Origin of the sequence: Mesorhizobium sp. B264B1B, from assembly GCF_020165765.1 — a bacterium.
Classification (GTDB): Bacteria; Pseudomonadota; Alphaproteobacteria; order Rhizobiales; family Rhizobiaceae; genus Mesorhizobium.
The window spans coordinates 1-204,853 of record NZ_JAIUIS010000013.1; the positions used below are offsets into that span (position 1 = coordinate 1).

Below are 204,853 nucleotides of genomic sequence, written 5' to 3' on the forward strand. Positions count from 1 at the left end.
CGGCCCTATCGCAGACCTTCGCCGAGCTGCAGGCAAGGGGATCGACCCTATCGCCGACCATTGCCGAGCTTCAGGCATCGCCTGGCATGGCATTGATTGCGCGCGCCACCCAGTGGGCAAGCCAACTCGCTAGCACGGGTACGCTCGCGGTGCACATGCCGACTGGCACGCCAAACAAAGAAATCGAGCTAATCCAGCGGGCCGCTACTGGCGTCTTGAGCCTCTCGGCTGAGGTAGGCCGCTTGCGTCTGAGCGCTCTGGGAGCGGAAACTCTGTCCGCTGGGCTGCAGACAACCCGGTTGAAGCTCTCCGCACTGGCTGGTGCTGGAGACGTGCTTGGCTTCGCGGCGAGATCAAGCTTCACAGCCTATGAGGAGCTATTCGGCAACTGGCACACGCGGTCTGATCTGCCAAACCGCTTCTGGAGCGATCCAGAAATGCGCCAACGACACTACCGCGAAGCCAAGGTTGACCCGGGTCTGATCGAGACCACGTCAACTGGTGCGATCGAGGTTGTCATAGAGAGCGGTTTCGCGGCCGGCGCTTCGGAAGCTGGTAGGTCCGTCGCGCTGCTGGACGTTGCGGGGCTGTCCGTTCAGATACGGTCGGCCAATCCCAGAAATGATGCCTTCAGCGCGATAGGCTTCTTTGAGCGCGCGTTGCGGTCCTTCATCTCGAAGAAGATGGAAGCGGTGGGCGGACCGCAGTGGTTCAAGCAGAGGGTTGGGGGCGAAATCCGTAACAAGGCGCGTGATCTTCGCGCGGCGGCGATGGCGAATGGCGAGCGGGATGAAGCGTTGCTTTCTTATCTCGATCTTGGCGACCTGATGGCGATCGTGCTTCGCGCGGATAACTGGAATCAAGCGTTCGGGTACGTCTTTCCAAACGAACAAAGGCTGCGGCTTGACCTACAGGCGCTTATCGCCACTCGCCGTCCGACGATGCATACGCGCGATGTCGATGCGGTGCGTCTCGTCGAGCTGATTTGCATTATCAGCCGCCTTAGCCAATTTATGACCGGCGACGGCGAATGGAAGCGCATCGCCGACTCCGAGGATTGAGGGCTGCTGTTCATCGGTTGGGCGTCCGCACTGTCTAGAGCAAACGTAGTTGGTCACCGGGTGTCGAGCCCAGCGGAAACTTGATCTGCGTGGCGGGCTTCTCGACAATCACCAAAGCGTCGTCCGGTGCCGGATACGGCTGCCAATGAAAGTAGTTGGTCTTGCGAATGTTGGTGGTCCCGTAATCGGCTTTGCCTGTCACTCGCTCCGAAGGTGACGGCATTCCCCTCAGGAGATAGGCCAACTCTCGCCCCCTTCGAGAGCGTTTCGGACCACGGGGCCGGGCCAGTTGGGATAGATGTCAATGGACGGCTCAAGGTTGCCCAAGATGTTCCGCAAGGTACCGGTCCACTGGCGGATGGCCTCTTGCGAAGTGGTGAGGTTGTAGAGGTTACACATCGTTTTAATGTTCCCAACAGACATTGAATTTCAACCAGTTCTCTCATCGCCAGTTGCCCCGGTCCAGTTGCCCCTTGAAATAGATCTTTAAGTGGCTCTTAGTTGAGGTTGGTGGGTTTGGATGTTGGGTTATGCGTTCGGTTGTGAAGTTTCTCGCTGTCGCGTCAGTTATTGTCGCCACATCAAGTTCAGCTAAGGCTCTGGAATACAAGCCGGTATCGTCGCCGGGCGAGCTTCCGTTTCTCATCGTCTCTGGTGAATTTGGGGTCAACGAACCTCTGAATGAGTTTAGCCACGCTGTCACAAGCAGTGGGGCTAGGGTGGTCGTATTCGACTCGCCGGGCGGCAGTATCGGAAGTGCAATGCAGCTTGGACGTTTGATCCGGGCAGCCGGCCTTGATACGCTTCAAGTCCGACAGTTGCAGTGCGCGTCGGCTTGCTCGTTAGCTTACATGGGTGGCGTTCGCCGTGTTGCCGACCCGGGCTCTATTGGTGTTCATCGCTCATCCTTCGCCCCAGAGAACGGAATGTCTACCGACGAGGCTGTGGCCAACGTTCAAGCCGTAACTGCCGATATCATGTCCTACATGTCCGAGATGGGCGTTGACCCCAAGTTGATGGCCGTAGCATTGAGTTACGACAGGTTTGATATGCGATATCTCTCCGCCAGTGAGATGGCTGAACTGCGCGTAACCAACGTTTCTACCACGCCGCCGTCCGTTGACACGTCGCGTGTGTCGCCAACGCCCAGTCCGGCCCCCGCTGAAGCCAGCGCAGACGAGCGGCAGCTAGAGAGCGCGGCGGTAGCATTTATCAAGGGGCTCATCGAGCACCATGGCGACAACGCAGATTTGGCGATCGCTCAGGTTCAAAATTCGTATGCTGGCATCGTCGATTATTACGGAAAGCCAACGGACCTAAGCTCGATCATCGCCGACAAGAGAAGCTATTTCCAACGATGGCCGGAACGGGGATACAATCTCCACGACGAGAGCGTCATAGTCACCTGTGCCAATGAGCGATGCATGGTGTCGGGCACTTATGACTGGGTCGTCCGCAGCCTGCCAAGGCACAAGCAGGCAAAAGGTGTGGCGCGCTTCAGTTACACGATTGCGATTGGGCAGAACCCCAAAATCATCGCTGAGACCAGCAAAGTCATGCGCTGAAAGTTCCGTCAGATTAGTGCCTTCTCAAGCGCCCGTCTCGCAACCTCAAGCCGCGCCTCGTCGCCCCATAAGTCCTCACCAACGCTGCCCGATGAGTGACCCAGAACAATGTCTTGGTCCGACTTTGTGACGCCGGCCAAGCGTAGTCGGTCTTTCATGAGGTGGCGAAGCGAGTGGGTGGTAGCCTTTGGGTCCGTCACGCAGGCCCGAACGTGCTTGCCCAAGGCAGCAGATGCTGAGGAGGCGCCTTTGGGACGCCCGTAGGTCGGAAAGAGCATCGTTGCGCTGCCGGCAGCCTTGACGGCTTCCTTTGCGGCCTCCAGCGCGCGACCTCTCAACGGCACATTCCGCCGCGATACGGCATTCTTAATGCGGCGGTCATCGTGCCACTCAACCGTGATGTGCGGGACGACGTGGTCAACATGCACGTCCGCAACGCGAAGACCTGAGACCTCGGCGAGGCGGCATCCGGTACCAGCGAGGATTGCCCAGATGTGTTGAAGGTCTGCCTTCGCATGGTACGCAATGCGGGCGGTTACCCCGCAGTGTATCGCGCGGTGTATCTCTGGGGAAGCGGAAACCCGGGCAATCCTTGGGTTTCAAGACATTTCTGGATTAAGTGGCTCCCCGGGCCGGAGATGAACTAGCGCTTGCAAAGCGAGCCACAGTGGAGGACTCGGCTACAGTTCGAGTTTTGTGGCCGCGCTCTGTGAAATTTCACAGACCTATTTTCTGCAAAGTGCACAGGAAGCGCCGACAAATCCCCGCCAGTTGTTTGAACGGTTCCCGACCTTATGTCGCGAAACCGCCGCCGGTTGCGCCATCTTATGGTGCGCCCGTCGAGCGAGGCCACCCAGCCTACGAAGTCAGCTGTGAGCCACAGTGATCTTCAATGCACGATGGCCCACGCTTTCCGCGGCGCAGCGCTGCGTGAGCTCCTGCTGCGGGCGGCGATGGCACGGGAATTGCGGCACGGGGGGTGCGGCGCTTGACCGGAGAGCCGCGACGGGAGAAGCGCCGCAACGTGCCGGGGGTGCCGGCGCCGCGGGCGTCCTGCCGTTCATGTTTGATTGGAGCCCACCCATGTCCAGGCTGAATGCCGCCCTTGTCACAGTAATCGCTTTGTTGGCCCTAGCTTTGTTCGCGCTGGGAGCGCTGAAACAACATCTGGATACGGCCGAGGACCTGCAATGTGTGGAGGACCAACGCCTGATAGCGGCTGACTTGCGCATACGCATTCCACAGCGGCGCGACGCCCTCCTCAACGACCCAGCCTCGCCAATTGCGGGCAATCCGGATGGCGATATCGCTGTGGTCTCGTTCTTCGACTACAACTGCGGCGTTTGCCGGGCGGCAGCTCTCGATCTACAGGAGGCCCTCAGCAATGATCCCAATGTGAAGCTTGTGTTCAAGGAACTCCCAGTCCTGGGGCCAGCATCCAAATTTGCAGCGCGCGCAGCGCTCGCGTCGTACAAACAGGGGAAGTATCAGGCGTTCCATCTCGCCCTCATGGCTTTCCCCGGCTTCCTCAACCAGCGCACCACCTTAGCCGTTGCAGAGCGGGTGGGCCTCGATCTCGAGCAGCTGAAGCGGGACATGCAAGACCCAGCCATCGCAAATGCCATCACACGCAATTTCGCACTCGCCAAAGATCTGTATATCGAGGGCACACCGGCGTTGGTGGTCGGCGACGAAGTAATCCCAGGGGAAGTGGGGATGGCCCGACTGCAACGCTCCATTGCTGATGCCCGCGCCTAGGCAAATCTTCGACAGCTGCAAAAGTGCCGTTCTGACCGAGGGTCTCGGGATCGTCTTTGGGAGCTGGGGTTTTGATGTGCTCCTGAGCGCCTTCTTCGCGGTTGGCTTCTTGACCAGACCGGAACGCGGGGCGCGAGCGCGACGCCGGACATGGCGCCGTCTCCCGGCGTGCGGCTATCACCCAAGATTCCGGCGGCCGCGATCTCGCTCCTGGACGCTCTCCCCGTTACGCGGCAAGGGGCGCCGAGAGGTGGAAATTCACGGCTCTGCGGCGTCGACCATATCCACGCGTCCAGGCGCAAGGATCGATGGTATCACATCAGCTGCGGTGCCGACCACCAGTCCTGAATCCCGCGCGCCTGAAGGCGCGCGCCGGGTGCTCGTGCACCGAGCCCGCTTTTCTTCGCAAGGCTCAGGCGGTCTCGGCCATCCGGCTTCGCCCCCTGGCTTGGGCCGCCTTTCGGCTGCGCACGGCCGCCGGCCGATCGGCCGGCGTGGTCTGTCTTTTAGGCCGTCCCCGGGTGCGCGCGGTGGGCGGCTCTCCCTTCTAGGCCCGCCGCGGCATCCCGCAACCCTTCGCTGCGCTTCGGGTCCTCCTCTGCGTTCCGGTCCTTCGGATGCGGTCCGCCTTTCACGGCGGGCCTTTCCGGTCGTTTTCGCCGCCCACCCCGCTTCCGGGGGAGGGCGCGATTTGGCGAGCGGAGGACCAGGGCATGCGTTCAACCAACAAACGTTCCGGCAGCCGAAAGGCTGGCGCAAGCAGGGGCGGGCGCGCAGGCGCCAGCCTTTATCAAGAGATCACGGACCGCATCATTGCCGAGCTCGAGCGCGGCATCGTGCCATGGGTCAAGCCCTGGGGAAACGCAAAGGCAGGCCTCGGCCTGCCCAGGAATGCGGCCACCGAGCGCCGCTATTCCGGCATCAATATCCTGATCCTGTGGGGCGCGGTCATCGAGCGCAGCTATGCCTGCCAGAACTGGCTGACCTTCCGGCAGGCGCTTGCCCTTGGCGGCAATGTCAGGAAAGGCGAGCGCGGCACGACCATCGTTCACGCCGACCGCTTTGTTCCGCAAAACGAAAAGGAACGCGCCAAGGTCGATGGCGACGAACCACAGGCGGTGCCCTTCCTGAAGCGCTTCACCGTCTTCAACGTCGCGCAGTGCGAGAACCTGCCCGGACATCTCCATGCCGCCGCCGAACCGCTGCCGCAGCGCCAGATCATCCCGCAGGCCGAGGCGCTCATTCGTGCAACCGGCGCTGATGTCCGCATCGGCGGCGATCGCGCTTTCTACATGCCGGACTGCGACTTCATTCAGGTGCCGCCGCAACCGGCCTTCTTTCAGCAGATCAACTATTACCGGACCTGCTTTCACGAGCTTGGCCACTGGACCGGCCACCCGACGCGCCTTGCGCGCGACCTCTCCGGCTCGTTCGGCTCCAAGGCCTATGCGCGCGAGGAACTGGTCGCTGAAATCTGCGCAGCCTTCGTCTGCAGCACTATGGGCATCGAGCCGACCGTGCGCCATGCCGATTATATCGGCTCATGGCTGAGCGTGCTGCGCGAGGACAATCGCGCCATCTTCCGCGCCGCCAGCCATGCCTCGAAAGCCGCCGATCTCCTGCTCGGCTTCAATGCCGACGTGGAAGGCGAGGCGGATGCCGAGATCGCCGCATGAGCGCGCTTCGTCGCCCTACGCGAGAGCCTTGCGCTTCTGACGGCGCGCGATGCGGCCGCGCGGAAACCCCTTGAATACCGGCCTGTTGGTCAACCCGCCGTCAATCACGAACCGTTTTGAAGGAACGCCGCAATGATCCTCATCACTGACGAACTGCGCCTTCTTCTGCTCGCCAATGGCGCTGCCGAGACCGAAGCCGACCATGTTCCGGTCGTGAAACTGTTCAATCCGCTGGGCGCCGCCACCTGGCTCCTGAGCGAGCTCGATGCTGATGGCGATACACTCTTCGGCCTCTGTGATCTCGGATTGGGCTTCCCCGAACTCGGCAGCGTCAGCCTTGCCGAGCTCCAAACCGTGAAGGGACCGCTTGGCCTCGGCATCGAGCGCGACCTTTATTTCAAGGCGCGGTTTCCGCTCTCGGTCTATGCCGAAGCCGCTCGCCTATGCGGCCACATCACCGAGGCCGAAGGGCTCTTGCGGCAGGCCGCCGCCGCCCTCTCGCTTTCCCTTCCCGAGCTTCCGTCCGACCGGGCGGAACAATAGCGCCCTCCGGCGCAAAACCGTCGCGCCGCTCGGCCAGCGGCCTCGCGGTCAGGCAATTTCGGCCATAGCAAAGGAGAAAGACCATGCAGCTTGCCCACGTTTCCATCGACCAATTGAGCATCGCCGCCGCCAACATGCGGCATTCCAAACGCGCGCCCGACATCGCCGACATCCTGCCCTCGGTGCGGGCGCGCGGCGTCCTTGTTCCGCTTCTGGTGCGGCCCAACGGCTCGCCCGACACCTTCGAGATCGTCGCCGGGCGCCGACGCTATTTCGCGGCCAAGACCGTTGCCGACGAGCGCGGCAAGGCCGCGCCGCTGCCATGCGCCATCATGGAGGATGGCGACGACGCCGACGCGCTCGAAGCCTCCCTGATTGAAAATATCGCCCGCCTCGATCCCGACGAGGTCTCGCAATGGGAAACCTTTTCCCGCCTCATCAGGGAAGGTCGCACAATCGCCGATATCGCGGCCACGTTCGGCCTCACCGAGCATCAGGTGAAGCGGATTCTGGCGCTCGGCGAGCTTCTGCCCAGGATTCGCGAAGCCTATCGCCGCGAGGAAATCGACGCCGAGACGGTGCGCCATCTCACCATGGCCTCGAAGGCGCAGCAGAAGGACTGGCTGGCGCTCTTTGCCGATCCCGACAACCGCGCGCCGCGCGGCTGGCAATTGAAGCAATGGCTGTTCGGCGGCCAGTCGATCTCGACCAAGGTGGCGCTGTTCGCCATCGAGGACTATCCCGGCCTGATCGTCTCCGATCTGTTCGGCGAGGAAAGCTATTTTGCCGACGCCGACCTGTTCTGGCTCAAGCAGAATGAGGCGATAGCCGCCACGCGCAACGCCTTTCTTGAGGCCGGATGGAGCGAAGTGATCGTGCTCGAACCGAGTCAACATTTTCACGCATGGGACCACGAAAAGACGCCGAAGAAGAAGGGCGGCAAGGTCTTTATATCAGTCTCGCATCGCGGCGAGGTCGCGTGTCACGAGGGCTGGCTGTCGCACAAGCAAGCCCGCCGCGCCCGAGCCAATGGCGAGGCCGCAGAGGCCGAGACCCCGGACAAACCCTCGCGGCCCGAAGTCACTGGACCGATGCAGAATTATGTCGATCTGCACCGTCATGCCATCGTGCGCTTGGCGCTCCTTGACCGTCCGGCCGCAGCCCTTCGCCTGATGGTGGCACATGCGATTGCCGGCTCAAGCCTGTGGCAGGTGCGTACCGAGCCGCAGCGCGCCGCCAACGAAATCGTGGCGGCAAGCCTTTCAGCCTGCAAGGCCGAAACCGCCTTCACGGATAAGCGGCGCGAGGTCCTGGCGCTGCTTGGAGAACCGGACGAGGGTGGCGCGGTCGCTGGCCGCAATGGCGGCGACTTCGGCACGGCAAGCCTGTTTGCGCATTTGCTGACGCTGTCCGACGATGATGTGATGCGCGTTCTCGGCATCGTCATGGCCGAGACGCTTGAGGCCGGCAGTGCCGTCATCGAGGCGCTCGGCAATCATCTCAATGTCGACACCGCCGCTTGCTGGCAACCGGACGACGCCTTCTTCGACCTGTTGCGCGACAGGGAAATTGCCAATTCGATGCTTGCCGAAATCGGCGGCAAGCATGTCGCGGACGGCAATGTCGCTGAGAAGGTGAAGACGCAAAAGACAATCATCCGCGACTTTCTGTCCGGCGAAAACGGCAGGCAAAAGGTCGAGGCCTGGCTGCCGCGCTGGATGAAATTCCCGGTCGAAAGCTACACGGATCGAGGCGGCTTGCGCACCGCCGATCAATGGGCACGGGTCCGCTCCCTGTTCGACTGCCAATAGCCCGTCAAGCTGGGCGGCGGCTGCCAGGATGGCCGCCGCTCGGCATCGCACCCCGGTCGCAATGGCCGCATGTTCGTGACCTTTGCCCCCCGTTTCCAGCGGCACAATCCAGCCCGGCAAACCACCTTGGTCCCGCAGGTCGTTCAGCCCGTCGGATGCCTGCCCTGGCGCCCGACCCGTGGGGCACGATCTCGATCGGCATGGCGCGGCATCAGCCGCAGTCCCGCAATCCTCTCCTGCTTGGCTTGGCTGCAGCGACCGCGCTCGCCACGATCTCCATGCTCCCTGCCAGGACCATCCCCTGCGGCTGGCTTGTCGACCTATGGACGGGTCCGGCCGCCCGAAACCCTCGCCAGCAGCTTTTTTCCCCGCCGCCTGCGGCGGCTTCCTCGCGCCGCTCCGCTTCAAAAAAGCCGCCTGCTCGGGTCCTCCGCTGGCGCTGCGGCCCTGTCAGGTTCAGGCGCTCCGGACGCATCCATCACGGTCCGCCATCGCAGGGGATGGTCCCCGGCGACAGCAAAAGGAGACTTCGAAATGACCGCGATCGGTTACGTCAACAAGCAGGAAAACGGCGCCTACAAGGGCCAGCTCAAGACCCTCAGCGTCCGCGCCGACATCGACATCATCCCCAACCAGGCCAAGAGCGCCGACAACCATCCCGACTACAGGGTGCTGACGCAAGGGGTCGAAGTTGGCGCCGGCTGGATCCGCACCGGCGAGACCTCCGGCAAGGATTATGTGAGCCTGTCGATTGCCGCGCCGGAGTTCGGACCGCGCAAGCTCTACGCCAATCTGGGCCGCGCCGCCGGCCAGGACGATGACGACACCTACGCCATCATCTGGAACCCGGCCGACTGATCGGGCTCATCGGAGCCCCGCGCCGCAGCCGGCGCGGGGCTCTTGCCACAGAGCGGCGAAAACTCGCCCCCAACTCTTCGCCCGTCCCCAAGACGACCTCGCCCCCCCATCCTCGTCTCGCTCGCAAGCCAAACGAGGATCATCATGGACAACGAAAACGAACGCGCCGCCCGCGCCAAAAAGGGCAGTCCGTTTCTCAACACAGCCCAAGCCGCCTTCTACATAGGGCTCTCCCAGCGCACGCTGGAAAAGATGCGGCTCAAGGGCGGCGGCCCGAAATTCCGCAAGCATGGCCGCTACGTCCGCTACCACATCGACGAGCTCGACGACTGGTCGAAAGGCCGCCATAACCAGACCCATTCCAACGATGGAGGCCGTTCATGAGCCGGCCTCCTTCCATCGGTCTGACCGGCAGCCGCCTGCGCCGTGCTCGGGCGACAAAGGCGATCGCCGCGACCGCGATTGCCCTTGGCCTGGTTGCCTTCGGCCCCCTTGCAAACCCATCGCCCTTCTTGATCTGGAACGCCTCGGCGAGCGCGCCGGTTGGCCTCTATCGCGTCGTGGCGGGAGCGCCAGCACGCGGCGACCTGGTGCTCGCCGGCGCACCGGATGCCATTGCCGGCCTCGCTGCCGAACGCGGCTATCTCCCGAACGGCGTTCCCCTTGTAAAGCACATTGCCGCGCTGCCGCACGAACGTGTCTGCGCCTTCAACGAGGCGATCATCATCGGCGGCAAGATCGTCGCACGTCGGCTAGTTACCGACACCCAAGGCCGTCCGCTGCCCTGGTGGAGCGGCTGCCGCGCGCTCGCTGACGACGAATTCTTCGTGCTGAACGGCGAGGCACCGCGCTCTTTCGACAGCCGCTATTTCGGGCCGGTCCGAGCCACCAACATCATCGGGAGGCTCGCGCCGCTATGGACCGAGTAGCCCTCCTGATGCTTGGCATGATCGCTGTCGCGCCATGCGCCTGTTCCGCCTCGACCGGCGCTGAGCCGGTCGCCATCTCCCATAGTCCGCAGCTTGGAAAATGGCGGCACTTCGTTGCCGAAGCAAGCAAGCGTTTCCGTGTTCCCGAGGCCTGGATCTACGCGGTGATCGATGCCGAAAGCGGCGGCAAGACGATGCTCCACGGCCGGCCGATCACCTCGCGCGCCGGTGCCATGGGCCTCATGCAGGTGATGCCGGAAACCTATCAGGACATGCGCGCGCAATACGGACTGGGCGCCGATCCCCACGATCCGCACGACAACATTCTGGCCGGCACTGCCTATCTCCGCGCCATGTATGACCGCTTCGGGTTCCCCGGGCTGTTTGCCGCTTACAACGCCGGACCCGAGCGCTACCAGGCGCATCTGAAGCGCGGCACGCCGCTGCCGAAAGAGACCGTCGACTACCTCAAGCAGCTCCGGGCTGCCGGAGTTTCGCGAACCGACATCGAGCAGTTCAAGGGCAAATCTGTCGCTCCGGACAGGCAAGATGCACCCTCGGGGCGCTCGCTGTTTTTCCCGCAAAATGGTGGTCGCGCTTTTGCGCGAAACGGCGATCTCTTCGTGCCGCTGGGGAGGGATGTCGCACATGTCAAAGAGCCGGAACGCTAGCAATGGGGGGCCGGACGCGTCCAAAGGGGTGGGGCGCGGAAGGCAAGATAAAGGCACCGCCTCCCAGGGCCGGCGAAGTGTCTGTCTGCACATCATTTTTGCCGGAGGCACCCTCCAGCGTCAGGAGAACTTCGGAGCGCAAATGGCTGATTCGACTCTGTTCCAGGCGCAGGCCAAGCATGAGGGATGACGAGTTCAGACCGAAGCTCGGGAAGATTGGCTCCCGTGGTTCGAAGGCCGGCAAACGCTTTGCCGGCCAGGTGCGGGCGGCGATCAACCGAGCTGGTGGCCGGCCCCAGCGTGGTGGGCGCTTCGCGGGCAGCAGGATAGGCCGGGGTGGGGCGACGGCCGCGCTGCTGAAATCACGCGATCGCCATGCAGCCTTCCGCCAGCGCCGGGTCGTCGTCAAGGCGCGTGTCGTCAAGCTGGCCGGCAAGAGCGCGGACGGGGCGCGTGCGCATCTGCGCTACATCCAGCGCGACGGCGTCACCCGGGACGGCGCGCCTGGCCAGCTCTACGGCGCCGACAGCGATTGCGTCGCTGGCAAGGACTTCCTCGATCGTGCCGATGGCGATCGCCATCAATTCCGCTTCATCGTCGCACCCGAGGACGGCATCGAATTTGACGACCTCAAGCCACTGACGCGGCGGCTCATGGCACAGATGGAGGAGGATCTCGGCACGAAGCTCGACTGGGTTGCCGTGGACCATTTCAATACCGGCCATCCGCACACCCACATCATCGTGCGTGGCAAGGACGATCGCGGCGAGAATCTTGTTATAGCGCGAGAATACATCTCGAGCGGCATCCGCGAGCGCGCCGCCGAGCTGGTCAGCCTCGATCTCGGTCCGCGCACCGACCACGAGATCGAGCATCGCCTGCGCCAGGAAATGCAGCAGGAACGCTTCACCAGCATCGACCGCCGCCTGCTGCAGCTGCGTGACGACAGTGGGCTGGTTTCGCTGGATAGCCGCGACGCGTTTCGACAGACCTTGCACCAGGGGCGCCTGCGCAAGCTCGAGCGGATGCATCTGGCGGAAGAGATCGCCCCGCGCCGCTGGCGGCTCGACGACGGGCTTGAAGCGACGCTGCGCCGCATCGGCGAACGCGGCGACATCATCAAGACCTTGCATCGCGAACTGACGGGCAGGGGGATCGCCCGCAGTGCCGCCGACTGCGTGATCCACGATGGATCCGGCGAGCAGGCCGCCCCTGTCGTCGGCCGCGTTGTCGCGCGCGGGCTGGCCGACGAGCTCAGCGACCGGCATTACCTCATCGTCGACGGTGTGGATGGCAAAACCCGATACATCGACATCGGCAAGGGCGAGGCGACAGAGCCGACGCCCGACGGCTGCATCGTGCGTGTCACGCCGAGGAACACACAGCCCAGGCTGGTTGACCGCACAGTGGTCGAAATCGCGGCTGCCCATGACGGCCGCTACAACATCGACATTCATCTGAAGCACGATCCGGCCGCCACCGACCGCTTCGCCGATACGCATGTCCGCCGGCTGGAGGCAATCCGGCGCGCTATCGGGGGCGTGGAGCGCGAGCCCGACGGCACCTGGATCATCGCGCCGGATCATCTCGATCGTGTCGTCGCCTACGAGCGCCAGCAGGCCAGGACCCAGCCGGTCACGGTCGACAAGCTCTCATCGATGCCGCTGGAGCGGCAGGTTGGCTTTGACGGCGCGACCTGGATCGACAGCCAGCTTGTCTCCGAGGCATCAGAGAGGTTGCGCAATTCGGGCTTCGGCCGTGAAGTGCAGGAGGCGCGGAGCCGCCGGCAGCAGTGGCTGATCGCGCAGGGCCTTGCTCATGAGGAGCAGGATCGGATCATCTATCGCGCCAACATGGTTTCGATCCTCCGCCAGCGGGAGTTGAACCGTGTTGCCGGTCAACTGTCGGAAGAGCTTGGCCTGTCCTATGCCGAAACGCGGCCCGGTCATCGCGTAGAGGGCACGCTCCGCCGGTCAGTTGAACTCGCCAGCGGCAAATACGCCGTTATCGAGAAATCGCGAGAGTTCACGCTCGTACCATGGCGGCCGGTTCTCGAGCGGCATGTCGGCAAAGAGGTTTCCGGCCTGGTGCAGCGCGAGGGCATCTCTTGGAACATCGGTCGGCAAAGGAGTGGGCCCAACGTCTCGTGACCTGCGCAGCTATACGAACGCGGTCTGCCTTCGATCGGCCCGGGCAAGACTTCGACAAGGTGCTCCGAGCCTGCTTGCATCGGCAGCGAAAAATGGGGCTGATAGCCACCCGATTCGCATCGGCATCGATCTTTGATGCACGATCCCAAATCGACTGACGCAGACGACGGGAATGCGCTGGGCAGCAGAGGAAGGTAGCAATGCAAATGATCCTTAGGGCCATCGGCAGAGCCTGGCATTCGGCCTTGTCTAAGATCGACACAGCGCGGTTGCGGCGGCAGCGTCGGCGACTCGGCGACGTTGCCACGGCTGAATTTCAGCGGCCGAAACTCCGCACCGCCGAACACTCCGCGACTAAGTCGGCCACCGGGCCATCCTCTCCGCGACACGCGGCGGTCCCCATGATGGACAGCTTGCAGGGACAATCTGCGCGGCCGCGAAGGTCGAAAAAGCACTGAACATGGCCGCAAATTGCGCCAATCGCTGACGAATTTGACAGCTTACTAACTCTCCGAGACGGGTGAGTTGAGGTCAGGAGACCTGCAGAGCCGAGATCAACGATCCGTCTCGCCGGATGTCAAAAGACATGCTCGCCTATCCGCTGGCTGGATGGCAGCTATCCCAAAAATCGATTTTACCTGTTTTGCAGAATTCTACTACGGAGGCTGAGCGCTTGGCGCGTTCCCTTCGAGCCGACTGAGGCTACCGGGAAGAATTCGGAGACGAAGTCATGTGCGGGATTGTTGGCATTGTCGGGCATCAGCCGGTGTCGGAGCGGTTGGTCGACGCGTTGAAGCGGCTCGAATATCGCGGCTATGACTCAGCCGGCCTTGCCACCATTTGCGAGGGCTCGCTGCACTCCCGGCGCGCGAAGGGCAAGCTTGTCAACCTCGAGAGAAGGTTGAAGGAAGAGCCGCTGAGTGGGATCGTCGGCATCGCACACACGCGTTGGGCGACCCACGGCGCACCCACCGAGCGCAACGCGCACCCGCACATTGCGGAGGGTGTGGCCGTGGTTCACAACGGCATCATCGAGAATTTCGCCGAGTTGAAGGATGAACTCGCGGCGGCGGGCGCCGAGTTCCAGACCGATACCGACACCGAGGTTGTCGTACATCTCTTGGCACGATACCGCCGTGAGGGCATGGGGAGGGGTGAGGCAATGCATGCCATGCTGAAGCGCGTCAGGGGTGCCTATGCGCTTGCTGTTCTCTTTGAGGATGATCCGTCCACCATCATGGCGGCGCGCAATGGACCCCCATTGGCGATCGGTCATGGCGTCGGCGAGATGTTCCTGGGCTCCGACGCGATCGCGCTTGCTCCCTTCACAAATGCGGTCACGTATCTCGTCGACGGCGACTGGGCCGTTATCGGCAAGACAGGAGTCGACATCTTCAATTTCGATGGCCATCCCGTCGAGCGTCCGCGCCAGACTTCCCTTGCCGGGGCATATCTGGCTGATAAGGGCAAGTATCGCCATTTCATGGAGAAGGAAATTCATGAGCAGCCCGAGGTTGTCGCCCGTGCGCTCGGTTATCACACCAGCTTCGAAGGGAATCGCGCCGACACGACGTCTTGCATAGATTTCGCCGGCATCCCGAGCCTGGCGATCTCGGCTTGCGGCACCGCCTATCTGGCTGGACTTATCGCAAAATACTGGTTCGAGCGCTATGCGCGCCTGCCGGTCGAAATCGACGTCGCGTCCGAATTCCGCTACCGGGAGATCCCGTTGCCGCCGCAGTCGGCGGCTCTCTTCATTTCGCAGTCCGGTGAAACCGCCGACACGCTCGCATCCCTGAGATACTGCAAGGCGCGTGGGCTGAAGACCGGCGCTGTCGTCAACAGCCGGGAATCGAGCATCGCGCGGGAGGCCGACGCCGTCTTCCCGATCTTCGCCGGCCCGGAGATCGGCGTTGCCTCCACCAAGGCGTTCACCTGCCAGCTTGTGGCTCTAGCCACACTCGCCATTGGCGCTGCCAGGGCCCGTGGAACGGCAACGCAAGATGAGGCAAAGGCGCTCGTCACGAGTCTTGCCGAAATGCCGGGCGTCATGGGCCGGGTCCTGAACAGCATCAAGCCAGATGTCGAGCTCCTATCGCGCGAACTGTCAAAATTTCATGACGTCCTGTATATCGGCCGCGGCACCAGTTTCCCGCTGGCAATGGAAGGTGCGCTGAAGCTCAAGGAGATATCCTACATCCATGCCGAGGGATATGCGGCTGGTGAATTGAAGCATGGTCCGCTCGCACTGGTCGACGAAAACATGCCAGTGATCGTCATCGCGCCACATGATCGCTTTTTCGACAAGACCGTCTCGAACATGCAGGAAGCGGCCGCCAGAGGCGGTCGGATTATCCTCATCACGGATGAGAAAGGGGCCGCTGCTTCGAAACTCGACACGATGCACACGATCGTGCTGCCGGTAGTCGACGAGATTATCGCGCCAATGATCTTTGCGCTGCCGATACAGCTTCTTGCGTATCACACGGCGGTCTTGATGGGCAAAGATGTCGACCAGCCGCGCAATCTCGCAAAATCGGTTACCGTCGAATGATGGTCACGGCCCTTCGATAGAAATGCACTTCGGCTGAACGAGCAGTCGGACGTTATCGTCGAGGCCTTAATAGCTCCGGCTAATCCTTGTGACGAGCCCGGCGCTGCTCCTCATCGCACCTGGTCGTGCGTAGTGTGCATTTCAGTTCACATCGCGGCGCGCGATGCTTGCCCCGGTGTTCGAAACAGCGGAGCAAGCCAATGACGCCCACGAAGTTGCTGATTGGGCAGATCGTCGTCGTATTCGCAATCGTCATGCTCGGCGTGTGGACGGCCACGCAGTGGTGCGCGCACATGCTGGGCCATCAGCCGCCACTCGGCGCGCCGTGGTTTGTTGCGGCTGGCTGGCCGATCTACAAGCCGTGGAAACTGTTTGAATGGTGGTACCATTTTGACGCCTATGCGCCCGAGGTCTTCGATAAGGCCGGTGCGCTCGCCGGCGCGAGTGGGTTCGTGGGCTGTGCCGCCGCCATCGGCGGTTCGCTGTGGCGCGCGCGACAGCTCGGATCGGTGACGACCTATGGCTCGTCAAGGTGGGCAACGACTCAGGAGATCGTGACGGCAGGGCTGTTTCGGCCGGCCGGGGTTTTCCTAGGCAAGCTGAAGGATCGCTATCTGCGACATGACGGGCCCGAGCACGTCATGGCCTTTGCCCCAACACGTTCAGGCAAGGGCGTCGGACTGGTTGTTCCAACTCTTCTGTCCTGGACCGGTTCGGCGGTCATTCATGATATTAAGGGCGAGAATTGGCAGTTGACCTCCGGCTGGCGGTCGAAATTCTCCTATTGCCTTCTATTCAATCCAACTGATCCTAGGTCGGCGCGCTATAACCCGCTGCTTGAGGTACGAAAGGGTCCACAAGAGGTCCGCGATGTTCAGAACATCGCCGACATCCTGGTAGATCCGGAAGGCGCGCTGGACCGCCGGAATCACTGGGAAAAGACAAGTCATTCCCTCCTCGTCGGCGCCGTTTTGCACGTGCTCTATGCCGAAGAGGAGAAGACGCTTGCCCGCGTCGCCACTTTCCTGTCGGACCCGCAACGTTCCTTTTCCGCGACGCTGCAGCAGATGATGACCACCAACCACCTGGGCACGCCCGACAAGCCTGAGGTCCATCCGGTCGTGGCCTCGGCGGCACGTGAGCTGCTGAACAAATCGGAAAACGAGCGTTCTGGTGTTTTGTCGACCGCCATGTCATTTCTCGGGCTCTATCGCGACCCGACGGTCGCGGCGGCAACATCGACCTGCGACTGGCGCATTGTCGATCTCATGGATGCCGAGCGACCGATATCGCTCTACCTGGTCGTGCCGCCGTCGGACATCTCGCGCACCAAGCCCTTGGTGCGCCTGATCCTGAACCAGATCGGCAGACGCCTGACCGAGCGCCTTGAGGGCGATCCAAGCAGGAGTCGCAAACATCGACTCCTCATGATGCTCGACGAATTCCCGGCGCTCGGGCGGTTAGATTTCTTCGAGACCGCGCTCGCCTTCATGGCCGGCTATGGCATTCGCGCATACCTGATCGCGCAATCATTGAACCAGATATCCAAGGCCTATGGCGAGAACAGTGCCATTCTCGACAACTGCCACGTGCGTATTGCCTTTTCCTCCAATGACGAACGCACCGCCAAGCGCATTTCGGATGCGCTCGGCACCGCAACGGAGCTTAGATCGATGCGCAACTATGCCGGCCACCGGCTGGCGCCCTGGCTGTCGCACGTCATGGTCAGCCGGCAGGAAACGGCCCGACCGCTGCTCACTCCTGGCGAGGTGATGCAGCTGCCCCAAACCGACGAGCTGGTGCTGATTTCAGGGCTGCCGCCGTTGCGCGTCCAGAAGCTGCGCTATTATGAGGACCGGAATTTTACCGAACGCGTGCTACCTTCCCCGGTGCTGCGGGACAGCCCTTACGCAGACCGTCCGGCTTCCCGCACGGACGACTGGACTGGACGGGTGCGCAGCGTTGACGGTCGTCTGGCTGCAGGCGACGAAATTGCCGACGCGGCGATCGGGGACGAGGGCGGCGTCCAGCAGCAGCGCCATCCAGCTCTACCGGAACATCAAATCGTGCTTTCTCAAGAAGCTGAGCAGGACGATCTCTTCAAGTCTGTTGACGATGATAGCGAGCCGGTCGCCGACAAACGTGTCATGGATCGGACTTCGACGGCGGCCCGGGTCTACGGCCTCAATGAAGGAAGGGGCGACGACAAGGACATCGTGCCCGGCTTCTGAACGCTGCTTCCTGACGGCGTACCTCAGCGTAGGTAAGGGCGATAAGCGTTTTTGGGCATCTGGAGGATGCTTGTTCCCGTCGCCGGCGCGTAGCGCTGGCTGTTGGAACAAGCCACATGAAGCCCCGCCGCATTCGTCACCAGTTTCTGCTTGAGTTTGAGTTAAGCGAGAAGCTGGACAAACTCAGTCGTGATCCTTCGACCACCAAATCGGCGATCGTCGCCAAGGCAGTAGAAGCCTTCATCGAGCGGCGTGGCAAGAACGAGCTCGACCAACGCTACGGGGTAAGGCTCGACCGTCTTTCTCGCGACCTCGCTCATGTCAGGCGCGACGCCGAGATGACGATGGAGAGCCTGGCGCTCTTCATCCGCTTCTCGATCACGCTTCACGCCCACACGCCGGCCCCGGACAGGGTAACGCAGGCCATCGGCCAGGAGCGCTTCGACAAATTTGTCGAGCAGGTCGGCCGGCAGATCGCTTCCGGGAAGCGGTCGCTTGGCAAAGACAATGGCGGGGGAGAGGAAGGGTGAACTCTCATCCGGAAGCCGATCATCGCCGCCGCGCCATGCTGCGCACCGCCATGGGCCCGGCGATCACCAAAGCGCTTTCAGACCCATCGATCATCGAGGTGATGGTCAATCCCGACGGAGCACTGCGCATCGATCGGCTCGGGGAAGGCTTGGTCGACACAGGCGTGCACATCCATCCTACCGAGGCGGAGCGCATTGTCCGCCTCGTCGCTTCCCACGTGCGCGCCGAAGCGCATGCGGATAATCCGATCGTAAGCGCCGAACTGCCCTCGGGCGAGCGGTTCGAAGGCCTCCTGCCACCTGTGGTGTTGGCGCCATGCTTTGCCATTCGCAAGCCCGCCGCAAAGCTCTACAGCCTAGCCGATTATGTCGCCGACGGGGTCATGCTGCCGCTGCAGGCTGATGCGTTGAAGAAAGCCGTCCGCGAGCAGCGCAACATCCTGGTCGCGGGCGGCACTTCATCGGGCAAGACAACCCTTGCCAATGCGCTGCTGGCCGTGGTCGCCGACTGCCACGAGCGGGTGATCCTGATCGAGGATACGCGCGAACTTCAATGCGCAGCAAAAGACTGCGTTGCGCTGAGGACCAGGCGTGGTTCTGTCACGCTCGCCGATCTCGTGCGTTCGACACTGCGCCTCAGACCCGATCGCATCATCGTCGGCGAGATCAGAGGCGCGGAAGCGCTCGACATGCTGAAGGCATGGAACACTGGTCACCCAGGCGGCATCGCCACCGTTCACGCGAACTCGGCGCGGTCCGCCCTCTACCGCATCGAGCAGCTCGCACAGGAAGCCGTGGTCACCGTTCCCCGCCGGCTCATCGCCGAGGCGATAGACCTGATCGTCTTCATCGCCGGCCGCGGATCCTCGCGCCGCATCGAGACGATCGCCGAGGTCACTGGCCTCGACGGCAGTGGCGACTACGCCGTCACCCAGCTCACGCTTCCGCAACTCCAGCAACTCTGAAAGGTCACTTCATGCGCAAGAAGCTTCGCTTTCTCTGGGCCACCACGCTCGCGTTTCTTCTCACGTTTCCGGCATACGCCGCCGGCTCCGGAATGCCCTGGGAGCAGCCGCTGCAGCAGATCTTGGAATCTGTGCAGGGGCCGGTCGCCAAGATCATCGCGGTCATCATCATCATTACCACCGGCCTGACACTCGCCTTCGGCGACACGGCAGGTGGGTTCCGTCGGCTCATCCAGATTGTCTTCGGCCTGTCGATCGCCTTTGCCGCATCGAGCTTCTTCCTCTCCTTCTTCTCCTTTGGCGGCGGGGCACTCGTCTGATGTTGGCCGGAGAGCACCATATCGAGGGCTTTGAGGTTCCGGTTCACCGCGCACTGACCGAACCGATCCTGCTCGGCGGCGCGCCGCGAGCGGTGGCCATCTTCAGTGGCACCGTTGCCGCGGCCGTCGGGCTTGGCTTGCAGCAGTGGATTGCCGGATTGGTGCTGTGGATCTGCGCGCACACGGTGGCTGTCTTCGCGGCCCGCCGCGACCCGGATTTCGCCAGCGTGCTCGTCCGCCATCTTCGCCTGAAGGGGTGGCTCGCATGCTGAATCTTTCCGAATATCGGGGCAAGGCCGACCGACTTGCCGATCATCTGCCTTGGGCCGCACTGGTGGCACCGGGCATCGTGCTCAACAAGGACGGAAGTTTCCAGCGCTCATTTGGATTTCGCGGGCCTGATCTCGAGAGTGCAACAGAAGCCGAACTCATCGGCATCTGCGCGCGGGCCAACAATGCGCTCAGACGGCTCGGCTCCGGCTGGGCATTGTTCTTCGACGCCGAGCGCATCGAGGCGCTGGGCTACCCAAGCTCGCGTTTCCCCGACGCTGCGTCATGGCTGGTGGATGAAGAACGGCGCGCGGCCTTTCAAGGCAAGGTCGCGCACTACGAGAGCCGCTATCACCTAACGCTGACGTTCATCCCGCCGCCAGACAGCCAGGCGCGGGCGCAAAGCGCTCTGGTCGACTCGCATCATTCAGGAGGCGAGAGAGAGTGGCGCCAGGAACTGACGCGGTTCCGGGACGAGACCGGCCGCGTGCTGGATCTCCTGTCGGGCTTCATGCCCGAAATACGCGCACTCGATGATGCCGGGACGCTGACTTACCTCCACGGCACGATCTCCACCCGCCGCCATCCAGTCGCCGCGCCAAAAACACCCATGTATCTCGACGGCATCCTGGTCGATGCGCCGCTTACTGGCGGATTGGAGCCGATGCTTGGCAACCACCATCTGCGCACGCTCACCATCCTCGGTTTTCCGAATGTCACACGGCCCGGAATTCTCGATGCGCTCAACAATCAGGATTTCCCCTACCGCTGGATGACGCGCTTCATTCCGCTGGATAAGACCGAGGCCACCAGGACGCTCACGCGGTTGCGGCGGCAGTGGTTTGCCAAGCGCAAATCGATCGTGGCCATCCTGCGCGAGGTGGTGACCAGCGAACCCGTCCCGCTCGTTGACACCGACGCCGAAAACAAGGCGCTCGATGCCGACGCCGCAATCCAGGCGTTAGGCGGCGATCATGTCGGGTTCGGCTATCTGACGACGACGGTAACGGTTTGGGACGAGGACCATCAAGCCGCTGCGGAGAAACTCCGCGCGGTCGAGCGCGTCGTCAATGGCCTCGGCTTCGCCACGATCCGTGAAGGCGTGAATGCGGTCGAGGCCTGGCTCGGCTCGTTGCCCGGCCATGTCTATGCCAATGTCCGTCAGCCGCTCGTTCACACATTGAATCTCGCCCACTTGATGCCGCTTTCCTCGGTGTGGGCCGGCCCGGCGGCGAACGAGCATCTCGCCAAAGTTACACAGGCAGAGGCCCCGCCGCTTCTCTTCGCCTCAACCAGCGGGTCGACACCGTTCCGGCTTTCCACCCACGTCGACGATGTCGGCCACATGCTGATCGTCGGACCGACCGGCGCCGGCAAATCGGTTCTCGTTGCCCTCTTCGCTCTGCAGTTCCGACGCTATGCCGGCGCGCAGGTGTATGTCTTCGACAAAGGCAATTCAGCCCGGGCCGCAATTCTTGCCATGGGTGGCGAGCATCACGCGCTGCGCGCCCACGGTGCGCTTGCCTTCCAGCCGCTGCGCAAGATTGACGATCCGGCGATCCGCAGCTGGGCAGCCGAATGGATCGCCGGGCTGTTCGCCCATGAGAACGTCACCGTCACCCCGGAGGCGAAAGAGGCAATCTGGTCGGCACTCACCAGTCTTGCAACGGCGCCAGCGCAGGAACGCACACTCACCGGCCTGTCGGTCTTGCTTCAGTCCAACGCGCTGAAGTCCGCTTTGATGCCCTACACGCTCGACGGGCCCTTCGGCCGGTTGCTGGACGCGGACGACGATCGGCTGGCCTTGTCGGATGTGCAGTGCTTCGAGACCGAAGAGCTGATGCACAGCCAAGGCGCTGTGCTGCCGGTGCTCACCTATCTTTTCCATCGCCTCGAGGCGCGGTTCGATGGACGACCGACATTGCTCATGCTCGACGAGGCCTGGCTCTATCTCGACAATCCGCTCTTTGCGGGGCGTATACGCGAATGGCTGAAGGTGCTGCGCAAGAAGAACGTCTCTGTCATTTTCGCCACGCAGTCACTGGCCGACATCGCTGGCTCTGCAATCGCACCGGCCATCATCGAGAGCTGCCCACAGCGCATTTTTCTTCCAAATGACCGTGCCGTGGAACCACAGGCACGGGAAGCCTACGAGCGTTTCGGCCTGAACGAGCGGCAGATCGAACTGGTCGCGCGCGCCACGCCGAAGCGGCAATATTATCTGCAATCGCGCCGCGGCAACCGGCTGTTTCAGCTGGGCTTGGGTCCAATTGCGCTTGCGCTATGCGGCGCCTCCGATCCGGCCAGCCAGACCCTGATCGACAAGATCCTGTCGGAACGCGGACAGGACGGCTTTGCCTTTTATTTCCTGAATGCCCGCGGGCTCGATTGGGCCGCCGAGCTTCTCCGCCAATTCCCTCAACCAGACATGGAGTAATCGTCATGATGCGGCGCCGTTTCCTTTCCGGCCTGATCACCCTTTCCCTGATGGCCAAACCGATGGCCGACTATGTCCAGCCAGCCTACGCGCTCATTGTCTTCGATCCCTCGAACTACACCCAGAATGTGCTGACGGCGGCACGCTCACTGGAGCAGATCAACAACCAGATACAGTCGCTCCAGAACCAGGCGACCATGCTGCAGAACATGGCGCGCAACCTTCAGAGGCTGGATTTTTCTTCGGTAGGCCAGCTCACCGGTTCGCTGCAGCGGATCGACGGGCTCATGGACCAGGCGAGTGGCCTGAGTTTTGATCTGGACAAGCTGCAGGACCAGTGGCGCAATCAATATCCCGAAAGCTACGACGCCACGATCAAGGTCAGCGATGTGGCAAGCGCAGCGCGCGAGCGCTGGCAGAGCGCCATGCAGGCGTTCCGGCAGACGATGGGTGTCCAGTCGCAGATCCTCGAGAACGTCCGGGGCGATCGCGACCTGCTTGCTGATCTCGTCAACCGCAGCCAGGGTGCTGCCGGTGCGCTTGAGGCAAGCCAGGCCACCAACCAACTGATCGCGCTGTCAACCAAGCAGCAGATGCAGATCCAGACGCTGCTCGCGACGCAGTTTCGCGCGGAGGCGGAGGATGCGGCTCGCAAGGCGCAGTCCGAAGAAGCCGCACGCCAGACGACAAAGCGTTTCCTCGGCACCGGCACGGCCTATCCCGGCAACTGATCACCATATCTGTCACGAGGAAGGCGCAATGAACGACCTCGGGGTCATCGATCGCTTCATGGAGACTTTCATCCGCTATATTGACAGCGGGTTTGGTCTGCTGTCGGGCGATGTCGCCTTCCTCACCACGACCCTGATCGGCATCGACATCACGTTAGCCGGGCTCGCCTGGGCATTCGCCGGCGAGCCCAACATTCTCGGCCGCTTCATCCGCAAGGTGCTCTATGTCGGCGTCTTCGCTTTCATCCTGAACAATTTCAAGAATCTCGCCGACATTATATACCGCTCCTTCGCAGGGCTGGGCTTCAACGCTTCGGCCGCCAATCTGTCGCCCGACAGTCTCCTGCGGCCCGGACGTATTGCCGCCACAGGCTTCGAGGGCGCGTGGCCGCTGCTGGATCAGGCGAGCCAGCTTCTTGGCTTTCCCGAAATCTTCGGCAACGCGCTCACCATTTTCGTGCTGCTCGTGGCCTGGTTCCTGGTCATCATTGCCTTCTTCATTCTTTCCATCCAGCTCTTCATCACCATTCTGGAGTTCAAGCTCACCACTCTCGCCGGCTTCGTTCTGGTGCCCTTCGCAGTCTGGAACCGGTCGGCGTTCCTGGCCGAGCGCGTGCTCGGCAACGTGATCTCGTCGGGCATCAAGGTGATGGTGCTTGCGGTCATTGTCGGTGTCGGGTCCACGCTGTTCGGCGAGTTCGCTTCGGCGCTGCAAGGCAAGGAGCCGGATTTGGCCGCCGCCATGTCACAGGTGTTGGGGGCGCTGGCGCTGCTTGGGCTAGGTGTTTTCGGGCCTGGAATAGCGTCCGGTCTCGTCTCGGGTGCCCCGCAGCTTGGTGCGGGCGCTGCACTGGGTACGGCCGCGGCCGCCGCCGGTGCGTCACTCGTTGCCGGAGGCGCTGCGATCGCCGGGGTGCGCATGGCAGCTGATGGCGGGCTTGCCGCAATTCGCGCCGGCACCACGATCGGTTCGGCAGCTTCCTCTGCCTGGCAATTAGGGCGCGCAACCTCGCCTGACTCCGGCCTGTCCGGTGTGGCTGCCGGGATGCAGGGCGTGGCAGGTGCCGCCAGTGGCGCCGCTGTGCGAGCGGCACGATCTGCCGCGGAAACCTTCGGGCGCAGCGCTGATGCCGGGCGCCAGGCCGCATGGACCGCGACCGGCGGGTCTCCCATCGCCTCGATGACCGAAACTCCTGCGGGTCCGACCACCGATGCTGCCCCTAGCTGGGCCAGGCGCCTGCGTTCCCAGCAGTCTGCGCGAGCCCACCGCCACGCCACCATGCAGGCGGTGCGCGATGGTGACAGACCGGGCGGTAGCGCCAATCCCTCTCTCAACGACAAGGACGACTAGATGCTCTTCAAGCGATCCGTTCAACGCTACGGCAAGACACCCGAGCCCATCACACCGTACCAGAAGGCGGGCCAGCTGTGGGATGAGCGCATCGGCTCATCGCGGGTGCAGGCCCGCAACTGGCGGCTGATGGCTCTTGGCTGCCTGGCATTGGCAACCGGGCTCTCCGGCGGGCTCGTTTGGCAGTCAATGCAAAGCCGGGTTGTGCCCTACGTCGTCGAGGTCGACCGCTTCGGCGAGGCGCGCGCCGTAGCCTCGGCAATCCGGGACTACGAGCCGACGGACGCCCAGATCGCCTGGCATCTTGGCCGTTTCATTCAGAATATCCGTTCCGTTTCCACCGATCCGGTGTTGGTGCGGCAGAACTGGTTGGCCGCCTATGACTTTGCCAGCGACCGCGCCGCGCTCTTCCTCAACGAATATGCCAAGGCGAGCGATCCTTTCGGTCAGATCGGAACGCGAAGCGTGTCCGTCCAGGTGACCAGCGTGGTGCGGGCCTCCGGTAGCTCGTTCCAGGTCAAATGGACCGAGCAGGTCTTTGAGCGCGGCAGCCTTGCCAGCACGACCCGCTGGACGGCGATCCTCACCATTATGATCCGGCCGCCAAGCAATACAGACCAACTGCGCAAGAATCCGCTCGGCCTCTTCATCAACGCCATCGATTGGTCGCGCGAGCTCGACAGTGCCGCGCCGACCTCCGTTTCCCCCAAGGAGCCCGCCAATGACAAATAAAGCCCCATCGCTCCGTGCCGCGCTGATCCTGTCGGCCTCGGCAGCGGTGCTGTCCGCCTGCGCATCCAAGCCGGTGCCGCCGCCCGAGATTGCCTATGACGCTGCCGACTTCAAAGCAGCGTCGATCGAGAAGCCGCCAGAGAAACCGGTTAAAATCGTCGAGGTGCCAAAGCCGCTACCGCTTCCCGGCCAGTTGCAGCCTGACCCAGTCAAGTTCGCCGAGGACAAGCGCTCTCCTGAAGAACGCGTTGCCGATGCCAATAGGGCCGCAACTCGGCAGCCAACCAGGTATGGCTATGTCAACGCGGTCCAGGTCTATCCCTTCACCGATGGCGCGCTTTATCAGCTCTTTGCAGCGCCGGAGCGCGTCACCGACATCGCTCTGCAGCCGGGCGAGAAGCTGACGGCTGTGTCCGCCGGGGACACGATCCGCTGGGTCATCGGCGACACCGTCAGTGGCACCGGTGACGGTCAGCGCACCCATGTTTTGGTGAAGCCGTTCGCGCCCGAGCTTACCACAAATCTGGTGATCACCACGGATCGACGCACCTATCACTTGCAGCTCCAAAGCACGGAGAAGACCGCAATGGCGGCCATCTCTTGGACCTACAGCGAAGACCAGATCCTTGCGCTCTCCCGGCGAAACGTTCAGGCCGACGCTGCAACGCCGGTCGCATCGAATGTTGCGCTCGAAAATATCCGCTTCCGCTATTCGATCGCCGGCGACACACCGCCCTGGAGACCGACACGGGCCTTTGACGACGGCAGCAAAGTCTATATCGAATTCCCGCGCCGCATCGATCAGGGCGAGGCGCCGCCGCTCTTCATCGTCGGTGCTGACGGCGGCAATCAGTTGGTCAACTACCGCATGCGCGGCAACTACTACATCGTCGATCGCCTGTTCGCCGCGGCCGAACTGCGCCTCGGCGCCAAGCCGCAGCAGGTCGTGCGCATCTCAAGGATGGACGGCCGGCAATTGCCGCGTCGGATGCCACTCTTTGCCGGTTTCGGCAGGTGAGGGGAAAAGGCTCATGACCTATACGTCCCACTCCAATGCGCCGCCGAAACTCGATCCCGACCAGCTGCAGCTGCGCGCCTCACCCCGCGGTGCTGTGCGCTTCAGGCGGGGGGTGATTGTCGCGATCTCTGCCGCCGGATGTGGTGCCATTCTGGGCGTCATGATCATTGCGCTTCAGGGGCCGGCATTGCGATTCAAAGAGCAGGCGGAAGACCTCTACCATCCTGACCACAAGCCCACCGCCGAGGGGCTCGACAGCCTGCCCAGGGACTATTCCGGCGTCAAGCCGAAGGCCCCGGTGCTCGGACCGCCGCTACCCGGTGATCTCGGCCGCCCCATCCTCGAGCGGCAGCGCCAACTCGGAATTGCGCCGGGACAGGAGGTCTCCGCCGAGGATCAACGCCTTGCCCAGCAGGCGATCGAAGCGCGCGAGTCGCAAGTGTTGTTCCGGATCGACAATCGGCCCAAACCGACAGATCTCGCTGGCGGCGAGGAGAGTCTACAGCAGCGGCCTGAAGCGCCGCAATCCGGAGCGACAGCCGGGTCGGCTTCCGTTGCACCAGCCGAGGGCGATCAGAACAACCAACAGCGCAAACTGGATTTTGTCAGTCAGCGGAGCACAAGCGGAATCTACAATCCGCATGCGCTGCAGACGTCTGCCTCGCCCTACCAACTGATGGCTGGCAGCGTAATCGCGGCAAGCCTCATTACCGGGATCAATTCCGACCTACCCGGCCTCGTCGTCGCGCAGGTCACAGAGAATGTGCAAGACACAGTCACTGGCAGCATCTTGCTCATTCCACAAGGTTCCCGGCTGATCGGCACCTATGACAGCGTGGTGGCGTTTGGGCAAAAGCGCGCATTGCTGGTCTGGCAGCGAATAATCCTGCCGGACGGGTCCTCGATCGAGATCGATAATCTGCCGGCGACAGACACCGCCGGATATGCGGGGCTTGAGGACAAGGTGGATTTCCACACCTGGCAGCTGATCAAGGGGGTTGCGCTCGCGACCTTGCTTGGCGTGGGCACCGAATTGAGCCTCGGAGACAATGAAAGCGATCTGGTCAAGGCGATCCGCGAATCCGCCCAGCAGAACGTCAGTCGAGCCGGCCAGCGCATAACTGAGAAAAATCTCAACGTTCAGCCCACCATAACGATCCGACCAGGCTGGCCACTGCGCGTCATCGTGCACAAGGATCTCTTGCTGCGGCCATACAAGATTGAACGGGAGTGATTATGGCCAACTTGAAACTTGGCAAGCTTCCAGACCGAACGCCCTTGAAGATTACCATCACCGTCAGCGCGGACTTGAGCCAAGAACTCAACGCCTATGCTGCGCTCTATCGTCAGACTTACGGCGAGTCTGAAACAGTCGCGGAACTCATTCCTTTTATGCTGGCGGGATTTCTGGACGGCGACCGAGCGTTTGCCAAGGCCAGAAAAGAAGGTCTGGCGACGGCCAGCATCTCAGACGAATCGCGGTCTTTGAAAGCCTCAGATTCCGAATGACCGAAGCAGAGAGTCAGTCAAGTGCAATTGTGGCGCACCGTGCCTGTCAAACAAGGGTGTGCGCGGGCAACATCGTCTGGCAAATAGGTCACCGATGATGGGCCCTGCGCGGACCGCGACGCACTCGCTGGCTCAAACTGCCACGGAGTGCCTGGCCTTTCCCGTTTTGAGATATTTGTCGAACTTCGCAGCGACGCATCTGACAAAGGGACGACTTTCCAGCGGTACGACGAAACGATCGCCGTCGAGTTCAAGTCGGACCGACTTGTCGAGGGCCACGGTACTCGACCGAAGAAGGAGCTTCTGGCCGGCTTTGCCGAAGCGTTCCACCAAATCGACTGCCGAGAAGCCGAAATCGCACATCAGGCGCTCGATGATCCAACCGCGAGCGCGGTCGTCGTCGGAAAAAGCAATTCCGCGGACCGAAGCCAACCCACCGTCATCCACCATGCGGCCATACTCGGCGGTCGAAGGCATGTTCTGTACATAGCCTTGTCGGAATTGGCTGATGGATGACGGGCCGAGGCCGATCAAGGTTTCGCAGCGATCCTCGGTGTAGCCCTGAAAGTTGCGACGCAACATCCCCGCATGCGCGGCAAGCGCCAGCGCATCCCCCGGTTTGGCGAAATGGTCGAGCCCGATTGCTTCGTATCCTTGGTCGAGTATGGCGCGAGCTGCCAGTTGCGATTGGGCAAACCGCTCCTCCGGGCCTGGCAACCAGGCCTCGTCGATCATTGTCTGATGTTTCTTGAACCATGGCACATGCGCATAGCCAAAGAGGGCGATCCGGTCGGGCTCGAGCGTCAGCGCCTGCCTGACGGTGGACAAGACGCTCTCCCTGGTCTGGTGCGGCAAGCCGTAGAGCAGGTCCAGGTTAACCGACTCGACGCCGCGTGCCCGAACGCCGTCGACGACTGTCTTGGTCTGCAAGAAGATCTGTTCGCGATTGATGGCCTTCTGCACCTTCGGATCGAAATCCTGGACCCCGAGGCTGGCCCTCGTCATGCCGATTTCGGCAAGTGCGTCGAGGCGCGCTTCGTCCATATCGTTGGGTTCGATTTCGCCGCTGATCTTGGCGCCGGGAAGAAATGAGAAGCTGTTGCGCAGAACGGCTCCGAGCGCCACCATGTCCTGTGGTTTGAGCATCGTCGGTGAGCCGCCACCGAAATGGACGGCACGCACCCGGCCCTTGCCTCCGGCGAGACATGAGACGGTGGCGATCTCCGCATGCAGCGATCTCAGATATTTGGTGACCGGTTCATAGTGGCGTGTCTGCTTGGTGTGGCACGCGCAGAACCAGCAAAGCTTGGCGCAGAAAGGGATGTGCACGTAGAGCGATATCTCATCGTCCTCGCCGAGCGCCTCCAGCCAGCCACGATAAGCCGCAGCATCGACGCCCACGTGGAAATGCGGTGCGGTCGGATAGCTGGTATAGCGAGGGACGTTTTCGACAATCCGAGCAAGCTACTTTCGACTGCATGTCGTGGTCACCATGTGCACCGCTGGAACTCTTGACTGGTTGGCCGGCCAACGCCCTGATTTCGATCAAGTGCAGCTCGGACAAACTGCCGCAAGGATTTTTCTACCCTGGATTGCTACCCTGTCGGTGCTTGGAAGAGGATAGAGCGAGCGCATGACATTACGGCAGGGCATTCACAGTGCCGGCATTCCCGTTCTTTGCCGCTCTTGCGAGGGAAGGCGTCGCGGTATTTGCGGCGCGCTCGATCCAGACCGTTTGGCTGCGCTTGCCAGGAGTTCATCGCGGCACAAGATCGAGCCAGGAGTCGAACTGGTCGGCGACTGCGAGGCCGTCAACAGCTATTCGAATGTGCTTTCAGGCGTGGTCAAGCTGACGAAGAGCCTTTCGGATGGGCGCCAGCAGATCGTAGGGCTCCAGTTTGCACCGGATTTTCTGGGGCGACCCTTCAAGGTCGAAAGCGAGATCAGTGCGGAAGCGGCAACCGTTGTCACGCTGTGTTCGTTCCCCAAGGCAGCCCTCGAACGGATGGTGAAGGAATCACCGGAACTCGAGCATCGCCTGCTCAAGCAGGCGCTGGACGAACTTGACGCAGCACGCGAATGGATGGTGACGCTCGGGCGCAAGACGGCATCGGAAAAGGTGGCGAGTTTTCTTGTCATGCTCGCCCTGAACATGGATTCCAGTGTTGATCCGGCCGCTATCTCGGCGTCCTTCGATCTGCCACTGACTCGTGCCGACATCTCTGATTTCCTTGGCCTGACGAATGAGACCGTGAGCCGCCAGCTGACTCGATTGCGAGCTGAAGGCGTGATCCGGATCGACAACAAGCGCCATGTGAGGGTGGAGAGCGTCGGCCGGCTGGAGCAGCGTTGCGGCGGCCGAAGGCCGCGGCAGTTTGGATAAGCCCAAGCGGCGGGCTCTGCGCCGCCAACTCGAATCCGCGGCAGGACATGCTGCGTTCGAGCACAATGTATTGCTGTAGCCTCGAGAACCCCGGTAGCATAGACCCAAGAGCATCAGCGACCCTTGTCGGATAGCAAGGCAGCCGGCAAGAGTTCCGCAAAGCTCGCCGGCCGCGCTTCGACATACCCGCCCGCCCCAACGTCCGCTCTGATTTGCGCAAACTCGATTCTACCAAACAAACCTGGCACCTGACATGGATCAGGGCGGGCAGAGGGCAGCTGCGCAATTGATGCCGAGCGGATTTGGCGTGCGCCCGATTCGGGATCAGGATTTGCGATGAAATTCGGCACAGCGATCGTCGTGGTGGGCTTTTTTGCCTTTGCAGCCCTGGTGGCTGCTGGCTTCGGCATTGATGGACCTTTCCGCCAGCATATGGGGGTGCTGTCTTTTGCCCTTATTGCCTTTATCGGGATCTTGTTGCGCAACTCGGAGTTCAAGCCGGCCGCTCCGATCGACCCGTCCGCCTATATGGACGGTCCGATCCGCTACGGCGCCATCGCCACGATGTTCTGGGGCGTCGTCGGCATGCTGGTCGGCGTCGTTATCGCGCTGCAGCTGGCCTACCCCGATCTCAACGTTCAGCCTTGGTTCAATTTCGGCCGCTTGCGGCCGCTGCACACGTCCGGGGTCGTCTTCGCCTTCGGCGGCAACGCGCTGCTGTGCACGTCATTGTACGTCGTGCAACGCACTTGCCGCGCTCGCCTGTTCGGCGGCGATCTCGCCTGGTTCGTCTTTTGGGGCTACCAGCTTTTCATTGTCATGGCCGCGACAGGCTACCTGCTCGGCATCACCGAGAGCCGCGAATACGCCGAACCGGAATGGTATGTCGACGTCTGGCTGACCATCGTCTGGGTCGCCTACCTCATCCTGTTCCTCGGCACGATCCTGAAGCGCAAGGAACCGCACATCTACGTCGCCAACTGGTTCTACCTCTCCTTCATCGTGACCATCGCGATGCTGCATGTGGTCAACAACCTGTCGATGCCGGTCTCTTTCCTCGGTTCCAAGAGTTACTCCGCCTTTTCCGGCGTCCAGGACGCGCTGACGCAGTGGTGGTACGGCCACAACGCCGTCGGCTTCTTCCTCACCGCCGGCTTCCTCGGCATGATGTATTATTTCGTGCCCAAGCAGGCGAACCGGCCAGTCTATTCCTACCGGCTCTCGATCATCCATTTCTGGGCACTGATCTTCCTGTACATCTGGGCCGGGCCGCACCACCTGCATTTCACCGCTCTGCCCGACTGGGCACAGACGCTCGGCATGGTGTTCTCGATCATGCTGTGGATGCCGTCCTGGGGCGGCATGATCAACGGCTTGATGACGCTGTCCGGAGCCTGGGACAAGTTGCGCACCGACCCGATCATCCGCATGATGGTGATGGCCGTCGCCTTCTACGGCATGTCGACCTTCGAAGGCCCGGTGATGGCTATCAAGGCGGTCAACTCGCTGTCCCATTATACCGACTGGACAATTGGTCACGTGCACTCCGGTGCACTCGGCTGGGTCGGCATGATCTCGTTCGGCGCGATCTACTACATGGTACCGAAGCTCTGGAACCGTAACCGGCTCTATTCGCTGCGGCTGGTTACCTGGCACTTCTGGCTGGCGACGCTCGGCATCGTCGTCTACGCCGCCGCCATGTGGGTGTCCGGCATCACGCAGGGCCTGATGTGGCGCGAATACGACGGGCAGGGCTTCCTGGTCTACTCCTTCGCCGAGACCGTCGCTGCCATGCGCCCCTACTACGTCATGCGCGCCATAGGCGGCGCCATGTATCTCTCGGGCGCCCTGATCATGGCCTGGAACATCGCGATGACAATCCTCGGCCGTCAACGCGAGGAGAGGCCGATGTCGGGTGCCGCGCCTGTCATTCAGCCTGCCAGGGAGCCAAACCAATGGGCTTGATCGACAAACATGCCATTATCGAGAAGAACGCCACGCTTCTTCTCGTAGGCTCCCTTCTTGTCGTGACTGTCGGCGGTATCGTCGAAATCGCGCCGCTCTTCTATCTCGACAACACGATCGAGAAGGTGGAAGGCATGCGTCCGTACTCGCCGCTCGAGCTCGTCGGGCGCAACATCTATGTGCGCGAGGGCTGCTACCTCTGCCACAGCCAGATGATCAGGCCGTTCCGCGACGAGGTCGAGCGCTACGGCCACTACAGCCTGGCCGCCGAGTCAATGTACGATCACCCCTTCCAATGGGGATCGAAGCGGACGGGGCCGGATCTGGCCCGGGTCGGTGACCGCTACTCGAACGCCTGGCATGTCGCCCATCTTTCGGATCCGCGTTCCGTTGTGCCGGAATCCATCATGCCCAGCTACGCCTTCCTGAAGGACGCGCCGATCGAGGTGAAGGACTTCTCGACGCATCTGGTCGCCAACCGGCGGGTCGGCGTTCCCTACAACGATGACATGGTCGCCAACGCCAACGCCGATCTGATGGCGCAGGCTGATCCCAACGCCGACACATCAGGTCTTGAGGCCCGTTATCCCAAGGCCAAGATCGGCGACTTCGACGGCAACCCGCAACAGGTCACCGAAATGGATGCGCTCGTTGCGTATCTGCAGATGCTCGGCACGCTGGTCGATTTTAAGAACTACGACGAAGGCGCCGGTTACCGCTGAGGAGTTTTCCATGAATTACAATCTTATGCGGGAGTTTGCCGACAGCTGGGGTCTGGTTGCCATGGCGCTTTTCTTTGCGGGGGCAAGTGTCTTCGTCCTGCGTCCCGGCAGCCGTAAGTTGGCGGACGAAGCTGCCCGAATTCCGCTTCAGGACGAGTGATCATGAGCGAGGAGCACATCGATGAAGTCTCTGGGGTCTCGACCACCGGCCACGAATGGGATGGCATCCGCGAGCTGAACAACCCGCTTCCGCGTTGGTGGATCACCATCTTCTACGTCACCATCGTGTGGGCGATCGGCTACACAATCGCCTATCCCGCATGGCCACTGCTGCATTCGGCGACGACGGGTGTTCTCGGCTATTCGAGCCGCAATGACGTCAAGAACGAACTGGCGGATGCGGAAGCAGCGAAGAGCAAATACCTCGCGGCGGTGAAGTCGAAAAGTGTCTCGGAGATCGCTGCGGACGATGCCTTGCGCGAATTCGCCATCGCCGCCGGCGGCGCCGCATTCAAGGTCAACTGCACGCAGTGCCACGGCTCCGGCGCCCAAGGTTCCAAGGGCTTTCCCAACCTAAACGACGACGACTGGCTGTGGGGCGGCAAGGCCGAGCAGATCCAGCAGACGATCACCCATGGCATCCGCTTCGCTTCGGATCCGGACACGCGCCTGTCGGAAATGCCGGCGTTCGGGGACATCATCACCGCCGACGAGATCAAGCAGGTTAGCGCATATGTCGTCAGCCTCTCTGGCAAGGTCGCCGATGCAAGTCTGATCCAATCCGGTGCCAAAGTCTTTTCCGACAATTGCGTCGCCTGTCATGGTGAGAACGCGGAAGGGAACAGGGAATTTGGGGGCCCCAACCTCACCGACGCCATTTGGCTGCACGGGGCCGGCGAGGCAGCGGTCGCAGCCCAGGTCCGCGCGCCAAAGGAAGGTGTCATGCCGGCCTGGCTCGGCCGTCTCGGCGAGATCAAAGTCAAGGAGCTTGCGGTTTATGTCCATTCGCTTGGCGGCGGAGAATAGGAAGGCAAGGCCTATTCTCGGCCTCCCCCTGCCAAGCGACGGGGCCCGGCGCAAGCCGGGCCTCGACACCATTTCGGCTGCGCCGCTCGTCGATGCGGCACGAAATCCCCTTCTGACTTCGGATGGGAGTGGTACGCACGTGCGCAATGATACGCGAACTGAACGGCTCGAAGGCTCGGCCCCAAATTCCTCGAATACCCGCCAGCCGCATTATGCCAGACGCAAGAAAGTCTTCCCAAAGCGCGTCTCGGGCAACTTTCGCCGCTTCAAATGGCTGGTGATGGCGATCACGCTCGGCATCTACTACCTGACGCCTTGGCTGCGTTGGGATCGCGGTCCATTTGCTCCGGATCAGGCCGTGCTGCTCGACCTCGCCAACCGGCGCTTCTACTTCTTTTTCATCGAGATATGGCCCCAGGAATTCTTCTATGTGGCCGGCCTCCTGGTCATGGCCGGCGTTGGGCTTTTCCTGATTACCTCGACTGTCGGCCGTGCCTGGTGCGGCTATGCATGTCCGCAGACCGTATGGGTCGACCTGTTTCTTGTCGTCGAACGTGCGGTCGAGGGGGACCGTAACGCCCGCATGAAGCTTGACGCTGGTCCCTGGACCGCCCGCAAGCTGGTGCTGCGCCTATCGAAGCACACGATCTGGCTGGTCATCGGCGCGGCCACCGGCGGTGCTTGGATCTTCTATTTCGCCGATGCGCCTAGTTTGGCTCGCGAACTTTTCACCGGTACCGCCGCGCCTGTCGCCTACATCACCATCGCCGTGTTGACGGCGACCACCTACACGTTCGGTGGCCTGATGCGCGAACAGATCTGCACCTATATGTGCCCATGGCCGCGCATCCAGGCAGCCATGCTCGACGAGAATTCGCTTACCGTCACCTACAATGACTGGCGCGGCGAACCGCGCTCGCGTCACGCCAAGAAGGTGCAAGCGACAGGGCAGTCCGTCGGCGACTGCGTCGACTGCAATGCCTGTGTCGCGGTCTGCCCGATGGGGATCGACATTCGCGACGGCCAGCAGCTCGAATGCATCACCTGCGCGCTGTGTATCGACGCCTGCGACGGCGTCATGGACAAGCTCGGCAAAGAGCGCGGACTGATTTCCTACGCAACGCTCTCCGATTACAACGCCAACATGATGTTGGCGACCGCGGGCGGCTCCAGTTCAGTCAACCCGTCGCTGGTCAGGACCGCTGATGGCCTGTTCTCCGACAAGGTGGCGCATTTCCATGTCAGCAAGATCTTCCGGCCACGCACCTACGTCTACATGGGTCTGTGGTCGCTGATCGGCCTGGGTCTGCTCTATTCGCTGCTGACGCGCGACAGGCTCGAAGTCAATGTGCTGCACGATCGCAATCCGCAATTCGTAACGTTGTCCGACGGCTCGATCCGCAACGGCTACACCGTCAAACTGCTCAACATGATCCCCGAGCCGCGGATCATTGTTGTCACCATGCAGGGCTTGCAAGGAGGCGAAATGAGCGTGGTCGGGGACGACATCAAGGCGGGCCGCTCGTTTGCCATCCCGGTCGAGCCCGATCGCCTGAAAACGTTGAAGGTCTTCGTTCGCCAGCCGGCGGACCAGATCCACGCTCCGGCACAGACCTTCAAGTTCCGTGTCGAGGACAGAGCGAGCTCCGAGTCGAACGAGTACACCGCAACATTCAACGCGCCAGAGGCCGCCAAATGACCGCCAATGCCCAAAAGCCTCGCGAATTCACCGGCAGGCACATGCTGGCCATCATTCTCACCTTCTTCGGCGTGGTCATCGCGGTCAATCTGACGATGGCCACGCTCGCCAACACCAGTTGGACCGGCCTTGTCGTCGAGAACACATATGTGGCGAGCCAGCAATTCAACAAGGAGGCCGAGGCCGGCCGCGCCCAAGCCGCGCTCGGTTGGACCGGCAAGCTGACCATCGCATGGGGCGAAGTCCGCTACAGCCTCTCCGACGCGGCCGGCAAGCCGGTTCCTCTGCACGGCGTCAAGGTGCTGTTTCGTCATCCCGCCTACGAGAAAGACGACAAGTCCGTCACGCTCGCCCTCGCCTCAGGCAAGGAATTCGCAGCGCAGCAGATGCCGAAGGACGGCGTCTGGATCGTCGAAGTCGACGCCGATGCCGGCCTGGCACGACCCTATCGCGACGTCAGCAGGATCATGATCTCTCATGGGGCTCTGCAATGAGCTGTTGTGCACCGGGCGCTGAAACGGCGCTGGATCTGAACGGCGCCACATGGGTCCTGCCATCCAGCCAGGAAATCAGGTTGGCGAGCCGATCGCTTGGCGACGATCTTCGGCAGACCGACCTTTCAGTGCCGACGGTTCATTGCGCCGCCTGCATCCAGACGATCGAGGCGGCACTTGGAAAGCTCGATCACGTCGAAAGCGCGCGCGTCAACCTGTCGACGAAACGGGTCGCGGTCCGGTGGCGTGGAGACGAGGTGCCACCGTTCGTCGCCGCGCTTGGCAGGCTTGGCTACGAGGCGCATCTGTTCGCACCCGAGATCGACGACAAGGACAAGACGCTTGCCGAACTGATCCGCGCCGTCGCTGTTGCCGGTTTTGCGGCGGGCAACATCATGCTGCTTTCGGTCTCTGTCTGGTCCGGCGCCGAAGGTGCTACCCGCGACCTGTTTCACTGGGTCTCGGCGCTGATCGCCATTCCTGCCCTCGCCTTCGCCGGCGGCATCTTCTTCCGGTCGGCCTGGAACGCCTTGCGTCATGGCCGCATGAATATGGACGTGCCCATCGCGGTCGGTGTTTCGCTCGCCTACGCCATGAGCCTCTATGAGACGATCAATCATGGCGACCACGCCTATTTCGACGCGTCGGTATCGCTGCTGTTCTTCCTTTTGATCGGACGCACGCTGGATCATGTGATGCGGGAGCGTGCCCGAACTGCCGTGAAAGGCCTGTCTCAGCTGGCCGCGCGTGGCGCCATGGTGCTGCGCGGCGATGGCGCGCGCGACTATCTGCCGGTCGGCGAGATCGAACCAGGCATGCGGATGTTGATCGCGGCCGGTGAGAGGATCCCCGTCGACGGCAAGATCATCCAGGGAACGTCGGATCTCGACTGCTCGCTGGCCTCAGGCGAAAGCACGCCGAAAAACGTAGCGCCGGGCGAAGCGGTACAGGCCGGCGTGCTCAATCTTACCGGCCCGCTGACGATTGAGGCGACAGCCGCCGCAAAAGATTCATTCCTGGCGGAAATGGTCCGGTTGATGGAGGCCGCCGAGGGCGGCCGCGCGCAATATCGCCGTATCGCCGACCGCGTTTCGGCGCTCTACGCGCCCATGGTTCATCTCACCGCCTTCGTGACATTCCTGGGCTGGATAGTGGCGACCGGCGACTGGCACCGGGCGATGACGATCGCCATCGCCGTTCTCATCATCACGTGCCCCTGCGCGCTTGGCCTCGCCGTGCCGATCGTGCAGGTGGTCGCCGCGCGGCGCCTGTTTGAGAACGGCATTATGGTCAAGGACGGCTCCGCCATGGAACGCCTGGCAATTGTCGACATTGCCGTGTTCGACAAGACCGGAACGCTGACGCTTGGCCAGCCCCGGCTCGTTAACGCGCCGTCGATCGATCCGGCCATGCTGGCAGTCGCAGCCGACCTGGCGGCGCACTCGCGTCATCCGTTTTCAAAGGCCATAGCCGGCTTTGCCATTCCTGGCGGGCAGCTCAAATTCGATGCCGTCACCGAGCATCCGGGATTCGGAATCGAGGCCACTGATGCGGGAAGCACCTGGCGACTGGGCCGACGCGGATGGGCTGGATGGAAGGCTCGAACCGGCGGCGAAGCCAAACATGGCTACGGCGGAACCGTTCTCACGAAGAACGGGATGATTGTCGCTTCCTTCGCTTTCGAGGATGCGTTGCGGGTCGACGCCAGAGCGGCCATCGATCAATTGAGCGACGCCAGGGTTCCCGTGGAAATGCTGTCAGGCGATACCGCGGCGGCCTGTGCCGAGGTTGCGAAGTCACTCGGAATCGACAACTTCGTTCCCTGCCTGCTGCCATCCGGCAAGCTCGAACGCATCGAGACCCTCGCGAAAGTGGGGCACAGGGTTCTGATGGTTGGCGACGGCCTCAATGATACGCCGGCGCTGAGCGCAGCGCATGTCTCGATCGCACCGGCCACCGCCGCCGATGTTGGCCGCAACGCCGCGGATTTCGTCTTCCTGCGCGAAAGCCTCCTGGCGGTGCCGCTCGCGCTGGACGTCTCGCGCAAGGCAGGAAGCCTGATCCGCCAAAACATCGCCGTCGCGACTCTCTACAATACCATCGCTGTACCAATCGCTATTCTAGGGCACGCCACTCCGCTTATCGCGGCGATTGCTATGTCTGCGTCATCACTGCTGGTGATCGGGAATGCATTGCGCCTGGAAGGCTTTGTTCGGCACGCACCAGCGGAAACTGTTGCCAATGATAGACACTCCAACAATGGCGGACGGGTACAGTTGTAATGAGGACGCTTGCCTATTTGATACCTGGGACCCTGCTCCTCGGCGGGCTTGGGCTGTCTGGCTTCCTATGGGCATTGAAAAGCGGTCAGTACGAAGATCTCGACGGGGCAGCAGAGCGTATCCTTGTCGACCAGGAAGACAAGCCAGAACGCTGATTCAAGCCGCTCTGCAGACGACTGTTGGGATGCCGGTGATAAGCCGAGTGGAACTACTGCTGAGGTTGCATAGGCAGCTTCACCTGCCGCCGGTTGACGCTGATCTGTGAAAAGCCTGTGTCGCTCGAAAGATTACGTCGCCCATTCCGCCCAATATGCAGGCGGGTGATCGTCGAACCGCGGTCGCCGGATTACTCACACCGCTTGACCTAGATCAGGGTTATCTACTCATCGGCGTGGTTTCATCGGCCAGTCCTTCAGGGAGAGAATCCATGCCTACGTCGACGAATCGCGCCGCCGAACGCCTCGGCGATCGGTTTGAATCAAGACCCACACGAAGAACGGCCAAAGCCAAAAGTGGGCCGAAGCGTGGCTGCGCAAGGCGGCGGCCGGATTCTTGTGAGCAAAGGCTGAACGCGACCTCCGGCGGCAACGATCAGATCGCCCAGGGTGCGTGCGACCCGCTCTGCGAGATGGCTCGCTAATACATGCCGATGTAGCCCTCGCTAGTTTTGAGAACGTTGTGGAGCTTGCGGCGCGTCCGCAACTGACAACCGTCGATGTGAACCCAAGGCGCTCGGACGCGAGGCTGCTGACCGCGTGCTCAAGACATCGCGGGACGGCAGCAGAGCGGCGTCAGACGCTGGCCATGTTCGCTGGTCCTGCGGGCATGGTGGCATCACCGGGCAACTGCGTATGCCAAAGTTTTGTTTGCAGGAGTGTATAGATGTCGCGATTTCGCCTATTGACGATCTTCATGTCGGGAATGCTGGGAACGGCGACGTTGCCGGATCAAGTCGCCTCGGCACCAGTCCTCAACTCCGCCAATCGCAATGCGCTGGTCGAGCAGAACCAATTACTGATGCTGGAGAACAGGCTGCGGCGGCAGCAATATCAGCAGCAGCAGCAGCACTTCCGTGGCCAGGATCGCGAGATCGCGCCGCAGCAACGGCCCGATCGACCGCTTACTTGCCAGCATCAGCGGTCAAGCAACGGCTTTGTGAGCATCTGCCGCTGATAAGGCGGCTTGCCACTTATTTAGGCGGCCATAGCTTGCGCGCGTCGTGCTTAAACTAGCATCAAAGGCGTTTTTGATTTCGCAATTCGTGCCTGAACACTGGAGAGCCGACCCGATGGCGCCACGCTGATGGCCGTCTCCGATAACAGCTTCGACATCATTGTCGTTGGCGCGGGGCCGGTCGGACTTTCCTTCGCCGCCTCGCTTGCCCAGAGCAAACTCAAAGTGGCACTTGTTGAAGCGCAGGCCCGGGAAAGGCTCGCGAATCCGGCGTTCGACGGTCGCGAGATCGCGCTGACTCATGCCTCGATCAGAATCCTTCGGGAGCTCGGCGCCTGGGATATCATTCCCGCTTCGGACAAATCACCACTTCAAGGCGCACGCGTCCTCAACGGATCGAGCGCTTTCGCTCTGCGTTTTAATGCTCCAAGAGCGTGTGGAGAGCCCCTCGGAATTTTGGTCCCGAACTGCCGCATTCGCGATGCGCTGTTCAAAATCGTTCGGCTGCGTGATCAGCCAGAGCTGCGGTGCGGCCACTCGGTCGTCCATGCAAGGACCAGCCACAAAGGAGCAGTGGTTACGCTTTCTGACGGCATGCAGTTGAGCGCCAGGCTTGTTGTTGCCGCAGATTCGCGCCTGTCTCCCACGCGTGATCTGCTCGGCATCGGCGCCGACATCAATCGGCTTGGCCACTCGATGCTGATCTGTCGGGTGCGGCATGAACGCGCCCATCACCATGTGGCAACCGAATGGTTCGATCACCATCAAACGATAGCGATGTTGCCTCTGGGGGAGGGGGTCTCCTCGTTGCTGCTCACTCTGCCCTCAAGCGAGGTCGGCAGACTGCTTGCCTCCAACGACGATTTGTTCCTCAGGGAATTGACGAAGCGGTGTCAAGGCCGTCTCGGGGAAATGACATTGGCAAGCAGCCGCCACGCCTTTCCGCTGGTCACCACGTGGGCGCACGAACTCAGGGCTCCGAGTGCCGCACTCATCGGTGACGCTGCTATTGGAATGCACCCGGTGACAGCGCATGGCTTCAACATCGGTCTCAGCAGCCAAAAGCAACTCGCCGATGCAATCCTGACTGCAAGTCGCGACCGCCGTGACATTGCCGATCCCGACATGCTGCACAGATACGAAAGGCGGCTGCGCCTGTCGGCGGCGCCGCTCTACCATGCTACGAATATACTCGTCCGACTCTACTCAAGCGAGCGACCGGCGGCACGGCTTGCACGCCATGCGGGGCTTCGGTTCGCCCAACACGTTCCTCTTATCCGGCATGGCATCTCGGCCATGCTCAAACGGTGAAGCACCAGCAGCTCTGGAATTCGTGGACTTGTTGCGACGACCGCTCGGCAAGAGTGGCATCGCTCCAAATCATCACTGCCACCGCTTCGGCGAACGCCTGTTCGGTCGGTGACGGTGACATTTCGGCGCGGATCATCGGCCGTACTGCGAGCTGAATGACCTAACGGTGTGGGTTCGGATGGTATTCCGAAAGGCTGAGTTTACTGGAAAATTACTGCGCGTGATTCCAGGCCACTGCGACTGGAAAAGATCCGAAGCAGTACCCGAGCACTTGGAGGTGGGCGGCGCACATCTCCTTCGATGCCGTCCAGCAGAATGTTCTGGGCGGGGGAAGGCTGCTACCGATCTCCTTGAGTTCGAGCACGAAGCGCCGGCGAACTGGCATGGGTTGGAGGAGCAAACTTAACCTAGGCCGATACTCTCGCGCCGCATTTTGATCAGTGCGCTGGCGAACGGAACTTTTCTCACGAACCATGGTTCGCGCCGGCGAAAGCAGGTATCTGCTCCCCGCAGCGCCAAGGAGATTTGCCATGAACGTTCGCCAGTTGCTGAAACCAAATCAAGGACCTCCCGGAAGAAACATTGGTCTGTGTCGCCGAGGTCGATGAAGCATTGCGGCCGTTGCCGCCGGGGTTGAAGCCGTTGAGAGCGCGAAATCCAGAGCCGCAAGCAAGATGGCACCGAGGCTGTCGAACTCGCCAATGGAACTGAAAAAGTCGTCGTGATCCGCTGGTGACGCGCGCCTAGGTGCAGCAAGCTCTTTATGGTTTCCTCCACCGGTACGTGGTCATTTTCATGCATCAGCAAGAGGCAACGACACGATTGTCCCGACTGTGCGGACTGCGGAAGGGACTTCCGAAACCATGCAGACGCCCTCAATCCCTTCGGCCGGCTCGGGGAAAACGCGGAACTGAGGCCTCAATTACACAGCCTCATGCGAGCCATGCGTCGAGAATTCGCCTCCCCCAGCATCGAGGAGGCAGACCAACCTCATCAGGTCGACAAGGTTCAGTCGACCACCTGAGAGATCGCCTGCAATCGGCTTTCTGCTCAACGAGCAAGGTGCGGGCCGCATTCGTGCTGCCGCGATCAAAGCCTCGATGTTCTTCCGAGGTGAACTCCCACTGAAAGTCCAGCCTCTTAGACCGCACTCTTATCGAACCGATCATGCTCCTGTTCGACACGGACCAACATGCGTTTCGAATTGATGCCGCTGACCTATTCAGACGCGTGACCTCCGACCGTGTAGATCTGGGCCATACGCGACACCGAGCGCAGCCATGTACTTGATGCCTGGCGCCGGCTCGAGCACCCGCGCCGCTTCCTCCGCGCTCAGCACGTCGGGCAGCTCCGAGATTCCGGGTGACCACCAGCGCAAAACCAATCCTGCCGAACGGTGAACCGCAGCGCAGTGCTCAGGCCATTTCCTGCCTGCCGGCTTTTTTTCACGTGCCTGCAGCCGATCCCGCGGGCCCAGATAGCATTTGGACTTACCTTCCCGGCGCAGCCGCTCTTGTGCACTAAAAACAGCGCGTAAGTATCTCGTCCAGCACTGCTACAGGACATTGACCGGGAGGATGCATATCTCTGATTGCTAAACCAGGTATACTCGTGCAATTATACATGACGCGATCGGGGGGGTCGAGTTCATGCGCCTCTTGCTTTGCAGTCTGATTGCCTTTGCAGCGGCGGGTTCCTGTGCCCTGGCCCAAGACGCGAAACTGATGCGGCCGAAGTCGTTCGCCGATTTTGTCCGGCAAACCGCGCCCGATCTGATCCGACATCTCGACGCCGCCGCGCTCGAACGGACCAATAGCCAAGCTCTCATCAATGAGGGGGAACTTTTAAAGGCGCCCCGATATCCGTTTGCTAGACCGATGTCGCAGTTGCCAGAGGGAGATTCTCGCACCTTAGAGTACGTCAACCAGCTTTCAATTTTCCTGGAACAACATCAAAAACTTGGACAAATAACTGATCAATTTCGCTTAGCGGTAGGGTCGTCAAGTCGACCTCTCAACGCGGCGCCGGATTTTTTGGGCAGAGGAGACTACTTCTCATCCAAGGTTAATCGGTGGAACGGCAATATCTTTTGGGCACCTGCTTCGAAAGAAACAGACATTAACCTCCGCTACGCCGATGAAGTCAGAGCTGTCTTCGGACCGATCCCGCCGTTCGACGTTACCACGCTTGGCCGATTTGTCCGCTCTGACGGGTCAGTTATCGAAACGCGGGCCACGTATGTGGAGGTGGACGGCAATCGAGCGGAACTAAAGCCGAACAGTTCCAAATCTGGCTCTCCGCTCGAATACGAGCATCGCGACAAGAACGGTGTGTTTGTAAATTGGACGGCGACCATCGACAAATGCGACAAGCCGTCTCTGGCAGGCGGTGTAACACCATGCGGTACCGCTTCGAGACTCTCTAGGATCGAAAAAGGAAACGTCGAATGGATCGCACTTGCGAGGAAAACCCACGGCCCGGAGATTCTAAGACCAGAGAAATATTGGAGTGAGAACGACAACTCCTATGCGCTGCTTGGTTACATCGGCTTCAACCAGGTGAGCGGGGAATTGGCGTTCTTCGACGGAAGCTATGAAGGAATAAAGTTCGATTGGAGTACGCCTACTGTGGCACCAGGAGGAGGCGGATACAACGACACTGCTGGTCGGACTCTGGCATCCAAGACATACGACGCGACTTTCAGGGTCGACTGCGCCGCGTGCCACGATAACAAAGAACCCAGGATCATTACCCCCTATATCAAGCAAGCGCGCGTGGGTTATCGCGACAAAGATGAGGCCGCGGCGTTCAGCCTTGGCGATCTGCTCCCCGAGCGTACCCGGAACTCGAAGACCCCCTACCGAGTGGTTGGGACGGACTATACCGCAGCTCACAGGGGCACGCTCGATGGCGACCTCACGATTGTAGATCCAGCACGAAATTGTACCTCATGCCATGGACTCACCAACAACGGCACCGGACGCTTTGCATCGGATGCAGTAGGACGCCTCGGTTCTATTGCCGGAGACAGCGGGTTGGAAAACAGTTTCCGCACCGACTGGGCACTTCGGACCGGCGCAGGTAAAATTCATCCGTGGATGTACGCGGAACCGCAAGGCAATGACGTTTCCGACCCTCAACCTGCTCCCATCTCGGATGCTGATTGGGATAAGCTTCGCGCGGTTATCGAGAACGCTGATGGAGATTCGCGCTCCCTCAAAACCTACACCGATGCTCCAACTCCCGAGTCCACGATGGATGAGGCGACGAGGATCGGAGATCCATCAGGTCCTCAAAATTTCGCAGTGGGCATTGAAGACAATCCCGACGGTTCCTCGGAATTGTCGCCAAAGCGCATCCGGCTTGACTGGACGTATATCAATTCATTCGGCGGAGTCCCTGAGCGCGATGATGTACGCTTTAACGTAGCGATACACGAGGTCGGTATACCCTCTGATGGTGCGGAGCCGGCTAGTGGTGACTTTCCAAGCATCGAGCAGACCAAGGCGTTAGGGTTTAGCGACCTGGGAGGGGGTGTCTTCACGGATGGGACAATATTCGTACTCCGCGACATGTCTTTCCAGGGGCATATGCGCTGGATCAACCCCGCCCCTACGCTGACACCAAGGCAATACAGATTGTATTTTCCGGCATCGCTGAACAAGCGGTACCTCATTCGTGTCGCTGCCAAGCGATTTGGTTTCGATCAGGGCGGGGAGCGCGTCAGCGCCGCTGACCATCTGCTAAAAGTCGATATTAAATAGCCCACGGGAGTAAGTCATGCGTATAGCATATGGGATCGCGGTTGTCGTCGTTTCGCTGCTGTCGAGCAACCTCAAAGCGGCCGCGACAGGGCCGGATGTGATCGTGGGATTCATCGACGACGCTCGGGAAGACAGCCGGCTCGGATCGAAGATCGGTCTCACGGCTTCAACCAATTCCTGCAATATTGGGGATTCGCCACTCAATTGGCAGCGCCTTCCGGACACACATCATCCAGCCATCACCCTCAACTTTTATCGCTTGGCAGATGGAAGGATGGAGCAATTGGCGAAATCTTGGGTCAAGCACGGATTCTACGCGACGAATCAGAACGATTGCGGTGGCATACCGGAAATGCATCGCACCTGCCAGGCTGGGGCCGGGGGAAGCCAGTTGCGTCCCGGTTGCTCCGACCTGTATACTGAGGATCTCAATTCAGATCCCCGTAATCTTGGGCCTCGGAGCAGAATAACCAATTCTGCAAAAGTTGAATTTGACGGATCCAAAGCACAAGATCTGACCGGCTATCCCCCAAGCGATCCAGCGGAACGGATCTTGCTCGTCGACGAAGCTGACCTGCTCACGCCAGGCGCGCGGTATTTCGTGGAGGCCCAGTACATCACCGCCGACGATGCGACAGCCGGTAACGCACGTAACAATGTGACCTATAGGGAAGTCAAACCGATCTTAAGATCTGGAGCGTGGGTGTTGCGAAACGAAAGCCCGGAGGTGCGGATGCAGCCGGCTCTGTTCGCCTGGAAAGAGTACGGGGCGCAGCTCTCCGAGGTCGATCTTGATGAGAACGGGGTGAAGACGTATATCCTAGTAGGCTCCAAGGCCCAGCCCCTCGCCGGTGGGAAGTTCCGGTACGATTATTCCGTGTACAATATGAACAGCGATCTCGCTGTCCAGGCATTTGCAGTGCCTGAGCAGCAGATTGACCAGAGCAGCGCTTCATTCAAAGCTCCACATTCGAATGGGGAGATATGGTCGAACGACGCCTGGGACAGCCGCATTCAAGGCAACCAGATAATCTGGTCAACGCGCAAATCTTCCGAAGACACCAACGCAAACGCGGTTCGCTGGGGTTCGGCCTATAACTTTTCGTTCGTTTCCGATAAGCCTCCCACGACTGCGGACGCCACCCTTACATTTTTCAATGCGCCCGCCGACGGTGGGGCCGAGACTGTTGTGCGAGTGACGGCGCCAGGGCAATGATTTCGACGGTGGCAATCCAATCGCAAGGGTGCAATGCGAATTCTTCTCGGCCTAATATTCTGGTGCGTCCTCATCTCGATTGCCGCCGTCGGTCGATCAACGGCTCAGTCGGTCGAAATACAAATCGGCGACGGCGCCCACGATAGCAGTCCTTATATTTGCTGGACTCCTGTTCTCTCGCGAGCTCGACTCTTAAGCAAGTCGTCGACAGCGCAACAACATCTAACCCTCTCTGCTGTCTCTACCGACAGCAGCGGCAATGTGGCCTTCCAGCTAAACGGAGCCGAAGTCCTCGACAAGAAGTCTTACTCTCCTTCCTCCACTCTCAGTCTGCCCCTTCCCTCGAATGGGGCATGGGCGTCGTTCTGGATCATGGGGACGAAGGCCTCCACTGGCGCCAAAGACGTGCGCGTGATCGCGCTTGATGACCTAGGCCTGGAGCTTGGATCGGTGGACGTGATGGTGCGGGTGCGAAAAAACGCGGAGTCGTTGACGAGATTTGAAGTCCAAATTTTTCTGGACGCTTTGAAGAAGCTTCACGATATCCAAAACAGCGCCGCGTCGTCGGATTACGAACCGTTCGTTCGCATCCATGAAGCGGCCAATCAGCTTGAAATTCACAGGTCGCCACTTTTTTTGCCATGGCACCGAGCGCTACTCCTTGATCTTGAACGTCGCCTCCAGCAGGTCGACCCGCGTGTGACCATTCCATATTGGCGCTTCGATGAGCCTGCGGACCATGTTTTTTCCGATGATTTCATGGGAGCGACTGTGCCAGGTGTGCCGTTCGTCAGCGGGCCAGGTCTAGGCGACTGGATCGATCCACAAATGGGTCGGCTGATTCGAGACCCAGCTGTGGCGCCAAGCCAAGGCGTCCTTGATCCAGCCGTACCGGCGAACTTCCACCGCGCGTTCGTGATATTCCATAGCCAAATCGAGAGTAGTTTCCATAGCGGTGTGCATCGAAACCTGGGCGGCTGGCTTGCCACGGCCGACTCGCCCGCCGACCCACTCTTCTTCCTGCTGCATGCCAACGTGGATAGGGTTTGGGCACACTGGCAGGCCACCTATTCCCGGTTCAGCGGGAATGATGAGGACGCGTACTCAGCCCTGGGGAAATATCCAGGAACCGGGCCAGATGCGGGCATATACAGGAAGGGCACCTACGCCGACGATCCGATGTGGCCTTGGGGATACCCAGATCCCGCAGAAGCATCGGGATGGCCTTCCACGTCGCATCAGATGCCCGGAATAAGTTCAAAGTCCGAGGCCGCTTCGCTCACGCCAGCAAGAATGCTAGATTACCTAGGATCCGAACAGGCCTCCTCGGCGCTGGGATATTGCTACGACGACATCGACTATCTCGGACGGCCTCTCAAATGACCTACATGGGTGGCAACAATAACAGCCGCATCTTCGTTTCCGCCTTGGTTAGCGCTTGGCTTTTGGCTGCGCCGTGCCTGGCCCAGTTGGGCCAGCCCCCCAATCCCGATCCGCGTGTCAGGGCGTATCTCCTGGAGAACGCAGGCGAGATCGAAAGACTGCGCGTCACCGCCGCAAACACGAATTTTGATCCAGGAACACGCAGCAAGGCGCTCGAAGGTCTTGCGTTGATTTCCGAAGACGCGGCTCTGCCCGTCGCTGCGGAGTTGGTAACGGATCCCGTCGAAGACGTGCGAAAATCCGCAGTCGGAATCTTGGCTAACTCGGTCGTCATGGCCGGTCACGACGCCGGCAATCACGACCCCGCGATGCACCCGGGCACAATATGGGGAAGCTACGTTCAAAACCAGCACAAGGTGGCGCTCGACGCATTGAGGCTGGCAACTCGCCAAAGTCGATCCGAGGCAGGTATGCTCGCCTTAAAGACGCTGGTGAGGTCCTCCGCGGAGGAAGCCTCGCCCTTGCTGGCGGAGGCCCTAGCCAATGGAGCGGTCACACCAAAGCAAGCGGCCGAACTTTGCACGCAAGCACCTGAGGCGCGTTCGCGTGCCTGCCTTTTGGATTTTCTGGATAAGGGGCCCGCGGAAGCGCGACTGGCTGCCGTGGCGGTTCTTGGCTCAATTCCAGGAGACCGACCTTTGATTCGCAACAAGATTTTTCTCAACGACCAGGCGGAGCCCGCTCTTCGAGCCGCGGCGGCTCAAGTGCTTGGTCAATATGATCCGACATTCACGTCCTACGCACTCACCGTCGCCACCGATCCGAACACACCGTCGCTCGTCTATGCAGCGGCGGTGCGAAACTATGCCCAAAGCGCGGAATCGGCTGGGAAGCTCGATGCCGCGCAATGGGCGGCGCTCAAAAGAGCGCTACAAAACAAGTTGAAGGCAGCACAGGAAACCGACGCGCTAACCCGATCAAACCTCAATGCGCCTCCGCTTCAGGAGCTTAACCAAATGTTCAACAAAGGCCGTCCGCTCCAATAGCGGTCGGCTTGCATGATCCTCCTAACCGCGTTTGTTCTTGTTCTCGATCCAGCTGCAAAGCCGTAGACCGGACTCGGTCCTGCGCTAGGCGGACCAACGTTCGCAACACCTGACCTTGCCCCTAAAATCAACGGGCAAGGTGACAACCGAATAGTCCCGTCAACGGAGTCACTCGCTTCAAGCCCGGACTAATAGCTCAGCGCGCCAGCGTGTTGGCTATCCACACGGTTGCAACCGCGACGTTGGCGTAGACGCCATATTTCAGGCGTTTGGCGCAACCCTCGCCCCAGCTCACAACGCCGACGAGCTGGCGCTTCCCGTCTACAACGGCACTTAGTGGCCCTCCGCTATCGCCTTGACAAGAATCGACGCCGCCGTCCTCCTTGCCAGCGCATATCATCGCCGAGGTAATTCGTCCGTTGTAACTGTCCTTCGCATTGCACGCATCATTCGGCACTATGGGCACGGTTGCACCGAGCAGGTCGGTCGTCGTATTTCCGCCTTGGAAGATCGCTCCCCAACCCGTAACGTAGGCCGTCCCGTGGTAACTTGAACCCTCTGGGATCAGCGCAATCGGTCGGCCCATCCTCGCGTCCCGCGCCAACTGAAGTAGTGCGAAATCGTACTCGTTAAGCTGCGAGTCCCATTTCGGATGGATGATGATGTTGGTTACCTTGAGACGCTCGCCGCCAGCAGGCAGGAAACTCGTGCCATCGACGACGTCTAGCGCGGCTGGGTTCTTGTTCACGATGAAGTTGTCGACGCAGTGCGCCGCCGTTAGGACCCAGCCTGGCGCCACAAGCGACCCGCCGCAAAACAGGAACCGTTGTGGATCGGGGGCGACCGCCCTTACAAGCCCAACCTGCCACTCATTTTGCTTGAAATCCACCGCCTCGCCGCCAACGATGCGAGGGTCCACACGAATCGAATTGAGTATCAACTTCTGATCGGCGTCGGGCAGTTTCGCCCGCTTCACGATGTCTTGCACCTCGTTCTGGAGGCGCTCGATATTCCCCAGTCCTCCCGCCGCTGCAGGCGTGACTGACAGTACCTCTATCACAAAAAAGCCAATCGCAGCCAATCCAGCAAATACCTGCATTCCAATCCCTCCCAAGGTTATGTGCCTCTCTCGCAGGTGTGACGTGCTTGCCCTTCTCCTCAGTTAATAAGTGTACGTATGCCCGTCGCGAACGCACGTGCCTGTATTATAGTCTCTGCCCTGACAATTAATCTTTTTGTCGTCGCGTGCAAGCGGTATTGCGTCAATCGACTCTGAGGGATATGGTCATACCGCAGGGGGGGCGCTTTTGGCTTTGGCGTCTAGTCCGGCATTATATATTGTTGCCCATTTAATGTTCCAGGTCATGGAAGCTCTTGGCAGCGCGCTTTACTGACAAGACTTAATACTTCGGGAGAGTGCTATGGTCAGCGTCCTTGGACGTCGATTGATGCAGGCTGCGACTTGCTTGTCATTGTTTGTTGGTTGGGACTGCGCGCTTGCTCCCGCGGTGGCCGCAGGGCAGCCGCCTGCGACACCCGCCGATTTTTGTCCTCCGTCGCCCGTACGCACCGATGCGATGGATAATCCCAGCAAGCACGCTTGGGATTTGTTCGCTACGTTGGTCCAACCTGCGGTCGCGACAGACCCTAAATCTCGCGGAGTACCAGACTGTTCGCGCCGTCCTGGAGCGCCAGGTACCACTTCTGTTTGGGAGACGTGGAAGTTAGCAGATAGCGAGGTATTCAAGGACGACGGAAGTTACCCGGCCGATTGGACCGATGCGAACGACGAAAGACATCTTTTTGGTCAGGCGCCTGGGCAGCAGCCAGGTTTTCATGAACAAGCCGCATTAAGCGCAAGGTTCAATACATCAGGAGAGGGTGTCTATATCGGAAGCGTAGGCGGTCTCGGCGAGACATATATGAACAAAGCGACGTTCGACTTCATTCGTACGAATTGTCTGTATAGTCGAGATGGATTGGCGAGGTACGCTAAGGCGGTACTTGATAAGGCGGTCGGACCGATCACTTTCCCTCCAGAGAGCATTGAAGTCAAAGCTGCTTGGGTGCAATTCACCGATGCCGAGATTGGGTCGGGCGTTCCAAACAATTTCTATTCAATAGTACTCTATGTGAAGAATGGGCAGCTCAGCTCTGGACAATCAACAGGAGCAACGAAAGTCGTCTTTGGGCTACAGACGCTTCACATCCTCACGAAAGACGTTCCAAACTGGTTCTGGGCGACCTTTCATCACAAGATATTCGCTGGAAAGCCGCTCCCCAGCCAACCTGGAAGGGAGTATCCCGACACAGCGCAAATGCCAGCCAGTCTCGCGGGAACCGTTTGGGAGAACTATAAATTGGGAGGGACGCAGGTCAATTTCGTGGACACGACCGGCTCTCCAATTGTGCTTTCAGATGCCCATATCGAGAATGGCTTTGTAAACTCCTCGTGCATTAGCTGCCATTCATACGGTGGATGGGACAAGAAAGCCGCATCACCGCGATTTTTCAACCCTCTGAACACCGGATTGTTTCAGATCGGGTTGCCTAACCAAGAACCCGTGCCAGATGGTGCTGTACTTGCCAAATCTGTTGACGGTACGCTCGTTCCGTGGCCAGGCTTCCCATCGGCCAATCTGCAGGTTACGCGTAATAATGTATTTGACGACTTCGTCCAGACCGACTTCGTGATGTCAATACCGTTCCGTGCAAAGCCAGAAACTGCAGGTCCGCCGCCCGCCTCCTGTCCATTTCAAAAATGAAAGGGGGCTGACGAGATGAGTGTCAGGCGCTGTTTGGGCGCGATGCTCCTGGCAATCGCGGCTTTAGTGATTGCATTGCCAAGTAATGGAGCAACCGATCGCCCCGAGGGTGATGGCCACGCGGCGACATTAGGTCCACTTACCTTTTCTGCCGATCAGGCTGGGGCCGGTCGGACCAAATTCCTTTCGACCTGCGTGCTTTGTCATAAGGCCGACCTCTCGGGGGGATTCGGCCCCCCCCTTAGAGGCTCTGTCTTTACACAAAAGTGGTTCCCTGGCAGCGTCAGTGCCCTGTTCAGTTTCATCAAAACTAATATGCCAAGGAACGCGCCTGGAACTTTGAGCAACGCAGAAGTGAGCGCACTGATCGCATTCATCTCAAGCGAAAATGGGAAAACGGCGGGCGACGTCGCTCTGCCAAGCGACTTGATGGCTCTCGCCGGGATAGGTTTCGATCAGCTTACATCTTCGGCCTCGCCTTGAATAACAAGTGAACAGCCGTTGGGCGCCAGGCGGAGGCACAGCGGTGGCGCTCATGGATGTATCCGTTCGCTATCTCGCTTAGGCAATCTGATTAACAATCCGCTTTCGGCGCCCGACTGCGGCCATTCGCCAACTGGCTGCGAATAGTCCAAAGTCGTCTACAGTCGAATTGTGCAAATTCGCCGGTGCTCGGTGGGCCAAACGGATGCGAAACCAAGCAGCCGCTGTCCTGTGTCGGTTTGCTTACCGCATCCGCTGGCGGAAATGGCGCCCACGCGCCATTCTGTTTGGCGCTGCGAAATCGCTACGGAAATGATGCAGTCAAAAGGATGCATGCCGCGACAGCGACTACATTGTTGTAGCCTTTTCAACAGCGTAAGAATCCGACGGTATTTGGAACGGTATTAGGAAATTTATGGCAGCAATTGGACTGCAAAACCAGTGTGTTGAAGGTCCGGTTGATCATCGAGTGGGAGTGATTCAGGCCCACTCAAACGCCGCCGAAAACACGCCAATCCGCGACGTAACTGTCTGATAACAAATATAAATCCTATCTGGGACAATCAGCCACAATCGGTGCGCAGAGAAGATCGCCAACCCCGGCTGATGACGCGAACGACGTCTTTGCGCCGTATATCAGTCCAACAGACTTGCACTGCAAACTTCTGAAAGGGGACATTTGTCCCTGATCGCAGCATAGCAGCATATGACCCTGGCAGTTGCATTGGCCCCTCGAACGCAAGGTCGGCTTTCTAGCCTAGGTCATCCCGAACGCGGCAGATCCGCTATCGATCGGGTATTCTCGCGCCTCCTGTCTGGCGTGGATATCGGCTCCGCCGGGGCCGAAAGCGTGCCGCGCCAAGCACGCGCACTCAGGCCTCTAGTGGTCAAAACGCTTCATCCATCCGAACGAGTCGGTAGTGGGGCGATATTCGGCGCCGAATGCGCCATCATAGCCGGCGTCCGCGATTGCGCGCAGGAGCCAGCCATAGTCCACCTCGCCGTGATCGGGCTCGCTACGATCCGGTACGGCGGCGAATTGGATATGGCCGATCTTGTCGGAAAATTGCCTTACCGAGTTAAGCAAATCGCCTTGAATGATCTGCATGTGATAGCAGTCGAACATTACCTTTACCGCACCGTCTGTCGCATCGATCACACGCAATGCGGTGGAAAGGTCGGAGAGGAAATAGCCCGGCGCATCGCGCGGGTTCAGGGGCTCGATCAATATGCCGATGTTGTGCCGTGCCGCCGCCTTCGAAGCGTACCGCAAATTGCCGGTGAACGTCGCGAAGGCTTCGTCACCGATTGCCTTTCCTGCCATCACATGGATGTTGCGACAGCCTGTTACGGCTGCCCATTCAATCGCCTGGTCGATCGCCGCGCGCGCTTCCGTTTCACGGCCCGGCAGCGCGGAGAGGCCGAAATCGCCCGCCCCGACATCCCCCCGGGCCGTGTTGATGCCAAGCAGCGGAAGACCGGTTTCGGCGAGCAGCGCCGCGACCACCGATGCGTCGGTATCGTACGGCCAATGCATCTCGACCGCCGCGAAACCGCGCCGCTTGGCCGCGCGGATCGCATCCGGAAGCGCTAGGTTACGAAAGAGAAATCCCAGATTGGCCGAAAGTTGCATCAGTCGTCCCACTCCACGTCAAAGTGTTCCACCAACTCGCGAATTTGCGGAGCCGCGAGGATCCTGGGCCGCAAGCCCTGGGTGAGAAGCGTGAGCTTGGCCGTTTCCTCAAGTTCCTCCATCGCGTAGGCGGCGGCTTCGAGATCCTTGCCGGCGACGACGGGTCCGTGGTGGGCCAGCAATACGGCCGACCGTTTCCCGGCGAGTCCGCGCACGGCGTCTCCCATCGCCGGGTCGCCGGGCCGGATGTAGGGCAGCAGTTTCACCTTTCCCAGCCGCATGATCGAATAGGCCGTCAGCGGCTTGAAGACGCTGTCGGGATCGATGTCGGGCAGAAGCGAAACCGCGACGGAATGGGTCGAATGAAGATGGACGACCGCTCCGGTGCGCGCGCCGCGTGTCTCGTAGAACGCCTGATGCAGCGGCATCTCCTTCGTCGGCTTGTCGCCGTCCAGGAACCGTCCCTCGGCGTCGAAGAGCGACAGGCGGGCGGGGTCGAGCGCGCCAAAGGACGATCCTGTCGGCGTGACGAGCAGCCGACCGTCGCCGAGGCGGGCGGAGATGTTCCCCGAGCTTCCCGCAGTGAGGCCCCGCGCGAACATGGACGCAGCGATGCTGCACATCTGATCCCTGAGTCTTGTTTCATCGCTCATCGTAGAACGCCTCCCGTAAGGACGTCGGCTGCCTTTTCGAAGAACCCGGCCGAACCGAAATTGCCCGATTTAAGGGCGAGCACCATATCCGGGTCACGGGCCTTCAACGCCGGAACACCGGGGTCGATCTCGGGTCCGATCTCGAATGACGAAATGTTGAGCGCCGATACGACGGCCCCCGATGTCTCGCCGCCCGCCGTAACCAGCCGGCGTACGCCACGCGCCGAAAGCTGACGCGCCAGTTCGCCGAAAAAACCTTCAACCGCCGTCGCGACGCGCTCCTTCCCGTAGCGGTTCTGTGCGGCGGCGACGGCTTCGGGCTCGGCCGACGAGAACACCAGTGGCAAGCCGTGGTGCTGGCGGTCGATCGCCCACTCGGCATATTCAACAGGATTGGCCGTGCCGTCCACGACTGCATCCACCTCCACAACGCGCGTCGGATGGCTTTTCCGGTGCTCGGCAATCTGGCGCCGGCTCATGGTCGAGCACGAACCGCAAAGCGCGGCCGCCGGCCCCTGTATTCCCATCCAATGCGTGGCCGCCGTGCCGATCAACCCGGCCCGACGAAAGTTGGCCGGAAGTCCAAGGGCGATTCCCGAACCGCCGCTGAGCAGGATATCCGCTTCGGCAGCCTCGCCAATGGCGACAAGATCCTTGTCCAGAATGGCATCGACCACGACGTAGCGAGAGCCGCTGGCAGATGCCGCCTCCAGAGCATCCCTGATCGGGAGGGGGCCTCCCGCTACGACATCGTAGGGGACATGGCCGATCCCGCGCGCGGTCTGTCGCGCAAGCCAACGCCGCAGATCGGGATCCGTCATCGGCGTAAGCGGATGTTTCTCCATGCCGGATTCACTCAACAGCCGATCGTTGACGAAAAGATGCCCCTGGTAGATCGACCGGCCGGTTGCGGGAAACGCCGGACAGACGATCGCGCGTGCCGCTCCCAACGCGTCGCCAAGAGCGTCCAGCACGGGACCGATATTGCCTTCGGGCGTCGAGTCGAATGTCGAGCAGTACTTGAACAGATATTGGCGGCAGCCTTGGCGTCGAAGCCACTCCAACGCCGCGAGCGACTGCTTCACCGCCTCCGAGGCGGATATCGTTCTGGTCTTCAGGGCAACGACGCCCGCGTCGACCGAGCGGTCGGAGGCGGTGTTGGGAACGCCGTTGTACTGGACCGTGCGCATGCCCCCCTTGGCAAGCGTGTTGGCCAGGTCGGAAGACCCGGTGAAATCATCGCCTATGCAGCCCAGAAGCATCGGAATTTCCCAGTTTCAACTTTCACGGAACTTTGGCGACCATGCCCTAACGGTTAAGGGATGGTCTTCGGGGCGTCGTCCGCCAGGTAAACCGCGATCAGTTCGTCGACCGTGCTTTCGGCCACAAAGCCCAGACTGGTGGCCAGCCTGGGCGTGAAGGATTTCGGCCACCCGGCAATAATGGCCTCGATCGCCTCGTCCGGCGTGCGGTCTATCAACGCCTCGGCTTCGGCCCCTGCCACGCGGCGGAGCGCGGCAATCTGGTCGGAGACCGTGGCCGCGACACCCGGCATGTTCAGCGTGCGCCGGGCGCCCAGCGCGGATGTATCGAGCATCGCGGCATGGATGAGGAAGGCTACCGCCGAGCGCGGGCTCGCCAGCCAATGCTTGACGGTCTCCTTCACCGGCAGCACGGAGCGCTGCCCGGCGAGTGGCTCGCGCAGGATGCCGGAGAAGAAGCCCGAGGCTGCCGCGTTGGGAGTGCCGGGCCGAATGACGATCGTCGGCAGGCGTATCCCGACGCCGTCGAGGAAGCCGCGGCGCGAGTAGTCGGCCAGCAACAGCTCGGATATCGCCTTCTGGGTGCCGTAGCTGGTCAGCGGGGCAAGGATGTAGTCGTCGGGAATAGGGTCGGGCAGAGGCGCGCCATAGACAGCAACCGAGGAGGTGAACACCAGCCTGGGGATATATTTCCGCCGGGTTCCTTCCAGCCGGATCGCCTCGAAAAGAGCGCGCGTGCCGTCCATATTGATGCGATAGCCCTTCTCGAAATCGCGTTCCGCTTCGCCGGACACGATGGCCGCGAGATGGAAGATCACATCCGCGCGGCGCGCGGCCAGATCCTGCGCTGCGCCGGGAGCGGAAATATCGGCGGCAATGGCTTCGACAAAACCTATGTCACCGGTTGGCACCGGCGGCTTCGTCACGTCCGCCAGCGTCATCCGGTCGATCTTTCGATCTCCAAGCGATGCTGTCCGCGAAAGCTCGGCCGCGAGTTTGCGGCCGATCATTCCACCAGCGCCAATGATGAGTATATGCATGGATGCTCCGTTCTCTTCCGGGACTGGTTTGTGATGCCGCTTCAGACCTGCCTGAGCGCGCGCACGACTGCGTAGGCTTCGAGCGACAGGGTTTGCGTTCCGTCATGCGTCAGCCGATCGAGCAGATCCGGTTGGCGCGATGCCGCGACGAAAGATGAGGCGTCAAGAATTGCAGCGCGCGCGAAGCCTTCGGGGAGGCGCACCTCCAGCGCGTTGGGCGAGGGGTTGCATAACCACAGCTCGGTGCCTTTTTCGGTAACCGCCGCGATTCCTCGCACTGCGCCAGGGACCGACGATCGCAGCGGACGGAGCGGGCAGCCTTTGAGCTTCGCCAGGCCTCGCACGATGTGCCAGACAGGATAGAGCTCGCCCTTGCCTTCGAACCAGGGCTGCGGAAATGACGTCGGCACGGAGAGGACGCCGAACGGGCCGACCGCGGCGCCGAGCGCGATGGCCGCCGCGCCGCCTTCCGCGAAGGCGGCGAAGTAGCCGAGGTTCCAGGCCGCTCCCATGACGCCCCGCTGGCGCGGATCATTGAAATTGACCGCCTGCCGGATGTTGGCGGGATTGGCGACCGGCGCTTCACCATAGGGATTGTCGCGCAACCCGATTGCGGACGGCCCAACGGAATATGGGCGGCCCTTGGCGATCGCCGGCACGGTCCTGGCAATATGCGGCAGGCATTCGAGCGTCTCCATCAAGGAGCGGTCGTCACCAGCGTGGAAGATCGCCGCCGTCGTGAATGTCACGAGGTCTATCGCCTCGGCCGGGGGACGTTTGCGGTTGAGCTCGGTGAAGAAGCTGAACATGCCTCCGCCGATGCGAGATCCGGGGAAGGCCGCGCGCGCGGCCGTATAGAGCTTCGCCGCATCCGGCGCTGGCGGCCAGATGCTGCCGGGCAGCGTGCATTTAAGATCGGGTGCGGGCGACACCAGAACCGTCGTGAAGCGATGATCGAGCCTCGCGGCCACCTTGCCCAGGGAGTCGATTTCCGCCGCGGCGCCAGCATCGTCGGCATGCTCGACCACTGCTTCGAGCCAGGGTTGGGCGCCCATTGCGATGGCGATCTCGACCTGCCTCGCCAGCGTTTCGGCATCATGGCCGAGCCGCGGATCGTAATGGCAGATGACATGGGCGACGCCGAGCTGGGCAAGCGTCTCGACATGCCGCAATGCGGCCGAAGCGTCATCGGGATGCAATCCGACGCCGAGAGGTGGAATCGCGTCCGCCGCCTCGCCGAGCGTCAGGGCGGCGATGCCTCCCGCCTGACGCGACGGACCCTTGGGAGAGCCCTTGACGGTCAGGGTGATCTTCTGTTCGACGACCTCGCCGGGCTCGATCCTGTATGGCCAGGGCAGAGCGAGGGGACGAACATAGGTCTTGTAGGAGGCGTCGGTCCAGTTCCGCTGGTCCTCCATCTCGAACGCGTCGCCCTCCATAAGGCAGCTGACCTCCAGCCCGCCGGGAGTACGGTGCGAGATTTCACGCAGATCCATCATCGGCTGCACCGGATCGATCTCCACAGGAAACCGTGTCTCGACCCTCTCGCCGCTTGTGTGCGTGATCGTGGCGGCCGCGCCGCTTATGCCCTCTATGGGATGCAGGACGACAAAGCCGGTCCGGTTCGTGAGAAGCCCGGTCGGCGTGGTTCCGCGAGCCGAATAGGTCAGAACGCCTGCCGCGGTACCAGCGATGCCCACGTCATAGCCGAAGGTCTCGCCTTTGCTGGCAACGCTTGCGCGATAGGCCACACGAAAGCGATCGTCGTCCTTTTCGACGACCAGGTCGGTGATCTTCGGAATGAGCGTCGCCCAGTCCTTGTCGCGGACCACGAACGAGATTGCGCGGATCACCTCTTCGCCATGCATGCGGCAGTCGCGCAGGTTCGCGCCGTCGAAAAGCACGCTGAGGGGCCCGGCGCTCAGTAGCCGCTCCTCTGCCGGTAGTTCTTCGGTGCCGTAGAGGCGGACGGCGCGGGAAGGATCGGACTGTGTCATAGGATTCTCCCGGTCTCAAACGCGGCGCGATTTCCAGGTGATGAGGCGCTCGGCCAGCAAGGCGAGGATGATGATGGCGCCGATGGCGGTCCCCTGCCAGAACGGCGAGACGCCGAGCAGGTTGAGGCCATTGCGGATCATCACCATGATCAGAACCCCCATCAGCGTGCCGAATATCGTGCCTCGTCCGCCGTAGAGGCTCGCGCCACCGATGACCACGGCCGCGATGGCGTCGAGTTCAAGCTGGTTCCCCCCGATCGGGTCAGCCGACATGATCTGCGCCAGCGAAAAGGTCATCGCCGTCGCCGAAAGGGCACCGGACGCCACGTAGGGAAAGATCGAGTAGAAGAGGGTGTTGAGGCCGGCCGCCCGGGCGGCTTCGATGTTCGAGCCGACCGCGTAGATGGTTCGCCCGCCCTTGGAATATGTCAGCCACGCCCAGGTGGCGAGGTAGAGCGCGATGAGGAAGATGACGTTGGCGGGGATGCCCAGCAGGTTCGTGTAGACGATATTCTGCAGCCCCATGGGCAGTCCCGAAATCGAGCGCTGTCCCGACACGATGTAGGCGAGACTGCGCCCCATCGCCATGACCCCGAGCGTCACCACGAAGGGCGCCAGGCCGAACACTGCGATGAGAACGCCGGAGAAAAGCCCGATCAGGGCGCCGCAACCTATGGCGAGCGCGATCGCCACCGGAATGGGGAATTCCTTCAGGAGTAGGGCGAGGATGATGCCGGTCACGCCCGCGACCGACCCGACGGAAAGGTCGATGCCGCCAGTCAGGATCACCAGGGTCATGCCGACGGCAACTATGCCAAGCACCACCGATTGGTCGAGTATGTTGAACATGTTCCGCTCGGTGAAGAAGTGCGGCGAGATGAACGACAGGATCACCGCAAGCACCATGGCGAGGCAGAGCATCCGGAACTCAAGCGTGCTGGCGAATCTGGGCATCGCAAAGGATCGTGTGGGCGCGTTCATGCGTCGATCTTTTCGTCTTGAGGTGTATCGAACAGGCCGGCGATCCGGGCCGACAGGGCCCCGGCGTCCGGCAGCCTGGAGCCGGCCGGCAGGCTGAGCCCGATCCATCCCAGATCGTGCCCTCGGCGATTGGACAGTGGTGCAAGCAAGGTAGAGCGGCCGTCATTCTCGGTCACGATGCCGGGTTGACGCCTTCCAAGCGCGAGGGGGATTGCCGTCTCCTGCGCAAGATAGACATGCCCGGCCGCGAGTCCCATCGTTGCACCCGGCGTACCCTCGGCGAGGGCGAGGCAGACGAACCGGTCGTCGTCGATCAATCCCCAAAATGCCGTGCCGCCATGGCTGGCGACAAGATCGCGCAGGAATGCCGTGTTGCGCTCGGCTGAGCTTCGGGGCGCGGCGAGCAGCGTCAGGCTCTCTTCGCTCAGTCGCGAGGCGGGCAGGTCGGCGATGGTATAGCCGTCACTCACCACGACGACCCGCTCGCAGATCCCCAGTAATTCCTGGAAATCCGAGGAGATCACGACTACGGCTATCCCCCTTTCGGCCACCTCGCGCAGCAGCTCGTAGATTGCCTGGCGTGTCCCTATGTCGACGCCTTTCGTAGGCTCGTCGAGGATGAGCACTTCGGGCTCGATCAGCAGCCAGCGCGCGATAATGATCTTCTGCTGCATGCCGCCGGAGAAGTGCAGAAGGTTTGCATCCATGCGGTCGGTCGGAAGGTCGAGACGCGAAATCAGCTCGCTGGCCTGCTTGCGGCGCGCCGAATGGCCTCGCCCGAAACCCCTGTGCTTGCCCATCTGGGCGAGGAAGAGATTTTCGCCGACCGTCATGTCGGGCACGATGTTCTGGGCCCGCCGGTCCTCGGCGACCATTCCGAGACCGGCGCGGATTGCCGCGATAGGGCTGTTGGGGGCAATCTCCTTGCCGCCGACAAGGACGCGCCCGCGGCTGCGGTGGCGCAGTCCGAATATCGCTTCGGCGCTCTCCGAGCGTCCAGCTCCGACAAGCCCGCCGAGGCCGAGAATTTCACCCCTGCGCACCGTGAACGAGACGTCACGCACGAAAGGCGGGGCTTTGAGCCCAATTACCTCCAGAGCCACCGGCTGCTCGTTAGTGGTCACTCGCGAGACGGCCTTTCGATACACATTTCCGATGTCGCGTCCCACCATGTGGCGGATGACGTCGGCCTGCGTGAGCCCCGCCGTAGGCACGCTTTCGGCCACGGTCTTGCCCTCGCGCAGGATTGTGACGCGATCGGTGACTGCGAAGACCTCCTCGAGCCGATGCGACACGAAGGCGAGTGCCTTCCCGCTGTTTTTCAGCCGTCCCATGATCTCGAACAGCCGGTCAACCTCGATCGGCGAGAGGGAGGCCGTCGGCTCGTCGAAGATGACAAGATCGGCGTTGAGGGCCAACGCCTTGGCTATTTCGACGAGTTGGCGTTGCGCTGCCGAGAGCCGGCGCACCTCGATGTCGAGTGGCAGTACGTGGTCGTGGCCAAGTTCCGACAGGATGGTCTGCGCCCTGTGTCGCAACTGGCTGAAAGACAGACGGCCCGGCATCGCGTAGCTGGGTAGGAAGATATTCTCCAGCACGCTCATGTCGGGCGCCAGACTGGTTTCCTGTGCCACGAGGGCAATGCCGGAACGCAGCGCGTCGCGCGCGGATCCGACGGTCAAGGGAGCACCCTTGAAGAGTATCTCGCCCGATGAAGGCGGCAGGTGTCCGCAAACGATCCGTGACAGCGTCGATTTTCCCGCGCCGTTCGCGCCCAGCAATCCGCAGATCTCGTACCGGCAGAGCGCTATCGACGCGTTGCTGAGCGCGTAGGCGTTCCCAAACAGGCGGGTGACGCCACGAGCCACGAGAAGCGGCTCGGGAATCTTGCTGCTGTCTACCATCCGAGGACACACTCCAAGTGGTACGAATAAAGCGTCCGGGGGAGGGTGCCCCCGGACGGCCTATGTCGGCCAGGCCCCGATTACATCTCGTTGGCGAAGACCGTTTCCTTGATGGTTGGAAGCTCCTGCTCGATGTTCTTGCTGGTCACGATCTTGATCGGCACGAGGATTTTCTTTTCGGGAGTCTTGCCGCCGAGATGGTCGACCATCGCGCGTCCCGATTCCTGGCCCATCAGATACGGCTGCTGCATGCCCGAAACGACCAGTTCGCCCGACTGCAGCAACGGCACGAATTCCGGCACGCCGTCGAAACCGGCAACCAGCACGTCGCCGGTGAGGCGGGCCGCCTTGATTGCCTGCAAGGCGCCCAGCGTCGGGCCGTCGGTCTGGACGAAGAGGCCCTTCATGTCCGGATTCGCGGTCGTCATATCCTGCGTGAACTTGAAGGTTTCGTCCGCGGTGTAGGTCTGCATCTGCTGCAGCCCGGCTTCCTTGGTGATGCCAGCCTCTGTCATCGCGTCCTTGAAGCCCTTGGTGCGGGCCTGGCCGTTGAGGCGGGCCTGGCTGATGCCGACAATGCCCACGCTGCCGTCCTGCTTGCCGGCGGCCTTCATTGCCTCGGCCAGCGCTTTGCCGACGCCGTTCGCGCCCTGATAATTGTCAGAGATGATGAAGGACACATAGTCGCCGCTGTCCGTGCCGATGTCGGCGATGACCACGGGAATGTTCGCCTGCTTGGCGAGATCGAGCACGGCCGGCGCGGTTGAACTGTCTGTCGGAGAGATGATAATCCCGGCGACGCCGCGGGCGATCGCGTCCTTGGCATTTTTAAGCTGGGTCTGGGCATTGTTGCCCGAATCCAGCGCCTGATAGGTGTAGCCTCCCTTGGTTGCGACATTCTCGATGCCCTTGGAGAGGTATCGCCAGAAGGCAAGATCAAGGCCTGGAGTCAGATAGACCAACTCCTTGGATTCGGCGAGAGCGGCGGTCGCCGTCCCGGCAATGCCGGTCAGCGCGACAACGCCCGCGAGGGCTGCGGTGGCAAAAAGGCGTCTTGTCAGCATGGGAACTCCTCCTGTTGTGCTGCATGGTTGCCCGGCAATCCGCCCCTATTCTTATCCCTTTCGAGCGGATTGCGTTAAAAGCTGCTTGGTCGTGGTGTAGATGCGTGTTTCGTGGATCGCGAAGGCCCTTGCGGCCGCCTCGGAATCGCGCGCCTCAAGTCCCGCAAGAATGGCACGGTGATCGGCGATGCTCGTTGCGATGCTTGAAGGCTGGGCGACTGCTCGCCGCCGATGGTCGAGAAGGTAGGAATAGAGATCGGCGGCGATATCCGCCAGCGCGGCATTGCCGCCCGCCCGATAGATGGCCGTGTGAAATTCGCGATCGCAAATGAGGAAGCGAACGGGATCGTCGATCGCCGCTTCCTGCGCCTCGATCGACTTTTGCAGGGTCTCGAGCGTCGCGGCTTCAACCCGGACGGCCGCGGCCCGCGCCACCTGATCTTCGATCAGCAACCGCGCCTCATGCACGTCGTCAAGACTGTATCTGGAAATGTCGCGATAGCGGGCCGATTGAACCGCGAGTTCCCCGACTTCCGTCGAGGCCACCACTGTCCGCGTGCCCTGGGCGACGGAAAGGATGCCCTTTGTGGAAAGGATCAGGATCGCGCCGCGCACCGTCTCGCGGCTTACCGACAAAGCGCCCGCAAGTTCACGCTCGCTTGGCAACGGGTCCCCCACGTCAAGAATGCCGGTCGCAATGAATGTCGCGATCTTCTGGACGACGAAGTCCTTCATCGAATGCTTCGGCACGCCGCCAAGCGCACTCCCGTCGTCGGTCAGAATCGCTCGTAAGTCCATCCGTCCTTACATCCGAAGAGGTCTAGTGGTCCGGTATATGTACCAGTAGGCCTGCTTCAGCTGTGCGTCAATAGCGAGACGCGGCCGTCAAATCTCGGCTGACAAGAGATATTGCTTTGGGAGCGGTGAGAACGTTCTCAGCCCGCATACTCTCCGGCACAGCTTCGCCACTCACCTGCTTGAGCAGGATGTCGACATCAGCGTCATCCAGGTGCTGCTCGGGCACAGCAAGCTCGAACGACAGCGCTCACCGGCGGAGCGGGAGTCTTCCTTCCATCGATTTCGGGCTGCTCTTGTTCTAACCCTAATAGGGCCAATTTCCGGATAAATCGATATGAACGCCCGATACTCGTGATGGATAGGAGTGGCGGGACCATGCTAGCCACGAGGCAGACAGACCGCAGGCCTGTCGTGCTTCACTCCAGCTTAAGCGCTTCGGCTCATATCGAAGGTCGCTGCCGGATGGCGTGAGGGTTATCCGAAAGGGAGAGTTTCGATGTCTGGACACGGGTATGAGGGTGGGCGGCTCGATCTCCCCTTCGTTGGGCTTAGCACCTTCGGTAAACGGCCGATCTGCCTTGATTGGGACAAGATCGACGCGGATGTCGCCGTGCTGGGTGTGCCCTTCGACATGGGGACCCAGTACCGCTCCGGTGCACGTTTCGGCCCCCGCGCCATCCGCGAGGCCTCGACGCTGTTTTCCTTCGGTCATGCCGGCGCTTACGACCATGAGGACGACCAGATCTATCTGCCGCTCGACAAGGTGCGGATCGTCGATATAGGCGACGCGGATATCGTGCATACCGATACCGTGGCCAGCCACGCGAATACGGAAATGGCGGTCCGCAAGATTCTTGAACGCGGAGCGCTGCCCGTCGTTCTGGGCGGCGACCATGCCATCAACATTCCCTGCGTCAGGGCGTTCAGCGAACATGGCCCCATTCACATCGTGCAGATCGATGCGCATCTCGACTTTGTCGACGTGCGTCATGGCGTGCGCGAAGGACACGGCAATCCGATGCGCCGCGCGGCCGAACAGTCGCATGTCAGCGGTCTCAGCCAGATCGGCATCCGCAACGTCTCTTCGACCGCCCGCGACGGTTACGAGGATGCGCGCCAACGCGGCTCGACGATCCTTTCCGTCCGCCAGGCGCGCAAGCTCGGGGTCGAAGGTGTTCTGGCGACCATTCCGGAAGGCGTACGCTACTATGTGACGATCGACATCGACGGTTTCGATCCGTCGATTGCGCCGGGCACTGGCACGCCTAGCCATGGCGGCTTCCTGTATTATGAAGTAATGGAAATGCTCCGGGGCCTTGTGAAGCGCGGCGACGTCGTCGGCATCGACCTCGTCGAGGTGGCCCCGGCCTACGACCCTTCGGGCATCACCGGCTTTCTCGCAGCACAGGTACTCCTGAACTTTCTCGGCTATATCTTCGTCGAACACGAAGCGCGCGGACGCTGAACGAAAGGAATTCAACGATGCCAACAAACGCAAGTAACGGTCAGATTCACGTCATTCCTGCCCGCCAGGGCGTGGCGACGCGCGTTGCCCAAGGCCAGGTGATCACCGTCATCAACACCCACGGCACCCAGGTGGTGGACACCTGGGCCTTCTGCGCCGACGATATCGCGGAATTCATGTCGATGGAGCACAGTCGTGGAGCCATGCTCAAGGTGAACCCGCAGAACGGCGACACGCTGTGCAGCAACAGGCGGCGTCCGATGCTGACTCTGATACAGGACACGTCGGGTGGCGTGCACGATACGCTGATCGCCGCCTGCGACCGCTATCGCTACCAGCAGTTGGGCCATGTCGGGCACCATGACAACTGCACCGACAATCTGGCGACGGCCCTCGGCGCGGTCGGGCTGACGCCACCCGAAACCCCTTCGCCGCTCAACCTGTTCATGAACATTCCCGTCGGCGAAGACGGTTCGGTCACCTTCGAGGCACCGGTGGCGGGACCGGGCTCCTATGTGTCGATGTGCGCGGAAATGGATTTGATCGTCGCGTTCTCAGCCTGCCCGCAGGACCTCATTCCGGTAAACGGTCAAGGCTGCGTTCCAACCGAAGCGCATTATCGGATCGACGCCAAGGCGCCGCGCCTTTAAAGCGCAGCCCTGCATCCAGACCATTGATCCCGAAAGGCGGCTCTCGCTTTTCGGGATCAATGCATAACGGAATTTTTACATGCCGCGTACCTTGGGCATCTTGTTTTTTGCGTCGGCGGCTTGCCCTTTTCCGGTCGATTTTTCGGCGCTCCCCACCCTTTTGCGCAGTTCCTGAAAAAAAATCCTCTGCGACAGCGAGGCTTTCTTGTGCTTTGGCGCGATGATGACGAAGGGCGAGCGGATCTGCGCCTCGGGAATAAGCAGCGCCTTAAGCCGGTTGTTCTGTCTAAACGTGACGGTCATGTGATCCGGCAGATAGCCGACGAAGTGGCCGCTCAGGATATACATCGCCTGCGCCTCTATATTCGAAGCATAGGCGCCGACATGCGCGTTGGGGAAATGCTGCAATTCCGACTTGTTGGCATAAGGGCGCACCACCATCTGCGATGCTTCCACATCAGCCTTTGTCACCAGCTTGCGGGAAAACAGCGGGTGGCGCTCGCTGCAGTAGAGCGAGTTGATTTCATAATGGAACTCGGTCTGCGAATAGCCGGGCAGCAATTTGATGCGGGGGGAGATCGCGAAGTCGATTCCACCCTTGGCGGTTTCCGCGATAAGCTGTTCAGGCGAGCCGATGGTGATGCGCAGATCGACTTCGCTGGCTTTCTTGATGAACTGATGAATGACGTCATCGAGGCCCAGGGCTGAATCGGTAACGGTGGCATCGACGATTCCGACGCGTAGCACACCCGTCGCCTTGGAGCGCAGTTCGCCCAGCTGCATCTCGAACGCCGACAGCGCTGAAGTCAGCGAATGGGAATATTCATAGACCGCGGTGCCCCTATCGGTCAGTTCGAAGCCGCGCCTGCCGCGTTGGCATAGCGAAAACCCCAGCCGTTCCTCCAACGCGTTGATTTGGAAACTGATCGTCGATTGGCTCATCGCCAAAGCAAGCTGTGCTCCGGTAAATCCGCCATGCTCGACCACCGAGCGGAAAACCCTGAGCGCACGAATGTCGGCAACCGACAGACGCATTCTGACACTCCTCCTTGAGCCTCTCAGACGGTGTTGGGTATCAGCCTTACATCGTCAACTTCGATGTATAGTCTATTCCTTCCATGTTTATCAAAGATTCAATCCTGCCATGCTGCCCTACCAGATGGTGCCGTGCCGTCATGCCACTGGGGAAGCAAACAATCGGGCCGGCATTGCAGCCGGCTGACGACCTGGAGGTTTAAGGCTCGTCACGCATGCGAGATTCCTGAGCGCGTACAGAAGCCTCGGACTCCAAATAATCCATAATAAACGGGAACATACGAAACTGGAGGAAGTTATGCGATCCGCTTTGAAACTGTGCACTTCGACGCTGTTGGCCGCGTCGCTCTCGCTCGCCGTGGCGAGCATTGCCACCGCCTCCGATCTTCTGGATCGGATCAAGGCAAAGGGGGAAATCACCATCGCGTCCGAGGCCCGCTACCCGCCGTTCGAATATGTCGAAAACGGCAAGATCGTAGGCTACGGAGTTGACCTCTTCGAAGAAGTCATGAAGGCGCTGCCGGACGTGAAGGTGAACCGGCTCGACCTGCCGTTCCAGGGCTTGCTGCCCGGTTTGCAGACGGAGAAGTTCGATGCCATCATAACGTCCGTCACCGTTAACAAACAGCGCTATGATACCTACAGGCTGTCTCTGCCAATCGCCGACGCGTCGTTCTCCTACGTCAAGCGCAAAGGCGACACCGCCTTGAACACGCCCGAAGACCTGAGCGGCAAAAATGTCGGCACGCAGGCCGGCTCGGCACAGCTCAAGGGCACCGAGGCCTTTTCCGAGGATTTAAAGGCAAAAGGCCTAGCGCCGATCGCCAACATCCAGACCTATGTCGACTTCAATGAAGCCTATGCCGATCTCGCTGCCGGGCGCACGGATGCCGTCGTGAATTCCCTGCCCAATCTGCTCTACCTGCAGACGCAGCGCGGCGACGTCTTCGAAACCATCCGCACAACGTTCGGGGACCCGACCTATTTCAGCTGGGCCTTCCGCAAGGACGACGACAGCAAGGCGCTTGCCGACTTCATCGATGACCAGTTCCGCAAGCTCGCCGCCGATGGAACCATGGCCAAACTTCAGGAAAAGTGGTTCGGCTTCACCATGAAACTGCCGACGGACGCTCTGCCCGAACCCAAGAGCTGACGAGTCGGCATCCAACGCCCGGATAAAGGTGAGGCTTTCCAGCCTCGCCTGCCTAACAACGCACAGGCTGCAAGCCTGGCCTCAAGTCCATAAGGTCTGACGACTTGGCAATGTTCGCCCTCATCCAGAACAACCTGCCCATCATGCTCTGGGGCGCGGGCATGACCATCCTGGTGTCGGGCGTCGCCATCATCCTCGGCATGCCGCTCGGCCTCGTCCTGTGCTTCGGCGTCACCTCGAAGAAGACGTGGCTGCGCTACTTTTCGCGCATCTATCAAAGCGTGTGGCGCGGCACGCCCATCCTCGTGCAGTTGCTGATTATCTATTATCTGCTGCCGCTCATCGGCATCAATGTAGCGCCCATCCTCGCGGCCATCCTCGCGCTGACCCTGAACACGATCGCCTTCCAGGCCGAGATATTTCGCGGCGGACTTTTGGCCATTCCACCAGGGCAACTGGAGGCGGCGCGCATGGTAGGCATACGCAAATGGGCGGGGCGCCAGCATATACTCGTGCCCCAGATATTGCGCCTCGTCATCCCGTCGCTGGTCAATGAGACCATCAGCATCCTGAAAAACTCATCGCTGGTCTCCGTTATCGCGGTGACGGAACTGATGCGGGTAAGCCAGCAGATCGTCGCGACCACCTATCGCCCGTTCGAAATCTACATCACCGCCGCCGTCATCTATATCGTCATCAATTTCCTTCTGTCGCTAATCGGCCGCATGGCCGAGCAACGGCTGGCGCGGAGGGCCTGAGCCATGGCGCAATTCTTCGACCTATGGGTGCAATACGGACCGCTGATGCTGGCCGGCCTGGCGACGACGGCCTGGATCTGCGCACTTGCCACAGCCCTCGGACTGGCGATCGGCCTGTTGCTCGCCTGCCTCGAGAGCACGCCGTTCACGCCACTGCGCTGGGCCGTTCGTGCCTATATCGAGATCATGCGCGGCCTGCCGATCCTGATCCTGCTGTTCGTGCTCTATTATGGCGGCCCGAGCATAGGCCTCCGGCTGAGTGCCGAAGCGGTGGGTGTTTTCGGCCTCGGCTTCTATGGTGCCGCCTATTTCGCCGAAATCTTCCGCTCCGGTTTCCAGTCGATCTCCAAAGGCCAGATCGAGGCGGCGCGCATGGCCGGGCTCTCAGGCACGCAGATCATCCGCCATATCAAGCTGCCGCAGATGCTGGTCATGATCACGCCACCGATGGTCAACCAGATCATCATCCTCATCAAGGAATCCGCGGTGCTGTCCATCATCACCGTTGCCGAGCTGACCAAGAACACGACGCAATTCGTCAACGAGACCTACGCGGTCATCGAACCTTATCTCGCCGCCGCCCTACTGTACTGGCTGCTGGTCGAGGCAGTCGCGCAGCTCGGCAAATATGTTGAGCGCCGGGTGCGGTTCTAGGCCGCTCAACCACCAATTTGGGAATAAACGATGGCCACTGAAACCACCGAGCCCGTCATCAAGATCCGGAATCTGACCAAGGATTTCGGCACATTCGCGGCCCTGTCCGGGATCTCGCTCGACATCAACCTCTCCGAGGTCGTCTGCATCATCGGACCGTCGGGGTCGGGCAAGAGCACGTTGCTGCGTTGCGCGAGCTTCCTCGAGGAATATACGAGCGGCGAGATCGAGATCGAGGGCCGGTTGCTCGGCTACAAGCGCGGTGCCGAAGGACTGGTACGAGAAAGCGACCAGAACATCGATTCCGTGCGCCGCAACGTCGGCATGGTGTTCCAGCACTTCAACCTATGGCCGCATATGACAGTGCTGGATAACGTGACGCTGGGATTGCGTCTTTCCAAGCGCGCTCCCGCGGCCAAGGCGAAGGAAAGCGGGCGCCGTGCGCTGGCCAAGGTCGGCCTCGCGGATTTCGCCGAGCGCTACCCCTCGCAGCTTTCCGGCGGCCAGCAGCAGCGCGTCGGCATCGCCCGGGCGGTCGCGATGGAGCCGCATGTGATCCTGTTCGACGAACCGACCTCCGCACTCGATCCCCAGCTCGTCGGCGAGGTTCTCGACACGATGAAGCAACTGGCCGTCGAGGGCATCACCATGGTGGTGGTGACGCACGAGATGGGCTTTGCCGCCCAGGTCGCCGACCGTGTCGTCTTCATGGACCGCGGCAAGGTGATCGAGCAGGGCCCGCCCGCCAAACTCTTCAACGATCCGCAAAGCCCGCGCTTGCGTGAATTCCTCGACACTTGGAGACAGCGCAACATGCTGTTCCAGAGCGAGCCCACCGCCGGCCAGTAGGCAGCGGCACAATCGACACGACAAGACGGAGGACCGTACCATGAGCGAAGGTTTGAGCCCGGCAGGTGTTCCCCGCATGTATGGCGACGTGCCACCCTTCATGGCATTTCCCTATGTGCGCGATCTGGCAGGTCTTTCCGCCGACGCTGTGGTGGTGGGCATGCCCTATGACGGCATCGCCACCTTTCGCGGCGGCGCGACCCGCCGCGCCCCGCAGGAAATCCGCAAATACTCGCTTCTTTACGGCAGCTACAGCTTCGACTGGGACCTCGACATGCTGGCCCATATCACCGTCGCCGATGCCGGCGACATCGATGTAGTGCCGGGGGACAATGCCGCCAGCTACGCCCGCCTCGAAGCGCGGCTTGCCGCGGTGCTGGTCAACGGGGCGGTGCCGCTGACCATCGGCGGCGATCACGGCATCAGCTATCCGGCGGTACGCGCGGTCTCCGATGCCGGCGACACCCCGGTCGGGCTCATCGTCTTCGACACCCATCTCGATCTCAGCGAATCCTTCGGCGGCGACCGCCTCACCCGCGCCTCGCCCCTGCTGCGCATTGCCGAACTCGACAAGGTGGCCCCTCGCCGCATCGTTGTCATCGGCGCGCGCGGCCCCCGCAACCTGCTCGAATGGACCCCGCTTTACCGCAAGCTCGGCATCACTGTGTTTTCCATGGAGGAAGTCGAGCGCCTCGGCATCGAAACGGTTGCCGAACGCGCACGCGCCATCGCCAGTGCCGACGGCGCGCGCCTCTATATCAGCCTCGACATCGACGGCGTCGATCCAGCCTTTGCCCCGGCAACCAACAGCCCCGAACCAGGCGGCCTTACCTCGCGCGAGATCATTCGCGGCGTAAGGATAGTGGCCCGCGACGGCTTTGCTGGGTTCGACCTCGTGGAGGTATCGCCGGATTTCGATGCTTCCAGCGGCACCACCAGCATCCTGGCCGGCCGGCTGCTGGCCGAGGCCCTGTTCTGCCTCGCGGCCAAGCGCGCCGGCAAGCAGAACGCCTGGCGCGACGCCCACAGGTCCGACTTCCAACAGAAATAGCACCACCTTCGGAGTGCGCCTCGCGGTCAAGCGACCCGATGCGCCAACAGGACACAAGACCATGAGCATTACAAATTTCCAGCCACTCGATTCCGGCAGCGTTCCGCGTTTTGCCGGCCCTTCAACCTTCATGCGCCTGCCCATGGCTACCCCCGAGCAGGTCGACATCGCGCTGATCGGCGTCCCCTTCGACGGCGGCACCACCAACCGGCCGGGCGCGCGCCATGGACCGCGCGAAATCCGCAACCAATCCAGCCTGGTGCGGCGCGTCCACCATGTGACGGGCGTCTCGCCTTTCGAACAGGTGCGTGCCGGCGACTGCGGCGACGTGATTGTAAACCCGCTCGACCTGCCCGGCTCGCTGGACACGATCAGCGCCTTCTTCGAAAACGTCCACCACTCCGGCGCCCGGTCTCTAGTCGTCGGCGGCGATCATCTGATCACGCTGCCCATCCTGCGCGGCATCGCCAAGGAACCGGCCGGCCTCATTCACTTCGATGCCCATTCCGATACCTATGACGAGTTCTTCGGCAACCGCTATAATCACGGCACCCCGTTCCGCCGTGCCGTAGAGGAAGGCCTGCTCGATCCCAAGCGCATGGTCCAGATCGGCATCCGAGGAGCGATCTCCGATGTGGAAAACTACGATTTCGCCCGCGAGGCCGGCATCCGGATCATCTTCATCGAGGAATTCATGGAGCGCGGCGTGGGCACGGTGATGGCCGAGGCGCGCTCGATCGTCGGCGACGCGCCGACCTACGTCTCGTTCGACATCGACGCGCTCGATCCGTCTTTTGCCCCCGGCACCGGCACCCCGGAGATCGGCGGCATAACGACGCGCGAGGCCCAGAAGATGATCCGAGCGCTGGCCGGCGTCGACATCATCGGCGCCGATCTGGTCGAAGTCTCGCCGCCGCTCGATCCTTCGGGCGTCACCGCGCTAACCGGTGCCACCCTCCTGTTCGAGCTTCTCTGCGTCATGACGATGCAAATACCGGCTAAATGAGACCCATGTGTGGAGTGCGCCCCTCGGACCGGACAGGATGAACAAGCAGAATTGACTTGGAAGCCGGGCTTTCGAAGGATGGAAGCCCATGGTGGCTTATCGCACGCACAGCATCGAGTTCAAACGTCAGGTAGTGCAGGAGTTCCTGTCCGGCGAGACGCTGCATGGTCTCGCCAAGCGGCACGAACTGCCGCGTAACCTGATCCGCATCTGGGTTCAGAAATACGAGGCCGGCTCCTTCGACGAAGACGTGGCGGCGGCCGACACGATGCAGACCTATGAGGCGCGGATCGCAGCGCCGGAGCGGCTGGTAGGCCGGCAAGCCTTGGAAATTGAGTTTCTAAAGGGGGCTCTGAAAAGCGCACCACGTCCGAGAAGCGGGACTACATCCGGATCAAAATTTCTCCCGCCTCCAACGCCCCTGCTACCGATTGAGCCCCGGAGGCGGGGCAAGGAAGCCATAGTTGCGTCGGGAACAAGCGGCGAGACCGATCCGCCGATCTCGAATTCCCATCCGAAGAGTTCCGCGTAAAGCGGCGCAGGTTCGCAGGATCACGCCCTATTATTTCAAAGTGGATGATTGGCTTGGCCATGATGTCCAACCTTTTAGACGGTTCGCAAAACAGTCGCAGCCCGAGCGGCAGCGGCTGCTGGCTCGGCAGGTGAAACACCTCCCAGGTCGCCCGCATCTGGCCACAATCGTTCTGTGCGACAACACCGCGGGACCGTCAGATCGGGGCGACGATGCGGAGAAGGCAACGGTTCACCGACAAAAAAGGCACGAGAGAAAAGAGCGCACCTCGGATGTTGCGCGCGAGTCGATCGAGGTCGAGCGGGCGGCACGGGATGCGAAGACAGCTCGGCTCCGAGAGCAAGGGCTGATGACTGAGATTCGCAGCTCAGCACCTAAGAAGGTGCAGCCCCGATAACTGCTTAAGGGAGGCAGCGATGCTCGATACCCATACGGACATTGCGCGGGCGGCTATTGAAGCCACCTTCCTGCCACGTCGCGCCGCATTTCCGCGCGATATTGATCACTCCCGACGCGTGCTCGCGACATCACGCGAGCTTCTGAAACGCCTGCGCCAAAGCCATGGCGATGACACCTCCCGAGCTTGGGAGGATGCAGACCCGGTTCCCTTCGCTATCTCAGCGTTCGATGCCGATGTTCTCCGGGCAGTGTTCAAAGATTTGGTGTTGGGAACATACGCGCCCAAATGTCGATGGCGCGATCTGGCTAAGACCCTGGTACTCGAATACGCCGGGTGCGATCAGGTCGAAGTTGGCTTGCTGGATTGGATCACCAGGAAGTAAGTACCTTGTGCCAAGTCGAGTTGAGCGCGTGTTCTAGAGATCCACCAGGCGCGCCACGAGGGGGTTGCGACGTCTCGACTTCAGGAGTTTATCTCAACTGTCCGAATGGCGATTTGACATACCCAACCCGCCGCCAGCTATGGCGGAGGTCGGGTTCGTTCTAGGTCTCAGTCGTAGACTTTGACGATCTTGCGGGTGCCCGGGTCCACCAAAACCGTGCGGTTGTCGATCACCACATACCGGTATTTGACATTGGGGACCTCATGGAGCTCGACCGTGTCCGGCAGAGCCGTGCCGACATTCAGCTCAAGTCCGAGAAGGTTCACGGAAGCCAGCGGTTGCTTCTTCACGTATTTGCGCACGACGGTGTCCTGTTCCGGTGTGATGACAACATCCTGTGCCGCAACTGCGCCGACGCCGGCCAAAAGCAATAGCGCGGCAGCGGTGCTGGTAAGGGGGATCCTCATGGTTTTTCTCCTGTTGTTCCGGCGACAGCACAAGTCTTCTGTGCGCCAGGCAACTGAACACGTCGGCAGGCCGAACGTTCCTCGATCAGGCTTCAGTCGGAATCCTGACCAGACCAAAGGCCGATCACAAAACGCAATGGTCTTATCTCTTGAGACTAGGCGGAACGGCTTAGGGCTAGGCTAGTTGCTTCTCCAAATCAGGAGAAAGCAGATGGATAAAAGCATTGGCCAAGCGCGTTGGTTGCTCGCGCCAACTTTCGCCGCAGCCGTCACATTTTTGGTGATCGGCATATTCCTTGGCTGACATGTCGTGGATCGGCACAGCTACGTCCCTTCCTGTGCTGATAGGGCCCGCAAGCCGCTTCGGTGGCTGGCGGGCCCTCTATTTCCAGTATGTTTGGTGAGCAAAAGACAATGACATCGATCCAGAGAACCAATGAGAGTGGCAACGCAAACCAACCGGCAAATGACAACGATGATCATGCGCCTGCGCTACTGGACGCTGTTTCTTTGACGAACGAGGAAAACATTGCCGACCTTGTCAGGCGAACCGAGCGCGTGGCGATTTTGGTAGTGTTGGGAATGGGGGGCTGGTTGATGTTAGTCCCCGCTATCTACCTTGTACTGAGCCACCGAATATGAATGAATAATTACGCCAGCATATGATCGCCCGTCTCAGGGGCCGGGGTCGGACAGTTTCATCATCCGCGCAGCTTTTCGCCTCGAATTCCAGCGTGGCGCTCGTTACCGTGACGCTTGATCATCTTGTTGGGCTGCAGCACCTGATCTGGAACTCGAGCGCGGCCCATTGCTGACCGGCTCGCTAAAACACACCACCAATGCCTATGCCGCCACTGATGTCCGGTGGGGGAGGCGCGGGACGTCTCGGGGCGGCCTGCGAGCGTTTCGCAGTCGTCCGTACGGAGCCGTTTCGTGAAGGGGCGGCGTCCGACGCTATCTTAGCCGGCTTGGCCTTCACGATGACCGGCTGCTTGCAGATTCTGCCTGAGCGCAAAAAGAGATCGCCCAGCAGTCCGACGCTCGGCTCCGTCGTCGCCGCGACTTGCTTGGTATTCTTGTAGTAGTCGGTGAGAGCACGGATTGAACCCGTGCCCCAATCTCCATCAATCTGCATCCGGTAGCAACCCAAGCGACGAAGTTCGGTCTGAACGTTGCGCGCAAGATCGGCTGTCTTGTCTTTGTCCGCCTCGCCCATGGATGCGCCGACAATGAGCGTTTCGAGACCGGAGACGACGCTTTGGCGAGCGTCCTCAACCCTTTCGGTCGGAGACAGATTGGCGACCTGTGTGCCAACCGGCTCGGGTGAACTGGCGGACGGTGCCGGAATCTCGACCGACCGCAACGTCTGTCCGACGATTAGCACGGCGGTCTGCAGGTCATTGGAGGCAAGCTCGACTTGCAATCTCTTCTTTGCCGCGGGGTCCGCAAGGATGCGTGAAAGGCTTGCGCTCAACTGTCCCGGATCGAGTACCTGTTGCTCCGTGAAATAGAACTGCTCACGCAGGTTCGATTGATCCCACGGCACTTGACGGCCAACCGTCAACGCTTCGGTTTCGTTGCGGACGCGGATCATCATATCCGAAATGCTGAGCCCGGGGATCTCGAGATTCTTCAGCAGCGCAATGGTGAACGGGCTGTTTTCGCCGCCGCCATCGGCCGTGACATTGCCTGGCTGGGTGGCAAAGGCAACGAACGTGTTTTCACCGACTTCAACTTGCGCCAGACCATTGCCGGCACCGGCACCGAGCGGATTGTTGCGGCACGCGTCCAGGAATATGAACGTCTGGCGGTCGCGGCGCGCGAACCGCGCGATCACATCATTCAGCTTGATGGCCGTGGCGGTGAGTTTTTCCAGGCTTTCAGGATCGGGCGTATCGACCGGGAGCAGGTAGTTTTCGCCGTTCAACTGCACGCCATGACCGGCGTAGATAATCAAAACTGCGCTGACGGTAGGCAGCCTTGCATCAGCTTCTCGAAAGATTCTGGAAAAATCTTGGGTCGAAAGATCGGTGCCCGTCAGGACCTCAAAATTTAGCCGCTTCAAGCTCTCTGAGAGCTTTGCGGCATCATTTGCGGCATTGGGGAGATGCTCAAGTCGGCTGCTTTGATAGTTCGAATTCCCGATGACGATCGCTAGCCGGTTGCGTGGCTGCGGCGCCGCGGTCGGCTCGACCGCGGCGCGAGCACCAGCTGAGCCAAGAAGCAGGAAAATGAGAAACAGTGGGACACGAAACAGAAGTCCGTTGCAGTGGGTCATGTCAGCACGCTCGCTCCGGCCTGCCTCAATCTTGGTCCAGCAACTTCCCAACGCACCACGACGCAACCACAATCAGCCTGAGCGCCTGCCCTCATACCGGCGAAGGTCACCAAAATTTATACCAAGAATCCTGTCAAAGATAGGGAAAAGGGATTTGTATGCGATCAGTCATTGGACTGTGGAGGACAAGATGCCGACCAAGATCAATCTTGCGCTGCCGGTTTATGGAGCAGCCTACAAAAGCGTGTTCGTTCGCAGCCTGTTCGCGGCCTTAACTCATAAGAGCCTGTCCAACTACGCCTTCACGCTGTCGGAAATCGAGTACACGGATATTCCATTTTCGCGGAACTATCTGCTCACGAATTTCTACTACAATAAACCGGATTGCAGTCACATTCTGATGATCGACAGTGACATGGGCTTTTCACCTGATCTTATCGCGGCGATGCTGGCGCTGGATAAGCAAGTCGTCGGCACCCTTTATCCGCGGCGCCGGATCGATCTGCGCAAACTCCATTCCCTCTCGACACTGCCCTTCGACAAAGCCTTTGCGCAAAGCCTGGAGTTCATCGGAACCGTCGTCGAACCTCGGCAAGAGCAAGAAGGCTTTGTCCGGGTAACGTCATGCGGCACGGGCATCTTTCTGGTCTCCCGCGACTGCGTGACGGCCATAATCGAGAAGTTACCCGAGACGGTGGACCGGTCTCGTTACAGAAAGAGCAAGTACACCGCTCAGTTCGAGAATTTCCTGACGCCATTTGCGAAGATTGTGACGCCGGAACTGGACCTCCCTACCGATTTCTCGTTCTGTCACCGCTGGGTTGAGCAGTGTGGTGGCGAAATATGGGCAAGCTACCATCGCAAGATTGCACATGCGGGAGATCTGACTGTTTCGGCGGCCTATTCTGATCTTTAAAGATGCCTTTGAAGTTTGGCCACTGCTTTTGACAGGCTCATTTAAGTTTACGATAGTGTCCTTGTCGCCACAGATAGCCTTATAGTCTCCTGAGAACGAACGCCAAACCATTGCCGCCCAGCAACGCGACGCGTACAGTGCCGGTTAAGCAGTCAACGATCCCATGAGATGGATCGTTGATCTATTTAATTGCCTTGATTTGTGACGGTATCGATTTCTCGTAAGGTGGGGTCGAATGAGAGTGTCGCGCGAGGCCTATCAATGGACGGGAGTCTCGTTGCTCGCCTTAGCGGCGGCGTCCACGTTCCAAGTCTCTGGCGCGGCGGCCTGCTCCGCTACTGCAAACGGCGGCGGCACTCCCTTCCAGGCGACATCGGTTACCGTGAACTGCACGACGACCGGGGATTTTCAGGACGTCGATGGCGTATTCACCACCCGATTTAGCGGGTTCGAGAACTCGTCGGAAGTCATCGTCAACGACTACGACGGCAATGGCGACGACGTCGTGAGAATTTTTGGCGGCCTCCTGACCGATAAAGCGGCGACAACACCCGGTGTAGGCGGCCTGCCTGCGGGAGGGTCGACCTCCTTGCAGCCGGCGGACGGTACAATCGAACTCCTCGGCGGCAACGACCGGTTTGAGATGTTCTATGGGGATTTCTTGGGGGTTCCGTACGCCCCAACCGTCGCGGCCAATCTCAATACCGGGGCCGGGGATGACCTGGTCGTCATCCAGGCCGGCAGTATTCAGGACATTGACCTTGGAGATGGTGCCGACAGCGCCGTGATATTCGGCGACGGTACACAGGTTGGCAATGTGACCGGCGGCAGAGGTAACGACCTGTTATCGATCGGCATCCTCACTACCGAGGAGGGAATTTTTTTCAGCGCGCCGACCGTCGGCGTTCTCTCCGGGGGCGATGGCAATGACACCATCATCATTGCGGGGGGCACAGTTGATGCCCTGGATGCCGGGGCTGGCAATGACCGGGTCAGCGTCAGCGGCAGTGCCGCGGTCGACCTCGACCTCGACGGAGCTGCCGGAAACGACACGATAATGGTCGCTGGCAACGCCACCATTGGCGGCAGCATATTCGGCAATGACGGCGACGACACCGTCAACATCAACGGCGGAACCATAGGCGCCACGACAGGCGGCAACATCACCGGCGGCCTAGGCTTCGACAGCGTCTCGGTCGTCGGCGGCGACATAAAGGGCGGCATCGACGCCGAACATGTCCATTTGTCGGGTGGCACGATCGAGGGTGACATTACCGGCCTTGGACCCAACACGCTAACCATCGATCATATCGGCGCCGTCGAGCCGCTCATCCTTAGCGACGGGGTGCTATTCAGCGGTACAGGCGCCAACGGCACAGTCGTCGACACCGACCTTGCCGCCGGCGGCAAGAGCCAGAACTTTGCCGGCTTCGACAATTTTTCGGCCGACCATTCGACCCTTCGCTTCAGCGGTGGCACGCAGGGCATAAACCAACTCAACCTCGGTAACGGTTCAACGCTGTTCATCAACGGCAACGTCACTATGCCGGGTTCGATCATCGCGACAAATTCCCTGATCAACATGATGGACGGTGTCGCCGACGACGTGTTGATGCTCGGCGGCCTCGCCCTCAACAGCGCCACCATCGGCCTCGACATCAACCAACAGACGCTACGGTCGGATCAACTCGTTGCCAATGCGTTTTCGGCTGCCGGCACCAGCACCATTATTGTCAATCTGCTGGGCACCCCCCAATTCGCCCAAGTGACCAATATCCCGATCATCGTCTCGGCCAGCGGACCGGTTGCCGGCACCTTCCGTCTCGGAAGTATTTCCGGCACGCCGGGTTCGCTTTTCAGCTATGAGATCGTAAACGGCCCGAATGGCGGCTTGTTCCTGCGTGCCACGCCGGCCAGTTTCGGCATTGCGGCGGCGCCGACCAGCGCGACCAACGCGGGCGCGGTCGAGGTGGCACTCGACGCTCTCTACGGCATAAACCGCGACGCGATCGATGCTGACCTCCACCTTTCGCCTGCATCCGGATCTGGAATGGTACCGGTTTCTTCGAGCTTCGGGGTCTTTGCTTCCGGCCAGTTCGCTCATACCGAGCATGACGGCTATAACATCAGTGGCGGCGGCTTGAATGGCCCGGGCCCGAGCTTCGATGCCAATGATTTTTCGGCCGCCATCAGCCTGGACTTCAATGCCGCCAAGCATTTCCAGTTCGACAATGAGTATGGCCTGAACATCGGTGTATTCGCCGGCTACGCCTCGACTGACGTCAATCTCGGGGCCTTCCAGGGATTTGATGCCATAGGGGAAGGTAACAACAAGGCCGGACTGTTCGGCGGCTACGCACTGTTGCGCAAGGACTACAATTACGCGCTGGTCTCGGCCTCCGGTTTCTTCGGCCGAAGCGACGTGATGAACGGGGTGCTTGACACCACCGGCAGCTATGACACCGAGGGCTACGCGGTCACGGGATCTGTCGGCCACATCTTCGCGCTGGGCGAACGCACCCGTTTCGATCTGCGTGGCGGCCTGCTTGGTGTTTCATTCCGCGGCGATCCCTACACTGACAGCGGTGGCAATCAGTTCGGCAAGAGCCGGCTTTCATTTGGCGCCATCAAGTTCGAGCCTGGCATTTATGGCGATTACACGCTGAGCAACGGTATGGTGTTCAGCCCCTATGCGCGTGGCGAATTGCAGCAGCGTTTCGGTTACAAGAACACGACCGAGATCGGTACCAGGACGATCGCCTTCGACGATGCGGATTTTTCCGTGGCGCTATCGGCGGGGTTCAACCTGAAAGTCTCGGAGTTGACGACCGTCAACGGCGAAGTCCGTGGTAAGGCGTCGTCGGATAGCTCCACTATTGGCGCCAAGCTCGGACTTAAGATAGCTTTCTAGCGGTTCCTCGATCCGCGGATCATCCGCGCCCGCGCTGAGTTCCTGACGTGTCTGGGATGGGAATAGCAGGACCTTCAAATCCCCCCGCACTCAGGCAAGGTGCGGTATCGCGATGCCGGGATCGCGGGCTGGCCAAGCACACCAACCGGGATGCTCGCCAATTGGCAGCAAGTGCTCTATGCTCTGTGGAGACACCGCATGGTCGTGATGTCGATACGGGGTTCTGTTGTCGTAGGCAGGGGGAGCCATGTTCGAAGTTCTCGGAGTCTGGCGCAACGCACGGTCAAGAAGCAGAGTCGCCGCGAAGACGCTTGGCTTGATCGTTTCGTTGTTCGTGTTGTTTTTGCCCGGACTGGGAACGGCGAACGCGCAGACGAACTGGGCGCTCGATCCGACCGCTTCGGTCCTCACCTATCAGTCGGTCAAGAAGAACACGATCGTCGAAACCAACAAGATCAGGAATATTTCCGGCAGCCTCACTTCGACCGGCGACGCCAAGGTCTCCTTTGACCTCAACTCAGTCGATACCGGGGTCGACCTGCGCAATGTCCGGATGCGGTTCCTCTTCTTTGAGACCTACAAGTTTCCAACCGCCGAACTGACAGCGAAAGTGGATCCGGCGGCATTTGCCGACCTCGCCACCAAGCGACGTATGAAGGCGGTTCTTCCATTCCGTCTCAACCTGCATGGGGTCGACAAGGATCTTGAGGCCAATGTCGTGGTGACCATGGTCAGCGACACCATGGTGTCGGTCGCCTCGGAGGCCCCTGTCGCGGTGCATGTGGAAGACTTCGGTCTATTGCCCAACGTCGACAAACTCCAACAGGCGGCCAGTGTGACCAACATTGTTCCTACCGCATCGGTGTCGTTCGATTTCGTGTTCACGGCCGACGGAAGCAAGCCGCCCCCCGCCCAGACCGTTGCGGCAAGCACCGAGGTCGGGCCCGTCGCCACCGATGCGACGAAGACCAACTTCAACGATGAGGAATGCCTCAACAGGTTTGCGGTGCTGTCCCGTACCGGGGCGATCTATTTTCGCCCCGCGAGCGCGCGGCTCGATGCCCAAAGCCGCCCGCTCCTCGCTGAGGTCGTCGGTGTCGTCAGCAAATGCCCAGGCCTAAAGGTCGAAGTTTCCGGACACACCGATGCCGATGGACCGGTTGCAGAGAACAAGCGCTTATCGGAGCGCAGGGCCCAGGCAGTGGCCGACGCCATTGTTGGAGCGGGCATTCCGCGCACGCAGATCACGGCGACCGGCTACGGCGAGGAACGTCCAGTCGCCGGCAACGACACGCCGAAGAACAAGGCGCTCAATCGGCGGATCGAGTTTTCCGCCACCAAGCTCGTCAACTGAGGAAGGATCTGTTGTCCCGGTGGGTTTCGATCTGATCGCCCGTCGCAGTAGCCTTCTGCGCGCAATCGGGCTCGCGGCAGTTGCGCTGCTTTTCACTTTGACGGCAGCCGATGCCGAGCGCCGTACAGCGCTGGTGCTTGGCAACTCCCAATATCTGCACGCCCCGGCACTCGCCAATCCGGTGCGCGACGCCAAAGCCATCGCTGAAAGCCTGAAAGATCTTGGTTTTGAAGTCGTTTCCGGCTTCGACCTGACCAAGTTGCAGACCCAGACGACAATAGCGCAGTTCGCAAAGCAGGTGCGCGGGGCGGACATCGCGCTTTTCTTCTATGCGGGCCATGGCTTGCAGGTTTCAGGCAGCAACTATCTTCTTCCGATCGATGCCGCCCTGGAGGACGAGACTTCGCTCGACTTCGAGGCGGTGCCTGTCGATTTCGTTCTGCGACAGATGTCTCGCGAGACCAGCATAAGGCTTATTTTCCTCGACGCCTGTCGCGACAATCCTCTAGCCGAGGTGCTGGCAAAGACCGCCGGCGTCAGGGGAGCAAAAAGCGGCCTTGCGGAAATCTCGATCGAGAATGGCGGTGCCGGTACGCTTGTCGCGTTCGCCACCAGTCCAAATCAGGTCGCCTACGACGGATCCGGCAAACATTCGCCGTTCACCTCGGCGTTGCTTGCGCACATTGGCGAGACAAATGTGTCCATCACTGAGGCGATGAACCGTGTTACCGCCGATGTGTTCAAGGCAACCGCTAGCAAGCAGCGCCCCTGGAGCAACGTCTCGCTGACCACCGAGGTCGTCCTGCACAAGGTTGATCTCAACTCACCGCTGATCGTCGGTGAGGCGGGCGTTCCCGGACCGCAAGGCGACTCGGATACGCGCAATGCCACTGCTAATCCGTCGAGTTCCGCCAATGACGCCCAACTCGCACTCAATGTGCTCCGTCAGAAAATCCCAAAACTCGCCTCTGACGACCCGATCTTTTTCGACCTTCCGATCGATTTCGGCGACCCCGAAATCGATGGGAAGAGTATTGCGGAGCTCATAAAAGGCGAGCCACGCTTCAGTCCGGTGGAGGGCCTCGACAATTCGGTATGGCAGGGCAAGCACTGCGACGGCTGCCATGAGTGGAACGAGACCCGACTGTGTGATCAGGCGAAGAATTTCGCCGCCAACGATGTCTCCGTTCTGCGCTTGCAGCATCCGCTTGGGACACGCTTCAAGGTGGCGCTCGCCAAATGGGCTCAAGGGGGTTGCAAGTAGGCGGGACGGAGGGCGTCCTCCAGTTCTGTGGGTGCCGGTCGTGTGGGCGAGTGCCCCTAAGATGCATCCGTTGACTGGTGGAGGGCCTCGATCTCGGCCATCTGGATACCGATTTCGACGAACGCCGACAGCACCGAGAAACGGTCCACGAGCGCCACGCGTGCCAGACCGGCCAGAATTCCGGCATTGATTGCATAGGCAGCAGGAGAAGGCGGCAAATCCAGTGCCGGCATCGCGGCCACGGCTGACCGATCTTCACGCGATCCCGCAGCTAGGATAATCCAGCCGACCGGGGTTGTTGGCGATTTTGCCGCGGCGGCTCTGATCTCTGTTCGATGGCGGGGGCTGTCGGGCTCGCTCACCCAGTCGCGGACAAGACCGAGCAACCGGTGATCGGTCTCATCGAAGAGGTCGCTCAGATGGCTTAGGCATTCGTGGGCCCACCAGACCGCGGCCCGCTCGGGAAGCAGGTAGGCGCAAAATGTAATCGCTTCCTCAGGAATGCGCCCGGCGAGGAGGTCGCGGCAAAACGCGATCGAGTGCTGTTCGGTCGGAGGAGTGCGCATGTCCCTGGTGATAGCGGGACAAGCTGCGAAAAGATCCCGTGCCGTTTTGAATCGGAGCCCATGGGCCATGAACGCCGCGCTTTCATCGAGGAACTTTGGCCACTCAAGCCTCAGGCACGGCGCGGGTCAAGTCTCAAGCCGTGCCACGGCCAAAACAGTCGCGATGATCGCACCTCCAACGTTTGGCCACAGACAATTGCGCTGGAATTTGATATGTTCGCGATCGATCAAAATCGGATACTCAAACAGGAGGAGCGCTATGCAGTGGAGTCGTTCAGCCTTTGTGTTGGCGGTCGTGTTTTTCTCGAACCATGCTTCCGCCGATCCGGCTCGGAAATCAGAAGACATCGTGAAGTTTTTTGCCGGCGCAGCCGATCTTGGCAAATCTCGAGGAATTTGTGTCGGTTCCGAAGAGGAGTGCAACAAGAGCAACACCAATGGGCAGCAGGAAGGCAGATCCAACCTCGACATGCTGATCAATTTCGGGCTGGATTCGGCCCAACTCGACGCAACCGCGCGCGCTGAGCTCGAAGAGTTTGCCAAGGCTTTGAAAGACAACCGGCTGAGCACGTTCAACTTCGTCGTCGAAGGCTACACCGATGCGACGGGCACGCTGCGCTACAACGAAGGTCTGTCACAACGAAGAGCGAAATCGGTGGCAGCTTTCCTGACGGCCAGCGGTGTCGAGGCCGCGCGCATCAACGCCGTCGGCATGGGCGAGAAGAACCCTCGCAACGCCAACCCGTACGATCCTGCCAACCGCCGCGTGGAAATGCGGATAAAAACGCAATAACCGTCGAAACTGCGCGGCAAACCGAGGGGGAACCCTTCTGCGCAAGAAACTCATGCCAGACCTGACGCTCAGAGCGTATTTGGGATCGAGCCCATGAGAGCAGTGATGGCCTGTTTGTATTTTTCGAACTCCGGCGACGTCTGACGGATTTCGGTGGTCGTTGTCTGTGACCCGGCGTCGGTTGCCAGATGAGTCAGCTTCTGGCCCATTTTTCTTTCGGCCCAGTCCACCACGTAGCTGGCTGTCTTGCCGGTGAGGAACGGGTTGGCCTGGATGACGGCCGACCCCAGGACAGCGCTCAGCTGCGCCGAACCTGATGCCGACAGAACCTGATGCGCGCCTTCCATTCCAAGGAAGTGACAGAGATAGAGCCGGCCGGCCGTGATTTGGTGGCCGCGCTGGCGCAGGTAGGCCTCGCCTTCGCGCGCCAGGTTGCGCACCATCTCTCGCGAGATCGTGGCGTCGTAGCGCAGGGCGAGTAGGTCGTCGGTCGACAGCGTGCGTGCAAGCTCCGGGCGGTAGGTATTCATCATCCTGATCCAGGTCTTGGTTATGAACTGGCCGGCGCCCGTCGCGGAAGAATTAGGATTCTTGGCGCGAGCGCTACCGCCACTTTCGACGTGAACGATGCGCTCGGTGAGCGTTTCGACCGCGGAATCGTTCGATGCGACCGCGGTAACCGTGCCCAAGGGGTCGATCGCCTCGCCGTTTTGGTAAAGCTCGAAATGCAGGTGAGGGCCGGTCGATAATCCGGTGGTGCCGATATAGCCGATGACGTCGCCTGCCTTGACCTTGGTGCCGACGCCGGCTTCGATTGCAAATTTCTGCATGTGCGCATAACGCGTCTCGCGGCCGTTTTTGTGCAAGATCTTGACCAGATTGCCGTAGCTTCCCCCATCGCCCTGGAAGGTGATCTCGCCATCGAAGGCGGCTGCGATCGGCGTGCCGACGGGTGCCGCCCAATCGACGCCCTTATGGATGCGCACGGTCCCCAGAATGGGGTGCTTTCGTGGTCCGAAGGTGGAGGTCATGACGCCATTCACCGGCGTGACCATGCCGTTGGTGACTGTCAGCGAGCGTACCTGATCGTCACCTGTAACACACGCAAACTGGCCGTCGCTTTGCTGGAAGACAAAACAGTCGAGGCTTTTCTCGCTCCCCTGCACGCCCACATACAGAACCCGTCCCGCGCCCTCGTCCTTGCCCCTGGGCGTCTGTGAATAGATCATCACCAGACGCTGGTCCTCGCTTGCAAAGGCGTCCAGATCCTGTCCTCTCGAAAGATACATGATCGCCTCGCCGATCACGCCGGTTGGAACATTGTTGCGGGCTGCCGTCGAATAGATGGCGTCGAGCAGACGATACTGTCGTTTATGCGTACCTTCTTCCTGTGCGCCCGAATAGTTGAACAGATCTTCGCGAACCCAGGGATCAACACCCGACACGAAGGCGCCCGCGCCGTTGCGCGTCAGCGTGCCGACGAACAGGTTCTTGGCGTAGATCGAAACCTGCATCAGGGACATTGCGCTCGTGTCGCGCGTCGGCCTGAACCCTCGCATCGCAACGACGTAACCCGCTGCCAGGCCGTCCCGGTGGAAAAGCGCGCTCAGGGCCTCGCCTGCCAGCTTGGCATCCTGCGCGGAGAAGTGCGCATCCAACGCTACGCTGTCCAGACTGCGATCATTGAGAACCTTCACGAACGTGTCTTCGGTCGCCGCGAATCGCTGGTACTCATTGGTGACGGCTACGACGCTCGTGTTGTTCTCGATCTCGGTCTTCTGGAATGCCGGCAGGGCTGCATCGCCTGCATCGATCGTCTCACCCCATCCGGCTTCGGGATCGTCGCTGTCGGCTTTCTGACCGGAAGCCGCTTCAAGTTCCCTGGCGGGAGGCGAGGGTTGAAGATCGTTCTCCAGATCGCCCGATGGCGCGGCAGCGGTTTTTCGTTGTGCTTGGAAGAATGCGAAATCCTCCTGCGTCGATGGTATCGTCGTCATGAATTTTTCGCTGGCGCTCAGCATGACGTCTGACAGGACTTCGAGCTGGGGAGAAACGTCGGCCTGATCGAGTTCTGCCGGACGCGGGACCACTCGGCCTTTGGTTGCGGCGCCGGCATCTGGCGCAAGGGTGATCCACATCGGGTCCCCCGCCAGATCGATCAGCGCTGGCACGTAGACGGATGCGTCGGCCGGCACATCGTCCGCCCCCTCGACTGCATGCAACTCCTCGTCTTCGTCGCCGAATGCCCAATAGTCCGCGGTCAGGTAAAAACCGGCGGCCACGCAAAGCAGCACAGCCGAGGTCAAACCCACCATCAACCTACGCCATAGCGTGCGCCTGCGAAGGGCGGCGCGCGCCTGCTTCTTCTGTCTGAAGCTCGTGTCGATATGGTGTGTCACGGATTGCTTGCGGTCAGGAAGAAGGTCCACCGCACCTGTTCGAGGGTGTCGACTTCCAGAAACCGGGCGGTGATGTGGCCGCGCTGCCAGCATTCGTCACTGCCGCGGATCGAGAAACGTCGCCGTTCGATGCACATTTCGGTCAATCCGGCGAGGATGGCATGACCAAACACGTCAGTTGCATAGATGTAGACGTAGCGGTTGGTCAGTTCCTCCCGGATAACGTTCACGCATTGGTTTGCGCCGATGGTCCACCATCCATCGGTCTGGTCCGCATTGTCGACCTTCTGGCCGACGGCGAGATTGACGACATCGAGTGTCTGATTGCAGACCGTGAACTCGGCTCGCGCTTGGCTGGACAACAGCAGGGCGAGGGGAGCGCCCAAAATGATCGCGAGTTTCATGCGCGCCCTCGGGGCAGATAGGGCTGGAACCGGACCTGCTGCTTTTCGGGCAGGGCAGACCAAGCGGTCAAACACCAGCGGCGGCGTTCCATGCTAGGCCCACGCTATCCGCCGAGCCGGAAATACTTGGCAGTGGCTGAGAACCGAGATCCGTCGGTCTCGACTTCCTCGATGATTTTGGGCAACAGCGCCGAAGCTGGCGTGGGATCGGAGAAGGCAGCCGACTGAATGTCGCGAGGGCCCGTGATCACCAGTATTATCTGCGGCACGGACTTTCCAGCAGCCTTATCGGCCGTGCCGAGACCAATCGGGATCCTGAAGGTCGCCTTGTCCGACCCCGTGACGATGCGGTCGTCGAGATTGAACACCATGCCTTTGTGGTCGATCAGCAGAACGCTGGAGATGAGCCCTCTGCGCGTTACCAATGTACCGCTAATCGGCGTACCGTTCGGCACGGATGTTCGGTCGAGAACAAGCTGCGGCTGGTCGGCCGCGGTCTGTCCCAGAAAGCGCAGAAAATTGGTTACCTCGCATTGGCTTGGCTCAATGAGGCGGACGCTGATGTCTGGCTCGACATGGAATTTTGCCTGGAAATCGCCGAGCATGCGTTCGAATGGCTGGACGGCCGTGCCAAATCCTTCGATTGCGGCGGCCTTGTCGGTAGCAGATGTGACGGCGGCATAGAAACAGTCGCCGCCGCCGAAGGCGCGAACCCAGGCGACGCGTTGAGCGATATCGTCGACCGCCGGGGGGATCGCTGGTTTGGGCACGTTCAACGCTACAACGCGTTGGTTCGGCTGCTTGCCTGTCGGCAATGCAGAAATCTGGCTGTTGCCGTTGGCATCCACCGCTGGACCTGCATTCGATTTCAGTTCCGGGATTGGGGCGGCCGGCGGGCTGGCCCGTGGTTCGGGCTTTTTGATCTCGACAACCTCCGTCTCAGCCGGCAGCGGAGTTGGGATCGTTTCGGCTTCTGGCGGGGTTGGAGCGGTCGTATCGGGGGAAGTCGGCTTTTGCCTATCGCTGGCCGTCATGTCAGGCTGGATTGCCGGCGATGCTCTTCCTGGCGGCGGCGCGTTCGTCGGGATTGGCTTCGGCGGCGCCTCGGTTCGTAGAGGTATGTCGACGGGCTTGGCCGACGGCAGTCTTTGAGCTGCCACAGCATGTGGCTTATCCTCGGCGGGCGGTGTGCCGGCCTGCGTTTCCGGCTGCGCCGGCGGAACAACCTTTGGCGGCTCGGGCGCGTTCGCTACATCCTGCGTAGCGGCGGGCTGTGACGTTTGGGGCGCGGGCTTTGCTGGCTCTGCCGCGGAAAGCGACGTCTTGCCGACAGTCGGCGTCGCAGGCGTCATGACGCCGCCCAGATAAAGGCCGCCTCCAGAGGCCACGGCTAGCGCCGCCAAGGCACAGAGCGCGATCGTTCGGGTCGTTGTGGATTTGCCAGGCGCCTCGGCTGTGGCGGTACGTGCAGCGCCGACGGGGCCCGGACGCGGCGGTCCAGACAAATGCGCGGGCCGCACATGCTGGACGAAGCGCGGCCCACCTGAACCCGTCGCGGCTGCCTCGTCGTGCCGCTCGACCTCATTCTTGCTGGCTGGAGCCGCGGCTTGCCCTATCGGCGGCAAACCCGGCCTAACGCGGGGTGTGAGGGAAGTCGGCGGGATTGTCTCCTCGTTGTCGTCACGTGTCATCCTGGCGATTTCGGCCATGCTGACGGGCCGGTCTCGCGGATCCGGTTGAAGCATGGCTTCGACAATGCCGCGAAAATCGTCATCGATATCGGAGAGATTAGGCACGGTCCGGCGCTTTTCGATGACTTCGAACTGCGAGCCGCTCATATCGACCGGCTTGCCGCGCAAGGCGGCAACCAATACCAGCCCAAGGCTGTAGATGTCGGACTGCTCTCTGACGTCGCCGCTGTAGAGCCCGAGTTGTTCGGGCGAAACATAGTTGTACTTTCCCGCGAACCTTCCGCCTATCAGGGTCTCTCCGCCCACCGTCGCCGAGCGTGCGATGCCGAAATCGATGATCTTCGCACGGTCAACCCGGTCCCCCGGCAGAATAATGTTATCCGGCGAGAGGTCGCGGTGTATTGCTCCGGCCTGGTGCACGGCGCTTAGACCGGAAGCGAGGCGATGGCACAGCTTTCGTACCTCTCCCGTCGGCATCGCCCCACGTCGCATGATGTCGAACAACGACGCTCCGTCGACGAATTCCATGGCGAGGTAGGGACGACCGATCCCCGGATCGATCGTGAAGACGTGATAACGCACCACCGCGTCATGCGACAGGTGGTTCAGGATAGTTGCCTCTTTGCGAAACAGGGACAAGATCGTTTGGTCGCGCGCGAATTCCGGCAAAACGATCTTGATCGCGACATGGTCGCCGGTCTGGATGTTATGGCCCCGGTAGACTTCGCCCATGCCCCCGAATGCGATCCGCTCGTCAAGTTCGTAGATACCGCTCAGTTGCGTGCCCACGGCAGTGTTGGCCGCGCCTGGCGATATCCGCGTCTTGTCGTCGGCGCTCATCAGCCCCGCCCCCGCGCTTTGTACAGAGCTGGACGGGGCGACTGGCTATCGTATCCGCCCGCGACCCTGACAAGCACGATGGTCACATTGTCTGTTCCGCCACGCGCCAGAACCGTTTCCAGCAGGTTTTCACACGCCGACTGAGGTGTCGCGGACACTGTCGCAGCCTTGATCTCGGCATCGGTGACATGCGCCGTCAGGCCATCGGTGCTCAGCACAAAGATGTCCCCCGGCAGGATTTCACCTTGCTGGAAATCGATGACAATCTCGTCGCTGACGCCGACTGCCTGCGTAATGACATTGCGGCGCGGCCAGGTGAGCGCTTCGGCTTCGGTGAGCATGCCTTTATCGATGAGTTCCTGAACCTCAGTATGGTCCTTCGATATTTGCGAGATCGAGGCCTCGCGGATCAGATACACGCGGCTGTCACCAGCCCAGAGGCAGGCGAACCGCCCGTCTATGGCAAGCAGGGCGGCAAAAGTTGAGCCGATTGTTATCCCGCGAGACTGGGATATGCGGCGGATCTCGGCATTAGCCCTGCTCAGCCTGTCTTCGAAGCGCGCCCGAAGATCCGGTGCGGAGCTGGCAATCCCGATCGTTGCCAGATGATTGACGATACTGGCTGAAGCGACTTCTCCGGCGTCGTGACCACCCATCCCGTCGGCGACCAACCACAGGCCAGCCTGGGGCTCGACCAGGTAGTTGTCTTCATTGAGCTCCCGCACACAGCCTCTGTGGCTCACGCCGAAGCTTTCAATGGGAAGGGCGACATTGTTCAATTTGCCACCAAACGCTTCTCCCAGCGTCCTCCGCGGCGCACCTTCGGGCGCGTTCGTGCCACTTTGCCACAGGCTCAAACATTAGAGTATCGAAAACTAAAATATGTGTGTGCCTGGTTTTGCGCTTCTGCGGCTTACTGCCCAGGATCATCTCAATCTCAGAACGCCTTGGGACAGGTGAACCCGGAAAGGGCAGGGAGCAGGAAGGGGTTGGTGCCGGACCCTGTCTGGATCGTGTAGGTGACGTCGCGCCCGCCGATCACGAAGCGGGCCTGCATGCTGCCCTCGTTGCCCGTGATAGCCGCCTTGCTCAGAAGCCGCGTCAAGGCCCACGGCCCTTCGAACGTGATGGCGGACTGGCGCCCCGGCATTTCTGGCGTCAGGCTGAGGCTCGCGGATGGGGTAGCCGTACCGGTCGGCCAAGTCACCGTGCTCGGCCCATTTCCGGTCTGGTTGCTCTGAACGGTCTGGCCATCGACATCAAGTACGGCCATGTCGGCATCGCCATGCAGCGAGAAGGGTGTAAAGGTGACGCTGACGGAGGGTACTGAAGCGCCCGATGGAAAAAAGGCAATGCGGATTTCCGCAGCCAACTGGAAGTCCTTCAAGGTCGATTTCGACAAGTTGCGTCCAAAGCGCGTATCCTGTTTCCAACGCCAGTCCTGGCCGGTCATGTCGATCAGCGAGGCCAGATTTTGTGCAAAGAACCGGTCCATCAGTCCGCCTGGGGCGAACAGCTTCGCGAAATCGGCCATGGCGACGTCCTCGGTGCTGCTCCCGTCGAAGGGGTAACGGCCGTTGATCGCTGCCTCGCAGGGGGCTGTGACCGTCTGGTCGAGTATCTGGTTCAAGTTTGTCACCGAGGTTTCGGCGACGTTACCTTCGAACTCATCTGCCGTCGTGTTGACCATCCGGCCGAGTTGCTTGGGCAGACGCGAGACATTGGCGCGAAGGGTGGCAATCTGTAGCTGCAGATTACCGTTGAGCCGCTCCACCTGCGAAGGAACTTCGGTGGCCAGTCGCAGGCTTTGATAGATGTCGCTGAAGTTCTGGGTTAGTGCGTCGATCGGGCGATGTCCGGCGGGCCCGTTCACCAGGACCTGGAATGATTTGAATCGCGCTTCAATGTTCGCGCCCGGATTCAAGTTCTGTACGTCAGCGGGCTGTGCGCCGGCGCGGATTTGCGATTTGCCGTTGGCTATGTGTATGCCGATACGGGCTAAGCCCTTGGCTAATTCTGCGGCGCTGCGTTGCTGGTTTTGAGCCGCGGATTCTGTCTCGGCGCCAGGACCGTCACCTGGGTCCCGTGTCAGCGCCGTCTCGTTGGCGATCGCCGAAAACAGCCGCTTTATCGGCGAACTGGGGGAGGCAGCGGCTGAAAGCGCGGTATAGTGCGGCTTGTCTGTCAGCATCGCCTTGAATTTCAACTGGTCGAGAACGCTGTTCCACGCCGCGGCGAACGCCTTGCCGTAGCGATCGAGAAGTTCCGGGCCAAGCCTGAGCAATTGCTGATCGATGTCGCCTTGCTCTCCGCCACCACCGAGAACCCACTGCTCGTCGACGAGCATCTGCGCAATGCGCGAGAGTTGGGCAAGGTAGAACCTGTTGAAGCCGGAACTGGTGTAGAGACCGGGAACACGAAGGTCCGCCAGCTCGCTGCCATCGATACGTTCGAACAGCAGTTGGGCTTCGGGACCACCTTGCTGGGAAACGGAGAAGTCATCCAGCGCCGCCGCGTAGATCGCCGACTTGATCAAAGCGGTCGCTCGATCGGCAAGGCTCATGCGCTCGAGAGAGCGTTGTGCGGCTTCAACAAGGGGCTGGTTCAGTTCGAAAACGGGGTCATAGGCGTCGTCCAAGGCGAGCATGGCGCGCAGGTGCTTTTCGAGGTGCGCTCGTCCCTCGCGGTTGTTTTCGCCCGGGTATCGGTTCTGTTCCCAATCTTGCTTCATCCAGGAAACGATCAGCGCGTCATCGACCTTCGGCGCCTTGCCACCAAGCATGAGGTAGATTTTCAACGGCTCGTAGAGTGCGGCGGGATCGCCCATCTTGGCTTGGATCGTTCGCTCGGCCTGGATCAGCAGGCGCGAGCGCAACATGCGTTCCAGGCCTTTCCGATAAGCGGTCCGGGACGCGGAAAGAAGTCTTTCCCGCTGACTGAGGCCGAACGTCTCCCCGATCGGTGTCGCTAGCTCAGCGGCTTCGAACCCGGCCGGCAGGTCGCGCAACTGGTCGAGCGGGCCGATGACGTTTTCAAGGTCCACATCGGTAACCGTGGCCGCCTTGAGCAGCGTTTCCGCCGTCGCGCGATACTGGCCCATAGCAACCGTTGCGGACGCGATCAGCGAGCGGTTGGCCGCGAAGCTCAGAGCGAGCGTACCGAGTGCGGCAGCAGCGATCAGCGCTATCGTACCGAGGCCGCCAAATCTGGCCACCGCCGCCCGCCTCGCAGCTGATTTGTCATACGAAACCCATCCCGATTCGGCAAAAATGACGTCCGTCAGCAGATCATGCAAAAAGAAGCTTTTGCCGGTTCCGGAAAGGTGCGGGCGGGAATTGCCCCCGAAATTGCGGCCGATTGCGCCCAGCACTTGATCGATGGGCGTTCCCTCTTGCGTGCCTGACGAAAAATAGAGTCCACGCAGGCTGGCTTTCACCTGGCTGCGGGACGGGTCGAATAGACCGGCGACAAAACTGGTAATGCGAGCCCTCAGCGCGCCGAACTGAGCCGGAAAGCCGAAGATGGAGATGCGCGTGACCGGATCAGCCTCTTCCTGGAGGCGGTCGGCCATCTCGTCCGCCAGTCGTTCCGCCAGCCCATCGAGTTCGGCAGGAGCCGCGGCGGCCATGTTCCTATCGCGCTCCCCCGTCTGGAATGTCGTGCCCCATACCTTGCGTCTGCGCGCCTCGTCGAAACCGCCGAAATAATCCGTGAACCCTGAAACCAGATCGGCCTTGGTGAAAAGCAGATAGACGGGAAACTGGATCTTCAGCGTCTCGTGAATTTCTCTCAGGCGGCTGCGTATCTCGACGATGTGGGCATCAAGCTGCTGATCATCGAAGCTCATCACATCGGCAAGGCTGATGGCCAGGATGACGCCGTTTATCGGTTGTCTGGTGCGGTACCTCTTGAGCAGTGACAGGAATGCGAGCCAGCTCTTCTTGTCAATCTCGGGATTGGAGTCCTGCGTCGTATAACGACCTGCGGTGTCGATCAGCACGGCCTGATCGGTAAACCACCAGTCGCAGGCACGTGTTCCGCCAACACCGGCCACCGGTTGGGCGTCCCCCGAACCGGCAAGCGGAAAATTCAGGCCTGAATTGACCAGAGCCGTCGTCTTGCCGGCACCCGGCGGGCCGATGACAACGTACCAGGGGATCTCATAGAGAAAGTTGCGCTTGCCGCTCGACCGTTTGAGCGCCGCCACGGCCTCATTCATCCGCGCTTCGAGCACCCGAGAATCGTCATCGCGGTCGGCATTGTGCGCAACAACGGCTTCGAGCGCTTTTTGCGCCTTCCTCGCTTTCCAGAAACGCAGCGCGTAAAAAAGCGCCAGCAGCGCGAGGATCACACCAATGATCGTCGCGCGCAGCCACCCAGGTCCGAGCGGCCGGATGTCGGCGAAGCGGATCAATGGCCCGGCAAACCACACTGCCGCGACGAAGCCGACCAGCGCGATCACGCTGAATATCCGCAACAGCCAACGCGTCATGGGTGGTTCCAGCGGGCCGTGCTCACAGTGTTTCCTCCCTGGGGATCATCACATCGACACGGCGGTTCTTGGCGCGGCCATCCGGTGTCGCATTGTCGGCGATCGGCTCGTCCTCGCCCTTACCCTCGACCGTCAGTCGCGAGGGATCGGTGAATTTCACTGCCATCAACACTTCGACTGCCTTCGCCCGGGCGACGGAAAGGTCGAAGTTGGATTTGAACGCGCTCGACTTTCGTGGTTTCACATTGTCCGTGTGGCCGACGATCCGGATTGGTCCAGGCTCGTGTTCCAGAGCCGCGGCGATGTCGGTGGCAATGGGCTGGAATTCCGGCCTCGCCTCGGCCCTGCCGGACTGAAACAGCAGGAGATTGTTGATCTCCACGACGATGAAGTCGCCCTTGGTGCCGATGGTCAGCCCGCCGCCTTCGAGATCCTTGGCCAATGCCGCACGAATACGATCAATCTGCGCGGTGGCCGCTGGTGGGGTGACTTTCGCCGGCTCAGCCAACGGCGCCACGCTGGCGCGTTCTATGACGACTGGTGTTGATGGGTCGAGCGCCAGCAATTCACCCGCGACCGCCTCGCCTTCATTGGTGATGAAGACCCGCAATGCGAAGAACGCCGCTGTCAGCAACGCGGTCGCCGCTGCCGCGACGACCCAAAGCGGCAGGCGGGCGGAGGACTGCGCCATCGTCGCCGCTAGGCCCTGCCAATGCGGCGAGATGTCTCCACCGGAACGCGGCCTGAAATAGCGAAGCGTCTCGTAAACGTCGCGACGAACGCGTTCGAGATTGTTGTCTTGTCGCGTCACGCCTCGATACTGGCCTTCGAAACCCAGCGACAGGCAGGCATGCATCAGTTCGAGCAGATCGTAGTGTTTTTCGGGACTGGCCAGGATCTTGTTCAGCGCTTCGTAGAAGCCGGTGCCGGTGGGCTCGAGGTGAAAGAATTGCCGCAGCATCCCGTGTGGCGCCCAGGCGTCATTCCTGGGCCAGGGCAGGTTACCGATGAGATCGTCGGCGGTTTCGCAGAGGGCGAATTTCGCAATCCGGGCATCCTCTTCGGCAACGCCTGACTTCTCAACTATCCGGTCGAATTTCTCAATCGCCTCGGTGATATGTTGCGCCAATGGCGCCGCCTGTCTTTCAACGGGCAAGAGCCTGAGCTGTCCGAGCAGCATCAGCAAAGGTGCCGCCGCGGCGAGAATGGGGTTTGCCGCGGCGTATTTGATGCCGCTCCCGGCGTTGAATAGGCTTTCCTGCTCGATGCCTGTCCTCGGCGCAGTCCCAGCAGAGCCTGTCGGCGCACCAACATCGCCGGGGCCACCTTGATAAATCATGGTTCCGGATGCCCAGCCTGGCGACCGCCCGCCGCCTGGATCGAACACCGTCGAATCCTTGATTGGAGAGGACTGGCCTCTGTCCGCGACGGGCAGCTCGGGAATTAGCGTCGATTTTTGCTTGCTCCGCGGATTTGCGCGAATGACCGTCTTGCCCGCCGGGCCGAAGGGGTCGTCCTTCGAACTCATCGCAGATCGTCCGTGCAGGCGGGGCGCCGGCGATGGGGTGAGATGGGCGCAGAACGGTTTCCGGCCAGGTAAAGGAAAGGCAGCCGCTGCCGGCCGTGGCAATGGCTAGAAGATGCTATCACGCAGTGACATGACATTTGCCGCAGACCCTCAGCTCAATGAGTCTTACCCGCTTGGCGAACTGTCTTATGCGATCGTAATCTCAGAAATCGTCGATTGGAACCGGACGCCGGGCGTCAGCGAGACTTTTCTTCGCCGACTGCCGTGCCATGCATTTTTGGCCATATGCTTTTTGGCCATACGTTTCCCGGGGCCGTGCCTTCCTGGGACCTCCTATTTCTGCTTGCCGGCCTTGGCGTAGGCCTCGCTGAAATAGGCCAGGAATATATCAAGCATGCCGTTTTCATGTGCCTCCTCCATGGTCCGCCATGTCGCGACATAGACGTCCCAGGCTTGGCTCTTCTTCTTCGTAAACGAGGTAGGCGGGAGTTTCCTGCCGATCGCCTCGGGCGACAGGTCGTCAAGCAGCCGGGAGAGCGCGGTTTGCATCGCGGTATAAGTGGCAAACTCGTGAGTCTTGAGATCGCGGAATGCATCTTCGATGCTGCGCCTGGCATCAAGATAGCCGGTCCTGCGCCGGGCGAACATGATTTCCAGGATGTCGTCGGTTCCTGGAACGAACTTCATCGGATTGTTGTCGGCGGCGCTGATCATCGTTCGCTGTGTGCTTTTGGCCAACATTTTCGCGGCCGCGCGTGCTTTCAGCAGCAGGGTCAGCTCCTCGACCACGTCCCGCAAGACCGCGCCGATTTCGGCGGCAACTTCATGGGGGTCGCGCGATTGAAGCAATTCCGGCGAAATGCCGGCTGCGATCGCGATCTCCCGCAGCACCTCGTCCCTGGTTGAGGGAAGGGCAGGCGACGAGAATGTCGGCGCGGAACTGCGCTGTGCGGACCGTTGCTGCGCGGGCTCGAAGAAAGGCCCATCTCCGAATTCCAGCGGCCGGCCTGTCGCGACCGGCGTTTCCCGCTGTGTCGAATCGCGGCTGGGGTGGTCTGCCGTGGCGCGCTCTTCTTCGACCGATACCAAGACGACATAGCGGCCGATCAGCATCCGGTCGCCATCGACCAGCCGATGCGGGCCGCTCATGCGCTGGCTCGATCCATTGATGAAGGTCCCGTTGCGCGAGATGTCGTACAGCCAGAACGCGCCCGCCTCGTATCGAACCTCGCAGTGCCGACCCGAGATGAACTTGTCGGGGTCGGGCAAGGTCCAGTCACAAGCATCGCGCCCGATTTCGAAGCCGCTATCACGCGCCACGTAGCTGGTCGAGGTGCCAGCGAGCAGGGCGTCGACATTGTTGATCCGCAGACTGATGTACATCCAAGATCGCCGTCGATCGTTGATCGATACTCCAACATTCTAGCAGCTTGCAGGCAAAACAGGACAGCGGCGTTTCAAGCCGACGAGTCGACGGATAAGATTCTGTCGCCCGCCTGTCCTCTTTGGTCAGCGGGAAAACATGTGGTAGGCTAAACATGGCCTGGCGTGGCGGATTTGGAAAGTTCCTGAACGTAACACCGCTAATGACACCGTTGATATAGCGGGAACTTCAAATCCATCACATTGGCGGCCGCGTCCAGGAGGGGGCTCGACCCATGCCGAATGAACGTGCCACCGTTGTCCGCACACCGGTTGGCTCCGATTTGCTGACCTTCACGCATCTTGTCGGACGCGATGAGATCAGCCGTTGCTTTGCCTACACGGTCGGGTTCGTGAGCACAGACTCCGATATCGACCCGTTGAAGATGCTGGGCGGGCCTGTCTCGATCGAAGGTGAATCCGATCCAAAGCGCTGGCTCAGTGGAATCGTATCGGAGTTTCGGCTCACCCGCATGGAGGACCGGCTAGCCTACTACGAGGCCGTCATGAGGCCGTGGCTCTGGTTTCTCGGCAACACCACAGATTGCTATATTTTCCAGAACAAGAGCGTCGTCGACATCGTCAAGGATGTCTTCAAGAAATACGGTATTTCCGAATTCGATCTACGCCTGCAAGGGTCCTATCCGGCGCGTGAATACTGCGTGCAATACGACGAGACCGATCTGGACTTTGTGCAGCGGCTGCTGGAGCACGAAGGTATCTTCTATTTCTTCGAGCACGATGACGGCAAGCATACGCTTGTCCTGGCCGATGCGATGAGCAAGCTGAAGCCTGCGCCGGGCTACGAGAAAGTGCTCTATAACTTTGAAGGTCAGGGCTCCCGGCGCGACGTCGAATACATCACCGAATGGATACCGGGCAGCTCGGTGCGCCCAGGCGCCTATGCCCACACCGATTATGATTTCAAGAAGCCGGGCGCCGACCTCATGGCCAAGTCGGCCCAGCCGTTCAGTCACAAACTGTCCGCGGGTGAGAACTACCGCCAGCCGGGCGCGCATCTCGAAGTAAGCCGGGGCGACAGCCTGGCTTCGATCCGGCGCGAGGAGATCCAGGCCTTGCACCAGCGCATCGCCGCGGCCGGCACCGTGCGCGGCTTGTATTCCGGCTGCACGTTCAAGCTGGACGGTTTTCCGCGCGAAGACCAGAACCAGGAATATCTGGTGGTCAGCGCCGAATACAGGCTGTTTGATCCCGGCTATAGAGCCCAGGCCGACGTCGAAAGCGAGAGTTTCAAAGTGGTCCTCGGTGTGGCGCCGACAGCCTTGCCCTATCGCCCGCCGCGGACCACGCCACGACCGATCATGCGCGGCCCGCAGACGGCGACGGTGGTCGGTCCATCCGGCGAGGAGATATTCACCGACAAATATGCGCGGGTGAAGGTCCAGTTTCATTGGGACCGCGTCGGCAAGAAGGACCAGAACAGTTCCTGTTTCGTACGGGTGTCGCAGAGCTGGGCCGGCAGTGGCTGGGGGTTCATCCAGATACCGCGCATCGGCCAGGAGGTCATCGTCGACTTCATCGAAGGCGACCCGGACCTGCCGATCATCACCGGCCGGGTCTACAATGCCTCGCAGATGCCGCCCTACGGCCTGCCTGGCAACGCCACACAATCGGGCTGGAAGTCGGATTCTTCCAAAGGCGGTGGCGGCTACAACGAACTGATGTTCGAGGATAAGGCCGGCTCCGAACTGGTCAATTTCCAGGCGCAGAAGGATCACAACCTTCTGATCAAGCATGACCGCACAAAGCTGGTCCAGCACGATCAGTCCGACCGCATTGACCACGACGCCAAACACTCCGTCGGCCACAACCTCGACGAGGACGTCGGCAACAACAAGACGGTCAAGATCGGCGTCGACCAGACCACCAACATCGGCTCGAACGACACCGAGACAGTGGGCGCCAACCGCTCGCTGACAGTCATGGCCAACGAGACCATTCATGTCGTGTCGAACTCGACGGAAAACATCGACGCCAATCATTCTCAGACAGTGGGGATTGTACAGACGATTACGGTGAAGGCGGCGCGTTTCGACACCGTCGGCGCCGCGGAGACCCGTAGCGTCGGCGGTTTTCAGATCAACAGCATCGGCGCGACCCGTTCTGTCAGCGTGGTGCTGGGGCAGAGCCACGACATCGGGGCTTCCGACAGTTGGACCATCAAATCCGACCAGACGGTGAAAATTAATGGAAATCAGACATTCAATGTAGACGGCGATCATGCTTCGACGATCGGCAAGGGACGGACCGCCAAGATCACCGCGGACGATGGCACCCAAATCGATGGGGCTCACGCGCTCAAAGTCGGCAAGAGCAGCGGCATCGACATTACCGAAGACAGTTCGATCAAGGTCGGCAAAAAGCTTGTGATTGATGCCGGCGACGAGATCACGCTGAAATGCGGCGATGCGACGATCAACATGAAGAAGGATGGCTCGATTTCTATTAAGGGCAAGGAAATCCGCATCCAGGGCAGCGGCGATGTCCAGGTCAAAGCTGACGGCGACGTCAAGATCAAGGGTAGCAATGTCTTCAACAACTGAACTAACTGGATGCAACGAATCGGTTGAAGGTATCGACGGGGTTGTCATCGGGCTGTTGATCGGCTTTGAGGAGGGTGCACCGCTAGTGGTGTTCGTAGGCAATCCCGGCGAGACGGCACTCAAGGCGCGCAGCCTGGCGAGACTTGACTCCTCGGCTGTGGGCGCGGAGGTAGCGCTGCTTTTCGAAGGTGGCGATCCGGGCCGCCCGCTCGTTATCGGACGCATTGTGGACCCAGCTCACACGCGCGAACAAGTGCAGGTGATCCGCGACGGTGAAACCGTAACGCTGACCGCCAAGGAACGCATCGAGCTGCGCTGCGGCCTGGCTTCCATCATTCTGGAGAAGAACGGCCGCATTTCGATCCGCGGCAGCCAGTTGAGCAGCCAGGCAAGCGGCGTCAATCGCGTGCGGGGCGCGGCTGTTCACCTCAACTGAGAAGTCCATGCAGCGGATTGCGACAATCCCGGCGATTATCGAGCAGCATGTCGAGGACGCCGCGTTCCTGTGGCACCGTCGTTCGCGCGAGATCGACGGCCCTATCATGGGCGCCTTCGACATCGGCCGCATCGACCAGCGGCTCGACGCTAATCTCGATGGGCTCTTCGCGGCAGGCCAGACGGCTTGGGACCTGGCGTCGGCGCGCTTCGCCGACTACCAGGAGCCGCCCGAACTGTTTCTGCTTGGGGCCCTAGCGTTTGAATGGCAATCCGCGTCAGCGATCAAGTTCGCGTTGGAGAGCGCGGGCCGGCTCGGGAAGTCCGGACTCTCAGCGCTGTCTGGCTCTGTTGCCCGCAGTTCGCCGGGTAAGTTGAAGCCCTTCGTGGCGCGCTGGCTAGATTCGACGGTCGCAATGGAGCGTGCGTTGGGAGTCGGCGCGCTCCACCACCATGGGGGCAATCCAGGGCCCAGGCTGACGGGATTGCTCTCTGATGGCGACGCTGAGGTACGCCGCAGAGCGCTCAAGCTCGCAGGAGCGCTGCGGCGTAGAGATGTGATCGCCAAGGTTTGGGTATGCCTGGAGGCACCCAGCGCGGAGGAGCGGCTGGAGGCGGCAGTGGCGGCCTGTCTGCTGGGGGAGGCGCCGCGGGTCCATCCCATGCTCGACAAGATGGTGGCTCGTAACCCGGAGCTTGCGGGAGCCGTATTCGAAATTCGGTTGCTCACCACGCCGTCGACTGCGGCGCGGACGTGGTGGGAGCATTTCGTATCCACCGCCGCAACGCGCGAGGCGGCTGTCGCGGCGAGCGGACTGGCGGGTGACATGGCGATTATGCCTTGGTTGATCGAGAGGATGCGGTCGCCGGAACTCGCTTATGCGGCGGGGCTCGCGCTGCGCGACCTGATTGAGATTGACTTTAATGACACCGACGTGTTCGTCACGGACCCAGCCAAACTCGGGCCGAAGTTCGAGATTATAGAGGCGACGCCGCTACCTTGCGCTTCGCGGGTACAGACTTGGTGGGACAATGGGAGGGGGCCAGCGAAGTTCGGCAAATTCCAATCGATGCGACGGCTGAGACTGGACGCTATGAGGGGCGCGCTCGCCAACGCGGAGATCGCCCTGACCAACTGGAGGCGTTCACGCTCAATTCCGGCGTGGATGTGAAGACTCCGTCCACGACGCAAAGACACGCGGTTAAGCTCTGATGACCTCACTCACAAGCGCAGCGGCGCGCATCCCGGCTTCCGATCTGGCTTCGCACATAGCGACGCGGCCCGGCGCATAGCCTTTGGTGAAGCTGTCGGCGGCAATAAGCAGTGTGAGTGCGCCGGCACCGGCACCGATGTCGCCCACCGTCATCGCGGGAAGAGCCATTGGAAGGATCTCGCGGCGCGTCCGGTAAAAGCGGGAGCGGCCGATTAGTCCCTCCCAGGCACTATAACGCTCGCCGTTGTCGTTGCTAACAATGAACTTGATGCCAGACTCAGTGGCGCCTTCACCCTCAATCGCCGCACGGCAGGCAGCGACCAATGCTCTGCCCTGACTGTAGTTTTCCGCTAGCACGGAGTTTTCCTCCAATGCAACGCCGACGCCGTGAATGGTGCATTGCGTCTGCACGTCGGGGCTTGGCGCGCGGCGCAGGCAGACGACGACGGCGCCTTCGCCTGGCACAAGGCCTTGCGCGTTGTCCTCCGCTTTCAGGCGGTTGGCCGCCTTCAGGCGAGCGAGGTCCTTGTCGTTCACCAGGCTGTCGACGCCACCCAGCAGCACTTGTTCGACTCCTGGCGTGACGAGCAGGTTAGCCGCCCGATCCAGCAGCCCTATGCACGCTGCCGCGCCTCCGTCGACAATGCGCGAGGTGGCATGGAAGGTTTCGCCCAGCGCGTCCTGCAGGCCGGTCAGGAACTCCGTGGCCGGGGTCTCCGCGAAGGCGGGGTGCTCGCGAAAAGCCTCGGGCGCTACCAAGAGCAGCGCACTTGCGCTGGCGGCAAGGCCGCCTGTCTCCAGCGCCTCAGCGACCGCTCGTGTGGCCATGCTGGTGAGCCAGACTTTCTCCGTGTGGCGCAGCGAATAGTGCGATGGAATGCGGGAGACGGTCTGTTCCGCGCCGAAGGGATCCGTGAGGGTACGCTGCTCGAAGGCGGAGAGGCTGGCCCGGATTGCCGCCAGTGTCTGGCGTGCATTGAGGCCGGCTGGCGTCACGGCACCGCCACCCACGACGTAGATCGGCGCCCTTAGGCTAGCCATGTCGCCCTCTCTGCAATGACGCCGCTGCCGCCGCGCGGGTTCAGATAGACCTTGCGTTTGCGCCGCGCGAGGAGGAAGGCCGGCGTCACATGGCCGAAAACGATCTCCCTGAGCGCTGGCGTGTTGCGCCTGGTCACTAGGAACAAACGCGATTTCAGCGTGAGGCGGCGCAAATCCGGCTCAATGACGACGGTGTCAATGTGGAACGGATGATCCTCCGCGCGGTCATCGTAAAGAAGGCGGATCGGAGCCACGACACGCGGTATGCGAAAGTTCCAGCGGCCCTCCGGCGTCATGCCGATGACGCTGACTCCCTCGCCTTCGTTCAGCCGCTGCAACTGCTGGTCGGCGGGCGCACAGAGATTGTGACGCGGATCAAAATCCCTTGGCGGAAGAGGCCACTGATTGTCGATCCACGCCTGATCGTAAGTACCTGCAAACTGTAGCCTCGGATGCCAGCCACGGCCGACCACCCCAAACCCAGCCGGGCTTGGCCGATCGGATGGGCTAAGGAACCGCTCACTCGCATAGGTGACGTTGGGTGCATGCGTCTTCACGGCCTTGTCCGCGGAGCGGGCATGATGGTAGCCGACGCCAAGCGGGTTGCGGGTGTCGGTCTTGCCGTTGTCATCGGTCCCCCCATACGCGCGTTCGTAGATTATCGGCATCTTGGCGAAGGGATGTGGTTGACTATAGCCGCCCGCGTCATACAGGCGATCGCCAGTCACGTTGAGCACCTTGCGGATATTGGCGAACCTCAACCCGACCTGCATTTCATGGACGCGCCCATCGCGCGGCGCATGTGCCTGGCCATTCAAGATCACGTCGACCCCCGGCTTCGTCCACGCGATTTCCCCCTCATAGCGGGTTGACGAATAGGCAGGATCCCCGAACGGCACGTCGCCAAAGCTTACCGGCAATTGCTCCGATGCCGGCTGAAACTGCGTCGCGTTTTTTAGCATATCAAAGCTGGCCGAGAAAACGGCGAGGAACACCTCATTGCCATCGGCATTCGTTTGCACAAACGTACCGGCAACGAACGGCGTGCGATTCTCGATCCAGACAGCGAATGTCATGGATCAGCACCAGGCCCCGTTCTCGTCCAGGCCGATCGGCCAATAAGGCATGCAGGCGATCAGCTTTGCTGGATTCGTCTCGCCAGCATCGATCAACCATTGCAGCAAAAAGGTCTCTGCCGCGACCCCTTCGGCTTCTCCGGCCTTGACATTCACCGTCACGCATTTCAGCCAGTAGCGACGCACGACCCAGACGACGTGTGGGTTGGAGGCCGCTCCAGCGACGCGAGCGTTGAAAGCTTCTTCCAGTGCCTTTTCGCGGCTACCGTGACGCTCTTCCTCCGAGACGATGATGCCTGCCCACCATGACGTGGCGATGTCGTAGGCGTCCTTAAGATCCGACAAATACTCGCCGAACAAGGTCTGATGCATGGTGCTTGCTTCGTCCAGCCCGCGGGCCACACGAATATCCCCAACTGGCGCGACATAACGCGGTTGCGTCAGCAAACGGCGCGTGCCGAGATCGTTGTCGTAAAGCGTAATCAGCGGAGCCATCAGACCACCTCGTCTTTCTCGTTGAGCGCGATCGGCAGAAAGCAGATGCCTTCCGTGACGTCGGTGAGATCAGGCGCGAATGACGGGAGATCGAAAAGAAGGACATCGGCGGGACGCACGAACCCAATTTCCTCACCCATGCTATCGATGCCCCATTTCTCAGCCGGCTCCTCTTCCGGCATTGATTGTTCGCGATTCATGTCGTCAATCTGGAGATAATATTTGCGGAAGATCCCCAGCACCCGCGGGTGCCCGGCCAGGCCGGTTGGCCAACGCTTCCAGACCACTTCGCCTTCATCGGCTTCCATCTTGTCCCACCATGCCTGCAGCGCGGGCAGCACCCGGCGAAGTTCTTCGATGTAGCGGTTACGAATATCGACAATGTCGGTCATTGTGGCGTCCCTTACAGAGCTGCTGCACTGCCGTTGAAGTTCTTCGCGTATTTACGGGCTTTCGAGCCTTGGCTGTTCGAACACTTATTACAGTGAGGCATGACCGAATCAGCGGTGTCGAAGTGCTCCTGAAATTTTTCCAGTCCCATGTGACAACCACCCATGTGCCAAGCCAAGACCTGCGGCGGCTGATGGTCATGGGTCATGTACGGCTTGTCTTTCAACGGCTTGCCCGGCCCTGTCGGCTCTACCTTCCCGGGCTCTGAGGCTTTCCAAGTAGTGTTGCTCGTTCCACTGTCCTGCTTACACTGCCAACATTCCTGTCCGTTCACCTTGTCGCGCTGGGCAGCCGTTCGCTTTTCGGTCCGCTCAAACTTCGGATTTGGTGGGCATGGACCCAAAATGAAATTGTCCAATAGAAACGCGAGGAATTTGTTGAACGCAGCGACGTTGACGCAATTGGGCGGCGGGTCGCTCGCGGTGTTCTGGTCCATCATATCGCCATGACGGTCGACGCCCTTGCCTTCCGCCTTTACCGTGAAGGACCACAACTTGAAGACGCCCTTTCCCTTTATCTTGTGGGTCACGACCCCTGCGCCGAGGCCTTGCGTGGCGGGTTCGTCGCCGGTACTGGTCGAGATCTCCGATGCATTCTCGATAGCCGTCGGCTCGCCATCGATCTTGACACTCTTGGTGCCCTTAGTCAGATCCGACGACGACAGCATATTGACGTATGGTACCGGAACCGGGCCTGCGGGTGGGGATGGCGGCGAGAGACAGACATCGCCTGGTGCGATACCTTGGCCGTTGCTGCCCTTGTGAAAGAAGCCCATTTTCTCTGCGTAGACGCTGAGTGCCATGATCAGAATCCCCTCGGCATGGCACGCGCGGCGCGCATGGCCGGTAGGGCGTTGTTCGCGAGATCATGGATGTCGGCGAAGGCGAATTCTTGCACCTCCCAATCATCAGTCCAAAATGCAATGCGTTTGACCGTGGAGAACGAGGTGGGTGGATCGAGAGCCTGCAACGTTATGGCGACACGTTCCTGCTCCCAATAGTGCTCAACAGTCAACTTAGCGATCCGAGCCACACCCTCAAACCAAGGATCGGATGCATCGGGCGTCGCACCCAACCCCGTCACCACGAACGGATAGCGGCGGCCGATACGGTCCTGGCTCATGCGCCAGGCGCCAGCACAGGGTTGGTCGCCAAAGATCGCGTCCTGAACGACGAAGCGCCAGACTCGGTTGTCGAGGTCCTCACCTTCATCCGGCCGCGCGCGCAATTCCATCGACATCCAGCGGTCCCAGCGGTCGATAAAAGTCCGCGGCAGGTTCCAAGCGACGAAATCCCCCGTCGCCGGGATCTTGCCGTAGAAGCCGGGCGCGTTCATATCTGCGCGGGACATGTGAACTTCTTGAACATTTCGAGGTTGTAGGGGTTTTCGACGCTGGCGGCCTTGAGCTCGAAATCGGCGTACATGCCTTTCGTGCCCAGGCGCAGACTGTAGACATCCGAAAGCGAGGTTCCGGTGAATCGGCCGCTGCGCAACATCCTCAGCCATGCCCAGCTGCCGGTCTCGTTGAGCATGATTTCGGGCGATCCGTCGATCGGCTGGAAGGCGAGCGAAATGACCCCGGTGCCGTCCTTGCCGGGCCAGGTCATCGGTTGCGGCCGCGTTGCGTTGTTATAGTAGACGAGGCTCTGGCCATCGAGATTGAGCGTGACGCGCGTGAGGTTGGGAGACAGATCCTTCGGTTCGAGCGTGAAGCTCATCACCGGTCCGGCACCCCCGGGGAAAAGATCGTCGCGGATGTGCCTGGCCTGCTCGAACGCCGCCAGCGCCGAAGGGTCGAGGCCGAAATCGGCGCGCCACTTCCAAGGCTCGCCGGTCGTGTCGACATAATTGATCAGGTGGTCGTTGATGAAACCGTCGATCAGCCCGGCCGGCCCGAACAGGCGGGCGAAATCGTGCACGTTGACGTCGACCGCACTGGCTTCGCTGAAGGGATAGCGATTGTTCAGCGCCGCTTGGCAGAAAGGCAGTATGTCGGCCCGCCAGATGGCGTTGAGTTCCGAAGTGACCGCCTTTTGAGTCAAATTGCTGGTGTCGCCGGCTATCCCGCCCAACCAGCTGTTGATGGGATCGGGCAGGATCTGGGCCTGCCTTGCCACCGCGCCCGTCAGTTCGGCAAGGCCCCCCTGTTTCTTGATGGCGTCCTGTGGATTGGGGTTCGCGGTGACCGTTTGCAGGACGTTCGAAAGCGCGGTCAGTGCGACAACGGCAGCATCCAGCGCCGGTGGCTGGCCGTCGACCTCTGCGATGGTGCTCTTCAGCGGTTTGAAATGTTCGGCCACCAGATTGCCGGTCAGGTCCACCTCACTGGCGGATCCGGCGCGGGGAAGTAGTTTCGCACCCGATGTCGCCAGTTTGCCCAGCTTGCCCAGCTTGCCGAGCAGTTTCGAAGCGCCCTTGGCTGCCGCCTTGTCGTCGGCAGGCGCTTCGTCGGAACGGGTCAGTTCTGTCTCCTGAACGACCGCCGTAAGCAGCCGCTTCAGCGCTGAATCCGCACTTGAGAGGTCTTTCAGGTTTTCGCCGGCGACATTGAGATCGGTCAATGGTGCAAGCCTCATGTCGCGCAGGAAGCTATCCCATTGCGCGATGTAGTCGTCGTAGTAGAGCTTCAGAATATCCTCGGACAGCGCCGAGACGGATGTCTCGGCATTTTCCGAGCAACCGCCGGCGAAAACCGCACGATCGAGCGCCGCCTGGGCGGCGACATCGTCGATGCGGTCGAGAATGACGTCGTGAAAGCCGGAATAGGTGAAAGCGCCCGAAATGCCGACGCGTAATGTCTTGCCCGAACGCCGTGCAAACACCTTGCCGCCGTTTGGGCCGGCGAAATTGGCCGGTATCCACTCCTTCAGCCCGGCCACTGCCGGATCGGCCAACAACTGCTTGTAGCCACGCGCCGGCAACGAAATCGTGCAGACCGTTTTCAGAGCTTCGGCAACCAGGGCCTGGTCCGGCGCGACATAGCTTTCGTCGACCGTCATCCGGCGGATCGCGGCAAGCTGATGCTCTTCGGCGTCGGCTGTCGGAAATGGCGCCACGGCCGCGAATTCGGGCAGACTGTTCACCCACCAGTTCTGGGCGTAGTCTGGATCCATCTGCGACAGGCCCGTCATCATGCGATAGGTCTTGAGCGCACCGAGCATGAAGTCGGGATCGCGGATCTGGCGCCACATCGTCGCCTCGAGCAGGGCCACCATCCGGGGCTCGAGCACGTTGCGGAGGGCGTGGTCATAAGTGTCGGCCTGTGCCCTGACCAGTTCCGCCGAGGCCGATGGGCCAAGCAGATCGTGGGCAGCGCCCGGCGGTGCTGTCCGGGCATTTGCGACCGCGTCCATCGCCTCGAGCGCGCCGTCCATGGCAGGCCGCTCCACCGATGCCGGGGTTGCGGCAGCGGAGGTCAGCGGCGTTTGCAGCGCTTCGAACTGGCCTGCCTGCGCCGAGATCGCATGGCGGTTGTCAAAATAGGACCAGGTGAACAGGCCGCCTGCCAGCAACGCCGCCGCAGCGCATGCGGCAGCGGCGCCGCGCCAGATCCAGGCTCGGCGGCGTTGCGCCAGTGGGTCAAATGTACCGAGGCCTGCTTCCTTGAAGATGACTTCAGTGAGGAGGTTCTTCAGGAAGAAGCTGCGTTTCTCGACCCGAGATGCGGGCAGGGCGCGCCGCGGTGGAAGACCGAAGGAGGAAGACAGCGCGGCGGTCAGCCGGTCGATAGGCGCCCCTTCCTGCGTCGCCGATGTCAGGTAGAGGCCGCGCAGCCAGGCAGCCTCCTCATACCGGCTTTCGCCGAACATGGCTTCGACCAGCACCTGAATCGGTTCGGACAAGCTTGTCAGTTGGGCGGGAAACCTGAAGATTTCGGCACGGGCGGCGAGTTTGTCCTCGTCCTCCAGGCGCGTCACCAGGCGCCGCTCGAGTTCGGTCGCCAGCGTCGCGATTTCTCGTTCGATGGTCTTGCCATCCACGCGCGCATCCAGCGCGAACGTCGTCCCCCACACCTGTTCGCGCGAGGCGGTCGACAGGCCGCCGAAGAAGGGCTCGAAGCCCTTGATCAGGTCGGCCTTGGTCAGCATCAGATAGACCGGCAGGCGGATTTCAAGCCGGTCGTTGAGCTCGGCCAACCGGCGGCGGATCTTGCGCCCGTGCGCCTTGATGGCCTCGTCGCCCTCGGAAAGGACGTCGATCGAAAGCGCGACGATCACGCCGTTCAGCGCACGGCGGCCGCGATGTTTCTTCAAGAGGTCAAGGAAACCGAGCCATTCGACCGCGTCGACATCCGGCTGGCTCTCCTGCTGGACATAGCGGCCGGCGGTGTCGATCAGAACCGCGTTTTCGGAAAAGAACCAGTCGCAGTTGCGCGTGCCACCGACCCCCTGCAAGTCGTCTGTGAGGTCGATCGGAAAATTCAGTCCGGACTGCCGCAAGGCGGTGGTCTTGCCGGTGGCCGGCGGTCCGACGATCACATACCAAGGCATCTCGCGCAGGAACTTGCGCCCGCCCAGCTTGCGCCGCCTCAGTTCGGTCATCACCTCGGCGAACTTGGCGCCCACGGCGGCGACGTTCTCTTCGCCTGGGCTGAGCGGCTTTTCCACCGCTGGCGCGGCAATCTCGGCGACGAACATGCGGTTGGCGCGGATCGCCCGACGCTGGGCAACGATCAGCCAGACCAGCCAGAAGATGACCAGCAGCGCGATGATGACGATGCGCACATTTTCGGAGGCGAAGGGCTCGTAGGGACCGACCCTGACGATCGGACCGAAGATCCAGATAACCAGGGATAGCAGCGTCAGGCCGATCAGCGTCCACAGCCAGCGCGATGTCAGGACCGCCCAGAGGAAGCGCAGGATGAACATCTCACAGCCTCTTTTCGACGAGCACCTCGACGCGGCGATTCAAGGCTCGCCCCTCGCGCGTGCTGTCGCTGGCCACAGGATCGGTGGCAGCCCGGCCCTCCGAATGGACGCGATCCTGCGGCACTCCGTTTTGAACCAGCATGTCGGCAATCGTCCGGGCGCGAGCCTCGGATAGTCGCTGGTTGGTCGACAGCGGGTTGGTCTTTTGCAAAGGAACGCTGTCAGTATGGCCGACCACCGTGATGTTTCCGATCAGCTCCTGATTGGCGAGGATCACCTTGGCGATCGAACCGATCAAGGGTTCGAAACCATCGGTCAATTGTGGCCGCGATGACTGGAATAGTTCGGGGTTGGAGGCCTGGATGATCAGCTTGGCCAGTGAAACGCTCTCCGTGCCGCTGAGAGCAGATTTGAGCTCGGCCGGCGCCCCCGCCTGGAATTCCGGCAACAGCGCAAAATCCACTTTTTCCGGTGGCGGGGCGTCGACTTTGGGCGACGCACGGGTGATGTCGCCGCGGGCAGGCGGTGGCAGGGCACGAACAAGTGCGGAAAGCTCGACCGCCTGGCTGCTCAGTCCCATCGACAGCCCGATATGGATCGCCGCGGCTGCAACCGCAGCACCGAGCGCCATGACCCAGATCGGCACGATGAAGCGCTGCGGCTGGTCGGAGGCGATGACACCTTTCCAGTTTGGCGCTAAAGGCGCGCCTTCGGCGTCGGCATTGCGCAGGAAGCGGGCCGCCGCCACGCGAACCGCATTGAGCGAGCGGTCGCCTGAGCGGCCGGGCACGCGATATTTGCCACGGAAGCCGAGCGCCAGGCAATGGTACTGCAGTTCGAGCAATTCTCGGTCCCGGTTAGGATGTCGTTCCAGTTCGTCGAGTCGCGTGAAGAATTGCGTGCCGGCATCGACATCGCCGCGCAGCATGACGACGAGCGGCTGCCGCGGCCAGGCACTGGCCCCGCCCCAAGGCGTGTTCAGGGCCAGATCGTCGAGCAACGCAGCCACCACCCAAGCTGCCTGGTCGGCTCGCTCCATCGAGGACCCCGTCGACATAGCCGTGTCGCGTGCCCGAACCAGTTCTTCGAGCAAACGGGTGCGCAAGACTTCCGGATTGTCTGGCGGCATTGCGCTTTCGAGCTCGGGAGCGAACTCGAGCAAGGGCGCAAAGGCGTTGACAAGCGCGTTCGGGTGGGTGCGAGAGCGTTTTACCAGTGCGCCCGGCGAAAGTGGCGCCATGGGCCTTGGCATCGGCGCGCCGCTCAATCGTATGCGAGTGCGTTCGCGATCCTCCGACAGTCCGAAAGGATCATCGCGGCTCATGATCTCACCTGTTCACCGAATAGCAGTCCACCTGCGGCTCGCTTGGCAACACGCCCGAAACACCGATGACGAAGCCTGGTGCGTCGAGCAGCGAGGCCCAGTGTTCGCTTTTCTGATCCAATTCGAGGCACAGTCGATCGCCGTCGTAGGGGATTTCGCGTGGCTGGGAATGAAGCGGCTTTAGCGGAATGCCCGGCAAGCGCGATTTCCACAGGCCCTCGAACTCGTCGGCCGAGCCGACGGTCGCCTGATTGACGAAGATCTTGCGCAAGGCATCCTCCGACAGCTCCGAGCCGACCCGGATGACGATGCGGCTGGCCACCAACAGCTTTGGGTTGTCGATGCGAATTTTCCAGACATTGGTCGAGTGCCGCATGACGGGCAGCGCACGCGATTTCGGCTCGATGTAGCGAAGGCTGAGAATGAGCGAGCGCAGCGCATCCGCCAGCGCCGAATAGGCAGGGCCGGGCGCCATGTGATCGTAAGCGGGCAACTCGCCCAGCCGCCGCGCGCTCGATCCGTAAGTTGCCATCGAACCAGCGAGCCCGGCGAGTTCCAGGTAAAGCTCGGCCGGATGGAAGACATCCTGCGCCAGCATGTGAGCCAGTCGCGGACGCGCCGCATTGGCGAGGTTGAGCATCAACAGGTCTTCGACGCTGCGCCCAGGCCCGCCCATGACCATCTTGCCATGCGCCTCGGCGATCTGGTCGAGGCCGGTGACAACTTCCAGAAGCAATTGCCGATACCAGGCCACCGCGCCGGTAACCAGTGCCGGTGGCAGGAAGCTCTCGTCCAGAGAGACGCCGCCATCGGCTCGAACTCCGTTGAGGTCGGCTATCGGCAAGGCGGTGTAGCCACCAACCGACTTGCCAGGTGCAAGCAGCAGCGCCTGCGGACGGGCGATTTCTATTTCTTCAGGATCCGAACCGCCCTGGACAGCGTCGCGCACCGAAACGATCCGCCCGTGATATCGCGCTCCAGAGGCGGCGGCGTGTGCCGGATCGAAGCCGACACCACCGGGAGGCTCCAGCGGCAAGGCGACCAGCACCGGCCCTGCGCCCGTCTCGGGGGTGACCGGCAGCGGTCGCGGCGCGTCCATCCAATCCGGAATGGAAAAAGGTGTCCCATCCGGGAAGATGCCCCGGGCCGACAGGATCGCGACCTGGCCGGATTCCAGCAATGCCTGGTCCAGCGTCAGCTGTCGAAAGCCGAACGTATGCAGTTGTCCGGCCTGCAACGCGCCGCGCACCGTCGCCTCGAAGAAACGATCCTGCTGCTGGAAATGCTGGGTTCGCAGGAAAAGTCCTTCGGACCATAGCACCCTGTTTGCATCGCTCATGCCGCTACTCTCTGCATTGAGCTCCCTTACCTTGGCTGCTAGGCGGAGATGCCGCCGCTGCCCAACGTGACATTGATGGTGAACTTTGATCCCGGCGACACCGACTTGGTTGTCCGCCAGTTCCTGCCGCCAGGTTCGCGGATCAGTGCAACGAAGCCCAGAGCCGTCGCGTCCGGCTCGACAGTGATGGTCTTGGATGCGGATTTTCCGGGCCCGACGGCGATCTGGTCGGAACCGATAAGATCTCCTGCGAGTGCGCTGCCGGCATCCCCCTGCAGCGCAAAATAGTCGGCGGAATTGAATTTGCCGGTGCTTTTTAACCGCATCACGAGAACCGTCACCGGCCGGTCGCCGCCACCTGGCCCCGGATTCATGCCGGCCCCGCCGGTCACGTTGACGGTGATCACCGACGGCTTTGGCGGACCGCTCTGGCACGCTGCAACCAGCCCGGTCGCGCCCAGGGCAATCATCAATTCACGTCGGTCGATCATGGCTTACTCCTCCTCATATGCATCTCGAAAATCAGTGCCGATTTCGCCAAGGAAGCTTTTTTCCGCGCTTTCGGCGATTTCGCGATGGCGTTTTTGATAGAGCTCCCACAGCTTGGCGCCGCGCCCGCCCGAAAGCAGGGTGCCGATCGCCGAATTCGATTTCAGCTCGTCCTCGATCGCTGCGGGATCGAAACGATCGATCATCCGTCGCAAAGCGGCCTGTATGCCTCGCCAAGCGCGCACGTGATGTTGCGCGAGATCGCGAACTGCATCGGCGATGGCCGCCTCCCCGGCGAGAAATCCGGGGCTGCGCTCGGCGATCAGCGTCACGATGGCGTCGTCGACCGACGGCAGAAATTTGAGCGGATTGACTTCGGAGGCACCGACCATTGTCTGGGCGACGCGAGCATTTCCTTTCTCCTCGGCCCGCTTGCGCAGAAGCTGCATCAGCCCTTCCATCATCAGCCGGTATTCGCGGCCGAACTTCTCCATTTCCACGATGCTGTCGCGCCCGGGGAAATCGGCTTCCTCGACGCCCATGCCGCGCAAGAAGGCGGCGCGGAGCGCCATCTCGGCGGGCTGCGCGCTTGCCGGCGGGCGGGCAGGTTTGGAAGCAGCACCCATGCGCGCTGGAGGCAGGACATCGGCCGGTTGCGCGGGAATATCCCAGGGATTGGCGGATGGTGGCCGTTGGGCAATGCGCTCGCGCTGGCCGGTCGAGGCCGAGTTATTTGTCGAACTGGGCGAGGAGACCGGTCCGAAACCAAAATCATCGTTGAAGTCGGACAGCTTTCCCGCTGCGGATTCAGCTCCGTGGCTGGGAGGGGGGGGCCGGTCGAGGCTGAATGGATCCGCCCGGCTGCCCACCCCGCCCTGCTCGACATAAACGGCGGCGTTTTTCGACACCGGCGTTGAACCCGGATCGAGGCTGAACGGGTCGTCGAAAGCAGGCGAGTTGCGCTGGCCGGAGGACGCGCGCTCGAACGCCCCTGGGATCGGCTGCTCGAATGGGTTCGGCAGATCAGCAGGTCGAGGCCGTTGCGGCGCTTCTTCGACCTTGGCGGAAAAGAAGTCATCGCGGCCGATGCTTACCGGCGCCCGCGATGCCGCTGGCAGACGTTCTGGTACCGGCTGGATGACTGCGGGCGCTTGAGCGGCCGCGATCTGCAGGTCGACACAGACGACGTAATCGCCCAGCCTGAGCCGCATGCCGCTTTGAAGGCGTGCGGACTTGCCTGGACCAAGCGGGCTATCGGAATCGTTTATGAACAAACCGCTGCTCGATGTGTCGGTGACGAAATATCCATCTCGCCCGCCAGAGATTTTGCAGTGAGCGCGTGAAACGAACATGTCGGGATCATCGATCTGCCAGCCTGCATCGGCGCTGCGGCCGATCACCAGCTCACCTTCGTCCAGGCGAGTTTGCCGCACCGCCTGGGTGCGTGGCCCTTGCTCTAGCGTTAGCAGCAGACTCATGCCGCGCCCCCCGCCATTTCCGGCCGCCATCCGACGATAGTGCGCAGCCGCATATCATCAGCATCCCCCCTTTCAGCGGGTCGCGCAAGCCAGGCGGTTCGGCCGAGCTGCACCGCTCCAATACGGGGCGGCGGCACTGCTTCACGCGCAAGCACGATACGCAGATCGACATCGAGAGATTCTCCGACCATGTCGCGAACCGCGTGCTGGAACAGTTTGAGCCGTTGGCTGCCCGGCAGGAATGTCTTGAAATCATCATACTTTAAAGGGCCGACCCGCAGTTCGATCCTGCTTTGGCGGGTGAAAACGCGTGGGCCGATCGTCGCCCCCCGACCGAGCACAGCAAAGGATTTTGCGAGGCGGGTCTGGAGGCCTGCTGGTATCATTGTCCAGGCGGCGACGAATTCCTTGATCTTTATCGGCACCTTGAAGGCTTCCGCCAGGAACAGTGTCAGTCGTTCCGGGCCCTCGACCTGGCTGGCGAGCGAAGCCGCCTGGCGAAGCTTCACCATGTCGAGATCGATGTTTCGGGTGCCGGGAAGTCCGATACCGGCCACGGCCGCAAGCATGGCGCGAACCCGGCCACCGACCGCGCGTTCAACCTGAACGGCCGGATTCGCATCCGCCCACGCCCGATAGTAAAGGGCGATCATGCGGTGCTGCAGAATGTTGACGAAATCGACGAAAGTAGTGTCGCTGGTCAGCTGTGCGTTGGCCCCGGCGAACCACCGCTGCGACAGCCGGTCGAGCACCCAGCGCGTCAGATGCAGCGGCATTGGACCCTCGGGGCCCAAGAGACCCAGATTTGCAATCGTGACCCGGGCCGGCTTGCCGTTGTCGGCTTCGCGGAAATGGACCAGGTCCCTGGCCGAGAAGGCGAGGCGCACATGCTGGCCAAGCCTTGCCGGCTCACGGTCGGGACGGCCGGAATGGCCGAACACGGCATTTTGCTGTTCGAGACGGCGCAGCAATTCGAAAAAGTCGAACCCTTCGGACAGACCTTCAGTGGGGTTTGGGCTGGGCTTGTCTAGATCAGGGAGCGATTGCCGGGCGTCATCGGCCATGGCACATCCTCCTGCTTCTGCAGCAGCCGCGTGCGGGTCCGCACGAAACCGTTTATTCCGGCATATCGGGCGAACAGCCGCGCCAGCAAAGCCGAAAGCAGCAAAGTGCTTTGGCCAGCCAGGATGGATTCATCGACATGCAACGTCACCTCGGTGCCGCGTCCGAAGCACATCGGCCCCTCGATCTGAAGCCGCTCCACGACGGGCCGCGAGTCGATGCGGGCGATCGAATGTACATTGCGAGCCAGGCTGGGATCGCCTCGGTCGGCATAGATATCGAGAAGCGCATGCAACGGGTCGACGCCGCGGCCCTCCTTGGCAAGGCTGAGGAAGTTGAGCATGAGCTGTGCCACCAGCCGCCAGGCGAGATCGTCGGCGCGCGATTCACCCTCGGCCCCTGTAGGCAGTGCTGCGGGGATCGCCGGCTGCGGTGGACGCAGGGCTCCAAGGAGCCTGACGATTTCGACCGGGTCGCCGGCCTCAAGCGTCAATGTGGGATTGTCATCGAGGATCGGCAGGTCACGATTGGTGCACAGTGCTACGACGTCGAGACGCTTCAGAGGTCGGTACGCCGGGCTTGCGAGCGGTCGCGATACGGCCAGGAAAACGTCGTCGCCGGTGTATGACGTGCGCGTTAGACCGTCGCGCCGTTCGTCTTCGGTCGCGCGCCGAGGGCGCCGCTCGGTTGAGTAGACCCACCCACTGCCGCTGTTCTGCCCCAGGCTGAACAGTTCCGGAATTTCGGCGTCGTTGCCTTCGGTGTCGGCGTCCTCAACACGAATGATCCGATAGATTTCAAAGTCGCGCGCCCTCGTGCGGTCTGCATGCAAAACCTGGCGTGTCTTACGCGCATCGATCTCGACGACGTTGCACTCACGTTCGAAAAGATTGATGATCGGCGTTGCGAAAAGTTCGAAGTCGGCCGATGTCAGATCGGCCAACTCTGGCACCGGACGCCTGAATTGGAAGACGATCTCAAGCCCTCCGTCGCATCGACGCACGACAGGCTGTAGCCCCGAAACCCGCACATAGTGGAAGCGCTCGGGCATTATGAAGTATTCTCGCAGGAGGCGATATCCTTCGAATGTCGGGCGGGTACGCGGCATCAAGGCTTCGTCGTCGCTGATGCCAACCATTTCGGGCGCTGGCAAGGGCGACAACGGGTTGCTCTTGCCCTCAGCGCGTGCGCCAACGGTCGAGCAAGTGCCGAAGATCGCGTCGAATAGCAGCGGCGCCTTGGTTCGCCCGGCAAAATAAATATCGAGCCGGTCGAGCGTCAATTCGTGGAGCTTGCCTTTTCCGGTCGGGGCCAGCGTGATGCGGAGCGCCGCCTCGCCGCGCACACCGCCGACCGTGGCCATCCCGGCCGCCGCCAACGCGCTGCGGTCCTGAAAATAGCTGACCGAAGTGATTGCTATCGGCCACAGGGTCGTCTCTTGCGCGGTCGAGAAAGTGCAGCGCGTCGAAAGGCCGGGCCGCAGGCTGGAAACCAGCCGGGTGTTGCGCCTGACGACGTGGCCGTCGAGCATGGTCTGGACCTGCTGGCCTGGTTTGAGCACCACCATCGCCGTTGCCGGCGCCGGGGTGACCAGATCGGGATAAAGAACGTCGAGCACACTGCGCGAAAATCGCGAACGCTCGGCGTCGACCTTTAGCCGGGTGCGCGCCGCGAGGAAAGCCACGCCATCCAGCAGCCGCTCAACATAGGGGTCCGGACAGGGGACCGTGTCGAGGGAAAGGTTGCGCGCGACCGCTGGATGCATATCGGCAAATTCGGCCGCAAGGCCGCGGATGTGGGTCAACTCCTCCTCGTAATATTCGACGAAGACCCGATCCATCTCAGGCGTCCCTGATTTCGGTCCGCGCCGCGCCGTTATCGAGATTGATCGTAGTGCGCAGGCGCATGCGTTCCGGTGTCGGGGTTATGATCAGCACACCGTCAATCTCGATCTTGAGGCCGGCGGTCTTGTCGCCAAGCGTCACTGTGACCTTTGTTGCGCTTTCCTTGAGGCGGGGCTCGAAGGTGGCGAGCACCGCACGGATCTCACGCGCCAGCACATCGCGATCAAAGTCGCGCGAAGACCTGCCCGAGAAGGAGGGGACGCCGTAATTGACCACGCTCCGGCGCACCTCCGGGAAATCTGCGAGCGACGGTGGGTTGTCCGATACCTGTTCATTTTCCAGATCGGACAGGAGCGGCGTGGCCTCGAAGCGCTCGGTATTGAAGAGCGCCTCGACGTCACGCCGCACTGCTTCTCTGAGCACGCGGGCTGACACCACAACGCCGCGACTTTCGATCTCGACCCGATGCTGGGTCTGAAAGGCCAATCGATGCAGACGCCGTTTTTGCTCGGCTGTGAGTTCGGCATCAGCGTCGATGGCCCGCGCGCTGGCGCCAACGAGGGCGTCGACACGGTCGGCGCCAAGCTCGTCGAGCAAGACATGGCGCAGCCCGTCTATCTCCGAGGTCAGACCAGGCAGGTCATTGACGAGGCGATCCCAAAGCGACGGCTGGACGGCCTCGCTTTTTGCCCGCAAGCTGCCGGTACTGTGCTGCTTGCCAGCGTCGGGTCGCCGACCCTCACTTGCCGACATAGACATCCATTTCGGCTTCATCATTGCCGTCATAGACGAACTTGATCTTCTTGTAGGCGAAGCTGACCTCTTCCTGGATCAGGTCTTCCTCATCCTCGGCCTGCGACATGTCGTATTCCATGATCGAGGCGTCGGTGAGGGTGACGACCAGATAATCCTTAGTCTCGCCATCGATCGTCCGACGTGCCGAGAACACCACTTCATCGAGGGCCTTGTTCTCGAACAAGGCTTTCTTGAGATAAGGCGAAGATTTGTCGTAGTGTTTGATGAACTTGATCATGCCCATGGACACGCGCCCCCGACGTGAGAGCGAATTCGGGTCATAGGGTGCGACCATCTTGTAGTCGACGCCATGGATTTCGATCTCATCATCGTGGCCGTCGCGGGTGCTGGGGCCCTTGATATCGGGAACCTTCAGAAAACCATCAATCTTTACTGGCATTGTCTCTCTCCACCATTGTCAAAAAAAAGATTGTTGTTGCTGCAATCAAGTCTTAACGGACGGCAGTTCCGACACCAGTCGAAGCGAGGCATTGATGCCCTCCAGCTGGTAATGCGGGCGCAGATAGAAGCGGGCGTTGTAGTAGCCCGGCCGCCCCTCCACGCTGTCCACTTGGACCTCGGCGGCGGCGAGCGGGCGCTTGGCGCGCGCCTTGTCGTCGGCAAAGGCCGGGTTGGCCAGCACGTAGCGGTTGATCCACTCGGTCAACCAGATCTGCATGTCGGAGCGTTCCTTAAACGACCCGACCTTGTCTCGCGCTATGGCTTTGAGATAGTGCGCAAAGCGCGAAACCGGGAACAAGTAGGGCAAGTTGGCGCTCAGCCGCTCATTAGACTGCGCATCGGGGTCCACCAGTCGGCCGGCGCGCGTTTCGTCGTCCTGTAACGAATGGGCACCGATGAAAGCCGCAAGATCCGTGTTCTTCCGGTGCAGGATCGGCATCAGGCCAAGCTTGGCGAGTTCCGCCTCACGCCGGTCATCAATGGCGACTTCCGTGGGGCATTTCATCGCTATCGACCCATCATCGGTCGGGAAGCTGTGCACCGGCAAATTAAGCACCGTTCCGCCGTTCTCGACGCCGCGGATCTGGGTACCCCAGCCAAACAGCTTGTGGCTGCGGTTGATGTTGACGCCCATCGGGAAGGCGGCGTTCATCCAGACATACTTGTTGTGATCGCCCTGCACCTCTTCCTCGAAGGTGAAGCCCTTCACCGGAACGGTGTCCGTGCCATATGGCAGCCGGGCCAGGACGCGGGGCATGGTCAGCCCGATGTAGCGAGCATCCTCGCTTTCGCGCAGCGACTGCCAGGAGGCATAGGCCGGGTTGGAAACGATCTGCTGCAAATCCTGAGGGTTCGGCAATTCCTGCCAGCTATCCATACGAAACAGTCGAGGCGAGGCGGCCGCGATAAAAGGCGTGTGCGCAGAAGCGCAGATGCCGGAGATGTTGCGTAGCAGACCGACATCGCGCGGGTGGTTGGAAAATTCGTAGGCGCCGATCACGCAGCCGATCGGCTCACCGCCAAGCATCGAATATTCGTCTGTGTAGACTTTCTTGAAGATCGGACTCTGATCCCACATCTGGCCTTCGTAGTCTTCGAGCGTGTCGGCCAGCTGCTCCTTGGAGATATTCATCACCCGGATTTTAAGCTTCTGGTCGGTCTCGGTGTTGTTGACGAGGTACCACAGGCCGCGCCATGTGCCTTCCATTTCGCGCACTTCCGGCGCGTGCAGGATCTCGTTGACCTGAGCCGTCAGCATCTTGTCGATACCGGCGATCAGCGACTTGATCGACTTGATGGCATTGGACGAGATGGTTGTGGTGTCGGAACGGGACTGCGCTGCGAGCGCGAGATTGCGCACGAGTTGCTGCAGCTTCTCGCTGTCGTCTTTCTTGACCTTGAAATCCTTCTCGAGGAGTCCACTGAATTCTCCAAGGTCTATGGCTTCAGCCTCGGCGGCGAGGGTGGCGGTCTTTTGCTGTTCGGCCATGGTTTATTCTCCCGCCTTGTCGTCGTCAGTCAGCGCCTGGCTGGCGATCTTGCCAAGAAGTGGCTCGTTGTTCAGCAACTGCGCGATACGCTTTTCGGCGTCTACGCGGCCATCCATGAAGCCCAGCAATTCCTCGAGCTGACGACGCATCTTGAGGATCTCGGCCAGTTGCGGAACCTGCTCGGCGATCTTGTCGGGGGCGAAATCGCCCATTTTGGTGAAGGTGAGATCGAGCGCCAGTTCCTCGTCGCGCTCTTGGCCTTCGGCCTGCGGCAGCGTGTTCTTCACCCGCGCTTTGACGCGGGGTCCGAGCGCCTCCATGAACTTGGGGAAGCGGTTCGCGTCGGTCTCGACGAAGGAGCGGTCCAGAACCGACTTTGACGCTTCCTTGGTTTGCGAAGCACCGGAAAGGTCGGCCATCACGCCCATGACAAACGGCAGTTCGATCGTCGTCGGGCTGCCGTAGGTTTCCACGTCATAGGCGATCTGCACCCGTGGCGCGCGATTTCGTTCGATGACCTTGGCTTTGCTTTCGGCTGGCATGTGTCTTACCTTTCATCTTTCTGTGCCGTCTTCTTGACATCGGGAACGCCGGCAAGAAGCCGAAATTCCTTCAGTCCCGACGGGGCGAGATCTTCCATCAGTTCAACGAAATCCATATGCACCATTCGGCGCACGCGCCGCGCCAGGTGCGGGATCGGGCTGGACGGTTCGGTGCTGTCATAGAAGGCGACGACGAGATCGAGGCATTTGACGACATCGTCGCGCGAGGAGATCCGGTCGGGCAGGCCGCTGTCGCCGGATTCTGCGTAGCTTGCCACGCTTGCCATCGTATCGGCTCCATCGCCGTTGCGAACACGTGCTGCCGGTTCTGCTGGCGTCGCGACCGGCTTTGCGAGGCCGTTCGCGGCAGTGGCACCGGTCGCGTTTCGTTCGAGGGTCGTCAGCAGACGCTGCAGAAACCGCTTTAACTCGGGAAGCGTGGCGCCAGCGCCTTCGAGGCGGGAGTTAAAGGCGGCTTCGACGCTCTCGAGAGCGGCGATCGCGGCGCGGGCGTCGGCTATGAGCAACGTCATTTCTGGCCCGGCCTGATCAATCAGCGCCGCGCATGCGCTGCGCACCCGGTTCACCAGTTGGCTGTGCTCGCTTGCCAGCTTCGCCTTCTCGGCCGCATTCAGTCCCGAAGCAGCCTCCTGCAGCATGACCCGCTCGTCAAGCGAACCCTTCTCCAGATCCGCGCCCAGGATCGGCCCAATGGCGCGCGGCGCAAAGAATGTCATTTTCCGCAAATCTTTGAGTAGACCGTCCTGGCTGTTCTGAAGGTCGGTAAGCGCATTAATGCGGCGCAAGGCTGCTTCGCGCGGCGTGGCACCGGGCCGCAGGGCCGGATGCATGGTCGTCCAATGCTGATCGACGGTTTGCGCGATGAGGGTCAGGCCGGCAGCCAGGCCGGCCAACCGATGCTCGTTGGCCAGTCCACGCGTAACAATGACGAGAAGGCGCAGGTCCCGGCCGTGAGACCGCAGCTCTTCAGCCCTGGTAAGCACGGTAGGCCAGTCTATCGGAACGTCGACTTCAGTGTTTTTGCTGCCTTGGAACTCGACTTTCTTCTGCTGTTCCGTCAGTCGCTCCAGCTCATGGAAGGCCGGGTCGTTGCGCAAATCCTCCCCTGACGGATTTTCACCGTCGAGCGGAGTAAGCCAAAGTGCGACATCAATCACACAGACCCCCAGCAACCGGCCCTCACGGCACCTGACCCAAGGTTACCACACTGATGTGCCGTACGCCAATTAAAGCCGCTGCTTAAAAGCTAACGAAAGCTGACCACCGCGTGTTCGCTATGGGATGGCTTGGCGAGACTGCCGAACCCAGTCGGCAAAATACACCACACGGATGCGCGAATTCTTCTGCCGCCAGTGGTTCGGGCTTCCAAAGGCTGACGGCCCCGCGAACGGCCTTGGCGACGCCGTCCATCGGGCGCTTTGTCAAGCGACGGCTTATGTGGCAGGTTGTCGACTGGCAGATTGCAGGAGCAGGTTCGATGGAACAGCGCCGGTCGTCACAGAGCTTCAAGCGTAAGGAACTGGTCGGCAAGCTCAATCCTGTCGGCGTGCGCGCCTTCAAGGCAGCCGCGGACACCGCCAAGCTGCGCGGCAACCCTTACGTCGAACTCGTCCACTTCATCGAGCAACTGGTGCTTTCCGATCGCTCGGACGTGCAAATGATCATCGCCGATGCGGGAGTGGATGCCAGCCGGCTCACGGCCGATATGACCCGCGCCGTGGACAAGCTGCCATACGGCGCCACATCGATCGAGGAATTTTCCGACCACATCTTTCATGCCATCCAGGAGGCCTGGAACTTGGCGACGCTTGAGTTCAGCGTCGAGGAAGTCCGCAGCGCGCATATTCTGCTCGCTTGCCTGAAGACCCCGGTCCTAGAAGGCCTGCTGTCGAAGATCAGCGGCGCATTCGACGAGATCGACGCCGACGCGGTGATCGCGCGGTTCGCCGATGTCATGGAGGGCTCACTCGAAGCTGGCACCTCGACCACGGTCTCCGCAACGGAGATGCCACGGCGGGCTCCGGGTGGGGATTCGGCGCTGGCGAAATACGCCACCGACCTGACCCAGCGCGCCCGCGACGGCAAGATCGATCCCGTCGTCGGCCGCGACCCCGAGATCAGGCAGATCGTTGATGTGCTGATGCGGCGGCGGCAGAACAACCCGATCCTGACGGGCGAAGCCGGGGTAGGCAAGACCGCGGTCGTCGAGGGCTTCGCCTTGCGCATTGCCCAGGGCGATGTACCGCCGATGCTACAGGGCGTCAGCGTGCGCATGCTCGATGTCGGTTTGATGCAGGCCGGGGCAAGCGTTAAGGGCGAGTTCGAAAAACGGCTTAAGGCTGTAATCGACGAGGTGCAGTCGTCCGAAACACCGGTTATCCTTTTTATCGATGAAGCTCACACCTTGATCGGCGCAGGCGGCCCTGCTGGAACCGGCGACGCGGCCAATCTCCTGAAGCCGGCGCTGGCACGCGGTGAACTGCGTACCGTCGCGGCAACGACCTGGGCTGAATACAAGCAGCACATAGAAAAAGACCCGGCGCTGACCCGTCGGTTTCAGGTGGTAAAGATCGACGAGCCTTCCGAAGCTGTGGCCGTTCTCATGTTGCGCGGGGTGGCCGGAGTTCTCGAGCAGCACCACCAGGTGCAGATACTGGATGAGGCGATCGAGGCGGCAGTGGGCCTGTCACACCGCTATATCCCGGCGCGGCAACTACCCGACAAGGCGGTAAGCCTTCTCGACACCGCTTGCGCCCGGGTCGCAATCTCGCAGCATGCCACGCCGGCCGAGCTCGAGGATATCATACGGCGTCGCCAGGCGCTGGAGGTCGAGCGCGGCATCATCGATCGTGAGGCGGCGATCGGGATCGAGGTGACCGAACGGCAGGCACGGGTCGACACCGGACTTGCCGAAACAGGGGTCGCGCTGGCTGCCGCGCAACAACGTTGGGACCGCGAAAGAGTTTTAGTTGCCGAGATACTCGAATTGCGTGCCCGGCTGCGCGGCGACGGTATGCCGCTCGATGCGATGGAAACGCCAGCGGATGCCAACGCCTCTGAGTCTGAGTTGCCTGAGATCCAAACGCCCAAGGACAAGGCATCCGATCCCAAAGTGAAAACGGCTGTTGCCGATGGACTTCCACCTGATCCGGTCGCCGATCTTACCCGGTTGCGCGAACGCATGGCTGAACTGGCCGAGGCGCAAGGCGAGGCGCCGCTGATCCTGCCCTCGGTTGATCGAAATGCCGTGGCCGCGGTGGTCCAGGACTGGACCGGCATCCCCACGGGGCGCATGCTGTCGAGCCAGACCGAAAAAGCCCTCCGGCTCGCGGCCACTCTGTGCGAGCGCGTGGTTGGCCAAGAGCATGCCATGGAGATGATCGCCAAGCGTGTGCAGACCAGCCGCGCCGGGCTCGGCGCGCCGGAAAAGCCGGTGGGGGTGTTCCTGCTTTGTGGCCCCTCCGGCGTCGGCAAGACCGAAACCGCGCTGGCCTTGGCGGAGACGCTTTATGGTGGCGAACAGAACCTGATCTCGATCAACATGTCGGAGTTTCAGGAGGCGCATACTGTCTCGACTTTAAAGGGAGCGCCCCCCGGCTATGTCGGCTACGGCAAGGGTGGCATCCTGACAGAGGCGGTTCGGCGCAAACCCTATTCGGTGATCCTGCTCGACGAGGTCGAGAAGGCGCATCCGGACGTCCACGAAATCTTCTTCCAGGTTTTCGACAAGGGCATGATGGACGACAGCGAAGGGCGGCGCATCGATTTCAAGAACACATTGATCCTGCTCACCTCGAACGTCGGCTCCGAAGTCATCATGGACCGGACGAGGAACGGCACGGTTCGGACCGGCCTCGAAGATCTGGATACGGCCTTGCGCCGGCCGTTGCTGAAGGTTTTTCCGGCGGCGTTTCTTGGACGGGTGGTAACCATTCCTTACTACCCGCTGTCGGATTCGATGATCGAGGCGATCACCCGTCATCAGTTCGCCAGGATCGCTCGCCGGCTGCGTGCAACCAGTGGCGCGGAACTGGTGATCGGCGACGGCGTCATCGATCTGGTCAGGGCACGCTGCACGGAAATCGAATCCGGCGGGCGGATGATCGATGCCATCCTAACCAACACGCTTCTGCCGGAATTAAGCCGCGGCGTGCTCAACCGGTCGCTTGACGGTGAAAAGATGACGAAGGTGACCGTTGGAACCTCCGACGGGGGCTTTACTTATTTCTTCGAGTAATTTGGGCGGATGGTACCGGCGCATCAAACGGCTTTGCATCCGCGCGGTGGATTGAAGGATGTCTTCCACGGCATGGCGCAAAGAGCGCGGCGAGGCTTTTGTCCGCGCTTGCCTGCAAAAGGCAACCAAGCACGCAAAGGAGTTCCTTTGGGCTGCTAGACCGCTCGCCGTCGCTTGCCGTCATAGTCCCCGGGTGTGCTCATTCTGGCCCCTGGATTATACTGAACGTGAATATGCGGAAACATAGGCCCTTGATCGTTCACCAGGACTAAATACTTGGCCTTGCCAAGTTCAGAGTTAAGCTCCTGCTGCAAAAAGTATCCTAAAAGGATTGACAACATACCGGTCCCGCGATCCGCCAGCTTTTTCGTCCTAATATCAACCGCATTGCCGGAATGATGCAGGGACCAGCGGGAATGATTATACCACTCTTTTCCAGCAGTAAGCTCAAGCTCAAGCCGCCTCGGCGCATGTTGTCTGAAAACGCGTCGAATTATCGGAATGGCCTCCTGCATTTGCGGGCTGAGGCCGCTTTCAATCGTTCTCTCCCTCATCGCAATCTCCATGAAAAGAAAGCGTCATTCCCTTACCACAACCATCACACGTACGCCTCATCCATGAATATCGCAGGGCCGAGATGGAGCTTTTTGTGAGTGCAAACGTGACGCCTCAGATCGTATGCAGCCGGTGCACCATGCCATGTTGCCGTCGTCGCCCATTTTGGCGAGCGGTTCTCTGTCATGCATCGTGGCAGGATTGTCGAGTTCGGCCCACTACCCGATCATTACTGCCCCCCACTCAAACGCCGCCGAAAATACGTCAATCTGCGGCGCAACATACTGAAAACAAAAGTAAAAAAATTCCATAGATAATCAGCGACAATCGGCACGCAGATAGCTACTTCGTCGGCAGGTAGTCGTGCCGAAACCACGTCCCAATTCGCCAAGCGCCCGATAGGCTCACGGCAATTGGGGATTGCTGGTGGATTGCGGTAATTCGTTTGGTCGTGCTGGAATTTGATACGAGTGTCATTCCAAGTACCTGGCGACCATCGGCCACGCCGCAAGTTGGCGGCTATCTGCAGCCAGCTTTAAAAGCCAATGACCATCCACGGATCGGTGTCGTATCCGAGGCGCGGCTTTTCCGGGGTTGCTCCATCCGGCATTTTGGCCGTGCCAGTCAAGCCGCAGTCCAGATCTCTCACCTGCTTCTTGGTCGAATGCTTCGTAGAGCACAGGGCCGCAGCATCACCGACCACCACTTTCTTTTCCTTGGCAATGGTGCCACCAGTCGCAGCGATCATGATAGCCGCGCAAAATATAGCAACTCTCATCGTACTCCCCCACGGTTGCGCATCCTCAAGATGCCGGACATTACGTTACGTCATTTTTATATTAGCACAAGCGAATATTTAATCCTCACGCCCGCCTCCTGCCAATGGCCTCGAGGCGGGCTGCTCTTCCATTTCGCGATGGCCTTCACGCCAAGCTCGTCCGCTGGATCATCGCCACGAGCGATGCCGACAACGTGATGACCGTCGGCGGCGAGCCGCGCCGAGAGCGCGCGGCCGATGCCCTTGCTGGCGGCGGTGACGAGAAATGTTCGCTTTGTCATGATGTTTCTGCCTGTAGTGAAAGAAGGGCGGTCAGGCGCACCCAGATCCAGGATCTGCGCGGGCACAGGGCGACTCCGCCGGAACCTATGGAGGTCGTCTCGACCGGCAGGAGTGCGTGGCGCTGCGCCGGACTCCTGCTCGGCCTATCGTCGTGTCAGGCGGCCCTGCTTGCGGCGCCATTCTTCGAATAGGTGGGGAAGTCCGTGTACCCCACCTCGCCATTGCGGGTGTAATAGACGGACCGGTCCGCTACGGCCAATGGCCAGCCGCTCCGAAGACGCTCGACGAGATCCGGGTTCGCGATATACGGCCTGCCGAAGGCAATCAGGTCCACCAGCCCGGTATCGAGCGCTGCCTGGGCGCGCTCGACATCATTGAAGCCGCCGCACCAGATGAACGCGCCGGGGAACGACGCTCGCGCCTTGGCGAGCATGTCGTGGTCGAGATGGCGCGCCTCGAATGTGGCCGATTCCATGTTGCCGTCGGGCAGCAGTTCGTAGAGCAGATGGACATAGGCCACGCCACGGCGCCCGAGCTGCTCGACGATGTACAGGAACGTCTCCTCGACGAGCGGATCAGCGGGCATTGAACCATATTTGCCGAACGGTGAGAGGCGAACCCCCACGCGTCCCGCGCCGAATTCCGCCACGACCGCGTCGACGACTTCCATCAGGAAGCGCGCACGATCTTCCATGCTGCCGCCGCCGTAGCGGTCGGTACGGGTGTTGAGCACCGAGTTCATGAACTGCTCGATCAGATAGCCGTTGGCGGCATGGATCTCGATGCCGTCAAACCCGACCTCCCGCGCATTGGCGGCGGCTTTGGCGAAGGTTCCCACCATGGCCGTCACTTCCTCGGTGCTGAGCGGCCTCGGCGTCTCTGCCGCCATGAAGCGCAACCGGCCGTCCGGGCCATGGGCGAACACCTCTGAGCCGACGGCCTGTTCCGCGGTCACGCCCACTGGCGCCTGGCCGTTCGGCAGAAGCGAGGAATGCGCCAGTCGGCCGACATGCCACAGCTGCATGAAGATGGTGCCGCCCTGACGATGAACCTCTTCGGTCACCGGGCGCCAGGCCTGCTTCTGGGCTTCGGAGTGAATCCCGGGAATCCGCGCGTAGCCGTGGCTGGACTGATCCACGTCGTTGACTTCGGAGATGATCAGGCCGGCGCTAGCTCGCTGACCGTAATATTTGACGGTCAGTTCGTTCGGGAGGTCGCCATCTGTCGGAAGAGCACCCTCGGAGGTGCGGGTGCGCGTCATCGGCGGCATGACGATGCGGCCCGTGAGGTGGACGGGACCTAGATCGAAGGAATCGAATAGAGAGGGCATGGGGCGGCTCCTGTGGAGAATTAAAGCTCCAGAAGATATAAAGGGATACTCCTCAGCAGATTAGTGCCGGCCTGGTGGACTCACTATTGCGTCTGAAGCTACAATAGGCGGATGAACTCGCGTTTCGATGGCATCGCCGAATTCGTAGCCGTTATTCGGCTCGGTAGTTTCACCGCGGTTGCGGCGGAAATGGGCATGGCCAAGTCCGCGATCGGCCGGGCGGTGTCGCGTCTGGAGGCGCGCTTGGGCTCCAAGCTGCTCCACCGGACGACCCGCCGCCTGACCTTGACGCCTGCCGGAGAGGCCTGGCTGGAGCACTGCGTCGCGGCACTCGACGAACTTGAGCGTGGCGAGAGCGCCCTCGCGCTCGCGCGGGACACGCCTGGCGGCGAAGTCCGCATCGATCTCCCGACGGCGTTCGGTCGACTGCACGTCATGCCCGTACTGTTAGGGGTTGCGAAACGCTATCCAGCGCTGAACCTCAATGTCAGCTTCACCGACCGGCGGGTCGACCTGATCGGCGAAAACATCGACCTCGCCGTGCGTATCGGCAATCTTGAGGATTCGACCGACCTCGTCGCGCGACAGATTGGGGTCCAGCAGACGGTGATAGTCGGAGCACCTGGCTATCTCGCACGGCGGGGCGTTCCGCGATCCTGGAGCGATCTTGCCGGACACGATTGCATCGTCGGACGACGGCAAGGCAACCGCATCGCCTGGCTGATGAAGCAACCCGACGGCTCGACAGCGCGGCAGGCCGTCCCCGTCAAGCATGAACTGCAGGATTTCGAGACGGTGCTAATGGCCGCTAAGGCAGGACACGGTCTGACGCAACTTCCGTCATGGATGGTGGAAGGCGATCTTCAAGACGGGGCCCTTCAGATTGTCCTGGAGGGCCTGTCAGGCGGCGAACTGCCGATCAGCGTCCTGTGGCCGCAGACAAAGGCGCTGCCGGCGAAGATTCGCGTTACCATAGACGGCCTCGTTCAGTGGTCGCTTGTTTCAACGAGTGTCGCTGCCTAGCAACGTCTTACTTGGAGCAGTCTCAATCGGCTGTCCGCCGTCGATCCGCCTAATCGCCTCGAAGAGCCGATCACAGGATTTTGCCAGGTTCTTGCCCGGCGTGGTGGCGACCCCGAGCAAGAGGCCGGATTCGGCAGTGGCGGGCGACGCATACCACGCGGAGAGCGGTGCGGGCGACATCCCGAAGGCCGAAACCTCGCGCGCCACGGCAATGTCCGATATTTCCCTCGGCAGCTTCAGCAGCACGGCCAGGCCCGGCGTTGCAATCTGGTCGGCATTCACATTCGCCCAAAGCTGCTCGAGCAACGTCGCGCGCCTTGCGACATAGGCCCGCTTCGTGCGGCGGAGATGGCGAATATAGTGGCCCTCCCGCATGAATTCGGCGGTCGCGAGCTGCACTGCCGGTCCCGGGGCGGGCGCTAAGCACGCCGCGACTTCAGCGAAAGCGCATACGAGGCTGGCCGGCACGATCGCGAAACCCAGCCGAAGGGTCGGGCTGATTGTCTTGCTGAAGGACCCGATGTGAATGACGCGCCCGTCGCGGTCGAGCGACGCGAGCGCCGGCGCGGCCCTGCCGGTCAGCTGAAGCTCGCTCAGATAATCGTCTTCGATCACCCAGGCCTGGGTCGAAGCTGCCCATTCGAGCAGGCGCAGGCGCCGCTCGAGCGACAAGGTCGAGCCGAGCGGCGCATGTTGACCCGGTGTGACCAGGGCAAGCTTCGCGGTCGGATGCTGGCACAGTGCGTCATCGAGATCGATGCCGTTGCAATCGACCGGGACCGGAGCGAGAGACAAACCGGCGAGTTCGAGCCCCTTTCGGGTCCATGGGAAACTGGGCTCCTCGATCCAGGCGGTCTCCCCCGCCAGCTTCAGAACGGATAGCGCCAGGCCGAGCCCCGCACCGAAACCTCCAGTGATAATGACCTGCGACGGCAGACAGATGATGCCCCGTGCTACGGCGAGGTAGCCAGCGATTTCCCGCCTCAACTCGAGTTCGCCGCGAGGATCGGGGTAGAGGGCGGCGGCAGCGGCTTCGGCGCGGATGGCGTGCGCGCGTATCCGCGCGAACAAGGTGGCGGGGAAGATATCGCTTGCGGGGATGCCCATCTGGAAGATCCGGGGACCCTGCGTCATCTCCTGATAAATCCGCATGAAGGAGCCTTCATCCGGCACCGGCTCGGATTTCGCGACGGTGCGGGGGCGCTGTGCGACGCGCGTTCCCTCAGCTGGCGTTGCCTCGATCAACTGGGCGGCCGCGAGCTTCTCATAGGCGGTCCGGACGGTGCCGCGCGCGACGCCCAGCTGTGCTGCCAGGTCCTGCCATGAGGGCAACCGTGCGCCTGGTTCCAGCGCGCCTTCCTCGATTGCGACGGCCACGCCCTTGCGAATTTGCTCCGCAAGGGAAGTCTTGGCGGCGCGATCCAAATCCAGGTCCAGCGGCTTGCTCATGAAGCCTCAGTACACGATTTTTTTGCGTTCTTGGTGCTTTTTCCTGGCCCGATTCGTCGGCATCTAGACGGGCAAGGAGATGCCAATGCGAATTCGTGCCATTTTCACCGCCGCCTGCGCCGCGATTGCCATCGTCGGGCCGGCCTGGGCGCGCGACGACCAATCGGAGACGGTCACGCCGAAGTTCGAGCAGGTGATCCCCAACATCCCCGGCAAATCGATGGTCGTCGTCGAGGTCGATTATGCGCAGGGCGCCGCTTCGCAGCCGCACCGGCATGCCAGGTCCGCCTTTATCTTCGCCTATGTCGTCTCGGGCGAGATCGAGTCCAAGGTGAACGATGGCGAGACCCGCATCTACAAAGCGGGCGAGAGTTGGTCGGAGCTGCCCAACGCAACCATTCGGTCAGCCGCAACGCCAGCAAGACCAGGCCAGCGAAGCTGCTTGCGGTCTTCGTCGTCGATTCCGACGACAAGGCCCTCACTACTCCCCTCAATTGAACGGATCGGAACGATGGCCAAGAGGCTCGACTACAACCAGATCGCCCCGAGCGGCGCCAAGGCGCTCGGCACCGTCTACGGCTATGTTCTCCAGAGCGGCTTGCCTGCCGAACTGGTCGAGCTCGTCTATCTGCGGGTCTCCCAGATCAACAACTGCGCCTATTGCCTTGACATGCACACGCGTGACCTCGTCAAGAAGGGCGTGAAGATCGAGAAGATCGCGCTGGTGCAAGCCTGGCAGGAAGGCGGCAGCCTGTTCAGCGAGAGAGAGCGCGCCGCGCTTCGCTGGGCCGAGAGCGTGACCAATGTTGCACAGACCGGGGTTCCGGACGCCGCCTATGAAGCCGTGCGTGCCGTCTTCGATGAAAAGCAGCTCGTCGACCTGACGATCGCGATCAGCCTGATGAACAGCTACAACCGAATGGCCATCAGCTTTCGGAATACGCCCCAGGCCGTTCTCGAGAATTGATGGAGCAGAATAATGAATGGTAACGTGATTTCCAGGATCAAGATCCCGGACAGCAAATTGGCGCGCGAGGCGACCGAGTTCGTTCGCGACAGCAAATCGAGTTCCTTTTCAATCACTCTGTTCGCTTGCGCCTTCTGGTGATCGTAACCTGACAGATGGCGGCCCTAAGGAGAGGCGGCTCAACTCGCAAGCCGGCAGCCCCATTGTCGTCGGTCAGGAGTGTGCACGGCGATTCCGAAACCGGCCGTTCCGTATGCGGCCTGAGAAGCGGTACACTCACGTTTCAGCTTGGACTTTGCAGCTATTCCCGCTTGCATCGCGACCGAACTCGCGACCGAAGCGCTCGGAGAGGACGGCTTGAAGGCTTACGGCTCAATGACTGCGTTTCAGCGCATGGGCGATCCGGCAGAGCTCGGGGCGGCGGCACCCTTCCTCGCCTCATCGGACAGCAGCTTCATGACAGCGAGGTAGCGGTCGACGGCGGCCTAGCCCAACTCTGACAGCCGTCTTCCAAGTTCATTGAGCAGGCCTTCTCAGGTGCAAACTGGTCAAGGGTTTCAATCATTTGATCGCTGCCATCCTTGACCAGGATCCGGCCGTAAAGGGCGGCAGGAGAGTCATATTCCTGGCGAGCGATGATGAAGACGCCGCGGCGCAGATTGGTACGCTCGCGGAAAATCTCGGCTTTGCGCCGATAAAGCTAGGCGGGCTTTCCGAAGGCGACTGCTCGTGCAGGCGCGCAGGAACAACTGGGGCCGGCTGGTCTTCAAGGACCTGGTCAAATTTGACTGATGAACATGACGTCCCCACCGGCAGGGACACGATGCACGCATCGGATCGAGCACTATCCGATGCGTGCGGCCGAGGTGATGCTTGGAAGCAAACGATGAAGTGCTCCGCCTCTCGTCAGCAGTATGATGAATACTTAGTTTTGACGGTCGAGCGCAGCAGAAGCCGATCCGGTCGACGGGTTCGCCAGGATGGCGCCCGTAATGATGCGAAAGAGATGATCGGCCCGCGGCGCGAATGAGGGTTGGTCGACCGCCCAGCCGAGCGCCGTCATCAGGGCGAACAGGTCATCCCCATTCATGTCGAGCCGCGCCGCGCCTTCGGCCTGTGCGCGGAGCAGCAGTCGCGCGCTCGCCGAGTGCACCGCTGCGCATGAAGCGTAAAGAGCGGAGTTCGGATTCGTGTGGGCGGCGGCCATCATGGCGACGACGCCCCTATAGCTTTGGGCGAACGCCAACCACTCCTGGAACCAGGAGATGAGCGCTTCGTCAGGCGAATCCGAGGTTTCGAGTTCATCTGCCCTCTGAGTCAGTGCGTCCAGATTCGTACACAGCAGCGCCTCGAACAGGGCTTCTCGCGTCGGGAAATGACGAAGCAGCGTGGCTAACCCGACCTCGGCCCGACGGGCGATATCGCGCATGGACGCATTGATACCGTGCTCGGCGACGACGTCACGCGCGACCGCGAGGATATGGCTGTAATTTTTTTTTGCGTCGGCTCGCATGAGATGCCTTGATAAGCGGATCAGTGATCCGTATATGTGGATCGATGATCCGGTTACTAAGCGGATCGGTGAACCACTAAATAGGGTGCGTCTGCACAAATGGCAACAAAGGCGCTGCCGCCCCGCAAGGAAAATGAACATGAGCACTATCAGCATCATCGGGTCAGGCGGTATGACCGCAGCGATCGGCGACCTTGCCGCCAAGGCCGGACACACCGTCGAGGTGATGAGCCGCGACGGTGCCAAGTCGCGGGCGCTGGCCGAGCAGGTCGGAGCCGGCGCGACGACCGGAACGTTTGGCGCCGCTCCGGTCGGGGACATTGTCATCCTGGCGGTTCCCTATTCGGCCGTTCTCGACGTGGTGAAGCAGTACGGCGAAAAGCTGGCAGGCAAGCTCATTGTCGACATCACCAACCCCATCAAATCCGACTTCACGGGTTTCTTGACTCCTGAAGACAGTTTCGGCGCGCAGGAGATCGCCAAGGTTGCTCCTGCCAATGCCACTATCGTCAAGGCGTTCAACACCCAGAACGCCCGAGTCTTGGCTGCCGGTCCAATCGGGGGCCATCCTTTGGACGTGTTCATCGCCGGGGACGACTCTCAAGCGAAGGCGCGCGTCTCGGCGTTCATCGACAGCCTCGGACTACGTCCGATGGATACCGGGCGGCTGATTATGGCCCGAACGCTGGAGCACGCCTGCATGCTGTGGCTGGGCCTCATGACCCACTCCGTCAAACACACCAACTTCTCAATCCGCGTCAGCCTCCTCGGCTGAGCCCGCGGCACCACGTCTCGCATCACATTACCCAAGGAGCAGCAGCATGCGCGTTTTCGTTACTGGCGGGACCGGCCATATCGGTTCGTATGTCATCCCCGAGCTCATCGCGGCCGGACATGAGGTCATTGGCCTGGCCCGGTCGGACACGTCCGCGACTGCGGTATCGGCACTCGGCGCCAAGGTACGTCGCGGGGATATCACCGACCTCGATGGGCTCAAGGTCGCGGCGGCGGAGTCCGACGGCGTCATCCACGTCGCGCACCGGCAAGACCTGCTGCCCTCCGGCGGGATCGACGCCGTGGCAGCTGCGGAGCTCCAGATCATGCTCGCCTACGGCGAGGCGCTGGCGGGGACCGGAAAGCCGCTCGTCGTCTCAGGGAGCATCGGCTCGCCGGGGTGGGAAGGCCTGGGCCTGCCAGCCACCGAGGAAGATCCGGCTCTTCCCGGCGGCGAAGCATACAAGGGCACCCTGCGGGTTCGCAACGCCGTGGAACTCGCCGTGATCGGCTTAGCGGGACGGGGCGTGCGGTCTTCGGTCGTCCGAATTCCTCCCATCGCGCACAGCACGACCGATGCCGGCTTCCTCCAGCTGCTGATCGGTCTCGCGAAGGAGAAGGGCGTAATCGGTTACCCCGGAGACGGCGCGAACCTCTGGCCGGCTGTGCATGCCCGCGACCTGGCCTCCCTGTTCCGCCTGGCGCTGGAGAAGGGGCCGGCTGGCAAATATTGGCACGGGATTGAGGGCGAGGGCATCCGGTTCCGCGAGATCGCTGAGGCCATTGGCAGCCGTATGGGCATGCCTGTTGTGCCCATCCCTGCGGACGTACTGATGTTGCCGGGCTTCTTCGGCTTTCTCGCGAACTTGGTCACGCTGGACCTTCCGGCGTCCAACGCCATCACCCGCCAGACGCTCGGCTGGGAGCCAGCTCAGCCGGGCCTGCTCGAGGACCTCGACAACGGCCATTACTTCCCGGCGGATCGTATCGCGATCCCGTGATCCGTCCACCCAACTCACAAGGAGACAACACATGAGCACTATCAGCATCATCGGCTCAGGAGCCATGGCCGCCGCGATCGCGGGCCGTGCCGCCAAGGCCGGACATACCGTCGAGGTTGTCAGCCGCGACCCCGCCAAGGCGCGGGTGCTCGCCGACCAACTTGGAGTCGGAGCGACCACTGGAACATACGGCGCCGTCCCCGCGGGCGACATCGTCATCCTCGCCGTGCCGTACAGCGGTGCCGCGGCGGCGGTAGCCGACTTTGGGAAAGCGCTCGATGGCAAGGTGATCGTCGACATCGCCAACCCGGTTGCCCCCGACCTCTCGGGCCTCGTCACGCCCCACGGCAGTTCCGGCGCGCAGGAGACCGCAAAGGGCCTCCCCGCCGGCGCGCATGTTGTGAAGGCATTCAACACGATCTTTGGTCACGTGCTTGCGAAGGGTGGACGCCTCGACGCGTTCATCGCAGCCGACGATGCGGAGGCGAAAGCGCGCGTCTCGACGTTCCTCGAAAGTCTCGGGCTGCGTCCGCTCGACGTGGGCGGCTTGCACATGGCCCAGACGGTGGAGGCGCTCGGTTTGATGATGATTGGCCTCGCCAAAAACGGCGCCGGCACCTGGAACTTCGCTATGAACGTCGATATCGGCTGAACCACCGACATCAGCCCTCCGCTGCACTACAGCCAAGGAATCGATCATGATCACTCCCTTCCAGATTCCCTATGATGCGGACCAGGCCGCTGACCTTCGTAGCCGCCTCGCACGGACGCGTTGGGCCGACGCGGTAACTGACGACTGGACCATGGGAACCGAGCGCGGCGTCCTCAACCAGTTCATCGATTTCTGGCGTGACGGCTATGACTGGGCGCAGCGACGAGACCGGCTTAACCAGCTTCCCCATTTCCGGACGACGGTCGACGGCCATGGCATACACTTTCTGCATTTTCGCAGCGGCCAAAGGGGATCGATCCCGCTACTGCTGATGAACGGCTGGCCGTCTAGCTTCGTGGAGTTTCAGCGTATAGCACCGCTGCTTACCCAGGGAACGCCGGCATTCGATGTCGTGATCCCCACCATGCCCGGCTTCGGCTACTCGGACAGGCCAACCCGGCCCTACGAGGCGGAGCCCAGCGACCTCTATCCGAAGTTGATGACGATGCTGGGCTATGGGCGGTTCCTCGTGGCCGGGACTGACATCGGCTCCGGCCTTGCCACCCGGATAGCGCTTCGGTATCCGGCGCGTTTGCTGGCTCTCCATGTCTCGGCGGTCGCGCCGAAGCCGATTCCAGAAGATGCATCGCCCCTGTCGAAGGCCGAGATCGACTATGACGAGCGCCTCCAACTGTGGAGCCGGGAGGAAGGGGGCTATCAGGCGATCCAGAGCTCGAGGCCACAAACTCTCGCCTTTGGGCTTGCCGACAGTCCTGTTGGCCTAGCCTCGTGGATTGTCGAGAAATTCCGGGCCTGGACGGACTGCGATGGCGACGTCTTCTCTGTCTGGCCCCTCGAAGCCTTGATTGACACCGTGATGATCTACTGGATGACCAACACGATCGGGTCGTCTGTCCGCTACTATTACGATGCCGCCCGGCTGCGGCCGCCGTTGCGGGCAGATGACTTCGTGCATGTTCCCACCGCCGTCGCGATGTGGCCACATGATCTGGCGCTCGCGCCGCGCGAGCGGGCCGAGCGGCTCTACAATGTGCGGAGTTACACCGTCTTTCCGCGTGGCGGGCATTTTCCGGCCTGGGAAACGCCGGAACTCTACGCCGACGATTTGCGAAAGATCGCGCTCGCCGCGATCTGAACGAACAAGCGTGTTCCGCTTCACCCACGAGCGGGCACGGCTCGTGGAGATTGCCCGCCAGCGGCGTGCCGAGCAGGCGGCTGGCCAAGCTCGAAGAACAGCGGGTGGAATATCTCGATCGCAAGCTCGCGCAGCCAGAGCAGCGTGATCGACTACGGACGTTTCTGATGACGCTTCCCGCTGACTCCATTTCCGAGGAAGCGTTCGGGCGAAGAAGGTTACCGCTAGAGTATCCGTGTTGGTCAAGGAAGGGATGGGGTCCAGTTTCGACCATCCCTGAGCAGAGCGTTTGCGAGGAGGATGAGCCTTCTCATGATTGCGGTGATTGCGACCTTTGCGGCTTTGCCGGCTGCTCTGAGCTGATCGTACTTGGTCTTGAGATTGGGATTGAAGCGCATGGCGACGAGGGCGGGCATGTAGAGTGCCTGTCGGACATTGGCCCGCCCGCCGCGGATGAAGGCGCGGCCGGTCCACTGCCCGGACTGCCGGGTGAGCGGAGCGAGACCTGCGAGGGAAGCGGCCTGAGCCTGGCCGAGCGTACCGAGTTCGGGCATGTCGATGAGCAGTGCGAAGGCGGTGATTGCCGAGACGCCCGGGATCGAGACGAGGATGGCGAAGCGGCGGGAGAGATCGGAATCGGCCTGGATGAGCGCCATGATCGCCTTTTCGACAGCGGCCGTTTGACGTTCGATCTGCCTGAGCTGCTGGGCATTGTGGCGCTTGAGGATGGGAAGGGTCAGCGTCTTGGCCCTGTTCCTCGCCGCTATCCGGTTCTTCACCAGCGCCTCGCGCGCCATGTGCAGGTCCTTGAGATCGTTGAGGAGCGGACTGCGCGGCTGCCGCGCCTCCAGATCGAGCAGCGCACCCATGCGGGCGAGCATGGCGGCGTCGAGCCGGTCGGTCTTGGCGCGCCTGCCGGTGGCCTCGGCGAAGCGCCGGGCCTGGCGCGGGTTGACCTTGACGAGCGCGAAGCTTGCCGCAGCCAGCCTGCGTTCAAGGGCGCGGTGATACGGGCCGGTCGGCTCGTAGACAATGTGAGCGTCGGGTTCTCCCAGCCACGTCACGAAGGCCCTGTGGCCGGGATTGTCGTTGGCAAAGCGGCGGCTCGCACCGTCGCTCAGCCTGTGGGCGTCGAGATGGTCTTTCGATATGTCGACCCCGATGGTATCGTTGGTCATCTTTCGCTTGTCCTGTGCTTGTCATCCGGAGCCGATCTCCGGGTATCCGTTCAGGCCTCAAGGAAAGACGAGGGCGATCCGACTCTAGCTCGACCCGTCAGACGGTCCGCAATTCCACCGATCCGACCCTCGCCGCTGAGGGAGGGCGGCTACCCTCTCCCGGCGGTTCCTTTCTGACCCGTTCGGCAGCAAATGTCATAAGACAAGCCATTCACGGTCCACGATCTTCGGCATACGGGATCAGTGTTTTGGTACATCTGCACCAGACGATTTTTCCATCTCGAAGCGAGCTAGCAAGTCGCTGTCGTCGCCAATTGCCGGCTTGACGCTGCTTTGGGCAGCCCGCTTCCAAGTTCGCGTTTCCGGCTCCTTTGGAAGTGTTCCGTTCACGAATTGCAGGCCCTTCCGGCCGTTCGCATCGCAATGGATCGTGAGGGCCATTTCTGATCACCAGATTGGCGCTTGGCGCATCGTCTCGGGCACGACCGGTTCGAATTCTCCGATAGATCTCCGTGCCTACATACCGCCGCGTCCGGCTGCCATGCAGCTGTATTTTCGGCGATTGCTTGCCTGTGGTCGATCACTCGGCATGGGGTTTCATCGATATCTCTATTTCCACAATGAATTTGCGAGCGAAGGAAAGAGAACGAAAATAAACGAAACAAAACGGATATGGGGAGGCGCATGGACACGCAGACTAATCCAGAAAGCAGGCAGTGGATCCAGGCGATCCGTGCCGACAGTCTTCCTGTCGACGATGCGACGCGCATCGAGCACCAGGGGGTATGTATCGCCATCTTCAATTTTGCCGGCAAGTTCTACGCCACTTCAGGCATTTGTACGCACGCCCACGCCTTCCTTTCGGAAGGCTATATCGACGGCCAGACGGTGGAGTGTCCTTTGCATCAGGGACTGTTCCACGTTCCCACCGGCACACCGCTTTCACCGCCCGTCACCGAGCGGCTGAAGACCTACGAAACCAAGGTGTCGGACGACGGTTTCCGGGACTATCTCGACGTCTATCCGGTCGGCGACCTCGCCGGCGGATTCGTCTGGAAGCCGGGCATGGGCGCCAGCTTCGTCGGCCCTTACAGCAAGCTGCAGATCAAGGCGCCTTTCACGGATTATCTGCCGTTGTCTGAAGGTCCGGTGCTCGACGCCAGCAAGAAATGTCGCATCGGCCTGGTCTTCCATGGCTTCAACCATCCCTGGCTGATCAGCCTCGCCGACACCGCCGCCTGGGAAGCCAAGCGCCATCCGAATATCGAACTGGAGGTCATCGACGCCGAGTTCGACGACAACAAGATGGGCCAGGTGATCGATACGTGATCGCCAAGCAATATGATGGCATCGTGCTGTGGCCGAACCGTGAAGCGCCGATGGGCCCGCCCGTCGACCGTGCCATCGCCGGCCTTGGCGCCGGTATTGTTTCCAGGACCGAGTACCTTCCGGACGATCGTTTGACGGCGCTTTCGATCTCGGATCACAAGCCGTTCACGCAATCCTTCGCGGCGTGTCTGAAGGTTCGCCAAACGCTACGTCCGATAGAGGCTTTCATGCAGCTGGTCAGGGATCATTAGAGTGACCGCGGTACTTCCGCCCTTTTAGGGCGTTGCCCAGCAACCAAGTGCCTTTTTGCGCCGCCGCATGGCATTGCTGCCGGCGCAATCGGTTAGTCCGCAGCCCAAAGCTCTACGACCAATTGCGGCCGCCGCATGGCGCAGGCTTGACCGCTCCCCGCTCTTCGAACGGCGCCTATACGCCGTTAGGCCCACCCCAGCCTTCGCGACCTTGTGGTCTTCAAATATTCGGTCGCGCGCTGCTCGAAGAAGTTAGCGCGCGACCAGGTCTCGGCGTTGATCACGCGGTTGTAGATTGACTACTGCTCCTTCTTGAACAAATCCTGGAAGATGAGGTGGCCCCAGGTGCGGCCGCGTGCGTGCACAAGCGCGCCACCCTCGTCGAGCTTTCCCAGCTTGACGGGTGCGAACCCGAGTTGTTTGGCCAAGGCCGCCACGGCGGCGGTCGCGTCCTCGTCGTCACCAGACAGAAAGACGACCCGGTGGCCGCCCTCGACGATCGGATCGGCAGCCAGGGTGGCCGCAGCCAGGTGATTGAACCCTTTGACGAGCTTGGCGCCGGTGAACGCCTTCGCGACGAAGGCGGAGGACGGCAGACCGTCCAGCTCTTCGGGGAGAACTCCAAAAGTGTTCATCGCGTCGATGACCGTCTTGCCTTCCCAGTTCGGCAGGGCTTTCGCGACCTCGCGATGCTCCCAGAACGGGACCGCCAAGATGATTGTGTCGGCCTCGAGCGCATCCCGCAGCGACTTGGCAATGACCGTGGGTCCAATCGCCCGAGCCTGCGGCGCCAATGCCTCGGGCGGCCGGCGGCTCGCGACGGCCACCTTGATTTTCTTACGGGCGAAGGCCTGGGCGAGGGCCTGGCCTATCTTGCCGAATCCTACAATTGCATAGCTCATAATACTTCTCCGATCCGTGTTGATGTCGATTCCCGGCCCTCAACGGCGCTGGTTAATTGAATGGAGTGCCGGCCGGGCGTGGCGCCTCAGAGTTGCGCAAGGCCGCCGTCGACGGCGACCTCGCTGGCGGTCATGAAGCTGCTGTCCGACGACGCGAGAAAGGCGGCGACGGCCCCGATCTCCGCCGGATCAGCCATTCGCTGGAGCGGTGTCATCGCGGCGAAGATCTTCTGGCCCTCCTCGCCCAGCGCTTCTTTCGCGAGTTCGGTCGCGGTCGCCCCGGGCGACAGCACGTTGACCCGGATGCCGGTGCCCTTCAGGTCCTCCGCCCAGGTCCGCGCGAGGTTGCGCACTGCCGCCTTGCTCGCGCTGTAGGCGCTCATTGCCGGGGCGCCCGTGGTGCCGGCGCTCGATCCGGTCAGGATTATCGAACCGCCTTGGCCCATCAGCGGCAGCGCCTTCTGGACAGTGAAGATCGTACCCTTCACATTGGTGTCGAAGGTTTCGTCGATGTGCTCGGCGGTGATCTCGCCGAGCGCAAGCTGGCTTCCCGCCCCGGCATTGGCGAAGACAATGTCGAGGGTTCCGCGCTCGGCCTTCACCGTCGCGTAGAGTCGGTCGAGGTCGGCCTCATCCGAGACCGAGCCCGTCACCGCGCGGGCATTTGGCCCGAGCTCGGCCAGAGCCGCGTCGAGCGTTTCCTGCCGGCGGCCGAAGATGAAGACGAAGGCGCCCTCCTCGATGAAGCGCTTTGCCGCGGCGCGGCCGATGCCGGTAGCGCCGCCGGTGATGACTGCAACCTTCCCGTTTAGCTTTCCCATGACTTTTCCTTCCAGGCTCTGCCTTTGATCGTTCGGGAAGAACCCCGAGAGCCTGGAAATAAGTCTGCAGGGGTCAGGCTTTGAGTGCGGAAGTGCGCACATCGGTGGTGCAAAATCGATCCGGTCGGACGACTGCCGCCAGCCGCGACGAATTGGTATCCGTCGTTCGGAATTGGGCCGCGCTCGTCGACATAAGCTATGATAACTGCCCACACTGCTGTACGACTGCGTTGGATACGGGCTTTGGAAAGCGCACCGCGCGGTGCGGGATCGCGCCATGATCGACTGGGATGATGTTCGCTATTTTCTGGCCGTGGCGCGCGGAGGCTCGGTGCGGGCCGCCGGCGAGCGCCTCGGTGTGAACCACTCGACCGTGCTGCGACGCGTTGGACAGCTCGAGGAACGCCTTGGGGCGCAGATGTTCGAAAAGCTGCCTTCGGGCTACCGCCTGACGGCTGCGGGCGAGGAGGTGCTCGAGCTCGCGAACCAGATGGAAGCGTCGTCGCACCAGTTGGAGACACGCGTCTTCGGGCGCGACCAGAGCGTGCGCGGGCTTCTGCGGGTGACATTGGCTCCGACCCTTGCGACACACCTGCTCATGCCTGATTTCGCCGAGTTCGCGCGTCTGCATCCGGACATCGAGATGGACGTCTTGTCGTCCGGGGAGCTGGCAAATCTGACCAACCGAGAGGCCGACGTGGCGATCCGCGTCGTCTATGACCGCAAAACCCTGCCGCTCAATCTTCACGGCCTGAAGGGGCCAGAGTTGTTCGGCGGCGTCTATATGTCCCGCGATCGACTCGCCGCCTGGCATGCGGGCGCGCCCGATCCCGTCCGGTGGATCGTCATAAGCATTCATGGAATTCCGGACTGGGCTCGCGAGGGCGAGGTTCGCACCACGGAGGTTCCATTCAGGACCACGGACGCCGAGGCACAGATCGTTGCGGTACGGCAAGGGCTCGGGATCACGACACTGCCGTGCTTCGTCGGAGATGCCGACCCCCTGCTGGTGAGGGTGCCGGGTACCGACCTGCACATGTACGGAACGCTCTGGCTTCTCACGCAGGGGGAGACACGCAAGACGAAGCGCGTGCGGCTCTTCACCGAGTTCGTGTCCCGCAGGCTCGCGGCGTACGCTCCGCTTTTCGCGGGACTGTCCATATCGCGCGACTGACGCTTGGCGGGTTGACGGCCCGCCTTGCCGACGGCTTTCTGGTCGCCGCTTTCCGGCTATCATTGGCGCCGCCTCAGGTGGAAAATGCTTCGATGGAAACTGTCCGATTTCCCAAGCTCACGACACCAAGGCTCGTGCTTCGGGCGCCGAGAAAACGGGATATCCCGGCATGGTTTGCGCGCGCGACGGATGTCGAATCCGCCTCTCTTGCCGGCGATCCTGTTCCCGACGACATAAGCGCGGGCGAGCGATGGTTCGCCCGTTCGCGTCAGCGGTTCGCTGACGGTACGGCGATCCAGTGGTCCATAGATCAAGTAGGAGTTTCGGAAGCGATCGGGACAATAACCCTGTCCTTCGGCGCAACCGACGCCAAGGCAGCTGCATTGGGATTTGTGCTCGCGCGTGCGCATTGGGGGCACGGACTGGGCAGCGAGGCGGCGCGCGAAGTTCTCCGCTACGCTTTCGAAACTCTGGCGCTTGAACGGGTGACGGGCGAAGCGGCGGCGCGCAATTTTGCCTCGGTGCGGATATTTGCGAAGCTTGGATTCAAACATGTCGAAAGCTTCATCGATGAGTCCGACGGCGAGCGTTGCGAGCGCTTTTACGCTCGACCGAGACATCGGGCCGTCACTGTTGGCAAGCAACGCCATGCCGGACTGCTAGGGCTCTGAGCCATGGCAAATAGCGTTGCTCCGGCGAGTCGATACCGACCTGCGCTTGCGCGCCTCTCTCGACAAGACCAACGGCTGGACGCGATCGAGCGCAGCCAGGTTCAGTTGGTGCTGGTTGTGGCTGTGAACCCGCACTGCTTCTGTTCCATATCGATCTGCTTCGTGATGCGGACGGCGTTCTGTGCGTAGGCTTCCGTCACGGAGCCACTATTCACGGTCTTGTCCTTCAGCGGACTCACGCCTGCGCAGAGGTGGAAAACATGCGGCTCGGTGGACTTCGCGGCTCCGTTTTCGGGCGCGATCCAGTAGACGACGTCCTGACCTGCGGGGTGGCTCGCGTCTCGCGTCGCCGCCGCCACCGCGGCGGTGTCCGTCGCGATCGCCTGCGCCTGAGCGGCGACGTCGGGCGAACAGGCAGTGGTGGGCTGCCCCGACTTGATCTGGGCTGCGCATGCGTTCATATCCTGGGTGTATTGTTCGACCGACGGGGGTTTGAAGCTGATCCCCATGATCGTCGCGAGCACGGCCAGCGCAGCGCCGACGCCGCCGGCAACCTTCTTGGTCCGCGGGTCCATGTTTTTGTCGGTGAGGATGAGGAAAACCAGCGGGAGAAAGGCAATCAGCGTGATGATTGCGCCGAGCTGGTTTTGGAAGAAGAACCTGGCCGTGTCGGATGCACGGGCCGGATCATGCCTGTTCGCCGCCTTCCACAGCAAGTTGCCGGCGATTGCGAAAATCGCGATGCCGACCAGAAGGCCGATGATCAGCGGCAGGTGTGCCTGATCGAATTTGTTCTGGCGAAGCAGCATAATCCCGTAGATTTCGCCGCCAATGGCGACGATCCACGAGAGTGCGGCGAAAAGACGAAGACGCGTGGCGGAGGACTTCTGGCCCTGCGTCGCTTGCCAATCCTTGGTAACGTCTGACTTGTTGTCGGTCATTGACCAGATCCCCTGATATCGACACTTAGGCGGGCGGCGTTAGCAGCGTCATTGAACGAGCATTACTTGCCTTAGCGATGCGGGCAAAAATGTGAGCGCCACGGCAGGCTTAATCCTCATACATATTGCGCATGAGTGAAACCGTCCATACTCATTGAGGCAGACGCCTATGCAGCGATGGCTCCGTTAATCTCTGGCCCGAACTGACGACACCAGCCGAAAATCGAAATTGCCATTGCCATCTCCGTGGTTCCTTCCTCGGCGGCTCTCGCACACCCTGCGGCGCCCGAACATTCGCTTCTCGCACTGTGGGGTTATGATAGCCTGGGCGACCGAAAGATCGAATACGACGCGAATTCCACAATGACGATGACCACGACACCAACTGCGGTATTGCGTGGCATGGAGCTCAGCATCCCTCGCGAGAATGCACCCGGTAGACTATGTCCGAGCGATCACCAGGGAGGCGTGGCGTCGATGCTCGCCGCGCTCGCCCGATGAACCGTTGGCAACTTGCTCATGGACGGTATCTCGATCTTGGTGCGAGATCGTTACTGATGGGGATCTTGAACGTTACGCCGGACAGTTTTTCCGACGGTGGAGAATTCGATCGGCCGGAGCGGGCACTCGAACAGGCACGGCGTATGATCGGCGAGGGCGCGGCGATCATTGATGTCGGGGGCGAGTCCACCAGGCCCGGCGCCGGCAGCGTTTCGGCGCTTGAGGAACAATCGCGTATCCTCCCGATCATCGAGGCGCTGTCGTCGGACGGCGACTGCATCGTTTCGGTTGACACCTATCGGGCCGAGACGGCGCGTCTCGCGGTCGCGGCGGGTGCACATATCGTCAACGACGTACACGGCCTGCAGCGCGAACCCGACATTGCGCACGTCGCGGCGGAAGCTGGCGCTGGCCTGGTCATCATGCACACCGGGCGCGACCGGGAAAAATTGGCCGATGTAATCGCCGACCAGTTCCTGTTCCTGAACAGATCGCTGGAGATCGCGCGCAACGCCGGCATCCCGGACGACCGCATCGTGCTGGACCCAGGCTTCGCTTTCGCCAAGAGCGGAGAGGAGAACCTTGAACTCATGGCTCGCTTCGGCGAACTGCGCGCTCTTGGTTTTCCATGGCTCGTCGGCACCTCGCGCAAGAGGCTTGCCCATCACCTGGTCGGCGAAAGCGACGAAGGGCGGGACGTTGGCACAGTTGCAACCAGCGTCATCCTGCGGTTGAAGGGTGCTTCGATTTTTCGTGTGCACAATGTCGGGATCAATCGCGATGCCCTGGCTTTCGCCGACGCAGTGCGCGAGCGCGAGAATACGGCGGAATGAAAGAACCTGTCAGGCGGGCTCGGTCACGACGCCGATACGCCGGTAGGTGAATGGTTCGTCCTCCGAAGGAACTGTCGCGGTACGCTTGGCTTCGTCGATCAGCATCGCCATGCGCGCGTGGATCGGCGACTTCGCGCAAGCCGGATCCGTTGCGGCGGCATCGCCGGCGATCGCCATCGCCTGGCAGCGGCAACCGCCCCAGTCGATCTCGCGTCGTTCACAGCCGCGACAGGGTTCCTGCATCCAGTCCGTGCCGCGGAAGGCATTGAACGCCGGCGAATCGGCCCAGATCGAGGAGAGGGTGTGTGGTTTGAAACGCTCGAAGCTGAGCGACGGGATCGTCTGCGCGGCATGGCACGGCAGCACGGTGCCGTCAGGCGCCACCATGAACGCGTCACGCGCCCAGCCACCCATGCACGGTTTGGGGTAGATGGCGAAATAGTCTGGTGTCACGAAATCGATGTTGATAATGCCGGCCAGCCGCTCGCGTGCTTCCGCGACGATTTCCGCCTGCCGGTCGACTGCTGCACGCTCGGGCATCAGCTGATCGCGATTGATCAAAGCCCAGCCAGCGTACTGGACGTTGGCGATCTCGAGCCTCTCCGCGTCCAGCGAAAGGGCAAGATCGATGAACTCCGGTACCTCCTCGATGTTATGGCGATGGATCGGCGCGTTGATGGTGAGAGGCAAGCCGGCAGCTCGCGCGCGGCGTGCCGTCTCCAGCTTCTTGTCGTGGCTGCCTTTGTGGTTGCCGATGCGTTCGGTGGTCTCAGGCCGTGCGCCCTGAAAGCTCAATTGCAGATGGTCGAGCCCGGCTTCGGCAAATGCTTCGATGCGGCCTTCGGCGATGCCGACGCCCGCGGTAATCAGATTTGTATAGACGCCGCGCGCTGAAAGTCCGGCGATCAATTGCTCGAGGTCGCGGCGCAGCGTCGGCTCACCGCCTGACAGATGCACCTGCAGAACACCGAGATCGGCGGCCTCCGAGAACAGGCTGAGCCAGGTCTGTGTGTCGAGTTCGCGATTGGCCTTCTGCAATTCGAGCGGGTTGGAGCAATAAGGACATTGCAGCGGGCAGCGATGTGTCAGTTCCGCCAGCATGCCGATAGGAGGGAGGAGGGGCGTGTTCATAGCTTCACCAGCAGCTTGTCCGACCACTCTTGCAGGAAGGCGATGACGTCGGCCGCCACGGCCTCCTCCTCGGCCTCATAATCCGTGGCAAGGCCGGCGATGATTTCGCCGACCGTGGACCGTCCGTCGCAGCGCCGCAATATGTCGAGGCTGATATCGTTCGGCCAGAATATTCTCTCCGGTGACAGCACGGCGAATGCCTGCCGCACGGAATCGTACTGTATGCGCACGTGCTTCGGCAGGAAGGGTATCGATCCCAGCGACACCAAGGCTCTTTCGCGCAGCATCATCATGGGGCTGCCTCGGGGCGGAAGGCGCCGGGCGGTATGTTTCCCGGCTCGCCATAGGCGTGTTGAAGCGCATCAAGCATGGCCCAGAGTATATCGCATTTGAACACCAGCGCATCTATTGCCTGCTGCTGGCGTTCCGCCGTATCGGCATGGCTGAGCACGTAGGTGAGGGCGAAGTCGGCGTCGCGCGAGGCTTGTTCGGGCCGTTGCTTGAAATAGGCCAGCGTATCCTCGGTGATATAATCGTATTTGGCCAGCATCGCCGGTACGCGCTCGCCGATGATAAGCGGTGAGAACATCTCGGTCAGCGACGACGCGACCGCCTCGAACAGCGTTCGGTTGGTGCAAAAGGAGAGGTATGCCCCCACGGCGAACCGTGTCGCCGGCAGTGCCAGCCTTTCGCTCTTCACGGCCTCGGCATCCAGGCCGAGCGAGGTTGCCAGATGCAGCCAGCGCGCGATACCGCCGCTCCAGCCGTCCTCGCCATCATGGTCTTCGATACGTTTGCGCCAGGCGGCGCGAAACGCCGGATCCTCGGCATGTGCGAGGATCATGGCATCCTTGCGCGGGATGACAGCCTGGTAGCAATAACGGTTCAGCGCCCAGGCCTTCATCTCGGCCTTCGACAGCGCGCCGCTGGTCATCCTGTGATGGAAGGGATGATGATTGTGGTAGCGCTCGGCGCCGACCTGCCTCAGCACGGCTTCGAGATCGCTCGTGGACAGGCCGCCTTTGGCCGCATCGCGGAAATCGTTCAAAATTCCATCTCCATGCCGTCGCCTGCGACTTCCCAGCCTGCCGCCTTGACCGCCGCGTGTTCGGCCGAATTCTCGTCAAGGATCGGATTGGTGTTGTTGATATGGACGAAGACGCGGCGGCCCAGCCTCACATCGGCCAGGCTGGCGATCGAACCCGCGTCTCCCGAAATCGCCAGATGCCCCATGCGCGTGCCGGTTTTCTGACCGACGCCGGCGACGATCATCTCGTCGTCGGTGTAGACAGTGCCGTCGAACAGAAGACAGGCTGCATCGCAAAGACGCGCGCGCAGCGTCGCATCGATGCGCGCGCAGCCTGGGATGTAGAAGACAGAATCGCGGCTGCCAATACCCGCAATTCGGACTCCAATCGTGTCACCGGCGTCGGAGCTGAAATTGGCATCCGGATGGTCTTTGTCCTCCAGATAGAGTGCTATCTTTCCAGGCACCGGAAAGCTCTCGATCATCACGCCGGTCTCGCTGCCTTCGGCATCGCAGATGACCAATTCTTTCGCTGTCGGCAGGATGCGCCGCGGCACGACCGCCGGATCGAGAACGTTGAAAATCGAATTCGCCTCCAGCGTCGCCAGAACCTGCGCCGTTGCATAGATGGCGAAAGGCTGCCGCTCGCGCAGGCTGAGCAGTCCGGCGATATGATCGACATCGGCATTGGTCAGCACCACCGCGCGGATAGGGGTCGAGCGCAGCGGCGCGTCGCCCGCAGGTTGCAACTCTGGCGTTGCCGCGATCTGCTGGCGAATGTCGGGTGAGGCATTGAAAAGGACCCAGCCGACCCCATCCGCCGAGGCGATGACACTTGATTGGGTTCGTGAATGCACGCCAGCCATCCCGGAGCGGGCCGCACGACTGAGACGATAATTGCAATTCCATTGCGGAAAGCCGCCGCCTGCCGCCGATCCGATGATCCTCAAACGCATGAAAATGCCCGCCCCGCGGCTTCTCTGACCAGCAGGCAATTTGCAGCCCTGAAAAGTGCCGCGCGCGCCCTACACGCGTCAAAACCTTTCGCCAAAACCCTTGCGGGGATGCGTGCCCCTGTTGCCAGGGACACGCACCTCTGCGGCCTACCTCTTGGGAGTAATTTCGGCAGGCAGATACCGAGAAATTTCCATGCCCGCAGCAACCTGGCACATGGTCGGTTTTTTCCAGTTCTTCTTCATGACATTTCTCCTCTTATACCAGTCCGTAGGGACCGATCCCTGTTGTTAGCCAACCATTGCAGGGCACCAAAGCAATGGCTCGTCCATCACGTCTCAAAATGGACAAATGAAAAAGTAGGTTTTGAAAAATCGAAAAGCAAAACTACCTGGAATAATTGCATAGCCTTTCTTCAATTGTTCGTTTCATATGGTTTTTTCACCTCCAGCGGAAGATTTGCACCTTCCCACCCATCAGCGCCGAGTGGATACCAGATTACCGAACTGTAGCCCCACTCGATCGCCCGTTTAGCGGCATTCCAGGACATCCAGCAATTCGTCATGCAATAGAACAGAATCGCTCGCGATTTGTCCGTGCCGGCCTTGGCTTCGAGGCCTTGGCGAAAATAGCTGGTGGTCTCTTGCGAAATAGCGCCGTATCCCACGTTGGCCAGCCATGTACTGCCTGGAATGTCCTTTCTAACCTTGTCTCTCCATATCGTTCCTGCCGGCAAATTGGTCGGCTTGGGCGTGTTCGGCATCACGTCGAAGAAGACAGCTTTCTTCGCTCGCCACAGCGCTTCAGCTTCCGCCGTCGTCACCACCCTGGCGCCTTGCAGCGTCGGCGGCACCGGCGCCCGATAGTCGTCCATCCGGTACCCGTTGGGTTCGGCGATCTCGCCAGCCCGCGTCGGTTCGGCCAGACCCATAAGGCTCGCAGCGACCAGCAAAAAAACAGTCTCCCTTCCCTTCATTGGGTGATCGGTTTGTCGTGTTCGTCGATCAGCGGCACGTTGTAACTCAGCAGGAGCCTGTTGATCTCCGCCTGGTTTTCCCTGATCACCCGGTTGAGCGTCCGCTTCCATTCCTGGTCGGACGGACGTACGCCCATGGTGATGCGGTAGGACATGCGCGAGCCGGTTTTTTCCTTTACCAGCGGAACAATCGCCACATCGGCTCCAAGTTGCTTGGCATAGTAGCCTGCCATCGGTCCCCACAGGACCGCCGCGTCGATCTTGTGGGCCAGCATGTCCTTGATCATGACCTCCCCCATGGAGGGGGTGACACGCGTATCCACCGCAAGCGGATAGATCTTGGCGGTCCGCAGAAGCTTGTTGGCGGCCATGTTGGCGGTTGGCGGCGTGCGCTCGACAACCCCGATCGTCTTGCCCGTGAGTTTGGGATCCTCGATCGTTTCGACGCCCTCCATATCGTTGCCTTTCGGGTAGACCAGCACATAGGTGGAGCGATAATAGGCGTTGGTGTTCTGCACCAGTTCATCGCCTTGGGCATAGCCCATGATGATGTCGCATCGGTTGGCCCCCAGCGTGTTGCGAACGAAGCCGGTGACAAGTGGAAACCAGGTATAGGCGACGGACTTCCGTCCGGTTTTCGCGGCTACCAGTTCGGCAAGTTTGTTTTCGAAGCCTTCGCCGCTCTTGTCGGTGAAGGGCATATTCGAAGGATCGGCGCAGACGCGCAGAATGTCGGGATCGACCAGTTCTCCCGCCGCGCCGAGGCCGGCGCCTTGCGCCTGCGCGTTCGATGGCAACAAGGCCAGCGCGCCTAGAATCGGCAGAACGACGCGCAGCTTCAATGCACCGCAGCCGTTCATGTCATCCGCCCATGCAGGATGCTTCGGCATCCTTCGCCGCCTGCGGCTTGTCTTCGTGCTTGGGCGGCCTGCCGCGTGGCGCCGCACCATCGGCGCGCGCGCGCAGGTAGACATAGAGATCGTCCAGGTAGCAATAGACGTTCTTGTTGTCGCCAAAGGCAGGCATGACGTTTTCCTTGCCGCCGCCGACATTCTTGCGGCCCTCGGCGACGATCGAGAGGAACGTGGCGTAGTCCATGGTTTTCAAGCTGTTGACCAGGGCCGGCGCGTAGCTCGAACCTGTCGCATCCTGTCCGTGACAGACATGGCAATCGGAGTGATACCGGCGGTAGCCGCTGAACGTGTACCAGTCGACGGTTCCGTTCTCGATCTTGTAGGTCGGATTTCCATCCGCATCCAAATACTTGCCGCCTTCTTGCTTCACCGCCTTGGCTTTTTCCATGCTGTCCTCGGCCCACGCCACGCCTGAGCTTGCCAGAGGCAGCAGAGCCAGGACGAAAGCCGAAATTACAATGCGAACGGACATTCAAACGCTTCCTTCATTTGCCGTGGACACGGTTTTGCTGCCGTGGCCGGCATTGATCGGTGTGTCGGGGGTGCAACCGCATCGAGAGCCCGGCCATGGTTTCGGATGATCCGGGCTCTCGTTTTTCAAACCTCCGGTCCAACAAGACCTGAGGCGTGCTTAAGGTTCCCCGCCCGTCAGTCCGGGAGACCGAAGACGGTGAGCTGACCGCCCAGCGTCGTATAGTCGGCAAGTGCCGCGTAGCCGCCGACGGCACCCAGACCAGCGGTACCAACGACCGCGGACTGATCGCCTTGCGCACGGCCCTGATCGACGGCGCCATGCCAGGCAGCAGCGTTGTCAGGCGAAAGCAGACCGCCTGCCAGACCGATACCTGCCCACCCACCGACGCCGGACAGAACGGCGATGTACTGCTTGCCGTCATGCTCGTACGTGGTGATGTTGCCGATGATGCCGGACGGGGTCTTGAACTTGTAAAGTTCCTTGCCGTCCTTATCGACCGCCTTGATGTAGCCTTCGAGCGTGCCGTAGAAGACGACGTCGCCATCTGTCGCCAACGCGCCCGACCACACGGAGAACTTCTCAGGCTTCGACCAGACGATCTCGCCCTTGGCCGCATCCCAGGCAATGAAGTTGCCCATGCTGCCGTCGCCGCCAGGTGCCGGGTACATCGACACTGTGGCGCCAACATAAGGCTGACCGGCGGTGTAGCTTACCTTGTACGGCTCATAGTCCATGCAGACATGGTTGGTCGGAACATAGAACAGGCCGGTTTTCGGCGAATAGGCAGCTGGCTGTTGATCCTTCGTTCCAAGCGCCGCCGGGCAAATACCCGTCGAGTTGGTGTCTTCGCCGTTCTGCTGGGTCGAATATTTCGCCACGACCTGCGGGCGACCATACTGTTCGCTCTTTGGGTCCATGACGACTTCCGTCGCCCAGTTCACCGCTGGATCGTATTTCTTGGCGACGAGAAGCTCGCCGGTGGCGCGATCCATGGTGTAGGCGAAACCATTACGATCGAAATGCACCAGCACGTCGTGTTTGGCGCCATTGACCTCCATGCCGTCGACGAGGATCATCTCGTTGATGCCGTCATAGTCCCATTCGTCATGCGGGGTCATCTGGTAGAGCCATTTGGCAACACCGGTATCGGCATCGCGGGCCATGATCGTCATTGACCAGCGGTTGTCGCCAGGCCGTTGGACCGGGTTCCATGTCGAGGGATTGCCGGTGCCGTAGTAGACCAGGTTCAGCTTGGGATCATAGGAATACCATCCCCATGTCGTGCCGCCGCCTGTCTTCCATTGCTCGCCTTCCCAGGTGTTGGTGCCGGAATCCTTGCCTACCGGCTTGCCCAGCTGGGTGGTTTTCTCGGGATCGATCAGGGTGTCGGCGTCGGGACCTTCCGAATAGGCTTTCCAGGCAAGTTTGCCGTCTTTCAGATTGTAGGCGGCCAGCCAGCCGCGAACGCCGAATTCGGCGCCGGACACGCCGATGAGTACCTTATCCTTGACCACGACGGGGGCAGCCGTGCCGGATTCGCCTTTGCCGCCGTCGGTCATGTCGCCATTCTTGACCGACCAGACGACCTTGCCGGTCTTTGCATCGAGGGCGACGACCGTGGTGTCGGCCTGATTGAGAATGATCTTGCCGTCACCATAGGCAACACCGCGATTGACCGTATCGCAACACATGATCGGAATGACATTCGGATCCTGCTTGGGCTCGTATTTCCAGAGGATCTTCCCGTCATTCTTGAGGTCGAGCGCAAAGACATTGTTTGGGAAGGGCGTATGGACATACATCACATCGCCGATGATCAGCGGTCCACCCTCATGCCCGCGCAGCACGCCGGTGGAAAAGGTCCATTTGACCTGCAGGTTCTTCACATTATCCGCAGTAATCTGGTTGAGTTTGGAATAGCGGGTGTTGGCGTAGTCACCCGTCTGCATCGCCCAGTTCTTCGCATCCGAAGCGAGCTTTGCAAGATCCTCGTTGGCCGACGCCGTATAGGCCGCGCCGAGCGACAGAAACGCCGCAGTGGTTAGAATATACGTAGCTTTCGTAAGTACACGCATCCGAATTCCTCCCGGGGTTCACAGTGATGAATCGACTGTCAGGCCCACAAGGGCTCGCCCAAGCGATTCACGGGGGGGAAATATTTCCGGCAGCGTGTCACGACCTAAGCCAGATGTGCAGAGGGCACCGTTACTGCCCACCTCACTTTGGCCTACGAAAGACTGTCGCCGCTCCCTAATGACGGTGACGCCCTTGAAGCCGGAAACAGGGAAAGGCTATGTCATCCCAAAAGGCTAGGCAAGCAAAAAAGGCCTAGTGCATTGTTGCACCGCAATATTCTAAATGATGCACTGCAATATGTAGAAATGAACAGAACTACAAACTTAATATGAAGTGTTTTACGCCTCCGTGGAGGCCGAGAACGGTATTAAGATAGTCTTACGGGCGATCTTTTGATTTTAATATACACCAAGGTTATTTGCTAATGTTTATCACTGCCCATCTTGGATGGCATGTAAAAAGTCTCGCCGTTGCCCGGTATTGAGCGAGATGCGAAGCGGTCGTAGGAGCCTGGGCGCGGAGCCGGTGATCAAGTCGTCATCCATAGCTATCGCTCGTGGACAGCCCTTTCCTCCTTTGGTCGTATACGGAACCCATGGGTGCTTGACTGGCTTTACGGCGCGTTGCCAACTGGCACGCCGATCTCGTCCGGGCGCATCGAACCCGGACCAACCGGAGGTTTCTCATGATCAGATATGTTGGATTCTCGACCTTGCCGCTGCTCTTCACCGCGACACTGGCCATCGCAAACCCGGCAGGTGCTGCGGGAGACTATCCCACAGTAACGGTTGTCGACTACGTGCTCGGCTGCATGCGAACGAACGGCCAGACGCGTCAGGCGCTGGAAAGCTGTTCCTGCTCGATCGACGTCATCGCCTCGATCCTTCCCTACGACCACTATGAGACGGCCGAGACCTTCAAGAGCATGTCTTTGACGACGGGGGAAAACGCGGGGCTGTTTCGGGAAAGCGCACCGGCGAAGGCAGCCCGTACAGAGCTGAAGCGTGCGCAGTCGGAAGCCGACGTGCGTTGCTTCTAAAGATCAAGCGTGCCCATCGCGGTGGCAGCGCGGCATACCGTATTTCGAGACTTCAGAGCCCCGTTTTCTCCAGCGGCCATTGATTGCGGAATACCTTGCCATCCGTGTCGATCGCTTCGACCTGGATTTCACCATTGCCGTGCGCCGTGAAATCGAATCGGAAATTAGGGTCTTCTGAAATCGATATTCCACCTTCCATCGAGAGGATCGGCCGGCCGGCCTGCGAGATCGACAGCTTCTGAACAAAATGCGCGGGAATGAAATACTGGGTCAACGGATCCCGCTGCAGGCCCGAATTGTTCGGGTGGCGGATCATCAACTGCAACTCCTCTGCCTTGCTCATCGTCTCTTGGGGTGGGAACTGGCGCAACTTCATCTGCCCCATCGTCGCCATGGCCTCGTCCTGGTTCTTGACCGCAGGGGCGGAGCAGCCGCCTGACGCCTTGACGAAGGTCTGAGCCATGTGGAGTTGGCCGCCTTGAGTCTCCGCTATGGCACGCAAATAGGAATAATCGTTGACGCGCACGCGTGTCGACAGATGTGTCACCCCGGCGTCCTTGCCGATCTGGAACGTTGCCGCCACCGGCGCAGGATTGGCGTCGATGATCAAGGTCACGGATTTGATGCCGTCCGGCGCCTTGGCCGGGTCAACATAGATGTCGACAGGCACGATGGCGGCATCTTGCGCCCGCTTTGGCGCTTCGATCCTGACCACGCCGGTATCGACCAGAATAGCTCGGTCGCCGAACACGTCGCCTTTCAAGTCTTCCCAGATCTTCTCCGAAGAAGCCGTTGTTTGCTGTGCGTTGGCGGCTGAGGAGACGCCGAACAGCGTACCGATGGTCAAGATGATTGCGGCCAAGAATGGTGCAAGCGACAAGGCGAACTGCCTGCTCGCGTAAGCGTGATTTTGCATTTCGATGCCTCCACCAATGCAACAGAGGTGGTGCCCAGGCTGGCGTTTAGAATATGCCTTTGACGACGCGTTGGCAAATCGCCCCACTTCATGATCTCTGGCGCATGTCGGTGTGGTCTATTCCCATTCGAGTTCAGCAAAAGCAGCCGTTGCGTTGCGCTCATTGTAGTCGTCGAACAGGTGCCATTTGCCCCGTTCGCTTCCGGCGGCGGTTTTGACGGCCTCTCGGAGCGGCGTCCCGTCGGCGATCGCCTTGCGGATATCGCGCGCCAGAATCTCGAAATAGCGCCGTTCTCCTGCCAGCGCCTGCGGCCAGTCGGCCGGTACCGGACCATGACCCGGAACGACGCGCGCGGCGCTGATCGCGGCGAGCGCCTCCATCTGGCGGAGCCAGCCAAGCAGCGATCCGTCGAGCGTCGGCAAGGACCCCATGAACACGAGATCGCCGGCAAAGAGAGTGCGGGTCTCGGGGTCGAAGACGGTCAGGTCGTTGTCGGTGTGCGCAGCCTTCCATGCCCGCAGTTCGAGCATGCGCCCGCCGAGATCGAGTTCCAGGCGATCGTCGACCAGCATCGCCGGCGAAACGATCTCGACTCCATTCATAAGCGCTTCGCCGACCTGTTCGCGATAATTGTGCAGATAGAACGCGCCACGCGCCTCGAGGGCACGCGGCAGATTGCGATGGCCAACAATGGTCGCGCCGATCTCCCGGAATGCCGCATTGCCGAAAATGTGATCGGGATGCATGTGGGTGTTGATCAGGAAGCGAACCGGTTTTGCGGTTATCTTTCCGATCGCGGCGAGCAAGGCGTGCGCCTCGGTCAGGCTGCCGCCACTGTCGATGACGGCAACCGCGTCGGTGCCGACGACGACGCCCAGATTGCAGATGGCACCGTCGTTTGTTGCGGTCATCAATTCATCCACGCCCTGGAAGGCGAAGACGCCGTCGGCGATTTGGCCAACCGAGAACCGCAGGCTGCCAGCCGCGGCCAAGGCGGCTCGTCCGAGGCAGCATGGCAGCAAGGCAGCGCTGACGGCGGTGCAGGCAAAGCCACTCATAACCCTGCGTCGTAGCCGATCAATCGACATGGGGTCCTCCGATATGCATTTCACCATCAGGGCGTTCAGGTGACGCCCGGGAACCTTTGCCGGAACGACCGCAGAAGGTCACTCATCACCTGTGAATTGCGATGTTGCCGAGGCAACCGCACGTCGAACACGCCGAGCACATGTGCTGGTCGCGGCGCGAGCACGATGATGCGATCCGACAGCATCAGCGCCTCGCGTAGATCGTGCGTTATCATCAAGGCGGTCGTGGGTCGTGCCGACCATACCGACAGAAGCAGGTGACGAAGCCGCTCGGCGGTCTGGTGGTCGAGCGAGACAAAGGGTTCGTCCAGGACAAGCATCGCCGGCTCGGTAGCGAAGGCCCTGGCAAGTGCTGCCCTGCGCGCAAGGCCGAGCGACAGTTCCGCAGGATAGAGAGAACGCATGCCGGCGAGGCCGAGAGTTTCAAAGAGCCCGTCAAGATTCTTCGTTCTCAAGCTTTTCGGCAAGGCCAGCCTGACATTCTGCTCCACCGTTCGCCACGGCAGCAAGATCGGCTCCTGGAACACGGCCGCAATGCGGTTGGAGCCTCCTTGCGGCAACTGGAAGGATCCGGAAAAATCCTTGTCCAACCCAAGCAGGATACGCAGCGTCGTGGTTTTGCCGCAGCCCGACGGTCCCAGCAAGCAGGCGAATTCGCCTTGCCGGACCTCGAAGGAAAGGTCCTGAAGCGCCGTGATCGAGACGCCTTGCGCGGACCTGAAAGTCTTTTCAGCGATATCGACCCTAAGCGGGACGACGGCGCCAACGGGTTGCATGTCGTTCAACGGGTTGCACCAGAAGAAGTTCGATGACGAGCATCACCGCCACGAAAGCCAGTGTGTAGGCAAGAATGGCGGCGACGTCGAAGAGCTGGAAATAGAGATGGATCTGGAAGCCGACGCCGTTCGACCGGCCGAGCAGTTCGACGACCAGGACGATCTTCCAGATGAGGGCGATGCCGGATCGTGACGCGGCGGCAAGATAGGGTTGCAATTGCGGCAGCAGGATGTGGCGGATGCGATCGAGGGGACCGAAGCGATAGACAGTGGCCATTTCGGCGTAGCTCGGATCAAGCGCCCTGGCGCCCTCACGCATCGTCACCACGACATTCGGGATTTTGTTCACCGCCACCGCGCCGATCGCCGCCGCCTCGTTGAGGCCGAACCAGATGTAGCCGAGGACGATGACCACCAGCGCCGGGATGTTGAGGAACAGAATTACCCATGGGTTGAAAAAGCGGTCGGCGCGACGATAGCTGCCGAGCAAAACGCCGATGACCGATCCTATGATCATCGCGACGATATATGCCGCGGCGACCCGGCCGAGGGTCGCGCCGAGATGATAGAAGAGGTCGCCGCTCGCAGCCTCCCTGAGGAGCACCTGCCAGACCTGTCCCGGCCCCGGGAGGGCACGGCTCCGCCAGACACTCGCCGCAAGGCTCCACAGCAGGCAAAGCCCGAGCAAGGAAACCGCCACGGTCAGCGCGGGCATCAGCGTTGTCGCCAAGCTGGATCGCCCGGACATGCTCGTCGGGGCACCTCGCGTGCCGTTGCTGGTTTCCGGTGCGGTCATTCCGTGCGGTCCTGCCAGAATGTGCCGGGCGCCATCTCGGGCGCGCTGCCGACCAGCTTCGCGCCACCGATCGCCGCCAGCACGTGATAGAGCTTGCCGGCGTCGGCCGCTTCCTCGGCGACCGCCCGCCTGGGGATGCCTTGGCGGTAGCGGTCGCGCAGTTTTTCCAGTTCTTTGCCTTCCGCGCGAATGATCGGCGCCAGGCGCAGCCACTCCTCGTCGGATCTGGCCAGCAGGTCCTTGGCTTGCGCGGAGGCCCTGACGAAGCCCCTGGCGGCCTCCGGGTTCTCGTTCGCCCATTGGTCGTGGAAGACGTAACCGAGTGCCGACACAGGTCCCAAGGCGCCGAGCGCACGCGCCGCATCGTTCACGCCCATCAATCGACGAAAGCCGTTGGCCTCGAGACGGGCGCAAAAATGCCAGAAATTCAGCACCGCATCGAGTTCGCCCTGCATGGCCTTTTCCGAAATCAGCGGTGGCGCGCCAAAGATGATGTCGCTGGTTGCCAACAGGTCGACCCCGTAGTCGCGTCTGGTCAGAGCCTGTATCAGGAGCCAGCTCTTGTCGAGCGGGCCGCCGGCGACGGCGATCTTCCTGTGCTTGAGGTCGGCGACCGTCCGGATCGGCGACCCCTCCTTCACCATGATCGCCCCCACAGCGGTCGAATAGGGGGCTAATGTGAGGTCGCCGCCTTCCGACCGTTGGCGCGAGACCCACAACCAGTCGGAGACGATCATGTCGATCGCACCGGCCAGCAAGGCGACGTTGGTCGCGTCCTCCCCGGCGAAATCGATGATCTCCAGATCGATCCCGTTCGCCACATCGAATTTGTGTTGCCTCAACGTGTCGAGTTCCCAACTCACGGTTCCAAACTTCAGGACACCGACGCGAATCCTGGCTGCTGCAAAGACAGGCCTTGCGGCAAGAGCAGCGACTGTGCCGAGAACCGCCAGACGCAGCGTGTTGCGCCGTGAAATCATCATGACACCTCCTCCCTGGGCTCCAGGACGTCAATCAGATCGCTCGTTCCTTGCTCGGAAAGGCGCATTTCCAGCGCATGACCTTGAGGGCCGGGTGTTCCTGAGACCATTTCGCGATCTCGCTGGGTGCAAGGAACATGCATTGGAGCAGAGAGCCGCGGCTCTCGAAATAGAGGTGTTCGTCTCGGCAATTGCCCGGATTGGTGCTGAGGCACACCGTTAATATGAGATCGACCATATCCATTTAGCACCTCTTGCGCTCCGGGACGCCTGTCTCGACTGGTCCGGCCCAATGAGGAGCCTGGACAAAATCGCCAGTTGCCGGATTCCCGAGGTGCCAGTGGAGAAACCGGATGTCTTGAAGCTACGCATTCGCCCGATAGCCGTCAACAAAGACGAATACCGGTACCCTGGGTACCCAAGCCTCTATACCTTTATACGATTGACTTTCACCCCACGCCAACTAGCTTTTCGATTCGCGCGGCGCCGCTTCACAAAGGGAAAGCGGATACTCCACTCCACCGCGTAAGGTGCATGTCAATGGATGAAAGATCGGCATGCGCAAAATCGTCCAGGGCACCCAGACGATCCATGAGGAAATGCCATGCGCGCAATCGCATTTTTCGCAGTCGTGTTTGCTGTGTCCTTCATCACAAGCCAATCCCAAGCACAGGATGCCGCGGCGGGTGAGAAGGTCTTCGCCAAATGCAAGGTCTGCCATGTCGCCGACCAGGACAAGAACAAGGTCGGCCCGTCGTTGAACGGCGTCATCGGCCGGACGGCTGGCACACACCCGGGGTTCAGTTACTCCCAAGCGATGGTCGCGGCAGGCAAGTCCGGCGTCAAATGGGACGAACCCACGCTGACGACTTACCTTCGCGATCCCAAGGCCATGGTCAAAGGAACGAAGATGGCGTTCGTCGGCCTCAAGCAGGACCAAGACATCGCCAACGTCATCGCCTATTTGAAGCAATTCTCGAAATAGCGGCGCCGCCGGCCGTTCGAACTTGCGTCCGGCCGGCGTTCGCCCCGATCAAGCACCGGCTTGCAGCCCCTGCATCGCCGCAGGCAGGTCGAAAAGGCTGTCGCAAACCTGGTCGGCGCCAAGCTCTTCAACCGGAAAATGGGTGTATCCGCCGCGCAGCAGAATGACGGGCATGCCGGCGGCGCGCGCGGCGCCTGCATCGGCACCACTGTCTCCGACCAGCAGCGCGTCACAGGGGTCGACTCCAAGCTGGGCGAGCGCCAGCAGCAGAGCATCGGGCGCGGGTTTCAGGCATGTCACCGCGTCTCCGCCAATGATCGCACGGAAATATTCCGTCAGTCCGAAATGCAGCAGGATCTCGCGAGTCGCCAACTGCGGTTTGTTGGTCGCGACGCCCATGGCCATTCCCTTCGCGTAGAAGTGTGTGAGAACCTCCCTGACGCCAGGCATCAGTCTTGTCAGGCCGGTCAGATGTCGGCTGTAGATCGGCGCCATGACGCGGTTGGCCTCATCGAGCGCGTTGCCGACGAGCGGCGCTCCCGACGCCGCGAAGGCCCGCTCGATCAATTTCCTGACGCCGCCACCGATCATGGCCTTGACCTGGTCCAGGCGCAACGGCGGCAGATCGCGGCTGGCCAGCAACTCGTTGACGGCGGCCGCTATATCAGGCGCCGAATCGACCAGTGTGCCGTCGAGGTCGAACAGGATCGCCTTCGGCGGTCGAAGCGACCTACCTGCGCCGACATTCATGCAGCATCCTTCCACTTGATCGAGCAGCCGATCGAGGCGATCTGGTCGAACGGACCATCGCCGGTTCGAGCAACCTGCTTCATCGCCTCGAACAGATCGCGTCGCAGCCCGAGCGGTCCGGATTCGCGTCGCGACGCGTCCAGCCGGCCGCGATATTGCAGTCTCAGTTCGCTGTTGAACCCGAAGAAATCGGGAGTGCACACCGCTGAGTAGTCGCGCGCTACAGTCTGGGCCTCGTCGTGCAGGTAAGGGAAGCTGAAGCCGTTCGTCACGGCGAAGCGCTTCATGTGGTCGAAGGAATCGTCCGGGTAGGTGTCGGCATCGTTGGAGTTGATGGCGACGAAGCCGATACCTTCGGCCTTGAGGTCATTGGCGTCGCGCACGATGCGAGAGATCACGGCCTTCACATAAGGGCAGTGATTGCAGATGAAGGCCACGACCAGGCCATTCGGGCCGGCGTGACCGAAGATGGAATGCGACGTGCCGTCGACGCCGGGCAAAACGGCATCGATGGCGGGCCAGCCGAAATCGCATACAGGTGGGACCGCAGCCATGTTCGTCTCCCCGACAACGGTTTACGCGGCTTTCCGGATCGCGCCATCGGCCGCCTGTCTGATGGCGCCGATATTGGCACGATAGGCTGCCTCGGTGCCTCCCTTGAATACAGCCGAACCGGCGACCAGTACGTTGGCGCCAGCCGCGGTGACCAGCGGGGCGGTCTCGGCCGTGACTCCGCCGTCGATCTCGATGTCAATCGGGCGATGGCCAACCAAAGCCTTGATCCGTCTGACTTTCTCGACGACCGCTGAAATGAAAGCCTGGCCGCCGAAGCCTGGATTGACCGTCATCAGCAGCACCAGATCGAGCCGGTCGAGCACATACTCGATGACACTCTCCGGCGTCGACGGATTGAGCGACACCCCGGCCTTCTTGCCAAGATTCCTGATCGCCTGCAATGAGCGGTCGAGATGCGGTCCAGTCTCGGCATGCACCGTGATGATGTCGCAACCGGCATCGGCGAAGGCGGCCAGATAGGGGTCGGCCGGCGCGATCATCAGATGGCAGTCGAAGATCTTGTCCGTTCGACCACGGATCGCCTTGATGACCGGCGGACCGAAGGTGATGTTGGGCACGAAATGCCCGTCCATCACGTCGAGATGGATCCAGTCGGCGCCCGCCTGAACGACAGCTTCGACCTCGTCGCCGAGCCGCGAGAAATCCGCGGAAAGCACGGAGGGCGCGATGATTGTCCTGGTGACCATGGTCGTCGTCTCCAATTTCTGTCTTCCGTGTCGGGTCGCCGCCCGCCAGCCGGCTTCGCCCTCAGCGCGTCTTCGTCTCCGGTTCGCCTTCGAGCTTCCCTTCCGCGAATACGCGGCTGCCGCGGATATCGGATTCCTCGATGGTAATAAGGTCTGCCTTGGTCAGGGCACGGCTTCGCGATGCGAAAAGCCGATTGGCCTGGCGAAGCCGCGCCCGGTCCAGCCCATTGCGCACCGAGCGCGCGTTGGAGAAATGCGGCAGCCTCATTCGGATCGGAAGATACTCTTCGAGGGCCTGGGCGGCCGCCTCGCTGAGGCGATAATTCTGCTCCGCCAGCATGATCTCGGCGATCGATTTCAGCTCGCTGACGCCGTAGTCGGGAAAATCGAGGTGGTGGGCGATGCGCGAACGCATGCCGGGATTGCTGTCGAAGAAACGATCCATCTTGTTCTTGTAGCCGGCAAGGATCACGACCAGGTCGTCACGATTATTTTCCATGCATTGCAGCAGGATCTCGATCGATTCCTGGCCGTAGTCGCGTTCGTTCTCGGGCTTGTAGAGGTAATAGGCCTCGTCGATGAAAAGCACGCCGCCCATGGCACGCTTGATCACGTCGCGCGTCTTGGGTGCGGTGTGGCCCACATACTGGCCGACGAGATCGTCGCGCGTCACCGCGACCAGGTGGCCTTCGCGGACATAGCCGAGTCGATGCAGGATTTCGGCCATCCTCAGCGCCACGGTGGTCTTGCCCGTGCCCGGATTTCCCGTAAAGTTCATATGCAGCGTCGGTGCGCCCGAGGTCAGCCCGAACTTGCGGCGAAGCCGGTCGACCAGGAGAAGAGCCGCGATCTCGCGGATGCGGTTCTTGATTGGCTTCAGGCCAATGAGTTCGCGATCGAGCTTGTCCATCACCTCGTCGATGTTGGACGCTTCGAACTCGGCCTGCAGATCAACCGATTCGTCCTGAGCGCCAGCGCCCTTTGCTATCGTGTCCAGCATGGCTCAGCTAGCTCCGCTCGCCCTCGGGCCTGTCGGTCGCATAAGGCACGATCGAATAACCCTGGCTGCGGCCGTCACGCTCCTGGCGCAGCAGCCGGAACCCGGGTTCGCTGGGTGGCCGGTTGACGATGAACGACATGCGCGGCGCTTCCCATCCCTTGGTCGAATCGAAGGCGGTTACCCGGACATACATGTTCGGACAGGCTTTCCGGCAAGCGTTGACTTCGAGCAGGATGCCCGCCGGGTCTCTCAAATCGAACATCGGGTTGCCGTACATTTCCCAATAGGTGTTTCGCGGATGCGGATCGTCCGTGTACTCGACGCTGACGGCCCAGTGGTTCTTCAGCGCATATTTGATCTGCGCCGAAATCTGCTCATCGGTCAGGTCGGGCAGGAACGAGAACTGTCCCTGCGTGACCTTGTTTCCCGGATTGGTCATCATGGCGACGGTTCCTTTCTTCTAGAAGCTGGGCGTTGCGGTTGGCACGAAATCGGCCGTGTCGGTCGATTCATAGTTGAAGGTGACATCCTTCCAGGTCTCCAGGGCAGCCTTCAGCGGCGTGCACCATTTGGCCGCCTGTTCGAGGATTTTGGTCCCTTCGCGCAAATAATCGCGTCCCTCGTTGCGGGCCAGGATCATCGCTTCCAATGCAACGCGATTGGCCGTCGCGCCCGCCTGGATGCCGTCGGGATGGCCGATCGTGCCGCCACCGAACTGCAGGATGACGTCCTCGCCGAGATAATGGATCAACTGGTGCATCTGGCCGGCATGGATACCGCCCGAGGCGACGGGCATCACCTTGTTGAGCGAGGCCCAGTCCTGATCGAAGAACAGCCCGGTCTCGAGATTCTGCGGCGTGCGCTCCTCGCGCAGCGTGTCATAAAACCCCTTGATCATGAGCGGGTCGCCTTCCAGCTTGCCGACCACAGTGCCGGCGTGGATATGGTCGACGCCGGCCATGCGCATCCATTTGCAGATGACGCGAAAATTCATGCCGTGGTTCTTCTGGCGCGAATAGGTCGAATTGCCGGCGCGGTGCAGGTGCAGGATCATGTCGTTGCGGCGTGCCCACTTGGCCATCGACTGGATCGCCGTGTAGCCGATGACGAGATCGATCATGATGATGCAGGAGCCAAGCTGTTTGGCGAATTCGGCGCGCTCGTACATCTCCTCCATCGTGCCGGCGGTGACGTTGAGATAGTGGCCCTTGACCTCGCCAGTGGCAGCTGAAGCCTTGTTCACCGCCTCCATGCAGTAGAGGAAGCGGTCGCGCCAGTGCATGAAGGGCTGCGAGTTGATGTTTTCGTCGTCCTTGACGAAGTCGAGGCCGCCCTTCAGCGCCTCGTAAACGACGCGGCCATAGTTGCGGCCTGACAGGCCGAGCTTCGGCTTCGTCGTCGCGCCGAGCAGCGGACGGCCAAACTTGTCGAGCCGCTCACGCTCCACCACGATGCCGGTTGCGGGTCCCTGGAAGGTTTTGAGATACGCGACCGGGATACGCATGTCTTCCAGTCGCAGCGCCTTGACCGCCTTGAAGCCGAACACGTTGCCGATGATCGATGCGGTCAGGTTGGCGATCGAGCCCGGCTCGAACAGGTCGAGGTCGTAGGCGATGTAGGCGAAGTACTGTTGCTCGGTCTTGGTGCCGGGACCGGTGTTTGGAACCGGCTCGGATCTGAACGCCTTGGCGCGGTAGAGCTCGCAGGCTGTCAGCCTGTCGGTCCACACCACGGTCCAAGTCGCGGTTGAGGATTCACCGGCGATGGCGGCCGCTGCCTCCTCGTGGTCGACGCCGGGTTGCGGCGTGATCCGGAACATCGCGATCAGATCGGTCTCCTTGGGCCTGTAGTCCGGCTCCCAGTAGCCCATCTTCTTGTAAGGGATGACCCCTGACTTGTAGCGTTCCTTGCCTTCCTTGAGCGTACCCGCTGGCAGCATATCGATCTTGTTCATGACAGGTCTCCTGTTTGTTGCTCAGGCGGCTTTCGCGGTTGCGATATGGGGCGCGAGTTTTCCCGCGGCATAGCGTTTGGCCATCTCGTCCATGGCGATGACCTTGATCTTCGAGGCGTTGGACGCCGTGCCGAAACGCTCGAAGCGGTCTCGGCAAAGATCGTGCAAGGCGTCCATGGCGGGCTTCAGGAATTTTCGGGGATCGAACTCGCGCGGATTCTCCGTCGCGACGCGGCGGAACTGCCCGGCCATGGCCATGCGGCAATCGGTGTCGATGTTGACCTTGCGCACGCCGTAGCGGATGCCGCGCTCGATTTCCTCCACCGGGACGCCAAAGGTCTGGGGCATCTCGCCGCCATATTTGTTGATGATGTCCTGCAGTTCCTGTGGCACGGAGGAAGAGCCATGCATGACCAGATGCGTGTTGGGTAGCTTCTCGTGGATCGCCTCGATCACCTGCATGGCCAGTATGTCGCCGTCCGGCTTGCGGGTAAATTTGTAAGCGCCGTGCGAGGTGCCGCAGGCGATCGCCAGCGCGTCCACCTGGGTTGCGGCCACGAAGTCGACCGCCTGATCGGGATCGGTCAAGAGTTGGTCGTGGGAGAGCGCGCCCTCGGCGCCGTGGCCATCCTCGGCCTCGCCCTGGCCGGTTTCCAGCGATCCGAGCACGCCCAGTTCGCCTTCGACGGAAGCCCCGACCCAATGCGCCATGCGTGTGACTCGTTCGGTTACGGCGACGTTGTAGGCATAGCTTGCCGGCGTCTTGGCATCTGCCATCAGGGATCCGTCCATCATCACCGAGGTGAAGCCGTGGCGGATCGCGGAAAGGCAGGTGGCCTCGTCGTTGCCGTGGTCCTGATGGATGCACAGCGGAATGGTCGGATGCATTTCAGTCAATGCCTCCATCATTTTGGCCAGCATGACGTCGTTGGCGTAGGACCGGGCCCCACGTGAGGCCTGGATGATGACAGGCGCGCCGCAGGCTTTGGCCGCTTCCATGATTGCGAGGCCCTGTTCCATGTTGTTGATGTTGAATGCAGGGACGCCGTAGCCGTGCTCGGCGGCATGGTCGAGAAGCTGGCGAAGGGTGATGCGGGCCATTGTGGGTCCTCCTAGATGATGAGCTTCAGCGCCGCCGCAGCAACCGCTTCGGACGTTATGTTGAAATGCCGGTACAGATCGGGGGCAGGGGCGCTGGCGCCGAAACCGGCCATGCCGACGACAGCGCCCGTCTCGCCGACCCAGCGGTCCCAGCCCAGCCGGGCCGCCGCTTCGACCGCGACGCGCGGCGCGGAGCCGAGAACGGCCTTGCGGGTGGCGCTTTCCTGCTCCTCGAAAAGCTCCCAGCATGGCATCGAGACGACCGCGGCGGCGACGCCATGCTCGGTCTCCAGCCTTTCGGCGGCGGCAACCGCGATCTCGACCTCCGAGCCGGTTGCGATCAGGGTGACGGCACGGTGCCTGGCTGGCTCGCGCAGGATGTATGCGCCCTGGCTGGAGCGGTTCGCGTCGCTGTGCGCCTCACGCAGCATCGGCAGGTTCTGGCGCGACAGCACCAGCACGCTCGGCCGATCCCTGCTCTTCAGCGCAAGTTCCCAGCATTCCGCCGTTTCGATGATATCCGCTGGGCGAAAGACATTGAGGTTCGGCGTGGCACGCAGCATCGCCAGGTGCTCGACCGGCTGATGCGTCGGGCCATCCTCGCCGAGGCCGATGGAATCATGCGTCATCACGTAGATGACGCGCTGGCCCATGAGCGAGGAGAGCCGTATCGCACCACGCGCATAGTCCGCGAAGCAGAGGAACGTACCGCCATAGGGCACGAAGCCTCCATGCAATGCGATGCCGTTCATGGCGGCGGCCATGCCGTGTTCACGAATGCCGTAGTGAATGTAGCGGCCGGCATAGTCGCTCGGCGCAATGCGGTTCATGCCCTTGGTGATCGTCAGATTCGAGTGCGTCAGATCGGCCGAGCCGCCGACGGTCAATTCCGTGGCGCCGTTGATGACCTCCAGCGCCATTTCGGAAGCTTTTCGCGTTGCCACCTTGGTTGCCTTCTCGACATGCTCTCGGCGAAAGGCATCGAGCGCTTCGAAGACCGCGTCGGGCAGTCTGGCGGCGACCGCGTTCTCGAGGGCCTCTCGCTGCGGCGAGGCGGCAAGCCGCTGCTCCCACGCGCCCCGCATCGCTTCGCCGCGGCCGGCAATTTCGCGCCAGGCGAAAAGCACGTCGTCCGGCACCTCGAACGGCGCGAAGGTCCAGCCGATGTTCTCGCGGGTCGCGGCGATCTCTGCTTCGCCCAGCGGCGCGCCATGCGTCTTCTCCGAACCGCCGAGATTGGGGGCGCCCTTGCCGATTACAGTGCGGCAGGCAATCAGCGACGGTCGATCCGACTGCCGCGCCGCCTCGATAGCCGCGGCGACAGCTTCCATGTCGTGGCCGGAGACCGTTTGGACATCCCAGCCGGCGGCTTTGAAGCGCGCCGGCTGGTCCATCGACGTGGACAGGGAGGTTGGCCCGTCAATGGAGATCGCATTGTCGTCCCAGAACACGATCAGGCGGGAAAGCTTCAGGTGGCCGGCGAGGTCGATCGCCTCGTGGCTGATGCCTTCCTGCAGGCAGCCGTCGCCTGCAATCACATAGGTATGATGGTTGACCAGATCGGCACCGTAGCGGGCAGCAAGCATGCGCTCCGCCAGCGCCATTCCGACCGCCGTGGAAATGCCTTGTCCGAGCGGGCCGGTGGTGGTCTCGACACCAAGCGCGTGGCCATATTCGGGATGTCCGGCCGTGCGGCTGCCCAGTTGCCGAAACCGCTGCAACTCCTCGATCTGCATGTCTTCATAGCCGAGCAGATAGTGCAGCGCGTATTGCAGCATCGAGCCATGGCCGGCTGAAAGCACGAAACGGTCACGGTCGGGCCAGCCCGGCCTGGAAGGATCGATATTGATGAAGCGGTTGAACAGCACCGTTGCGACATCGGCCATGCCCATCGGCATGCCGGGGTGTCCCGAATTCGCTTTTTGGACGCTGTCCATCGCCAGCACGCGAATGGCGTTCGCCATGTCGAGCTCCGAGACGACGGCGGTGGCGGCAGGCTTTAGTGCTGTTTGGCTGGTCATGGCGTCCTCCTCACGACACACGGCTCTTGCGTTCGATCAATTGCAGGATGAGCGGCGTCAGGATCAGCTGCATGGCAAGGTCGAGCTTGTTGCCTGGCACCACGATGGAATTTGGCCGCGACATGAACGAGTCGTGGATCATCGACAGCAGATAGGGAAAATCGATGCCGCGTGGATTGGCGAAGCGGATAACCAGCATCGATTCGTCAGGCGTCGGAATCCAGCGCGCGATGAAGGGGTTGGACGTATCGACAATCGGCACGCGCTGGAAATTGATGGCGGTCTGCGAGAATTGCGGGACAATGTAGCGGACATAGTCGGGCATCCGGCGCAGGATCACGTCCATCACCGCCTCGGTGGAATAGCCGCGTGTCGAACGATCGCGATGGATCTTCTGGATCCATTCGAGATTGATGACCGGCACGACGCCGATCTTGAGATCCGCATGCTTCGCCAAATTGATCGTGTCGGTGACGACACAGCCGTGCAGCCCCTCGTAGAAGAGCAGGTCGCTGGGACCGAACTCTCGCCATTCGGTAAAGCTTCCCGGTGGCGTGCCGTACTGCTTTTCCTCTTCCTCGTCATGGATGTAGGTGCGGGTTCTTCCGGATCCCCGGCGGCCGTATTCCGCGAACACCTCTTCGAGAATCCCGAGTTCGTTGGCCGCGGCATGGAAGTGGGTGAAGTTCGGATTGCCGGCCTTCTCCTCTTCGGCCACCTTTGCCTTCATCGCGGCGCGGTCGTAGCGGTGGAATGCGTCGCCTTCGATGAACGCGGCCTCGATGTTCTCGCGCCGGAAGATCAGCTCGAAGATACGCTTGACCGAAGTGGTGCCGGCGCCCGACGAGCCGGTGATGGTGATGATGGGGTGCTTGGCTGACATGGTGCTGCTCAGGCTCTGAAGAGGCCACGGCGGCTGAACAGCGGCGCTCGTTCGCCGATGTTGCTCGGCTCGGTGTGGTAGCGGGTGACGCGCGCGACCTCCCGCGCCGACCCGAAGACCATCGGCACGCGCTGGTGCAGGCTGTCGGGTTCGATGTCCAGGATGCGGTTGATCGTATCGGTGGCCGCACCGGCAGCCTGTTCTATGAGATAGGCAATCGGGTTGGCCTCGTAGACCAGGCGCAGCCGTCCCTGACCGTAGCCCTTGCGCCGGTCGCCGGGGTAGAGAAACACGCCGCCGCGCATCAATATGCGGTAGCAGTCGGCGACCAGGGAGGCGATCCAGCGCATGTTGAAATCCTTCTCTCGCGGTCCTTCGGTGCCCTCCAGGCAGTCGTCGACATAGAGCCGCACGGCCTCGTCCCAGTGCCGGTAGTTGGCGGCGTTGATGGCGAACTCCTGGGTGCGTTGCGGAATGATCCGGCTCTCGTATGCCTGGACGAAGGTGCCGAGCCTGGCCGACAGGACGAAGATATGCGTACCGCTGCCGAGCGACAGGACGAGCGCCAACTGCGGCCCATAGATGAAGAAACCGGCGCCTAGCTGATTCACGCCCGCCTGCAAAAAAGAGGCGGCCGGATCGGCATCCGGCGCGCCAGTTGCGGGCAGGAGCGAGAAGATCGTTCCGATCGACACGTTGGTGTCGATGTTGGAAGAGCCGTCGAGCGGGTCGATGGCAATGGCGAGTGGTGCTTGCCTGTCGAGTAGGACCGGCTGCTCCAGCTCCTCGGAAGCGTAGAGCGCGACCGGAGCGTGGCGCATGGCGTCGAGGAAGATGTCGTCGGAGAAGACGTCGAGATCCTTCTGGACATCGCCGTCGGCGTTGGCGCCACGGGTCCCGGCAAAGGCGGCGCCGAGCACACCTTGATTGATGGTATTGCGGATCTTGCTGGCGGCCTGTGTCAGCTGACGGACAGTCGTTACGACCGCGGAGCGAAGTTCGTCCGGCTGGCCGAGATAGGAGTTCAGAAAAGCGTCGAGCGTTGCCGCTGGCATCGTAACCTCCCGATCCAGCCGCGTCTCCTCGGATCGGCTGGATCGGGGGAATGAAAACAAACGACACTTGATAAGTAAAATTCAATAACTTTACGTTGGTACTAAAAATAATTTAGCATGAGACATGAGAAACCTCACGCTCAAGCATTTCAAGACCATCCAGGCCATCATCAGGCACGGAAAAATTGTGAGTGCGGCCAAGGCGTTAGGTCTGTCTCCTTCAGCACTGACAATTCAGTTGCGGCAAATGGAGGAAGAATTCCAACTGGCTCTGTTCGACCGGACGTCGGACGGCATGCGTCCCACTGCCGCAGGTTTGGCCGTCGTTGAGGCAGCGCAAGCTATCGAGGAGCATCTCGGTCTGCTCGAAGACAAGATCGACGCCATCAAGGGCGTTCGTACGGGTAGCTTGAGGCTCGGCGTCGTTTCCACCGCCAAGTATTTCGCGCCGCGGTTGATGGCTGCGTTCATGAAGGAACATCCCGACATCGACATGCGGCTTGCCATCGGCAATCGTGCCCAGACAATCGACAACCTCAAGAATCACGACATCGACATCGCGCTGATGGGGCGCCCGGCGAAAGAGGTACCGGTGCGTGCTTCGGTCTTCGGCGACCACCCGCTGGTCATCATCGCGCCGCCCGAACACCCGCTGGCGGCGGCGCGCGATATCTCCAAAGAGCGCATTGCCGAGGAGCATTTCCTTATTCGCGAGCCCGGCTCCGGAACCCGCATCTCGCTGGAAATATTCCTGAGCGACGTGCCTGGCCGCATCGACGAACTCGGTGTCGAGATGGGCTCGAACGAAACGATCAAGCAGGCGGTGATGGCTGGTCTGGGCATCGCCTTCATTTCTGCCCACACCATCGCCGCGGAAACGGAAGCTGGCCGGCTCGTCATCCTCGACGTTGTCGGCATGCCGATCCGCCGACAATGGTTCTCGGTGATACGAACCGATCACGCAATCTCGCCGGCCATGGCTACGTTCAACGATTTCCTGATGCGCAAGGGCGCGATGTATCTGCCCCTGTTCGGTAAGCTTTATCCCGATTCCTGAGCGGGATGACCGACGGATGGCGTTCGGAATCGACCGGAGCGAGACGCCGGACGTGTCGCCTGCCAAGAGACGTGAAATCCGTCGCAAGGTCGACTGAAGGTCTATTTCTTCCGACCGAGCGTTTCCGAGACGGTCCTGGACAATTGATAGAGCCGCTGCTCGATTATCGTCGGCACGTCGCAGACATAGGTCAGCGACTGGACACGTTCGTTGAAAATGCGCGTCGCGAAATTCAACTGGTCGGTTCGCCGTTCGACTTCGTCCGGATCGGCGTCGGCTTTGGCACGTAGGGCGTCGACGTCGGATGCTTCCTTGCGCAATTCAGCCGCCATTTCGAGCTGTTTGTGGGCATAGCGGGAAATGCCGGAAATCACGTGCGAACGCTCGGCGTCCATGTGATCGAACATTCCCTGCACCAGCATCGCCATCTTTGGTGCGACCTGCTCCGCCGGCAGAGAAGCCACGAAGTCCTTGATCTCCTTCTGGGCTTCGGCAATCGGCGTCCGTCGGGCCGCCACCGCCTCGACCAGCGCGGAGACGCCCGAATCCTTCGACCAATCCTTCGCCGCCGGGGGAAGCTCCGGCCCATTCCAGATCTGGCCGAGCGAGAGCTGCGGCACCTTGCGCTGCATGCAAGGCCAGTCGGGATCGGTGTTTGCCGCCCTGGCGTCCATCGGGACAAGCATGGCGATCAGAACCAGGGTGTGGACAAGTCTCATTCGCGCCATCAGCCGTTTCCTCCCGTGTCCTGTTTGCGGGTCATCAGGCCGCGCGAAGGATCGTATGCAATGATGGCGCCGCCCAGAAACAACAGCGTGCAACCGGCGACGACGCCCAGCGACAGCCAGTCGATCTGCCCATAGAAGGCGAAGCGGATCAGTTCGACGGCATAGGTGAACGGATTGGCGAGGCAGATCTTGTAGAGCAGGGGGCTTGCCTCCTGGATACGCCACAAAGGATACAGCGCCGGCGACGCGAAATAGCCTGGAAAGATGACGAAGTTCATGATGCCGGCGAAGTTTTCGAGTTGCTTGATCACGGACGACAAAAGCATGCCGAGCGCGCAAAGCATCATGCCCGACAGAAACAGTGCCGGCAGCACGTAGAGATAGCCGAGCGGCGGCGCCCTGACGCCCCACAACCAGGCGACGATCAGAAATGCGTAGACTTGCACGATCGATACGGCCACGCCGGCCAACATCTTCGACACCAGCAGGAACCAGCGCGGAAATGGGCTGACCAGCAGGATGCGCATGTTGCCCATCTCGCGGTCGTAGACCATCGACAGTGAAGACTGCATGCCGGAAAACAGCAGGATCATGCCGCACAGACCCGGAGTGATGTAGACCTCGTAGAGCACATAGGTCTTGTAAGGAGGGATGATCGACACGCCGAGCACCTGGCGGAAGCCGGCGGCGAAGATGAACAGCCAGACGAGCGGCCGCACCAGTGAGGAAATGAACCGTTCGCGTTGGTGCAGGAAGCGCAGGCACTCGCGCAGGACGATGCCTTTCAGGCAAATGAGATGGTGGCGGAGGCCGAATGGTTCAGACCCTACCGGTTTGATGCCGACGACTTTTCCGGGCATCGCAGGAGCGCTCATGACGATGTCTCCGCCATGCCCGTCGCGTCGACGCGGCTGAGCTTCGAAAAGGCATCGCGAATGGAATTTCCTCCATTTGCCTGGACGACATCCGACACCTTGCCCCTGGCGACCAGGTCACCCCGCCGCAGCACGACGACATGATCGGTATCATCGACTTCATCGATCAGATGCGTGGCCCAGAGCACGCCGATACCATCGGTTTCGACGAGCTTGCGGATGGTGGCGAGGATGCCAGCACGCGACTCGATGTCAAGGCCGACGGTCGCTTCGTCAAGCAGGAGCAGGGAAGGTCGGTGAAGCAGCGCCCGGGCGATCTCGATGCGCCGCATCTGACCGCCGGAGAGGCTGCGTGCCTTGTCATGCTGGCGGCCCTGCATGTCGACTGTGTCAAGCAGCGCGGCGATGCGCTGCCGGGCTTCGCGTCCGCCAATGCCATGCAGCGAGGCATGGTAGGAAAGATTCTGATAGACGCTGAGATCGAGGTCGAGCGTGCGCGCCTGGAACACGATGCCGACCCGTCTGAGCGCTTCGCCCGAAGCGCTGCGGATGTCGTGGCCGAAGATGCGGATCGACCCGTGACGCGTGTCATAGAGGTGGCTGATCAGGGAGAACAGTGTTGTCTTGCCGGCCCCGTTGAGGCCGAGCAGGACGGTGAACGTCGCGGGCAAGATCGAGAACGAGACCTCTTTGAGTGCCCGCTTCGGTCCATAGGAGTGGCTGACGGCACTGACGTCGAGTGCCGCCGCCTCGTCTCCCGGTCCGCTTGTTCTCACATGCTGCATGCCCGGATCGCTCCTTCAGGACGCGTTGGCAGGACGCACTGCTATCTAGCGCGCCTGATTTCCTTTGGTCTCACTTGATCGTGATCTTGCCCTTCAGGCCCTTGTCGGCGAGGTCGGGAACCGACCAGGTATACTCGCCGGGGCGAACTGTGTGGAATTGCACCTGGATCGTTCCCGCGTCGTCGAATTCCAGCCAGGCCGGTCCGCCGTCCATATGCACCTCCAGATCGTCGATGACGATCTGGTCCATCCACACATTGCGGAACAGGTCGGTCACGAACTTGTATTCGAAACCGCCCTTGGAGGTGATCTTCCAGCGATAGCCTTGGCCGGCGATCAGCTCGAAATCCTTCTGATTGACGGCATAGGTGGAATCGGCCGAGCCGATAATCAATTCCGGCAGGTTCTTGCTGGCACGCGATGGTTTTGGCGTTGCGTCATCCGCGCTTGCGGCGATCGGAGCAAGCACAAATCCGGCGAGCGCGGCGAAGATAAACCTATGGCGAAATTTCATGTCGCGATCCTCCCCATGATCAATGTCTGCTATTTGGGCGAAATGGCCACACCCCAAGGCTGCTGGCCTACGGTGAGCGATTGGACCGGCTCGTCGGTCGCCGTATCGATGAACGTGATGTCGTTGGAGTTGCCATTCGTGGTGATCAGCGTTTTCTGGTCGGGTGTGAAGGCCAGGTGCCAGACGCGTTGGCCGACGAGGATGTATTTCTCGACCTCGTAGGTGTCGGTATTGACCACGGCGACATGGTTCGCCGGGCCGAGCGCGACATAGGCTTTCTTGCCGTCGGCGCTGATGGCGATGCCTACCGGCTGGATGGTCTCAGCCCGCAATCCCTGGATCGCGAACTGGATCTTCTTCACCACTTCGCGTTTGGCGTTATCGATGACGCTGACGGTGCCGCCGACCTCGGCGCTGACCCAGACCTGCGAGCCGTCCGGCTTGAATTCGGCAAAGCGCGGGCGCGTGTCGACCAGTACGTTATCGGTTACATCGTGGGTGCCAGTGTCGATGAAATGCGCCATGCTGGTGGTTTCCGAGGTGTTGACCATGATCTTGCCATTAGGGCTGATACCCATGCCTTCCGGTTCCACGCCGACTGGAATCTCGGCCATGACCTGCTTGCTCTCGACGTCGATGGCGGTGACGAGGTTGTCGTCCTCATTGGCGACATAGAGCGTCTTGCCGTCAGGCGAGAGCACGAACAATTCGGGATCGGGGCCAGATGGCAGCGTGCCGACGATTTGCAGCGTCGCGGTGTCGATGATTTCGACCGTGTCGTCGTCACTGGCGCAAAGATAAACGAATTTGCCGTCATGCGAGATGGTGATGCCGCGTGGCCTCTGGCCGACCTCGACGGTCTTCACCACTTGCATGGTGGCCGTGTCGACGACCGTCATCGTGTTGTCCTTCTCGTTGGAAACGTAGGCCGTATAGGCCGATGCCGGGCTGGCCGTGAGGCCGGCCGCGAGAATGGCCAATGCACAAGCTCGTGTCTGCACGCAAATTCCTCCCCTTTGGCCCTACTTGAGAACGCATTTCGTTTCCGGCTGATCGATACCAAGCGTATCGAGTTCGGAGAATTGGTGGAGATAGCCCTCCTGCGGCGATGTCGACACGACCGACTTGGTGTCGCCAAGCAGGATCGGCTGGCGAAGCTGGAGGTTCCATTTGCGGAAGGTGAGTTTCTGTCCCTTGAAGGCGGCAACCGAGAAATCGCCCGACCGGATGTAGTCACTGATCTTTTTGGCATCGTCGCCTTTGGTGCGCGTGGTGGCTTCGCCGACGGCACGCACTGCTGTCCACGCCGACATGTCCTTGGAAAGCATCCGCCGGGCCGTCGTCTTCAGGAAGCGGCTCTGCATCTGGATGCCGCCCCATTGCTCGCTGGCGGGATGCCACGACGATGCAACAAGCCCGGCCGTGCCGGCGACCAGCCGCGGCGTCCAGGTGCGGTAGGGCACGTAGGTGCCAAACACCTGGCTTTCGTCGGCGACAAGCACAATGTCGTGCTCCGGCAGATCCTGCGTGAATACGGAAATCTGCTGCTGTATCTGCGTGGCGCCGGTGTCGGTACGCCTGGCCGTGCCGGTGTCCTTGAATTCCTTCTCGGCGACGATCTGGCCGCCGAAACGGGTTGCCGCGCGGCGCAACGCGTCGGCGTAGAGATGGTCCTGCTCATGCGAGCCGTAGAGCAGCACCCAATTCGGCCACTTCTTCACCATGAGATACTGCGCCAGCGCATCGGCAAGCATGCTGCGCGTCGGCGCGATATGAAAAACATTGATGCGGCAGTCCTCCTCGCGCAGGCTATCGTCGGTGGCACCGATGTTGAAGATCAGCACGCCCTTGTCGCGGGCTATATCGGCGATCGACAGCAATTGTTTGGCCGAGAGGTCTGCGACGACATAGTGGTCACCTTTGGCGATCAGGTCCTCGAATGCCTGAACCGCGTCGGCTTCGGGTTTGATCTCGGTCACGTCGAGGCTGAATTTCTGGTCGGTGAATTTTCCGGTGGTGTTGTTATCGCCGATTGCCACAGTGGCGCCGGCGACACCTTCATCACGCGGCGGCAGGTCGAGCATGGAAAGCGTCAATTGCGGCGCGTAGGCCCGCAAATACCCTATCTTGATTTCAGTGACCTTTTTTTCCGGCTTCGCCGCCGCTTCCTGGGCTATCGCGCCCGGAGCGTTGACGGTCAGGGAAAAAAAGCACAAAAAGGCGGCGAGAGTGCCCGGCACCGCGCTCGTCATCGATAGTAATTACCCATTCTTGCGCTGAGGTCCGACGGGTGTCGGAGCAGCGCCAAGTCCAGGTGCCCATGGTCAACTTAGCCGACCCGCAAAATTTATCAAACCCTATCGGACGACTTTTCGCGTCTGCCCTGGCTCGGTGTCTTTTTGACAAACATGCCATGGCGGCTGAAAAGATTGCCATCTTCGATTTCGAGGTCGTTCGCAGCTATGTCATCCGCGACGTGCGCGAGAATCAAGCGGACGAAGGACAAAAGATCTTGTCCTCCAAACTGGAGAAACTGTTCAAATGACCAGAATGCTGGCCAGCGTCACCGGCATCGAAGAGGCGGAGATCGTTCTTTCGAGCGGCGCCGACATCGTCGATCTGAAGGATCCGAAGGCGGGAGCGTTGGGCGCGGTACCCACGGAAACCATCCGCCGAACGATTTCGTTCATCGCTGGTCGGGCTCCGGTCAGCGCGGTCTGCGGCGACCTGCCGATGGAACCCGAAACGATCCGCGCCAAGGCTGAAGAGATCGCGGCGACCGGCGTCGATTATGTCAAGATCGGGTTTTTCCCATCGGCTCACATCCCTGCCTGCGCGGAGGCGCTCGAACCGCTGGCCGCGCGAACGAAGTTGATCGCTGTGCTCTTTGCCGATCTGGCGCCGGACTTCGAGCTCCTGCCGGTATTCGGCAGGCACCGCTTCCACGGCGTGATGGTTGATACCGCGCAGAAGGGAAAGGGCCGGCTGCTCGACCATTTGCCACCGGAGCGGATTCCGGGATTCGTCGATCGAGCCAAGTCGCTCGGTCTGATGGTTGGCCTGAGCGGATCGCTCGAAGCCCCGGATATTCCACGTCTATTGCCTTTCGCTCCCGATTTCCTCGGCTTTCGCGGCGCGCTGTGTGGCCATGCCGACCGCGCGGGTTCAATCAGCGCCGAGGCGGTCTTGCAGATTCGCGAATTGGTCCCGGCAGAGCCTGGGACGGGCGGTAAATCGAGCATCGACTATCGCCTGTTGGCAGCGAGAGGCTATTCGCCGGGCACCGATCCGACACTGGGCACGGACAGGATTTTCGTGCGGGATTTTGTTCTGCCGGTCCAGATCGGTGCCTACAGCTTCGAGCATGGTCATACTCAAAAGGTGCGCTTTGATGTGATCGCCGACGTGCTGCAAGTCACCGACCATCCCGAGGACATGCGCCATGTGTTCTCCTATGACATCATCATGGATGGCATTCGCACCATCGTCGCGCGGGGGCACATTCAGCTCAGCGAGGCTTTGGCCGAGCAAGTGGCGGCGCACGTTCTGGAGAACGAGCGCGTCGTGCGCGTCACGGTAAGGGTGGAAAAACTCGAGCTCGGGCCTGGCGGTGTCGGCGTCGAGATCGAACGCAAGCGCCAATCGGCAGGACGCGGTGTCGCCTCCGGCTCTGCCGGCCGAAAAGACAGAGGCAGTGTTTCCCGGCCGCGCCAGCAAGGCTCCGACGTCCTCGGGCGGGCCGTCGTCAAGCTTGGCGGCAGCACTGCCCATGCGGCGGAAATGACGAGCTGGATCGCGGCGCTGGCGGGTTCCAGGTTACCGATCGTCATCGTGCCCGGCGGCGGCCTGTTTGCCGATCAGGTGCGCGAGACGCAGACCCGCATGGATTTTTCCGACACCGCCGCACATGCCATGGCGATCCTCGCCATGGAGCAGTTCGGCCAAATCATCCTCGATCGGGACGAAAGACTGACGCCGGCACGATCGCTGGAGGAGATTGTGCGAGCATTGGACGAAGGCAAGGTTCCGGTGTGGCTGCCGTCGTCACTTGCGTTGCCGGCACCGGACCTTCCGGCCTCTTGGGACATTACCTCCGATTCCCTGGCTGCCTGGCTTGGCGGGAAGCTTGGCGCGAACGCGCTGTTGCTTATCAAGCAGACCGATGCATTCTTCGACAACGATACCCCTGACAGCCTGAAGGCCAGGGGCATTGTCGACCCAGGCTTTGCCGCCATGCTGCCCGACGGCATCGATTTCCGTCTCGCCGGTCCGAAGGATGCCGCCGAGGCGGGCGCGCTACTCGCATCGGGCAAGCTGCCCGGCATCGGGATTGTGGCTTCGACCCGCTCGGCAAAGAAGGCAGGATAGCCGATGGTGAAGCTGCACGTGCCGCGCTGGGCGTGGGTTTTGACGGGGTCCGGGCATTTTTTCACGGAGAGCTTCGCACTTGTTCGCCAACTCGAACATTGCGATGTCTTCGTGTCGAAAGCCGCCAATGAAGTGCTGCGCATGTACAAGCTCAAACTCGATTTTCCGGAGACGACGCGCGTGCTGCACGACAAGACGGCGAGCGCCATTCCCGTCGGCGAATTTTACCACGGCGTCTACCACACGGTCGTGGTGGCGCCTGCCTCGTCCAACACGGTTGCCAAATGCGTCTGGGGTATATCCGATACGCTTGCCACCAACGTCTTTGCGCAAGCCGGAAAGTGCCGCGTGCCGATCATCGTCTTTGCCTGCGACACCGCACCCGAACTCGAAACCATGGCGCCGCATGGCCTGGTCAAAGTCTATCCGCGCAGGATTGACCTGGAAAACACCGAGCGGCTGAAGGGGTTCGAACGAACCCAGGTCGTCGAGTCGCTCGCGGACCTCAACGCGGCGGTTCAGCAACGCCGGGCCGAGCTGTCCGGCCATGGCTGAGCGGCTGGTCTTTCTCACGGGACATCTGGCCAGGGCACGGTTGGAAAAGCTGCTATCCGGTCTGGGCGAGACGGAGTTTTCGTGGGAGGTGGTCGACATAGGTGTCAAGGTCGCCGCACTGATGACCGAAGACATCATAAAGCGGCGTCTCATCGCGCCCAACGCCGTTGACCGCTTTATCCTGCCAGGGCGCTATCGCGGCGATATCGAGCAATTGTCGAACCATTTCGGCGTGCCCTTTGCGCGCGGTCCTGACGAGATCGCGGACCTGCCGGCCTTTCTCGGCCGTGTCGGCGAGCCGCCGGATCTTACGCGTCACGATATGCGCATCTTCGCCGAGATCGTCGATGCGCCAATGCTGTCGATCGAAGCGCTCACGCTGCGGGCGGGGACGCTAGCTGCGGCCGGCGCCGATGTCATCGATCTTGGCTGCCTGCCTGAAACGCCATTTCCGTTGCTGTCGGAGGCTGTGCGCGAGCTCAAGGCACAAGGATTTCAGGTCAGCGTCGATTCGGCCAGCGCGGACGAACTGTCGATCGGTGCACGCGCCGGTGCGGACTATCTTCTCAGCCTCGACGAGAACACGCTGCCGTTAGTGTTCGGCCATGGGGCTACGGCGGTGTTGATCCCGTCCGCCCCCGGCGATCTGGATTCGCTTGGCCGCGCTATCGATGCGGCGCAAAGGGCTGGCATTTCCTTTATCGCCGATCCCGTGTTGGATCCGATCCACTTCGGCTTCGCCCAATCGCTCGGCCGCTTCATCGAGGCGCGCCGCCGCTGGCCGAAGATCGAATTGCTGATGGGCACCGGCAATCTCACCGAACTTACCGACGCCGACAGTTCTGGCGTTACGGCCGTTCTAACGGGGCTCTGCTCGGAACTCGGGATTCGAAACGTGCTAGCCGTACATGTCAGCCCTCACACGGTGCGGACGATCGAGGAGCACGACATTGCCCGTCGCATCATGTTCGCCGCCCGCAATGACGGTGCACTGCCGCGTAGCTATCACCCAGGCTTGCTGCAGATCCACGATCGCAAGCCCTTCACGGCCTCGACCGATGATATCGCTGGATTGGCGGCCGAGGTGCGCGACGCCAACTACCGTATCGCGGCAGCGGAGGACGGCATTCATATTTTCAACGGCAAAGGGCACGCGGTTGCCACGGATGCGTTCGAATTCTTCGCCGGACTTGGCGTGGAGACCGATGGTGCGCATGCTTTCTATCTGGGCGCGGAACTGACGAAGGCCGAGATCGCGTGGCGCCTCGGCAAGCGCTATGTTCAGGACGAGCCGCTCGCATGGGGCGTTGCCGCACCGGCTCCCGAAACCGACCGTACCCGTCTTGCCAAACCGGGCGAAACGCTTCGCGCGAAGAAGGAGGGCTAGGTGCCTTACATTCGCGAGACAATCATCACCACTGTCGACAAGACAGGAAAGGTCCATATCGCGCCGATCGGCATAATCTCCGAAAAAGACGGCTGGGTCATCGCACCGTTTCGTCCCTCGGTTACGCTCGACAATCTGGCGGCGGTGCCGTTCGCCATCGCCAACTACACCGACGACGTGCGCGTCTTCGCTGGATGCCTGACCGGGCGCAAGGACTGGCCGACCGTTCCCCTTGAAGATTTTCTGGTTCCCCGGTTGGCGACTGCGCTGGCGCATTCGGTTCTCGAAGTCGAGAGCGTTGACGATGATGGCGTGCGCCCTCGCCATTTCTGCCGCGTGCTTCGAGAGGAAATGCATGCGCCCTTCACCGGCCTTAACCGTGCCAAGGCGGCTGTTCTGGAACTGGCCATCCTGGTCAGCCGGCTTGGCATGCTACCCCGCGACAAGATCGAGGCCGAGATCGCGTATCTTTCGATCTCTATCGAAAAGACAGCCGGCGCCGACGAACGGGAAGCCTGGGGTTGGCTGATGCAGCGTGTCAGCGATCACCTAGCCGCCAAAGGGTCCAGCAGCGGGGACGCGTGAGCGTGACGGCGCGAGCGCCGCTACGCTGCTTGTGATCGATATCCAGCCAGCAGCGCCACCGCCGATGCTGGTGCGGCGCGGCTGGCCTCGCCGCGAACAGCTTCATGAGCGGGGACGATGTCGGCGAAATCGACAAAGCGACGTTCCATGCGCTCGGCCAGCCGCCTGATCTGCCAGCGGCCCGTTCCGGCGCCGACGATCGGAACATCTTGAGCAAGACCCCAGGCAACCAGGGATGCTGCGTCGTGGATTTTCCGCAATTGCTGCTCGCTGAACCAGCGTGCGACTTCACCCCATTCCGGCGGCGAAAGTTCAGCGGCGTCGCGCCCGACCATGCGCGCCAGTCGCGCGATTGAGCCGTGGACCGTCTTTTCCTTGCCGTCGGCGGAAGGGTGCATGTCGTCCTCCTCATCGAGCACGCCCAGGATCCGGTGCGCGTCGGCGATCGAGGCGAAATACTCGTTCATCAATGGCGTCAGTCTTCGATGGACAGGAGCAGACGAGGCTACGCCGAACAGAAATGTCCTGGTAAATCCCGTATAGACCAGTTCGCCAGTCAGAAGCCGTCCTGCATCGGTGTACCCCTCATTGACGACGGCGCCATTCTTGATTGCGATAATGTCGGTGGTGGTGGAGCCCATGTCGACGAACAGGGCATCGCCGGCCAATTTTGCCACCAAAGAGGCTGTCGCGTGCCAGTTGGCGGAGGCGACATCGGTGCTCAGCCGCGCTGCCTGCTCGACCTCGACAAAGCCGGATGATCCGGCATAGATCAGCTTTTCGCCTGTGGGAAAACGGTTGGAAATCTGATCCAGCAGCGTCGTCACGCCGATATCGCGGGACGCAAAGATGTCCGACAGTTCGCCCGTCATGGTGAACGCGTTGAGATCGGCTTCCGCATAGATCGGAGCTGTTTCGTCGAGGGCCGAGGTCAGGCTGTGCAACCCTTGCCAGAGCGGCGTGGCGATCGTTACCGCGCCGACGATGCGGCCGCCTTGCGCGCGCGTCACCTTCAGATGCGCGCCGCCAATGTCGAAGCCCGCAATGATGCTCTTTCTTTTTTCCACACTTCAAGCTTTCATGACAGCAGTTGGTCGGCGAGAAAAACGTTGCGCATCATTCCGGTTCTCGACTTGAAAGGCGGCGAGGTCGTTCGCGCCCAGCAAGGAAAACGCGATCGCTACCGGCCGATCGTTACCCCGCTCAGCCGAAGTTCCGATGTCCTCGCCGTCGCCGAAGGGTTGCGCACGCTTTATCCCTTTTCGACCTTCTACATCGCCGATCTGGACGCCATCGGAGGCGGTACTCCAAACAGCGACGCACTTGCCCGGCTGAGGGCGATGACGCAGCCGCCTGAGCTCTGGGTCGATGCCGGCGTAGCAGACAGGAAAACACTTTCGGCGGCGCTTGCTGAACGTTCGGTGCACCCCGTGTTGGGCTCCGAATCGCAGCAGGACGATGTGCTGCTCCGGCATTTTCGCGATCATCCCGATCTCATCCTGTCCCTTGATTTCCTTGGCGATGATTTTTGCGGACCGCGTTCTCTTCTCGCTGAGCCCGAGCTTTGGCCGCAAAAGGTGATCGTCATGACGCTGGCCAAAGTCGGTGCGGCCGCCGGCCCGGACTTCAGGCGGCTGGAGGAGGTCAAGGCCAAGGCGGGAAGTCGCGCGGTCATCGCGGCCGGCGGCGTCCGCGATGACAACGATATCCACGCATTGTCAGCGATGGGCATCGCCGCAGCGCTGGTCGCAACCTCACTGCACAACGCCACGCTCACACCTAGTCACCTGGCGTCGTTCGGCGCCTGATCACAGTTGCTCCTCACCCCCGAAAGGCGGGCGCCCTTCGGGAGTGTCGCTTCAAAAGCCCAGAACCCTTTTCAGCCGGCGCAACAGACCATCCGTTTCGGAAGATGGCTTTTCCTGTGCGGGGCTGTCTCTTGTCTAGGCCGCGAACGGATGCTTGACGTTGTCGCGCTGAGCGGTGGCTTCGGCGGCGGTCGGGGTTCCTGTGATAGCGCGCTGGATGGCCTCCTTTGTCGCCTCGTAGTTGTATTTCTGGATCTTGGCGTCGTCGGCCGCGTCCCAATGGATGAATACGCCAACGCAAATGAACACGTCGTCCGCTTCGTTTGCCGGAATTGTCCCGTCCGCGACGCTGTCCTGCACTGCCTTTGCAACGGCGTGCTGCGCCGGGCCGAACATCTGTACAGCCTGCTTGGCGCCCTTGATCGTGACCTTGTTGAACATCACCGTATTGGGCTTGCATTGAAGATTGGGCGCGATCACCGCCAAAAGCGAGGTAAAACCGTCCTTGTTGTTGGTGAGCGCGTTGCAAAATGCCGTTTCGACTGCGCTCCCTCGCGGCCCGATGAGCAGGTCGACATGCGCGACTTCGTTGCCGTCCCCGACCAGCGATTCACCGACCATTACCTTCGAGATTTTTGCCATGCCAATTTCCTCCAAGACACAATTATGATGTCCACGGACGCTGCAACCGAGCAGGCGCTCGATGGACAGCTATCCTTGTTGGCAGCGCCCGGATTGCCCGGACCGGTTGGCTAGATAGCCGCGGAAGCACAGCTCCCGCTTTTGGAAGTCAAGCACCAACGCCGCGATTATGCAAGCGAGTGCCTAGAGTGTGGACTAAAAGAGTAGCCACGGTCAGATCGGCCGAGGTGCCGGGGTTTACTTTGTCCGCCTTCAGCCGGCGGTCGAACTCCATGAGCAGGCGAATGCGTGACGGCTCGTCGCCGTTGGCATGGAGCGTCGCCTGAACGGAAAGAGCGTCCTGTCGCACCTGATTTGCGACTTCAATTCCGTGATTGCGCACCACGTGACTGTCGGGGAAGCCTGCGAGAAACGCCATATAGGCGAACACGGTCGGCCACATGCCGCTTTCTCCGCGAGCTAGCGCCCCTACCAGCGCGGCCAGCCCTACCCCGAACACGTCGCCGAAACAGGTGTCATACTGGCGGGCGATCATATCGCGGTCGGCAGCCTCCCGCATTGCTTCCAAGAGATGAACCTTCGGCTCCTGCCGCACATCATTCGCGGCATCTCCCAGGCCGCCTGGCGCTGCCATGGCGATCGCCTCGAACACTGCCCTGGTATCGTCCATGCTCAACGCGCGCAGCAGCGAGTCGAGATTGTCCTGCAAGCTGCCACTCCTCATTTCGGCGGCGCCTATCAGAGGCCCCGCCAGGAGGACGATGCCGAGATTGGTGTTGGTTGCTACCGCCAGGCGTGTCGCACGCACCGCCTCCAGCATGCGCTGCCCGACCGAGAGGCGAGGATCGGTCAGCGGCTCGGACGAAACCTCGGCACTCATCATGAACTGGGCGGCGGACATGCCGTGTCCGTCGGCGAACAGGTGGACATTGCCCGGCTTCAGAGCTTCGATCTCCATCCGGCAGGCATCCTTGTAGCTAGCCCGGAGGCGTTCACGCGATAACGCCATCCTGCCGCTCCGTTACGAATTCGCCGGCGCGGTGAAACGGAAGGGCCGCGGCGCGGCGGTCGCTTCGGTGCGGTCGGCCAGGAATTTCAGCAGGGCATCGGCGATCGCCTCGGCGATGTTCACAGCGACCACCGATTGCAGTCCTGACCAAGCGGGCATGCTGTTCACCTCGAGTACGAACAAGCTGCCATCGTCGGCTCGCACGATGTCCACGCCGGCGAAATCCGCGCCGACGGCGGCTGACGCGGCGACAGCCAGCGATGCCAGCTCAGCCTTGCCAGGTCCCGAAACCGGCTCCGGCACGCCACCCCGGTTGACGTTCGTGATCCAGTCGTCGCTGCTGCGGCTCATCATCGCGACTGTTTCGCCGGCGCAGACAAAAACGCGGAAATCCCGGAAGGGCGGGCCGGCGCGCGACACATAGTGCTGGAGATAGTAGACGCTGTTCACCTCGTCTGCGGCGGGAAGGTCGGAGAGCGTACGGATCAGCCTTATCCCGCGGCCTTGCGCCCCGAACAATGGTTTCAGCACCAGCGGTCCCTCCCGAAGCTCCTGCGCCGCGATCTCCTTGGCGGCGGCAAGTCCTTCGACGGCGAATGTCGGTGGCGTTGGCAGGCCAGCATTTTTCAAGAGGAAAGTCGTCATCGACTTGTCGACGCAGCGTTCGACCGCCTGCGCCGAATTCCACACGGGAACCGACAGCCGGCTCAGCGCGTGCAGTACCCCGAGGCGCCGGGTGATCGCTTCGAACGATCCTGCGGCGATCGAACGGACGAGCACGGCATCGGGCAGCGCACCGCCGAAACCGGGGATCGAAAGTCCGCCCGGGCTGCCGGTGTCGAACGCGATCGCCGCCAGCGGCACGGTTGCAACAATAGCGCCCCGTCGACCAAGCCTTGCCGCGAGGCCACTTGAGCCGGTGTCCGAATTGTCGCTGACGATCAGGATGCGAGGGATCATGTGGTGCCTCGGATGTGGCGGATGACGGACGGGTCTCTTTGTGCCGCCATGCTAACCGAGGCTCCGTTCGAGCATCTTTGGATCACGCCGGCCAGCGCGAAACGTGTCGCCGGTTTCGATCGCCGTCACGATCACTTCGGCCGGGCTGAACAACAGTGGATCGATGGCATAGAAATCCCCCTTGAACCGCTTGAAGATCTCGGCAAAGGGTTGACCGTAGTCCCGTGAGGCGCGGCTCGGAAGTTTCTCCGCGAGGTTGCTGGCCTCTTTTGCCGACCCTTTTACGAAGAGCTGGACGCTGCCGCCATAGATGATGGCATCGTTCGTTCTGCCCATGGCGGTCAGGAAATCCGGGTGGGGGGCGGGGATTGGCGCCGCTCCGATGCCGTCGACAACGTTCTCCAGCGGAAATTTGAGATCGTTGGCCTTGTGCAGGGCAACCTCGAGCGCGCGCGCAACGATCTGCAGGCTGCCGGCAAGGCTTTGCGTCGGCGCGTAGAGGAAGGTGAGCTTGTCGGTTGCCAATCCGGTTGCCTTGCTCACTTTCTCGACGATTGCTGGGGGAGGCGGTTTGGCAGTCTCCAGGATAAGCACGGCGGACGATGCGGTGTCTCGATAGGAAAGCGCGTCGAACAGGGGTTCGACGCGGGCGAGTGCCCGCGCCGGTCCCGATCCCATGGCGAAATAGTCCTGGGCAGACAGGTTCCAGCCCGCATATTGACTGCCTAGGCAGGCTAGTACCGGCTGCGACGAGCGCACCTCGACGGTGAACGGCCATTTCCGCTCCGTGCGGTCCATAAACACCGACACGCTGCCGAGACCGCCCATCGCCGCCTCCGCCATGCGCAGCCCGGCCTCGACGCTGCCGGGCGCCTTGGCGCCGACATCGATAAGGAGCTCGCCCAAGGTTCCCTTGGAAGCGGCGATCCGCAGCCGTTCGGCGTCGCTGATCATGCCGTCAGCGATGCGCTGTGCATTGTCGTTCAGGAATGCCGAACCGTCTTTCATGTCCGGTCTCCTTCCCATTGGAGTTGCAACCGGCGGGCTTGCCCCTTGATGAGCCGCCTGGTCAAATCGGCGTTCGGACCGCGCGCGAAGACGGTGCAGACGGGGTCGCCGGCAATCAGAGGGGTGCCGGGCGACTGATGGTCAGCGGTCCATTCGGGCCACGCAATCGACGGAAACCGCGCGATTGGCGTCGCGGCGTAGGTCACCATTGAAGCCATCGAATCGACGAAGCGTGGCAAACGGTAAGTTCCGCCGGTTGCAGCTCGCAGATGTGCTTCGATCAGCGGCGCGTCGGCCTCGTCAAAAATGTCCAGCGTGGCGCCTGGCCGCGGATTGATCTCGATGAGCTTGTAGCCATCCGATCCGCGAATGAGATCGGCGCTGCACAATCCAACCAGGCCGGCACGGCGCGTCAGGGCTGAAAGCCAGCCGCCGATGACCGCCGCCTGCCTGCGGTCGAAGCGTCTCAGCCGCACGGCCCCGCCATAGCGGTAGGGCGCCGTGGAGACGGGGGAAGTCCATTGTTGGCTGAAGCCGACGATGCGCGCGGCCTGGCCGTCGCCGACGAACAGGGCCGAGATGCTGCGTCCGGCGACGAAACGCTGGAAATAGCGGCCGGTGGTCTGGCTTTCTCCGGCCGCCTGTCTGATATGTCCACCCCCGGCGCCGCCCACGGTCTTGGCCACCCAGCTGTCTGGCTCAGGCGGTCGATCCCACCGGAATTCCGGATGTGGGATGCCGAGTTCGGCACAATCCGCGGCCAGCAATTGCGGGTCCTTGATCCTGCTGATCGCCGCGCCGCGATTGCCGGCAAGCGGAAAATGGCGAGCGACGGCGTCGACAGTCTCCGTCATCCGCTCAAAACCCGAGCCCAGGACGACGGCGACCGGCTGGTCTTCGCCGACCAGGTCCCGAAGCGTCTCGATGATGCGCTCGCCGTCGATGCCGTCCTGTAGGTTGCCCGGCAGCTTGGTCGTTCGTTCTGCCAGCGCAACCGTATCGGTATCGCAGAAGAAATCAGCGACCAACGGACGATAGCCCGCACGCCGCGCAGCCATGGCCAATGCCCGGCCTGAAATCGCCGCGATCAGCAGAGATCTGGCGCTATTTGGCAATCTCGCGTGCAAGGGAAAACGCTTCCTGGAAATCGAGCGCGATCGTTTTTTCGGATTCGATCATTCTTTTGAAAAGGCCAGACTCGACCTTATATTTGACGTTGCCGATGGCAAGCGGGCCAATCCCGACGACCTTTGCCGCTTCTAGCGGGTCGCCATTGGCATTGACGGCCAATCCTTCGATGCCTGCGGGCGGGACCGCGTTGACGTCGGCGGCGATAAGCAAGCCGCTTCCTCTCAACTGGGCCTTTGAAACCACCTGGACGCCGGCTTTCGCACAAGCCAATATGACCTCACTTGCTTCGACCAGATCGGCTTTCCGGGCATCGCTCGATCCGTCAGCCGCATCGACACCGATCTTGAATCGGCTTTTGATCTCGGCAGCGATCTGCTTCACCCTTTCGATGCCGTCATGGCCGACAAGCGTGACGCGGGCGCCCTCCCTTGCCGCGATGACGGCGGTGCAGAAGCCAACCACGCCGGTGGCGCCGAAAACAGCCACCCTCGTGTCCTTCAGCCCGCGCTCGAATTTCTTCTCCAACGCCTTTTCGACCTTGGCCACCATCGCCGCGGCCGTGGTGAACGAGCCGGCGGGGTCGGCAAATACCGAAACCTGGAAAGGCGGCACCATCGCCTTCTTCGCGGCATCGAACATGTCGAGCGCCAACGAAGCATCCTTCCCGGCGATAAAGATGCCGGTATCGACCCCCGCATCCGGCGGGCGCGAAAAGATCGCGTCCTGAACCAGGCCTGTCACCTCACCAAGGTCGACATCGACATAGGGGACCACGCTATCGAAGCCAGCGTCGAGCGCCATGTTCACGTCGAACGGGCTCATGTGCTTCAACGGCGTCAGCATATGCAGGATATGTTTGCGGGCCATTTCTCGCCTTTCTGCTTGGAATCTGAAGCGTCAGCTGCCGACGAGACCGAGTCCGGTCGAACTGATCTTCGCGCCGGAGTTCCTGCCTTTGACGATCTTGATCTGAAGGCCGTCTTCAACGGCTGTCTTCTGAACCGCGCCGACGAATTTGAGCGCGGCGTCATGCGACGGCGCGAAGGCAAACCCTGCGGGTCCCCAGGAACTCTGGCCGATCCCGACGGCGCCCGCTTTATTGAGACGGTGAGCGACCATCTCGACCCGCTTTGAGGTGAACACACCGCCCTGCGCCGGAGCGAAATGGCTGCCGATCAGCATCTGTATCGCGGTGACGGCAGCGCCGAATGCCGCAAGATCGCGCTCGACCAAGGCCGGCATGATACCCATCAGTACCCTCCGGCAGATCTCGCCGCTGCCCGCCGTCGGGAAGGGTGGCAGTGAACGGAACGCCGCGACCTCTGCCTCGCCATGCAGTCCATGCCCGGCATGGTCGAGGATGAGGATGACGCGCCATTCTTCGGGAAACGGCAGCCGCGCCACGACCGGAGGCGGTCCGCCACGCTCGTCCTTGCCCGCGTCGACAATCACGCCGCCGTCTTCGAAACTTGCGATGCCGATTCCAGATCGGCCGCCTCGTTCGAGCAGGGTCGCGTCGCCGGCGACATCGAGAGGCAGGTTGTGGAGCGTTCGCAGTGCCGAGGCGACGGCAAGGGCGATCTGCGTGCCGGACCCAAGGCCGGCGTGACTCGGGATCGACTGTTCGATCACCAAATGGTGCTGGCCGCGAATGCCGAGATGCCTGCAGAGCGTCGACAAGTGCTCACCGGCGCGAACGCTCTCGGAACCTTCGACTATGGTCTCGCCGGACCGCGACAGGGTGACAACGGTTTCGGGTTCACTCAACGGAAGCCCAACGCTGCCAAAGCGACGTCCGGCATCGCCATTGAGATCGAGGAAGCCAAGGTGAAGGCGAGCGGGCACTCGTACGGTAACAAAATTCGACATCTGCCCCCCGATGGGTGCATCATGGATGCATCATGGAAGTTTAGGTGCCCGCCACGATGATAACTGTTTTCGTCGAGGGAGCAAGCCAAAGAGAGTGCATTCATGTTTCTGCTTTGGCCTGTCGTGTTGACGGACCGAGCAATTCGGGGAGGTCGAGATGAGCGAAACGGTCAAGGAGAAGGTCTATTCGGACGCCGAGATTGCCGACCGGCTTGAGAAGGAGTTGCCGAAATGGCGCTACGAAAACGGCTGGATACGGCGCAAATACAAGACCCACAGCTGGAAGTCGACGCTGATGGTCATCAACACGGTTGGCCATCTCGCCGAGGCGGCGTGGCACCATCCCGATATCACCGCTTCCTATGCCTGGGTCGAGGTACGCCTGATGAACCACGCGGCGAAGGGTATCACCGACAAGGACTTCGAGTTGGCGAGAAAGATCGAGGACGTTGTCCAGTGGCAGCCGGCCAAGGAAGGCGGAGCGCTGGAGGGAACTCCGGCGACCGATCAACGCTTCGCTTACATCAAATATGATTAAGCGCGGTCGGAGTTTGTTGATAGCGTATGAAAACATTCGTTAATCTGCTGGCAAGCGGGGTTCACGGCCAATCCAGTTTCGTCTAGGATCGGGCCGGCACCAGAAAGTAGTGTAGCGAATGGCGGTTGCTTGGATAGGCAACCGGGAAGCGCTGGTCGAGCGCGCGGCTGCGCATGCCGCGTCGCTGTTATCGTCAAGCCGGTGCCCGGTTTTCAGCTTTGATACGGACATACACGGCACGAGGGCGGCGATCGCGCTGGCCGAGCGGCTTGGCGCGGCATACGATCACACCGACGGCGCGGCACTTGCCCGAGAGACCCTGCTTTTTACCGACAGGGGCGCGATGACCGTCGCCCCTGGGGAGACGCGCCGGCGTGCCGATATCGTGGTGATCGTGGGCGAACTCGCACAAATCCATCATGATCTTGTTGCCGAACTCGCTGGCACGGTTCCCGATCTCTCGACCAGGCCCGATCTCTCGACCGGGATTGAGCGCGAGTTCTTCCTGGTGGGATCGAACGGGGTGTCCGCGCCGCCGTTGAAAAACGGGCGCAAGGCAACGCTCCTTTCCTGTGGCCAGGCTAGCCTCGGCGCCACGCTGGCGGCGCTGAGGGCGCAGTACAAGGGGCGGCAAACATCGCGACCGGTGTCGAACTTCAACGATTTCGCCAAGGCTCTGGCGGCTGCGCACTTTCCCGTGTTCCTGTTTTCAGGCCACGCCACCGATGGGTTGGCGTTGGAGATGCTGCAGGGGCTGATCGCCGATCTCAATCGCAAATCACGTGCATCTGGTCTTCATCTGCCCGCGAGCGAAAACGGGTGGGGAAGCGTGCTCGCCTCGACCTGGATGACAGGTTTTCCATTGCGCACGGGCTTTGCGCGGGGCTTCCCGGAATTCGATCCCTGGCGTTACGATGTGGCGCGCATGATCGCCGCCGGCGAAGCCGACCTGCACCTGCGGATCTCCGCCACGGTTGCCCAACTCCCGAGAAAAAGAGGACGCATGGCACTGATTGCGCTGGCTAAAACGGAAGAGCCGGTCACAGGCGCCGCGGTCACCATCGCCATTGGCGAAGCTGGGGTCGATCACGATGCGGTTGTCTATTCCAGCCGTACCGGCTCGCTGAAGTCGACTGATACCCGCGCTGCTTCGAAATTGCCCTCCGCCGCGACGATCATTCGCCTAGTCGCCAGTCGGGTTTTCGCCGAGGCATTGCCATGCTGACGAAAATCGCCAACGGCGACATCGTCGACCCCGTCAACAGCCGCCTCGGCAAGGGCGACCTGTGGATCAAGGACGGCAAGATCGTCGCGGCGCCGGCTGACGGGGTGGCCGACCGGACCATCGAAGCTGCCGGCTGCATCGTGATGGCGGGCGCCATCGACATCCACTCCCACATTGGCGGCGGTAACGTGAATACCGCGCGGCTTCTCTTGCCCGAACAGCATGCCGCCCATCAGGCCCGACCGGCGACCACGCCGCTCTCCAATGCCGGCTGGTCGACCTTCCAGACCGGCTGTCTCTACGCCAAGATGGGCTTCACGACGGTCGTCGAACCGGCGATGTCGCCGGGATCTGCACTCCACACCCATCTCGAGCTGGCCGACATCCCGATCATCGACAAGGCGACGCTCGCCATTCTCGGCAACGACGACTTCCTGCTGTCAATGATCCGTGACGCCGCCACACCTCAAATGATCGAGGACTATGTCGCCTGGACGGTCGCCTCGACGCGAGCGCTCGGGGTCAAGGTGATCAACGCCGGTGCAGCGGCCGCCTTCAAGGAAAACGCACGCACGTTCGCGCTGGACGATGTGGTGCCTTCCTACGGCGTCAGCTCGCGCAACATCGTCAAGACGCTGCAGGCCGCCGTCGACAATCTTGGCCTGCCGCATCCTTTGCATGTCCATTGCAACAATCTGGGCATTCCCGGATCTGCGGACACGGCGGCCGCGACGATTGCGGCGGCGGATGGGCAGCCGCTGCACCTTGCCCACCTCCAGTTCTATGGCTATGGCACGGAAGGAAAGCGAAGATTTTCCTCCGCTGCCGCGCGGCTTGCCGAACTGGTCAACACGACGCCGGAAGTCACCATCGATATCGGTCAGGTGATGTTCGGTCAGACGGTCACGGTCTCCTCCGACGTCATGCGGCAGTTCTCGGCGCGGGGCAACGCGCATCCGAAAAAGACCGTCATTCATGACGGGGATGGCAATGGCGGCGGCATCGTGCCCTACAGCTATGGCAAGGACTTTTATGGCACGATGCAGTGGGCGATCGGGCTCGAGCTTTTTCTCCTGATCGACGATCCCTGGCGTGTGTTCTTCACCACCGATCACCCCAACGGTGCACCCTTTACCGCTTATCCGGCTCTGTTCGAGCTGCTGATGAGGCGGGAAGCACGCACCGAAATGGCCGCTGGACTTTCACGATCCGCCTTAGCGCACTCTACCTTGTCCGCAATCGATCGCGAATACACGTTCGAGGAAATAGCCATCATGACGCGCGCAGCGCCGGCCAGGCTGCTTGGGTTGACGGATCGAGGCCATCTCGGCGCCGGCGCGATAGCCGATATTGCTGTCTATCGCAGGAACGAAAGTATCGCGAAAATGCTCGGACAGGCGGCATATGTTTTCAAGGATGGCGATCTCGTCGTGCAGGACGGGGAGATCATCCATTACCGCTGGGGCAAGGCCCTCAGGCTTAATCCACCTGTGGACAAGGCGATGGTGCGGCGTCTGGAGGACTATCACCAGCAGCGCTACGGCCTGTCCTTAGATTGGTTCAATTTCCCGGATTCCGCGATTGCGCGTGAACAGCCATTCGGCGAGGTGCCATGCCGAACGTGAGCGTAAATGGCGTAACGATCGACGATACTTTTGCCGAAGCCTTTGGGATGCGGGCAACCGCCATCATCATCACCGCGCCGAACCGGAAATGGGCACGGCAGGCGGCGATCACGATGACCGGCTTCGCCACCTCGGTAATCGGTTGCGGCTGCGAAGCGGCAATCGATGCCGACCTGCCGCCGTCAGCCACCCCGGATGGCCGGCCCGGCTGCCGCGTGATGATCTTCGCGATGGGAACCGATGAATTGCAGAAGCAACTGCTCAATCGCGTCGGGCAGTGTGTTTTGACTTCGCCGGGCTCCGCTTGCTTTGCCGGGCTGGAGGGCAGCGCCAAGCTCAAGCTCGGTTCGGCACTGCGTTATTTCGGCGATGGCTGGCAAATCTCCAAGAAGATCGGCGACAGGCATTTCTGGCGCATTCCCGTCATGGATGGTGAATTCCTCTGCGAGGCGACAACCGGACTGACGAAGGAAGCCGTCGGCGGCGGCAATTTCTTTGTCATGGCCGAAAGCAGCGCCAACGCATTGGTCGCGGCCGAGGCCGCGGTCGCCGCGATCGGAATGGTGCCCGGTGCCATCGTGCCGTTCCCGGGCGGCATCGCCCGTTCGGGTTCCAAGATAGGTGGCAAATACAAGGGCATGATCGCCTCGGCCAACGAAGGCTACGCGCCGACACTGCGCGGTGTGGTTGCGAGTGAGCTCGGCCCCGACATCAACGCCGTCCTGGAAATCGTCATTGATGGTGAGACCAATGATGCCGTTGCCGCGGCGATGAAGGCCGGCATCAAGGCCGTCCTCCAGCTCGGACCGAAGAAAGGCGCGGTTCGCATCGGCGCCGGCAATTACGGCGGCAAGCTCGGTAAGTTCATCTATTCGCTGAAGGATATGTTGCCATGAAGGCGCTGACCTTCACTCTTGTTGCCGAACCGCCTGAGCGCCTCGACCTGTCGCCGCTGACGCCGGAGCGGCTTGCTGGGAGCGAAAGACGGGATATCGAAAAAATCCGAATCGGCATGTCGAAGCACGGATCGAAGGTGGGCGACATTTTTCGCCTCGCCGGCAGCGATCCGCTAAGCATCGTGTTCGAAGGAGGAAGCGCGCGCCTCGACCGGGTGGCGCAAGGCATGGGAGGTGGATCGGTTCGCGTGATCGGCAATACTGGCGCGCAGGCCGGGCGCGCCATGCGCGGCGGCAAGCTGACGATCGAAGGCAATGCGGGGCCGCACGCCGGCTCTGGCATGCGCGGCGGCAGGCTGGAGATAACAGGCAATGTCGGCGATCACCTTGGTGCGCCGCTCGTCGGCGAACTGGCCGGCATGAATGGCGGCGTGCTGATCGTCAGGGGCAGGGCGGGCGCCTTCGCCGCGGACCGCATGCGGCGCGGTCTGATCTCTGTGCTGAAAGGCTCGGGCGACTATGCCGGCAGCCGCATGATCGCAGGCACGCTGGTGGTAGCCGGGGGCATCGGTGAAATGCCCGGCTACCTGATGCGCCGCGGTTCGATCCTTCTCGATCGCGCGCCAGGACATCTGTCACCGAGCTTCGTCGAGTGTGGCGCGCCGGAGAGCGTTTTCGCCACCGTCATCGATCGTCATCTGATCGCCGAAGGCATTTTGAAACGGCCGCTGCTGGGGAGCGCACCACATAAATATGGCGGCGACAACGCGGTGCTTGGAATGGGCGAGGTTCTCTTTCCGCGCCGATGAGGTTTCCGGCAACGAGATCGATCAAGTGCTTGTGCCTGTCGAGCGGCCCTGCTCGCTGAGCTTTAGGAATGTGTCCAAACGTCGATTTGCCGCCAGTTATTGGCTTCGCCAAGGTTAAAGCGGCCTACTGGAGACCTGTAGGGCGCGTTTCGGCGGATGCGCGGGCGGATAATTGCGCTTCCGCTGAGCGAAACATGTCCTCGAATCCAAGCTCGGTTTCAAACACGGTGCTTCCCAGGCTGATCGCCAGAACGTCCTCGGTCCCCTTGGGCGCGAAATAGACCCGCGCGACGCTTGCCCGAATGCGCTCGCCAATTTCCGCGGCCTCCGCTTCGGTCGTACCTGGAAGAAAGACTCCGAACATCGATGTTCCTATGCGACCTACCATATCCTCCTTGCGGACCGAAGACTGAATGGCCGATGCGACGAGCCGCAAGGCCTCATCGCCCCAATCTGGGCCGAAGCGAAGATTTATGGAGCGAAGGTGTTCGGCATGAATCACCAGGAAGGCGCCCGAGCGCGGCCCTGGCGCTGACGGCCTGGCCGCGCGCCGCTCGACCATCGAGGTGAAAACCGGGCCGTTCAGGCAGCCTGTCACCCTGTCATAGGTCTCGGCCCTGTTGAGCTCCCGCCGGTAGCCGCGGATCTGGGCCTGCTTCAAGCCGATCAATACGAAAAGCGGCAGACCGATGATCAGAGGCAGCAGCACCGCAGTGACCATGCTGCGCCCGAACGGCGTCAAGACATCGCTGAACAACAGCAGATAATTGAAGCCCACGGAGAGGGCAAGGCTGCCAACGGTCCCCAGGAAGGCGAGCCACGCGACACCCTTCCATACCGGCTCGGTGGCGGTCGTTTCGGCTTGTGCCATTACCAATCTCCTGTCAGATCGGCGAGCATAGCGCCGGCATGCGCAATTTCAGTTGCGGCAAACCATACAATTTGATCGATGTGCGAATCGTGAATCGATTTCGCCTATCGCGGCGGGCCGAAAACTCCCACCTCCGCGTCCTCGGCGACTGCTTGCGCCTTGCCATAGATGCCGGTGGGCAGCGCGATCGCCCAGCCGTTGGACACAAGCCAGGCGCCGACATCCTGCTTGCCAAGACTACACGGCGCGGCAATGGCAAAACGTTCGATCTCCGGCGGCATGAAGCACTTCAGCGCGCGCCCACGCAGCCAGGAGTTGAAGGCGGCGCGTGCGCGCTGGCCGCAGGACCAAGCGACATCGTGAAACGAGCAGGTGGCTTCCGGTTCTATGCTGGCCACACCACTGACGGCCACTTTGCGTCCCATGGATTCGAAAGTCGCCGATGACGTTGCCATTGGCCGGAAGAGCAGGGTTTCGCGCCAGTCATCTGGCATGGGCGTTTTAGGGGGCACGGCGAGGCCGAGGTCGCCGAGCGGCGGCCGGGCTTCGATCCGCTCGATCTCGGGCAGGTCAATCGACGGCAGCGCGACAATGCCCTCGGCAACCCTGCGCGCTTCTCGCCATTCTCCGTCGAGAACAGTCGTCTGCGACCGGGCTGGTTGCCCGGCATTCTCGACACGAGTCCCAAGGGCAGGCCTGTCGGTCGCAAGCAAGGCTCCGGCATGCATGATCAGGGCAATCCCGAACAGCAGCTCGAGGCCTCCGACCGTAATGACCAGCCGGGCCAGCACAGCGTTCGTTACCGGACGGTCAGAACCCCGAGGTCGATTTGGCAACCAGTTTGAGCGCACCCTTTTCTATCCGATAGAATGGCATCGATCTTTGGCTGGATCCATCGGCGCGAAAGCGGAACAGGCCGGTCGATCCGCGAAATCCACTCGGATTTTCGAGCACCTGTTTGCTGAAACCGTCAGGTCCGACCGCGCTGGCAATTCCTGCAGTCAGCGCAACCATATCATAAGCGTAGGCTACGTTGACGTCGGCGGGATAATTGTATGTCGTCCTGAAGCGATCGGCGATCGGCCCGGTTTCGCCCGGATCGAGCGTTGCGATATAGGCTCCCTCGAACGATGGTTCCATGGGATGCTCCAGCCAACGGCTGGTTCCAACGACGGAGGTCGCCTTGCCCGCAATGCCCTTTGATTTGAGGGCGGCAAGGATAGGCGAGGGGCTGGCATCGCCGCTGGCAATGATGACAGCGTCGGGAGTGTCCACGAGCGAGGCCATTTCGTCGACCGCCTTGGCGGCGCCGTCGCCGGCCGAATATGGAACGGTGACGGCGAGCGTCGCGCCATAGATGCTGAGACTGTTGGCGACCCGCTTCTCGACCGTGCTGGCGTTCGAGCCACCCGCGACAAACAGTACGAATTTTTTTCCGCCTTTCGCGGCGATGCCCGCGGCGCCCGCCGCCGCACTGTCCGCTTCGCTGAGGCGCACGGCATAAACACCGGCGCCGCCCGCGAAATTGTCGGCAAGCGCCAGCACGGGCGGCCGCTTCGATCCCGACAATGTGGCGATATGCTGGGCTGCCGGCAGTTCGGTCGGCCCGATGACGACTTTCGTGCCGGTCGTCAGGGCTTGCAGCGCCAATTTGCCGGCCTGTGCGTTGTCGCCCTTGGTGTCCTCCACGGTCAGCGTAAGCAATCCATTGCCGATATCGGTCATCGCGAGCTTGGCGCCATCCAGCATCTTGCGGCCATTTTGCCCCGCCGATCCCGGGGCGGATAATGGCAGCAGCATGGTAATTTTCGTCGAACCGGTACCCAGCGACTGGGTTGCCTCGACCGGGCCGGCGGCCGCGGCGCCGTCCTGCCCGGCAGGCGCGGCAATCGCCGCCGGATCGAGCGCTTCGGTAACGCCCCCCTTCGACTGGCAGCCCGACAATACCGCGTCGAGCGCGAAGGCGGTTGCCCAAATCTTCAGCCCACGGACCCGTCGGCCAGCTTCCATGATTGTCCCACCCTGTTCACCGCCGGTTTATTATCCCGGTCTGGTCTCCGACGCATGTTACGGCGAACTGGTCGTGCCGTCCTGTTTTTCTTCAGCCGCCGAAGAGCCGAGCCCTCAGCGCCCCGATCCGTCGCGCTTGCCCTGAGAAGGTATCGCGGTCCGACGAAACGCGGAAACGCCGAACGTCGCCAACGGCACGGTCGGCTGATAGCTCACGAACGCCTTGAATGTCTGTCGCATACCACACTGCGGTTGCGTCACAATGGATCGGCTGCGCCGAGCCGGACGACGGAGGTTGTGCCATGGGAGGCTGCTCCAGCCGGTCGGCGCAAGCCAGCGTGACGACTTGGCCAATGCCGGCCAGGGCGATCGTTGCGGCGATCGCCTTCAGGAGTTGATCCGTCCGCTGCCATGGTGGCCAACAGGCGCAGGTTACCTATCCGGTCAGTGCATGTACTCGACCATGCGATCGTGGAAACACTCGCATTTGTTGAGCGTGTCTTCGTCCTTGTAGTTCGTCTTCAGATAGCCGTAAGCCATGCCGCAGGCGACCTTGGCTTCCGAGGCCCAGACGAAAACCGGCCGGGACGAATTGATCCATTCCGAGCTGTTTGCGACGGCGACCGACTCGTCCATCAGCTTCACCACCTGATCCCTGAGATCGACGATGTTGTCGTTCAGCACCAGGTCGGAGGTGCCGACGACACCGCAATAATCGCCCATGGTTCCTTCGATGATGTCGGCGGCATTGAGGCCCGTCGACAAGATCGACAGCAGACCGGCCCCGAAAGCCACCCGCAAGATTCTGTTCATGTTGCTCACCCCGTTCCTTTCGCCCCTTAGGCCACGTCCTGCTTGGTACCATGGCTGTCGTCATAGAGTATTTTGACTGCTTCGGCCGCACTGTGGAACGTATAGTTCTCCAGCACCGCCACCGTGTGATAATTGTCGCCGCCGCCATTGGTGTCGACCTTGACCTCGGCGTTCGCCGCATTGGCGGAGGACTGCGCGATCTCCACGAAGCCGCCGGCTTCGAGATCGGTGACGCCGGCCAGGCCCTTCAGCAATGCCGTAAGATCGATCTGGTCGCCCTTGGCCCCGTCATGGAAGTCGGCGATCAGGTCGGTCACCTCGAGAGAGCCGATGGCGAAGGTCTTCGTGCCGTCGGAGGCGACGGTCGGCTGTGCGGGGGCACCGAGCGAGGTGTCGAGTTCGACCTCGACATAGTTGCCGGTGGTGCCGTCGGCCATCTGGAACGTGCCGTTGCCTGTCACGGTCTGCCCGTCGATTTCCCCCACGGCGGGGCTGGCCGCCGTGCTGATCGAGACGATACCGTTATCCGCGAGGTGCGACAATTCCCCGGCATCGCTGGCGCCGTTGGTATTGGCGTCCTTCCAGATCAGCAGGCTGTCGAAGGCGGCGTCATTGTGATCGATGACGCCGTCATGATTGCCATCGAGCGAGGCGAGTGCCGCCGCCCCGCTGGCGAACTTGCCGCCGCCGAAGCTCGGCGTGAACAGCTCGGTGCCGTCGTCAATCTTGCCGTCATGGTTGAGATCCACCGCCAGCATGCCGTCATTCGAGGTGTTCCAGGCGATTTGGTCCTTGGCGCCGTCGCCATTGATGTCGAACTGGACACCGTGGCTGAGGTCGGAGAAGGCGAAGCCGTCGTGGTTGAGGTCGAGGATGATCGGGTCGGTGGCGCTGTTGTAGGCGACGAAGTCGGAAACGGTGAGAGCGGCTACCTGGGCTTGAGTGAGTCCATTGATGGTCGCTACTTGGGTGCGGCTACTCGCTGTGCTCCAGTCGGTGTCGAACCAGATCTCCGCGCGATTGTCATTGGAGTCGTACACAACCACGTATGAGTTCGTCGCGTTGCCCGTGGCATTGTCTATGACATTCGAAGCTTGCGCAGTGGTGATCAGGATGACCTTGTTGTCGTCGCTATTGGCAATCCCCGCGATGGTCGTATGGGAGACGAGATCTCCAGCCGCAAATGTCGCGCCGGCCGCCGTTCCGGCTGTGCCAAAATTGACGGCGCCCGTACCTGTACCTTCGAGGAAGCCAATTTTATCAGCACCGGCCACGAAACTATTGATGGTGTCGGTTCCTGCATTCGTAGCAAACCTGAATTGGTCGTTTCCTGCCCCGCCACTCAGTGTATCGTTGCCACCTCCGCCATTGATGATGTCATTGGCCGAACCGCCGGTAATAGTGTCCGCGCTCGATGAGCCGATGATTTTGAAGGCCTCTGTCTGGCTGGACAAGTCGAGTGTGCTTGCCGCCGTCAGCGTAATGTTCTCGATACCCGTGATCTGACCGTCGTTGTTGTCGTTGAAACTGGCGCCGAGTTGCAGTGTGTCGGTTCCACCACCGCCCGCAAGGAGCGTGTCGGTCTGGGTGCCAACAATGATGTCGTTGCCCGATCCGCCAGTAATCGAATCTATGCCAGCCGAACCGGTGATCGTGAACCCCTCAGTCTGGTTGGACAGATCAAGGGTCGCCGCTGCCGTCAGCGTCACGTTCTCGATGTTTACGATCTGCGCGTCAGACGCACTGGTGAAGTTTGCACTGACCCGCAGGGTGTCTGTTCCGCCTTCGCCGTCGATCACATAGTCGCTCTGATCGGCCACGATCATGTCGTTGCCGCCACCAGCCAATATTATGTCGACACCGCCAGCTCCGTCGAAAATATCGCCATTGCCGTCGCCCACAAGGATTTCGTTCGCAGCTGTCCCCGCTATGTCGCCGCCGCCGTTGCGGTTAAAGACTTGCACGCTTGCGGTGTCTGTTCCAGCGCCGTTCGTCGCCGTGTAATCAAAAGTTCCACCATCGGCATTGTTTCCGTCATCGATGTTTATCGCGTTCGACGAATTGTTCACCGTAAGGCCGATGGCGTTTGAGACTGCCGAGATGTCGGTTGCCCCTGTATCATTGTGCAGGAAAGCCCATTCAGGCACAGTGAACTGAACGCCATCGAAATTGGTTCGGACGAAATCGTTGCCAGTTGTAATCTCCATAACGTCAGTGACGTTCACCGTGATCTGCTGCGTGTCCGTGCCGCCGTGGCCGTCCGAAACCTGAACGTTGACGACATAGGAATTGTTGCTGCCATTGTCTGTTGGCGCCTCGAAATTCGGTGCCGAGATGAAGGTGAGCACGCCAGTCGATGCATTGATCGAAAACTTGGCAAAATCCGTGCCTGCGGTGCCGAGGAGCGAATAGGTCAGCGCGTCGCCATTGGCGTCGGTCGCGTTGATGTCAGTCACCGCAGTCGTGTTTTCCGGCACGCTGATGGTGAAATCACTGCCGCCATTGGGTGCGGTGATGACGGGTGCGGCGTTCGGGATATCCAGAACCGTTACCTGCAGATCCGCTCCGGCCGTGTCGCCGTCGCCATCCACCAGGACATAGTGGAATGTCTCGATCTTGTCCGCATTGACGTTCACCGGTGCGGTGTAGTCGTAGTCGCCCGCATGATGGATACCCTCGTCGGCGAAATAGAATGTCAGCTTGCCGCCGGCGCTCGTGCTCACCTCGATCGACTTGCCGTCGTTCGCAAGCAGATGCGCGCCGGGTAATGCGCCGGAAAGGCTGATGGCGTTCGTTCCATTGAACGTATAGGTCGTACCGTCGATCGCAATCGACTGGATGTGGCCGCCGTCAGCGCCAAACGCATCGACGCCAAGGCCATGATCGGCAAGAATGCTGCCCGAGGCGGACGATGGCAGCGCACCCGCCAGCGTCGATGAGAGCTCGGTCGGATCCGTCACCGCTTCGGCAATATCGCCTGGGCGCGAGGCGATCTGCGCCAGGAAATTTGTATTGGCGATATCGCTGAAGCCAAGCGCGAAGACCTGGTTCACTTGGCTGCTGGCGAGGAAATTACTCCAGCTGCTCTGCTCGATCGCATCCAGGCTCGCTCCCGATTGCGGGTCGCCGTCGCTCAGGAAGTAGATGTTGGTGGCGTCGGCCGTGGGATGCGGCAAATTCGCGTAGCGATCGGCACTACTGCTTCTGCCGTCGATCAGGTTGGCGGCGGAGTCATATTGCGTGCCAGCCGAGAGACTATTCGAATTGAACCCGTTTACAGTGTTGATGGCACTCTGGATGTAGTTGCTTTCACCGATCGTGTACTGGCCGACGAGCTCGGCTCCTACTCCGAAAGAATAGATTGTGATCTGGTTGAAGATCACTGTCGAACTGCTCAGGAAATTCTGGACCGCTGCCTGCATGAGTGCAAGCCGGGTAGTGAAACCGCCCGCGCCATCCGGATCGCTGTTCATGCTGAGCGAAAGATCGAGCACGAGGATCGCATTGAGCGTCGGCTTGCTGCCTTCGTCTACTTGCACGGTGTCCGGCCTCGCCACCGGCATATCGTCGTCGATCTTGATGCCGACCGTGCCGTTGGCGTGGTCGCCATTGGAGTCGGTGATGGTGTACCCAAGCGAAAGATTGATGTCGTTCTCGCCGCCGCCTTGCGGGTGATCGACCTCCTGCAGCAGCGTGAAGTTATAGGTCGCCGCTGTCTGGTTGACCTCGATCTTGAAGGCGGCGTGGTTGGCTGCGGCCGTCGCGCCGGACGTGTCGGTCGTGCCGTACAAGGTGTGTGAGGCCGTGTCGTAGTAATAGTGGAGCGCGACACCGTCATGCTTCACTGTGAAACCGCCGTCCATGACGGTGTCGCCATTGGCAACGTCGAAGCTGAGCGAGCCATGCCCGTCCGGCCCATAGCTGCCGAGCGATATGTCCGCGGGGTTCGAAGTCGTATCGTCGCCCGTGCTATTGGTGTTGTGGACGCCCGCGGCAAGATCGTCTTCGTCGACCACGATGCTCGACGAGGTGGCGGTCGGCTGACCGGTGCTGTCGAGCCCGACGGTCAGCGTCGCGGTCGAGGTGTCGCCGTCGCCGTCCTTCAGCGTGTAGGTGAACACGTCGCTGCCGGCCAGGCCGGAGACACGGGTATAGACGTAGCTGCCGTCCTCCTGCAGAGCCAGCGTGCCGAATTGGCCGCTGACGACGAAGCCGCCGCCAGCCACATCGGTGTCCGATCCACCAGAGCCAGTGACGCCGCTGATCTTGGCGCCGTCGGCACCCAGGGTGTCGATACCGGTGCCGGGCAGACCTTCGTTGGTGCCGGCGCCGTCTATCACATTGCCGAGGATCGAGCTGCCTATGATGCCAGTGCCGAAGGAATCGGTGTCATTGTGGGCCGTTGGGCCATCATCGCGTATCGCGATGTCGAGCGAAGAGGTGGTGCTGCTGCCGTCGGTGTCTGTAACGACAACACCGTAGTTCGCAAACACCTGATCCTGGAGGCCACGGTCACCGGGCGTCGCATCCGCCGTTGTATTCGGATGGGTGACATTGTCGAGCAAGGTGAACTTGTAGGTCACCGTGCCGCCGGTCGCGTCTCCGACAAAGCTTGTCACCTGGAGCAATCCGTAGGCCGGGCCGCCCAAGATGGTCACCGGCGCTCCGGGCGAGGCGGCCTGTAACTCCGCCAAGGTCAGCGCTGTGGTCCCGATCGTCAGCGTGACCAGGCCGTCGGGCGATGTGAAACCGAAGGCGCCGGTGTTGCTTTCCGACGGATCGACATTGGTAGCCGGATTGTTGTCGTTTTCGCTAGATCCCGCAGGTTCGCCGCTACGGATATCCAGGCCCTTTTCATCGACGAACGTATCCCCGCCCGAAGCTTGCAGCGTCAGACCGGTAAGCGTCGTCAAGTAGTTGACGTCGACGGTGGTCGAGCCCGCCGTGACCAGATGCTCGTATTCGCTGCCCCCCGACTGCACCGACGCGATCGAATTGGAAATATTCGCCTGGTCGGTGATCTGGGCGTCCGTGTAGGTGTGGGTCACGGATCCTGTTGTAGCGCCGGTGGCGACTGTCACTGTCTCGCCATTGGCCAGCGTGAAGGTCAGTGGTGCGGTCGGTGCGACCGAACCAGGAGTGCCGGTCAGCGTCACCGTATAAAGGATCGAGCCGCCATTTTCCGAGACCGGGATTGTTGAGGACGTGAGCGTCGCCGTCACCGTGTTTGTAGTGTCGGTCACCTGCGCCGTCGCCGTTGCGGCGCCGACCACGAGATGCTCGAAATTGCCACCGCTGGTGTTGATGATGGTCGCGGTCCGGCTCGACGCGTCGAGATAGACGTCCTCGTCATTGCCCGAGGCAATCGTCAGCGTACCGGTGGTCTGGCCGTTCGCGATCGTGATGTCGCCCTGGTCGGTTGTGATCAAGGTCACGCCCTGGGAGGCGTTCGACAGTGTTGCCGTGAAGACGTAGTTGGCCACCGCTCCTTCCGACACCGTCGAGGCGCTAAGGTTGACCGTCGTGTCGTTGGTGGTGTCGTTGATCGCAAAGCCGAAGTTGGCGGTCGACGTATCGCCGTCGCCATCCTTTACGGTGAAGGTGCCGGTTGCGGTGCCTCCAGTAAGATAGACGTCGTCGCCTTGCGCCGTGAATGTGTAGCTGCCATTCGCCATGACCGCCATCGTGCCGTGCTCGAAGGCGATTGGCTGTGAGTAGCCATCGGCGCCGAACACCAGGGTCTTGCCGTTGATCTGCGTCACCGTCGCACCATCGGCGCCGGCGACGAAGTCCAGCACGCCGGTGACCGTTGTGCCCTCGGCGACGTTTTGCGAGGCACTCACACTTGCCGTCGGCGTGTCGTCATCGACATCGATCGACAGCGTGCCGGTGGCCGTGTCGTGGTCGCCGTCGGTGACGGTGTAGTTGACGCCGAACTGCAGATTGTTCTCGTCGTCGCCGGCAGGGTGCTCGATCGCATGAAGCTGCGTGACCGTGTAGGCGCCGGATGTGGTGTCGGCCAGATGCACCTTCAGCACGTCGACGACGACGCTGTTCTGCACCTGGCTGATGATCAGGTCGGTTCCTGAGTTCGAGGTCACCGAGAACCCGCCCGCAACCGGCAGCGTCGCGCCGGTGAGCAGCGTCGTACCGGCGCCGTCGGCGCCATAGCTGTGACCGAGCGTACCGGATGTGTGGGCTGTGTCGGGAGTGACATCGCCGGTGCCATCGGGATTGCCGCCCAGCCCGTCGTCATCGAGCTGGACCTGTGCATTCATCGCTGCGGCCGGCACGTCGTCCGCGACATTGACCGTAAAGCTCTGGGTGACGGAGTCGCCGTCGCCGTCGACGGCCTTGATGGTGAAGCCGAGCGGCAGCGAGGCGTCGCTGCCGCCGGTGTGGTCGTGGTCAAGCGGCTGCCAGAGGGTGAAGACAAAGGTCGGGGTGCCCACGCCGTTCAGGGTCACCATGAAGACGGGATTGGATACGGTGTCGCCTTGCTTGAAGGCGACGAGTTCCTCATCGACGCCATTGGCGGCAAGACGGACTGTGTACTCCAGCGAAACGCCGCCCGAGGTCAGCTCTTCGGGCGCCATGAGAGTGTTGCCGGGACCGCGCGCGAATTCGAGGTGGCTCGATCCCTTGTCGTCCGCATTCCAGTCGATGTTGAGATCGCCGGATGTCGGCTGTACCAGGGGCAGCAGGCTCTCCGACACATTGCCCGTACCCGCGGGGCTGGTGACGACCGGAATGTCGTCGGTGACATGCACGGTGAAGGTGGACGACGTGCTGTCGCCATCCGAATCCGTCGCGGTGAAGTCGAAGGACAGGGCCTTGTCGTTGTGGTCGGCTCCAGCCGGATGGTCGATATTGTCTTGCAGGTTGAACGAATAGTTGCCGTTAGTCTGATCGTTGATCGACACGGTGAAGATGGTGCGGATGACCGAGTTGTGCGTGGCGGTCGCCGTCAGCACGGTGTCGTTGCTGGACAGAGTGTAGGTGATGGCATCGCCATTGGACGTCAGGCCAGCCTGGACGCCGGCCAACGCCGGATTGAAGGTAACCGAGCGGTCGTGAATGCCGCTGTTGGGATTGGCGTCGTCGGCTCCCCACGAGATTCCCAGCGAGCCGGTCGCGGAGGCCGCGTTGAATGCGTTTGTGGAACCCGCTGCGGTGCTTTCCGCCACGGTGGCCTCCGCCGCAGCGATCACTGGCCTGTCATTTTCGACCACAATGTTCAACGTGCCGGCCAGGTTGACGCTGTCGCCGTCGAAGTCGGTCGCCTTGAAGAGCGAGCCGATGTCGATCGCCATCGTCCCGCTGTCGCCGGAATTGAGGCTATGGTCGAGGTGATCGAGCAGCGTCAGCGTAAAGGTGCCGTTGTTGTTGTCCGCAATCGTGAATACGGTGCGACCGTCCGCCGCGACACCATCGACGGCATCGACACCCACAACGAAATGAACCGCCGATCCCCCCGACGACACGCCCGCCTGAGTTCCATTCTTTTCGACGTTGAAGGAGAAAGTCGCGTCGTCATCAGCGCCGATCGAAAGCAGTGGGACGAAGGCCGATGCCCCAAACGTAACCGAGGTTGGCTGGCTGCCGCCTTCCGAATTTCCGCTCGACAGGCCGGTCAGCGTGTCTTCGTAGACGGTCGGAAGATTGGCGCTGCCGTTCAGCGCTACCGGAATGTCGTCCTCGATGCCAATGGTGAAGACGCCGCCGCTGGTGGTGGTGGTCGACGTATAGAGGAAATTTTCGGCGCGGATCTTGTCGCCGCTGTCGAGATCGAAGCGGATCACCAGATGGTCGAACGTGCCCGCCGGGTCGATCGTGACGACTGAGCCGTTGGCCGGCACAGTCATCGTTCCTATCTGGAAACCGGAGCTCCCGGAAACCGGCACGCCGGCGCCATTGTAGGCTTCCCAGGAAATTGTGCCCGAACCGTTGCCGTTGATGGTGAAGCTCACCGCGTCGGTGCCGGGCCGCGAGAAGATGAAGCCCTCATTGTCATGGATATGATTGTCGCCGATGCCGACGCCCTGACCCGAAACGTTGAAGGAATCGCTCCCGGCGCCATTGTTGAAATCGTGAGCCAAGGCTCCATTGAACGTTAGTCCGTCGAACGTAACGCCGCCCACGGTATAGGTGCCGTAATGGCCGGAATGCAGGCTCATGCCTGTTGTGGCTGTCGTGGTCGTCGTCTCGCCGGTGATCGCGATCGTGTCGCCGTCGGCGTCGGTGAACTGGAGCGCATGTGTGAAGTCGAGCACCAGCTTCTGGTTGTCATCGTTGGCGGGGGAGTTCGGCAGGTGGTCGATCTGGTCCAGCAAGGTGAAGGTGTAGGTGCCGTTCGGCTGGACATCGAGGGTGAAGACTTTGCGGTCGCCCGCATCGAGGCCGGGTGTTCCGCTCTCGACATAGCCGGTCAGCACCGTGCCGTCGACGTGGTAGACGATCGCCTCGCCCTTCGATGTCGCCGCCGGCAAGCCAGCGGGGTTCTGGATCAGCGAGAAGGAACCGGGTTCGTCCGCCCCGGCGGAGACCAGCGAGCTCAGCGAACCGGTCGCGACCGTGCCGAGGCCATCTCCGTCGGGATTGCCGACGGAATGACCATTCGAGTTCGCCAGCAAAAGCGCGTCCTCGCCGACATTGCCGGAGACGGTGGCGCTGGTCTGCACCGGAATGTCGTCGAGGACCTGGATCAGGAAGGTCCCGGCGCCAAGGGAGATGGAGTCGCCGTCACCGTCGGTCGCGACGATATACGAGGAAAGATCGATCGGGCTCGTCAGCTGGTTTTCGCCATTGTCTCCGGCCTGGCCGTCCAGCGTGGGATGATCGATCTGATCCTTGAGCGTGAAGACGTAGGAGCCGTCGGCACTCACGGTCAGCCGGAAGACCTCGCGGTCGCCGTCCGAGAATCCGGCGCCGTTTCCTGCCTCGGCATAACCATGCAAGGTGCTCCCATCGGATACGATGAGCACATGCGCGCCCTGCGACGTAAGGCCGGAATCCGCCGGCACGGCCGTCGAGGCAAGATGAAACGCCTGGGCGCCCGGGCCGTCGGCGCCGAAGTCGACGAGCGCGGTCAGCGCGCCGGCAGCGCCCGTGACGGTCGCGGAAAGGCCGATCGCTCCCGTCTCACCCGGCCTGCCGGCATCTGGGTTGTGTCCGGCAAGCCCGTCTTCGTCGACATTCGCCGTGATCGAGGCGGTTCCGACGGCCTTCGGCCCGTCATCCTCGAAGACGATGGTCTGGGAGATGTCGGCGCTTTGTGTGACGTGGTCGCCGTCGCCATCGGTCGCCGTGACGGTGACCGAGACCGAGCCGGCGCCGAGCGCGAT

General features: G+C 61.3%; 181 protein-coding genes and 6 pseudogenes. 89 read left to right on the forward strand and 98 right to left on the reverse strand.

The window, feature by feature from the left end:
• Positions 1-1,061: pseudogene (locus LB547_RS23820) on the forward strand (Swt1 family HEPN domain-containing protein); the annotation flags it as partial.
• 34 nt (positions 1,062-1,095) lie between these two features.
• Here LB547_RS23820 and LB547_RS23825 read toward each other — a convergent pair.
• A complete protein-coding gene (locus LB547_RS23825; protein ID WP_224655926.1) occupies positions 1,096-1,305 on the reverse strand; it encodes a hypothetical protein in 210 nt (69 codons plus the stop codon).
• A 286-nt stretch (positions 1,306-1,591) separates the two neighbouring features.
• On the opposite strand from LB547_RS23825, the gene LB547_RS23830 reads away from it, so the two are divergent.
• The gene (locus tag LB547_RS23830) at positions 1,592-2,626 is read left to right on the forward strand and encodes a hypothetical protein (RefSeq protein ID WP_064993418.1); all 1,035 of its coding nucleotides are present in this window, start codon (positions 1,592-1,594) and stop codon (positions 2,624-2,626) included.
• 8 nt (positions 2,627-2,634) lie between these two features.
• Here LB547_RS23830 and LB547_RS32705 read toward each other — a convergent pair whose 3' ends face one another.
• Positions 2,635-3,216, reverse strand: coding sequence for a tyrosine-type recombinase/integrase (locus LB547_RS32705; RefSeq protein WP_084015709.1), 582 nt, complete (start codon positions 3,214-3,216; stop codon positions 2,635-2,637).
• A gap of 493 nt (positions 3,217-3,709) precedes the next feature.
• Between LB547_RS32705 and LB547_RS23840 the strand changes: the two genes are divergently transcribed.
• From LB547_RS23840 to LB547_RS23945, 22 genes are all read left to right on the forward strand, one after another.
• Entirely contained in the window at positions 3,710-4,384 is a 675-nt protein-coding gene (locus tag LB547_RS23840; protein WP_064993420.1) for a DsbA family protein, read from the forward strand.
• 713 nt (positions 4,385-5,097) lie between these two features.
• Positions 5,098-6,060, forward strand: a complete 963-nt coding sequence (locus LB547_RS23845; protein WP_064993421.1) for an ArdC family protein — start codon at positions 5,098-5,100, stop codon at positions 6,058-6,060.
• A gap of 132 nt (positions 6,061-6,192) precedes the next feature.
• On the forward strand, positions 6,193-6,603 hold the full coding sequence (locus tag LB547_RS23850; protein WP_064993422.1) for a DUF2958 domain-containing protein: 411 nt from the start codon (positions 6,193-6,195) through the stop codon (positions 6,601-6,603).
• Between the two features lie 83 nt (positions 6,604-6,686).
• Positions 6,687-8,414, forward strand: coding sequence for a ParB/RepB/Spo0J family partition protein (locus tag LB547_RS23855; protein ID WP_064993423.1), 1,728 nt, complete (start codon positions 6,687-6,689; stop codon positions 8,412-8,414).
• Positions 8,415-8,948: 534 nt separating this feature from the next.
• Complete coding sequence (locus tag LB547_RS23860; protein WP_013533279.1) at positions 8,949-9,272, forward strand: DUF736 domain-containing protein; 324 nt, start codon at positions 8,949-8,951, stop codon at positions 9,270-9,272.
• 144 nt (positions 9,273-9,416) lie between these two features.
• Positions 9,417-9,656: a helix-turn-helix transcriptional regulator gene (locus LB547_RS23865; protein WP_064993425.1), complete on the forward strand. Its 240-nt coding sequence runs from the start codon at positions 9,417-9,419 to the stop codon at positions 9,654-9,656.
• Complete coding sequence (locus LB547_RS23870; RefSeq protein WP_064993426.1) at positions 9,653-10,201, forward strand: S26 family signal peptidase; 549 nt, start codon at positions 9,653-9,655, stop codon at positions 10,199-10,201. The genes LB547_RS23865 and LB547_RS23870 overlap by 4 nt, the downstream gene beginning before the upstream one ends.
• Entirely contained in the window at positions 10,189-10,872 is a 684-nt protein-coding gene (locus tag LB547_RS23875; protein WP_064993427.1) for a lytic transglycosylase domain-containing protein, read from the forward strand. Before LB547_RS23870 ends, LB547_RS23875 begins: the two co-directional genes overlap by 13 nt.
• Positions 10,873-11,051: 179 nt before the next feature.
• The gene (gene rlxS / locus LB547_RS23880; RefSeq protein ID WP_064993429.1) at positions 11,052-13,022 is read left to right on the forward strand and encodes a relaxase/mobilization nuclease RlxS; all 1,971 of its coding nucleotides are present in this window, start codon (positions 11,052-11,054) and stop codon (positions 13,020-13,022) included.
• A 730-nt stretch (positions 13,023-13,752) separates the two neighbouring features.
• Positions 13,753-15,576: a glutamine--fructose-6-phosphate transaminase (isomerizing) gene (gene glmS, locus LB547_RS23885; protein ID WP_064993430.1), complete on the forward strand. Its 1,824-nt coding sequence runs from the start codon at positions 13,753-13,755 to the stop codon at positions 15,574-15,576.
• Between the two features lie 200 nt (positions 15,577-15,776).
• Entirely contained in the window at positions 15,777-17,807 is a 2,031-nt protein-coding gene (locus LB547_RS23890; protein ID WP_064993431.1) for a conjugal transfer protein TraG, read from the forward strand.
• Between the two features lie 116 nt (positions 17,808-17,923).
• Positions 17,924-18,337 carry a CopG family transcriptional regulator gene (locus LB547_RS23895; RefSeq protein WP_064993432.1) on the forward strand — a complete coding sequence of 138 codons (414 nt, stop codon included), beginning with the start codon at positions 17,924-17,926 and terminating at the stop codon, positions 18,335-18,337.
• Entirely contained in the window at positions 18,334-19,302 is a 969-nt protein-coding gene (gene trbB, locus LB547_RS23900; protein ID WP_013533270.1) for a P-type conjugative transfer ATPase TrbB, read from the forward strand. Before LB547_RS23895 ends, trbB begins: the two co-directional genes overlap by 4 nt.
• Positions 19,303-19,313: 11 nt before the next feature.
• Positions 19,314-19,622 carry a TrbC/VirB2 family protein gene (locus LB547_RS23905; RefSeq protein WP_064993433.1) on the forward strand — a complete coding sequence of 103 codons (309 nt, stop codon included), beginning with the start codon at positions 19,314-19,316 and terminating at the stop codon, positions 19,620-19,622.
• Entirely contained in the window at positions 19,622-19,894 is a 273-nt protein-coding gene (locus LB547_RS23910; RefSeq protein WP_064993434.1) for a VirB3 family type IV secretion system protein, read from the forward strand. The genes LB547_RS23905 and LB547_RS23910 overlap by 1 nt, the downstream gene beginning before the upstream one ends.
• On the forward strand, positions 19,888-22,329 hold the full coding sequence (trbE, locus tag LB547_RS23915; RefSeq protein ID WP_064993435.1) for a conjugal transfer protein TrbE: 2,442 nt from the start codon (positions 19,888-19,890) through the stop codon (positions 22,327-22,329). Before LB547_RS23910 ends, trbE begins: the two co-directional genes overlap by 7 nt.
• 5 nt (positions 22,330-22,334) lie before the next feature.
• Positions 22,335-23,060, forward strand: a complete 726-nt coding sequence (gene trbJ / locus LB547_RS23920) for a P-type conjugative transfer protein TrbJ (protein WP_064993436.1) — start codon at positions 22,335-22,337, stop codon at positions 23,058-23,060.
• A gap of 28 nt (positions 23,061-23,088) precedes the next feature.
• Positions 23,089-24,411, forward strand: coding sequence for a P-type conjugative transfer protein TrbL (gene trbL, locus LB547_RS23925; protein ID WP_064993437.1), 1,323 nt, complete (start codon positions 23,089-23,091; stop codon positions 24,409-24,411).
• A complete protein-coding gene (trbF, locus tag LB547_RS23930) occupies positions 24,412-25,143 on the forward strand; it encodes a conjugal transfer protein TrbF (RefSeq protein WP_064993438.1) in 732 nt (243 codons plus the stop codon).
• Positions 25,133-26,161, forward strand: coding sequence for a P-type conjugative transfer protein TrbG (gene trbG / locus LB547_RS23935; RefSeq protein WP_064993439.1), 1,029 nt, complete (start codon positions 25,133-25,135; stop codon positions 26,159-26,161). The genes trbF and trbG overlap by 11 nt, the downstream gene beginning before the upstream one ends.
• Positions 26,162-26,174: 13 nt before the next feature.
• Positions 26,175-27,395, forward strand: coding sequence for a TrbI/VirB10 family protein (locus LB547_RS23940; protein WP_064993440.1), 1,221 nt, complete (start codon positions 26,175-26,177; stop codon positions 27,393-27,395).
• A 2-nt stretch (positions 27,396-27,397) separates the two neighbouring features.
• Complete coding sequence (locus LB547_RS23945) at positions 27,398-27,670, forward strand: DUF2274 domain-containing protein (RefSeq protein WP_064993441.1); 273 nt, start codon at positions 27,398-27,400, stop codon at positions 27,668-27,670.
• Between the two features lie 132 nt (positions 27,671-27,802).
• Here the strand turns inward: LB547_RS23945 and hemN are convergent, their stop codons facing one another.
• Positions 27,803-29,071: an oxygen-independent coproporphyrinogen III oxidase gene (hemN, locus tag LB547_RS23950; RefSeq protein WP_245429714.1), complete on the reverse strand. Its 1,269-nt coding sequence runs from the start codon at positions 29,069-29,071 to the stop codon at positions 27,803-27,805.
• A 232-nt stretch (positions 29,072-29,303) separates the two neighbouring features.
• Between hemN and LB547_RS23955 the strand changes: the two genes are divergently transcribed.
• The 11 genes from LB547_RS23955 to ubiM all read left to right on the forward strand — a co-directional run bounded on the left by LB547_RS23955 (position 29,304) and on the right by ubiM (position 40,725).
• On the forward strand, positions 29,304-30,053 hold the full coding sequence (locus LB547_RS23955) for a Crp/Fnr family transcriptional regulator (RefSeq protein ID WP_064993443.1): 750 nt from the start codon (positions 29,304-29,306) through the stop codon (positions 30,051-30,053).
• Positions 30,054-30,389: 336 nt separating this feature from the next.
• Positions 30,390-32,018, forward strand: coding sequence for a cytochrome-c oxidase, cbb3-type subunit I (gene ccoN / locus LB547_RS23960; RefSeq protein WP_064993444.1), 1,629 nt, complete (start codon positions 30,390-30,392; stop codon positions 32,016-32,018).
• Complete coding sequence (ccoO, locus tag LB547_RS23965) at positions 32,009-32,740, forward strand: cytochrome-c oxidase, cbb3-type subunit II (protein ID WP_064993445.1); 732 nt, start codon at positions 32,009-32,011, stop codon at positions 32,738-32,740. The genes ccoN and ccoO overlap by 10 nt, the downstream gene beginning before the upstream one ends.
• Before the next feature lie 10 nt (positions 32,741-32,750).
• Positions 32,751-32,900 carry a CcoQ/FixQ family Cbb3-type cytochrome c oxidase assembly chaperone gene (locus tag LB547_RS23970; RefSeq protein WP_013533256.1) on the forward strand — a complete coding sequence of 50 codons (150 nt, stop codon included), beginning with the start codon at positions 32,751-32,753 and terminating at the stop codon, positions 32,898-32,900.
• A gap of 2 nt (positions 32,901-32,902) precedes the next feature.
• Entirely contained in the window at positions 32,903-33,766 is an 864-nt protein-coding gene (ccoP, locus tag LB547_RS23975) for a cytochrome-c oxidase, cbb3-type subunit III (RefSeq protein WP_064993446.1), read from the forward strand.
• Positions 33,767-33,905: 139 nt separating this feature from the next.
• Positions 33,906-35,465 (forward strand): cytochrome c oxidase accessory protein CcoG, encoded by a 1,560-nt coding sequence (ccoG, locus tag LB547_RS23980; RefSeq protein ID WP_064993447.1) that lies wholly within the window; start codon positions 33,906-33,908, stop codon positions 35,463-35,465.
• Positions 35,462-35,959, forward strand: a complete 498-nt coding sequence (locus LB547_RS23985) for a FixH family protein (RefSeq protein WP_064993448.1) — start codon at positions 35,462-35,464, stop codon at positions 35,957-35,959. Before ccoG ends, LB547_RS23985 begins: the two co-directional genes overlap by 4 nt.
• Complete coding sequence (locus LB547_RS23990) at positions 35,956-38,241, forward strand: cation-translocating P-type ATPase (RefSeq protein ID WP_064993449.1); 2,286 nt, start codon at positions 35,956-35,958, stop codon at positions 38,239-38,241. The genes LB547_RS23985 and LB547_RS23990 overlap by 4 nt, the downstream gene beginning before the upstream one ends.
• On the forward strand, positions 38,241-38,396 hold the full coding sequence (gene ccoS / locus LB547_RS23995) for a cbb3-type cytochrome oxidase assembly protein CcoS (RefSeq protein ID WP_064993450.1): 156 nt from the start codon (positions 38,241-38,243) through the stop codon (positions 38,394-38,396). The genes LB547_RS23990 and ccoS overlap by 1 nt, the downstream gene beginning before the upstream one ends.
• Positions 38,397-39,123: 727 nt before the next feature.
• Complete coding sequence (locus tag LB547_RS24000) at positions 39,124-39,414, forward strand: hypothetical protein (protein WP_084015713.1); 291 nt, start codon at positions 39,124-39,126, stop codon at positions 39,412-39,414.
• 129 nt (positions 39,415-39,543) lie between these two features.
• Positions 39,544-40,725: a 5-demethoxyubiquinol-8 5-hydroxylase UbiM gene (gene ubiM / locus LB547_RS24005; protein ID WP_064993451.1), complete on the forward strand. Its 1,182-nt coding sequence runs from the start codon at positions 39,544-39,546 to the stop codon at positions 40,723-40,725.
• Here the strand turns inward: ubiM and LB547_RS24010 are convergent.
• The gene (locus tag LB547_RS24010; protein WP_224655927.1) at positions 40,715-40,861 is read right to left on the reverse strand and encodes a hypothetical protein; all 147 of its coding nucleotides are present in this window, start codon (positions 40,859-40,861) and stop codon (positions 40,715-40,717) included. The two genes, ubiM and LB547_RS24010, sit on opposite strands and share 11 nt — an antisense overlap.
• 1,513 nt (positions 40,862-42,374) lie before the next feature.
• On the opposite strand from LB547_RS24010, the gene LB547_RS24015 reads away from it, so the two are divergent.
• From LB547_RS24015 to LB547_RS24030, 4 genes are read left to right on the forward strand one after another with little or no spacing between them, the layout of a single operon-like run.
• On the forward strand, positions 42,375-44,489 hold the full coding sequence (locus LB547_RS24015; RefSeq protein WP_064993452.1) for a hypothetical protein: 2,115 nt from the start codon (positions 42,375-42,377) through the stop codon (positions 44,487-44,489).
• 16 nt (positions 44,490-44,505) lie between these two features.
• Positions 44,506-45,705 carry a hypothetical protein gene (locus tag LB547_RS24020; RefSeq protein ID WP_064993453.1) on the forward strand — a complete coding sequence of 400 codons (1,200 nt, stop codon included), beginning with the start codon at positions 44,506-44,508 and terminating at the stop codon, positions 45,703-45,705.
• 33 nt (positions 45,706-45,738) lie between these two features.
• Entirely contained in the window at positions 45,739-47,088 is a 1,350-nt protein-coding gene (locus LB547_RS24025) for a tyrosinase family protein (protein WP_064993454.1), read from the forward strand.
• Positions 47,085-48,134 (forward strand): HEAT repeat domain-containing protein, encoded by a 1,050-nt coding sequence (locus LB547_RS24030; RefSeq protein WP_064993455.1) that lies wholly within the window; start codon positions 47,085-47,087, stop codon positions 48,132-48,134. Before LB547_RS24025 ends, LB547_RS24030 begins: the two co-directional genes overlap by 4 nt.
• Before the next feature lie 196 nt (positions 48,135-48,330).
• Here LB547_RS24030 and LB547_RS24035 read toward each other — a convergent pair whose 3' ends face one another.
• Positions 48,331-49,233, reverse strand: coding sequence for a serine protease (locus tag LB547_RS24035; protein WP_084015715.1), 903 nt, complete (start codon positions 49,231-49,233; stop codon positions 48,331-48,333).
• A gap of 322 nt (positions 49,234-49,555) precedes the next feature.
• On the opposite strand from LB547_RS24035, the gene LB547_RS24040 reads away from it, so the two are divergent.
• Positions 49,556-50,899, forward strand: coding sequence for a hypothetical protein (locus LB547_RS24040; RefSeq protein WP_140696752.1), 1,344 nt, complete (start codon positions 49,556-49,558; stop codon positions 50,897-50,899).
• 42 nt (positions 50,900-50,941) lie between these two features.
• Positions 50,942-51,382 (forward strand): c-type cytochrome, encoded by a 441-nt coding sequence (locus LB547_RS32710; RefSeq protein ID WP_224655936.1) that lies wholly within the window; start codon positions 50,942-50,944, stop codon positions 51,380-51,382.
• Between the two features lie 880 nt (positions 51,383-52,262).
• On the opposite strand, the gene LB547_RS24050 is transcribed toward LB547_RS32710, so the two are convergent.
• The 9 genes from LB547_RS24050 to LB547_RS24090 all read right to left on the reverse strand — a co-directional run bounded on the left by LB547_RS24050 (position 52,263) and on the right by LB547_RS24090 (position 62,714).
• Positions 52,263-53,015: a hydroxypyruvate isomerase family protein gene (locus LB547_RS24050; protein ID WP_140762868.1), complete on the reverse strand. Its 753-nt coding sequence runs from the start codon at positions 53,013-53,015 to the stop codon at positions 52,263-52,265.
• Positions 53,015-53,668 (reverse strand): 3-oxo-tetronate 4-phosphate decarboxylase, encoded by a 654-nt coding sequence (gene otnC, locus LB547_RS24055; RefSeq protein ID WP_140762871.1) that lies wholly within the window; start codon positions 53,666-53,668, stop codon positions 53,015-53,017. Before otnC ends, LB547_RS24050 begins: the two co-directional genes overlap by 1 nt.
• Positions 53,665-54,930, reverse strand: coding sequence for a 3-oxo-tetronate kinase (gene otnK / locus LB547_RS24060; protein ID WP_140560425.1), 1,266 nt, complete (start codon positions 54,928-54,930; stop codon positions 53,665-53,667). Before otnK ends, otnC begins: the two co-directional genes overlap by 4 nt.
• A gap of 53 nt (positions 54,931-54,983) precedes the next feature.
• On the reverse strand, positions 54,984-55,970 hold the full coding sequence (gene denD, locus LB547_RS24065) for a D-erythronate dehydrogenase (RefSeq protein WP_140560426.1): 987 nt from the start codon (positions 55,968-55,970) through the stop codon (positions 54,984-54,986).
• 41 nt (positions 55,971-56,011) lie between these two features.
• On the reverse strand, positions 56,012-57,967 hold the full coding sequence (locus tag LB547_RS24070; RefSeq protein ID WP_140524769.1) for a hypothetical protein: 1,956 nt from the start codon (positions 57,965-57,967) through the stop codon (positions 56,012-56,014).
• A 15-nt stretch (positions 57,968-57,982) separates the two neighbouring features.
• A complete protein-coding gene (locus LB547_RS24075; RefSeq protein WP_224619126.1) occupies positions 57,983-58,921 on the reverse strand; it encodes an ABC transporter permease in 939 nt (312 codons plus the stop codon).
• Between the two features lie 23 nt (positions 58,922-58,944).
• Positions 58,945-60,852, reverse strand: coding sequence for a sugar ABC transporter ATP-binding protein (locus LB547_RS24080; RefSeq protein WP_140685136.1), 1,908 nt, complete (start codon positions 60,850-60,852; stop codon positions 58,945-58,947).
• An 80-nt stretch (positions 60,853-60,932) separates the two neighbouring features.
• Positions 60,933-61,916, reverse strand: coding sequence for a substrate-binding domain-containing protein (locus LB547_RS24085; RefSeq protein WP_140498327.1), 984 nt, complete (start codon positions 61,914-61,916; stop codon positions 60,933-60,935).
• A 51-nt stretch (positions 61,917-61,967) separates the two neighbouring features.
• Positions 61,968-62,714, reverse strand: a complete 747-nt coding sequence (locus LB547_RS24090; RefSeq protein ID WP_140649849.1) for a FadR/GntR family transcriptional regulator — start codon at positions 62,712-62,714, stop codon at positions 61,968-61,970.
• 106 nt (positions 62,715-62,820) lie between these two features.
• On the opposite strand from LB547_RS24090, the pseudogene LB547_RS24095 reads away from it, so the two are divergent.
• From LB547_RS24095 to LB547_RS24105, 3 genes and pseudogenes are all read left to right on the forward strand, one after another.
• Positions 62,821-62,952: pseudogene (locus LB547_RS24095) on the forward strand (tyrosine-type recombinase/integrase); the annotation flags it as partial.
• Between the two features lie 258 nt (positions 62,953-63,210).
• Positions 63,211-64,179, forward strand: a complete 969-nt coding sequence (gene speB / locus LB547_RS24100; RefSeq protein WP_140515080.1) for an agmatinase — start codon at positions 63,211-63,213, stop codon at positions 64,177-64,179.
• Between the two features lie 17 nt (positions 64,180-64,196).
• Positions 64,197-64,829: a DUF1989 domain-containing protein gene (locus LB547_RS24105; RefSeq protein ID WP_140762874.1), complete on the forward strand. Its 633-nt coding sequence runs from the start codon at positions 64,197-64,199 to the stop codon at positions 64,827-64,829.
• Between the two features lie 75 nt (positions 64,830-64,904).
• Here LB547_RS24105 and LB547_RS24110 read toward each other — a convergent pair whose 3' ends face one another.
• Positions 64,905-65,864 carry a LysR family transcriptional regulator gene (locus LB547_RS24110; RefSeq protein WP_140649846.1) on the reverse strand — a complete coding sequence of 320 codons (960 nt, stop codon included), beginning with the start codon at positions 65,862-65,864 and terminating at the stop codon, positions 64,905-64,907.
• A 298-nt stretch (positions 65,865-66,162) separates the two neighbouring features.
• Here LB547_RS24110 and LB547_RS24115 point away from each other — a divergent pair, with 298 nt between their 5' ends.
• The 8 genes from LB547_RS24115 (at position 66,163) to LB547_RS24150 (ending at position 72,649) form a co-directional block, all read left to right on the forward strand.
• Complete coding sequence (locus LB547_RS24115; RefSeq protein ID WP_140656710.1) at positions 66,163-67,017, forward strand: transporter substrate-binding domain-containing protein; 855 nt, start codon at positions 66,163-66,165, stop codon at positions 67,015-67,017.
• A 110-nt stretch (positions 67,018-67,127) separates the two neighbouring features.
• On the forward strand, positions 67,128-67,775 hold the full coding sequence (locus tag LB547_RS24120; RefSeq protein WP_140557324.1) for an amino acid ABC transporter permease: 648 nt from the start codon (positions 67,128-67,130) through the stop codon (positions 67,773-67,775).
• Positions 67,776-67,778: 3 nt separating this feature from the next.
• On the forward strand, positions 67,779-68,429 hold the full coding sequence (locus LB547_RS24125) for an amino acid ABC transporter permease (protein ID WP_140498320.1): 651 nt from the start codon (positions 67,779-67,781) through the stop codon (positions 68,427-68,429).
• Between the two features lie 30 nt (positions 68,430-68,459).
• The gene (locus LB547_RS24130) at positions 68,460-69,278 is read left to right on the forward strand and encodes an amino acid ABC transporter ATP-binding protein (protein WP_140498319.1); all 819 of its coding nucleotides are present in this window, start codon (positions 68,460-68,462) and stop codon (positions 69,276-69,278) included.
• 40 nt (positions 69,279-69,318) lie between these two features.
• Positions 69,319-70,329, forward strand: coding sequence for an agmatinase family protein (locus LB547_RS24135; protein WP_140498318.1), 1,011 nt, complete (start codon positions 69,319-69,321; stop codon positions 70,327-70,329).
• Between the two features lie 61 nt (positions 70,330-70,390).
• Positions 70,391-71,335 (forward strand): agmatinase, encoded by a 945-nt coding sequence (speB, locus tag LB547_RS24140; RefSeq protein ID WP_140524765.1) that lies wholly within the window; start codon positions 70,391-70,393, stop codon positions 71,333-71,335.
• 88 nt (positions 71,336-71,423) lie between these two features.
• Positions 71,424-71,867, forward strand: coding sequence for a transposase (locus tag LB547_RS24145; RefSeq protein WP_224655928.1), 444 nt, complete (start codon positions 71,424-71,426; stop codon positions 71,865-71,867).
• A 416-nt stretch (positions 71,868-72,283) separates the two neighbouring features.
• Entirely contained in the window at positions 72,284-72,649 is a 366-nt protein-coding gene (locus LB547_RS24150) for a hypothetical protein (protein WP_140524764.1), read from the forward strand.
• A gap of 167 nt (positions 72,650-72,816) precedes the next feature.
• Here the strand turns inward: LB547_RS24150 and LB547_RS24155 are convergent, their stop codons facing one another.
• A complete protein-coding gene (locus LB547_RS24155) occupies positions 72,817-73,116 on the reverse strand; it encodes a DUF1236 domain-containing protein (protein ID WP_140515085.1) in 300 nt (99 codons plus the stop codon).
• A gap of 823 nt (positions 73,117-73,939) precedes the next feature.
• Entirely contained in the window at positions 73,940-75,394 is a 1,455-nt protein-coding gene (locus LB547_RS24160; RefSeq protein ID WP_140498313.1) for a caspase family protein, read from the reverse strand.
• 190 nt (positions 75,395-75,584) lie between these two features.
• On the opposite strand from LB547_RS24160, the gene LB547_RS24165 reads away from it, so the two are divergent.
• The 4 genes from LB547_RS24165 (at position 75,585) to LB547_RS24180 (ending at position 81,839) form a co-directional block, all read left to right on the forward strand.
• Positions 75,585-76,310 (forward strand): hypothetical protein, encoded by a 726-nt coding sequence (locus LB547_RS24165; protein ID WP_140498312.1) that lies wholly within the window; start codon positions 75,585-75,587, stop codon positions 76,308-76,310.
• Between the two features lie 235 nt (positions 76,311-76,545).
• Positions 76,546-79,221, forward strand: a complete 2,676-nt coding sequence (locus LB547_RS24170) for an autotransporter outer membrane beta-barrel domain-containing protein (RefSeq protein WP_140762877.1) — start codon at positions 76,546-76,548, stop codon at positions 79,219-79,221.
• Between the two features lie 247 nt (positions 79,222-79,468).
• On the forward strand, positions 79,469-80,575 hold the full coding sequence (locus tag LB547_RS24175) for an OmpA family protein (RefSeq protein ID WP_140762880.1): 1,107 nt from the start codon (positions 79,469-79,471) through the stop codon (positions 80,573-80,575).
• Positions 80,576-80,594: 19 nt separating this feature from the next.
• On the forward strand, positions 80,595-81,839 hold the full coding sequence (locus LB547_RS24180) for a caspase family protein (RefSeq protein WP_140762883.1): 1,245 nt from the start codon (positions 80,595-80,597) through the stop codon (positions 81,837-81,839).
• 56 nt (positions 81,840-81,895) lie between these two features.
• Here the strand turns inward: LB547_RS24180 and LB547_RS24185 are convergent, their stop codons facing one another.
• Positions 81,896-82,474 carry a DUF6931 family protein gene (locus tag LB547_RS24185; RefSeq protein WP_140762885.1) on the reverse strand — a complete coding sequence of 193 codons (579 nt, stop codon included), beginning with the start codon at positions 82,472-82,474 and terminating at the stop codon, positions 81,896-81,898.
• Positions 82,475-82,664: 190 nt separating this feature from the next.
• Here LB547_RS24185 and LB547_RS24190 point away from each other — a divergent pair, with 190 nt between their 5' ends.
• Positions 82,665-83,198 carry an OmpA family protein gene (locus LB547_RS24190; protein WP_140498307.1) on the forward strand — a complete coding sequence of 178 codons (534 nt, stop codon included), beginning with the start codon at positions 82,665-82,667 and terminating at the stop codon, positions 83,196-83,198.
• A 68-nt stretch (positions 83,199-83,266) separates the two neighbouring features.
• On the opposite strand, the gene LB547_RS24195 is transcribed toward LB547_RS24190, so the two are convergent.
• The 8 genes and pseudogenes from LB547_RS24195 to LB547_RS32540 all read right to left on the reverse strand — a co-directional run.
• A complete protein-coding gene (locus tag LB547_RS24195; protein ID WP_140632398.1) occupies positions 83,267-85,597 on the reverse strand; it encodes a M23 family metallopeptidase in 2,331 nt (776 codons plus the stop codon).
• On the reverse strand, positions 85,594-86,001 hold the full coding sequence (locus tag LB547_RS24200) for a DUF1036 domain-containing protein (RefSeq protein ID WP_181165311.1): 408 nt from the start codon (positions 85,999-86,001) through the stop codon (positions 85,594-85,596). The genes LB547_RS24195 and LB547_RS24200 overlap by 4 nt, the downstream gene beginning before the upstream one ends.
• 104 nt (positions 86,002-86,105) lie before the next feature.
• The gene (locus tag LB547_RS24205) at positions 86,106-88,532 is read right to left on the reverse strand and encodes a serine/threonine-protein kinase (RefSeq protein WP_140762888.1); all 2,427 of its coding nucleotides are present in this window, start codon (positions 88,530-88,532) and stop codon (positions 86,106-86,108) included.
• On the reverse strand, positions 88,532-89,311 hold the full coding sequence (locus tag LB547_RS24210; protein WP_140581123.1) for a PP2C family protein-serine/threonine phosphatase: 780 nt from the start codon (positions 89,309-89,311) through the stop codon (positions 88,532-88,534). Before LB547_RS24210 ends, LB547_RS24205 begins: the two co-directional genes overlap by 1 nt.
• 158 nt (positions 89,312-89,469) lie before the next feature.
• Complete coding sequence (gene tssM, locus LB547_RS24215; RefSeq protein WP_140656718.1) at positions 89,470-93,024, reverse strand: type VI secretion system membrane subunit TssM; 3,555 nt, start codon at positions 93,022-93,024, stop codon at positions 89,470-89,472.
• Between the two features lie 22 nt (positions 93,025-93,046).
• Positions 93,047-94,552 (reverse strand): type VI secretion system protein TssL, long form, encoded by a 1,506-nt coding sequence (gene tssL / locus LB547_RS24220; RefSeq protein WP_140498303.1) that lies wholly within the window; start codon positions 94,550-94,552, stop codon positions 93,047-93,049.
• Positions 94,553-94,885: 333 nt separating this feature from the next.
• On the reverse strand, positions 94,886-95,665 hold the full coding sequence (gene tagH / locus LB547_RS24225; protein WP_318013584.1) for a type VI secretion system-associated FHA domain protein TagH: 780 nt from the start codon (positions 95,663-95,665) through the stop codon (positions 94,886-94,888).
• Between the two features lie 48 nt (positions 95,666-95,713).
• Positions 95,714-95,935, reverse strand: a pseudogene (locus tag LB547_RS32540) (FHA domain-containing protein); the annotation flags it as partial.
• Between the two features lie 275 nt (positions 95,936-96,210).
• On the opposite strand from LB547_RS32540, the gene tssI reads away from it, so the two are divergent.
• From tssI to LB547_RS24240, 3 genes are read left to right on the forward strand one after another with little or no spacing between them, the layout of a single operon-like run.
• Positions 96,211-98,538 carry a type VI secretion system tip protein TssI/VgrG gene (gene tssI, locus LB547_RS24230; protein ID WP_140656719.1) on the forward strand — a complete coding sequence of 776 codons (2,328 nt, stop codon included), beginning with the start codon at positions 96,211-96,213 and terminating at the stop codon, positions 98,536-98,538.
• Positions 98,522-98,974 carry a DUF6484 domain-containing protein gene (locus tag LB547_RS24235; protein ID WP_140524755.1) on the forward strand — a complete coding sequence of 151 codons (453 nt, stop codon included), beginning with the start codon at positions 98,522-98,524 and terminating at the stop codon, positions 98,972-98,974. The genes tssI and LB547_RS24235 overlap by 17 nt, the downstream gene beginning before the upstream one ends.
• Positions 98,975-98,981: 7 nt before the next feature.
• The gene (locus tag LB547_RS24240; RefSeq protein ID WP_140524754.1) at positions 98,982-100,145 is read left to right on the forward strand and encodes a hypothetical protein; all 1,164 of its coding nucleotides are present in this window, start codon (positions 98,982-98,984) and stop codon (positions 100,143-100,145) included.
• 30 nt (positions 100,146-100,175) lie between these two features.
• Here LB547_RS24240 and LB547_RS24245 read toward each other — a convergent pair whose 3' ends face one another.
• From LB547_RS24245 to tssA, 18 genes are read right to left on the reverse strand one after another with little or no spacing between them, the layout of a single operon-like run.
• A complete protein-coding gene (locus tag LB547_RS24245) occupies positions 100,176-101,183 on the reverse strand; it encodes a hypothetical protein (RefSeq protein ID WP_140524753.1) in 1,008 nt (335 codons plus the stop codon).
• Positions 101,184-101,215: 32 nt separating this feature from the next.
• On the reverse strand, positions 101,216-102,304 hold the full coding sequence (locus LB547_RS24250; protein ID WP_140524752.1) for a DUF2169 domain-containing protein: 1,089 nt from the start codon (positions 102,302-102,304) through the stop codon (positions 101,216-101,218).
• Positions 102,305-102,307: 3 nt separating this feature from the next.
• Positions 102,308-102,799, reverse strand: a complete 492-nt coding sequence (locus LB547_RS24255; protein WP_140524751.1) for a hypothetical protein — start codon at positions 102,797-102,799, stop codon at positions 102,308-102,310.
• Positions 102,799-103,191, reverse strand: coding sequence for a hypothetical protein (locus LB547_RS24260; RefSeq protein ID WP_140524750.1), 393 nt, complete (start codon positions 103,189-103,191; stop codon positions 102,799-102,801). The genes LB547_RS24255 and LB547_RS24260 overlap by 1 nt, the downstream gene beginning before the upstream one ends.
• Positions 103,192-103,202: 11 nt before the next feature.
• A complete protein-coding gene (locus tag LB547_RS24265; protein WP_140524749.1) occupies positions 103,203-104,051 on the reverse strand; it encodes a DUF4150 domain-containing protein in 849 nt (282 codons plus the stop codon).
• 2 nt (positions 104,052-104,053) lie between these two features.
• Complete coding sequence (gene tagF, locus LB547_RS24270; protein WP_140524748.1) at positions 104,054-104,599, reverse strand: type VI secretion system-associated protein TagF; 546 nt, start codon at positions 104,597-104,599, stop codon at positions 104,054-104,056.
• Positions 104,581-108,117, reverse strand: a complete 3,537-nt coding sequence (tssM, locus tag LB547_RS24275) for a type VI secretion system membrane subunit TssM (RefSeq protein ID WP_140623894.1) — start codon at positions 108,115-108,117, stop codon at positions 104,581-104,583. Before tssM (LB547_RS24275) ends, tagF begins: the two co-directional genes overlap by 19 nt.
• Before the next feature lies 1 nt (position 108,118).
• The gene (icmH, locus tag LB547_RS24280) at positions 108,119-109,441 is read right to left on the reverse strand and encodes a type IVB secretion system protein IcmH/DotU (RefSeq protein WP_140623892.1); all 1,323 of its coding nucleotides are present in this window, start codon (positions 109,439-109,441) and stop codon (positions 108,119-108,121) included.
• A gap of 4 nt (positions 109,442-109,445) precedes the next feature.
• On the reverse strand, positions 109,446-110,780 hold the full coding sequence (tssK, locus tag LB547_RS24285; protein ID WP_140515105.1) for a type VI secretion system baseplate subunit TssK: 1,335 nt from the start codon (positions 110,778-110,780) through the stop codon (positions 109,446-109,448).
• 38 nt (positions 110,781-110,818) lie between these two features.
• Positions 110,819-111,271 (reverse strand): type VI secretion system lipoprotein TssJ, encoded by a 453-nt coding sequence (tssJ, locus tag LB547_RS24290; protein WP_140498291.1) that lies wholly within the window; start codon positions 111,269-111,271, stop codon positions 110,819-110,821.
• Positions 111,272-111,274: 3 nt separating this feature from the next.
• Entirely contained in the window at positions 111,275-112,747 is a 1,473-nt protein-coding gene (gene tagH, locus LB547_RS24295) for a type VI secretion system-associated FHA domain protein TagH (protein WP_140762936.1), read from the reverse strand.
• The gene (tssG, locus tag LB547_RS24300; RefSeq protein ID WP_140762891.1) at positions 112,744-113,811 is read right to left on the reverse strand and encodes a type VI secretion system baseplate subunit TssG; all 1,068 of its coding nucleotides are present in this window, start codon (positions 113,809-113,811) and stop codon (positions 112,744-112,746) included. Before tssG ends, tagH (LB547_RS24295) begins: the two co-directional genes overlap by 4 nt.
• Positions 113,775-115,649, reverse strand: a complete 1,875-nt coding sequence (gene tssF, locus LB547_RS24305; RefSeq protein ID WP_140560454.1) for a type VI secretion system baseplate subunit TssF — start codon at positions 115,647-115,649, stop codon at positions 113,775-113,777. The genes tssG and tssF overlap by 37 nt, the downstream gene beginning before the upstream one ends.
• A 1-nt stretch (position 115,650) precedes the next feature.
• On the reverse strand, positions 115,651-116,406 hold the full coding sequence (tssE, locus tag LB547_RS24310; RefSeq protein ID WP_140498535.1) for a type VI secretion system baseplate subunit TssE: 756 nt from the start codon (positions 116,404-116,406) through the stop codon (positions 115,651-115,653).
• Entirely contained in the window at positions 116,393-116,848 is a 456-nt protein-coding gene (locus LB547_RS24315; protein WP_115143971.1) for an Hcp family type VI secretion system effector, read from the reverse strand. The genes tssE and LB547_RS24315 overlap by 14 nt, the downstream gene beginning before the upstream one ends.
• A gap of 45 nt (positions 116,849-116,893) precedes the next feature.
• On the reverse strand, positions 116,894-118,399 hold the full coding sequence (tssC, locus tag LB547_RS24320) for a type VI secretion system contractile sheath large subunit (RefSeq protein ID WP_140498288.1): 1,506 nt from the start codon (positions 118,397-118,399) through the stop codon (positions 116,894-116,896).
• A 3-nt stretch (positions 118,400-118,402) separates the two neighbouring features.
• Positions 118,403-118,942: a type VI secretion system contractile sheath small subunit gene (gene tssB, locus LB547_RS24325; protein ID WP_140498287.1), complete on the reverse strand. Its 540-nt coding sequence runs from the start codon at positions 118,940-118,942 to the stop codon at positions 118,403-118,405.
• Positions 118,943-118,947: 5 nt separating this feature from the next.
• The gene (gene tssA, locus LB547_RS24330; protein WP_140685155.1) at positions 118,948-120,120 is read right to left on the reverse strand and encodes a type VI secretion system protein TssA; all 1,173 of its coding nucleotides are present in this window, start codon (positions 120,118-120,120) and stop codon (positions 118,948-118,950) included.
• Positions 120,121-120,440: 320 nt separating this feature from the next.
• Here tssA and tssH point away from each other — a divergent pair, with 320 nt between their 5' ends.
• Entirely contained in the window at positions 120,441-123,200 is a 2,760-nt protein-coding gene (gene tssH / locus LB547_RS24335; protein ID WP_140581094.1) for a type VI secretion system ATPase TssH, read from the forward strand.
• Positions 123,201-123,355: 155 nt separating this feature from the next.
• Here tssH and LB547_RS24340 read toward each other — a convergent pair whose 3' ends face one another.
• From LB547_RS24340 to LB547_RS24355, 4 genes are all read right to left on the reverse strand, one after another.
• Positions 123,356-123,754, reverse strand: a complete 399-nt coding sequence (locus tag LB547_RS24340; RefSeq protein WP_140498284.1) for a hypothetical protein — start codon at positions 123,752-123,754, stop codon at positions 123,356-123,358.
• A gap of 536 nt (positions 123,755-124,290) precedes the next feature.
• Positions 124,291-124,503 (reverse strand): hypothetical protein, encoded by a 213-nt coding sequence (locus LB547_RS24345; protein WP_181168590.1) that lies wholly within the window; start codon positions 124,501-124,503, stop codon positions 124,291-124,293.
• An 86-nt stretch (positions 124,504-124,589) separates the two neighbouring features.
• Complete coding sequence (locus tag LB547_RS32715; protein ID WP_411970479.1) at positions 124,590-124,880, reverse strand: SDR family NAD(P)-dependent oxidoreductase; 291 nt, start codon at positions 124,878-124,880, stop codon at positions 124,590-124,592.
• An 89-nt stretch (positions 124,881-124,969) separates the two neighbouring features.
• Positions 124,970-126,145, reverse strand: coding sequence for an alkene reductase (locus LB547_RS24355; RefSeq protein WP_140656726.1), 1,176 nt, complete (start codon positions 126,143-126,145; stop codon positions 124,970-124,972).
• Positions 126,146-126,256: 111 nt separating this feature from the next.
• On the opposite strand from LB547_RS24355, the gene LB547_RS24360 reads away from it, so the two are divergent.
• The gene (locus tag LB547_RS24360; RefSeq protein WP_140498281.1) at positions 126,257-127,168 is read left to right on the forward strand and encodes a LysR family transcriptional regulator; all 912 of its coding nucleotides are present in this window, start codon (positions 126,257-126,259) and stop codon (positions 127,166-127,168) included.
• Here the strand turns inward: LB547_RS24360 and LB547_RS24365 are convergent.
• The gene (locus LB547_RS24365) at positions 127,148-128,617 is read right to left on the reverse strand and encodes a PLP-dependent aminotransferase family protein (protein WP_140762895.1); all 1,470 of its coding nucleotides are present in this window, start codon (positions 128,615-128,617) and stop codon (positions 127,148-127,150) included. The genes LB547_RS24360 and LB547_RS24365 overlap by 21 nt on opposite strands.
• 85 nt (positions 128,618-128,702) lie before the next feature.
• Here LB547_RS24365 and LB547_RS24370 point away from each other — a divergent pair.
• The 4 genes and pseudogenes from LB547_RS24370 to LB547_RS24385 form a co-directional block, all read left to right on the forward strand.
• A pseudogene (locus tag LB547_RS24370) lies at positions 128,703-129,115 on the forward strand (cupin domain-containing protein).
• Between the two features lie 13 nt (positions 129,116-129,128).
• A complete protein-coding gene (locus LB547_RS24375) occupies positions 129,129-129,584 on the forward strand; it encodes a carboxymuconolactone decarboxylase family protein (protein WP_140498278.1) in 456 nt (151 codons plus the stop codon).
• Positions 129,585-129,890: 306 nt separating this feature from the next.
• A pseudogene (locus tag LB547_RS24380) lies at positions 129,891-130,084 on the forward strand (SDR family oxidoreductase); the annotation flags it as partial.
• Positions 130,085-130,376, forward strand: a pseudogene (locus LB547_RS24385) (NADP oxidoreductase coenzyme); the annotation flags it as partial.
• 133 nt (positions 130,377-130,509) lie between these two features.
• On the opposite strand, the gene LB547_RS24390 reads toward LB547_RS24385, so the two are convergent.
• On the reverse strand, positions 130,510-131,097 hold the full coding sequence (locus LB547_RS24390; protein ID WP_140524731.1) for a TetR/AcrR family transcriptional regulator: 588 nt from the start codon (positions 131,095-131,097) through the stop codon (positions 130,510-130,512).
• A gap of 139 nt (positions 131,098-131,236) precedes the next feature.
• Here LB547_RS24390 and LB547_RS24395 point away from each other — a divergent pair, with 139 nt between their 5' ends.
• The 4 genes from LB547_RS24395 to LB547_RS24410 are packed head-to-tail and all read left to right on the forward strand — an operon-like array spanning position 131,237 to position 134,680.
• On the forward strand, positions 131,237-131,872 hold the full coding sequence (locus LB547_RS24395) for an NADPH-dependent F420 reductase (protein ID WP_140560459.1): 636 nt from the start codon (positions 131,237-131,239) through the stop codon (positions 131,870-131,872).
• A gap of 46 nt (positions 131,873-131,918) precedes the next feature.
• Positions 131,919-132,872, forward strand: a complete 954-nt coding sequence (locus LB547_RS24400) for an SDR family oxidoreductase (RefSeq protein WP_140762898.1) — start codon at positions 131,919-131,921, stop codon at positions 132,870-132,872.
• 31 nt (positions 132,873-132,903) lie between these two features.
• Positions 132,904-133,524 carry an NADPH-dependent F420 reductase gene (locus LB547_RS24405; RefSeq protein WP_140762901.1) on the forward strand — a complete coding sequence of 207 codons (621 nt, stop codon included), beginning with the start codon at positions 132,904-132,906 and terminating at the stop codon, positions 133,522-133,524.
• A 46-nt stretch (positions 133,525-133,570) separates the two neighbouring features.
• Positions 133,571-134,680, forward strand: coding sequence for an epoxide hydrolase family protein (locus LB547_RS24410; RefSeq protein ID WP_140762904.1), 1,110 nt, complete (start codon positions 133,571-133,573; stop codon positions 134,678-134,680).
• Between the two features lie 242 nt (positions 134,681-134,922).
• Here LB547_RS24410 and LB547_RS24415 read toward each other — a convergent pair whose 3' ends face one another.
• Together LB547_RS24415 and LB547_RS24420 are read right to left on the reverse strand one after the other, a co-directional pair.
• Positions 134,923-135,858 carry an IS110 family transposase gene (locus LB547_RS24415; protein WP_181171713.1) on the reverse strand — a complete coding sequence of 312 codons (936 nt, stop codon included), beginning with the start codon at positions 135,856-135,858 and terminating at the stop codon, positions 134,923-134,925.
• 240 nt (positions 135,859-136,098) lie between these two features.
• The gene (locus LB547_RS24420; RefSeq protein WP_140762907.1) at positions 136,099-136,299 is read right to left on the reverse strand and encodes a hypothetical protein; all 201 of its coding nucleotides are present in this window, start codon (positions 136,297-136,299) and stop codon (positions 136,099-136,101) included.
• Positions 136,300-136,542: 243 nt separating this feature from the next.
• Between LB547_RS24420 and LB547_RS24425 the strand changes: the two genes are divergently transcribed.
• Together LB547_RS24425 and LB547_RS24430 are read left to right on the forward strand one after the other, a co-directional pair.
• A complete protein-coding gene (locus LB547_RS24425) occupies positions 136,543-137,187 on the forward strand; it encodes a non-heme iron oxygenase ferredoxin subunit (RefSeq protein WP_181173460.1) in 645 nt (214 codons plus the stop codon).
• Complete coding sequence (locus LB547_RS24430) at positions 137,184-137,438, forward strand: hypothetical protein (RefSeq protein WP_140524723.1); 255 nt, start codon at positions 137,184-137,186, stop codon at positions 137,436-137,438. Before LB547_RS24425 ends, LB547_RS24430 begins: the two co-directional genes overlap by 4 nt.
• Before the next feature lie 299 nt (positions 137,439-137,737).
• Here LB547_RS24430 and LB547_RS24435 read toward each other — a convergent pair whose 3' ends face one another.
• Complete coding sequence (locus tag LB547_RS24435; protein ID WP_140557393.1) at positions 137,738-138,340, reverse strand: NADPH-dependent F420 reductase; 603 nt, start codon at positions 138,338-138,340, stop codon at positions 137,738-137,740.
• 86 nt (positions 138,341-138,426) lie between these two features.
• Positions 138,427-139,161 carry an SDR family NAD(P)-dependent oxidoreductase gene (locus tag LB547_RS24440; RefSeq protein ID WP_140762909.1) on the reverse strand — a complete coding sequence of 245 codons (735 nt, stop codon included), beginning with the start codon at positions 139,159-139,161 and terminating at the stop codon, positions 138,427-138,429.
• A 277-nt stretch (positions 139,162-139,438) separates the two neighbouring features.
• On the opposite strand from LB547_RS24440, the gene LB547_RS24445 reads away from it, so the two are divergent.
• Positions 139,439-140,335 carry a LysR family transcriptional regulator gene (locus LB547_RS24445; RefSeq protein ID WP_140762912.1) on the forward strand — a complete coding sequence of 299 codons (897 nt, stop codon included), beginning with the start codon at positions 139,439-139,441 and terminating at the stop codon, positions 140,333-140,335.
• 11 nt (positions 140,336-140,346) lie between these two features.
• Positions 140,347-141,006 carry a GNAT family N-acetyltransferase gene (locus tag LB547_RS24450; protein WP_224655930.1) on the forward strand — a complete coding sequence of 220 codons (660 nt, stop codon included), beginning with the start codon at positions 140,347-140,349 and terminating at the stop codon, positions 141,004-141,006.
• 101 nt (positions 141,007-141,107) lie between these two features.
• Here LB547_RS24450 and LB547_RS24455 read toward each other — a convergent pair whose 3' ends face one another.
• A complete protein-coding gene (locus tag LB547_RS24455) occupies positions 141,108-141,947 on the reverse strand; it encodes a hypothetical protein (protein ID WP_140557399.1) in 840 nt (279 codons plus the stop codon).
• Positions 141,948-142,504: 557 nt separating this feature from the next.
• Between LB547_RS24455 and folP the strand changes: the two genes are divergently transcribed.
• A complete protein-coding gene (gene folP, locus LB547_RS24460) occupies positions 142,505-143,281 on the forward strand; it encodes a dihydropteroate synthase (protein WP_246678596.1) in 777 nt (258 codons plus the stop codon).
• 9 nt (positions 143,282-143,290) lie between these two features.
• Here folP and pqqE read toward each other — a convergent pair whose 3' ends face one another.
• From pqqE to LB547_RS24500, 8 genes are all read right to left on the reverse strand, one after another.
• Positions 143,291-144,412, reverse strand: a complete 1,122-nt coding sequence (gene pqqE, locus LB547_RS24465; protein WP_140557402.1) for a pyrroloquinoline quinone biosynthesis protein PqqE — start codon at positions 144,410-144,412, stop codon at positions 143,291-143,293.
• Positions 144,409-144,705, reverse strand: coding sequence for a pyrroloquinoline quinone biosynthesis peptide chaperone PqqD (gene pqqD / locus LB547_RS24470; RefSeq protein WP_140665675.1), 297 nt, complete (start codon positions 144,703-144,705; stop codon positions 144,409-144,411). The genes pqqE and pqqD overlap by 4 nt, the downstream gene beginning before the upstream one ends.
• Positions 144,702-145,460, reverse strand: a complete 759-nt coding sequence (gene pqqC / locus LB547_RS24475) for a pyrroloquinoline-quinone synthase PqqC (RefSeq protein ID WP_140498254.1) — start codon at positions 145,458-145,460, stop codon at positions 144,702-144,704. The genes pqqD and pqqC overlap by 4 nt, the downstream gene beginning before the upstream one ends.
• Complete coding sequence (gene pqqB / locus LB547_RS24480; protein WP_140665679.1) at positions 145,457-146,395, reverse strand: pyrroloquinoline quinone biosynthesis protein PqqB; 939 nt, start codon at positions 146,393-146,395, stop codon at positions 145,457-145,459. The genes pqqC and pqqB overlap by 4 nt, the downstream gene beginning before the upstream one ends.
• Positions 146,396-146,808: 413 nt before the next feature.
• Positions 146,809-147,369: a PQQ-dependent catabolism-associated CXXCW motif protein gene (locus tag LB547_RS24485; RefSeq protein ID WP_140515131.1), complete on the reverse strand. Its 561-nt coding sequence runs from the start codon at positions 147,367-147,369 to the stop codon at positions 146,809-146,811.
• On the reverse strand, positions 147,366-148,259 hold the full coding sequence (locus LB547_RS24490) for a substrate-binding domain-containing protein (RefSeq protein ID WP_140515132.1): 894 nt from the start codon (positions 148,257-148,259) through the stop codon (positions 147,366-147,368). Before LB547_RS24490 ends, LB547_RS24485 begins: the two co-directional genes overlap by 4 nt.
• Positions 148,231-148,755 carry a c-type cytochrome, methanol metabolism-related gene (locus LB547_RS24495; protein ID WP_140515133.1) on the reverse strand — a complete coding sequence of 175 codons (525 nt, stop codon included), beginning with the start codon at positions 148,753-148,755 and terminating at the stop codon, positions 148,231-148,233. Before LB547_RS24495 ends, LB547_RS24490 begins: the two co-directional genes overlap by 29 nt.
• 176 nt (positions 148,756-148,931) lie before the next feature.
• Positions 148,932-150,707, reverse strand: coding sequence for a methanol/ethanol family PQQ-dependent dehydrogenase (locus LB547_RS24500; RefSeq protein ID WP_319023031.1), 1,776 nt, complete (start codon positions 150,705-150,707; stop codon positions 148,932-148,934).
• Positions 150,708-151,519: 812 nt separating this feature from the next.
• Here LB547_RS24500 and LB547_RS24505 point away from each other — a divergent pair.
• A complete protein-coding gene (locus tag LB547_RS24505) occupies positions 151,520-151,873 on the forward strand; it encodes a hypothetical protein (RefSeq protein WP_140498241.1) in 354 nt (117 codons plus the stop codon).
• Between the two features lie 52 nt (positions 151,874-151,925).
• Here the strand turns inward: LB547_RS24505 and LB547_RS24510 are convergent, their stop codons facing one another.
• From LB547_RS24510 to LB547_RS24535, 6 genes are all read right to left on the reverse strand, one after another.
• Positions 151,926-152,789, reverse strand: a complete 864-nt coding sequence (locus LB547_RS24510; RefSeq protein WP_140515257.1) for a quinoprotein dehydrogenase-associated SoxYZ-like carrier — start codon at positions 152,787-152,789, stop codon at positions 151,926-151,928.
• Positions 152,790-152,906: 117 nt separating this feature from the next.
• A complete protein-coding gene (locus LB547_RS24515; protein ID WP_140557412.1) occupies positions 152,907-153,878 on the reverse strand; it encodes a quinoprotein relay system zinc metallohydrolase 2 in 972 nt (323 codons plus the stop codon).
• Between the two features lie 35 nt (positions 153,879-153,913).
• Positions 153,914-154,654 (reverse strand): ABC transporter ATP-binding protein, encoded by a 741-nt coding sequence (locus tag LB547_RS24520; RefSeq protein WP_140498534.1) that lies wholly within the window; start codon positions 154,652-154,654, stop codon positions 153,914-153,916.
• The gene (locus tag LB547_RS24525) at positions 154,623-155,369 is read right to left on the reverse strand and encodes an ABC transporter permease (protein WP_224519073.1); all 747 of its coding nucleotides are present in this window, start codon (positions 155,367-155,369) and stop codon (positions 154,623-154,625) included. Before LB547_RS24525 ends, LB547_RS24520 begins: the two co-directional genes overlap by 32 nt.
• A 77-nt stretch (positions 155,370-155,446) precedes the next feature.
• Positions 155,447-156,433, reverse strand: coding sequence for an ABC transporter substrate-binding protein (locus LB547_RS24530; protein WP_140557413.1), 987 nt, complete (start codon positions 156,431-156,433; stop codon positions 155,447-155,449).
• Between the two features lie 31 nt (positions 156,434-156,464).
• Entirely contained in the window at positions 156,465-156,674 is a 210-nt protein-coding gene (locus tag LB547_RS24535; RefSeq protein ID WP_140498232.1) for a hypothetical protein, read from the reverse strand.
• A 360-nt stretch (positions 156,675-157,034) separates the two neighbouring features.
• Here LB547_RS24535 and LB547_RS24540 point away from each other — a divergent pair, with 360 nt between their 5' ends.
• On the forward strand, positions 157,035-157,415 hold the full coding sequence (locus LB547_RS24540) for a c-type cytochrome (RefSeq protein ID WP_140498230.1): 381 nt from the start codon (positions 157,035-157,037) through the stop codon (positions 157,413-157,415).
• A 48-nt stretch (positions 157,416-157,463) separates the two neighbouring features.
• Here LB547_RS24540 and gph read toward each other — a convergent pair whose 3' ends face one another.
• The 10 genes from gph to LB547_RS24590 form a co-directional block, all read right to left on the reverse strand.
• Positions 157,464-158,165 (reverse strand): phosphoglycolate phosphatase, encoded by a 702-nt coding sequence (gene gph / locus LB547_RS24545; RefSeq protein WP_140515137.1) that lies wholly within the window; start codon positions 158,163-158,165, stop codon positions 157,464-157,466.
• On the reverse strand, positions 158,162-158,719 hold the full coding sequence (locus LB547_RS24550; RefSeq protein ID WP_140515138.1) for a thioredoxin family protein: 558 nt from the start codon (positions 158,717-158,719) through the stop codon (positions 158,162-158,164). Before LB547_RS24550 ends, gph begins: the two co-directional genes overlap by 4 nt.
• A 21-nt stretch (positions 158,720-158,740) precedes the next feature.
• Positions 158,741-159,427: a ribulose-phosphate 3-epimerase gene (gene rpe / locus LB547_RS24555; RefSeq protein WP_140515139.1), complete on the reverse strand. Its 687-nt coding sequence runs from the start codon at positions 159,425-159,427 to the stop codon at positions 158,741-158,743.
• Positions 159,428-159,488: 61 nt separating this feature from the next.
• The gene (gene cbbX, locus LB547_RS24560; RefSeq protein WP_140557415.1) at positions 159,489-160,427 is read right to left on the reverse strand and encodes a CbbX protein; all 939 of its coding nucleotides are present in this window, start codon (positions 160,425-160,427) and stop codon (positions 159,489-159,491) included.
• A 7-nt stretch (positions 160,428-160,434) separates the two neighbouring features.
• The gene (locus LB547_RS24565; RefSeq protein WP_140498220.1) at positions 160,435-160,869 is read right to left on the reverse strand and encodes a ribulose bisphosphate carboxylase small subunit; all 435 of its coding nucleotides are present in this window, start codon (positions 160,867-160,869) and stop codon (positions 160,435-160,437) included.
• An 18-nt stretch (positions 160,870-160,887) separates the two neighbouring features.
• On the reverse strand, positions 160,888-162,381 hold the full coding sequence (locus tag LB547_RS24570) for a ribulose-bisphosphate carboxylase large subunit (RefSeq protein WP_140498217.1): 1,494 nt from the start codon (positions 162,379-162,381) through the stop codon (positions 160,888-160,890).
• Positions 162,382-162,402: 21 nt separating this feature from the next.
• Positions 162,403-163,482, reverse strand: a complete 1,080-nt coding sequence (gene fba / locus LB547_RS24575; protein WP_140762918.1) for a class II fructose-bisphosphate aldolase — start codon at positions 163,480-163,482, stop codon at positions 162,403-162,405.
• 11 nt (positions 163,483-163,493) lie between these two features.
• Positions 163,494-165,503, reverse strand: coding sequence for a transketolase (gene tkt, locus LB547_RS24580; protein WP_140557417.1), 2,010 nt, complete (start codon positions 165,501-165,503; stop codon positions 163,494-163,496).
• Positions 165,504-165,513: 10 nt separating this feature from the next.
• Positions 165,514-166,386 (reverse strand): phosphoribulokinase, encoded by an 873-nt coding sequence (locus LB547_RS24585; protein ID WP_140498210.1) that lies wholly within the window; start codon positions 166,384-166,386, stop codon positions 165,514-165,516.
• Positions 166,387-166,394: 8 nt separating this feature from the next.
• On the reverse strand, positions 166,395-167,441 hold the full coding sequence (locus LB547_RS24590; RefSeq protein WP_140515144.1) for a class 1 fructose-bisphosphatase: 1,047 nt from the start codon (positions 167,439-167,441) through the stop codon (positions 166,395-166,397).
• Positions 167,442-167,565: 124 nt separating this feature from the next.
• Between LB547_RS24590 and LB547_RS24595 the strand changes: the two genes are divergently transcribed.
• A complete protein-coding gene (locus LB547_RS24595) occupies positions 167,566-168,498 on the forward strand; it encodes a LysR family transcriptional regulator (RefSeq protein ID WP_140498205.1) in 933 nt (310 codons plus the stop codon).
• Positions 168,499-168,599: 101 nt separating this feature from the next.
• Here the strand turns inward: LB547_RS24595 and LB547_RS24600 are convergent, their stop codons facing one another.
• The 6 genes from LB547_RS24600 to LB547_RS24625 form a co-directional block, all read right to left on the reverse strand.
• Complete coding sequence (locus tag LB547_RS24600) at positions 168,600-169,226, reverse strand: hypothetical protein (protein WP_140498203.1); 627 nt, start codon at positions 169,224-169,226, stop codon at positions 168,600-168,602.
• Positions 169,226-170,101, reverse strand: a complete 876-nt coding sequence (locus tag LB547_RS24605) for an ABC transporter permease (RefSeq protein ID WP_140665696.1) — start codon at positions 170,099-170,101, stop codon at positions 169,226-169,228. Before LB547_RS24605 ends, LB547_RS24600 begins: the two co-directional genes overlap by 1 nt.
• Complete coding sequence (locus LB547_RS24610) at positions 170,098-170,886, reverse strand: ATP-binding cassette domain-containing protein (protein ID WP_140632171.1); 789 nt, start codon at positions 170,884-170,886, stop codon at positions 170,098-170,100. The genes LB547_RS24605 and LB547_RS24610 overlap by 4 nt, the downstream gene beginning before the upstream one ends.
• Positions 170,887-170,956: 70 nt before the next feature.
• Positions 170,957-171,400: a hypothetical protein gene (locus tag LB547_RS24615; protein ID WP_140557423.1), complete on the reverse strand. Its 444-nt coding sequence runs from the start codon at positions 171,398-171,400 to the stop codon at positions 170,957-170,959.
• A gap of 29 nt (positions 171,401-171,429) precedes the next feature.
• Positions 171,430-172,380, reverse strand: coding sequence for a YVTN family beta-propeller repeat protein (locus LB547_RS24620; protein WP_224655933.1), 951 nt, complete (start codon positions 172,378-172,380; stop codon positions 171,430-171,432).
• A gap of 42 nt (positions 172,381-172,422) precedes the next feature.
• A complete protein-coding gene (locus LB547_RS24625) occupies positions 172,423-173,652 on the reverse strand; it encodes an ABC transporter substrate-binding protein (RefSeq protein WP_140632166.1) in 1,230 nt (409 codons plus the stop codon).
• 38 nt (positions 173,653-173,690) lie between these two features.
• On the opposite strand from LB547_RS24625, the gene LB547_RS24630 reads away from it, so the two are divergent.
• From LB547_RS24630 to LB547_RS24650, 5 genes are read left to right on the forward strand one after another with little or no spacing between them, the layout of a single operon-like run.
• A complete protein-coding gene (locus LB547_RS24630; protein ID WP_140560484.1) occupies positions 173,691-173,945 on the forward strand; it encodes a hypothetical protein in 255 nt (84 codons plus the stop codon).
• The gene (locus LB547_RS24635) at positions 173,942-175,768 is read left to right on the forward strand and encodes a (5-formylfuran-3-yl)methyl phosphate synthase (RefSeq protein ID WP_140762924.1); all 1,827 of its coding nucleotides are present in this window, start codon (positions 173,942-173,944) and stop codon (positions 175,766-175,768) included. Before LB547_RS24630 ends, LB547_RS24635 begins: the two co-directional genes overlap by 4 nt.
• A gap of 3 nt (positions 175,769-175,771) precedes the next feature.
• Complete coding sequence (locus LB547_RS24640) at positions 175,772-176,323, forward strand: flavoprotein (RefSeq protein ID WP_140515154.1); 552 nt, start codon at positions 175,772-175,774, stop codon at positions 176,321-176,323.
• Positions 176,316-177,710 (forward strand): DUF6513 domain-containing protein, encoded by a 1,395-nt coding sequence (locus tag LB547_RS24645; RefSeq protein ID WP_140560486.1) that lies wholly within the window; start codon positions 176,316-176,318, stop codon positions 177,708-177,710. Before LB547_RS24640 ends, LB547_RS24645 begins: the two co-directional genes overlap by 8 nt.
• The gene (locus LB547_RS24650; protein WP_140524700.1) at positions 177,711-178,295 is read left to right on the forward strand and encodes a DUF447 domain-containing protein; all 585 of its coding nucleotides are present in this window, start codon (positions 177,711-177,713) and stop codon (positions 178,293-178,295) included.
• Between the two features lie 20 nt (positions 178,296-178,315).
• Here the strand turns inward: LB547_RS24650 and LB547_RS24655 are convergent, their stop codons facing one another.
• On the reverse strand, positions 178,316-179,362 hold the full coding sequence (locus LB547_RS24655) for a hydantoinase/oxoprolinase family protein (protein WP_140524699.1): 1,047 nt from the start codon (positions 179,360-179,362) through the stop codon (positions 178,316-178,318).
• Between LB547_RS24655 and LB547_RS24660 the strand changes: the two genes are divergently transcribed.
• Complete coding sequence (locus LB547_RS24660; protein ID WP_140515158.1) at positions 179,312-180,103, forward strand: HisA/HisF-related TIM barrel protein; 792 nt, start codon at positions 179,312-179,314, stop codon at positions 180,101-180,103. The genes LB547_RS24655 and LB547_RS24660 overlap by 51 nt on opposite strands.
• Before the next feature lie 135 nt (positions 180,104-180,238).
• Here the strand turns inward: LB547_RS24660 and fae are convergent, their stop codons facing one another.
• The 7 genes from fae to LB547_RS24695 all read right to left on the reverse strand — a co-directional run bounded on the left by fae (position 180,239) and on the right by LB547_RS24695 (position 186,722).
• Positions 180,239-180,745, reverse strand: a complete 507-nt coding sequence (gene fae / locus LB547_RS24665) for a formaldehyde-activating enzyme (protein ID WP_140762927.1) — start codon at positions 180,743-180,745, stop codon at positions 180,239-180,241.
• Between the two features lie 148 nt (positions 180,746-180,893).
• The gene (locus LB547_RS24670) at positions 180,894-181,754 is read right to left on the reverse strand and encodes a triphosphoribosyl-dephospho-CoA synthase (protein WP_140515159.1); all 861 of its coding nucleotides are present in this window, start codon (positions 181,752-181,754) and stop codon (positions 180,894-180,896) included.
• A gap of 12 nt (positions 181,755-181,766) precedes the next feature.
• Positions 181,767-182,714: an ATP-grasp domain-containing protein gene (locus LB547_RS24675; RefSeq protein ID WP_140515160.1), complete on the reverse strand. Its 948-nt coding sequence runs from the start codon at positions 182,712-182,714 to the stop codon at positions 181,767-181,769.
• A 51-nt stretch (positions 182,715-182,765) separates the two neighbouring features.
• Positions 182,766-183,722 (reverse strand): methenyltetrahydromethanopterin cyclohydrolase, encoded by a 957-nt coding sequence (gene mch / locus LB547_RS24680; RefSeq protein ID WP_140515161.1) that lies wholly within the window; start codon positions 183,720-183,722, stop codon positions 182,766-182,768.
• Positions 183,719-184,780: an ATP-grasp domain-containing protein gene (locus tag LB547_RS24685; RefSeq protein ID WP_224655934.1), complete on the reverse strand. Its 1,062-nt coding sequence runs from the start codon at positions 184,778-184,780 to the stop codon at positions 183,719-183,721. The genes mch and LB547_RS24685 overlap by 4 nt, the downstream gene beginning before the upstream one ends.
• Before the next feature lie 46 nt (positions 184,781-184,826).
• On the reverse strand, positions 184,827-185,720 hold the full coding sequence (locus LB547_RS24690) for an NAD(P)-dependent methylenetetrahydromethanopterin dehydrogenase (protein ID WP_140566625.1): 894 nt from the start codon (positions 185,718-185,720) through the stop codon (positions 184,827-184,829).
• A gap of 30 nt (positions 185,721-185,750) precedes the next feature.
• Complete coding sequence (locus LB547_RS24695; RefSeq protein ID WP_140623844.1) at positions 185,751-186,722, reverse strand: beta-ribofuranosylaminobenzene 5'-phosphate synthase family protein; 972 nt, start codon at positions 186,720-186,722, stop codon at positions 185,751-185,753.
• Between the two features lie 157 nt (positions 186,723-186,879).
• Here LB547_RS24695 and LB547_RS24700 point away from each other — a divergent pair, with 157 nt between their 5' ends.
• The 5 genes from LB547_RS24700 (at position 186,880) to LB547_RS24720 (ending at position 191,815) form a co-directional block, all read left to right on the forward strand.
• On the forward strand, positions 186,880-187,260 hold the full coding sequence (locus LB547_RS24700) for a 4a-hydroxytetrahydrobiopterin dehydratase (RefSeq protein ID WP_140498164.1): 381 nt from the start codon (positions 186,880-186,882) through the stop codon (positions 187,258-187,260).
• Positions 187,261-187,378: 118 nt separating this feature from the next.
• A complete protein-coding gene (locus LB547_RS24705; RefSeq protein ID WP_140566631.1) occupies positions 187,379-188,485 on the forward strand; it encodes a tungsten formylmethanofuran dehydrogenase in 1,107 nt (368 codons plus the stop codon).
• A complete protein-coding gene (locus LB547_RS24710; RefSeq protein WP_140672296.1) occupies positions 188,479-190,110 on the forward strand; it encodes a formylmethanofuran dehydrogenase subunit A in 1,632 nt (543 codons plus the stop codon). The genes LB547_RS24705 and LB547_RS24710 overlap by 7 nt, the downstream gene beginning before the upstream one ends.
• A complete protein-coding gene (gene fhcD, locus LB547_RS24715; protein ID WP_140560495.1) occupies positions 190,098-191,006 on the forward strand; it encodes a formylmethanofuran--tetrahydromethanopterin N-formyltransferase in 909 nt (302 codons plus the stop codon). The genes LB547_RS24710 and fhcD overlap by 13 nt, the downstream gene beginning before the upstream one ends.
• Positions 191,003-191,815, forward strand: a complete 813-nt coding sequence (locus LB547_RS24720; RefSeq protein ID WP_140672298.1) for a formylmethanofuran dehydrogenase subunit C — start codon at positions 191,003-191,005, stop codon at positions 191,813-191,815. Before fhcD ends, LB547_RS24720 begins: the two co-directional genes overlap by 4 nt.
• A gap of 124 nt (positions 191,816-191,939) precedes the next feature.
• On the opposite strand, the gene LB547_RS24725 is transcribed toward LB547_RS24720, so the two are convergent.
• The 5 genes from LB547_RS24725 to LB547_RS24745 all read right to left on the reverse strand — a co-directional run.
• Positions 191,940-192,686 (reverse strand): GGDEF domain-containing protein, encoded by a 747-nt coding sequence (locus LB547_RS24725; RefSeq protein ID WP_140672300.1) that lies wholly within the window; start codon positions 192,684-192,686, stop codon positions 191,940-191,942.
• 104 nt (positions 192,687-192,790) lie between these two features.
• Entirely contained in the window at positions 192,791-193,477 is a 687-nt protein-coding gene (locus LB547_RS24730) for a thermonuclease family protein (protein WP_140762930.1), read from the reverse strand.
• 19 nt (positions 193,478-193,496) lie between these two features.
• Complete coding sequence (locus tag LB547_RS24735) at positions 193,497-194,696, reverse strand: ABC transporter substrate-binding protein (protein WP_140762933.1); 1,200 nt, start codon at positions 194,694-194,696, stop codon at positions 193,497-193,499.
• A 444-nt stretch (positions 194,697-195,140) separates the two neighbouring features.
• A complete protein-coding gene (locus tag LB547_RS24740; protein WP_140672305.1) occupies positions 195,141-195,509 on the reverse strand; it encodes a hypothetical protein in 369 nt (122 codons plus the stop codon).
• Positions 195,510-195,535: 26 nt separating this feature from the next.
• Positions 195,536-204,853, reverse strand: a 9,318-nt coding sequence (locus tag LB547_RS24745; RefSeq protein ID WP_181178019.1) for a DUF5801 repeats-in-toxin domain-containing protein, incomplete at its 5' end; no start/stop codon positions are given.

Excerpts from the sequence above, each read along its gene's own strand:
- fba (WP_140762918.1), bottom strand. The coding sequence starts at position 163,482 with ATGGCCCGCATCACCCTTCGCCAGCTTCTCGACCATGCCGCCGAGCAC.
- LB547_RS24510 (WP_140515257.1), bottom strand. The coding sequence starts at position 152,789 with ATGCAAAATCACGCTTACGCGAGCAGGCAGTTCGCCTTGTCGCTTGCA.
- LB547_RS24695 (WP_140623844.1), bottom strand. The coding sequence starts at position 186,722 with ATGTCGAATTTTGTTACCGTACGAGTGCCCGCTCGCCTTCACCTTGGC.
- LB547_RS24455 (WP_140557399.1), bottom strand. The coding sequence starts at position 141,947 with ATGACCGACAACAAGTCAGACGTTACCAAGGATTGGCAAGCGACGCAG.
- LB547_RS24570 (WP_140498217.1), bottom strand. The coding sequence starts at position 162,381 with ATGAACAAGATCGATATGCTGCCAGCGGGTACGCTCAAGGAAGGCAAG.
- LB547_RS24485 (WP_140515131.1), bottom strand. The coding sequence starts at position 147,369 with ATGAAGGGAAGGGAGACTGTTTTTTTGCTGGTCGCTGCGAGCCTTATG.
- LB547_RS23855 (WP_064993423.1), top strand. The coding sequence starts at position 6,687 with ATGCAGCTTGCCCACGTTTCCATCGACCAATTGAGCATCGCCGCCGCC.
- LB547_RS24390 (WP_140524731.1), bottom strand. The coding sequence starts at position 131,097 with ATGCGAGCCGACGCAAAAAAAAATTACAGCCATATCCTCGCGGTCGCG.
- LB547_RS24110 (WP_140649846.1), bottom strand. The coding sequence starts at position 65,864 with ATGCGTCTGTCGGTTGCCGACATTCGTGCGCTCAGGGTTTTCCGCTCG.
- trbE (WP_064993435.1), top strand. The coding sequence starts at position 19,888 with ATGCTGAATCTTTCCGAATATCGGGGCAAGGCCGACCGACTTGCCGAT.
- tssC (WP_140498288.1), bottom strand. The coding sequence starts at position 118,399 with ATGGCCGAACAGCAAAAGACCGCCACCCTCGCCGCCGAGGCTGAAGCC.
- LB547_RS24735 (WP_140762933.1), bottom strand. The coding sequence starts at position 194,696 with ATGGAAGCTGGCCGACGGGTCCGTGGGCTGAAGATTTGGGCAACCGCC.
- LB547_RS24070 (WP_140524769.1), bottom strand. The coding sequence starts at position 57,967 with ATGACACAGTCCGATCCTTCCCGCGCCGTCCGCCTCTACGGCACCGAA.
- pqqE (WP_140557402.1), bottom strand. The coding sequence starts at position 144,412 with ATGAACACGCCCCTCCTCCCTCCTATCGGCATGCTGGCGGAACTGACA.
- LB547_RS23840 (WP_064993420.1), top strand. The coding sequence starts at position 3,710 with ATGTCCAGGCTGAATGCCGCCCTTGTCACAGTAATCGCTTTGTTGGCC.
- LB547_RS24145 (WP_224655928.1), top strand. The coding sequence starts at position 71,424 with ATGGTGGCTTATCGCACGCACAGCATCGAGTTCAAACGTCAGGTAGTG.
- gph (WP_140515137.1), bottom strand. The coding sequence starts at position 158,165 with ATGAATGTCGGCGCAGGTAGGTCGCTTCGACCGCCGAAGGCGATCCTG.
- cbbX (WP_140557415.1), bottom strand. The coding sequence starts at position 160,427 with ATGCTGGACACGATAGCAAAGGGCGCTGGCGCTCAGGACGAATCGGTT.
- trbF (WP_064993438.1), top strand. The coding sequence starts at position 24,412 with ATGCTCTTCAAGCGATCCGTTCAACGCTACGGCAAGACACCCGAGCCC.
- glmS (WP_064993430.1), top strand. The coding sequence starts at position 13,753 with ATGTGCGGGATTGTTGGCATTGTCGGGCATCAGCCGGTGTCGGAGCGG.
- LB547_RS24155 (WP_140515085.1), bottom strand. The coding sequence starts at position 73,116 with ATGAGGATCCCCCTTACCAGCACCGCTGCCGCGCTATTGCTTTTGGCC.
- mch (WP_140515161.1), bottom strand. The coding sequence starts at position 183,722 with ATGAAAGACGGTTCGGCATTCCTGAACGACAATGCACAGCGCATCGCT.
- tagH (WP_140762936.1), bottom strand. The coding sequence starts at position 112,747 with ATGAGTCTGCTGCTAACGCTAGAGCAAGGGCCACGCACCCAGGCGGTG.
- LB547_RS24375 (WP_140498278.1), top strand. The coding sequence starts at position 129,129 with ATGGCCAAGAGGCTCGACTACAACCAGATCGCCCCGAGCGGCGCCAAG.
- icmH (WP_140623892.1), bottom strand. The coding sequence starts at position 109,441 with ATGAGCCGCGATGATCCTTTCGGACTGTCGGAGGATCGCGAACGCACT.
- LB547_RS23870 (WP_064993426.1), top strand. The coding sequence starts at position 9,653 with ATGAGCCGGCCTCCTTCCATCGGTCTGACCGGCAGCCGCCTGCGCCGT.
- LB547_RS24445 (WP_140762912.1), top strand. The coding sequence starts at position 139,439 with ATGATCGACTGGGATGATGTTCGCTATTTTCTGGCCGTGGCGCGCGGA.
- LB547_RS24595 (WP_140498205.1), top strand. The coding sequence starts at position 167,566 with ATGAGAAACCTCACGCTCAAGCATTTCAAGACCATCCAGGCCATCATC.
- LB547_RS23910 (WP_064993434.1), top strand. The coding sequence starts at position 19,622 with ATGTTGGCCGGAGAGCACCATATCGAGGGCTTTGAGGTTCCGGTTCAC.
- speB (WP_140524765.1), top strand. The coding sequence starts at position 70,391 with ATGAGCATTACAAATTTCCAGCCACTCGATTCCGGCAGCGTTCCGCGT.
- tssM (WP_140656718.1), bottom strand. The coding sequence starts at position 93,024 with ATGACGCGTTGGCTGTTGCGGATATTCAGCGTGATCGCGCTGGTCGGC.
- pqqB (WP_140665679.1), bottom strand. The coding sequence starts at position 146,395 with ATGCGTTTGAGGATCATCGGATCGGCGGCAGGCGGCGGCTTTCCGCAA.
- ccoP (WP_064993446.1), top strand. The coding sequence starts at position 32,903 with ATGAGCGAGGAGCACATCGATGAAGTCTCTGGGGTCTCGACCACCGGC.
- tssJ (WP_140498291.1), bottom strand. The coding sequence starts at position 111,271 with ATGATCGACCGACGTGAATTGATGATTGCCCTGGGCGCGACCGGGCTG.
- LB547_RS24130 (WP_140498319.1), top strand. The coding sequence starts at position 68,460 with ATGGCCACTGAAACCACCGAGCCCGTCATCAAGATCCGGAATCTGACC.
- LB547_RS24675 (WP_140515160.1), bottom strand. The coding sequence starts at position 182,714 with ATGATCCCTCGCATCCTGATCGTCAGCGACAATTCGGACACCGGCTCA.
- LB547_RS23875 (WP_064993427.1), top strand. The coding sequence starts at position 10,189 with ATGGACCGAGTAGCCCTCCTGATGCTTGGCATGATCGCTGTCGCGCCA.
- ccoN (WP_064993444.1), top strand. The coding sequence starts at position 30,390 with ATGAAATTCGGCACAGCGATCGTCGTGGTGGGCTTTTTTGCCTTTGCA.
- LB547_RS24000 (WP_084015713.1), top strand. The coding sequence starts at position 39,124 with ATGTCGCGATTTCGCCTATTGACGATCTTCATGTCGGGAATGCTGGGA.
- LB547_RS24740 (WP_140672305.1), bottom strand. The coding sequence starts at position 195,509 with ATGAACAGAATCTTGCGGGTGGCTTTCGGGGCCGGTCTGCTGTCGATC.
- LB547_RS24440 (WP_140762909.1), bottom strand. The coding sequence starts at position 139,161 with ATGGGAAAGCTAAACGGGAAGGTTGCAGTCATCACCGGCGGCGCTACC.
- LB547_RS23830 (WP_064993418.1), top strand. The coding sequence starts at position 1,592 with ATGCGTTCGGTTGTGAAGTTTCTCGCTGTCGCGTCAGTTATTGTCGCC.
- ccoS (WP_064993450.1), top strand. The coding sequence starts at position 38,241 with ATGAGGACGCTTGCCTATTTGATACCTGGGACCCTGCTCCTCGGCGGG.
- tssI (WP_140656719.1), top strand. The coding sequence starts at position 96,211 with ATGCCGAATGAACGTGCCACCGTTGTCCGCACACCGGTTGGCTCCGAT.
- LB547_RS24435 (WP_140557393.1), bottom strand. The coding sequence starts at position 138,340 with ATGAGCTATGCAATTGTAGGATTCGGCAAGATAGGCCAGGCCCTCGCC.
- LB547_RS23860 (WP_013533279.1), top strand. The coding sequence starts at position 8,949 with ATGACCGCGATCGGTTACGTCAACAAGCAGGAAAACGGCGCCTACAAG.
- LB547_RS24420 (WP_140762907.1), bottom strand. The coding sequence starts at position 136,299 with ATGGCCCTCACGATCCATTGCGATGCGAACGGCCGGAAGGGCCTGCAA.
- LB547_RS23945 (WP_064993441.1), top strand. The coding sequence starts at position 27,398 with ATGGCCAACTTGAAACTTGGCAAGCTTCCAGACCGAACGCCCTTGAAG.
- tssF (WP_140560454.1), bottom strand. The coding sequence starts at position 115,649 with ATGGATCGGGTCTTCGTCGAATATTACGAGGAGGAGTTGACCCACATC.
- LB547_RS24340 (WP_140498284.1), bottom strand. The coding sequence starts at position 123,754 with ATGAGGGAGAGAACGATTGAAAGCGGCCTCAGCCCGCAAATGCAGGAG.
- rlxS (WP_064993429.1), top strand. The coding sequence starts at position 11,052 with ATGAGGGATGACGAGTTCAGACCGAAGCTCGGGAAGATTGGCTCCCGT.
- LB547_RS24400 (WP_140762898.1), top strand. The coding sequence starts at position 131,919 with ATGCGCGTTTTCGTTACTGGCGGGACCGGCCATATCGGTTCGTATGTC.
- LB547_RS24670 (WP_140515159.1), bottom strand. The coding sequence starts at position 181,754 with ATGGCGTTATCGCGTGAACGCCTCCGGGCTAGCTACAAGGATGCCTGC.
- LB547_RS24315 (WP_115143971.1), bottom strand. The coding sequence starts at position 116,848 with ATGCCAGTAAAGATTGATGGTTTTCTGAAGGTTCCCGATATCAAGGGC.
- LB547_RS24115 (WP_140656710.1), top strand. The coding sequence starts at position 66,163 with ATGCGATCCGCTTTGAAACTGTGCACTTCGACGCTGTTGGCCGCGTCG.
- LB547_RS24585 (WP_140498210.1), bottom strand. The coding sequence starts at position 166,386 with ATGTCAGCCAAGCACCCCATCATCACCATCACCGGCTCGTCGGGCGCC.
- LB547_RS23990 (WP_064993449.1), top strand. The coding sequence starts at position 35,956 with ATGAGCTGTTGTGCACCGGGCGCTGAAACGGCGCTGGATCTGAACGGC.
- LB547_RS23905 (WP_064993433.1), top strand. The coding sequence starts at position 19,314 with ATGCGCAAGAAGCTTCGCTTTCTCTGGGCCACCACGCTCGCGTTTCTT.
- LB547_RS24025 (WP_064993454.1), top strand. The coding sequence starts at position 45,739 with ATGCGAATTCTTCTCGGCCTAATATTCTGGTGCGTCCTCATCTCGATT.
- LB547_RS24255 (WP_140524751.1), bottom strand. The coding sequence starts at position 102,799 with ATGGCTCCGCTGATTACGCTTTACGACAACGATCTCGGCACGCGCCGT.
- pqqD (WP_140665675.1), bottom strand. The coding sequence starts at position 144,705 with ATGATGATGCTGCGCGAAAGAGCCTTGGTGTCGCTGGGATCGATACCC.
- LB547_RS24605 (WP_140665696.1), bottom strand. The coding sequence starts at position 170,101 with ATGAGCGCTCCTGCGATGCCCGGAAAAGTCGTCGGCATCAAACCGGTA.
- LB547_RS24085 (WP_140498327.1), bottom strand. The coding sequence starts at position 61,916 with ATGCTGACAAGACGCCTTTTTGCCACCGCAGCCCTCGCGGGCGTTGTC.
- LB547_RS24240 (WP_140524754.1), top strand. The coding sequence starts at position 98,982 with ATGCAGCGGATTGCGACAATCCCGGCGATTATCGAGCAGCATGTCGAG.
- LB547_RS24150 (WP_140524764.1), top strand. The coding sequence starts at position 72,284 with ATGCTCGATACCCATACGGACATTGCGCGGGCGGCTATTGAAGCCACC.
- LB547_RS23850 (WP_064993422.1), top strand. The coding sequence starts at position 6,193 with ATGATCCTCATCACTGACGAACTGCGCCTTCTTCTGCTCGCCAATGGC.
- LB547_RS24635 (WP_140762924.1), top strand. The coding sequence starts at position 173,942 with ATGACCAGAATGCTGGCCAGCGTCACCGGCATCGAAGAGGCGGAGATC.
- LB547_RS24685 (WP_224655934.1), bottom strand. The coding sequence starts at position 184,780 with ATGGCTGCGCGGCGTGCGGGCTATCGTCCGTTGGTCGCTGATTTCTTC.
- LB547_RS24345 (WP_181168590.1), bottom strand. The coding sequence starts at position 124,503 with ATGATCGCTGCGACTGGTGGCACCATTGCCAAGGAAAAGAAAGTGGTG.
- LB547_RS24365 (WP_140762895.1), bottom strand. The coding sequence starts at position 128,617 with ATGAGCAAGCCGCTGGACCTGGATTTGGATCGCGCCGCCAAGACTTCC.
- LB547_RS24250 (WP_140524752.1), bottom strand. The coding sequence starts at position 102,304 with ATGACATTCGCTGTCTGGATCGAGAATCGCACGCCGTTCGTTGCCGGT.
- fae (WP_140762927.1), bottom strand. The coding sequence starts at position 180,745 with ATGGCAAAAATCTCGAAGGTAATGGTCGGTGAATCGCTGGTCGGGGAC.
- LB547_RS24640 (WP_140515154.1), top strand. The coding sequence starts at position 175,772 with ATGGTGAAGCTGCACGTGCCGCGCTGGGCGTGGGTTTTGACGGGGTCC.
- LB547_RS24080 (WP_140685136.1), bottom strand. The coding sequence starts at position 60,852 with ATGGTAGACAGCAGCAAGATTCCCGAGCCGCTTCTCGTGGCTCGTGGC.
- LB547_RS24535 (WP_140498232.1), bottom strand. The coding sequence starts at position 156,674 with ATGGATATGGTCGATCTCATATTAACGGTGTGCCTCAGCACCAATCCG.
- LB547_RS24160 (WP_140498313.1), bottom strand. The coding sequence starts at position 75,394 with ATGACCCACTGCAACGGACTTCTGTTTCGTGTCCCACTGTTTCTCATT.
- LB547_RS23865 (WP_064993425.1), top strand. The coding sequence starts at position 9,417 with ATGGACAACGAAAACGAACGCGCCGCCCGCGCCAAAAAGGGCAGTCCG.
- ccoO (WP_064993445.1), top strand. The coding sequence starts at position 32,009 with ATGGGCTTGATCGACAAACATGCCATTATCGAGAAGAACGCCACGCTT.
- tssE (WP_140498535.1), bottom strand. The coding sequence starts at position 116,406 with ATGTCGGCAAGTGAGGGTCGGCGACCCGACGCTGGCAAGCAGCACAGT.
- otnC (WP_140762871.1), bottom strand. The coding sequence starts at position 53,668 with ATGAGCGATGAAACAAGACTCAGGGATCAGATGTGCAGCATCGCTGCG.
- trbG (WP_064993439.1), top strand. The coding sequence starts at position 25,133 with ATGACAAATAAAGCCCCATCGCTCCGTGCCGCGCTGATCCTGTCGGCC.
- LB547_RS24415 (WP_181171713.1), bottom strand. The coding sequence starts at position 135,858 with ATGACCAACGATACCATCGGGGTCGACATATCGAAAGACCATCTCGAC.
- LB547_RS24035 (WP_084015715.1), bottom strand. The coding sequence starts at position 49,233 with ATGCAGGTATTTGCTGGATTGGCTGCGATTGGCTTTTTTGTGATAGAG.
- LB547_RS24660 (WP_140515158.1), top strand. The coding sequence starts at position 179,312 with ATGCGCGCCGCCAATGTCGAAGCCCGCAATGATGCTCTTTCTTTTTTC.
- rpe (WP_140515139.1), bottom strand. The coding sequence starts at position 159,427 with ATGGTCACCAGGACAATCATCGCGCCCTCCGTGCTTTCCGCGGATTTC.
- LB547_RS24520 (WP_140498534.1), bottom strand. The coding sequence starts at position 154,654 with ATGCAACCCGTTGGCGCCGTCGTCCCGCTTAGGGTCGATATCGCTGAA.
- LB547_RS24410 (WP_140762904.1), top strand. The coding sequence starts at position 133,571 with ATGATCACTCCCTTCCAGATTCCCTATGATGCGGACCAGGCCGCTGAC.
- LB547_RS24550 (WP_140515138.1), bottom strand. The coding sequence starts at position 158,719 with ATGGCTGCGGTCCCACCTGTATGCGATTTCGGCTGGCCCGCCATCGAT.
- LB547_RS24725 (WP_140672300.1), bottom strand. The coding sequence starts at position 192,686 with ATGGCACAAGCCGAAACGACCGCCACCGAGCCGGTATGGAAGGGTGTC.
- LB547_RS24625 (WP_140632166.1), bottom strand. The coding sequence starts at position 173,652 with ATGACGAGCGCGGTGCCGGGCACTCTCGCCGCCTTTTTGTGCTTTTTT.
- tagF (WP_140524748.1), bottom strand. The coding sequence starts at position 104,599 with ATGTCCCGCGCAGATATGAACGCGCCCGGCTTCTACGGCAAGATCCCG.
- fhcD (WP_140560495.1), top strand. The coding sequence starts at position 190,098 with ATGCCGAACGTGAGCGTAAATGGCGTAACGATCGACGATACTTTTGCC.
- LB547_RS24175 (WP_140762880.1), top strand. The coding sequence starts at position 79,469 with ATGTTCGAAGTTCTCGGAGTCTGGCGCAACGCACGGTCAAGAAGCAGA.
- LB547_RS24590 (WP_140515144.1), bottom strand. The coding sequence starts at position 167,441 with ATGCCAGCGGCAACGCTCGACGCTTTTCTGAACTCCTATCTCGGCCAG.
- LB547_RS24610 (WP_140632171.1), bottom strand. The coding sequence starts at position 170,886 with ATGCAGCATGTGAGAACAAGCGGACCGGGAGACGAGGCGGCGGCACTC.
- LB547_RS24355 (WP_140656726.1), bottom strand. The coding sequence starts at position 126,145 with ATGCCCTCTCTATTCGATTCCTTCGATCTAGGTCCCGTCCACCTCACG.
- LB547_RS24495 (WP_140515133.1), bottom strand. The coding sequence starts at position 148,755 with ATGTCCGTTCGCATTGTAATTTCGGCTTTCGTCCTGGCTCTGCTGCCT.
- LB547_RS24075 (WP_224619126.1), bottom strand. The coding sequence starts at position 58,921 with ATGCCCAGATTCGCCAGCACGCTTGAGTTCCGGATGCTCTGCCTCGCC.
- LB547_RS24530 (WP_140557413.1), bottom strand. The coding sequence starts at position 156,433 with ATGATGATTTCACGGCGCAACACGCTGCGTCTGGCGGTTCTCGGCACA.
- LB547_RS23985 (WP_064993448.1), top strand. The coding sequence starts at position 35,462 with ATGACCGCCAATGCCCAAAAGCCTCGCGAATTCACCGGCAGGCACATG.
- LB547_RS23845 (WP_064993421.1), top strand. The coding sequence starts at position 5,098 with ATGCGTTCAACCAACAAACGTTCCGGCAGCCGAAAGGCTGGCGCAAGC.
- LB547_RS24360 (WP_140498281.1), top strand. The coding sequence starts at position 126,257 with ATGAACTCGCGTTTCGATGGCATCGCCGAATTCGTAGCCGTTATTCGG.
- trbJ (WP_064993436.1), top strand. The coding sequence starts at position 22,335 with ATGATGCGGCGCCGTTTCCTTTCCGGCCTGATCACCCTTTCCCTGATG.
- LB547_RS24540 (WP_140498230.1), top strand. The coding sequence starts at position 157,035 with ATGCGCGCAATCGCATTTTTCGCAGTCGTGTTTGCTGTGTCCTTCATC.
- LB547_RS24105 (WP_140762874.1), top strand. The coding sequence starts at position 64,197 with ATGCCAACAAACGCAAGTAACGGTCAGATTCACGTCATTCCTGCCCGC.
- trbL (WP_064993437.1), top strand. The coding sequence starts at position 23,089 with ATGAACGACCTCGGGGTCATCGATCGCTTCATGGAGACTTTCATCCGC.
- LB547_RS24185 (WP_140762885.1), bottom strand. The coding sequence starts at position 82,474 with ATGGCCCATGGGCTCCGATTCAAAACGGCACGGGATCTTTTCGCAGCT.
- LB547_RS24260 (WP_140524750.1), bottom strand. The coding sequence starts at position 103,191 with ATGACCGACATTGTCGATATTCGTAACCGCTACATCGAAGAACTTCGC.
- LB547_RS32710 (WP_224655936.1), top strand. The coding sequence starts at position 50,942 with ATGCTCCTGGCAATCGCGGCTTTAGTGATTGCATTGCCAAGTAATGGA.
- LB547_RS23955 (WP_064993443.1), top strand. The coding sequence starts at position 29,304 with ATGACATTACGGCAGGGCATTCACAGTGCCGGCATTCCCGTTCTTTGC.
- tssL (WP_140498303.1), bottom strand. The coding sequence starts at position 94,552 with ATGAGTTCGAAGGACGACCCCTTCGGCCCGGCGGGCAAGACGGTCATT.
- LB547_RS24615 (WP_140557423.1), bottom strand. The coding sequence starts at position 171,400 with ATGAAATTTCGCCATAGGTTTATCTTCGCCGCGCTCGCCGGATTTGTG.
- tkt (WP_140557417.1), bottom strand. The coding sequence starts at position 165,503 with ATGACCAGCCAAACAGCACTAAAGCCTGCCGCCACCGCCGTCGTCTCG.
- LB547_RS24500 (WP_319023031.1), bottom strand. The coding sequence starts at position 150,707 with ATGCAGACGGGTGACTACGCCAACACCCGCTATTCCAAACTCAACCAG.
- LB547_RS23895 (WP_064993432.1), top strand. The coding sequence starts at position 17,924 with ATGAAGCCCCGCCGCATTCGTCACCAGTTTCTGCTTGAGTTTGAGTTA.
- tssM (WP_140623894.1), bottom strand. The coding sequence starts at position 108,117 with ATGTTCATCCTGCGCTTCCTCTGGGCGGTCCTGACATCGCGCTGGCTG.
- LB547_RS24170 (WP_140762877.1), top strand. The coding sequence starts at position 76,546 with ATGAGAGTGTCGCGCGAGGCCTATCAATGGACGGGAGTCTCGTTGCTC.
- LB547_RS24090 (WP_140649849.1), bottom strand. The coding sequence starts at position 62,714 with ATGGACTTACGAGCGATTCTGACCGACGACGGGAGTGCGCTTGGCGGC.
- LB547_RS24135 (WP_140498318.1), top strand. The coding sequence starts at position 69,319 with ATGAGCGAAGGTTTGAGCCCGGCAGGTGTTCCCCGCATGTATGGCGAC.
- LB547_RS24395 (WP_140560459.1), top strand. The coding sequence starts at position 131,237 with ATGAGCACTATCAGCATCATCGGGTCAGGCGGTATGACCGCAGCGATC.
- tssK (WP_140515105.1), bottom strand. The coding sequence starts at position 110,780 with ATGAGCGATGCAAACAGGGTGCTATGGTCCGAAGGACTTTTCCTGCGA.
- LB547_RS24125 (WP_140498320.1), top strand. The coding sequence starts at position 67,779 with ATGGCGCAATTCTTCGACCTATGGGTGCAATACGGACCGCTGATGCTG.
- LB547_RS24425 (WP_181173460.1), top strand. The coding sequence starts at position 136,543 with ATGGACACGCAGACTAATCCAGAAAGCAGGCAGTGGATCCAGGCGATC.
- LB547_RS24050 (WP_140762868.1), bottom strand. The coding sequence starts at position 53,015 with ATGCAACTTTCGGCCAATCTGGGATTTCTCTTTCGTAACCTAGCGCTT.
- LB547_RS23970 (WP_013533256.1), top strand. The coding sequence starts at position 32,751 with ATGAATTACAATCTTATGCGGGAGTTTGCCGACAGCTGGGGTCTGGTT.
- LB547_RS24565 (WP_140498220.1), bottom strand. The coding sequence starts at position 160,869 with ATGATGACCAATCCGGGAAACAAGGTCACGCAGGGACAGTTCTCGTTC.
- LB547_RS24040 (WP_140696752.1), top strand. The coding sequence starts at position 49,556 with ATGGTCAGCGTCCTTGGACGTCGATTGATGCAGGCTGCGACTTGCTTG.
- tssB (WP_140498287.1), bottom strand. The coding sequence starts at position 118,942 with ATGCCAGCCGAAAGCAAAGCCAAGGTCATCGAACGAAATCGCGCGCCA.
- LB547_RS24710 (WP_140672296.1), top strand. The coding sequence starts at position 188,479 with ATGCTGACGAAAATCGCCAACGGCGACATCGTCGACCCCGTCAACAGC.
- LB547_RS24190 (WP_140498307.1), top strand. The coding sequence starts at position 82,665 with ATGCAGTGGAGTCGTTCAGCCTTTGTGTTGGCGGTCGTGTTTTTCTCG.
- LB547_RS24600 (WP_140498203.1), bottom strand. The coding sequence starts at position 169,226 with ATGGCGCGAATGAGACTTGTCCACACCCTGGTTCTGATCGCCATGCTT.
- folP (WP_246678596.1), top strand. The coding sequence starts at position 142,505 with ATGGGGATCTTGAACGTTACGCCGGACAGTTTTTCCGACGGTGGAGAA.
- LB547_RS24120 (WP_140557324.1), top strand. The coding sequence starts at position 67,128 with ATGTTCGCCCTCATCCAGAACAACCTGCCCATCATGCTCTGGGGCGCG.
- LB547_RS24020 (WP_064993453.1), top strand. The coding sequence starts at position 44,506 with ATGCGTATAGCATATGGGATCGCGGTTGTCGTCGTTTCGCTGCTGTCG.
- LB547_RS24690 (WP_140566625.1), bottom strand. The coding sequence starts at position 185,720 with ATGGCCCGCAAACATATCCTGCATATGCTGACGCCGTTGAAGCACATG.
- LB547_RS24405 (WP_140762901.1), top strand. The coding sequence starts at position 132,904 with ATGAGCACTATCAGCATCATCGGCTCAGGAGCCATGGCCGCCGCGATC.
- LB547_RS24010 (WP_224655927.1), bottom strand. The coding sequence starts at position 40,861 with ATGATCCGCGCCGAAATGTCACCGTCACCGACCGAACAGGCGTTCGCC.
- LB547_RS24505 (WP_140498241.1), top strand. The coding sequence starts at position 151,520 with ATGATCAGATATGTTGGATTCTCGACCTTGCCGCTGCTCTTCACCGCG.
- LB547_RS24705 (WP_140566631.1), top strand. The coding sequence starts at position 187,379 with ATGGCGGTTGCTTGGATAGGCAACCGGGAAGCGCTGGTCGAGCGCGCG.
- LB547_RS24515 (WP_140557412.1), bottom strand. The coding sequence starts at position 153,878 with ATGTCGATTGATCGGCTACGACGCAGGGTTATGAGTGGCTTTGCCTGC.
- tagH (WP_318013584.1), bottom strand. The coding sequence starts at position 95,665 with ATGCTGATCGGCCGCTATGTCGTCTTGGTATCGGTCGAAGAAGAGCGC.
- LB547_RS24645 (WP_140560486.1), top strand. The coding sequence starts at position 176,316 with ATGGCTGAGCGGCTGGTCTTTCTCACGGGACATCTGGCCAGGGCACGG.
- LB547_RS24525 (WP_224519073.1), bottom strand. The coding sequence starts at position 155,369 with ATGCCCGCGCTGACCGTGGCGGTTTCCTTGCTCGGGCTTTGCCTGCTG.
- LB547_RS24265 (WP_140524749.1), bottom strand. The coding sequence starts at position 104,051 with ATGGCACTCAGCGTCTACGCAGAGAAAATGGGCTTCTTTCACAAGGGC.
- LB547_RS24015 (WP_064993452.1), top strand. The coding sequence starts at position 42,375 with ATGCGCCTCTTGCTTTGCAGTCTGATTGCCTTTGCAGCGGCGGGTTCC.
- LB547_RS24490 (WP_140515132.1), bottom strand. The coding sequence starts at position 148,259 with ATGCCGAAGCATCCTGCATGGGCGGATGACATGAACGGCTGCGGTGCA.
- LB547_RS24235 (WP_140524755.1), top strand. The coding sequence starts at position 98,522 with ATGTCTTCAACAACTGAACTAACTGGATGCAACGAATCGGTTGAAGGT.
- tssH (WP_140581094.1), top strand. The coding sequence starts at position 120,441 with ATGGAACAGCGCCGGTCGTCACAGAGCTTCAAGCGTAAGGAACTGGTC.
- LB547_RS23890 (WP_064993431.1), top strand. The coding sequence starts at position 15,777 with ATGACGCCCACGAAGTTGCTGATTGGGCAGATCGTCGTCGTATTCGCA.
- LB547_RS24205 (WP_140762888.1), bottom strand. The coding sequence starts at position 88,532 with ATGAGCGCCGACGACAAGACGCGGATATCGCCAGGCGCGGCCAACACT.
- LB547_RS24200 (WP_181165311.1), bottom strand. The coding sequence starts at position 86,001 with ATGAAACTCGCGATCATTTTGGGCGCTCCCCTCGCCCTGCTGTTGTCC.
- otnK (WP_140560425.1), bottom strand. The coding sequence starts at position 54,930 with ATGCTTCTGGGCTGCATAGGCGATGATTTCACCGGGTCTTCCGACCTG.
- denD (WP_140560426.1), bottom strand. The coding sequence starts at position 55,970 with ATGCATATACTCATCATTGGCGCTGGTGGAATGATCGGCCGCAAACTC.
- LB547_RS24165 (WP_140498312.1), top strand. The coding sequence starts at position 75,585 with ATGCCGACCAAGATCAATCTTGCGCTGCCGGTTTATGGAGCAGCCTAC.
- ubiM (WP_064993451.1), top strand. The coding sequence starts at position 39,544 with ATGGCCGTCTCCGATAACAGCTTCGACATCATTGTCGTTGGCGCGGGG.
- speB (WP_140515080.1), top strand. The coding sequence starts at position 63,211 with ATGTCTGGACACGGGTATGAGGGTGGGCGGCTCGATCTCCCCTTCGTT.
- tssG (WP_140762891.1), bottom strand. The coding sequence starts at position 113,811 with ATGGCCGATGACGCCCGGCAATCGCTCCCTGATCTAGACAAGCCCAGC.
- LB547_RS24700 (WP_140498164.1), top strand. The coding sequence starts at position 186,880 with ATGAGCGAAACGGTCAAGGAGAAGGTCTATTCGGACGCCGAGATTGCC.
- LB547_RS24030 (WP_064993455.1), top strand. The coding sequence starts at position 47,085 with ATGACCTACATGGGTGGCAACAATAACAGCCGCATCTTCGTTTCCGCC.
- LB547_RS23940 (WP_064993440.1), top strand. The coding sequence starts at position 26,175 with ATGACCTATACGTCCCACTCCAATGCGCCGCCGAAACTCGATCCCGAC.
- LB547_RS24720 (WP_140672298.1), top strand. The coding sequence starts at position 191,003 with ATGAAGGCGCTGACCTTCACTCTTGTTGCCGAACCGCCTGAGCGCCTC.